At 70.6% G+C, this 166,250-nt stretch carries 160 protein-coding genes, 1 tRNA gene and 5 pseudogenes; 89 read left to right on the top strand and 77 right to left on the bottom strand.

What is annotated here, in order from left to right; translation table 11 throughout:
• Positions 1 to 418: 418 nt before the first annotated feature.
• From QMO56_RS12890 to pdxH, 6 genes are all read right to left on the bottom strand, one after another.
• On the bottom strand, positions 419 to 1,405 hold the full coding sequence (locus QMO56_RS12890) for a hypothetical protein (protein WP_283526284.1): 987 nt from the start codon (positions 1,403 to 1,405) through the stop codon (positions 419 to 421).
• Positions 1,406 to 1,491: 86 nt separating this feature from the next.
• Positions 1,492 to 2,214 carry a cytidylyltransferase domain-containing protein gene (locus QMO56_RS12895; RefSeq protein WP_283526286.1) on the bottom strand — a complete coding sequence of 241 codons (723 nt, stop codon included), beginning with the start codon at positions 2,212 to 2,214 and terminating at the stop codon, positions 1,492 to 1,494.
• Positions 2,215 to 2,225: 11 nt separating this feature from the next.
• On the bottom strand, positions 2,226 to 3,179 hold the full coding sequence (locus tag QMO56_RS12900) for an SIS domain-containing protein (RefSeq protein ID WP_283526288.1): 954 nt from the start codon (positions 3,177 to 3,179) through the stop codon (positions 2,226 to 2,228).
• A gap of 997 nt (positions 3,180 to 4,176) precedes the next feature.
• Positions 4,177 to 5,052: a universal stress protein gene (locus QMO56_RS12905; RefSeq protein WP_283526290.1), complete on the bottom strand. Its 876-nt coding sequence runs from the start codon at positions 5,050 to 5,052 to the stop codon at positions 4,177 to 4,179.
• Positions 5,053 to 5,192: 140 nt separating this feature from the next.
• A complete protein-coding gene (locus tag QMO56_RS12910; RefSeq protein WP_283526292.1) occupies positions 5,193 to 6,641 on the bottom strand; it encodes an AAA family ATPase in 1,449 nt (482 codons plus the stop codon).
• Complete coding sequence (pdxH, locus tag QMO56_RS12915) at positions 6,638 to 7,234, bottom strand: pyridoxamine 5'-phosphate oxidase (protein ID WP_283526294.1); 597 nt, start codon at positions 7,232 to 7,234, stop codon at positions 6,638 to 6,640. The genes QMO56_RS12910 and pdxH overlap by 4 nt, the downstream gene beginning before the upstream one ends.
• Positions 7,235 to 7,341: 107 nt before the next feature.
• Here pdxH and fabI point away from each other — a divergent pair, with 107 nt between their 5' ends.
• The 8 genes from fabI (at position 7,342) to QMO56_RS12955 (ending at position 12,102) form a co-directional block, all read left to right on the top strand.
• The gene (gene fabI, locus QMO56_RS12920; RefSeq protein ID WP_283526295.1) at positions 7,342 to 8,178 is read left to right on the top strand and encodes an enoyl-ACP reductase FabI; all 837 of its coding nucleotides are present in this window, start codon (positions 7,342 to 7,344) and stop codon (positions 8,176 to 8,178) included.
• Positions 8,179 to 8,282: 104 nt separating this feature from the next.
• Positions 8,283 to 8,507, top strand: a complete 225-nt coding sequence (locus QMO56_RS12925; RefSeq protein ID WP_283526297.1) for a hypothetical protein — start codon at positions 8,283 to 8,285, stop codon at positions 8,505 to 8,507.
• 37 nt (positions 8,508 to 8,544) lie between these two features.
• Positions 8,545 to 8,733: a hypothetical protein gene (locus QMO56_RS12930; protein WP_283526299.1), complete on the top strand. Its 189-nt coding sequence runs from the start codon at positions 8,545 to 8,547 to the stop codon at positions 8,731 to 8,733.
• 24 nt (positions 8,734 to 8,757) lie between these two features.
• Complete coding sequence (locus QMO56_RS12935) at positions 8,758 to 8,979, top strand: hypothetical protein (protein ID WP_283526301.1); 222 nt, start codon at positions 8,758 to 8,760, stop codon at positions 8,977 to 8,979.
• A gap of 29 nt (positions 8,980 to 9,008) precedes the next feature.
• Positions 9,009 to 9,248: a hypothetical protein gene (locus tag QMO56_RS12940; RefSeq protein ID WP_283526302.1), complete on the top strand. Its 240-nt coding sequence runs from the start codon at positions 9,009 to 9,011 to the stop codon at positions 9,246 to 9,248.
• A 154-nt stretch (positions 9,249 to 9,402) separates the two neighbouring features.
• On the top strand, positions 9,403 to 10,509 hold the full coding sequence (aroC, locus tag QMO56_RS12945; protein WP_283526303.1) for a chorismate synthase: 1,107 nt from the start codon (positions 9,403 to 9,405) through the stop codon (positions 10,507 to 10,509).
• Positions 10,510 to 10,605: 96 nt separating this feature from the next.
• Positions 10,606 to 11,805 (top strand): hypothetical protein, encoded by a 1,200-nt coding sequence (locus QMO56_RS12950; RefSeq protein ID WP_283526304.1) that lies wholly within the window; start codon positions 10,606 to 10,608, stop codon positions 11,803 to 11,805.
• A 150-nt stretch (positions 11,806 to 11,955) separates the two neighbouring features.
• Positions 11,956 to 12,102, top strand: coding sequence for a peptide chain release factor 1 (locus QMO56_RS12955; protein ID WP_283526305.1), 147 nt, complete (start codon positions 11,956 to 11,958; stop codon positions 12,100 to 12,102).
• Between the two features lie 4 nt (positions 12,103 to 12,106).
• On the opposite strand, the gene QMO56_RS12960 is transcribed toward QMO56_RS12955, so the two are convergent.
• The 7 genes from QMO56_RS12960 to QMO56_RS12990 all read right to left on the bottom strand — a co-directional run bounded on the left by QMO56_RS12960 (position 12,107) and on the right by QMO56_RS12990 (position 17,727).
• Entirely contained in the window at positions 12,107 to 12,847 is a 741-nt protein-coding gene (locus QMO56_RS12960; RefSeq protein ID WP_283526307.1) for a TlyA family RNA methyltransferase, read from the bottom strand.
• A gap of 94 nt (positions 12,848 to 12,941) precedes the next feature.
• Entirely contained in the window at positions 12,942 to 14,915 is a 1,974-nt protein-coding gene (gene dxs / locus QMO56_RS12965) for a 1-deoxy-D-xylulose-5-phosphate synthase (protein WP_283526309.1), read from the bottom strand.
• Positions 14,915 to 15,823 (bottom strand): polyprenyl synthetase family protein, encoded by a 909-nt coding sequence (locus QMO56_RS12970; RefSeq protein WP_283526311.1) that lies wholly within the window; start codon positions 15,821 to 15,823, stop codon positions 14,915 to 14,917. The genes dxs and QMO56_RS12970 overlap by 1 nt, the downstream gene beginning before the upstream one ends.
• A gap of 2 nt (positions 15,824 to 15,825) precedes the next feature.
• A complete protein-coding gene (locus QMO56_RS12975) occupies positions 15,826 to 16,080 on the bottom strand; it encodes an exodeoxyribonuclease VII small subunit (RefSeq protein ID WP_283526313.1) in 255 nt (84 codons plus the stop codon).
• Positions 16,081 to 16,113: 33 nt separating this feature from the next.
• The gene (locus tag QMO56_RS12980) at positions 16,114 to 17,043 is read right to left on the bottom strand and encodes a histone deacetylase family protein (RefSeq protein WP_283526315.1); all 930 of its coding nucleotides are present in this window, start codon (positions 17,041 to 17,043) and stop codon (positions 16,114 to 16,116) included.
• Positions 17,040 to 17,294, bottom strand: coding sequence for a sulfurtransferase TusA family protein (locus QMO56_RS12985; RefSeq protein WP_283526317.1), 255 nt, complete (start codon positions 17,292 to 17,294; stop codon positions 17,040 to 17,042). Before QMO56_RS12985 ends, QMO56_RS12980 begins: the two co-directional genes overlap by 4 nt.
• A 43-nt stretch (positions 17,295 to 17,337) precedes the next feature.
• A complete protein-coding gene (locus tag QMO56_RS12990) occupies positions 17,338 to 17,727 on the bottom strand; it encodes a PH domain-containing protein (protein ID WP_283526319.1) in 390 nt (129 codons plus the stop codon).
• 135 nt (positions 17,728 to 17,862) lie between these two features.
• On the opposite strand from QMO56_RS12990, the gene QMO56_RS12995 reads away from it, so the two are divergent.
• The 5 genes from QMO56_RS12995 to kdgD all read left to right on the top strand — a co-directional run bounded on the left by QMO56_RS12995 (position 17,863) and on the right by kdgD (position 22,837).
• Positions 17,863 to 18,450, top strand: a complete 588-nt coding sequence (locus QMO56_RS12995; protein WP_283526320.1) for a TetR/AcrR family transcriptional regulator — start codon at positions 17,863 to 17,865, stop codon at positions 18,448 to 18,450.
• A gap of 106 nt (positions 18,451 to 18,556) precedes the next feature.
• A complete protein-coding gene (locus QMO56_RS13000; RefSeq protein ID WP_283526321.1) occupies positions 18,557 to 19,498 on the top strand; it encodes a DMT family transporter in 942 nt (313 codons plus the stop codon).
• 90 nt (positions 19,499 to 19,588) lie between these two features.
• Entirely contained in the window at positions 19,589 to 20,488 is a 900-nt protein-coding gene (locus tag QMO56_RS13005) for an ROK family protein (RefSeq protein WP_283526323.1), read from the top strand.
• Between the two features lie 70 nt (positions 20,489 to 20,558).
• Positions 20,559 to 21,812: a DNA polymerase IV gene (locus QMO56_RS13010; RefSeq protein ID WP_283526324.1), complete on the top strand. Its 1,254-nt coding sequence runs from the start codon at positions 20,559 to 20,561 to the stop codon at positions 21,810 to 21,812.
• A gap of 86 nt (positions 21,813 to 21,898) precedes the next feature.
• Complete coding sequence (gene kdgD, locus QMO56_RS13015; RefSeq protein ID WP_283526326.1) at positions 21,899 to 22,837, top strand: 5-dehydro-4-deoxyglucarate dehydratase; 939 nt, start codon at positions 21,899 to 21,901, stop codon at positions 22,835 to 22,837.
• A 49-nt stretch (positions 22,838 to 22,886) separates the two neighbouring features.
• Here the strand turns inward: kdgD and QMO56_RS13020 are convergent, their stop codons facing one another.
• On the bottom strand, positions 22,887 to 23,714 hold the full coding sequence (locus QMO56_RS13020) for an HpcH/HpaI aldolase/citrate lyase family protein (RefSeq protein ID WP_283526328.1): 828 nt from the start codon (positions 23,712 to 23,714) through the stop codon (positions 22,887 to 22,889).
• A gap of 213 nt (positions 23,715 to 23,927) precedes the next feature.
• Between QMO56_RS13020 and QMO56_RS13025 the strand changes: the two genes are divergently transcribed.
• Genes QMO56_RS13025 through QMO56_RS13035 form a run of 3 tightly spaced genes read left to right on the top strand, consistent with a single transcriptional unit; the run spans position 23,928 to position 26,559 of the window.
• Positions 23,928 to 24,215 (top strand): helix-turn-helix domain-containing protein, encoded by a 288-nt coding sequence (locus tag QMO56_RS13025; RefSeq protein WP_283526330.1) that lies wholly within the window; start codon positions 23,928 to 23,930, stop codon positions 24,213 to 24,215.
• 53 nt (positions 24,216 to 24,268) lie between these two features.
• On the top strand, positions 24,269 to 25,174 hold the full coding sequence (locus QMO56_RS13030; RefSeq protein ID WP_283526332.1) for a dimethylarginine dimethylaminohydrolase family protein: 906 nt from the start codon (positions 24,269 to 24,271) through the stop codon (positions 25,172 to 25,174).
• The gene (locus tag QMO56_RS13035; protein WP_283526334.1) at positions 25,171 to 26,559 is read left to right on the top strand and encodes an FAD-binding oxidoreductase; all 1,389 of its coding nucleotides are present in this window, start codon (positions 25,171 to 25,173) and stop codon (positions 26,557 to 26,559) included. Before QMO56_RS13030 ends, QMO56_RS13035 begins: the two co-directional genes overlap by 4 nt.
• Before the next feature lie 24 nt (positions 26,560 to 26,583).
• Here the strand turns inward: QMO56_RS13035 and QMO56_RS13040 are convergent, their stop codons facing one another.
• Positions 26,584 to 27,519 (bottom strand): cation diffusion facilitator family transporter, encoded by a 936-nt coding sequence (locus QMO56_RS13040; RefSeq protein ID WP_283526335.1) that lies wholly within the window; start codon positions 27,517 to 27,519, stop codon positions 26,584 to 26,586.
• 214 nt (positions 27,520 to 27,733) lie between these two features.
• On the opposite strand from QMO56_RS13040, the gene QMO56_RS13045 reads away from it, so the two are divergent.
• From QMO56_RS13045 to QMO56_RS13055, 3 genes are all read left to right on the top strand, one after another.
• The gene (locus QMO56_RS13045) at positions 27,734 to 28,834 is read left to right on the top strand and encodes a TRAP transporter substrate-binding protein (protein ID WP_283526336.1); all 1,101 of its coding nucleotides are present in this window, start codon (positions 27,734 to 27,736) and stop codon (positions 28,832 to 28,834) included.
• A 101-nt stretch (positions 28,835 to 28,935) separates the two neighbouring features.
• Positions 28,936 to 29,484, top strand: a complete 549-nt coding sequence (locus tag QMO56_RS13050) for a TRAP transporter small permease subunit (RefSeq protein ID WP_283526338.1) — start codon at positions 28,936 to 28,938, stop codon at positions 29,482 to 29,484.
• A 32-nt stretch (positions 29,485 to 29,516) separates the two neighbouring features.
• Complete coding sequence (locus QMO56_RS13055; RefSeq protein ID WP_283526340.1) at positions 29,517 to 30,929, top strand: TRAP transporter large permease subunit; 1,413 nt, start codon at positions 29,517 to 29,519, stop codon at positions 30,927 to 30,929.
• A 144-nt stretch (positions 30,930 to 31,073) separates the two neighbouring features.
• Here QMO56_RS13055 and QMO56_RS13060 read toward each other — a convergent pair whose 3' ends face one another.
• Both QMO56_RS13060 and QMO56_RS13065 read right to left on the bottom strand, forming a co-directional pair.
• Entirely contained in the window at positions 31,074 to 32,357 is a 1,284-nt protein-coding gene (locus QMO56_RS13060) for an esterase-like activity of phytase family protein (RefSeq protein WP_283526342.1), read from the bottom strand.
• Positions 32,358 to 32,459: 102 nt separating this feature from the next.
• On the bottom strand, positions 32,460 to 33,578 hold the full coding sequence (locus QMO56_RS13065) for an FAD-dependent oxidoreductase (protein WP_283526343.1): 1,119 nt from the start codon (positions 33,576 to 33,578) through the stop codon (positions 32,460 to 32,462).
• Between the two features lie 111 nt (positions 33,579 to 33,689).
• Here QMO56_RS13065 and QMO56_RS13070 point away from each other — a divergent pair, with 111 nt between their 5' ends.
• A complete protein-coding gene (locus QMO56_RS13070) occupies positions 33,690 to 34,835 on the top strand; it encodes a permease (RefSeq protein ID WP_283526345.1) in 1,146 nt (381 codons plus the stop codon).
• Positions 34,836 to 35,055: 220 nt separating this feature from the next.
• Here QMO56_RS13070 and QMO56_RS13075 read toward each other — a convergent pair whose 3' ends face one another.
• The 5 genes from QMO56_RS13075 to QMO56_RS13095 all read right to left on the bottom strand — a co-directional run bounded on the left by QMO56_RS13075 (position 35,056) and on the right by QMO56_RS13095 (position 39,702).
• Positions 35,056 to 35,871 carry an aldose epimerase gene (locus tag QMO56_RS13075; RefSeq protein ID WP_283526346.1) on the bottom strand — a complete coding sequence of 272 codons (816 nt, stop codon included), beginning with the start codon at positions 35,869 to 35,871 and terminating at the stop codon, positions 35,056 to 35,058.
• Between the two features lie 65 nt (positions 35,872 to 35,936).
• Positions 35,937 to 36,767, bottom strand: a complete 831-nt coding sequence (locus tag QMO56_RS13080) for an NAD(P)-dependent oxidoreductase (protein WP_283526348.1) — start codon at positions 36,765 to 36,767, stop codon at positions 35,937 to 35,939.
• A gap of 20 nt (positions 36,768 to 36,787) precedes the next feature.
• The gene (locus tag QMO56_RS13085) at positions 36,788 to 38,086 is read right to left on the bottom strand and encodes a TRAP transporter large permease (RefSeq protein WP_349362355.1); all 1,299 of its coding nucleotides are present in this window, start codon (positions 38,084 to 38,086) and stop codon (positions 36,788 to 36,790) included.
• Positions 38,087 to 38,093: 7 nt separating this feature from the next.
• Positions 38,094 to 38,600, bottom strand: coding sequence for a TRAP transporter small permease (locus QMO56_RS13090; RefSeq protein WP_283526350.1), 507 nt, complete (start codon positions 38,598 to 38,600; stop codon positions 38,094 to 38,096).
• Positions 38,601 to 38,721: 121 nt separating this feature from the next.
• Entirely contained in the window at positions 38,722 to 39,702 is a 981-nt protein-coding gene (locus QMO56_RS13095; protein WP_283526351.1) for a TRAP transporter substrate-binding protein, read from the bottom strand.
• Positions 39,703 to 39,855: 153 nt separating this feature from the next.
• Here QMO56_RS13095 and QMO56_RS13100 point away from each other — a divergent pair, with 153 nt between their 5' ends.
• Both QMO56_RS13100 and QMO56_RS13105 read left to right on the top strand, forming a co-directional pair.
• Positions 39,856 to 41,214, top strand: coding sequence for an amidase (locus QMO56_RS13100; protein WP_283526353.1), 1,359 nt, complete (start codon positions 39,856 to 39,858; stop codon positions 41,212 to 41,214).
• A gap of 67 nt (positions 41,215 to 41,281) precedes the next feature.
• Positions 41,282 to 41,358: transfer RNA gene (locus QMO56_RS13105), tRNA-Arg, on the top strand.
• A gap of 63 nt (positions 41,359 to 41,421) precedes the next feature.
• Here the strand turns inward: QMO56_RS13105 and QMO56_RS13110 are convergent.
• The 3 genes and pseudogenes from QMO56_RS13110 to QMO56_RS13115 all read right to left on the bottom strand — a co-directional run bounded on the left by QMO56_RS13110 (position 41,422) and on the right by QMO56_RS13115 (position 42,507).
• Entirely contained in the window at positions 41,422 to 41,778 is a 357-nt protein-coding gene (locus QMO56_RS13110) for a transposase (protein ID WP_283526354.1), read from the bottom strand.
• A gap of 62 nt (positions 41,779 to 41,840) precedes the next feature.
• Positions 41,841 to 42,008: pseudogene (locus QMO56_RS27005) on the bottom strand (transposase); the annotation flags it as partial.
• A gap of 43 nt (positions 42,009 to 42,051) precedes the next feature.
• Complete coding sequence (locus tag QMO56_RS13115; RefSeq protein WP_283526356.1) at positions 42,052 to 42,507, bottom strand: Lrp/AsnC ligand binding domain-containing protein; 456 nt, start codon at positions 42,505 to 42,507, stop codon at positions 42,052 to 42,054.
• Between the two features lie 131 nt (positions 42,508 to 42,638).
• Here QMO56_RS13115 and putA point away from each other — a divergent pair, with 131 nt between their 5' ends.
• The gene (gene putA / locus QMO56_RS13120) at positions 42,639 to 46,304 is read left to right on the top strand and encodes a trifunctional transcriptional regulator/proline dehydrogenase/L-glutamate gamma-semialdehyde dehydrogenase (RefSeq protein ID WP_283526358.1); all 3,666 of its coding nucleotides are present in this window, start codon (positions 42,639 to 42,641) and stop codon (positions 46,302 to 46,304) included.
• 70 nt (positions 46,305 to 46,374) lie between these two features.
• Here putA and QMO56_RS26920 read toward each other — a convergent pair whose 3' ends face one another.
• Positions 46,375 to 47,736, bottom strand: a complete 1,362-nt coding sequence (locus QMO56_RS26920; RefSeq protein ID WP_349362356.1) for a hydantoinase B/oxoprolinase family protein — start codon at positions 47,734 to 47,736, stop codon at positions 46,375 to 46,377.
• Positions 47,737 to 48,176: 440 nt separating this feature from the next.
• Here QMO56_RS26920 and QMO56_RS13130 point away from each other — a divergent pair, with 440 nt between their 5' ends.
• Positions 48,177 to 51,014, top strand: a complete 2,838-nt coding sequence (locus QMO56_RS13130; RefSeq protein ID WP_283526360.1) for an AMP-binding protein — start codon at positions 48,177 to 48,179, stop codon at positions 51,012 to 51,014.
• 87 nt (positions 51,015 to 51,101) lie between these two features.
• Here the strand turns inward: QMO56_RS13130 and QMO56_RS13135 are convergent, their stop codons facing one another.
• Together QMO56_RS13135 and QMO56_RS13140 are read right to left on the bottom strand one after the other, a co-directional pair.
• Positions 51,102 to 53,078: a hydantoinase B/oxoprolinase family protein gene (locus QMO56_RS13135; RefSeq protein ID WP_283526361.1), complete on the bottom strand. Its 1,977-nt coding sequence runs from the start codon at positions 53,076 to 53,078 to the stop codon at positions 51,102 to 51,104.
• A 12-nt stretch (positions 53,079 to 53,090) separates the two neighbouring features.
• Complete coding sequence (locus tag QMO56_RS13140; protein ID WP_283526362.1) at positions 53,091 to 55,172, bottom strand: hydantoinase/oxoprolinase family protein; 2,082 nt, start codon at positions 55,170 to 55,172, stop codon at positions 53,091 to 53,093.
• 203 nt (positions 55,173 to 55,375) lie between these two features.
• Here QMO56_RS13140 and QMO56_RS13145 point away from each other — a divergent pair, with 203 nt between their 5' ends.
• Genes QMO56_RS13145 through QMO56_RS13170 form a run of 6 tightly spaced genes read left to right on the top strand, consistent with a single transcriptional unit; the run spans position 55,376 to position 61,089 of the window.
• Positions 55,376 to 55,690 (top strand): (2Fe-2S)-binding protein, encoded by a 315-nt coding sequence (locus tag QMO56_RS13145; RefSeq protein WP_283526363.1) that lies wholly within the window; start codon positions 55,376 to 55,378, stop codon positions 55,688 to 55,690.
• Positions 55,672 to 57,057, top strand: coding sequence for an FAD/NAD(P)-binding oxidoreductase (locus QMO56_RS13150; RefSeq protein ID WP_283526364.1), 1,386 nt, complete (start codon positions 55,672 to 55,674; stop codon positions 57,055 to 57,057). Before QMO56_RS13145 ends, QMO56_RS13150 begins: the two co-directional genes overlap by 19 nt.
• Positions 57,054 to 58,190: an FAD-binding oxidoreductase gene (locus tag QMO56_RS13155; protein WP_283526385.1), complete on the top strand. Its 1,137-nt coding sequence runs from the start codon at positions 57,054 to 57,056 to the stop codon at positions 58,188 to 58,190. The genes QMO56_RS13150 and QMO56_RS13155 overlap by 4 nt, the downstream gene beginning before the upstream one ends.
• Entirely contained in the window at positions 58,187 to 58,666 is a 480-nt protein-coding gene (locus QMO56_RS13160; protein WP_283526386.1) for a GNAT family N-acetyltransferase, read from the top strand. The genes QMO56_RS13155 and QMO56_RS13160 overlap by 4 nt, the downstream gene beginning before the upstream one ends.
• 13 nt (positions 58,667 to 58,679) lie before the next feature.
• A complete protein-coding gene (locus QMO56_RS13165) occupies positions 58,680 to 60,260 on the top strand; it encodes an ABC transporter substrate-binding protein (protein ID WP_283526387.1) in 1,581 nt (526 codons plus the stop codon).
• Positions 60,261 to 60,264: 4 nt separating this feature from the next.
• A complete protein-coding gene (locus tag QMO56_RS13170; RefSeq protein WP_283526389.1) occupies positions 60,265 to 61,089 on the top strand; it encodes a M55 family metallopeptidase in 825 nt (274 codons plus the stop codon).
• On the opposite strand, the gene QMO56_RS13175 is transcribed toward QMO56_RS13170, so the two are convergent.
• The 5 genes from QMO56_RS13175 to QMO56_RS13195 all read right to left on the bottom strand — a co-directional run bounded on the left by QMO56_RS13175 (position 61,049) and on the right by QMO56_RS13195 (position 66,451).
• Positions 61,049 to 61,975, bottom strand: coding sequence for a LysR substrate-binding domain-containing protein (locus tag QMO56_RS13175; protein WP_283526390.1), 927 nt, complete (start codon positions 61,973 to 61,975; stop codon positions 61,049 to 61,051). The genes QMO56_RS13170 and QMO56_RS13175 overlap by 41 nt on opposite strands.
• A gap of 62 nt (positions 61,976 to 62,037) precedes the next feature.
• Positions 62,038 to 63,648, bottom strand: coding sequence for a GMC family oxidoreductase (locus tag QMO56_RS13180; RefSeq protein ID WP_283526392.1), 1,611 nt, complete (start codon positions 63,646 to 63,648; stop codon positions 62,038 to 62,040).
• Positions 63,645 to 64,502: a TauD/TfdA family dioxygenase gene (locus QMO56_RS13185; RefSeq protein WP_283526394.1), complete on the bottom strand. Its 858-nt coding sequence runs from the start codon at positions 64,500 to 64,502 to the stop codon at positions 63,645 to 63,647. Before QMO56_RS13185 ends, QMO56_RS13180 begins: the two co-directional genes overlap by 4 nt.
• A gap of 96 nt (positions 64,503 to 64,598) precedes the next feature.
• Positions 64,599 to 65,498, bottom strand: coding sequence for a LysR family transcriptional regulator (locus QMO56_RS13190; RefSeq protein WP_283526396.1), 900 nt, complete (start codon positions 65,496 to 65,498; stop codon positions 64,599 to 64,601).
• 233 nt (positions 65,499 to 65,731) lie between these two features.
• Entirely contained in the window at positions 65,732 to 66,451 is a 720-nt protein-coding gene (locus QMO56_RS13195) for a GntR family transcriptional regulator (RefSeq protein ID WP_283526398.1), read from the bottom strand.
• 121 nt (positions 66,452 to 66,572) lie between these two features.
• On the opposite strand from QMO56_RS13195, the gene QMO56_RS13200 reads away from it, so the two are divergent.
• From QMO56_RS13200 to QMO56_RS13215, 4 genes are all read left to right on the top strand, one after another.
• Positions 66,573 to 67,901 carry an aspartate aminotransferase family protein gene (locus tag QMO56_RS13200; protein WP_283526400.1) on the top strand — a complete coding sequence of 443 codons (1,329 nt, stop codon included), beginning with the start codon at positions 66,573 to 66,575 and terminating at the stop codon, positions 67,899 to 67,901.
• Positions 67,902 to 68,048: 147 nt separating this feature from the next.
• Positions 68,049 to 69,638 carry an ABC transporter substrate-binding protein gene (locus QMO56_RS13205; protein ID WP_283526402.1) on the top strand — a complete coding sequence of 530 codons (1,590 nt, stop codon included), beginning with the start codon at positions 68,049 to 68,051 and terminating at the stop codon, positions 69,636 to 69,638.
• A 41-nt stretch (positions 69,639 to 69,679) separates the two neighbouring features.
• Positions 69,680 to 70,726: a phosphotriesterase gene (locus QMO56_RS13210; RefSeq protein WP_283526404.1), complete on the top strand. Its 1,047-nt coding sequence runs from the start codon at positions 69,680 to 69,682 to the stop codon at positions 70,724 to 70,726.
• 246 nt (positions 70,727 to 70,972) lie between these two features.
• Positions 70,973 to 71,122 (top strand): hypothetical protein, encoded by a 150-nt coding sequence (locus QMO56_RS13215; RefSeq protein WP_283526406.1) that lies wholly within the window; start codon positions 70,973 to 70,975, stop codon positions 71,120 to 71,122.
• A 114-nt stretch (positions 71,123 to 71,236) separates the two neighbouring features.
• Here the strand turns inward: QMO56_RS13215 and QMO56_RS13220 are convergent, their stop codons facing one another.
• Positions 71,237 to 73,033 (bottom strand): SLC13 family permease, encoded by a 1,797-nt coding sequence (locus QMO56_RS13220; RefSeq protein WP_283526408.1) that lies wholly within the window; start codon positions 73,031 to 73,033, stop codon positions 71,237 to 71,239.
• Between the two features lie 366 nt (positions 73,034 to 73,399).
• Between QMO56_RS13220 and QMO56_RS13225 the strand changes: the two genes are divergently transcribed.
• Positions 73,400 to 73,879 (top strand): flavin reductase family protein, encoded by a 480-nt coding sequence (locus tag QMO56_RS13225; protein WP_283526409.1) that lies wholly within the window; start codon positions 73,400 to 73,402, stop codon positions 73,877 to 73,879.
• A gap of 54 nt (positions 73,880 to 73,933) precedes the next feature.
• Here the strand turns inward: QMO56_RS13225 and rpsD are convergent, their stop codons facing one another.
• Positions 73,934 to 74,551, bottom strand: coding sequence for a 30S ribosomal protein S4 (gene rpsD / locus QMO56_RS13230; RefSeq protein ID WP_283526410.1), 618 nt, complete (start codon positions 74,549 to 74,551; stop codon positions 73,934 to 73,936).
• A gap of 178 nt (positions 74,552 to 74,729) precedes the next feature.
• On the opposite strand from rpsD, the gene QMO56_RS13235 reads away from it, so the two are divergent.
• Positions 74,730 to 74,936: a hypothetical protein gene (locus QMO56_RS13235; RefSeq protein WP_283526411.1), complete on the top strand. Its 207-nt coding sequence runs from the start codon at positions 74,730 to 74,732 to the stop codon at positions 74,934 to 74,936.
• 112 nt (positions 74,937 to 75,048) lie between these two features.
• Positions 75,049 to 76,194, top strand: a complete 1,146-nt coding sequence (locus QMO56_RS13240) for a patatin-like phospholipase family protein (protein WP_283526412.1) — start codon at positions 75,049 to 75,051, stop codon at positions 76,192 to 76,194.
• Between the two features lie 147 nt (positions 76,195 to 76,341).
• Here the strand turns inward: QMO56_RS13240 and QMO56_RS13245 are convergent, their stop codons facing one another.
• Positions 76,342 to 78,138, bottom strand: a complete 1,797-nt coding sequence (locus QMO56_RS13245) for an ABC transporter ATP-binding protein (protein WP_283526413.1) — start codon at positions 78,136 to 78,138, stop codon at positions 76,342 to 76,344.
• A 171-nt stretch (positions 78,139 to 78,309) separates the two neighbouring features.
• Here QMO56_RS13245 and QMO56_RS13250 point away from each other — a divergent pair, with 171 nt between their 5' ends.
• The 8 genes from QMO56_RS13250 (at position 78,310) to QMO56_RS13285 (ending at position 88,724) form a co-directional block, all read left to right on the top strand.
• Complete coding sequence (locus tag QMO56_RS13250; RefSeq protein WP_283526414.1) at positions 78,310 to 79,371, top strand: glycosyltransferase family 4 protein; 1,062 nt, start codon at positions 78,310 to 78,312, stop codon at positions 79,369 to 79,371.
• Between the two features lie 170 nt (positions 79,372 to 79,541).
• Entirely contained in the window at positions 79,542 to 81,347 is a 1,806-nt protein-coding gene (gene lepA, locus QMO56_RS13255; RefSeq protein WP_283526415.1) for a translation elongation factor 4, read from the top strand.
• A 36-nt stretch (positions 81,348 to 81,383) separates the two neighbouring features.
• Positions 81,384 to 81,596 carry a hypothetical protein gene (locus tag QMO56_RS13260; protein ID WP_283526416.1) on the top strand — a complete coding sequence of 71 codons (213 nt, stop codon included), beginning with the start codon at positions 81,384 to 81,386 and terminating at the stop codon, positions 81,594 to 81,596.
• A gap of 111 nt (positions 81,597 to 81,707) precedes the next feature.
• Positions 81,708 to 82,208 (top strand): tripartite tricarboxylate transporter TctB family protein, encoded by a 501-nt coding sequence (locus QMO56_RS13265; RefSeq protein ID WP_283526417.1) that lies wholly within the window; start codon positions 81,708 to 81,710, stop codon positions 82,206 to 82,208.
• A 1-nt stretch (position 82,209) separates the two neighbouring features.
• Positions 82,210 to 83,739, top strand: a complete 1,530-nt coding sequence (locus tag QMO56_RS13270; RefSeq protein WP_283526418.1) for a tripartite tricarboxylate transporter permease — start codon at positions 82,210 to 82,212, stop codon at positions 83,737 to 83,739.
• Positions 83,740 to 83,862: 123 nt separating this feature from the next.
• Positions 83,863 to 84,852 (top strand): tripartite tricarboxylate transporter substrate-binding protein, encoded by a 990-nt coding sequence (locus QMO56_RS13275; protein ID WP_283526419.1) that lies wholly within the window; start codon positions 83,863 to 83,865, stop codon positions 84,850 to 84,852.
• A 225-nt stretch (positions 84,853 to 85,077) separates the two neighbouring features.
• Positions 85,078 to 88,368, top strand: coding sequence for a PAS domain S-box protein (locus QMO56_RS13280; RefSeq protein ID WP_283526420.1), 3,291 nt, complete (start codon positions 85,078 to 85,080; stop codon positions 88,366 to 88,368).
• On the top strand, positions 88,365 to 88,724 hold the full coding sequence (locus QMO56_RS13285) for a response regulator (RefSeq protein WP_283526421.1): 360 nt from the start codon (positions 88,365 to 88,367) through the stop codon (positions 88,722 to 88,724). The genes QMO56_RS13280 and QMO56_RS13285 overlap by 4 nt, the downstream gene beginning before the upstream one ends.
• Before the next feature lie 48 nt (positions 88,725 to 88,772).
• On the opposite strand, the gene QMO56_RS13290 is transcribed toward QMO56_RS13285, so the two are convergent.
• The 4 genes from QMO56_RS13290 to petA all read right to left on the bottom strand — a co-directional run bounded on the left by QMO56_RS13290 (position 88,773) and on the right by petA (position 92,541).
• On the bottom strand, positions 88,773 to 89,675 hold the full coding sequence (locus tag QMO56_RS13290; protein ID WP_283526422.1) for an S-methyl-5'-thioadenosine phosphorylase: 903 nt from the start codon (positions 89,673 to 89,675) through the stop codon (positions 88,773 to 88,775).
• Between the two features lie 197 nt (positions 89,676 to 89,872).
• A complete protein-coding gene (locus tag QMO56_RS13295) occupies positions 89,873 to 90,685 on the bottom strand; it encodes a cytochrome c1 (RefSeq protein ID WP_283526423.1) in 813 nt (270 codons plus the stop codon).
• Complete coding sequence (locus QMO56_RS13300) at positions 90,685 to 91,956, bottom strand: cytochrome b/b6 (protein ID WP_283526424.1); 1,272 nt, start codon at positions 91,954 to 91,956, stop codon at positions 90,685 to 90,687. Before QMO56_RS13300 ends, QMO56_RS13295 begins: the two co-directional genes overlap by 1 nt.
• Before the next feature lie 12 nt (positions 91,957 to 91,968).
• Positions 91,969 to 92,541, bottom strand: a complete 573-nt coding sequence (gene petA, locus QMO56_RS13305) for a ubiquinol-cytochrome c reductase iron-sulfur subunit (protein WP_283526425.1) — start codon at positions 92,539 to 92,541, stop codon at positions 91,969 to 91,971.
• A 280-nt stretch (positions 92,542 to 92,821) separates the two neighbouring features.
• Here petA and hemF point away from each other — a divergent pair, with 280 nt between their 5' ends.
• From hemF to QMO56_RS13330, 5 genes are all read left to right on the top strand, one after another.
• On the top strand, positions 92,822 to 93,718 hold the full coding sequence (gene hemF, locus QMO56_RS13310) for an oxygen-dependent coproporphyrinogen oxidase (RefSeq protein ID WP_283526426.1): 897 nt from the start codon (positions 92,822 to 92,824) through the stop codon (positions 93,716 to 93,718).
• Between the two features lie 94 nt (positions 93,719 to 93,812).
• Positions 93,813 to 94,805, top strand: a complete 993-nt coding sequence (locus QMO56_RS13315) for a tripartite tricarboxylate transporter substrate binding protein (protein WP_283526427.1) — start codon at positions 93,813 to 93,815, stop codon at positions 94,803 to 94,805.
• Positions 94,806 to 95,412: 607 nt separating this feature from the next.
• Positions 95,413 to 96,081: a tyrosine-protein phosphatase gene (locus QMO56_RS13320; RefSeq protein WP_283526501.1), complete on the top strand. Its 669-nt coding sequence runs from the start codon at positions 95,413 to 95,415 to the stop codon at positions 96,079 to 96,081.
• Between the two features lie 101 nt (positions 96,082 to 96,182).
• Complete coding sequence (locus tag QMO56_RS13325) at positions 96,183 to 96,623, top strand: DUF2171 domain-containing protein (RefSeq protein WP_283526428.1); 441 nt, start codon at positions 96,183 to 96,185, stop codon at positions 96,621 to 96,623.
• Positions 96,624 to 96,640: 17 nt separating this feature from the next.
• Positions 96,641 to 96,838: a hypothetical protein gene (locus tag QMO56_RS13330; protein WP_283526429.1), complete on the top strand. Its 198-nt coding sequence runs from the start codon at positions 96,641 to 96,643 to the stop codon at positions 96,836 to 96,838.
• 62 nt (positions 96,839 to 96,900) lie between these two features.
• Here QMO56_RS13330 and QMO56_RS13335 read toward each other — a convergent pair whose 3' ends face one another.
• The 9 genes from QMO56_RS13335 to QMO56_RS13375 form a co-directional block, all read right to left on the bottom strand.
• On the bottom strand, positions 96,901 to 98,658 hold the full coding sequence (locus QMO56_RS13335; protein WP_283526430.1) for an ABC transporter ATP-binding protein: 1,758 nt from the start codon (positions 98,656 to 98,658) through the stop codon (positions 96,901 to 96,903).
• Between the two features lie 137 nt (positions 98,659 to 98,795).
• Positions 98,796 to 100,109, bottom strand: coding sequence for an MFS transporter (locus tag QMO56_RS13340; RefSeq protein WP_283526431.1), 1,314 nt, complete (start codon positions 100,107 to 100,109; stop codon positions 98,796 to 98,798).
• A gap of 188 nt (positions 100,110 to 100,297) precedes the next feature.
• Positions 100,298 to 100,738 (bottom strand): N-acetyltransferase, encoded by a 441-nt coding sequence (locus tag QMO56_RS13345; protein ID WP_283526432.1) that lies wholly within the window; start codon positions 100,736 to 100,738, stop codon positions 100,298 to 100,300.
• Positions 100,739 to 100,846: 108 nt separating this feature from the next.
• Positions 100,847 to 101,173, bottom strand: a complete 327-nt coding sequence (locus QMO56_RS13350) for a LysE family transporter (RefSeq protein WP_283526433.1) — start codon at positions 101,171 to 101,173, stop codon at positions 100,847 to 100,849.
• Entirely contained in the window at positions 101,170 to 101,646 is a 477-nt protein-coding gene (locus tag QMO56_RS13355; RefSeq protein WP_283526434.1) for a DUF6644 family protein, read from the bottom strand. Before QMO56_RS13355 ends, QMO56_RS13350 begins: the two co-directional genes overlap by 4 nt.
• Before the next feature lie 13 nt (positions 101,647 to 101,659).
• Positions 101,660 to 102,049 carry a DUF6152 family protein gene (locus QMO56_RS13360; RefSeq protein WP_283526435.1) on the bottom strand — a complete coding sequence of 130 codons (390 nt, stop codon included), beginning with the start codon at positions 102,047 to 102,049 and terminating at the stop codon, positions 101,660 to 101,662.
• 77 nt (positions 102,050 to 102,126) lie between these two features.
• Positions 102,127 to 103,065 (bottom strand): NAD(P)/FAD-dependent oxidoreductase, encoded by a 939-nt coding sequence (locus tag QMO56_RS13365; RefSeq protein ID WP_283526436.1) that lies wholly within the window; start codon positions 103,063 to 103,065, stop codon positions 102,127 to 102,129.
• Positions 103,066 to 103,068: 3 nt separating this feature from the next.
• Positions 103,069 to 104,424, bottom strand: a complete 1,356-nt coding sequence (locus QMO56_RS13370) for an NAD(P)/FAD-dependent oxidoreductase (protein ID WP_283526437.1) — start codon at positions 104,422 to 104,424, stop codon at positions 103,069 to 103,071.
• Between the two features lie 125 nt (positions 104,425 to 104,549).
• Positions 104,550 to 104,786: a CsbD family protein gene (locus QMO56_RS13375; RefSeq protein WP_283526438.1), complete on the bottom strand. Its 237-nt coding sequence runs from the start codon at positions 104,784 to 104,786 to the stop codon at positions 104,550 to 104,552.
• A 121-nt stretch (positions 104,787 to 104,907) separates the two neighbouring features.
• Here QMO56_RS13375 and QMO56_RS13380 point away from each other — a divergent pair, with 121 nt between their 5' ends.
• Complete coding sequence (locus tag QMO56_RS13380; protein WP_283526439.1) at positions 104,908 to 106,146, top strand: CCA tRNA nucleotidyltransferase; 1,239 nt, start codon at positions 104,908 to 104,910, stop codon at positions 106,144 to 106,146.
• A 37-nt stretch (positions 106,147 to 106,183) separates the two neighbouring features.
• Here the strand turns inward: QMO56_RS13380 and QMO56_RS13385 are convergent, their stop codons facing one another.
• Positions 106,184 to 107,305, bottom strand: coding sequence for a PA0069 family radical SAM protein (locus QMO56_RS13385; RefSeq protein WP_283526440.1), 1,122 nt, complete (start codon positions 107,303 to 107,305; stop codon positions 106,184 to 106,186).
• Positions 107,306 to 107,389: 84 nt separating this feature from the next.
• Here QMO56_RS13385 and QMO56_RS13390 point away from each other — a divergent pair, with 84 nt between their 5' ends.
• Both QMO56_RS13390 and QMO56_RS13395 read left to right on the top strand, forming a co-directional pair.
• Positions 107,390 to 108,061, top strand: a complete 672-nt coding sequence (locus QMO56_RS13390; protein WP_283526441.1) for a TIGR04283 family arsenosugar biosynthesis glycosyltransferase — start codon at positions 107,390 to 107,392, stop codon at positions 108,059 to 108,061.
• Positions 108,054 to 108,719, top strand: a complete 666-nt coding sequence (locus tag QMO56_RS13395) for a TIGR04282 family arsenosugar biosynthesis glycosyltransferase (RefSeq protein ID WP_283526442.1) — start codon at positions 108,054 to 108,056, stop codon at positions 108,717 to 108,719. The genes QMO56_RS13390 and QMO56_RS13395 overlap by 8 nt, the downstream gene beginning before the upstream one ends.
• A 58-nt stretch (positions 108,720 to 108,777) precedes the next feature.
• Here the strand turns inward: QMO56_RS13395 and QMO56_RS13400 are convergent, their stop codons facing one another.
• Positions 108,778 to 109,509: a helix-turn-helix transcriptional regulator gene (locus tag QMO56_RS13400; RefSeq protein ID WP_283526443.1), complete on the bottom strand. Its 732-nt coding sequence runs from the start codon at positions 109,507 to 109,509 to the stop codon at positions 108,778 to 108,780.
• Positions 109,510 to 109,632: 123 nt separating this feature from the next.
• Between QMO56_RS13400 and QMO56_RS13405 the strand changes: the two genes are divergently transcribed.
• The 10 genes and pseudogenes from QMO56_RS13405 to QMO56_RS13450 form a co-directional block, all read left to right on the top strand.
• A complete protein-coding gene (locus QMO56_RS13405; RefSeq protein ID WP_283526444.1) occupies positions 109,633 to 109,842 on the top strand; it encodes a DUF1127 domain-containing protein in 210 nt (69 codons plus the stop codon).
• 213 nt (positions 109,843 to 110,055) lie between these two features.
• The gene (locus QMO56_RS13410) at positions 110,056 to 110,478 is read left to right on the top strand and encodes a DUF3830 family protein (RefSeq protein ID WP_283526445.1); all 423 of its coding nucleotides are present in this window, start codon (positions 110,056 to 110,058) and stop codon (positions 110,476 to 110,478) included.
• Positions 110,479 to 110,566: 88 nt separating this feature from the next.
• Positions 110,567 to 110,773, top strand: a complete 207-nt coding sequence (locus QMO56_RS13415; protein WP_283526446.1) for a hypothetical protein — start codon at positions 110,567 to 110,569, stop codon at positions 110,771 to 110,773.
• A gap of 427 nt (positions 110,774 to 111,200) precedes the next feature.
• Entirely contained in the window at positions 111,201 to 112,271 is a 1,071-nt protein-coding gene (locus QMO56_RS13420) for an ABC transporter substrate-binding protein (RefSeq protein ID WP_283526447.1), read from the top strand.
• Between the two features lie 85 nt (positions 112,272 to 112,356).
• Positions 112,357 to 113,196 carry an ABC transporter permease gene (locus tag QMO56_RS13425; RefSeq protein WP_283526448.1) on the top strand — a complete coding sequence of 280 codons (840 nt, stop codon included), beginning with the start codon at positions 112,357 to 112,359 and terminating at the stop codon, positions 113,194 to 113,196.
• A complete protein-coding gene (locus QMO56_RS13430; protein ID WP_283526449.1) occupies positions 113,193 to 113,993 on the top strand; it encodes an ABC transporter permease in 801 nt (266 codons plus the stop codon). The genes QMO56_RS13425 and QMO56_RS13430 overlap by 4 nt, the downstream gene beginning before the upstream one ends.
• Positions 113,994 to 113,998: 5 nt before the next feature.
• Positions 113,999 to 115,069 carry an ABC transporter ATP-binding protein gene (locus QMO56_RS13435; RefSeq protein ID WP_283526450.1) on the top strand — a complete coding sequence of 357 codons (1,071 nt, stop codon included), beginning with the start codon at positions 113,999 to 114,001 and terminating at the stop codon, positions 115,067 to 115,069.
• 22 nt (positions 115,070 to 115,091) lie between these two features.
• Positions 115,092 to 116,438: an LLM class flavin-dependent oxidoreductase gene (locus tag QMO56_RS13440; protein WP_283526451.1), complete on the top strand. Its 1,347-nt coding sequence runs from the start codon at positions 115,092 to 115,094 to the stop codon at positions 116,436 to 116,438.
• A 246-nt stretch (positions 116,439 to 116,684) separates the two neighbouring features.
• Positions 116,685 to 118,259, top strand: coding sequence for an ABC transporter substrate-binding protein (locus QMO56_RS13445; RefSeq protein ID WP_283526452.1), 1,575 nt, complete (start codon positions 116,685 to 116,687; stop codon positions 118,257 to 118,259).
• Between the two features lie 73 nt (positions 118,260 to 118,332).
• Positions 118,333 to 118,554: pseudogene (locus QMO56_RS13450) on the top strand (transposase); the annotation flags it as partial.
• Here the strand turns inward: QMO56_RS13450 and QMO56_RS26925 are convergent.
• The 5 genes and pseudogenes from QMO56_RS26925 to QMO56_RS13470 all read right to left on the bottom strand — a co-directional run bounded on the left by QMO56_RS26925 (position 118,517) and on the right by QMO56_RS13470 (position 120,891).
• Positions 118,517 to 119,353 carry an inorganic phosphate transporter gene (locus QMO56_RS26925; RefSeq protein ID WP_349362357.1) on the bottom strand — a complete coding sequence of 279 codons (837 nt, stop codon included), beginning with the start codon at positions 119,351 to 119,353 and terminating at the stop codon, positions 118,517 to 118,519. The pseudogene QMO56_RS13450 and the gene QMO56_RS26925 overlap by 38 nt on opposite strands.
• A gap of 68 nt (positions 119,354 to 119,421) precedes the next feature.
• Positions 119,422 to 119,583 (bottom strand): annotated as a pseudogene (locus tag QMO56_RS26930) (inorganic phosphate transporter); the annotation flags it as partial.
• On the bottom strand, positions 119,538 to 119,663 hold the full coding sequence (locus QMO56_RS26935; protein ID WP_349362360.1) for a hypothetical protein: 126 nt from the start codon (positions 119,661 to 119,663) through the stop codon (positions 119,538 to 119,540). The pseudogene QMO56_RS26930 and the gene QMO56_RS26935, both read right to left, overlap by 46 nt.
• A 15-nt stretch (positions 119,664 to 119,678) precedes the next feature.
• Complete coding sequence (locus QMO56_RS13465) at positions 119,679 to 120,272, bottom strand: DUF47 domain-containing protein (protein ID WP_283526454.1); 594 nt, start codon at positions 120,270 to 120,272, stop codon at positions 119,679 to 119,681.
• Positions 120,273 to 120,450: 178 nt separating this feature from the next.
• Positions 120,451 to 120,891 carry an NUDIX hydrolase gene (locus tag QMO56_RS13470; protein WP_283526455.1) on the bottom strand — a complete coding sequence of 147 codons (441 nt, stop codon included), beginning with the start codon at positions 120,889 to 120,891 and terminating at the stop codon, positions 120,451 to 120,453.
• A gap of 370 nt (positions 120,892 to 121,261) precedes the next feature.
• Between QMO56_RS13470 and QMO56_RS13475 the strand changes: the two genes are divergently transcribed.
• The gene (locus tag QMO56_RS13475; RefSeq protein WP_283526456.1) at positions 121,262 to 121,807 is read left to right on the top strand and encodes a DUF4142 domain-containing protein; all 546 of its coding nucleotides are present in this window, start codon (positions 121,262 to 121,264) and stop codon (positions 121,805 to 121,807) included.
• Positions 121,808 to 121,907: 100 nt separating this feature from the next.
• On the opposite strand, the gene QMO56_RS13480 is transcribed toward QMO56_RS13475, so the two are convergent.
• Complete coding sequence (locus QMO56_RS13480; protein ID WP_283526457.1) at positions 121,908 to 123,092, bottom strand: acyltransferase family protein; 1,185 nt, start codon at positions 123,090 to 123,092, stop codon at positions 121,908 to 121,910.
• 871 nt (positions 123,093 to 123,963) lie between these two features.
• Between QMO56_RS13480 and QMO56_RS13485 the strand changes: the two genes are divergently transcribed.
• Complete coding sequence (locus QMO56_RS13485) at positions 123,964 to 125,445, top strand: polysaccharide biosynthesis protein (RefSeq protein WP_283526458.1); 1,482 nt, start codon at positions 123,964 to 123,966, stop codon at positions 125,443 to 125,445.
• 180 nt (positions 125,446 to 125,625) lie between these two features.
• Here the strand turns inward: QMO56_RS13485 and QMO56_RS13490 are convergent, their stop codons facing one another.
• Positions 125,626 to 126,576 carry a tripartite tricarboxylate transporter substrate binding protein gene (locus QMO56_RS13490; RefSeq protein ID WP_283526459.1) on the bottom strand — a complete coding sequence of 317 codons (951 nt, stop codon included), beginning with the start codon at positions 126,574 to 126,576 and terminating at the stop codon, positions 125,626 to 125,628.
• 304 nt (positions 126,577 to 126,880) lie between these two features.
• On the opposite strand from QMO56_RS13490, the gene efeU reads away from it, so the two are divergent.
• The 4 genes from efeU to efeO are packed head-to-tail and all read left to right on the top strand — an operon-like array spanning position 126,881 to position 130,970.
• Positions 126,881 to 127,696, top strand: coding sequence for an iron uptake transporter permease EfeU (efeU, locus tag QMO56_RS13495; RefSeq protein ID WP_283526460.1), 816 nt, complete (start codon positions 126,881 to 126,883; stop codon positions 127,694 to 127,696).
• A gap of 6 nt (positions 127,697 to 127,702) precedes the next feature.
• The gene (locus tag QMO56_RS13500; RefSeq protein WP_283526461.1) at positions 127,703 to 128,782 is read left to right on the top strand and encodes a cupredoxin domain-containing protein; all 1,080 of its coding nucleotides are present in this window, start codon (positions 127,703 to 127,705) and stop codon (positions 128,780 to 128,782) included.
• Positions 128,779 to 130,086 (top strand): iron uptake transporter deferrochelatase/peroxidase subunit, encoded by a 1,308-nt coding sequence (efeB, locus tag QMO56_RS13505; protein ID WP_283526462.1) that lies wholly within the window; start codon positions 128,779 to 128,781, stop codon positions 130,084 to 130,086. Before QMO56_RS13500 ends, efeB begins: the two co-directional genes overlap by 4 nt.
• Before the next feature lie 44 nt (positions 130,087 to 130,130).
• A complete protein-coding gene (gene efeO, locus QMO56_RS13510; protein ID WP_283526463.1) occupies positions 130,131 to 130,970 on the top strand; it encodes an iron uptake system protein EfeO in 840 nt (279 codons plus the stop codon).
• 19 nt (positions 130,971 to 130,989) lie between these two features.
• Here efeO and QMO56_RS13515 read toward each other — a convergent pair whose 3' ends face one another.
• A complete protein-coding gene (locus QMO56_RS13515; protein WP_283526464.1) occupies positions 130,990 to 131,970 on the bottom strand; it encodes a LysR substrate-binding domain-containing protein in 981 nt (326 codons plus the stop codon).
• Between the two features lie 117 nt (positions 131,971 to 132,087).
• Here QMO56_RS13515 and QMO56_RS13520 point away from each other — a divergent pair, with 117 nt between their 5' ends.
• The 3 genes from QMO56_RS13520 to hemH all read left to right on the top strand — a co-directional run bounded on the left by QMO56_RS13520 (position 132,088) and on the right by hemH (position 135,785).
• Positions 132,088 to 133,593 (top strand): catalase, encoded by a 1,506-nt coding sequence (locus QMO56_RS13520; protein WP_283526465.1) that lies wholly within the window; start codon positions 132,088 to 132,090, stop codon positions 133,591 to 133,593.
• 72 nt (positions 133,594 to 133,665) lie between these two features.
• Positions 133,666 to 134,649, top strand: a complete 984-nt coding sequence (gene hemC / locus QMO56_RS13525) for a hydroxymethylbilane synthase (protein ID WP_283526466.1) — start codon at positions 133,666 to 133,668, stop codon at positions 134,647 to 134,649.
• On the top strand, positions 134,646 to 135,785 hold the full coding sequence (hemH, locus tag QMO56_RS13530) for a ferrochelatase (RefSeq protein WP_283526467.1): 1,140 nt from the start codon (positions 134,646 to 134,648) through the stop codon (positions 135,783 to 135,785). Before hemC ends, hemH begins: the two co-directional genes overlap by 4 nt.
• Here the strand turns inward: hemH and QMO56_RS13535 are convergent.
• The 9 genes from QMO56_RS13535 to QMO56_RS13575 all read right to left on the bottom strand — a co-directional run bounded on the left by QMO56_RS13535 (position 135,773) and on the right by QMO56_RS13575 (position 142,723).
• Positions 135,773 to 136,603: an amidohydrolase gene (locus tag QMO56_RS13535; protein WP_283526468.1), complete on the bottom strand. Its 831-nt coding sequence runs from the start codon at positions 136,601 to 136,603 to the stop codon at positions 135,773 to 135,775. The two genes, hemH and QMO56_RS13535, sit on opposite strands and share 13 nt — an antisense overlap.
• The gene (locus QMO56_RS13540; protein WP_283526469.1) at positions 136,603 to 137,595 is read right to left on the bottom strand and encodes a tripartite tricarboxylate transporter substrate binding protein; all 993 of its coding nucleotides are present in this window, start codon (positions 137,593 to 137,595) and stop codon (positions 136,603 to 136,605) included. The genes QMO56_RS13535 and QMO56_RS13540 overlap by 1 nt, the downstream gene beginning before the upstream one ends.
• On the bottom strand, positions 137,586 to 138,386 hold the full coding sequence (locus QMO56_RS13545; RefSeq protein ID WP_283526470.1) for an SDR family NAD(P)-dependent oxidoreductase: 801 nt from the start codon (positions 138,384 to 138,386) through the stop codon (positions 137,586 to 137,588). The genes QMO56_RS13540 and QMO56_RS13545 overlap by 10 nt, the downstream gene beginning before the upstream one ends.
• Before the next feature lie 20 nt (positions 138,387 to 138,406).
• Positions 138,407 to 138,880 carry a DUF4286 family protein gene (locus tag QMO56_RS13550; RefSeq protein WP_283526471.1) on the bottom strand — a complete coding sequence of 158 codons (474 nt, stop codon included), beginning with the start codon at positions 138,878 to 138,880 and terminating at the stop codon, positions 138,407 to 138,409.
• A gap of 4 nt (positions 138,881 to 138,884) precedes the next feature.
• On the bottom strand, positions 138,885 to 139,877 hold the full coding sequence (locus QMO56_RS13555; protein ID WP_283526472.1) for a tripartite tricarboxylate transporter substrate binding protein: 993 nt from the start codon (positions 139,875 to 139,877) through the stop codon (positions 138,885 to 138,887).
• Positions 139,878 to 139,923: 46 nt separating this feature from the next.
• On the bottom strand, positions 139,924 to 140,865 hold the full coding sequence (locus QMO56_RS13560) for an SMP-30/gluconolactonase/LRE family protein (RefSeq protein WP_283526473.1): 942 nt from the start codon (positions 140,863 to 140,865) through the stop codon (positions 139,924 to 139,926).
• A gap of 5 nt (positions 140,866 to 140,870) precedes the next feature.
• Positions 140,871 to 141,449, bottom strand: coding sequence for a carboxymuconolactone decarboxylase family protein (locus tag QMO56_RS13565; RefSeq protein WP_283526474.1), 579 nt, complete (start codon positions 141,447 to 141,449; stop codon positions 140,871 to 140,873).
• A gap of 28 nt (positions 141,450 to 141,477) precedes the next feature.
• The gene (locus QMO56_RS13570; RefSeq protein ID WP_283526475.1) at positions 141,478 to 142,203 is read right to left on the bottom strand and encodes an IclR family transcriptional regulator; all 726 of its coding nucleotides are present in this window, start codon (positions 142,201 to 142,203) and stop codon (positions 141,478 to 141,480) included.
• A gap of 241 nt (positions 142,204 to 142,444) precedes the next feature.
• Complete coding sequence (locus QMO56_RS13575; protein ID WP_283526476.1) at positions 142,445 to 142,723, bottom strand: hypothetical protein; 279 nt, start codon at positions 142,721 to 142,723, stop codon at positions 142,445 to 142,447.
• A 68-nt stretch (positions 142,724 to 142,791) separates the two neighbouring features.
• On the opposite strand from QMO56_RS13575, the gene QMO56_RS13580 reads away from it, so the two are divergent.
• On the top strand, positions 142,792 to 143,079 hold the full coding sequence (locus QMO56_RS13580; RefSeq protein WP_283526477.1) for a hypothetical protein: 288 nt from the start codon (positions 142,792 to 142,794) through the stop codon (positions 143,077 to 143,079).
• A 154-nt stretch (positions 143,080 to 143,233) separates the two neighbouring features.
• Here the strand turns inward: QMO56_RS13580 and QMO56_RS13585 are convergent, their stop codons facing one another.
• From QMO56_RS13585 to QMO56_RS13595, 3 genes are all read right to left on the bottom strand, one after another.
• Positions 143,234 to 144,730 (bottom strand): tripartite tricarboxylate transporter permease, encoded by a 1,497-nt coding sequence (locus QMO56_RS13585; protein ID WP_283526478.1) that lies wholly within the window; start codon positions 144,728 to 144,730, stop codon positions 143,234 to 143,236.
• A 10-nt stretch (positions 144,731 to 144,740) separates the two neighbouring features.
• Positions 144,741 to 145,214, bottom strand: a complete 474-nt coding sequence (locus QMO56_RS13590) for a tripartite tricarboxylate transporter TctB family protein (protein ID WP_283526479.1) — start codon at positions 145,212 to 145,214, stop codon at positions 144,741 to 144,743.
• Positions 145,215 to 145,335: 121 nt separating this feature from the next.
• The gene (locus QMO56_RS13595; protein WP_283526480.1) at positions 145,336 to 146,328 is read right to left on the bottom strand and encodes a tripartite tricarboxylate transporter substrate binding protein; all 993 of its coding nucleotides are present in this window, start codon (positions 146,326 to 146,328) and stop codon (positions 145,336 to 145,338) included.
• Positions 146,329 to 146,897: 569 nt separating this feature from the next.
• Here QMO56_RS13595 and QMO56_RS13600 point away from each other — a divergent pair.
• The 3 genes from QMO56_RS13600 to QMO56_RS13610 are packed head-to-tail and all read left to right on the top strand — an operon-like array spanning position 146,898 to position 149,832.
• Complete coding sequence (locus QMO56_RS13600) at positions 146,898 to 147,920, top strand: TRAP transporter substrate-binding protein (protein WP_283526481.1); 1,023 nt, start codon at positions 146,898 to 146,900, stop codon at positions 147,918 to 147,920.
• A gap of 19 nt (positions 147,921 to 147,939) precedes the next feature.
• On the top strand, positions 147,940 to 148,476 hold the full coding sequence (locus QMO56_RS13605) for a TRAP transporter small permease (protein WP_283526482.1): 537 nt from the start codon (positions 147,940 to 147,942) through the stop codon (positions 148,474 to 148,476).
• A 54-nt stretch (positions 148,477 to 148,530) separates the two neighbouring features.
• Positions 148,531 to 149,832 carry a TRAP transporter large permease gene (locus QMO56_RS13610; RefSeq protein WP_283526483.1) on the top strand — a complete coding sequence of 434 codons (1,302 nt, stop codon included), beginning with the start codon at positions 148,531 to 148,533 and terminating at the stop codon, positions 149,830 to 149,832.
• Between the two features lie 493 nt (positions 149,833 to 150,325).
• Here QMO56_RS13610 and QMO56_RS13615 read toward each other — a convergent pair whose 3' ends face one another.
• A complete protein-coding gene (locus QMO56_RS13615; protein ID WP_283526484.1) occupies positions 150,326 to 150,877 on the bottom strand; it encodes a CarD family transcriptional regulator in 552 nt (183 codons plus the stop codon).
• 353 nt (positions 150,878 to 151,230) lie between these two features.
• Between QMO56_RS13615 and QMO56_RS13620 the strand changes: the two genes are divergently transcribed.
• The 4 genes from QMO56_RS13620 to QMO56_RS13635 all read left to right on the top strand — a co-directional run bounded on the left by QMO56_RS13620 (position 151,231) and on the right by QMO56_RS13635 (position 152,375).
• Positions 151,231 to 151,437 (top strand): cold-shock protein, encoded by a 207-nt coding sequence (locus QMO56_RS13620; RefSeq protein WP_283526485.1) that lies wholly within the window; start codon positions 151,231 to 151,233, stop codon positions 151,435 to 151,437.
• 135 nt (positions 151,438 to 151,572) lie between these two features.
• The gene (locus tag QMO56_RS13625) at positions 151,573 to 151,716 is read left to right on the top strand and encodes a hypothetical protein (RefSeq protein WP_283526486.1); all 144 of its coding nucleotides are present in this window, start codon (positions 151,573 to 151,575) and stop codon (positions 151,714 to 151,716) included.
• A 75-nt stretch (positions 151,717 to 151,791) separates the two neighbouring features.
• Positions 151,792 to 152,004, top strand: a complete 213-nt coding sequence (locus QMO56_RS13630; RefSeq protein WP_283526487.1) for a hypothetical protein — start codon at positions 151,792 to 151,794, stop codon at positions 152,002 to 152,004.
• Positions 152,005 to 152,183: 179 nt separating this feature from the next.
• On the top strand, positions 152,184 to 152,375 hold the full coding sequence (locus QMO56_RS13635; protein ID WP_283526488.1) for a hypothetical protein: 192 nt from the start codon (positions 152,184 to 152,186) through the stop codon (positions 152,373 to 152,375).
• Between the two features lie 33 nt (positions 152,376 to 152,408).
• On the opposite strand, the gene QMO56_RS13640 is transcribed toward QMO56_RS13635, so the two are convergent.
• The 3 genes from QMO56_RS13640 to QMO56_RS13650 all read right to left on the bottom strand — a co-directional run bounded on the left by QMO56_RS13640 (position 152,409) and on the right by QMO56_RS13650 (position 154,430).
• On the bottom strand, positions 152,409 to 152,999 hold the full coding sequence (locus QMO56_RS13640; RefSeq protein WP_283526489.1) for a PAQR family membrane homeostasis protein TrhA: 591 nt from the start codon (positions 152,997 to 152,999) through the stop codon (positions 152,409 to 152,411).
• 77 nt (positions 153,000 to 153,076) lie between these two features.
• Positions 153,077 to 153,802 (bottom strand): hypothetical protein, encoded by a 726-nt coding sequence (locus QMO56_RS13645; RefSeq protein ID WP_283526490.1) that lies wholly within the window; start codon positions 153,800 to 153,802, stop codon positions 153,077 to 153,079.
• A 259-nt stretch (positions 153,803 to 154,061) separates the two neighbouring features.
• Positions 154,062 to 154,430, bottom strand: coding sequence for a hypothetical protein (locus tag QMO56_RS13650; RefSeq protein ID WP_283526491.1), 369 nt, complete (start codon positions 154,428 to 154,430; stop codon positions 154,062 to 154,064).
• 819 nt (positions 154,431 to 155,249) lie between these two features.
• Here QMO56_RS13650 and QMO56_RS13655 point away from each other — a divergent pair.
• From QMO56_RS13655 to QMO56_RS13685, 7 genes and pseudogenes are all read left to right on the top strand, one after another.
• Positions 155,250 to 157,202: a DUF6537 domain-containing protein gene (locus QMO56_RS13655; protein ID WP_283526502.1), complete on the top strand. Its 1,953-nt coding sequence runs from the start codon at positions 155,250 to 155,252 to the stop codon at positions 157,200 to 157,202.
• A 5-nt stretch (positions 157,203 to 157,207) separates the two neighbouring features.
• Positions 157,208 to 158,365: pseudogene (locus QMO56_RS13660) on the top strand (isovaleryl-CoA dehydrogenase).
• On the top strand, positions 158,366 to 159,973 hold the full coding sequence (locus tag QMO56_RS13665; protein ID WP_283526492.1) for a carboxyl transferase domain-containing protein: 1,608 nt from the start codon (positions 158,366 to 158,368) through the stop codon (positions 159,971 to 159,973).
• Between the two features lie 104 nt (positions 159,974 to 160,077).
• The gene (locus QMO56_RS13670; RefSeq protein WP_283526493.1) at positions 160,078 to 160,443 is read left to right on the top strand and encodes a biotin carboxylase N-terminal domain-containing protein; all 366 of its coding nucleotides are present in this window, start codon (positions 160,078 to 160,080) and stop codon (positions 160,441 to 160,443) included.
• A pseudogene (locus QMO56_RS13675) lies at positions 160,443 to 160,956 on the top strand (ATP-grasp domain-containing protein); the annotation flags it as partial. The gene QMO56_RS13670 and the pseudogene QMO56_RS13675, both read left to right, overlap by 1 nt.
• A complete protein-coding gene (locus tag QMO56_RS13680) occupies positions 160,954 to 161,787 on the top strand; it encodes a hypothetical protein (RefSeq protein WP_283526503.1) in 834 nt (277 codons plus the stop codon). The pseudogene QMO56_RS13675 and the gene QMO56_RS13680, both read left to right, overlap by 3 nt.
• A gap of 26 nt (positions 161,788 to 161,813) precedes the next feature.
• Positions 161,814 to 162,095 carry an acetyl-CoA carboxylase biotin carboxyl carrier protein subunit gene (locus QMO56_RS13685; RefSeq protein WP_283526494.1) on the top strand — a complete coding sequence of 94 codons (282 nt, stop codon included), beginning with the start codon at positions 161,814 to 161,816 and terminating at the stop codon, positions 162,093 to 162,095.
• 208 nt (positions 162,096 to 162,303) lie between these two features.
• On the opposite strand, the gene ggt is transcribed toward QMO56_RS13685, so the two are convergent.
• Together ggt and QMO56_RS13695 are read right to left on the bottom strand one after the other, a co-directional pair.
• Complete coding sequence (ggt, locus tag QMO56_RS13690; RefSeq protein WP_283526495.1) at positions 162,304 to 163,911, bottom strand: gamma-glutamyltransferase; 1,608 nt, start codon at positions 163,909 to 163,911, stop codon at positions 162,304 to 162,306.
• Positions 163,912 to 163,928: 17 nt separating this feature from the next.
• Positions 163,929 to 164,324: an ABC transporter substrate-binding protein gene (locus tag QMO56_RS13695; RefSeq protein ID WP_283526496.1), complete on the bottom strand. Its 396-nt coding sequence runs from the start codon at positions 164,322 to 164,324 to the stop codon at positions 163,929 to 163,931.
• Between the two features lie 388 nt (positions 164,325 to 164,712).
• On the opposite strand from QMO56_RS13695, the gene QMO56_RS13700 reads away from it, so the two are divergent.
• Together QMO56_RS13700 and QMO56_RS13705 are read left to right on the top strand one after the other, a co-directional pair.
• Positions 164,713 to 165,627 (top strand): hypothetical protein, encoded by a 915-nt coding sequence (locus tag QMO56_RS13700; protein ID WP_283526497.1) that lies wholly within the window; start codon positions 164,713 to 164,715, stop codon positions 165,625 to 165,627.
• Between the two features lie 106 nt (positions 165,628 to 165,733).
• Positions 165,734 to 165,943 (top strand): hypothetical protein, encoded by a 210-nt coding sequence (locus QMO56_RS13705; RefSeq protein ID WP_283526498.1) that lies wholly within the window; start codon positions 165,734 to 165,736, stop codon positions 165,941 to 165,943.
• The last annotated feature ends 307 nt before the right edge of the window (positions 165,944 to 166,250 follow it).

The raw sequence follows: 166,250 nt of genomic DNA on the forward strand, positions 1-166,250 counted from the left end.
TCATCGCGCAACGCATCCGGGTCCGCGCTCATCCAGGCCAGCCTCCAAAAGCCAGCCTTGAATCACGCCCCGCTCAGCAGCGGAATCCCTCAGATCAGGAAATCGTCACCACCGCCTAGAGCATTTTCCGTTCGCCCTGGCTCATGGAAAATGCTCCAGCCGTTTGTTTTGACGAGCATCTTCGCCCGTCCCGATGATGCCATCAGAACGGGATCTGCTCTAGCAACGGTCTGCGGCACCCGGTCGCGGCGGATCAGCGGCCGGCGCCACGGCTTCCGCCTGCTCTCAGGCGCCATTCCCTGCACTGCTGGCGGATGCAGGGCGCCTGCGGTCATGCGGCACCGCCATGGCCCGCTCGAGATCACCGCCCTCGCCCGGAAAGACCGTCAGCCGGGCATGGGCCGGCGAGGAAGCGCCATCAGCGCCGCACATAGGCCGGGAGCGCGGCTTCGATCTCCCGCAGGCGGGCCTCCAGATCACTCCGCTGGCGGTACTTGCCGATATTGCCGGCGGAAACGGCCGGATTGAACAGCGTGCCCTGCTTGCTGGCCACCCTCTGCTCCACGGCACCCGCGTCGATCCCGAGCAGCGCACAGATCTCGGCCCGCACCTCCGGCCGAAGGACGAAGCTCTCGAAGGACAGGTAGATGAGCTTGCCGTTCTCCATCTCCCGCCAAAGGAAGCCTTTGTCCCAGATCTTTCCGACATCCTCCGGCCCATAGCCGCCGCGTGCAAGGAACTGGCTGCGGAAACGCTGGTGCACGAAGCAGAACTTCCGCGCGGGGTTCGGATCGTTGATGTAGTCCGGATCTTTCTCGGCGTCCGCGAACTGGTCGAGGATGTCGCGCTCGACAACCACCGTGTTCATCCTCCCGAACAGGCTCCGCTGGTGGAAGTCGAAGGGGTGGAAGAGGTTGTTCCAGAGCGTGAAGCGCGACGAAGTCTCCGCCAGGGCAACTTTTTCGATCCGCTGATACGCCAGCCTGAGGGCACTCAGCAGCGAGAGCAGAAGCTGTGCGCGCCCTGCCGGCTCCGCGCGCGAGAGCTGGCCGAGTTCGGCCAAGATGCGCTCGACGGCAGGCTCCAACCGCCCGTGGCACATCTTCTGGAGGTCACGAAAGCCCGTGTTCAGCCACAGTCGCGTGTCGCGCGGGTATTGCTTCCACAACGGATCCTCGTCCATCGGCAACGTGCCGGTGAACAGGCCGCGGGCCCGCCGGACATCCTCCTCGGACAGCACTCCGTGCTCGGCAGCCTGGCGCCACAGGTAATGGAAGCCGCCTGGGAAGCGGTTGATCGGGCCTTCGGTCCCCGGCCAGAGCAGGGCGCCGGGGACTCCCTTGAAATATTCCACCACCGCCGACTTACCGGTGGCGACAAAGCCGCAGATGTTGATCGGATCCATCGATGCCTCTGACCTGCCGGTCACGAACTTGCAGTGGGGAGCCGCCCTTCCGGTATCGCGCGGCTCCGTTGCCGCGCGGCCGGAAGTCAGGTCCTGTAGTCCTTGCCGGCCACCACCGCGGTGTGGAAGCGGGGCTGATCGGGGCTCTCGGCTTGCCGCATCAGGGCCTCGGCGAGTTGAAACTCGTAGTCGTAGTCGATGTCGAAGCTCTCGGCCTCCGGCGTCTCCATGAAGCCTACGCGGCCGTTGTAGAGGAAGCTTCCCTTCTCGAGATAGGCCTGCCGCGCATAGTGCGCGTCGAAGATCGCGACGATGAAGTTGATGATCGTGAGCGGCTCGAGATCCTGCGTCCGCGGGCTCTTCCTGGTGGCATCGAAGTTGATCCACCGGCCATTGAGGAAGGTGTGCTTCCTGACCGTGTTGGCGGTGAACAGTGCGGTTGGCTTCTCGGCCATGAACTTCCGGACGGCGGCGTCGATGGTCTGCGCCTTCAGGAAGGGCGCGGTCGGGTTGATCACCGCGACCGCGTCGCACTCATTCTTTGAGATGAAGTCGAAGATGATGTCGTCGGTCGAGGCGGCGGAGGTGGCGAGCTCGGCGGGGCGCATATAGGCGTCCATGCCGTATTCCGCCGCCACCGCGGCGATCTCGGGGCTCTCGGTGTTGACGACGACGCGTTCGATCTCCTTCGAACGTTTCGTGGTCTCGATGGCATAGGAAATCAGTGGGCGCCCGTTCAGGTACCGCAGATTCTTGGCCTGCACCCGGACGCTGCCGAGGCGAGCAGGAATATACCCGAGGATCTTCATGGGCTTCACGCTCACACAACGCCGTTGTTGATGAAGTCGTTCAGGTGGATCCCGCCGATGAGCACCTCGCCCGCCACCACCGGGGCTGCCGTGATCTTCAGGCGGTTCAGAATGCTGAGGCCCTCGCCCGCCAGCAGGTCCGCGCGCAGGGTGGTCGGCCGGGCGGTCATGATCTCGGAGACCGTCCTCGTGACAAGCTCCGGCGCCATGTGGCGGCGGATGTCGCCATCCGTGACGATGCCCGCCAGATCACCGGCGGGGTGGACCACGAGAACATAGCCGAGCCCGAAGCGGCTCATGCTGACCAGCGCGTCGCCCACGGACTCCTCCGGCCCGACATGCGGCACTTCGGCCAGCTTGCGGGCGATGTCGCTGACCCGCTTCAACTGCGCACCGAGCTTCCCGCCGGGATGGAAGACCTTGAAGTCGGAAGCCGTGAAGCCGCGCGCCTGCAGGAGCGCCACGGCGAGCGCATCGCCCAGGGCGAGCAGCATTGTCGTCGAGGTGGTGGGGGCCAGCCCGTTCGGGCAGGCCTCGGCCATGCGCGGCAGGGCGAACGTGGTGTCGGCGGCCGATCCGAGAGCGCTGTCAAGCTTCGAGGTCATGGCGATCAGCGGAATGCTGAAGCGCCGCGTATGCGCCACCAGGTCGTTCAGCTCCGGCGTCTCGCCCGACCAGGAGAGCGCGATCACCGCGTCGCCGCTCTGGATCATGCCCAGGTCGCCGTGGCTCGCCTCACCCGGATGCACGAACTGGGCCGGCGTGCCGGTCGAGGCCATGGTGGCGGCAATCTTTCGCCCCACATGGCCCGACTTCCCCATGCCGCTGATGATGACGCGCCCGCGCACCGCCCGAAGGAGTTCGATGGCCTGCTCGAAAGGCGCCGCGAGCGGCCCCTTCAGCGCGTCTTCGAGAGCTTTGAGGCCGTCCCTCTCGGTCGCGATCGTCAGAATGGCAGCTTTCACTGCCTGCGACCCGGGTCCGCCAGCATCAGAGGCAAGATCAAGGCTCATGAGTTATTCCCAATCTGCTTTGGTGACATGGCGAACCTGCCGCGCGCCAGTTCGCGCGAAACCGGCAGTCTGCTGGAATCGCCCGGCTCGGCGTGGTTTCCGTACAGGGTCCGGCTGGAGACGCGGCCATAACGGCGAAGTTGAGTTCGCCCGCCATATCCGACCGCACCGCTTGGCATATGCCACCTTCTCGAAACCGTGACCGGATTCATGACGCAAACCGTCATCAGCGGCAACGGGTTTTCATCGTTGCGGATCGGGTGTTCTGGCGTGAATCCGGCAGCGAAGTTTCAAACTCATGCAGAAGTCTCACACGAAAAGAACAGAAGAACGGAAGTTGAGTACAGTACATCCCGGCCCGTCAGAGCTTGAGCGCCTTCCCCATGTTCTGGGCCTCGCGGAGGGCAAGGGAAGGAAGATTTTCGCGGGCGCGGCCTGGGCGGTGTGGGAGCCGCCGATCGGGGCGGTGTAGCCGCCTGGCAAGACATTGCCGCAGGAGTTGCCCCAGACGATCCCACCTCGCCTTTGGCGGCATCGGAGCGGCGCCAGGTGGCGCAGCATTCCAGCCGATCCCGGGCTCGGGTGGCTGGCAGCCCAGTCCCTGCATCCGCTCGAACCGAAGCCGGTACTCTACGGCGGCCAGCCCGGCCAGGATCCTGCCATGTTCCGCGGCCAGACACACAAGGGTTGCCTGGAAGGGATGCGTGGGGGCTGCTACGGACCTGCGGACGGGCAGAGATCAGGCCGCGGAGCATGGCGGCTTGCAGGCCGCACCCGTCCGGCGCGCCCAATGAGGATCAGGCGCTCCGCATGATGCGGCCCTGTGCGTCCTCCGGGCGGGCAGCCCGGCCCTGCCGCAGGCGGTGCCGCGCAGTACCGCCGCAGAAGGAATCACGGTCGGCGGTCTCTCCGCGTCCCAGTAGGCGCGGGGACCGCCGGCCGCTCGCCTTCACCGGCACATCAGGACGGGCAGCTCCGCATTCTCCAGCACGTGCCGCGTGACGCCCCCCAGGATGAGCTGGCGCAGGCGGGAATGGCTGTAGGCGCCCATGCAGAGCAGGTCGGCGTTGAAGTCGCGCGCCGCACCGAGCAGCCCGGCACCCACCTCGCGCGTCTGCGGCTTGAAGGGCACCGCCTCGGCGGTGACGCCGTGCCAGCGCAGATAGGCCTGCAGCCCCTCGGCGCTCGGGCCGCGCCGCTGGTAGTCCTCGCTGTGCAGGATGCGCACGGCCTCGGCATGGTGCAGCCAGGGCAGCGCCGCCGCCACCGCCGCCGCACTCTCCGCCGTGCCGTTCCAGGCGCAGCAGACGCGGGTACCGATGGTTTCCGGCACCTCGCGCGGGGCGATCAGCACCGGCCGGCCGGAATCGAACAGCACGGCATGCAGCGCGTCGGAGGAGGAGACGTCCTCACCCGCCTCGGGGTGCGGCACCACGGCCATGTCGTAGAGGCGCGACTGCTGCGCGACGATGTCCTCCTCCCGCCCGGCGATCGATTCGAAGGAGAGGGTCGGCCCCTCCGTCTTCGCGGCCGTCTCGGCGGAGAGGGCGATGGTAACGTCGCGGCCCTGCACGAAGCGCTCGAACAGGCTGCGCACGCGGTTGGCGCGCTCGCCGCTCTCGCGCTCGGTGGCGGCCATCATCTCCTCGATCATGGCGCCCGAGAGACCCTCGCCGGCCAAGGGCGCCACGTCGCGGGCGTCCACCCGCACGTGCAGGCAATGCACATGGGCGTTCCAGGTGCGGGCCACCATCAGGGCGGTGTGCAGCGCCGCCTCGCCGGCGGCGGTTCCAGTCAGCGGCAGCAACAGCCGGCGGTAGGCCATGGCTCGGTCTCCTCTCTCAGTCCGGCGCTCCGGTCCGGGGCGCCGGGCAGTGTAACACGGCCAAGCTCAAGATGTTCCCCTTTGTCCTGCCCGCCCGGCCTCGGCCCGCAGGCTAGAGCCTCGGCCCGGCCGGCGGCTCGTTAAATCTCGTTCGGCATCGCGGCGGTCACGTCCAGCCGCCGCCAGTCCAGCGGCCCCGGGTCCAGCCGCGCCGCCTGTTCCAGCACGGCAAGGTCGGCATCCGAGGCGTCGCCACGCCTGGCGGCGATCCGCTCGCGCAGCAGCGGCATCGGCGCCTCCAGCCAGATGCCCTGGAAGGGCACGCCGGCCCGCGCCGCGGCGGCGGCGATTCCCGCCCGTTGCGCCGGCTCCAGGAAGGCGGCATCGGCGATCACGCAGTGGTCGGCGCGGGCGGCGGCTTCGGCCCCGGCGAAGAGGGCGGCATAGGCGGCCTCGCTGGCGGCGGCGGAATAGGCCTTGGCGGGCAGGCGAACTTCCGGCGCCACGCCATGCTGGCGCTTGCGGATCTCGTCGCTGCGCAGGACCAGCGCGCCGGGGGCGGCACCCAGGCCGGGCGCCCAGCGCCGCGCCCAGAAGGACTTGCCGCTGCCCGGCAGCCCGCCCACCGCGACCACCCGCGGGGGGGGCGGGCGCAGGGCCGCCTCGGCGGCGGCCAGCCAGGGCAGGCCGTCACGCCCGACGCGCTGCAGCACATGCGCGCGGATCAGGCTCCGCAGCGAGAGCCAGAGCGGCAGCCCCACCACCAGCCCGGCATCGTCACACCGCGCCACATAGCGGTTCAGCACCCGGTTGGCCGCCGGCCGGCCGACATTCAGGTCGAGGTCCGCGAGCAGGAAGGCCAGGTCATAGCCCGTGTCGACGGTTGCCAGCGCCTCGTCGAATTCCAGCGCGTCGAAGGGCACAGGGCGGCCCCGCCAGAGCACCAGATTGCCGAGATGCAGGTCACCATGGCAGCGGCGGACGAAGCCGGCCTCGGCACGCGCCGCCAGAGCGGGGGCCAGGGCATCGAGCCGCGCCAGCGCCATCGCGGCCCAGGCATCGCTGCGCGCCGGCGGCAGCCCGGCCTCATGCGCCGCCGCCGCCGCGCCGGTGATGACGTCCCGCAGCGCGCCGTTGGCGTCCCAGCCGGCCACCGGCGGCAGGCTGGCGTGCTGCGCCGCCACCGCGTCGGCCAAGGCGTCCTGCAGCGCCGGGCCCAGCGCCCCGCGCGCTGCGACCGCGTCGAGGAAATCCCCCGGCGGGAGCGGCGCCATCTCCACCGCCCATTCCTCCGCCGCCCCGTTCCCACCAAGGCGCAGCGTGCCGTCCGGGCTGCGCGTCAGGGGGTGCACGGCGCGGTAGAGGTCCGGCGCCGCCGGCGCGTTCAGCGCCAGTTCGCGGCGGCAGTAGCGCTCGCGGTCCTCCAGCCGGGTGAAGTCCAGGAAGCCAAGCGCCACCGCCTTCTTCAGCTTGAACACCCGGTCCGGGCCGACGAAGACGGCGGAGATATGCGTCTCCACCGGCGCCGCATCGCCCGTCAGGCGGGACAGCAGGGTGGCGGCCTCCTGCTGCCCTGCCGGGATGCTCACGGGAAAAGCGTCTCAGTGCGCCAGCCACCGCCGGGCTGCGCGTGGAACAGCCGCCGGTCATGCAGGCGGAAGGGCATGTCCTGCCAGAATTCGAAATGCGCCGGCAGCACGCGGAAGCCGCCCCAGTAGGGCGGGCGCGGGATGTCCTCGCCGGGGAAGCGCGCCTCCGCCGCGTTCAGCGCCGCCTCCAGCTCGGTGCGGCCGGCGAGCGGGCGGGACTGCTGCGAGGCCCAGGCGCCGAGGCGCGAAAGGCGCGGGCGCGTGGCGTAGTAGGCGTCAGACTCCGCCTCGGTCACGGCTTCCACCGCACCCTCCACCCGCACCTGCCGGCGCAGCGACTTCCAGTGGAACAGCAGCGCCGCGCGCGGGTTGGCCAGCAGTTCCCCGCCCTTGCGGCTCTCGCGGTTGGTGAAGAACACGAAGCCGCGCGAATCCAGCCCCTTCAGCAGCACCATGCGGGCGGAAGGGAAGCCATCGGCCGTGGTGGTGGCCAGGCACATGGCGTTGGGGTCATTGGGCTCGCTCGCCTCGGCCTCGGCCAGCCAGGCGCGGAACAGGGTGAACGGATCAGTGGATGCATCAGGCGCGGACATACGGCTCCCCCTTGCCCAGGCGAAGGCGGTGTGCCACCACCGCCTGACCCTTGCAACGGGGATCTCCCCAGCCCCGCCACCCCTGACGAAGACGGTCCTGCCTCACGATGGAAGCTGACGCCCCGCACGCGACCTCTGCAACCGGCACGCTGATGGCCGGCAAGCGCGGCCTGATCATGGGCGTGGCCAACGACAAGTCGATCGCCTGGGGCATTGCCCGCGCCGTCGCCGCCCAGGGCGCCGAACTGGCCTTCACCTACCAGGGCGAGGCGCTGGAGAAGCGCGTCCGCCCGCTGGCCGCCAGCGTCGGCAGCGACCTGGTGCTGCCCTGCGACGTCGCCGACGAGGCCAGCATCGACGCCGTCTTCGCCGCGCTGGAGGGACGCTGGGGCAGGCTGGACTTTCTGGTCCACGCCATCGCCTATGCCGACAAGCAGTATCTCCGCGGCCGCTACATGGACACGCCGCGCGAGGCCTTCCTGCAGGCGATGGACATCTCCTGCTTCTCCTTCGCCTCGGTCAGCCGCCGGGCGGTGGCGCTGATGCCGGAAGGTGGCAGCCTGCTCACCCTCTCCTATCTCGGCGCCGAGCGGGTGATGCCGCACTACAACGTCATGGGCGTCGCCAAGGCGGCGCTGGAGGCTTCGGTGCGCTACATGGCGGCCGATGTCGGCGCGGAGAACATCCGGGTCAACGCGATCAGCGCCGGCCCGATCAAGACGCTCGCCGCCAGCGGCATCGGCGACTTCCGCTACATCCTGAAGTGGAACCAGTACAACGCGCCGATGAAGCGCAACACCACCATCGAGGATGTCGGCGGCGCCGGCGTGTTCCTGCTCTCCGATCTCGGCTCCGGCGTCACCGGCGAGGTGCTGCATGTGGACAGCGGCTACCACATCGTCGGCATGAAGGCGCCGGACGCGCCGGACATCACCACCGTCTGAGGCCACTTCCGCGCCGCGTCATCCGCGCGGCGCGGCAACCTCCCCCCCTCCCTCGCCGTTCCTCTCCCACGCGGCCAATCGGGGCCGCGTCAGGGGAGGCGCGCATGAGCCAGCACGAGCAACCGCCGCTGCCGCCGGCTGCGCATGGGCCGACACCCACCGCCGGTGCGCGCACGGCCCCCGCCTCCAGCGGCGCCGAGGGCGACGCCGCCGCGGCGGAGCGGCGCGACGAGGGCGCTTCACCCCAGTCCGCCACCCAGGCTGCGACCGAGGCCGAGCAGGACGACCGCGCCGAGCGCGCGGAAGCCGCGGCGAAGAACGCTCGCTGAGGCGCCGCACCCCATCCTACGGATCGAGGAGAAAGTTATGAGCAAGGCGCACATGCCGCCCGTGCCCCCCGAGAACCGGCCCAAGGGTCCGGGCGGGAGCACCGAGGCTGCGTCCGACAAGACCGAGCAGCATGCCAAGCCGATGAACAACATCCCGCAGAACCAGGGCCGCAGCGGCGATATCGCCCAGAATACGCGGAACGAGGGCTACCAGCAGGACCGCTGACCGGCGGCGAAGGAGAAGGCACCAATGCCCGAGCATAATTCCGACACCCAGCGCCACGGCGGTCCCGGCAGCAGCCATCAGAACCGCCAGGATCCGAGCAAGTCCGCCCCCACTGGCCATAAGGGCGGCGGCTCGACGGAAGGGCCGACGCCCGGTTCGCCGACCAATAGCCGCGAGAGCCGAACCTCCGGCGGCGGCGGCGAGCGGGACAGCCACCACACCCACGATTCCACCAGCCGCTCCTGAGGGCAGGAGCGGTCCGGAAGGAGGCTCAGATGGCCGACGACGACAAGCAGAACCGCGACGCGATGAACCCGGACGACAGCGGCACCATCCGCAAGTCGCATCTCGGCGATGCCGAGCAGCAGGAAACCGCCAGCGGCACCATCCGTCAGCCGATCCAGCCGGGGGAAGTGCAGCCGGGCGAGACGAACGAGCTGGCGCAGACCCTGGGCGGGCCGGTGGATGTCTTCCCCGCCGGCGGGCGCCGCAAGACGCCGCAGTCCGGCGCCTGAGCCCTCGGGGGAGGCGCCGCCTCTCCCCCGAACCCCCTCCGCCGGGGTGACCGTGTCACCCCGGACCCCGCCATCAGGGGGATAGCCTCTTGGCGTTCGCGGCGCGGTTCCGCATAACCACCGGCCATGATCGTTGCCGCCGGTGCCCTCTTCCATGTCCCATAACAGCTTCGGCCACCTGTTCCGCGTCACCTCCTGGGGCGAAAGCCACGGGCCGGCGATCGGCGGCGTGGTGGATGGCTGCCCGCCCGGCATCCCCCTCAGCGAGGCCGACATCCAGCCTTTCCTGGACCGCCGGCGGCCCGGCCAGTCCAAGTTCGTCACCCAGCGGCAGGAGCCGGACCAGGTCCGTATTCTCTCCGGCGTCTTCGAGGGCATCACCACCGGCACGCCGATCTCCCTGCTGATCGAGAACCAGGACCAGCGCAGCAAGGACTACGGCGAGATCAAGGACCGCTTCCGCCCCGGTCATGCCGACCTGGCCTATCACCTGAAATACGGCCTGCGCGACTACCGCGGCGGCGGCCGCTCCAGTGCGCGGGAGACGGCGGTGCGCGTCGCCGCCGGCGCCATCGCCCGCAAGGTGCTGGGCGCCGGCGTCACCATCCGCGGCGCCATGGTCGCCATGGGGCCGCTCGGCATCGCGCGCAGCCGCTTCGACTGGGCCGAGGTGGAGCGCAACCCCTTCTTCTGCCCCGACCCCGGCGCCGTGCCGCTCTGGGAGGAGAAGCTGGCCGCCACCCGCAAGGCGGGCTCCTCCCTCGGCGCCGTCATCGAGCTGGTGGCGGAGGGCGTGCCGGTCGGCCTCGGCGCGCCGCTCTACGGCAAGCTGGACGCCGACCTCGCCGCCGCGCTGATGAGCATCAATGCCGTCAAGGGCGTGGAGATCGGCGAGGGCTTCGCGAGCGCCGCCCTGGACGGGGAAGGCAATGCCGACGAGATGCGGATGCGGCCGGACGGCGAGGTGGAATTCCTCTCCAACCATGCCGGCGGCGTTCTGGGCGGCATCTCCACCGGCCAGCCCGTCGTGGCGCGCTTCGCGGTGAAGCCCACCTCCTCCATCCTGACGCCGCGCCGCTCGGTGGACCGCTTCGGCCAGGAGGTGGAAGTGCTGACCAAGGGCCGGCATGATCCCTGCGTCGGCATCCGGGCCGTGCCGGTGGGCGAGGCCATGCTGGCCTGCGTGCTGGCCGACCACCTGCTGCGCCACCGGGCCCAGAACCCCGATGCGCCGGAGCGCCCCCGCCTGCCGCGCAACTGACCGTGAAGCGGCCTGCTGAGTAAAATTCGTGCATCGACTTGACCCCTCCGAAACCGGTCTGGATAGCGGGACGGTCCGTTTGGCGGAGGATTCCCCATGCTTCGCGCTGTCGATGACACTCCTGACGCCTGCCGCGGCTTTCTCGCCCTTGCGGGAGAAGCATCCTGGCAGCGCCGCATGGCCGATCTGGCCGTCCGGGCGACCTCGCAATCCTGGCGCGGCCGCGCCACCCAGCAGCGGCACGCGCTGGAACTGATCCTGGCGCGCCTCGCGGGCCAGCGGCAGGCGCCGCGCCTCGGCCGTGCCGAGCGCCTCGTCCTGGCGCTGGCCCGCGAGGCGGTGGCCCTGGCCGATACCCTTCCCCAGGAGCCGCGCACCCGGCTGCGGGAGCGCCTGCTGCAGGGTCTGACCGGCGAGGCCACCCTGATCCCTCTCTTTCACCTGCTGCGCGAGGCCGCGCGCCAGCGCGAGCGCGGCTTCACCGTCCGCTTCACCGGCCTGACCGAGAACACGCCCTATGACCTGCTGCTGGAGCGGGAGGGCGTGCAGGCGGAGCTGGTCTGTGAGACGCTCTCGGCGGAGGAAGGCCGGCAGGTGCCGCGAGGCGACTGGTGCCGGCTGATGGATGGCATCAATCCCGACCTGCAGACCTGGCTCGCCGCCCATCCCGGCCGCTACCTGCTGAAGATGACGCTGCCCGAGGGCATCCAGGGACCGGAGCAGCTCGCCGAACTCCAGCAGCGGATCAGCGCCATGCTGGCCGACCGCAAGCGGCAGGATGCCAGCGCCGCTGCCGTGCTGAAGCTCGATCCCTTGATGCTGGCCGGCGCCCAGGCCGCCGGACAGGGCCTGCCGGAGCGGCTGCGCAACCAGTTCGGCCCCGATGCGCAACTGGCGGTGACGGCCGACCCTGCGGGGGGCAGCGTCTTCGTCATGGCGGCCCGGGCGGGGCGGGAGAATGCGGTGGCCGGCGCCATCGTCCGCCGGCTGGAAGCTGCCGCCGAAAGCCGGCTTTCCGGCACCCGCGCCGGCATCGTCTCGGTGTTCCTGGAGGATGTGGAGCGCCCCGAGTGGCGCAGCCTGCGCGAGACGCTGGAGGTGGAGGGCGCCGTGCGGCGCTTCTTCACCACGACCAAGGCGGCCCGCATCACCGCCGTCGCCTGCGCCACGCGGATGGAGATGTTCGGCATGGCCCCGCCGGACGCGGCGGAGCAGGGAGAGCTGCGCTTCCGCAACCAGGCGCATCCGGCGGCAAAGCTGTCCGCGCTGCAGCCCGCCATCCTCTCATTCTCCTAAACAGCGAACTACCAGGCTGAAATCCAGATATAAATATAAAGTGAAGGTTTCTGAGGCCCAATCGTAAAGTTTCGTCGTTCTGCTGCCACTTTTTAGGTCATGCTGCGTTGCATGGTTCTTACAACCACCGTGCCGCACACGAGAGCGCCCATGTCCGAGCGTGAAATGGAAGCCAAGCTGCTGGAGCTTGATCGGCTGCTGAACGACCCCGAGGTGCAGATGGACCCGCACCGCGTCTGGTCGTTGCTGCAGGAGATCGCCGGCGCCACGAAACTGGCGGTGCCGCGCCCGGCTTAGCCCCTCAGCCCTCGCGCCGGGCGGCAATCAGGAATTCCCGGTTGCCCTCCGGCCCGAGGATTGGGCTGGGTTCGATCCCCAGCACCGTCCAGCCGGGCAAGGTTCCCCACCAGTCGCGAACCCGCTCGCAGACTTCGTCATGCACCGCCGGGTCGCGCACCACCCCGCCCTTCCCCACCTTCTCCGGCCCCGCCTCGAACTGCGGCTTGATCAGCGCCACCGCCCAGGCATCGGGCGCGGCCAGCCCCAGCGCCGCCGGCAGCACGGTGGCCAGCCCGATGAAGCTGGCATCGCAGACCACCACCCCCGGCGCCTCCGGGATCAACCCGGCATCCAGGCGGCGGGCATTGGTCCGCTCCAGCACCGCGACGCGCGGGTCGCTGCGCAGCTTCCAGGCGAGCTGCCCGTGCCCGACATCCACCGCGTAGACCTTCGCGGCCCCGTGCTGCAGCAGCACATCCGTGAAGCCGCCGGTGGAGGCGCCGACATCGACGGCGACGCGCCCCTCGGGCGAGAGGCCGAAATGGGCCAGGGCATGGGCGAGCTTCATGCCGCCGCGGCTGACCCAGGGGTGCTCCTGCCCCTTCACCTCCAGCGGCGTGTCCTCCGCCACCGGCTGGCCGGCCTTCTCCACCCGCCGGGTGTCCGAGAACACCTTGCCGGCCATGATCAGGGCCTGGGCCTTGGCCCGCGACTCCACCAGGCCCCGCTCGACCAGGGCCACATCCGCACGCTGCTTGGGCATGTCTCTCGATCCAGGACCGCGCCCCACGAAAGGCGGGGTCCGGGGGGATACTATCCCCCCGGCCGGGGTTCCAGGGGGCAGCGCCCCCTGGCGCTCACGCGCGGGCCGGCTGCGCGCTGGCCGCGTCGCCCAGCGCCGCCACCGCCGCCGCCACGATGGAGCGCGCCGAAAGGCCGGCGGCCTCGTACTGGGCCTTCGGGCTGTCGTGGTCGATGAAGGCATCCGGCAGGGTCATCGGCCGGAACTTCAGCCCGGCGTCGAAGGCACCCTTCCAGGCCAGATGCTGCATGACCAGGGCGCCGAAGCCGCAGACCGAGCCTTCCTCGATGGTGATCAGCACCTCGTGCTCGCGCGCCAGCCGCTCGACGAGAGGGGTGTCCAGCGGCTTGGCGAAGCGGGCATCGGCCACAGTGCAGGAGAGGCCGCGCGCACTCAGTTCCTCGGCCGCCTTCAGGCATTCCTGCAGCCGTGCGCCATAGCTGAGGAGCGCGATCTTGGTACCTTCCCTGATCACGCGGCCCTGGCCGATCGGCAACACCGTGCCGCGCGCCGGCACGGCTTCCAGCCCGAAGCCCTCACCGCGCGGGAAGCGGAGGGCGATCGGCCCGGCGTCATGCGCGGCGGCGGTGGCCACCATGTGCGCCAGCTCCACCTCGTCGGCCGAGGCCATCAGCACCATGTCCGGCAGGCAGCCGAGATAGGCGATGTCATAGGCGCCGGCATGGGTGGCGCCGTCGGCGCCGACCAGCCCGGCGCGGTCCAGCGCGAAGCGGACGGGCAGCTTCTGCAGCGCCACGTCATGCACCACCTGGTCATAGGCGCGCTGCAGGAAGGTCGAGTAGATCGCCACGAAGGGCTTCATCCCCTCGGTCGCCATGCCGGCGGCGAAGGTGACGGCGTGCTGCTCGGCGATGCCGACATCGAAGGTGCGCTTCGGGAAGCGCTTGCCGAAGGCGTCCAGCCCCGTGCCCGAGGGCATGGCGGCGGTGACGGCGACGATGCGGTCGTCCTGCTCCGCCTCGGCGATCAGCGACTGGGCGAAGACCTTGGTATAGGTCGGCGGTCCCGGCGGCGCCTTGGCCTGGGTGCCGGTGACGACGTTGAACTTGCTGACGGCGTGGTACTTGTCGGCGCTCGCCTCGGCGGGGGCATAGCCCTTGCCCTTGCGGGTGACGACGTGCAGCAGGATGGGCGCCCCCTCCTCCGCGTCGCGCAGGTTGCGCAGCAGCGGCAGCAGGTGGTCCATGTTGTGCCCGTCGATCGGGCCGACATAGTAGAAGCCCAGCTCCTCGAAGAGCGTGCCGCCGGTCAGCATGCCGCGGGCGAACTCGTCGGCGCGGCGGGCGGCGCGCTCCAGCGGCGCCGGGAAGCGGCGGGCCACCTTGGCCATCACCTCGCGCAGCGAGAGGAAGGGCCGCGAGGAGATCAGCCGCGACAGATAGGCCGACATGGCGCCGACCGGCGGCGCGATGGACATGTCGTTGTCGTTCAGCACCACGATCAGGCGGGATTTCATGGCGCCGGCGTTGTTCATCGCCTCATAGGCCATGCCGGCGCTCATCGCGCCGTCGCCGATCACCGCGATGACGTTGCGGTCGTCGCGAAAACCACCCTGGCGCTTCAGGTCGCGCGCCACCGCCATGCCCAGCCCGGCCGAGATGGAGGTGGAGGAATGCGCGGCGCCGAAGGGGTCGTATTCACTCTCGCTGCGGCGGGTGAAGCCGGAGAGGCCGCCGCCCTGGCGCAGGGTGCGGATGCGGTCGCGCCGGCCGGTCAGGATCTTGTGCGGATAGGCCTGGTGGCCGACATCCCAGAGCAGCCGGTCCTTCGGCGTGTCGAAGACGGCATGGATGGCGACCGTCAGCTCCACCACGCCGAGCGAGGCGCCGAGATGGCCGCCGGTCTGGCTGACCGCATGGATGGTCTCCGCGCGCAGCTCATCGGCGATCTGGCGGAGCTGCTCGGCCGAGAAGTTCTTCAGGTCGGCCGGGACGCGCACCCGGTCCAGCAGCGGGGTCGCCGGCGGCTGGTTGGGAGGCAGCCGGGCGGGATTCGAGGGATTCGCCATCAGGACCTCCGGGCAATGGTATAGGCGGCCAGCATTCGCAGCAGATCGGCGCGCTCACCGAAACTGTCGAGATGCGCCGCAGCCTGCTCCGCCAGCCTTTCGGCCTGCACCTTTGCGCGATCAAGGCCGAGCAGCCCCACCAGGGTCGCCTTGCCGGCCTCGGCGTCCTTGCCGGTGCGCTTGCCGGTCTCGGCGGCGCTGGCGGTGGCGTCGAGGATGTCGTCGGCGATCTGGAAGGCGGCACCCAGTTCGCGGCCATAGGCGCAGAGGGCATGGCGCTGCTGCCCCGGCGCCTTGCCGAGGACGGCCCCCGCCTCGGCCGAGAACTCGATCAGCTTGCCGGTCTTGAGCAGCTGCAGCCGGCCGATGGCGGCCTCGCTCGGGGCCTCGGCGCCCTCCTCGGCCAGCATGTCCAGCATCTGGCCGCCGCACATGCCGCGCGGGCCGGCGGCCTGGGCCAGGCGCAGGCACAGTTCCGCCCGCACGGCGGGATCGGAATGCGTGTCCTCATGCGCCAGCACAGCGAAGGCCTGCGCCTGCAACGCGTCGCCGGCGAGGATCGCGGTGGCCTCGTCGAAGGCCTTGTGCACCGTGGGCTTGCCGCGGCGCAGGTCGTCATTGTCCATCGCCGGCAGGTCGTCATGCACCAGAGAATAGGCGTGCAGCATCTCGATGGCGGCGGCGACCCGCAGCGCCGAGGTGCGGGAGACGCCGAACTGCGCCGCCCCCTCCAGCACCAGGAAGCCGCGCATCCGCTTGCCGCCGCCGAGCGCGGCATGGCGCATGGCGGCATAGAGCCGCGCCTCCGGCCCTTCCTCGGCCGGCAGCAGGGTGTCGAGCGCGTGCTCGATCTCGGTCACGGCGGCGCCGAGCGCCGTGGCGAGCGGGGAGGCCTGGAGTTCCGACATGGTCAGGTCAGGTCCCGCAGCGTGGCGCCCTCCGGCCCGCCGGACGGACCGGCGACGATCGCCTGCACCTTGCCCTCCGCCTCGGCCAGCTTGGCCTCGCAGTGGCGGCGCAGCGCGGCGCCGCGCTCATAGTCGGCGATCGCCTCTTCCAGCTTCGCCTGGCCGCCTTCCAGCTTGCGAACGATGGCATCCAGCTCCGCCAGGGCGGCCTCGAAGGACAGGGAAGCGACGTCCGTCTGGGGGGGCGTCTCGGGCATGGCGCAGGAACCTCGGAGCAGGGTATCGGCAGGTCAGGCGTGCATCAGCGCGCGCACATGGCTGGCGGCGGAAGCCGCCAGCGCGTCCAGATCATAGCCGCCTTCCAGCGTGGAGACGACCCGGCCGCCGCAGGCGCGCTCCGCGAGGCGGCAGATTTCCGCCGTGATCCATTCGAAATCCGGCTCGCGCAGGCGGAGCTGCGCCAGCGGATCGCGCGCATGGGCGTCGAAGCCGGCCGAGATCACAATCAGGCCAGGAGCGAAATCCTGCACCGCCGGCAGCAGGCGCTCCGCCCAGGCGGCGCGGAACGCCTCGCCCGTGGCGCCCGGCGGCAGCGGGGCATTGAACACATTGCCGACGCCACGCTCCGTGGCCTCCCCTGTGCCGGGGTAGCAGGGCGACTGGTGCGTCGAGGCAAAGAGGATGCCGGGGTCGCGCTCCACCACGGCCTGGGTGCCGTTGCCGTGGTGCACGTCGAAGTCGAGGATGGCCACGCGCCCGATGCCATGCGCGGCCTGGGCGTGGCGGGCCGCCACCGCGGCATTGGCGAAGAGGCAGAAGCCCATCGGCCGCCGCGGCTCGGCATGGTGGCCGGGCGGGCGCACGGCGCAGAAGGCGCGCCGCACCTCGCCCCGGCAGACGGCATCCACCGCCGCCACCCCCGCCCCGGCGGCGCGCAACGCGGCCTCGGCGCTGCCGGCGGCCATGCCGGTATCGCCGTCCAGCGGCACCCATTCGCCCTCGGCGGGGCGGATGTCGAGGAGGCCGCGCACATAGGCCTCCGGATGCACGCGGCAGAGCTGCTCCAGGCTGGCGCGCGGCGCCTCCTCGCGCAGCAGATGGGCGAACTCCTCCGCTTCCAGGGCGGCCAGCACCGCGCGCAGCCGGTCCGGGCATTCCGGATGGTCCGGGCCGTTGGAATGCCCGAGGCAGGCGTGGTGCGAGACCAGCAGGACGCTCATTTGGCCGGTTTCTCTCCGGCTGGGTCCTCCCGCCGCCGCAAGGTGAAGCGGTACAGCCCCGCCACCTCGCTGAAGGAGACCAGCGCATGGCCGGTCTCCCGGCTATAGGCCTGAAAATCCTTCACGCTCGCGGGATCGGTCGCCAGCACGGTCAGCCTGGCGCCGGGCGGCAGGCCACGCAGCACCTTGTTGGCCTTCAGCACGGGCAGCGGGCAGGTCAGCCCCTGCACATCGAGGGTGGTCTCACTCATGGGCGGACTGCACCACCGCCGAAGGCCGCGCGCAAGCCTCCGCTCACAAGCCCCGCACCCGCTCGGCCAGCACGCGCTGCGCCGCCATGGCAGCCCCCGTGCCGCGCCGGAAGCTGAAGGCCAGCGGCTCGGCGCCGCCGCGGTCCCAGACCTTCAGCTCCTCGTCGAAATCGGCCGTGCCGCCGGCCTCCACCGAGAAGCGGTAGATCGCCTTGTAGGGAACGCTCACCACCTCGGTCTTGGACCCGGTGACGCCCTGGCGGTCCAGCAGCATGATGCGCCAGTCGGTCAGCGCGAAACCGTCCCGCACGGTGCGGAAGGCCGCCAGCACCTCTTCCCCCGGGAGCAGCGCCTCCTGAAAGCGCGGTCCGAGATCCTTCGGCTCCACCTGCCCGGCATCGCCGGTGATCGCACCCAGAAGCCTGCCCAGCATCGCCCGCCTCCCCTCTGCCGATCATCGGGATATGGGTCGGCCAGAGGCACAAGGCCAGGGGCCAGGGAAGGCGCCACCCTCCCCCGGATCCCGCCCTTCGTTGACGGCCTCCCTACTGGAAGGTAGGCAAACCGGATGAGCACCCGATCGGCCCTCCTCCGGCACGCCGAAACCCTGATGCGCACGCGCGGCTATGCCGCCTTCAGCTTCGCCGACCTCGCGGAGCACGTCGCCATCCGCAAGGCGAGCGTGCACCACCACTTCCCCTCCAAGGAGGAACTGGGCCGCGCCCTGGTCCAGGACTACCGGCAAGGCTTCGAGAAGCAGCTCCACGCCATCGAGGCGGAACACGACAGCGCACCGGCGCGGCTGCGGGCCTTCGGCCATGTCTTCGCGGCCAGTTGCGAGGCCGGCATGCTGCCGCTCTGCTGCGCCCTCGCGGGGGAACGCGCCGCCCTGCCGGAGAGCCTGCGCGAGGCGGTCCGCGACTTCTTCCAGATGCATCTGCGCTGGCTCACCCGGATCGTCGCCGCAGGGCAGGAAGCGGGGGAGCTGGCGCATCCCGCGCCGGCCGCGCAGGTCGCCCTGACGCTGCTCAGCCTGCTGGAAGGCGGCAGCCTGGTCGGCTGGGCCCTGCAGGAGCGCGCGCCGGTCCTGCACGGCTTCGAAAGCGCCCTGCACGACATGGAACGCGTGGTGGCGCCCGGTAGGGAAGCGCCATGACAGGCGGGCCGCAGGTGGCACTTCACGGCAGGGCCAGCACCATTCCCCCGAGGGGAACCATGGCCCTGCTCACCCGCCGCCCGCGGCGGCCGAAAGGCATGCCGGCATGACCCGCAGCCTGGCGCAGGTCGAGGAGGCGGAACTCGGCAGCCTCCCCGGCCCTCCCCCGGCCGACCGGCGCTCGGAACGCGCGGTGGGCATCGCCTGCCTGCTGGCCACCGCCTGCGGCTGGGCGCTCAACTGGGTGGCCATGAAGTTCCTGCTGCAGGTCTGGCCGCCGCTGTTCGCGCGCGGGCTCGCGGGCGTGGTGGCGGCAGCCGGCCTCGCTTTGGTGGCAGTGCTGCTCGGGCAGAGCCTCCGGGTGCCGCGCGCGGCGACGCCGCGGCTACTCGGTGCCGCCTTCACCAACGTCTTCGCCTGGATGGGCTTTTCCTCGCTCTGCATGCAGTGGGTGAGCGTCGGCGAGGGGGCGCTGCTGGTCTATACCATGCCGATCTGGGCGACGATCTTCGCCTGGCCCGTGCTCGGCACGCGGCCGACGCGGCGTGGCATCGCCGCCCTGCTGCTGGGCGTGGCGGGGATCGGCGTGCTGCTCGGCGGGCAGAGCTTCGCGGCGGGCAGCGGGCAGTTGCCCGGCGTCAGCCTCGCGCTGGGCGCGGCGGTGCTGTTCGCCCTCGGCACCGTGCTGAACGGGGCGCCGCTGCCGCTGGCGCCGGTCGCCTCGACGGCGTGGCAGGTCGGGCTGGGCTGCTTCCCCATGCTCCTGCTGGGCCTCGCTTTCGAGCAGCCGCAGTTCGGCGCCCTGACCCCCGCCGGTCTCGGCGCCATGCTTTACATGACCATCTTTCCGATGGGGGTCTGCTACCTGACCTGGTTCGGCGCGCTGCGCCGCCTGCCGCCCTCCGCCGCCTCGACCGGGATGCTGCTGGTCCCCCTGCTCGGCACGCTGACGGCGGCCGCCCTGCTGGACGAGCCTTTCGGCCTGCGCCAGGCCCTCTCGATGGTCCTGACGCTCAGTGGCGTGACGCTGGCCCTGCGGCGCAACTGAGCGCGGGAGGCCGGGTGGCCAGAGGAAACGCCGTCCCCTCCCCGGCCCTGGCCTGTCGCCCCAGCCTGCGCTGAACTATTCTCGCTCCTCATGACCCTCCGCATCGGCATTGATCTCGGCGGCACCAAGACGGAGATCGTCGCACTGGACGACGCGGGCGCGGTGCGGCTGCGCCGGCGCGCCGCCACGCCGGGCGACTATGACGGCATCCTCCGCCTGCTGGCGGAGCTGGTCTCCGGTGCCGAGGCCGCGCTCGGCGCTCAGGGCGCCACGGTCGGTGTCGGCATTCCCGGCAGCCTGAGCCCCGCCACCGGGCTGGTGCGCAACGCCAATACCCAGTGCCTGAACGGCCGCGCACTGGACCGCGACCTGGAGACGCGACTCGGCCGCCCGGTGCGGCTTTCCAACGATGCCAACTGCCTGGCACTGAGCGAGGCGGCGGATGGCGCCGGTGCGGGCCATGGCGTGGTCTTCGCGGTCATCCTGGGCACGGGCGTGGGCGGCGGGGTGGTGGTGGAGGGGCGGCTGATCGAGGGTCGCAACCGGGTGGGCGGCGAATGGGGGCATAACCCCCTGCCCTGGGCCCGGCCGGAGGAGCATCCCGGCCCGCGCTGCTGGTGCGGCCAGCGGGGCTGCCTGGAGGCATGGCTCTGCGGCCCGGCGCTGGCCGCCGACTGGAAGGGCGCCGGCCATCGCGACGCGGGCGGCATCGCCGAGGCGGCCGCGGCCGGGGATGAGGCTGCAAAGGCGGCACTGGACCGCCATGCCGACCGACTGGCGCGGGCCCTGGCCGCCGTGACGAACCTGATCGATCCGGACGCCATCGTGCTGGGGGGCGGCCTCTCCAACCTGGACCACCTCTATGACGAGGTGCCGCGCCGCATGGCGCCCTATGTCTTCGGTGACGTGGCGGCGGTGCGGCTGGTGCGGGCGAGGCACGGCGACTCCTCCGGCGTGTTCGGTGCTGCGCGCCTGTGGGACCGCCCCTGAACTGACAGAAAGAAGATGGGGGTTCGGGGGAATTCCTTCCCCCGGCCTTTTTCCGCCCTAGAATACGGCCATGCCCGCCCTCTGCCGCGACTGCCTGCGCCTGTTCCAGGAGGAGGCCACCTGCCCGGCCTGCAAGGGTCGGCGCATCGTCCGGCATGCCGAGCTGACCGACCTCGCCATCGCGCATGTGGACTGCGACGCCTTCTTCGCCAGCGTGGAGAAACGCGACCGGCCGGAGCTGCGGGCGCAGCCGGTGATCGTCGGCGGCGGCAAGCGGGGCGTGGTGGCGGCCTGCTGCTACCTGGCGCGTATCCGGGGCGTGCGTTCGGCCATGCCGATGTTCAAGGCGCTCTCCCTCTGCCCGGATGCGGTGGTGATCCGTCCGGAGATGGCGAAATACGCCGCCGCCAGCCGCGCCATCCGGGCGCTGATGGAAGACCTCACCCCCCTGGTGCAGCCGCTTTCGATCGACGAGGCGGTGCTCGACCTCTCCGGCACCGCGGCGCTGCACCGTGCGCCGCCCGCCGCCGTGCTGGCGCGCTTCGCGCTGCGGGTGGAGCGGGAGGTGGGCGTCACCGTCTCGGTCGGCCTCGCCCCGAACCGGTTGCTGGCGAAGCTGGCGGTGGAGCGGGACAAGCCGCGCGGCTTCGCGGTGATCGGCGCCGCCGAGGCGGCCTCGGTGCTGGCGGGGGAGCCCGTCTCGGCCTTGCCGGGGGTCGGGCCGGTGCTGGCGCGCAAGCTGAACGGGCTGGGCTTCGTCACGCTCGGGCAGTTGCAGGCGCTCTCCCCGCGCGAGGCGGCGGCGCGGCTCGGCGAGGAGGGGCCGGCGCTCGCCGCCCGCGCGCGCGGCGAGGACAGCCGGCGGGTGGACCCGAACCGCGAGACCAAGTCGATCAGCGCCGAGACCACCTTCGAGGCGGACCTGCGCGGGGTGGCCGAGCTGGAGGCGCCGCTCTGGCGGCTCTGCGAGAAGTTGGCGCGGCGGCTGAAGGAGAAGGGCTTCGCCGCCGGCGGCGTGGTGCTGAAGCTGAAGACGGCCAGCTTCGCGCTGCGCACGCGGCACGTCCGGCTGCCGGCGCCGACCCGCCTGCCCGATACGCTCTTCGCCGCCGCCCGGCCGCTGCTGGCGCGGGAGGCCGACGGCACGGCCTTCCGGCTCATCGGCATCGGCGCGCAGCCGCTGCTGCCCGGGGCCGGGGCCGATCTGGGTGACCTGGTGGATGCCGAGGCGCCGCGCCGCGCCGCCCGCTGGGAGGCGATGGAGAAGCTGCGCGCCCGCTTCGGCGAGGCGGCGGTGACGCGGGGGCTGGCAGTGAAGCGCTGAAGCCGGTGCATTTCTGGCATGGACCTTGCCACCTTGCCAGACATAGGATGACCTGACATCAGTTTTGCACGGCAGAGGAACCGCACATGCCCCAGATGATCCCCGCCGAGATGGCGAAGCAGATCGGCAGCGGCCTGCTTTCCTTCCCGGTGACGCATTTCCGGCCCGACTTCACCTTCGACGCGGCGCCCTACCGCGAGCATATCGGCTGGATGCTGGGCCACAAGCCGGCCGGGCTCTTCGCCGCCGGCGGCACGGGCGAGTTCTTCAGCCTCTCCGCCGCTGAGATCGCCACCGTGGTGAAGGCGGCCGTGGACGAGGTGAATGGCGCCGTGCCGGTGATCGCCCCCTGCGGCATGGCCACCGCCATCGCCAGGGAACTGGCGCAGTCGGCCGAGGCGGCGGGCGCCGACGGGCTGCTGCTGCTGCCGAACTACCTGGTGAACTCGGAGCAGGCCGGCCTCGCCGCGCATATCGAGGCGGTCTGCAAGAGCACGAAGCTCGGCGTCATCGTCTACAACCGCGACAATGCCATCCTGAACGAGGACACGCTGGCGCGGCTCTGCGAGCGCTGCCCGAACCTCGTCGGCTTCAAGGACGGTGTCGGCGATATCGAGCTGATGACGCGGATCTACGCCAGGATGGGCGACCGGCTGACCTATGTCGGCGGCCTGCCGACGGCGGAGACCTTCGCCCTGCCCTATCTGGAGATGGGGGTGACGACCTATTCCTCCGCGATCTTCAACTTCGTGCCGGAATTCGCGCAGGACTTCTACGCCGCGGTGCGCCGGCATGACCGCGAGGCGGTGTTCCAGGGTCTGCGCGACTTCGTGCTGCCCTACATCGCCCTCCGCAACCGCCGGAAGGGCTATGCCGTCTCCATCGTGAAGGCGGGCTGCGCCGCGGTCGGCCGCCCCGCCGGCCCGGTGCGCGCGCCACTGACCGACCTGGACGCGGGCGAGATGGAAATGCTGAAGGCGCTGATCGCCAAGCTGCCGGCAGCCGCGCAGCGCGCCGCCGCCTGAAGCGGCGCCGGCAGATGCGTGGGGGAGCCTTGCTCCCCCACCGCTTTCCCTACTTGCGCAGCTCGCCGGGCTCGCGCTGGCTGCCGGCCTGGCTGTGCCGCGCCGCCTGCTCGCTGCCCTCGCCCCGCGCACCCGCCACCGCGACGCGCGCCGCCTGCAGCAGCAGGCCGCTGTCATTGCCGATGGTGACCAGCTTGAAGCCCATGCCGATCATCCGCTTGGCATAGGCGGCCGTGGCATTGTGCAGGCCGACGGCGATGTTGCGCTTGCCGCACTCGCTCAGCAGGCGCTCGTAGATCTTCATGATCTCCGGCTCCTCGCGGTCCAGCTTCGGCACCAGGCCGAGCGAGAGGCCGAGATCGGAAGGGCCGACATAGATGCCGTCGATGCCCGGCGTATCCAGGATGGCTTCCAGATTGTCGAGCGCCTCCTGCGTCTCGATCATCGGGATGACCGCGACGTCCTTGTTCGCGGTGGCGAAGTAGGAACCGGCCTCGCCGTAGATGCCGGCGCGAATCGGGCCGAAGGAGCGCGTGCCCTCCGGCGGGTAGCGGCAGGAGGAAACCAGTTGCCTCGCCTGCTCCGCCGTGTTCACCATCGGGCAGATCACGCCCATGGCACCGGCATCCAGCACCTTGCCGATGATGCCCGGCTCGTTCCAGGGCACCCGCACCATCGGCGTCACCGCGTGCGGCTGCATGCCCTGGAAGCAGGCCACGGCGGAGAGATAGTCCTGCACGCCGTGCTGCATATCGACGGTCAGACTGTCGAAGCCGGCCTGAGCCATGACTTCGGCGCTGTAGGCGTTGGGAATCGCAAGCCAGCCATTGACCACGGCTCGGCCCTGCGCCCAGGCCTCCTTCACCTTGTTTGCCATAGGATCTTCGTTTCCTCCGGGATGGAGGAAAACGCTAGGCCCGGTATAGCGTGAGCGTCAACGTACCGAACGCATGATCGATACGCTTTTGCCATGGTGTGCGCGGACGGTCGCAGACGGCCGGGCGCGTGTGGAGCGGTTTGCAAGGCGGCTCCGATACGCAATCCTTGCGCAGGGCTGAGCGGTTGGCGCTCCCCACAGAGAGGAGGCAACATGCTGCCCGGAGGACTTCTGCTCACGGCCTGCCAGGTCAGAATGGCGCGGGCGGCGCTGCGCTGGCCGGTCGAGGAACTCGCGCGTCGCTCGGGCGTCAGCCAGGCCAGCATCCGGCGCATTGAGTCGGTCTATGGCGTGCCCAACGTGACGGTCAGCATCCTGGACAAGCTGCGCAGCGCCTTCGAGGAGGCGGGCATCGTCTTCCTGGCCGATGACGGCGCGCAGGACGGCGGTCCGGGGATCCGCTTCAGCCGCTATCCCGGCCGGTCCGCCGCCGCCGCCTGAGGCGGCCGCTTTCCGCTGGCCCGTCCCGGCGGGCGGGCGTAGCCTGCGGCGCCATGTCCCACGCGACGATCCACGCTCCCGCCCCGGCGGCGCCCCACTGGCGCCTCGCCTCGGAAACCGGCGCGCTGCGGGAGGTGCTGGTCTGCCCGCCGGACCACTACCGCTGGCTCCCCACCAACAGCATCGCCCGCCGCACGCTGGCCGAGGCGCGGCAGGCCCCGGCCCCGGCCCATCTCGCCGCGCAACACGCCGAGCTGGTGGCGGCGCTGCGGGAAGGCGGCGCCAGCGTGCACCAGCTCCAGCCCGAGCCGCACCTGCCCTACATGGTCTATACACGGGACAGCGTGGTGGTGACGCATCGCGGCCCGGTGCTGTGCCAGCTGGAGCGGCCGCAGCGCCGCGGCGAATACGCCGCCCTGCTCGACTTCCACGCCGCGCATGGCAGCGGCTTCTGGCGCAAATCCTCCGCCGGCACGCTGGAGGGCGGGGACATCCACATCCTGCGGCCCGGCCTGGCGGTGATCGGCCATTCCGGCGGGCGTACGGATGAGGCAGGGGCGGAGCAGCTCGCCGGCTGGCTGCGCGCCGAGGGCTGGGAGGTCCGGCTGGAGCCCTTCGACGAGCATTTCCTCCATCTCGACGTGCTGTTCTGCATGGCCGCGCCCGGCCTCGCCGTCGCCTGCACCGAGGTGCTGGAGGAGGACTTCATGGCCTGGCTGGCGGCGCACGGCATCCGCTGCCTTCCCGTCCCCTACCGCGACGCAATGCAGCTCGGCTGCAACATCCTCGCCCTGGGCGGCGGACGCGTGGTATCCGCCCGCGGCAGCAAGGCCCTGAACACCGCGCTCCGCGCGGAGGGGCTGACCGTGCTCGACCCCGAGCTGTCGCTGTTCACCCTGGGCGGCGGCGGCCCGCATTGCCTGACCTGCCCGCTCCTGCGGGGAGAGGAGACTGCATGACCATCACCGCCAACCCCGTGGACACCGTGATCGCCGCCGCGCGGGCGTTCCTGGGCGACCGGCTCTCCACCAACGCCTCGGTGCGCGAGCAGCATGCCAAGGGCGAGGACGCCAATCCGCCCGTGCTGCCGGATGCCGTCGCCTTCGTCGAGAGCACCGAGGAAGTCTCCCGCCTGCTGGCGCTGTGCAACACGCATGGCGTGCCCGTCACCCCCTTCGGCGCCGGCACCAGCCTGGAGGGGCATGTGGTGCCGCTCCGGCGCGGCATCAGCCTCGACCTCAGCCGCATGACCGCCATCCTGGAGGTCAATGCCGAGGACATGGACTGCCTGGTGGAGCCGGGCGTCAGCCGCCATCAGCTCAACGACCACCTGCGCGACCAGGGCCTGTTCTTCCCCGTCGATCCGGGCAGCCACTGTTCGCTCGGCGGCATGGTGGCGACCCGCGCCTCCGGCACCAATGCGGTGCGCTACGGCACCATGCGCGAGGCGACGCTCGGCCTGGAGGTGGTGCTGGCCGATGGCCGGGTGATCACCACCGGCGGCCGCACCCGCAAGGCCGCCAATGGCTACGACCTGACGCGGCTTTTCGTCGGCTCCGAGGGCACGCTCGGCGTGGTCACCAAGATCCGCCTGCGGCTGCAGGGCATCCCGGAGGCGACCAGCGCCGCCGTCTGCCAGTTCGAGAGCCTGCAGGCGGCGGTCGAGACCGTCATCATGACCATGCAGGCCGGCATTCCCGTCGCCCGCATCGAACTGGCCGATGCCGACCAGATGCGCGCCTCGATCGCCTATTCCAAGCTGGATTTCCAGCCGCTGCCGACGCTCTTCCTGGAGTTCCACGGCAGCCCGGCCGGCGTGCAGGAGCAGGCGGCGGCGGTGGAGGCCATCGCCGAGGACATGGGCGGCAAGGGCTTCGCCTGGGCGCACGACGCCGAGGCGCGCAGCAAGCTCTGGAAGGCCCGGCATGACGCCTGGTGGGCAGCCAATGCCCTCTATCCGGGCTGCCGCGGCATCACCACCGATGTCTGCGTGCCGATCTCGCGCCTAGCCGAGGCCATCACCGGCGCCAAGGCGCTGGCCGATGCCGCCGGGCAGAACACCTGCATCGTCGGCCATGTGGGGGACGGCAACTACCACGTCGTCATCCTCTTCCCCGCCGACGACCCGCAGGGGCTGGAGAAGGCCTGGGCGCTGGACCGGCAGATCGTCGCGCAGGGACTGGCGCTGGGCGGCACCTGCTCGGGCGAGCACGGCATCGGCCTCGGCAAGCGCGAGTTCCTGGAGCAGGAGCACGGGGCCGAGGTGCTGGCGGTGATGCGCAGCCTGAAGGCAACACTCGACCCGAAGGGCATCCTGAACCCGGGCAAGCTCTTCCTGAACTGAGCCACCTGCTCCGGGGCGGCCCCGTCAGGCGGCCGAGGCCGCCGCGACGGACTTGTCCCGGGGCTCGAACAGCACCGTACGGACCTCCTCATGCCCGGCGCGGATGCGGCGGGCGATCTCCCGCGTGCTCGCCTCCACCGCCTCGTCGCCGAGCTGGTCCTGGAAGTCGAGGGTCAGGCCAACGAGCACGTGGTTCGGCCCGAGATGCAGGGTCAGGATGCGATCCAGCCGCACCACCCGCGGATCGGCGCGGACCAGCCCGGCGATGTCCCGCCGCACCTCCGGCGAGACGCTCTCGCCCAGCAGCAGGCTGCGGCTCTCCCGCGCCAGGAAGAGCGCGGTCCCGCCGAGCAGCAGGCCGATCAGCAGCGAGGCCACCCCTTCCATGACCGGCCAGCCGAAGACATAGTCGAAGGTAAGGCCGAGCGCAGCGATCACCACGCCGGCCACCGCCGCGCTGTCCTCGAATACCGCCGTCATGGCGATGGGGTCCTTGGTCGTGCGGGCGGCGCGCAGCCAGTTGCCCCGGGGGCGCGCCTGCTTGCGGAACTCGCGGGCGCCGAAGAACAGGCTGATGCCCTCGAAGATGAAAGCGAGGGCGAGCACGCCATAGCTGATCCAGACACTCTGTGCCGGCACGGGATGCAGCATCTGCTCGATGCCCTCCCAGACCGAGACGCCGGCGCCGACGCCGAAGATCATCATCGCCACGATGAAGCTCCAGAAATACACCTCCAGACCGTGGCCGAAGGGGTGCAGCTCGTCGGCCGGCCGGCTCGCCTTGTGCATGCCGTAGAGCATGAGGACTTGGTCACCGGAGTCGACGGTGGAATGGATCGCCTCGCTCAACATCGCCGAGCTGCCGGAGAGCAGGGCGGCGCCGAACTTGGTCGCGGCGACGGCGACGTTCCCGGCCAGCGCGGCGTAGACCGCCAGCTTCGAGCTTCCCTCTTTCGGCATCCGTGTCCCTCGCTGCGGCCCGCTCCACGGGGAGCAAGCGTGGCGCGCCGGAATCGTTGCCCAGTCGCGGCACGGGAGCGCAGGGATGAACGATCATCCATAATAATATTTCGCGGTGGCTGCTGGCGGACGATGACAAAACCAAGGCTCTACCCGCAAAATGGGACAGGCCGGCGGCGTGAGCCGCCGAATGTCCAAGGGAGCCTCAGACCGAATGATCCGTCGCCAATTGCTGACCGGTGGCGCCGTGCTGGGCGCCTCGGCGCTGGCCGCCCCGGCCATCGCCCAGACCGCGCCCGAAATCCGCTGGCGGCTGGCCAGTTCCTTCCCCCGTTCGCTGGACACCATCTGGGGCGCCGGCGAGCATGTCGCACAGCGTGTCGCGGCGCTGACGGACGGCAAGTTCCAGATCCGCGCCTTCCCCGCCGGGGAGCTGGTGCCGGGCCTGCAGGTGGCGGACGCGGTGCAGAACGGCACCGTCGAGTGTGCCCACACCGCCTCCTACTACTTCGTCGGCAAGGACCCGACCTTCGCCTTCGACGCCACCCTCCCCTTCGGCCTGAACACCCGGCAGATGAACGCCTGGATGCACGAAGGGGGCGGCCGCGAGGCGCTGCGCACGTTCTTCGCCGGCTACAACATCGTCTCCATCCCCGCCGGCAATACCGGCGCGCAGATGGGCGGCTGGTTCCGGCGCGAGATCAAGTCGGTGCAGGACCTGAACGGGCTCAAGATGCGCATCGCCGGCCTGGCCGGGAACGTGATGCAGAAGCTCGGCGTGGTGCCGCAGCAGATCGCCGGCGGCGACATCTACCCGGCCCTGGAGAAGGGCACGGTGGACGCCGCCGAATGGATCGGCCCCTATGACGACGAGAAGCTCGGCTTCAACCGCGTCGCGCCCTACTACTACTTCCCGGGCTGGTGGGAGGGCTGCCTCAACCTCTCGCTCTACGTCAACCAGGCCAAGTACGACGAGCTGCCGAAGCTCTACAAGGAGGTCCTGGAGAGCGCCTGCCACGACGCCACCCTCACCTCCATTGCCAAGTACGACGTGCAGAACCCGGCGGCGCTGAAGCGGCTGATCGCCGCCGGCACGCAGTTGCGCGCCTTCCCCCGCGACGTCATGGGCGCCGCCTACAAGGCCAGCTTCGAGCTGTACGATGAGATCGCCGCCCAGAACGCCACCTTCAAGAAGATCTACGACGGCTGGCGGGAGTTCCGGGACACCGAATATGGCTGGTTCCGGGTGACGGAGCACAGCTTCGACCAGTTCGTCTATGCTATGTACGGCCAGGAGGCGCAGCAGCGCCGCTGAGGGCCGCCCCGGCGCCGCCCGCGCGGCGCCGGGCTCCCCTTCTCCCACGGCGCCCGCGTGGCGCCGGCTTTGTTTGTGTCAGATCTGGAAGGACCCGCTGGATGGGTGCCCTGCTTGGCTTCAGTCGGGCGATGGACAAGGTCAGCACCGCCTTCGGTGTGATCGCCTACTGGCTGGTGCTGCTGGCCTGCCTGGTCAGTGCCGGCAATGCCGTGGTGCGCTACGGCCTCAACTACTCCTCGAACGCCTGGCTGGAGGTGCAGTGGTACTTCTTTGCCGGCATCGTCATGCTCGGCGCCGCACCGACGCTGATGCGCAACGAGCATGTGCGCGTGGACCTGGTGTTCGGCAACCTCTCGCCGCGCGCCCGGCTCTGGGTGGACGTGGTCGGCCTGATCCTGTTCCTGCTGCCGGCCATGGGGCTGATGGCGTGGATGACCTGGCCCTTTTTCCTCGACAGCTGGCAGCGCATGGAGGAGTCCTCCAATGCCGGCGGGCTGATCCGCTGGCCGGTGAAGCTGATCCTGCCCGTCGGCTTCGCGCTGGTCTGGCTGCAGGGGCTGGCCGAGCTGATCAAGCGCGCCGCGCTGCTGCGCGGCATCACCCCGCAGGGTGGGGTGGTCACCGACTACCACCGCCCCGACCAATGATCGCCACCCCGTAACGCGGACAATCCTCCCCGATGCTGACCCTTGAGATGATGCCGCCGCTGATGTTCGGCGGTCTCGTCGTGTTCCTGCTGATCGGCTTCCCGGTGGCCTTCTCGCTGGCCGCGGCGGGGCTGTTCTTCGGCTTCCTCTCCATCGACCTCGGCTTCTTCACCCCGGCCTATCTGGGCAACCTGCCCTTCCGGGTGTTCGGCATCATGTCGAACGAGCTGCTGCTCTCCATCCCCTTCTTCACCCTGATGGGGGCGGTGCTGGAGCGCTGCGGGCTGGCGGAGGACCTGCTGGAGGGCACCGGCCAGCTCTTCGGCAAGGTGCCGGGCGGGCTCGCCATCGCCGTCATCCTGGTGGGTGCCGTGCTCGGCGCCATCACCGGCACGGTGGCGGCCTCGGTCATCGCCATGGGCATGATCAGCCTGCCGGTGATGCTCCGCTACGGCTACGACATGCGGATCGCAACCGGCGTCATCGCCGCCTCCGGCACCATCGCCCAGCTCATCCCGCCCTCGCTGGTGCTGATCCTGCTCGGCGACCAGCTCGGCCGCTCGGTGGGCGACATGTATGCCGGCGCGATCGGCCCCTCGATGCTGCAGATCGCGCTGTTCATCCTGTTCATCGCGCTGGTCGCCATCTTCCAGCCGCACCGCGTGCCGCCGCTGCCGCCCGAGGCGCTGGGGCCGCGCGGCTGGCCGCTCTACTGGCGCGTGGCGAAGGGCATGGTGCCCTCGATCGTGCTGATCTTCCTGGTGCTCGGCACCATCTTCTTCGGCATCGCCACGCCGACGGAAGCCGGCGCCATGGGCGCGGTGGGCGCCATGGCGCTGGCCGCCATCAACCGCCGCCTGACCTGGGCGCTGCTGCGCCAGGCCATGGAGAACACCATGCGGCTGACCGCCATGGTGATCTTCATCCTGGTCGGCTCCACGGTGTTCAGCCTGGTGTTCCAGGGGGTGGACGGCGCGCTCTGGATCGAGCACCTGCTCTCGCACCTGCCGGGCGGCCAGACCGGCTTCCTGATCTTCGTCAATATCTTCATCTTCTTCCTGGCCTTCTTCCTCGACTTCTTCGAGATCGTCTTCATCGTCGTGCCGCTGCTGGCGCCGGCGGCGGCGAAACTCGACATCAACCTGGTCTGGTTCGGCGTGCTGCTCTGCGTGAACCTGCAGACCAGCTTCATGCACCCGCCCTTCGGCTTCGCGCTGTTCTATCTGCGCGGCGTGGCCCCCAAGGAGGTGCTGACCAAGGACATCTACTGGGGCGCCATTCCCTGGGTGTGCATGCAGCTCGTGCTGGTGGCCACCGTCATCCTCTGGCCGCAGAGCGTGACCTACTGGCTGGATTCCGGCCCGAAGGTGGACCCCAGCAGCATCCGCATCGAGGTGCCGCTGCCGGACATGCCGGCGGACGACGCTCCCATCATCTTCAAGTAAGGGAAAAAGTCCGGGGGAAGGAATTCCCCCGGACCCCCATCTTTTTTCTGCCGGTTGGCGGGGTCCGGGGTGGCACGGCCACCCCGACAGAGGGGTCGGACGCACTGCGTCCGACGGGAGGCGGCGCCTCCCTTGGCCCCGCGCTCAGTCCAGCACGCCTTTCACCAGCGCGATGCGCGTGTGCTCGCCGGTAATGCCGAAGTCGTCGTCGTTGATCAGCATCAGCGTGCCGCCCGGCAGCAGGGCGATGCCCTCGATCTTCGCCGGCAGTTCCGGATGATCGGCACTGTCGAGCAGGAGGCGCTTGGCCAGCGGCTTGAGGTCGGTGCCCCCGAGGTCTCCGACCTGCTCCAGGCTGGGCTGCGTCGCCGCCTCGTCCCAGCGGGTGCCGTTGATGTTCGTGGCGCCCTGATCCAGCCTCACCTCGTAGAGCTTGGTGGTCTTCTCGGTCCGCTCCAGCACCAGCAGGCGCTCGGGGCCGAGCCAGGCCAGTTCGGAGATGCGCGGATCGCTCTGCTTCTTCGAGGGGTCGTTGCGGAAGCTCTGCGGGTCGTCGAGCTGGTAGATCCATTCGCCCGTCACCGTGTTGGTGGCGGGGTCGTAGCGCAGCAGGCGGGTGTTGCGGGCGTCCCGATAGGCAGCGGCATCGGGGTTGGCAAGCGGGTTCTGCAGGATGGCGTAGAGGGTGGCGCCATCCGGCCTGCCCGCCATGCTCTCGATGCCGCGGTTGGACTGGCGCTTCGCCAGGAGGGCGGGCAGGCCGTCCACCACCTCGTAGCCGGCGCCGGCGAACTCGCCCGCGGTACCGGCCGGCACCACCCGGCGCAGGATGCGGCCATCGGCGCCGACATGCACCAGGGAGGGGCCGTTCTCCTCGCCCACCCAGAAGCTGCCATCCGGCAGGCGCAGCAGGCCCTCGGCGTCGATGGCGGAGGGATCGAAGTCGAGCTTCTGGCCTTCGCCATCCAGCGGCTGCTCGGTGCGCCCCTTCAGCGGATTGGTCAGGCCGGTGATGGGGCGGCCGTCCTGCGTCTTCAGGGCGATCGCCTCGAAGACGCGGAAGCGCTTCTGCCCGGGCAGGAGCTGCACGCCATAGAGCGTCGGCGCGTAGTCCGGGAGGGGGTAGAGCCGGCCGCGCTTGTCGGCCGCGCAGATCCTGTCGGCGGCGAGGCCGGTGATGCCCTCGGCATCGCTGCAGGCGATGTTCGGGCCGCGGTCCGAGAGGGTGTAGACGATGTCGGCCGGGTCGTTCGGCCGGTGATAGGCGGCGCTGCCGATGCCGATATCGAGGTCCAGCGTCTTGCCACCCTCGAAGCGGAACTGCCCAAGGCGCAGCGACGGATCGCTGTTGTCGAGGATGGTGATCTCAGGCCTGGCCTGGGCGATGCCCGGCAGCAGCAGGCAGGTGGCGAGGAGAAGACGACGCATCGGCGCCCCCGTTGTCGATTCGCGATGGCGCAAGCTAGGCATTCGCCTTCGGCGCGGCGTGTGACCCTTTGATGACGGATGGCGGGGTCCGGGGTAACACTGTTACCCCGGCGGGGGGTGCAGGGGGGCGGCGCCTCCCTGCCCTGCGGCCCATCTGGCGAGCGCCTCGGCATTGCCCGCCGCCACCGCCAGCCCGAGCAGCGCGCCGAACTTGAAGCCATGCCCGGAGAAGCCGCTCATGACGACGCAGCGCTCTCCCAGCGGCTCGACGATGAAGCGTTCCTCCGGCTCGACGTCGTAGTAGCAGGCGCGCGCACCGAGGAGGCGATAGGCGCTCGCATCGCGCAGCCGGGGCCGGGCCAGGGCGAGGATGGCCTCTGCCTCGGCGGCGCTGGCCTCGCGCGGGTCCTCGGCGTCGCCCTGCAGGGAGAAGCGGTGGTCGCCGACCTTCAGCGGCGTGCCGGCGACGGGCGGCACGGCATAGAAGCCCCCCTCATCCGAGAGGTCGAGCAGCATGGGTGCGGCTTCCCAGGCGGCGCGGTGTGCCGGCGGCGGCTCCAGATACACGACGATCTGGCGGGAGGCGGTGACGCGCCCGGCGAGGCCCGGCAGGAAGCGCGGCGCCCAGGGGCCGGCGGCGAGCACCAGGCGGTCGGCCGCGTGGCGGGTGCCGTCCTCCAGCGTCAGGCTGGCGCGGGCGGGATCGGCCGCCCTGGCCCGCGCCTGCAGGAAGCGCACGCCGCGCCCGCGCAGGTGCCGCGCCAGCGCGCCCACGATGCGGCTGGCCAGCAGCACGCCGCCGCTCGCCATGTGGAACGCGGCGCCGATGCCGTGGGTGCCCAGCATCGGAAAGCGGGCGGCGAGCGCGGCAGGGGCGAGATCGGTGAAGGCGTGGCCCTGGGCGGCGAGGGTGGCGCGGCTCTCGGCCAGCCAGCCTTCCTGCCGGCTGGCCACGGCCAGAACGCCGGTCGGCACGTAGGGGCGTTCGCCGAGATCCGCCCAGAGCAGGTCCCAGGCGGCATAGGCCTCCTCCACCATCCGCGTGTAGCCGGTGGCGGCGCCATAGGCGTGACGGATCAGCCGGTGCTCGTCCACGCTGGCGCCGCGCGGGTTCGGCACCGGGTCCTGCTCGACGACGGTGACGGAGAAGCCTGCGCGGGACAGGCCCCAGGCGGCGGAAAGGCCCATGATCCCGGCCCCGAGGACAAGCGCGTTCGGCATGGGCGCGAGGATGGCGCAGCACCGCCACGCTGCCTAGACGGGTGCGACATGCAACACCCTCACTCCTGGCTGGTTGTCTGGCCAGGGACGCAAGTGAGAAAGGGTGACCGGATGGAGCGGATTCTCGACGCCTTCCTGACCGGAGCCGGGATGCTCTGGCAGGCCCTTTGGGCACTGATCTTTGGCTACATCATCTCGGCCGGCATTCAGGTGCTGGTGTCGCGCGAGCAGATGGCGCGGCTTCTCGGGGCGAAGGGCGTGAAGGAAACGGCGCTGGCCAGCCTCTTCGGCTTCATCTCCTCCTCCTGCTCCTTCGCGGCGCTGGCGGCCTCCCGCTCCGTGCTGGTCAAGGGCGCGCACCCGGCCAATGCCCTTGCCTTCCTGATCGCCTCGACGAACCTCGTCATCGAGTTGGGCGTCGTGCTCTGGGTGCTGCTGGGCTGGCGTTTCATGGTCGGCAACCTGCTGCTCGGGCTGCTGATGATTGCCTATGCCTTCCTGCTCACCAGCCTGTGGTTCCCCTCCCGCCTCGCCGCGCAGGGCAAGGCACATGCCGAGGAGGCGCAGCAGGCGGGCGGCATGGAGATGGAACACGGCATGCGGGGCAGCTGGCGGGAGAAGCTGCTCTCCCGCGAGGGCTGGCAGCACATCGCCATGGCCTTCTTCATGGAATGGCGAATGGTCTGGAAGGAAATCCTGTTCGGCTTCACCATCGCCGGCTTCATTTCGGTCTTCGTGCCGCAGGCCTTCTGGAACGCGATCTTCCTGGTGGAGAACGGGGCGCAGGCCTCCCCCTCCTTCCTCATCGTCGTCGAGAACGCCCTCGTCGCGCCGGTCGTGGCCTTCTTCACCTTCATCGGCTCCATGGGCAACGTGCCCCTGGCGGCCATGCTGTGGTCCAAGCAGGCCTCCCTCGGCGGGGTCATGGCCTTTCTCGGCGCCGACCTGGTGGCCGCGACGGTGGTCTGGGTGCATGCCAAGTATTATGGCTGGCGCTATGCGCTCTACCTTTCAGCGCTGCTCTATGTCTGCATGGTCGCGGCGGGAATCAGCGTCCACTACCTCTTTGCTCTTGCCGGCATGATGCCCGACCAGCGCCCCGCGCTCGACGAGATGGTACGTTTCGCCATCGACTACACCTTCTTTCTCAACCTGGCCTTCCTGGCGGCCGCGGCGATCCTGGTGTGGCTGAACTTCCGCGGCGGCACGCCAGGGCATCAGGCGAAGCGGGAGGGGCAGCATGCCCATGCCGACTGAACCATTCCCGCTTTGCCTCTGGCGCCGCGGCGCAGGCCCTTGCACCGCAGCACCCGGGAGCACGCCACGCTGAAGATCGGGCTGGGCTGGCGGGTGCAGTATGACCGGGTCCTGCTGGCCGGCCAGCGCGCCGGCTGAGGCCACGAAGGCGGAAGGCGGGTCCGGGGTGACAGTGTCGCCCTTGGCTGGGGTCCCGGGGAGGCGCCGCCTCCCGGTGGAATCACGCTGCCGGGCCGACCGACAGGGCGATCGTGCCCCGCAGCGCCTCGCCGGGCGCCAGCACACGCATTGCTCCCCAGGGCGCGAGTTGTGGCCGGTTGATCACGTCCGGCACATGGCTCACCGGCTCCAGGCAGAGCACGGGCCGGTCGATGGGGGCGAAGAACTGCAGGTTGCGCGCCCAGTCGCCGGTGGCACGCAGCACCAGGGTCAGGTCGGGGCGGTGCAGTTCCGCCACGCCGTCCCAGCCGGCGAAATGGCCGTCGGTGCCGAGCCAGTCGGCCTCGCCGCCGTCCAGGCCGCGCGAAGGAATCGCCTCGACCGGCAGCTTGCGCGCGTTCCGCCGGAAGGTGACCTTGCTGGCGAAGCGGACCCTGCAGCCCGCCGGCCGGGCGAACCAGGGATGCCAGCCGAAGCCCATCGGGCAAGGCTCGGCGCCCCGGTTGCGCAGGGTGAGGTCCAGTGCCAGCCCTTCTTCGGAGAGCGCCACCTCCAGCCGCGCGGCATAGTCGAAGGGGGCCCGCGCCAGGGCCTGGGTCAGCACCGCCCGCTCCGCCGAAGCGGTTTCCACCTGCCAGGGCAAGGCTCGGGACAGGCCGTGCAGGGCATTGCCCTCATCGGGGTGGGTGATCGGGAAGTGGTAGGTCTCGCCGGCCCAGGGGAAGCGGCCGCCGTCGATCCGGTTGGTCCAGGGCAGCATCCAGAAGGCGCCGTGGGCCGGGTCGAGCAGCGCCCGCCCGGCATGGGCGAGGCCGGCGAAATGGGCGCCCCGCTCCGGCAGCAGATCAGCCCGCCAGGGGCCGCATTCGAGGCGCATGCATCCTCCCGAGGATGGATGATCAGGGCTTGGGCGCGGGGCATCGCCCGCGCCCGGAGGCCGGCTCAGTCGAGCGCGAAGGGGTCCCGCGGGCTCGGCGTGGCGCGGCTGTAGTTGTTGGCGCAGTAGTCGCCGCCCTGGTAGCGCTCCACCACCGGGTTGTCGGAGACCTTGTCCTTCACCTGCTCGCGGGAGGTCTCGGCGGTGTCCTGCGGGTGCCAGCCGATGCGGTCGCGATGGTCCTTGCCCCAGAAGCTGGCCGGGTTGTCGCTGGCGCCCCAGACCACGGCATGGCCGACCTTCGGCGCCTTCAGGAAGGCGTCGCAGAGCCGGGCCAGGTCGGCATAGGAAAGCCAGGTGGAGAGCATCCGCGCATTCGCCACCTCGGGGAAGCAGCTGCCGATGCGGACGTTCAGGTTCTCGACGCCGTGCTTGTCCCAGTAGAGCCGGCCGATCAGCTCGCCATAGGCCTTGGAGAGGCCGTAGAAGCTGTCGGGGCGGAAGGCGCAGTCATGGTCCAGCTTCTCGCTGCGCTCATGAAAGCCGATCGAGTGGTTGGATGAGGCGAAGAGCACCCGCGCCGCGTTCCGCCGCGCCGCCTCGTAGACGTGGTAGAGGCCGCGGATATTGGGATCGAGCACCTCCTCGAAGGGCCGGTCCACCGAGACGCCGCCGAAATGCAGGATGGCGCCGCAGCCATCCGCCAGATCGTGCATCGTCACCTCGTCGCCGAGATCGGCGGTGGTGAACTTCGCGCCCGCCGGCATCTCGTCCGGAAAGGCCTTGATATCGGTCAGCACCAGGGTGTGGCCGAGGGCGGCGAGCTCGCGGGCCAGCATGCGCCCGAGATTGCCGGAGGCGCCGGTGAGCAGGACGGGCTTTTGCGAAGCGGACATGGGTTCGGATCCTCAGGACATCACTGGCCGTAGCCGAGGAGCAGGCGCGGCAGGGTGAGGGAAACAGCCGGCCAGTAGGTGGTCAAGGCCAGCGCCACCAGGATGGCGCCGTAGAAGGGCCAGATGCCCTTCATCGTCTGCTCCATGCGGATCTTGCCGATGGCGCAGCCGACGAAGAGCACAGCGCCGACCGGCGGCGTGGTGAGGCCGAGGCCCAGGTTCATCATCACCACCATGCCGAACTGCACGGGGTCCATGCCGAGCGCCTGCACCACCGGCAGGAAGATCGGCGTGGTGATCAGGATCAGCGCGGCCATGTCCATCACGCAGCCGAGCAGCAGCAACGCCACGTTGATCAGCAGCAGGATGACCACGGGGTTGTCGCTGATCGCCAGCATGCCGCGCGTCAGCATGTCGGCGAAGCCATAGAGCGCCAGCAGCCAGGCGAAGGCGGTGGCGGTGCCGACCAGCAGCAGCACCACCGCGGTGGTGCGGACCGAGGCGGCGAGCGCAACCTTGAAGGTCTCCCAGGAGAGGCCGCGATAGACGACCAGCGTCGCCGCCAGCGCCCAGATGGCGCCGAAGGCGGCGCTCTCCGTCACCGTGAAGACGCCGCCCAGCACGCCGCCCAGGATGATGACGCCGGTCATCAGCCCCGGCAGGGCGTCGAGGAAGGTCATGATCAGGTGGCGGAAGCCCTGCCATTGCTCGGCCGGGTAGCCGCGCCGCACCGCCAGCACATAGGCGGCGACCCCGAGGCAGAGGCACATCACCACGCCGGGGATGATGCCGGCGAAGAACAGCGCCGAGACCGAGATGCCGCCGCCTGCCGCCAGCGAGTAGAGGATCATGTTGTGGCTGGGCGGGATCATGATGCCGGCGATGGAGGCGGTGACGGTGACGTTCACCGCGTAGTCGGTGTCGTAGCCCTTCTGCTTCATGGCCGGGATCAGCACGCTGCCCAGCGCCGAGGCATCGGCCACTGCCGAGCCGGAGATGCCGCCGAACAGCATCGAGGCGGCGACGTTCACCATGCCGAGCCCGCCGCGCATCCAGCCGACCGCGCTGGCCGCCACCGCGATCAGCCGGCGGGCGATGCCGCCATGCATCATGATCTCGCCGGCGAAGATGAAGAAGGGAATGGCGAGCAGCGAGAAGGAGCTCATTCCCGCGGTCATCTGCTGGAAGGCGACGGCGGGGCTGATGCCCTCCCACAGGAAGCCGCCGAGCGCCGCGAGGCCGAGCGTGAAGGCCACCGGCACGCCCATGACGATGCCGCCGAAGAAGATGGCGAAAAGGATGATCAGGCCGATTTCCACGGGCGGGCTACTCCAGCGACGGGGCGGAACGGGCTTCGGTGTGCCGCCCCATCAGGGCCAGCAGGGCCTGCTCGGCGGCGAAGAGGGCGATCAGCACGCCGCTGACGATGAGCGGCAGGTAGGTGAAGACCTGGCTGATGCCGAGCAGCGGGATTCGGATGCCCTGGCTGGTCTGCACCAGTTCCCAGGACCAGATCGCCATGCCGAGGCCGAACAGCCCGACGACGATGTCGGAGAACACCTCGATGGCGCGGCACGGGCCCGGCGGCAGCGCCTCACGGAAGCCGAGGACGGAAAGGTGGAAGCGCTCCCGGACGCCGACCGCCGCGACCGGCAGGGCAATGGTGACGACGATCAGCGTCGCCGCGCGCTCGACCCAGGTCGGCGTGTCGTTCAGCACGTAGCGGCCGAACACCATCCAGCCGGTGATGACGACCAGCGCCACCATGGCGATGGAGGCGAGCACGATGACCAGTGTGGCGAGGCCATCCAGCACGCGCGAGAAAAGCTTCATGGGCGGGTGGACTCCGAAGGAGAGCGACTCCGGCGGGCAACGGGGCGGCCGCACGGGGCCGCCGGCCGAGACATGAAAAAGGCGCGGCGCCCTTGCGGACGCCGCGCCCCGGATCACCGGTTCATTTCGTTTCGCGGATCTGCTTGACCAGTTCGGCCATCTTCGGATCGGCCGCGTACTTGTCGTAGACCGGCTTCATCAGCTCCGCCCAGGGAGAGCGATCCTCGACGTCCGTCACGACGGCGCCGCCGGTGATGACGCGCTCGCGCGAGACCTTCTCGCGCTCGGCCCAGAGCTGCCGCTGGTAGGTGGCGCTCTCACGCGCCGCGTCCTTCACCAGCTTCTTGTCGGCATCGTTCAGCCGGCGCCAGCGGGTCGCCGAGACAGCCAGGATCTCCGGCACGTTCGAATGCTCGTCGGTGATGTAGTACTTGGCCACTTCGAAATGCCGGGTGCTCTCGTAGGAGGGCCAGTTGTTCTCGGCGCCGTCGATCACGCCCGACTGCAGGCTGGTATAGACCTCGCCGAAGGGCAGCGGCGTCGGGTTGGCGCCCAGCGCCTTGACCAGGTCGATCCAGAGATCGGAGGTCTGCACGCGGATCTTCATGCCCTTCAGGTCGGCCGGGCTGGTGACCTTGTTGCGGGTGTAGAAGCTGCGCGCGCCGGCGTCGTACCAGGCGAGCGGCACAATGCCGACCTTCTCCAGATCGGCGGCGATGGCGTCGCCCACCGGGCCATCGACGACATGATGAAGGTGCTCGACGTCGCGGAACAGATAGGGCAGCGTCAGCACCTGGGTGGTGGCGACCAGGTTGTTCAGCGGGCTCAGGTTGAACTCGGCGAAGTCGATCGAGCCGAGGCGCATCTGCTGGATGGCTTCATCCTGCTGGCCGAGCTGGGCGGAGTGGTAGGTCTTGAGTTTCAGGCGACCGTTGCTGCGCTGGGCGACCAGCTCGCTGAAGCGGTCCATGCCCTTGGAAACGGGGTAGTCCGGCGGATGGATGTTCCAGCCGCGCCACTCCTGCGCCTGCGAAGGGGTGGAGGTCCAGCCCAGCAGGGCGATGGCGGCTGCGGCCGCCCAATTCATCAGACGTCGTGTCATCGTACGTCCCCCCATATGATTTTCTTCAGCGGAGGTTGCGCCGGAAATAGGGAGGCTGTCAAACCCCCAAACAGCAATGTTCCCTCCAGCTTGCAGCGCGGCGCGGCCGCGCTCAGCATGCGGCCTGTCTGTTCCGCCGGAGCTAAACGCCGCATGAGCCTGCCGATCACCTCCCTCGCCGCCGCCGCCGAAGCCCTCGCGGCCGGCCGCACCACCGCGCTGGCCCTGACGGAGGCGGCGCTGGCCCGCATCGCGGATCCCGCCGGCGAGGGCAGCCGCGCCTTCCTGGCGGTGCAGGCGGAAGCCGCCTGCGCCGCGGCCCGCGCCATGGACGGGCTGCGCGCCGCCGGCCGCGCCCCCTCCCCCTGGGCCGGCATCCCGATCTCGGTGAAGGACCTGTTCGACCAGCGGGGCGTGCCGACCCGCGCCGGCGCCGTGGCGCTGGAGGATGCACCGCCCGCCGCCGCCACGGCACCCGCCGTGGCCCGGCTGGAGCGCGCCGGCTTCGTCGTACTCGGGCGCACCAACATGGTGGAGTTCGCCTTCAGCGGCCTGGGCGTCAACCCGCATCACGGCACCCCGCGCGCACCCTGGGACCGCGCCACCGGCCGGCTGCCCGGCGGCTCCTCCTCCGGTGCCGCGGTCGCCGTGGCCGACGGCATGGGACTGGGCGCGCTGGGTTCGGACACCGGCGGCTCCTGCCGCGTGCCGGCGGCGCTCTGCGGCATCGTCGGCTACAAGCCGACCGCGAAGCGCGTGCCGCTGGAGGGCGTGCTGCCGCTCTCCGGTTCGCTCGACAGCATCGGGCCGCTGGCCAATACCGTCGGCTGCTGCGCCGTGCTGCACGCGCTGATGGCCGGGGCGGAGGAGGCCGCGCCGCCGCCGGTCCTCTCGTTGGCCGGCCTGCGCTTCGGCCTGCCGGAGGAGACCTATCTCTTCGAGGGGCTGGAGCCGACCGTCGCCGAGGCCTTTGCACGCGCCGTGACGCGGCTGAAGGCAGCGGGCGCGCATGTCGAGCGTCTCGCCCTGCCAGAGTTGGCGGAGATCCCCGCGACCAATGCGGCGGGCGGTTTCACGGCGGCGGAGTCCTATGCCTGGCATCGCGGCCTCATCGCGCGGGCGCGCGACCGCTACGATCCGCGCATCCTGTCCCGCATCCTGCGGGGCGCCAGCATGAGCGCGGCGGATTACCTGGATCTGCACAAGGCCCGGAGCCGCATCATCGCCGCCGTGGCGGCCAGGACCGCATCCTATGACGCCGTGCTCTGCCCGACCACGGCGCTGACGCCGCCTGCCCTCAGCGCGGTGGACGAGGAGGCGGAGTACAACCGCATCAACCTGCTGCTGCTGCGCAATACGGCCGCCTTCAACTTCCTCGACCGTTGCAGCATCAGCCTGCCCTGCCACGCTCCGGGCGAGGCGCCGGTCGGGCTGATGCTGAGCGGCGCGCATGACGGCGATGCCGCCCTGTTCGCCACCGCAGCGGCAGTGGAGGCCACCCTGCGCGGCTGAAACCGACCAATCGCGCAGGGAGGGGCTTCCCCTGCGCGCCCACTGCCGCTAAAGAAGCCCCTGGCGAGGACCCGTAGCTCAGCTGGATAGAGCGTTGCCCTCCGAAGGCAAAGGTCGCACGTTCGAATCGTGTCGGGTCCGCCATCTCCATCAATGGATTAGCTCTTCGGCACCTCAACAGGCCGCGGCTTCTGGCAGAGCCTTGGCCTAAGGTTCGTCAGGCAACCCGCCAAAGGTTGATGCCAGGTGCAGGCTGCTGCTGAAGTTGGCAGCCGCCTTGTAGCGGTGGCGACGTCCCTCCACTCTTTCAGCCGCCAGCCGCGCCCAGAGATTCTCGGTGCGTTGCCATCGCCGGTAGGCGGCACGGTTGAAGTGCGGCTGGCGAGGATGCGTGGGGCTGGAGCGCGCCAAAGGGGTGGCGCCCGCCTCGGCCATCAGCGCAAGCCAGGCCACCGACGGGTAGGCGGCATCACAGACCACATGGCCGAGATGAGCGGCGGTGAGCAGCAGCGCCGGAGCGGCACGGAATTCGGAGACTTGGCCCGGCATCGCGCAGGTGAGCAAAGGTGCGCTCCCATACGCCCGGCCGAGATCAGCGGATCTGCAAGCTGGGCAGCCTTCCAGCACGGGTCGAGCGCAGGTGGCACCGGGTGCCATTTGGCACCGTTGTGCTGACGCCAGATCACCGTCTCAACCGTCTGCCGCTGGTCCGGAAAAGGCCGCCCCGTACCAGATCCCGCCACGTCCAGCGCCGTCTTCAGACGCGCCCACTCTCCATTGCTCAGAACCCGCATCCCAGGCCAACAACCAGAACGTAGCAGGGGTGTCTGACGGGCCTTAGGGAATATTGATCGCCGTCGTGCTCTTCACCTCCTCCATCACGGTATAGGTGTGGGTCTGGCGGATGCCGGGCAGCGCAACGAGAGTGGCGCCGAGAAAGGCGCGATAGGCCGCCATGTCGCGGACGCGCACCTTGATGAGATAGTCGAAGCCGCCGGCGATCATGTGGCACTCCATGATCTCCGGCGTACGGCGAACGGCGGCGGCGAAATCCTCGAAAACCCGTGTGCTCGTTCGGTCCAACGTGACCTCGACGAAAATCAGCAACGCGCGGTCCAGCTTCGCCGGGTTCAGGCGGACGGTATAGCCTTCGATGACGCCGTCCTTCTGCAGCCGCCGCACCCGCTCATGCGTGGCGGGCGGGCTCAGATGCGCCTGCCGCGCCAGTTCCACGTTCGTCATGCGCCCATCCTTCTGCAGCAGGCGCAGAAGGCGCTTGTCGATGTCGTCCATGTGCACCGAATTTCCGTCACCGAATTCACGCGGGCCTTTGGCGAAAATTTTATATCCTGGCCTGACTACCGAACCAAATTCGCCTGACCTCCCGGTACACCGTCGATTGAACCAGAGATGCCGTAGAGCCCATGCCGTCCGACGAAGCCCTGGCCACGCCGCAGGTGGCGCCTGCGCTCTTCAGCCGCTTCACGACCCTGCCGCGGCAGGAGCCGCTGCGGGCCGCCGTCACCCGCCAGACCCGCACCCCCGAGGCGGACTGCATCGCCCGCCTGCTGCCCGCCGCGACCCTGCCCCCGGCCCAGGCCGAACAGGCGGCGGCGACGGCGCGCCGGCTGGTGGAGGCGCTGCGCCGGAAGGGCACGCGCGGCACTGTCGAGGGGCTCATGCAGGAATTCTCCCTGTCCAGCCAGGAGGGGGTGGCGCTGATGTGCCTGGCCGAGGCGCTGCTGCGCATCCCGGATGCCGCCACGCGCGACGCGCTGATCCGCGACAAGGTGGGCGAGGGCAACTGGCGCGCACATCTCGGCCACTCATCCTCGCTCTTCGTCAACGCCGCCGCCTGGGGGCTCGTGGTGACCGGCAGGCTGGTGGCGACCAGCAGCGAACAGGGGCTCTCGGAAGCGCTGCGGCGCCTCATCGCCCGTTGCGGCGAGCCGGTGGTCCGCCGCGGCGTCGATCTCGCCATGCGGATGATGGGCGAGCAGTTCGTCACCGGCCAGACCATCGCCGAGGCGCTGGCACGCAGGCGCAGGATGGAGGCCAAGGGCTTCCGCCACTCCTACGACATGCTGGGCGAGGCCGCCCTCACCGCCGCCGACGCCGCGCGCTACCACGCGGCCTATGAGGCAGCGATCCAAGCGATCGGCACCGCCGCGGCCGGGCGCGGCATCCATGACGGTCCGGGGATCTCGATCAAGCTTTCCGCCCTGCACCCGCGCTATTCCCGCGCGCAGCGGGAGCGCGTCCTGGCCGAGCTGCTGCCGCGGGTCGCGGCCCTCGCCGCGCTGGCCAAGCGCTATGGCATCGGACTGAACATCGACGCCGAGGAGACCGAAAGGCTGGAGCTCTCGCTCGACCTGCTGGAGGCGCTCTGCGCCGACCCGGCGCTCGCCGGCTGGAACGGGCTGGGCTTCGTGGTGCAGGCCTACCAGAAGCGCGCGCCCTTCGTGCTGGACTTCGTCATCGATCTCGCCCGGCGCAGCGGCCACCGGCTGATGGTGCGGCTCGTCAAGGGCGCCTACTGGGACAGCGAGATCAAGCGCGCGCAGCTCGACGGGCTGGCGGACTACCCCGTCTTCACCCGCAAGCTGCATACCGACGTCTCCTATCTGGCCTGCGCCCGCAAGCTGCTCGATGCGCGGGACAGCGTCTTCCCGCAGTTCGCCACGCACAACGCGCAGACGCTCGCCGCCGTCCATGCCATGGCAGGGCCGGCTTTCAGGTCCGGCGACTACGAGTTCCAGTGCCTGCACGGCATGGGCGAGCCGCTCTACGAGGAGGTCGTCGGCCCCGACGGGCTGGACCGGCCCTGCCGCATCTACGCTCCGGTCGGCACGCATGACACGCTGCTCGCCTATCTCGTGCGGCGGCTGCTGGAGAACGGCGCCAACTCCTCCTTCGTGAATCGCATCCAGGACCCGGCGGTGCCGGTCGAGACGCTGGTGGCCGATCCGGCGACGCAGGTGGCGGCGATGCAGCCGCCGGGCGCGCCACATCCGCGCATCCCGCTGCCGCGCGACCTCTACGGGCCGGTGCGCGCGAATTCCGCCGGGATGGACCTCAGCAGCGAGGCGGTGCTGACCCTGCTGGCGGAGGCGCTGCGGGAGAGCGCGGCGCGGCCCTGGCAAGCCGTGCCCCTGGTGGCCGGCTCCGAGGGTGCGGGCGAGGTGCGGGCGGTGCGCAACCCGGCCGACCGGCGCGACCTTGTCGGTCATGTGCTCGAGGCCGGCGAGGCGGAGGCCGGACACGCCCTCGCCGCCGCCGAGGCCGCCGCGCCGCGCTGGCGCGACACCCCACCGGCCGAGCGGGCTGCCTGCCTGCTGCGCGCTGCCGACCTGCTGGAGCAGCGTATGCCGGCGCTGCTTGGCCTGATCGCGCGCGAGGCCGGCAAGTCGATGGCCAATGCGGTCGCGGAGGTGCGCGAGGCGGTGGACTTCCTCCGCTACTACGGCGCGCAGGTGCGGGACGGCTTCGACAACGCGACGCACCGGCCGCTCGGCCCGGTGCTCTGCATCAGCCCCTGGAACTTTCCGCTGGCCATCTTCACCGGGCAGGTGGCGGCGGCGCTGGCGGCCGGCAACCCGGTGCTCGCCAAGCCGGCAGAGGAAACGCCGCTGATCGCGGCGCAGGCCGTGACCATCCTGCACGCGGCGGGCGTGCCGCCGGACGTGTTGCAGTTCCTCCCCGGCGATGGCCGGCTCGGCGCCCTGCTGGTGGCGGACGCGCGGGTGCGCGGCGTCATGTTCACCGGCTCCACCGAGGTGGCCAGGCTGATCCAGGCCGAGTTGGCGAAGCGCCTGAACCCGGATGGCACGCCGGTGCCGCTGGTGGCCGAAACCGGCGGGCAGAATGCGCTGGTGGTGGATTCGTCGGCGCTGGCGGAGCAGGTGGTGGCCGATACGCTGACCTCGGCCTTCGACAGCGCCGGGCAGCGCTGCTCGGCACTCCGCGTGCTCTGCCTGCAGGAAGAGGTGGCGGAGCGCATGCTGACCATGCTGCTGGCGGCGATGGCGGAGCTGTCGGTCGGCAACCCCGACCGGCTCGCCACCGATGTCGGCCCGGTCATCACCGAGGAGGCGCGGAACGGCATCCTGGCGCATGTCGAGGCGATGCGCCGCGCCGGCCGCCGCGTGCATCAGGCGCCGCTGCCGGAGGACTGCCGCCAGGGCAGTTTCGTGCCGCCGACGGTGATCGAGATCGGCGACATCGCCGAGCTGCAACGCGAGGTCTTCGGCCCGGTGCTGCACGTGCTGCGCTTCCGCCGCGAGAAGCTGGACGCGCTGGTGGATGCGGTGAACGCCACCGGCTATGGCCTCACCTTCGGCGTGCATTCCCGCATCGACGAGCGGATCACGCAGGTGACGGAGCGCGTGCGGGCGGGGAATGTCTATGTGAACCGCAACCTGGTGGGCGCGGTGGTGGGGGTGCAGCCCTTCGGCGGGCATGGGCTTTCGGGCACCGGGCCGAAGGCGGGCGGGCCGCTCTACCTGCGGCGCCTGCTGGCGGAATGCCCGCTGGCCGCCAGCCTGCCGGCGGGCCGGGTGCCGGCGCCGGCGCGGGCCTGGGCGGAATGGCTGGCCGCCCGGGGCGAGGCGGGCCTGGCGGAGGAGGTCCGCGGCCTGCTCGCCGCGACGCCCCATGGTGTCACGATCGAACTGGCGGGGCCGGTCGGCGAGCGCAACCTCTACGCCACCGGGCCGCGCGGTGCGGTGCTCTGCCTCGGCGCCGCGCGGCCGGCAGTGCTGCGCGCCATCGGCGCCGCGCTGGCCACCGGCAACCGCGCCTTGGTCGAGCGCGACGGCCCCCTGGACCCCGGCGCGCTGCCGCCGGCGCTGCGGCCCTGGGTCGGCCAGGGCAATGCGGCGATGGCGCAGGCCGTGTTGCTCGGCGATGGCGGGCCGGAGAGGGTGCTGGCCCGCGCCCGGCAGCTTGCGGCAGCGGAAGGTGCGATCGTGGCGCTGCATGCCGCCCGCCCGGACGGCAGCTTCCCGCTCGACATGTTGGTGCAGGAGCGCGCCACCAGCATCAACACCGCAGCCGCCGGCGGCAATGCCAACCTGATGATGATCGGCTGACGAGCTGACCGGCGTGCGGGCTGGGGAGGCCACGACGTCGCCTGGGGGCAGCCAGGCGGCCCCGGTCCGGTCATGATGGGGAGGCGCAGCTCTTCGTCAGATGCATTCCCCGCCGCCGGCCACGCGCGACTGGTTCATCCCCCGGATGGGCGAGCCGCAGGGCGCCACGGCGCGCTCCGGGACCATACAGATAGTACCCGATCAGCATCCGCGAGCCGCCCGAGGCGGGGAGGATGGGATTGACGCTGCGGCCCGCAGGCACTGCGACTGAGATCGGCTGCCCGGCGTTCTCGTTGCTGGGGAGGCCCGGACTGTGCAGAGCTTGATCCCGCACATCGTCATTGCGGGGTGTGGCAGAGGGCGTGGTGATGGCCCTATGCGCCGCCGCCTCGCAGCGGCCAGGGATCTCGGCCGCCAGATCCGCCAGTTGGCCGAGCGCCGCCTGCTTCATCAGGACCAGCAGATGCTCCTCGATCAGCTCGGGAGCAACAGCCTGCGCCCAGAGGTCGCCCATGGTCCGGTCGCCCATGGTCCGGTCGGGCATGCGGGCATTCTTGCGGATGATCGCGGCCCGCGTCTCATCCGCCCGCCCACCACGCACCAGCTTTATGGGCGGGATCTGCAAGCCCTCATCAAACACCTCGCGCAGTTCGGGGCTGCGGGTCTTGTCGCCAATGTCGGGTGCATGCGCGGTGGAGGCGTTGAAGGCCACCAGCCTGCCGTTGCGGAGGATCGGCTTGGCCACGGGGTGGCCGGTGCTGAGCCAGGGGCCGCTGGTGATCAGCACCTCGCCCGGCGACAGCACCTCTTCCGGGAAGCGGCGGATGATGATGTGCTTCACCGTCTCCGGCAGCGTGTCGATGAAGTTGGGGATGCTTTCCGTCGAGAGAGGGGCCGGGGCACATCCAGCATGTGTGGCCGTAACCCTCCTCTTCCCCGGGCGGCACATGCCCTTTCGAACCGTGTCCGGGTTGCGGCTGAGGTGGGCACTTTCCTGCCGTGCTGCCCCTCCTCCCGTCTTTGCAGGACATTGAGGCGCAGGCACCCGCACCCCGGCGAAGCACACAGCATCGTGTCTCTCCGCACCCAGAATGTTTATATTACGATAATATATCGTGCTTAAAGGGATTTTTATATAAATAGTGAATTTTTCTATATTTTTAGGAGAAAAAACAGCAATTTTCCAATCGTTCTGGCTTCGCGGGGGCCCCATTCGTCCCGCGAAAAGCCGGCTCTCCGCACCCGCGGGAGACTCCCAAGAAAGTTCTGCACTTTCTTCCGAGAGGCCCGATCGTAACACGGCATTCCCCCACCCTGGCCTCCCATACGGCATGCAGAGGCTATCTCCTGGGTGAGCCCAGGAATTCTCCTGCCACTTCCCAACTATCCGCCACCCATCAGCGGAACCAGGACCCTCTCTGGCTCCGTCCATGATCCAGGGCTGGTCCTCGGCGGCCGGTCCACACTGTGGCTGGCATCGCCACAAAATCCGGAACCTGCCGGCGAAACTGAACCAAGAGCGCGCCCTTGCCACCGCTGCGGCAAGAGCCACAAGCCCTCCAGGAAAATCTTCTTTGTTTCGAATTCGTATATAATCTAAAAAGTTATAATATTCACAATTTACAACAACACAAAGTGAATTTGTTTGTTCTGCTGCCGCGACATCTTCGCTTTGCCGCCGGGAGATCTCGTATTTTTTTATCCGTTCTCATGATGAGGAAAGATTATTCACACCCAGCGGAGCATTTCTTGCGTGAATGCAACAAATATTTGCTGCTCCGGCCCCGCGCAGCTGGCGCGCATGCGGCCGCCGGCTTCTGATCGCTGAGCCACCCGCCCGGATGGCGGAGGCTCTCTTCTGGAGGACCGTGAATGGCGCGCTTACCGGCAGACCGGACCCGTCATGGCAGCAGCGATGGACGCCAGGACCTCTTCAGCCGGATCGAGGCATTCGGCACCGCGCTGGCCGTCGTCGATGAAAGTGGCCGGTCATGGTCCCATGCGGAGTTTGCTGCGCATGCGGATGCCGGGTGCGCGCCACTGCCGCCAAAGCGCTGCTTCGTTGCGGTCGAGGCCGCAAACGCGCTGCACTCGCTCGCCGCCTATGTCGGCGCCCTCCGGGCCGGCCATGCGGTGCTGCTCCTCAAGGAGGGTGAAGGCGAGGGCTGCCCGCTGCTGGAGCGGTTCCGCCCCGACTTCGTCTACCGGGCCGACAGGCAGGCGTGGCAGGAAGGATCCGCCGGGCCCGCGGAGGCCGATCTACATCCGGACCTGGCCGTCCTGCTGGCCACCTCCGGTTCCACGGGGGAGCCGAAGCTGGTGCGGCTCTCCAACACCAACCTGCTCTCGAATGCCCTGGCCATTGCCGAGTATCTCGGCTTCCGCCCCGGCGAGCGCGCGATCACCACGCTGCCGTTCCACTATTCCTACGGCATGTCCGTCATCAACTCCCATCTGGCGACAGGCGGCGCGCTCATCCTGAACCAGGACTCGGTCGCCGAGCCGGCCTTCTGGAGACGCTTCGAGGCCTTTGAAGCCACGAGCCTCGCCGGCGTGCCGCACAGCTTCGCGCTGCTGGAGCGGAGCGGCTTCCTGTCCAGGCCCCTGCCGGCTTCGCTGCGGTACATCACGCAGGCCGGCGGCAAGCTGCCGGAGGACAAGGTCCGGCGGTTCGCCGATCACGCCGAGGCGCAAGGCCGCCGCTTCTACGTGATGTATGGCCAGACCGAGGCGGCGCCGCGCATCGCCTACGTGCCTCCTGCGCTGCTGAAGCGGCATCCGGCTGCCATTGGCGTGCCGGTTCCAGGCGGCAAGATCGCGCTGCTGGATGAGCGCGGGGTGCCCATCGATGCCGCCAATGCCGAGGGTGAACTCGTTTATTCCGGCCCGAACGTGATGATGGGCTACGCGCTGAGGCGCGAGGATCTGGGCCGGGGCGCGGAGCTGTCCGAGCTGCGGACAGGGGATCTGGCCGTCCGCAACGCGGAGGGGCTTTTCACCATCACCGGCCGGAAGAGCCGCTTCATCAAGCCCTTCGGGCTGCGTATCGGCCTGGATGACATCGAGGCGCGGCTGCGCGAGGCCGGCTTCGAGGGCGCGGCCACCGGAACGGACGACGGCCTGCAGATCGCGGTGGTGGCCCCCGCCTCGACCGAGGCGGTGGTGGAGCTGGTGCTGCGCCAGCATGCCCTGCCCGCCACGAGCGTTCAGGTCGCCCATGTCGCCGAAGTTCCCCGCCTGCCCTCCGGCAAGGTGGATTACGCCGGCATCCGCAGGGTGTTCGACGCCAGCGCCGCGCCCGCAGGCCAGGCCGGCCGGAACCTCTCCCTGCATGCGGCCTTTGCCGATCTGCTCGGCCGGCCCGATCTCGGACGGGATGAGTCCTTCGCATCGGCGGGGGGTGATTCGCTCAACTTCATCAACGCGCTGCTGCTGGTCGAGGAACGCCTCGGCTTCGCGCCCGAGGGCTGGGAGCGGATGACCATCTGCGAGCTCGAAGCCGCCAAGGCGCGCAAGCCGGATGCAGCAGAGGTCTCCGCCAGCCAGACGAAGCTGTTCTTCCTGGACCAGGTGCGCGCCAGCCTGATGCTGCTGGGCATCCCCTTCCACACCGCGCTGGCCTATACCGCCTTCCCCTGGATCGCCAAGGGCGGCGAGCCGTCATCCCTGCTGATGAACTTCTCCGAGTTCCTCAACACCTTCCGGATGCCCGCCTTCTTCCTGCTGGCCGGCTTCTTCGCCATGATGTTCGTCGACGAGAAGAGCCCGGCGAAGTGGTGGAGAAGCCGCGCCGTTCAGCTGGGCCTTCCGCTGTTCGCCACCATCCTCCTCATCAATCCCCTGCTGATGCTGGCGCGCGCGCTGAACACCGCACAGGATGCGGACGTCATGGCGACCTGGCTCGCCCTGCTCACCACACCGGGGCAGCACTGGATCGAGCATGCGTGGTTCCTGGTCTTCCTGCTGGCCTACACGCTCGTGCTCGCCCTGTTGTGCGGCCTCTGGCGGGGAAGGCCGATCCGGCGCGACACCGCCGCCCTGGCGGAGCGCGTTCTCGCCAGCCGGACCAGTCTGGCCCTCACGGCCATCGCCGCCGGCCTCGCCAGCACCCTGGGCGTTGGCGTCCTGAAGGTCCTCGGCATCACCTTCGCCTACCGGCACATGCTCTATCTGAGCGAGATGGCCGCGCTGCTGCCGGTTTTCGCCATGGGCTGCCTTGTCGCCTCGCGCAGGGACTTCATCGGGCGCTTCGCTTCGGTTGACTGGTCGGCCATCGCCCTGGCGCTCGGCGGGGCCGTCATCCTGACGAACATCCAGTTGCGCGAGGAAACGCTCTACCGCGTGGTGACCTTCTTCCTCGTGCCCATCATGGGCATCTACTGGTCCAAGCTGCTGTGCTTCGTGGCCCTGCGCTGGTTCGACGCGCCGAACCGCTGGACGCGCCTCCTGGTCAACGCCTCCATGACCGTCTACCTGATCCACATCCTCTTCATCGTGTTCCTCGCGAATGCCTTCGCCTATGTGCAGTTGCCGTCCCTGGTCGAGTTCCTGATCATCACCGGGCTGGCCGGCGCGCTTTCGCTGGGCTTCCACCAGATCGTGGCGCGCCATTGGCTGCTGATGCTGCTCTTCACCGGAACGGCCAGGGGCCGGCGCGGGACGGCGGCTCCGGGGCGCCAGCCTGCTGGCCGCATCGTGCGTTCCGCATAGAGGCCGGCGCGAGCCGCCGGTTCACCGCGGCCGGGAACCATCCCCGGCCGCAGCCGCCCGCGGATGGCCTGCAACGGTGCGGCCCGGTCAGACGCCTCCGCCGCGCTCGGCCAGCAGCCGCGCGCCGATCCGCGCCATCTGCTCTGCAACGCCGAGGCCGGCTCCCTCCCCCGCCGCCACGGCGGCAAAGAAGCGGCGCTTCAGGAAATGCCGCCAGCGCACGGGCTGCGCCATCAGGAACTCCGTCAGCAGGGCGTACCGCTCGGGCGACCAGACCGCCTCGAACTCCCGCCGGGCCTGGCCCAGGTCGAAATGCGCCGGCGGTGATCTCTCTCCACGCGCGGCACGCAGCGCGGCGGTCGCCGCCCCGTCCACCTTCCCTCCGCGCAACGCCACGCCGTAAGCCTCCCGCGCGGCCGCCTCGGAGATGAAGCCGCTGCGCAGATCGGCCAGGACGAGCGCCGGGTCACGCGTGAACGGATCGCCATAGCCGCCGGCCCCGGCGCCCACCACGCGCACGATGTCGCCCGGCTCGCAGCGCAGGATGTCGGTATTGCCGAGGCTGAGTTCCGCCGGCGTGCCGGGATTGCGCAGGAAGCGCGAGGTCGTGCCGGCCCGGCCGCCCATCACCCCCCAGGAGGCGAAGACCGAACGGTTGCGGTTGCGCGCCGTCACCACGGTGTCGGGCGAGAAGACCTGGAACTCCATCACCGCCGAGAGCCCGCCGCGATACCGTCCGGGGCCGGCACTGTCGGGCCAGAGCCCGTAGCGCCGAAAGAGGATCGGAACCTCGGCCTCGCTGATCTCGATCGGCGTGTTCTTCAGGAAGGCCTGCGCGCCGCCCGCGCCGTTCGGGCCGTCGGAGACCGGCGTGCCGCCGCCGCCGCCGCCCACCGGGCCGATCGAGGCCATCACCGGCCGCCCGTCCCATCCGGTGGTGCGCACATTCATGATCGAGTTGCCGCCCGGCGAGGTGGCCGGCATCTGCTCCGGCAGCGCCAGCGAGAAGGCACCGAAGGTGACGATCTGCGTCAGCATGCAGGTCAGCGAGCGCATGCCCACGGCGGCCGGCGCCACGGCGTTGACCACTGTGCCTTCCGGCATGATGGCGCGCGCCGCGCGCAGCGTGCCGGCGTTCAGCAGCAGCTCGGGGTTGAGCGTGAAGAGCACATAGGTCAGCCCGACCAGGCAGAGCGGATGCCGCTCCCGCCCTCCGGTCGGCATGTTGAGCGAGGAGGCGACCTGCGGGTCGCTGCCGGTGTAGTCGAGTTCCACCGTCTCGTCCCGCACGCGGAGCGTCAGCGCGATGCGGCAGGGCACGCCGCCCTCGCCGTCCTCGTCGGCGAAGTCGGCGAAAAAGTACTCGCCGTTGGGAATGCCGCGGATGACGGCACGCGCCTGCTCCTCGGCATAGTCGAGCATCTGGCGGATGCCGTCGCGGAAGGCCTCGGTGCCGAAGCGGGCGATGATCTCGTGGATCTTGCGCTCGCCGATGTTGACCGAGGCGATCTGCGCCTTGAGGTCGCCCCAGTTCTGCTCCGGCGCGCGGACATTGAGCCGCATGATGCGCAGCACGTCCTCGTTCATCTGGCCGCGGCGCACGAGCCTGAGCGGCGGCACGCGCAGCCCCTCCTGCTCGATCTCGGTCAGCGAGCGCGAGAGCGAGGCCGGCACCGCGCCGCCCACATCGGTGTTGTGGATGTGGCCGACGACGAAGCAGACGATCTCGCCGGCGTGGAAGACGGGCTTCCAGATATGGATGTCGGGCGTGTGGGTGGCGACATTGCCGCTGTAGGGATCGTTGGTGATGCAGATGTCGCCCTCCTCGTAGGAGCCGATCATCTCCAGCACCGGGCCGTAGTCGATGCCGCTGTACCAGGGCGCGCCGAACTGGCGCGGCGAGGCAAAGGCCAGGCCGTCCGGCGTCACCAGCGTGCAGGAGAAATCCTCGGTCTCCTTGACGAAGGCGGAATGCGCGGTGCGCATCAGGGTGAAGGCCATGGCATCGGCGGCGGCGCCGCAATGGTTGGCCAGGATCTGCAGGCTGCGGCGGTCGATCGGCATCCTTCTGCCTCCTCAGCGGCCTTCGGGCGTGATGACGAGGTTCCCGAAGCCGTCCACCACGACGCCGAAGCCGGCCGGGACGCAGGTTGTGCTGTCGGGCTGGGCGATGATGGCGGGCCCGGGAAAGGTGTGTCCGGCGCGCAGCCCCTCGCGGGCATAGAGCGGCACCGGCCGGCGCGCGCCGTCGAGCCAGGCCTCGGCCACCGCCTCCGCGCGGGCGGGCGCCGCCGCCTCGGCCAGCCGCGGCAGCACGGGCTTCGGCGTCTCCCCGGTGACCACCAGCCGCAGCGAGACGATCTGCACCGCGCCCTCGCGGTCGGCATGGCCGTGCAGGCGCTCGTGTCGGGCATGGAAGGCCTCGCGCAGCGCGGCAAGGTCACCGGCCTCGATCCAGCCCGGCTCCAGCGGCGTCTCCACCTCGAAGGACTGGCCGCGATAGCGCATCTCGGCCGAGAGGCTGATCACAGGCGTGCCGCCGAAGCCCTGCTCCTCGACCAGCCAGGCATGGGCCTCGCGCTGCATGGCAACGAGCGCCTCGCGCAGCGCCGCCTCCGCGCCCGGCTCCAGCCCGAGCCAGAGGGTGCGAATGACGTCGTTGCGCAGGTCGGCGACGAGGCCGCCCAGGGCGCTCAGCACGCCGGGCGTCGGCGGCACCACCACGCCCGCCAGGTTCAGCTCGCGCGCCAGGAAGCAGGCCAGCATCGGCCCGGCGCCGCCGAAGGCCAGCATGCGGAAGGCCCGCGCATCCAGCCCGAAGCGCGAGATCAGCCCGCTGGCATCGGCATACATGGCGGAGACGGACAGCTCCAGGATGCTGGCCGCCGTCTCCTCCAGGCCGGTGCCGAGCCGCGCCGCCAGCCGCGCCACCGCCGCGCGCGCCGCCGCCACGTCCAGCCGCACCGCGCTGTAGCCGAGGTCGCTGTGTCCGATCAGCCCGAGCACGGCGACGGCGTCGGTGATGGTCGGCTCGGTGCCGCCCTTGCCGTAGCAGGCCGGGCCGGGCGTGGAGCCGGCGCTGCGCGGCCCCACCTGCAGCACGCCGAAATCATCCACCCAGGCGATCGAGCCACCCCCCTGCCCGATCGAGGTGACGGAGACCGAGGGGATATGGATCTGGAAATCGCCGATCACCTCGCCGCTGCCGTACTCGGCCTCGCCCTCGACGAGCACGGCGAGATCGGCGCTGGTGCCGCCGATATCCAGCGTGAGCAGCCGCGGAAAGCCGCAGGCGCGGGCGATGAAACCCGCCCCGATCACCCCCGAGGCGGTGCCGGAAAGGATCATCTGCACGCATTCGGCGCGCGCCTGGGCAAGCCCCATGACGCCGCCGTTCGACTTGGTGATGCGCGGCGCCGCCGGCACGCCGAGGCCGGAGAGCGTCGCCGCGAAGCGGTCGAGATAGTGCGCCACGCGCGGCTGCACATAGCCGCTGATGCAGGCGGTGATGCTGCGCTCGTATTCGCGGATGATCGGCCAGATGCCGCTGCTGCGGAACACCGGCAGGGCGGGGTCCAGCTCCGCCAGCATCGTCTCGACCGCCCGCTCATGGGCATCGTTGCGCCAGGCGTGCAGCAGCCCGATCACCACCGCCTCGGCGCCCGCCGCGCGCGCCGCCGCGTATGCTGCCGCGACGCGCTCACGGGTGACGGGCGCGAGTTCCCGCCCATCGGCGCGGATCCGCCCGTCGAGGCCGAAGACGCGCGCGCGCGGCACCAGCGGGTCCGGCCGGCGGGCATAGAGGTTGTGGTAGCGCGGCACTTTGAGGCGCGCCATTTCCAGCACGTCCTCGAAGCCCTCGGTGGTCAGCAGCGCCAGCCGCACGCCGTTGCGCTGGATGACGGTATTGATGCCGACCGTGGTGCCATGGGTGAAGTCGGTGACCGCCTCGGGCGCCACGCCGTGGTGCGTGGCCAGCAGGCCGAGCCCCTGCTCGATCTCGGCGCCCGGTGCGTCCGGGCGGGAGAAGACCTTGAGCGTGACGAGCCGCCCATCCGCCTCATCCAGCGCGGCGAAGTCGGTGAAGGAACCGCCTACGTCCACGCCCACGCGCCAGCCCATGCCACCCTCCCTGGTCGAGGTCGTGATGACTGCCACGCGCAGCGCCGGCGGCGCCAATGACTTCTGGCCCGGCGGAGCAAACCCGGGGTTATGGCCCGTTGCACCATAACCCCGGGTTCTGGCGGCTGTGCCGAAAGCGATTGGACCACCGCCGCGCCCCGGCCTGATTCTTGCTGCCGTGAATCGAAGTCCGGCATGGAGGGGGCAGGGATGGCGTGGCGGTTGCAGGCAGGTTTCCGATGAATCCAGCGCCGCCCCCCCTGCTGCGCCGGCTGGGCGAGGCGCATCGCCGGCCCGTGGCATTCACCCTCGATGGGCAGCCCGCGACGGCCCTGGAAGGCGACACGCTGCTCACCGCCATCCTCACCAACGCTTCCGCGCTGCGCCTGTCGGAATTCGGCGACGGGCCGCGCGCCGGCTTCTGCCTGATGGGCGCCTGCCAGGATTGCTGGGTCTGGACCGAGGCGGGCACGCGGCTGCGCGCCTGCGGCACACCCGTCACCGCGGGCCTGCGGATCATGACGAAGGAGGCCCCATGGCCCAGCCTCGGGTGACCATCGTCGGCGCCGGCCCGGCCGGGACGCGCGCCGCCGAGTTGCTGGTCGCCGCCGGGCTGCATCCGCTGCTGGTGGACGAGGCGGCCGACAATGGCGGGCAGATCTATCGCCGCCAGCCCGCCGGCTTCCGGCGCCCGCCCGCAGCGCTCTACGGCACCGAGGCCGGCCGCGCGACGGCCCTGCATGCCAGCTTCGATGCGCTGCGCGGCCGCATCGAGCACTGGCCGGAGAGCCTCGCCTGGAACCTCCGGGATGGCGTGCTGCACGTGCTGCGCGGGGAGCGCAGCCATGCCTTGCCCTTCGATGCCCTGATCCTGGCCACCGGCGCCACCGACCGGCTGATCCCGCTGCCCGGCTGGACGCTGCCCGGCGTCTTCACCCTGGGCGGTGCACAGATCGCGCTGAAGGCGCAGGCCTGCGCCATTGGCCGGCGGGTCGCCTTCCTCGGCTCGGGGCCGCTGCTCTATCTGGTGGCGGCGCAATACGCCAAGGCGGGGGCGGAGGTGGCGGCGGTGCTCGACACCGCGCCCGCCGGTGCGCGCTGGCGTGCCCTGCCGCTGATGGCCGCGCGCCCCGCCCTGCTGGCCAAGGGCGCGGCGCTGCTCGCCCGGCTGCGCCGCGCCGGAGTGCCGGTGCATCGCGGCGTGACGCCGCTCCGCCTGTGCCCAGACGCCTCCGGCGCGCGGCTCGGCGGCATCGCCTTCCGCCAGGCCGACGGCCGCGAGGCCGTGCTCGACTGTGACGCCTCCGGCCTCGGCTGGCACCTGCGCGCCGAGACGCAGCTCGCCGGCCTCGCCGGCTGCGGCTTCGACTTCGACCGGGCGAGCCGGCAATGGCTGCCGCGCATCGACGCGGATGGCCGCAGCGAGGTGCCGGGCCTTTACATGGCCGGTGACGGCGTGCGGCTGCTGGGCGCGGATGGCGCCGAGATCGCGGGCCGGCTGGCGGCGCTTGCGGTGCTGCGGGATCTCGGCTTCGCCCCGCCGGCGGGCGCTGATCCCGCCGCGCTGCGCCGCCGACGCCAGGCGATGGACCGCTTCCGCCGCGGCCTCGCCATCGCCTTCCCCTGGCCGGCACAGCTCGTCGCCGGCCTGCCGGACGAGACGCTGGTCTGCCGCTGCGAGGCCATCACCGCGGGCGAGTTGCGCCGCAGCGCAGGCGCCCTCGATGCGCCCGAGGTGAACCGCGCCAAGGCCTTCAGCCGCGTCGGCATGGGGCGCTGCCAGGGGCGGATGTGCGGGCTGGCGGGCGCCGAGATCCTGGCCGCCGCGCGCGGCGTGCCGGTGGAGGAGGTCGGCCGGCTGCGCGGTCAGGCGCCGGTGAAGCCGCTGCCCGTCGCCGCTCTCCGGGAGGAGGAGGCATGAGCGACAACCGCGCCGACGTGCTGGTGCTGGGCGGCGGGCTGATGGGCGCCGCCACCGCCTTCTTCCTGCGCCGCCGGGGCCTCTCCGTCATCCTGCTGGAGCGCGGGCTGGTCGGGCAGCAGGCGAGCGGCGTCAATTTCGGCAATGTCCGGCGGCAGGGGCGCTTTCCGCCACAACTGCCGCTGGCCAACCGCTCCCGTGCCCTCTGGGGCCAGCTGCCGGAACTGCTCGGCGAGGATATCGAGTTCCTGCCCAGCGGCCATCTGCGCGTCGCCTATACCGACGAGGCGGCCGGCATGATGGAGGCCTATCGCGAGGCTGCCCGCCCCTACGGGCTGAAGCTTGAGGTGCTGAGCGGCAACGCGGTGCGCGCGCGCTTCCCCTGGCTCTCGGCGGAGGTGCGCGCCGGCTCCTGGTCGGCCGAGGACGGGCACGCCAATCCGCGCCTGGCCGCCCCCGCCTTCGCCCGCGCCGCGCGGCGCGCCGGCGCGCGTATCGAGGAGAACACCGAGGTGCTCGCCATCGAGCGCGAGGCCGCCGGCTGGCGGCTCGATGCCGCCGATGGCCGCGCCTTCCGCGCCCCGGTGCTGCAGGTCTCGGCCGGCGCCTGGGGCGGGCGGCTCGCCGCGCAGCTCGGCGAACCCGTGCCGATCGTCGTGCGCGGGCCGCAGATGGGCGTGACGGAACCGGTGCCCTATGCCCTCACCCCCGTCCTCGGCGTGACGGCGACGGTGGTCGGCGAGGTGATCTACCTGCGGCAGGTGACGCGCGGCAACATCGTCTTCGGCGGCGTCGGCCACGGGCCGGCCGACCTCGACACGTGCCGCGCCCGCGTCGAGCCCGCCATCACGCTGCGGCAGTTCATCCAGCTCCGCCGCATGGTGCCGGCGCTCGGCGCGCTGCGGATCATCCGCACCTGGAGCGGCATCGAGGGCTATATGCATGACGAGATCCCGGTGATGGGGCCGAGCGCCCGCTGGCCGGATCTGTTCTACGCCTTCGGCTTCTGCGGCGCCGGCTTCCAGCTCGGCCCGGGCGTGGGCGACGTGATGGCCGAGCTGATCGCGGCGGGCCGGAGCACGACGCCGATCGAACCCTTCCACATCGCCCGCTTCGCCGCCAAGGCCGCATGATCCCGCCGCCGCTGCCCTTCGAGACCATGATCCTGGAGCGGCGGCACGGCCCCTACCGCCTCTCCACCGACCGCGCGCTGCTCGATCTCGACGCGATCCACCGCTTCCTCGCGGAGGACTCCTACTGGGCGCGCGGCATCGGGCGCGGGCTGGTGGAGCGCGCCATCCGCGGCTCGCTGCCGCTCGGCGCCTATGACGCCGGGGGGCGGCTGGCCGGCTTCGCCCGCGCCGTCACCGACGGCGCCGTCTTCGGCTATCTGCGCGACGTCTTCGTGCTGCCGGCGCATCGCGGCCGCGGCCTCGGGCGCGCACTCACCGCCGCCCTGCTGGAGCACCCCGACCTCGCCGGCCTGCGCAACTGGATGCTGGCGACCGAGGATGCCCACAGCCTCTATGCCACGCTCGGCTTCGCCCCGGTCGCCAACCCCGCGCGCCTGATGCAGCGCCGGCGCCCACCGGACGCCCCCGCTTCCTGAAGGAGACCCGACCATGCCGCTGAAGCCCCGCCACCGGCCGGCCATTCCGCTGGCCCTCGCCGCCCTGCTCCTGGCCACGCCCGCCCTGGGACAGTCGATCCTGCGGATGGGCATCAGCGCGGCGCCGGGCTCGGTGGACCCGCATTTCAACCAGGGCACCTCCACCCAGACCCTGACCTACCATGTCTTCGAGACCCTCACCGACCGGCGTCCCGATTCCAGCCTCGCCCCCGGCCTGGCGCTGAGCTGGAAGCCGGTCGCGGACGATGTCTGGGAGTTCAGGCTGCGCCCCGGCGTGCGCTTCTCCGATGGCCAGCCCTTCACCGCCGACGACGTCGCCTTCACCATCGCCCGCGTGCCGAAGGTGCCGAACGCCACGGCGAGCTATGCCGGACAGACCCGCTCCATCCGGCGCGTCGAGGTGGTGGACCCGCTGACGGTGCGCTTCCACACCGATGGCCCCTCGCCCAACCTGCCGATCGACCTTGCCGTGGTCGGTATCGTCTCGCGCCATGCCGGCGAGGGCGCCACCACCGAGGACTACAATGCCCTCAAGGCCGCCATCGGCACCGGCCCCTTCATCCTGCGCTCCTTCGTGCCGGGGACCGAGGCGAAGCTGGAACGCAACCCAGGCTGGTGGGGCCCGAAGCCGGACTGGGACGCGGTGGAGTTCCGCTACATCGCCAATCCCGGCGCGCGCTCGGCGGCGCTGCTCTCCGGCGGCGTGGACCTGATCGACCTGCCTTCGCCCAACGACCTGCCGCGCTTCCGCAACGACCCCGGCATCTCCCTCTTCTCCACCCAGGGGCTGCGGCTGGTCTATCTGGCGCCCAACCAGGCGGCCGAGGTGGCGCCCTTCATCACCGGCAATGACGGCCAGCCGCTGCCGCGCAATCCGCTGCGCGACCAGCGGGTGCGGCGCGCGCTCTCGGTCGCCATCAACCGCACCGGCCTCACCGAGCGGGTGATGCAGGGCACCGCCGAGCCGAACGGCCAGTTCATGCCCCGGGGCACCTACTCCTACAACCCCGGCATTCCCGTGCCGCCCTACGACCCGGCGCTGGCGCGGAAGCTGCTGGCCGAGGCCGGCTATCCCGACGGCTTCCGCATGACGCTGCACGTGGCGCAGAACGCCCGGCCGACCGACCCGGTCTCGGCCCAGGCGATCGCGCAGATGTGGACCCGCGCCGGCGTGCAGACCGAGGTCGAGACCATGCCGCTTTCCGCCTACAGCCCGCGCGCCGCGAAGATGGAGTTCGCCGCCACGATGTGGGGCTGGGCCAGCCCGGGCCATGCCGGCCATCCGCTGATCAGCGTGCTCAGCAGCTACAACCGCGAGCAGCTGACCGGCAGCTTCAACCGCGAGGGCTATTCCAACCCAGCGCTCGACGCGCTGGTCCAGCGCGCCGTCACCACCCTCGACGACGGCGCGCGCGAGCGGCTGTTCCGGGAAGCGATGGCCATGGCGATGGAGGACGTCGCCGTCATTCCGCTCTACCAGCTCACCAATATCTGGGCGACGCGCAAGGGCATCACCTACGAGGCCAGCGGCTACGACTACACCCGCGCCGTGCTGGCGCATCAGGCGCGCTGAGCCGATGCGCCTCTACATCTCCGCCGACATCGAGGGCATCGCCGGCGTCGTCTCGCGCCAGCAGACCCTGCCCTCGGGCCTGGAATACGAGGCGGCGCGACGCTGGATGACCGACAGCGTCGCCGCCGCCGCCGAGGCCGCCTTCGCCATGGGCGCCGAGGAGGTGGTGGCCTGCGACAGCCATCTCGCCTCGCAGAACATGATGATCGACCGCCTGCCGGAGCGGGTGCAGCTCATCCGTGGCGTGCGCCGGCCGCTCGGCATGGTGGCCGGCATCGACGAGGGGCGCTTCGACGGCGCCCTCTTCATCGGCTGGCACACCGGCAGCACGCACCGCTCCGGCGTGCTGGGGCACACCATGCGCGGCCTGGTGCTGCGCGAGGTGCGGCTCAACGGCCGGGTGGTCTCGGAGGCCGGCTTCTACCACCCGCTGCTCGGCCAGTTCGGCGTGCCGCTGATCGGCATCTCCGGCGACGACGCCTTCGTCGAGGAGACGCGCGGGCTGGTGGGCGATGTCGAGGCGGCGGTGGTGAAATGGGCCTATGGCCATCTCGCCGCGCGCAGCCTGACGCCGGCCGCGGCGCAGGCGGAGATCGCCGCCATGACGCGCCGCGCCCTCGGGCGGCTCGCCGACTTCCGCCCGGCCCCAATCGAAGGACCGATCGCGCTGGATGTGGTGTTCAAGCACCGCCCCCCGGCTGACACCCTCGCGCTGCTGCCGCAGGTGGAGCGGCTCGACGCCTACAGCATCCGCGTGATGGTGCCGGACATGCGCGGCGCCTCGAACTTCATGGCCGTCGTGACCGGCTACGACCCGACGGAGCAGTAGCATCGCCCGCGCCGCCGATGGCGGCGCGGATATCCTCGGCGATGTCGCGCACGAAGCGCGAGGCCGGCCGCGTGCCCGAGGTGACGAGGCTGAGGCTCATCAGCACGCGCGGCAGGAAAGGCCGCGCCACCACGCCGGGGAACTCCGCCCAGGGCAGCATCCCGTCCACCAGCCCGACGCCGAGCCCCGCCTGCACCAGCGGCAGCGCGGCGATCGCGGTGGCGACCTCGACATGCACCTGCCGCGACAGCCCGGCGCGCTCGAAGGCGGCATCCAGCAGCGGCCCGACATCGGCATGCGAGCCATAGGAGATCAGCCGCTCGCCCTCCAGGTCGGCGGGCTCGATGGCGGCGCGGCGGGCCAGCGGCGAGGCCGCCGGGATCAGCGCCACCACCGCCGCCGTCGTCAACAGCTCGGCCTGCACCATCGGCACCCGGATGGCCGAGAGGGTGAGGCCGAGATCCACCTCCCCCACCAGGATCTTCTCGCTCAGCTCCTCGGCCGAGAGGGTGCGCAGCAGCACCTTCACGCCGGGATGCCGCGCCTGGAAGGCGGTCAGCGCCGCCGGCAGCACGGCGAAGCTGGGCGGCGCGCTGGCCCCGATGCGCAACAGCCCGACGCGCCGCTCCCGGATGCGGATGGCGAGGTCGCGCACCGTCTCGATCTCGCGGAAGACACGGTCGGCATCGGCGAAAAGAAGCTGCGCCTCCGCCGTCGGGTGCAGCCGGCCACCGGCGCGCTCGAACAGCCGATAGCCGAGCTGGCTCTCCAGATGACGCAGGATCTTGCTGACGGCAGGCTGCGAAACGTTCAGGAACTGCGCGGCGGCGGTGAGGGTGCCGCTGCGCATGATGGCGCGGAAGACTTCGAGCTGGCGAGCATTCATGCCACGAGCATAGGGTCACGCAGCGGCGCCGCACCATGCCCCCGCGGACCCTGGCCAGGTGATCATGCCGGCCGGATCATGGAAGCGGCCTTCTCCGCGATCATGATCGTCGCGGCATTGGTGTTGGCGGATACCAGGCTCGGCATCACCGAGGCATCGGCAATGCGCAGCGCGCCGAGCCCGTGCACGCGGAGGTCGGGCGCGACCACCGACTGCGGATCCACTCCCATCCGGCAGGTGCCGGCGGCGTGGTACACGGTCGATCCGCGCGCCCGGGCATGGGCAAGCAGCGCCTCATCCTCCTCGCAGCACCCGCCCGGCACGGTTTCGGGCCCGCGGAAGCGCGCCAGGGCTTTCGTCCCGAGCAGCCGGCGCGCCCAGCGCAGGCCGGCCACCGCGGCGGCGCGGTCCTCCGGCGCGGCGAGGTAGTTCGGCTGAATCATCGGCGCCACAGCCGGGTCAGGGCCGCGCAGCCGCACATGGCCACGGCTCTCCGGCCGCAACTGCCAGACCCCGAGCGTCATGCCCGGCTCGCGCTCCAGCACCCCGGTGACGCCCCCCTCCTGATAGCTCGCCGGTGTGAAGACGAACTGCAGATCCGGCTCCTCCAGATGCGGCATGGAGCGGAGGAAGACACCCGCATGGGCCGGGCTGAAGGCGAGCAGTCCCCGGCGGCTGGCGAGCCAGGCGACAATCTCGGCGCCGAGGCGAAGGCCACGCGCACGCTCGTTCAGCGTTCCGGCGCCGGTGACGCGCCGCGCCACGCGCAGCGCATAGTGGTCCTGGAGCCCCTCCCCGACCCCTGGCAGCTCGTGCGCAGGCGGCACGCCGGCCGCACGCAACGGGTCCGCCGGCCCGATGCCGGAGAGCTGCAGCAGGTGGGGCGAGCCGATCGCGCCCGCGGCGAGCACCACCTCACGGCGCGCCGTCGCCCGCAGCAGCCGGCCGCCCTGGCGGAACACCACGGCCGTCGCGCGGCGCCCCTCAAGCTCGATCCGCACCGCCTGGGCATGCGTCTCGACCCGCAGGTTCGGGCGGCGCAGCGCGGGCCGCAGGAAGGCCGTGGCGGCGCTGACGCGCCGCCCGTTGCGGATGCTGCGCTGATAGTAGAAGGCGCCTTCCTGCCGCGCGCCGTTGTAGTCGGGATTGCGGGGCAGGCCCAGCTCCGCCGCGCCGGCCAGGAAGGCTTCGCAGAGCGGGTGCCGCGCATGGATGTCGGAGACATGCTGCGGCCCGCCCGTCCCGCGCCAGGCATCGGCGCCGGCGCTGCGGTTCTCGGCCTGGCGGAAGAAGGGCAGGACGTCCGCATAGGACCAGCCCCGGCAGCCCCGCTGTGCCCAGGTGTCGAAGTCGCGCGCCTGGCCGCGCACCCAGAGATGACCGTTGATCGCACTGGAGCCGCCGAGCACCTTCCCGCGCGGGAAGAAGATCCGGCGCCCATCCACCTCCGGGCCCGGCTCCGTCTCGAAGCACCAGTTGAAGCGGGGGTCCCGGAAGGTCTTCAGGAAGCCGGCGGGAACGTGCAGGTAGGGGTGGCGGTCCGGCCCGCCGGCCTCCAGCAGCAGCACGCGGCTGCGTCCATCCTCGGTCAGGCGGTTCGCCAGGACGCAGCCGGCGGAGCCGGCACCGACGACGAGATAGTCCCACTCGCCGTCGAGCTGCTCGGCCATCATGCGGCGGCGGCGCTCCGCGGCGCCTCGCCGGCGATCGTCGTGCGCACCATGTGCCGCCGCTCGGCGCTGCTGGCGAAGGGCGTGGCGCGATGCAGAACCGCGCGGTTGTCCCACAGCACGAGGTCGTGCCGCGACCAGCGATGGGCATAGACGAAGCGCGGCTGCGTCGCGAAGGCCATCGCCTCCTCGATCAGCGCGCGGCCTTCCGTCTCGTCCATGCCCTCGATGCCGCGCGCATGGGCGCCGAGATAGAGCGCCTCCCCCTGCGGCCCGTCGAGCACCACGGGGTGGCGCACCGGCGGCCAGTCCTGGCGCTCCGCCGCGGTGACCAGCTCGGGCATGATGCGGCTGCGCGACCAGCCGAAGTCATGCACGGCGGTCCGGCCGCGCAGGCCCGCGCGCAGCGGCCCGGGCATGGCCTCCCAGGCGGCGCGCATGCTGGCGAACTCCGTGTCGCCGCCCTGGCCGGGGATCTCCCGCGCGGACAGCATGGAGGCGCGCGCCGGCACCGGCTTGAAGCTGCTGTCCGCGTGCCAGAGGCGGTTGGCGCGGTTGTTCAGCACCTGCCGGTCGGTGGGCGGCGCGATCTGCCCGTCGGGGCCGACATTGGTCAGCACTAGCAGATGGCCACCCGCACCGTTGGCACCCGCGCGGGTCTGCTCCAGCGGGCCGAGCCGGGCGCTGAAGGCGAGTTGGGCGTCGTCGTCGATGGCCTGTTCCGGGAAGACCAGCACGGAGAACCGCTCGAAGGCCTCGCGCACCGCCTGCATCACGGCGTCGTCGGGAGGCTGGCGGAGGTCGAGGCCCGATAGGCGGGCGGCAAACAGCGGATGCAGCGGCTCAATGTGCAGCATGACGGCTCCTCCGTTTTTGTTGGGGGCCAGAATGCCGCCTGCCCGCGGAGCGGGATAAGCCTGCATTCCAGGAAAACACTTTCCCCCAATCCGGGCTTATCCAGGCCCGAGCCGCGCCCGCAGATGGGCCACGAAGGCGGTGACCTTGGCCGGAACGGGCTCGGCGCGCGCATGAATGGCATAGATCGGCGCGTCGAAGCCCGCGGGATGCGCCGCTATCTCCGGCAGGCAGGCGACGAGCCGCCCAGCGGCCAGATCGGCGCCCACCATCCACTCCGGCAGCAGTACCAGGCCGAGCCCGTCCAGCGCCGCCTGACGCAGCGCCTCGCCGCTGTTGGAGCGGAGCGGACCCACAACCTCCAGCACCTGCCGGCCCTGCGGAGCGTCGAAGATCCAGACCACCGGCTCCGCCTCGCGCCGGTAGCCAAGGCAGTCATGCGCCAGGACATCCTGCGGGCGCCTAGGCGGCGGCCGCCGCGCCAGATAGGCAGGGCTTGCGCAGAGGATCCGCCGCGCGCTGGCCAGCGGGTGTCCGACCAGCGACTTCTCCGCGGGCAGGCCGTGCCGGATCACCAGATCCACGCCGTTGGCCGGCGCAATGTCCGGAAGCTCCGTCAGGGCCAGGTCGAGGCTCACCTCCGGGAAGGCCTCCCGGAACCCGCGCAGCGACGGGACGACATGCAGCAGGGCGAAGGAGCGGCGCGCCAGCACGCGCAGCATGCCGCGGGGCCGGTCCTGCAGTTCGCGCGTCTCGCGCAGCGCGCCATCAAGCTCACCGAGCAGCGGTGCGAGGCGCCGGTACAGCGCCTCGCCGGCCTCGGTCGGCGCGAGATGGCGGGTCGTGCGGTTCAGCAGCCGGACGCCGAGCTCTGCTTCCAGGTCCTGCAGCCCCTTGGAGGCCGCCGTGCTGGAGAGGCCGAGCGCACGGCCGGCGCCGGAAATCCCCCGCCGCTCGACGGCGCAAAGGAACAGCCGCAAGGCGGTCAGGCGATCCATGGCGCGGTGATCCTCCTCCAGGTCTGGCCGCCTGGTCGCGCCGGTCCGCCCATGCCGTCTCCCTTCATGGCGTCCAGCGGATCAGGAGGCGCGCGCAAGATCAAGGGCGTCATCCAGCGGACAAGTCCGGGGAGAAGGGCATTCTGCTGCATCCACGGCGCAAGGGGGCGGCATCCGTCGCATGAGCCCGGAGACGTAATCGAAATCGTGCGCGGCCCGCCCGCCGCCCGGCCTCAGCGGTTCGGCCGCAGCAGGGGCAGCCCTTCGGGGCCGGCGCCGGCATCCCCGGCGAAGCGGATCTCCTTCAGCAGGAAGGCCGTGGCGTCGCGGATCTCGGTCTCCAGTTCCTCCGCCGCGCGGGCGCCCTCCCCGGCACGCAGCGCCTCCAGGATCTGGGCGTGGCGATGCGCCTGCTCGGCCGGGCGGCTCATCAGCATCCAGCGCGCCTCCCAGAACAACGGCCCGCGCCGCAGCCACAGGCTTTCGATCATGCCCAGGAGCAGCGGCGCCTCGGCCCGGCGATAGAGCGTGAAGAGGAACTCACGGTCGACGCGCAGGAACTCCTCCGGCTTGCCGCCGGTACGCGTGCCGGCATGTCCGGCCAGCAGCTGCTCCAGCGCCTCCAGGGTCGCTGCGTCCAGCTGCGGCACGGCCAGCCGCAGCGCCAGCGGCTCCAGAGCCGCGCGCACCTCGCCCAACTCCAGGAAGGCCGCCCGGGTCAGGCGGGGCACGATGGCGGTCCCGGAGGCGGTGATGTCCAGTGCCTGCTCGGCCGCCAGCCGGCGCAGCGCGGCGCGCACGGGCATGGGGCTGGTGCCCAGCGCCGTGGCGACGCGCCGCAGGGAGAGCTTGTCGCCCGGCGCGAAGGTACCCTCCACCAGGGCTTGGCGCAGGCGGCGATAGGCCTGTTCCTCCAGCGGCGGGGGCTCGGGGGAGGGATCGGGCGAATTCACTGAGATTCCGGTTGCTCGCATTTCGTGATCACAATAGCATTGATTCCGAGATGGCAAAGGTGCCCGCCTGGCGGCCGGAAGTTGCCAGGGCCAGCGCCGCCTTCTGCTGGGGAGACAGGGTATGAGCACGACCACCGCCTTGCGCCGCAACAGCGATCTGGGCGCCGCGCTGGCGGAGGCCCGTGCGGCCTACGCCGCCGCCCGCCCGCGCAGCGCCGCCCAGCATGCGCAGGCCCGGGAGGTGCTGCCCGGAGGCAATACCCGCTCGGTGCTGATCTACGCCCCCTTCCCCGCGACGATGGTGCGCGGCGAGGATTGCCGCCTCTGGGATTTGGACGGCCACACCTATCTCGACCTCTGCGGCGAGTACACGGCGGGGCTGTTCGGCCATTCCGAGCCGCGCATCCACCGCGTGCTGCATGCGGCGCTGGAGGGGGGCATCAACCTCGCCGCGGTCGGCCAGGGCGAGGAAAGGCTGGCCCGGCTGCTCTGCGGCCGTTTTCCGTCGCTGGAGCGGGTCCGCTTCACCAACAGCGGCACCGAGGCCAACCTGATGGCGCTGACCGCCGCGCGCGGCTTCACCGGGCGCGGCAGCACGATGGTGATGCGGGGCGGCTATCACGGCGGGGTGCTGACCTTTCCGGCGGCGGGCGCGAGCCCGGCCACCCTGCCGCTGCCCTTCATCCCCTGCACCTACAACGACAGCGACGAGGCCGCACGCCTGGCCCGCGCCCATGCCGCTGACCTCGCGGCGATCATCGTCGAGCCGATGCTGGGCAGCGGCGGCTGCCTCCCGGCGCGGCCGGAGTTCCTGGCCACGCTGCGCGCCCTGGCCGACGAGACAGGCGCCGTGCTGATCTTCGACGAGGTGATGACCTCCCGCATGGCGGGCGGCGGCATGCAGGCGCGCCTCGGCATCACGCCGGACATGACGACGCTCGGCAAATACATTGCCGGCGGCATGAGCTTCGGCGCCTTCGGCGGCCGCGCCGACATCATGGCGCAGTTCGACACGACGATGCCGCATGCCGGCACCTTCAACAACAACGTGCTGAGCATGGCGGCCGGTGGCGTGGCCATGGGCGAGATCTTCACCGCCGAGGTGGCCGAGGCGCTGTTCCAGCGCGGCGAGGCGCTGCGCGCGCGGCTGAACGAGGTGGGCCGGAAGGCCGGCGTGCCGCTCGGCTTCACCGGCCTCGGCTCCATGATGACGGTGCAGTTCCGTCAGCCGCTGCCGGACCGCCCCCATGCCGCCAGCCCCGCCGAGGAGGCGCTGCGCGAGCTGTTCTTCTTCGACATGCTGGCCGCCGGCATCTATCTGGCGCGGCGCGGCATGGTCGCGCTCAGCCTGCCCGTGGGCGAGGCCGAGATGGCCCGCTTTGTCGCGGCGGTCGGCGAGTTCGCCGAATCCCGCGCCGAGCTGCTGCGCGCCGGCGGCCCCGCCGGCTGAGCCGGGCCGGCCAAAGGTCGGCCTGCGGAAAACCTGGACCACAACGAAAGCACTCCGCCGGGCCAACCGGCGGAACGGGGACCGCTGGTCACCCGGCAGCAGACTGCCGGGCGCGCCGCGCTCATGTGAACCTGAGGGAGACTGCCGATGCATCGTCGCCGCTTCATCGCGACCGCCGCCGGGCTGGCTGCCGCCGGCATGGCGCGGCCCTTGCGCGCCGCGAACGCCGACCCGCGCGTGCTGCGCTTCGTGCCGCAGGCGAACCTGACCTCGCTGGACCCGATCTGGACCACCGCCGCGGTCACCACCAACCATGCCTACAACATCTTCGACACGCTCTACGGGCTGGACGACGACCTGCAGGTGCAGCCGCAGATGGCCGAGGGCCACCGTGTCTCGCAGGACGGGCTGACCTGGGAGGTGCGGCTGCGCGACGGCCTGCGCTGGCATGATGGCGAGAAGGTTCTGGCGCGGGACTGCGCCGCCAGCCTTGAGCGCTGGAGCAAGCGGGACACCTTCGGCCAGTCCATGGCGCCGCGCGTGGCGGAATGGGGGGCGGCGGACGACCGCACGATCCGCATCCGCCTGCACAGGCCCTTCTCGCTGATGCTGGAGGCGCTGGCCAAGAGTTCCTCCAGCATTCCCTTCATGATGCCGGAGCGGCTGGCGCGCACCGACCCCTTCAAGCAGGTGACGGAGATGGTGGGCTCCGGCCCCTTCCGCTTCCTGCCCGGGGAGTATGTCTCCGGCAGCCGCGCCGTCTATGCGCGCTTCGAGGGCTATGTGCCGCGGCAGGAGCCGCCGCAGCGCACCGCCGGCGGCAAGGTCGCGCATTTCGACCGGATCGAGTGGCATGTGATGCCCGATGCCGCGACCGCCGCCGCAGCGCTCCAGGCCGGCGAGATCGACTGGTGGGATCAGATGCACCCCGATCTGGCACCGCTGCTGCAGAGCAACCGCAAGGTGAAGGTCGCGGTCAACGATCCCGCGGGCTACATCGGCATGCTGCGCTTCAACTGCCTGCATCCGCCTTTCGACAATCCGGCGATCCGCCGTGCCGTCCTCCATGCCGCCAAGCAGGAGGATTACATGCGCGCCGTCACCGGCAACGATACGGAGCTGTTCCGCACCTGCCATTCCATGTGGCCCTGCGGCACGCCCTATGGCGTCGAGACGACCGATCCGGCGCTGAAGGGACCGGGCGACCTTGACCGCGCCAAGGCCATGCTGCGCGATGCCGGCTACAAGGGCGAGCGGGTCGTCATCATCAACCCGACGGACATGCCCACCATCGGGCCCTTCGGCCTGGTGACGGCGGACCTGCTGCAGAAGCTGGGCATGAATGTGGAACTGGTGGAGACCGACTGGGGCTCCGTCGTGCAGCGCCGCGCCAGCCGCGCGCCGGCCGACCAGGGCGGCTGGAGCATCTTCCACACCTGGTGGCCCTCGCTCTCGGTCTACACGCCCGCGATCAACCCGACGCTGCGCGGCGGCGGCGAGAAGGGCTGGTTCGGCTGGTACGAGAACGCCGCGGTCGAGCACATGGCGGAGGAGTGGCTGAACGCGCCGGACGTGGCCGCGCGCGCCGCCATCGCCGCGAAGATCCAGCAGGAATCCTACGAGCAGGCGCCGATCGTGCCGCTCGGCCAGTTCTTCATGCGCACCGCCTACCGCACCGATCTCAGCGGCTTCCTGCAGGGCTCGGCGCCCTATGCCTGGAATGTGCGGCGCGGTTGAGCGGCTTCGGAACGCAACGAACCCTGGAGAGACAGACGGACATGGCAAGGCTGACGCGTGACGCGATGCGGGGCAAGGCGCAGACGGTGCTGGGGCTGATCGACCCGGCCGAACTGGGCTCCACCCTGATGCATGAGCACCTCATCTGGAACATCACGCCGCCCCCCGAGCGCGACAAGCCGGTGGCGGAGGCGCTGGACCTCGGCCAATGGTGGGACCTGCAGACCCGCATGGTGAAGGACTACCGCAACTCGACCCAGCTCGACGTGGGCGTGGCGACGCGCGCGGCGGCCGAGGTGGTGCAGCATGGCGGCCGCACCATCGTCGAGCTGACCATCGGCGGGCTGATGCCCAACCCGGAGGGGCTGGCGCAGGCCTCGCGCGAGAGCGGCACGCAGATCGTCATGGGCTGCGGCCACTATGTGCACGACTACCAGGACCCGGCCAATGAGGGCCGCAGCGTGGATACGCTGGCGCAGGAAATGGTGGACCAGATCCAGCTCGGCGCCTGGGGCACGGAGGTGCGGGCCGGCCTGCTGGGCGAGATCGGCTGCCAATGGCCCTGGACCGACCTCGAGAAGAAGATGCTGGCCGCCGCCTGCCTGGCGCAGCAGGAGACCGGCGCCGCGCTGACCATCCACCCCGCGCGGCACGAGGACCATCCCTGGATGCTGGTCGAGTTCCTGCGGGCGCATGGCGCGGATCTCTCGCGCACCATCATCGACCACATCGACCGCACCATCTTCGACGACGAACGGCTGTTCCGTCTCGCCGATGCCGGCGTCATCCTGGAATGGGACCTGTTCGGCCAGGAGAGCAGCTATTACCAGCCCAATCCGGACATCGACATGCCGAACGACGCCCAGCGCCTGCGCGACATCCGCAAGGTCATCGATCGCGGCCATGGCGACCAGATCGTCATCAGCCATGACATCTGCCACACGGTGCAGCTGACCGAGAACGGTGGCCACGGCTATGCCCATATCTACAAGCAGGTTCTGCCGCTGATGCGCCGGCGCGGCTTCACCGAGGCGGAGATCGACGCGATCATGGTCGGCACGCCGCGCCGGCTGTTGACGTTCATCTGACGCCGCACGCAGGCATCGCATGGGGGCGTCGCATGGGGGCAGGCCCGCGGCGCCCTGTTCCGGCTCCTTCGCCGGCCACCGGACCCTGCTTGGCGGGCCGGGCGCCTCGCTTGGCTCACCCGCGGCCCGCAAGCAGCGCCGCGGGGTGGCGGTACCATACGCTCCGCGGCTCCGGGGGAGCGGCCGGAAGCGAATTGTTAACATCTCTGCCGCATGCTTCCGCGCCTTGGCTGAGGATCTTCCCCCATGAGCGATGCTGTTGCCGGTACCTACACCCTGCCTTCCGCCCCGCCCGCGGACCGCCGCCCCTCGCCCGCAAAGGGCCTCCTGTGGGGTGGTGCGCTCAGCCTTCCCCTTTGGGCGGTGATCGCCTGGGTGGCCACGCGGGTACTCTGATCGCCCGGAAGGGCCGGTTCCTTCAGGAAAGGGTGGAGAGCGGGGTGACACTGCCACCCCGGCAGGATCCCAGGGGCAGCGCCCCTGGCCCTGGTTGACCGCGCCTTCGCCCGCTCACCCCCAGAAATACAGGATCAGCGGCACGCCGAGCACGAGGCAGATCACCGCCAGCGGGGCGCCGAGCCGCGGATAGTCCTGGAAGCGGTAGCCGCCCGGCTCCATCACCAGCGTGTTGGACTGATGCCCGATGGGGCTGAGGAAGGTGCAGGAGGTGCCCAACGCCACCGCCATCAGCATTCCGTCGGTGGAGACGCCGGAGCCCTGCGCCAGCCCCATGGCGATCGGCGCCATCAGCAGCACGGTGGCGTTGTTCGCCATGATTTCGGAGAGCAGCATGCAGGCCAGCATGACCGCGCCGGCCAGCGCCCAGCCCGGCAGGGCGGCGGCCGGGCCGGAGAGGACCTGCACCAGCAGGGCCATGGTACCGGAGGACTCCATCGCCTCGCCCAGCGGGAAGAGGGCGCCGAGCAGCACGATCACCGGCCAGTCGATCGCGGAATAGGCCTCATCCGGGCGCAGGATGCGGCAGGCGATCATCGCCGCCAGCACGGCCGCGAAGGCGATATGCGCCGGCGCAAGGTCGAACAGCACGGCCAGGATGCCGGCCAGGAACAGCCCGCCCGCCAGCCAGGCGCGCTGCGGCCGCCCCAGCGTCACGCCGCGCTCGGCCAGCGGCAGCAGCGAAAGCGCCTGGAACGCCTCCGCCTGCCGTTCGGGCAGCACCTGCAGCAGCAGCACATCGCCACCGCGCAACACGATGTCGCTCATCCGGTCGGTGACGCGGCGGCCCTGGCGGGAGACCGCCAGCAGGTTCATCCCGTACTGGCTGCGCAGGCGCAGCGCGCCGGGCGAGCGGCCGATCAGCGGGGAGCCGGGCCGCAGGATGGCCTCCACCGCGTTCACGTCCTCGGCCACCAGGGCGCGGATGCCGTCCTCGTCCTCCTCCTCCTCCCCGGCGGGGACGCCTTCAGGCGCGGCGAGCGACAGGGCGGCGGCCTCCACCAGGTTCCGCAGCGCCTCGGGCGGCCCTTCCAGCAGCAGCACGTCGTCCGGCCGCAGCCGCGCCTCGCCAGGGGGCGCCAGGGTCCGGTTGGGGCCGCGGAACAGGCCCACGACGGTGACGTCATCATCGCCCATGCCCTCCAGCGCCCGGATCGAAATGCCGATGGCGCGGCTCCTCTCGCCGATCCGCGCCTCGGCCACATAGTCGCCGGCATCGACGCCAGTGGGCTTGGCGCCCTGCTTGTCGCGCAGCAGCCGGCTGGCGAGGACGACATAGGCCACCCCCACGAGGGCGATCGGCAGCCCCACCCAGGCGAAGTCGAACAGCCCGTACCGGCCGAGTTCGGTGCGATCCGCCCGGATCGCCGAGACGATCAGGTTGGGCGGCGTGCCGATCAGCGTGACCAGCCCGCCCAGGACCGAGCCGAAGGCCAACGGCATCAACGAGCGCGAGGGCGAATACTTGTCCCGGTAGGCGTTGCGCAGCGCCACCGGCATGAACAGGGCCAGCGCGCCCACATTGTTCATGAAGGCCGAGAAGCCGGCGCAGAGTGCGGTCTGCACGCCCACCTGCAGGCGCGGCCGTCCCCGCATGCCGCCGAGCCGGCGCAGCAGGAGGTCCACCGTGCCGGCGGATTGCAGGCCCTTGCTGATGGCCAGCACGGCGGCGACGGTGGTCACGGCTGGCTCGGCAAAGCCCAGGAAGGCCTTCTCCGGCGCCACCTGGCCGCAGATCACAAGGGCCAGCAGCAGCAGCAGCGCCACCACGTCGTAACGGACGGGTTGCAGCACAAAACCCACCAGCGCCAGGAGAGTGAGGGCGGTGATGGTGATCTGGTCGGGGGTCATGCAAGCTTCTTTAGGGAGGAACTCAGAAACCCGCGAGGCGGCCGGCGGTTTCCGGTAGAGGGGGCCTCCGGCTGATCCATGTCAGCACGTCCCGCACCTTCCCTGCCCTAGCCTTGCAACCCGCGAGGTCAACGGGCGGAGGCGGCGCATGGGACAAAAGGATGCAACGGGCACGCGGCGGATGGCGCGCGCCTTCACCGGGCAGCTCGGGCCGGGCAGGGCCCGCTGGGCGGGACCATGAACGGGCCATTCAGCCGCGGCGTGGGGCGAGACCCGGCCGCAGGGCTGCGGCTGGCCGGAAGCCGCCCGCCCTCCCTGGCGCCATTCCCCCTTCCCCAGGTCTATCAATTGCTTGAGCCAGGGCCCGTGGTGCTGCTGACGACCGCAGAGGCCGGCCGTCCGAACGTCATGACGATGTCCTGGCACATGGCGGTGGAGTTCGAGCCGCCGCTGGTTGCCTGTATCGTCAGCAGCGGCAACCACAGCCATCGCGCGCTGTGCGAGACGGGCGAATGCGTCATCGCCATTCCCGACCAGGCACAGGCGCCACAGGTGGCCGGCATCGGCAACTGCTCGGGGCGGGACCGCGACAAGTTCGCGGATTTCGGGCTGACGACCGTGCCGGCGGCCTGCGTGGCGGCGCCACTGGTGGCCGAGTGCTTCGCCAACCTGGAGTGCAAGGTGCGCGACACCCGCCTGGCGAGCCACTACGACCTCTTCATCCTGGAAGTGGTGAAGGCCTGGATCGATCCGCTGCAGAAGGAGCCTCGCACCCTGCATCACCACGGCTTCGGCCGCTTCGTGGTGGACGGCGAGACGATCACCCTGCCCTCGGCCATGCCCTGAGGCGGAGGGGCGCCAAGGAAAAGGGCGGGACCTTGCGGCCCCGCCCCGTCATCCTCAGCGCGAGTAGAACTCGACGACGAGGTTCGGTTCCATCTGCACGGGGTAGGGCACGTCGGAGAGCTTCGGGGCGCGGAGGAAGCGGCCCTTCATCTGCCGGTGGTCCACCTCGATGTACTCGGGCACATCGCGCTCGCCGCTCTGCGCGGCATCGAGCACGGCGACGAGCTGCTTCGACTTCTCCTTGACCTCGATCACGTCATCGTCGCGCACGAGATAGGAGGGGATGTTCACCCGCTGGCCATTCACCGTGATGTGGCCATGGTTGATGAACTGGCGCGCGGCGAAGGGGGTCATCGCCAGCTTCATGCGATAGACCACGGCGTCGAGGCGGCGCTCCAGCAGCTCGATCAGGTTCTCGGAGGTGTCGCCCTTGCGGCGCACGGCCTCCTCGTAATACTTGCGGAACTGCTTCTCGCCGATATTGCCGTAGTAGCCCTTCAGCTTCTGCTTGGCCATCAGCTGCACGCCGAAGTCGGTCGGCTTCTGCTTGCGGCGCTGGCCGTGCTGGCCGGGGCCATACTCGCGCTTGGCGACCGGGGACTTGGCGCGGCCCCACAGGTTCACGCCGAGGCGGCGATTGATCTTGTACTTGCTTTCCGCGCGCTTCGTCATGCGGCGGGCTCCTTTTGTTGTGCGACGCTGTCGCTGTTGTCCCGGTAGTCCCGAGGCGGACATGCCAAGGGCGGGGCGCACGACAGGCGTGCGTCCGCTTTCCCGGAAGGAGGCGCGCCTTTAGCGCCGCGCCCCGCGGCTTGTCAAACCCGAGCGCCTGCCTCTACTGCACTCCCTCATGGTGACGCGTTCGGAAATCCTGGTGCTCGGGCTGACGGCGGGCGTGATGGGCAGCCTCGTCGGCGGGCTGATGCTCGGCATCGGCCTGGGGCTGGTGGTCAACAACGTCCATGCCGGCTGGGTGCTGGTGCTGCCGGCGGCGCCGGCCGGCGGCGGGCTCGGCTACCTGCTGGCCCGGCGGCTGGCGCGGCAGGCCGAGGCATAAGCCCCGGCCGCTGCGCGAAACCCCGCCGGCCGCGGCGGGTTTGGCCCGCGGGCGGCGCCCCGCGCCACCGGGGCAAGGGAAAGGGTCCGGCGCGATGTCCACGGCAGGCCACATGACAGTCTCCACGGAGGAGGCGCGCGGCCGGCGCTGCGCCCTGGCGCTGTCCGGCGGCATCGCGCTTGGCACCTTCGAGGCCGGCGCCTATGCGGCCCTGCATGAGGCCGGGCTGGTGCCCGGCTGGATCGCCGGCACCTCGATCGGCGCCATCAACGCCGCCCTCATCCTCGGCAACCCGCCGGAGCGCCGCGTCGAGCGGCTGCGGCAGTTCTGGTCGGCGGCGGAGGTCGAGCCGATGCCGCTCACCACCTTCTGGCTGGGCTCGCCCCTGCCCGGCCCCTGGCGACAGGTGGAAAGCCTCCTCAGCGCCCTGCAGACGCATCTCCTCGGCTGCCCCTCCCTCTTCCGGCCGCGCCTGGGGCTGCCAGGCACGGGCGCCGCCGACGTGGCGGCCCTCTACGACCTCGCACCCCTCCGCGCGCAGCTCACCGCGCTGGTGGATTTCGGCCGCCTGAACAGTGGCGAGGCGCGCCTCAGCATCGCCGCAACGGATATCCTCTCCGGCGAGCGCATCACCTTCGACACCGCGCGCGGCGACCGCATCGGCCCCGACCACCTGCTGGCCTCCAGCGCGCTGCTGCCGCTCTTCCCACCCGTGGAGGTGGAGGGTCGCCTGCTGGGGGATGGCGGGCTGACCGGCAACCTGCCGATCGACCTCATCCTGGACGGCGCCGGGGATGGCCCGCTGCTCTGCTTCGCGATCGAGCTCTTCGCCCGCCATGGGCCGCGGCCGCAGGGGCTTTCCGCCGGGGCGGCCCGCGCGCTCGACATCGTCTTCGGCAGCCAGAGCCGGCATCTTCTGGAGGCGCGGCGGCGTGAGCACGACCTTCGCCGCGCCCTGGTCAAGCTGGCCGACCGACTGCCGGCGGAACTGCGGGAGGATCCCGCCCTCGCCCCGCTGCTGGCCAAGGAGCCGCCCTCTGCCGCCACCATCCTCTGCCTCAGCTATCGCGCGGGGCGGGACGAGGCGGGCGCGGACAAGGTCTTCGACTTCTCCCGCACCACCCTGGCGCAGCGCTGGGAGGCCGGGGCCGCGGCCATGCGGGCCGCCCTGGCATTGCAGGCGAGCCTGCCGCCGGCGGCAGGGCTGGACGTTCATGAGATCCCTTGCCGCGCCGGGCCGGGGCCGGCGGAAGGATAGGACGGGAGAGAGCTTTCCCGCCGGGCAGGTCCGTTCCTCCCCTTTTCACCCGGCCTGCCGCCGCTTCACCGGCGGCCCCGCGGTCTGGGCCGGCAGAAAAAAGGGGAGCCGAAGCTCCCCCAAGGTCATGCAGCGCAGCGTAAAGGTTCAGGCGGCGACCTGCAGCGACTCCGACTGCCGGCGCACCATCTCCTGATAGGGACCGGGGCGGCGCATCAGCAGGTCGGGCGCGCCGTCCTGGACCACCTGGCCGTTCTCCATCACCACGATGCGGTCGAAGTTGGTCAGGGTGGCCAGGCGGTGGGCGATGGCGATGACCGTGCGGCCCACCATCAGCCGGTCCAGCGCCTGCTGCACCTCGGCCTCCGACTCGCTGTCCAGGGCGGAGGTCGCCTCGTCCAGCAGCAGGATCGGCGCGTCCTTCAGCAGCGCGCGGGCAATGGCGAGGCGCTGGCGCTGGCCGCCCGAGAGCTTGGCGCCACGGTCGCCGACGACGGTGTCGAAGCCCTCCGGCAGCGCCTCGATGAAGTCGCGGCAGCGGGCGGCCTCGGCGGCGGCCAGCACCTCCTCGTCGGTGGCGTCGGGGCGGGCGTAGCGGATGTTCTCCATCACCGAGCGGTGGAACAGGGAGACGTCCTGCGGCACCACGGCGATCATCTCCGCCAGGCTCTCGCGGGTGGTGGCGGCGATGTCGTCGCCGTCGATCAGCACCGCGCCCTCCTGCGGCGCGGAATGGCGCTGCAGCAGGGTGAGCAGGGTGGACTTGCCGGCGCCGGAGCGGCCGACCACGCCCACTTTCTGCCCGTGCGGGATGGTCAGGTTCAGCCCCTGCAGCACCGGCGAGGAGCCCTCCGGCGCGCTGGGATAGCGGAAGGTAATATCCTGGAACTCCACGCTGCCGCCGCGGGCATGCAGGGGATGGGCGTCCTCGGCATCCGGCAGGTCATGCGCCACCAGCAGGGCGGCCAGCGCCTCGCGCATCCGGGCGACGTATTGCGTCAGGTCCACCAGGGCCATGGCGAGGTCGCGGCTGGCATGCAGGATGGTGAAGCCCAGCGTGCAGACCAGCACGATGTCGCCGGTGGTGGCGCGGCCGAGCTGCCACAGGTGCACCACCCAGGCCAGCAGCAGGGCGGTCAGCACCGCCGTCGCGGCGCCATGCACCAGGCGCAGCTTCTCCAGGTAGCGCAGGCTCTCGCGGCGCGCGGCGGTCTCGCCGGCCAGCGCGTCGTCCAGCCGCTTCGCCTCGCGGCCGAAGGCGCCGAAGGCGCGCACCAGGGAGAAGTTCTGCACCACGTCCACCAACTGCCCGTCCACGGCGGCGGCATGGCTGGCGAAGCGGTCGTGCTTCTGCTCGCCCTTGCGGCCCAGCCAGGCGACGCCGGCGGCCAGCAGCCCGGCCACCACCACCAGGCAGCCGGCCATGACCGGGTCCACGCTCGCCAGGAAGGCGATGGCGAGCACCACGGCGACGGCCGGCGGCACGGTGTGCCAGGTGAAGTTCTGCAGCACGGTGAAGGCGGCGGTGCCGGTGGCGCTGACGCGCGCCGCCAGCGTGCCCGCCGAGCGGTTGGCGAAGTAGCCCGGCGAATGGCCGGAGAGGTGGCGGAACAGCTCCGCCCGCATGGAGGCGGTGGCGCGCGGGAAGCGGTCCGCCGCGATCCAGCCGCCGACGCGCCAGAGCATGTTGTCGGCGGTGATCACGCCGGCCAGGATGGCGAAGGCCATCCAGACCGCCGTGGTGTCCGCATTGGCCGGCCCACCCGAGAGCGTGTCGATCAGGTGCTTGACCGCGTAGTTGGCGCCCACCGAGCAGCCGACCGCGCCCAGCACCGCGAGCAGAATCGTCACATGGCTCCCCGCATGGGGGCGCAGGTGGCGGAACAGGAACCCGACGGGGCGCCGGGCGAGGCGCAGCAGGTCGCTGGGATTGGGACGCTGCATGGGGCGGTCAGCCTCCTAGATTTCGTGAGCACATACGCGTGAGGGGGATGCGCTCTGTGCGTTCATGCGGAAGGAACGCCAGCAACAAGACGAAATCGTGGCGATGTTTGCCGAATCCGCACCTCAATCAGGTGCGAGGTTGTCGGCAGTGAAATACGGAGACCGGACCCGATGCGTATCGCCCAGATCGCTCCCCTGACGGAAGCCGTCCCGCCGAAGCTGTATGGCGGCACCGAGCGGATCGTCTCCTACCTGACCGAGGAGCTGGTGGCCCTCGGGCATGATGTGACGCTGTTCGCGAGCGGGGATTCGATCACCTCGGCCACCCTGGCGCCGATGTCGGCCAAGGCGCTGCGGCTCGACCCCTCGGTGCGCGACCCCAACGCTCCGCTGACGCTCATGCTGGAGCAGGTCTATCGCCGCCGGCATGAGTTCGACCTGCTGCACTTCCATCTGGACTACCTGCCCTTCCCGCTGTTCTCGCGGCAGAGCGTGCCCTTCGTCACCACCCTGCACGGCCGGCTGGACCTGCCGGAGCTGCAGCCGGTGTTCGACACCTTCAGCCAGGCGCCGGTGGTCTCGATCTCCAACGACCAGCGCCGGCCGCTGCCGCAGGCGCACTGGGCGGGCACCGTCTATCACGGCCTGCCGGAGAAGCTGCTGGTCCCCGATGCCGGCGCCAGGCCGGGCTACCTGGCCTTCCTCGGCCGTATCGCCCCTGAGAAGCGCTGCGACCGCGCCATCGAGATCGCCATCGCCACCAACACGCCGCTGAAGATCGCGGCCAAGGTGGACCGCGTGGACGTGGACTACTTCGAGAGCAAGATCAAGCCGATGCTGGCGCATCCGCTGGTCGAGTTCATCGGCGAGATCAACGAGCAGCAGAAGCAGGACTTCCTGGCCAATGCCCTCGGCCTGCTGACGCCGATCGACTGGCCGGAGCCCTTCGGCCTGGTGATGATCGAGGCGATGGCCTGCGGCACCCCGGTGATCGCCTTCCGCCACGGCTCGGTGGCCGAGGTGATCGACGAGGGCGTGACCGGCTTCGCGGTGGACAGCATGGCCGAGGCGATCGCCGCCGTCGGCCGCCTGAAGGCGCTGCCCCGCGCGGCGGTGCGCGCCCGCTTCGACGAGCGCTTCACCGGCCGCCGCATGGCCGAGGACTATGTGGCGATCTACGAGCACCTGGCCCGGCAGGCCGGCCAGGCCAACCTGCGGGTGGCGGCGGAGTAATCCGCCCTCTCCTCGGGGAGGTCCCCTCCCCGGCGCGCGGCGCGGGCGTTCCGGCTCCCGCCCGCGTGGCGCGCGGCCCGATCCGGCTTTGATTCCGGCGCTGTCTGGCCTATCTCAGGCGCTGAATTCGGCGGGACGCTCGCCGCCTTGACCCGCCGCGCCGGAACAGCATGACCGACACTCCTCTCTCCCGCATCCGCAACTTCTCGATCATCGCCCATATCGACCACGGGAAATCCACCCTGGCCGACCGCCTGATCCAGGCCACCGGCTCCGTCGCCCTGCGCGACATGAAGGAGCAGATGCTGGACAGCATGGAGCTGGAGCAGGAGCGCGGCATCACCATCAAGGCGGCCTCGGTCCGCCTGGACTACAAGGCGAAGGACGGCAACAGCTACGTCCTGAACCTGATGGACACGCCGGGCCATGTGGACTTCGCCTACGAGGTCTCCCGCTCGCTGGCGGCCTGCGAGGGCTCGCTGCTGGTGGTGGACGCCTCCCAGGGCGTCGAGGCGCAGACCCTGGCCAATGTCTATCAGGCCATCGACGCCGGGCACGAGATCGTCCCGGTGCTCAACAAGATCGACCTGCCGGCGGCCGAGCCGGAGCGGGTGAAGCAGCAGATCGAGGACGTGATCGGCCTCGACGCCTCGGATGCCGTCGAGATCAGCGCCAAGTCCGGGCTGAACATCGAGGGCGTGCTGGAAGCCATCGTCACCCGCCTGCCCGCGCCCACCGGCAATGCCGATGCCCCGCTCAAGGCCTTGCTGGTCGATAGCTGGTACGACCCCTATCTCGGCGTCATCATCCTGATCCGGGTGAAGGACGGCGTCATCCGCAAGGGCCAGAAGATCCGCTTCATGGCCCAGGGCTCCACCCATGTGGTGGACAGCGTCGGCGTCTTCACGCCCAAGATGGTGGCGGTGGACAGCCTCGGCCCAGGCGAGATGGGCTACCTGAACGCCGCCATCAAGACAGTGGCCGACACCAATGTCGGCGACACCATCACCGACGACCGCAATCCGGCCGCCGAGCCGCTGCCGGGCTTCAAGCCCTCCATTCCCGTGGTCTGGTGCGGCCTCTATCCGGTGGATGCGGACGACTTCGAGAAGCTGCGCGAATCGCTTGGCAAGCTCAGGCTGAACGACGCCTCCTTCCACTTCGAGGCGGAAAGCTCGGCGGCGCTGGGCTTCGGCTTCCGCTGCGGCTTCCTGGGCCTTTTGCACCTGGAGATCATCCAGGAGCGGCTCTCCCGCGAGTTCGATCTCGACCTGATCGCGACCGCCCCCAGCGTCGTCTACAAGCTGCGGACCACCAAGGGCGAGGAGATCGACCTGCACAATCCGGCCGACATGCCGGACCCCTCGCTGATCGAGAGCATCCAGGAGCCCTGGATCAAGGCCACCATCATGGTGCCGGACGAGCACCTCGGCTCGATCCTGACGCTCTGCTCGGAGCGGCGCGGCCAGCAGGTGGAGCTGACCTATGTCGGCAACCGCGCCATGGCGGTCTATCGCCTGCCGCTGAACGAGGTGGTCTTCGACTTCTACGACCGCCTGAAGTCGGTCAGCCGGGGCTACGCCTCCTTCGACTACCAGATGGACGGCTATGACGAGGGCGACCTCGTGAAGATCTCCATCCTGGTGAACAACGAGCCGGTGGATGCCCTCTCCTTCATGGCGCACCGCTCCCAGGCCGAGCGGCGCGGCCGCTCCATCTGCGAGAAGCTGAAGGAGCTGATCCCCCGCCAGCTCTTCAAGATCCCCATCCAGGCGGCGATCGGCGGCCGTGTCATCGCGCGCGAGACCATTTCCGCCATGTCGAAGGACGTCACCGCCAAGTGCTACGGCGGCGACATCTCCCGCAAGCGCAAGCTCCTGGAGAAGCAGAAGGAGGGCAAGAAGCGCATGCGCCAGTTCGGCAAGGTGGAGATTCCGCAGTCGGCCTTCATCGCCGCGCTCAAGATGGACAGCTGACCGGGCGCAAACTGCCCCGTCCGCAGAAAGCCGCCGGTGCCGCAGGGTGCCGGCGGCTTTTTCTTTGCGCAGAATTCCTTCTCTGAAGTAATCGCTCAGAAACCTGAAGAGAATAACATCTTCAACATGGCGCACCTGCCATGTTCATCACGAAAAACGCTCATTCAGCAGAAGCCTTTCTCCCTTTCCATCTTCTGCACAAGACAGCCGTTTCGTCAGCCAAGATCGCGTAAAGTATTGTTTTTTTGAATAAAATCCGACCTTCCGCCGCGGCTTCACGGCCGCGCCAGGCCAAGCAGCCTTGAATCGGTTTTTATTTGGAACATAGCGTGAATATCCGGCGATTCGGAGGAAAAGCGCATGCATTTGGCACTAAAAGAGCGATATAAGGATTATTGCGGCGGATTAATACTTTGCGCTCTCGGCGCGGCGACCGCCCTGCAGGGGAAGGCTTATCATCTCGGCACCCTCAGCCGCATGGGCCCGGGCTTCATGCCCACCGCGCTCGGCGTGCTGCTGCTGATCGTGGGGCTCGTCCTGCTGGCCGCCTGCGCCCTGCGGCGCGATGAGGCCGCGCCCTCCCGGCCTTCCCTGCCCAGCGCCGAGGAGACGATTCCGTTGCGCGCCGAATGGCGCGGCTGGCTCTGCATCTGCGCCGGCGTGATCATCTTCGCGGCGCTGGCCGAGCCCGTCGGGCTGATCCCGGCCACCTTCGCCGCTGTCGTCGTCACCGCCATGGGCGACCGCGAGAACAGCTGGCGCGACGCCATCCTGCTCGCCCTCGGCATGGTGATCTTCGCCGTCGTCGTCTTCTGGTGGGGGCTCGGCGTGCTCCTGCCCCTCATCAAGGGCGTCCTGTAAGATGTGGCAGTCCATTCTCGACCTCGGCTACGGCTTCGGCCTGGCCCTGGAGCCGCATAACCTCTTCTGGTGCTTCTCCGGCGTCCTGGTCGGCAACCTGATCGGCGTGCTGCCCGGCACGGGCGCGCTGACCGCCATCTCGATGCTGCTGCCGCTGACCTTCTCGCTGCAGCCGGTGCCGGCCATCCTGATGCTCGCCGGCATCTTCTACGGCTCGCAATATGGCGGGGCGATCGGCGCCATCCTGCTGAACCTGCCCTCCCACCCGCCGCACGCCGTCACCTGCCTCGACGGCTACCCGATGACACGGGCGGGCAAGGGCGGCACGGTGCTCGGCCTGACGATGATCTCCTCCTTCTTCGCCGCCTCCTTCGGCATCGTCGTCATGATCTTTGCCTCGCCGCTGCTGGTGCAGGTGGCCTTCAAGTTCGGCCCGGCGGAGCTGTTCTCGATCATGCTGCTCGGCCTGATCGCCGGCTCGACCATGTCGCGCGGCTCGCCCCTCAAGGGCATCGCCATGACGCTGATCGGCCTGATCCTGGGCTGCGTCGGCACCGATGTGCAGACCGGCCTGCAGCGCTTCACCTTCGGCCTGCCGGAGCTGGCCGACGGGGTGGAGCTGGTCTCCATCGCCATGGGCGTCTTCGGCATCGCCGACTTCCTGCGGCACGTGAACCGCATGAAGCATATCGGCAGCCTGAAGCCGGTGAGCCTGAAGGACATGCGCCCGAGCAAGGCCGAGCTGAAGCAGGCCTTCTGGCCGATGCTGCGCGGCACGCTGGTCGGCACCATCTTCGGCGCCATGCCCGGCACCGGCCCGACCATCACCACCTTCATCGCCTACGCGCTGGAGCAGAAGATCTCCCGCACGCCGGAGAAGTTCGGCACCGGCATGATCGCCGGCGTCGCCGCCCCCGAGGCGGCCTCGCACTCCAAGACGCAGGTGGACTTCATCCCGACCATGAGCCTCGGCATCCCCGGGGACGCGGTGATGGCGCTGCTGCTCGGCGCGCTGCTGATCCAGGGCATCCAGCCCGGCCCCCGCCTGCTGAGCGAGCACCCGGACATCTTCTGGGGCCTGATCGCCAGCTTCTGGGTCGGCAACGTGCTGCTGATGGTGCTGAACGTGCCGATGATCGGCGTCTGGGTGAAGCTGCTGCAGGTGCCCTACCGCTTCCTTTTCCCGGCCGCCGTCTTCTTCATCGCCATCGGTGCCTATACGGTGAACAATGACATCTTCGCCGTCTACGAGGTGCTGGCCTTCGGCCTGATCGGTGCGCTGTTCATGGCGCTCGACTTTCCCATCGCGCCGATCCTGCTGGGCTACGTGCTGGGGCCGATGGTGGAGGAGAACTTCCGCCGCGCCATGCTGCTCTCGCGCGGCCATTTCTCGGTCTTCATCGATCGCCCGATCAGCGCCGCCATCCTCGGCGTCATCGTGGCGCTGCTCGCCGCCCAGGCCTTCTTCAGCCTGCGTGCCCGCCTGCGCCCGCGCGCCGCGGCGGCGGCGACCATCGCCTTTCAGGAGTAGGCGGCGGGCAGGGCGCGCCTCCACCCAGGCGCGTCCTGCAGGGTGGGTCACTTCCTATTGACTTTCACATGACGGAATCGTCATGCCGGAAGCAGGCCGTTCCGGCCGGGAGAAAATGATCCGATGATTCGCTCCACGCTCCGCCGCGCCCTGATCGGCGCGGCCTTCGGGATCGCCGCGCTGGCCCTGCCGGCCGGTGCGCAGCAGGCCTATCCCAGCCGCACCATCACCGTGGTCGTCCCCTTCGCCGCCGGCGGCCCGACCGATACCGTGACCCGCCTGGTGGCGGAGGCCATGTCGCGCGACCTCGGGCAGACGGTGGTGGTGGAGAATGTCGGTGGCGCCGGTGGCACGCTGGGGGCGGCGCGCGTCGCCCAGGCCAGGCCGGACGGCTACACCCTCCTCATGCACCATATCGGCATGGGCACCACCCCGACGCTCTACCGCCGCCTTTCCTACGATCCGGTGGGCGGCTTCGAGACGATCGGGCTGGTCACCGAGGTGCCGATGACCATCATCGCCCGCAAGGACATCCCGGCCGCCAACCTGCAGGAGCTGGCGGCGCTGGTCCGCAAGGAGACGACGAAGCTCAACTACGCCAATGCCGGCATCGGCGCCGCCAGCCATCTCTGCGGCCTCCTGCTGCAAAAGGCGATCGACGCGCCGATGACCACTGTGCCCTATCGCGGCACCGGCCCGGCGATGACCGACCTGATCGCCGGCACGGTGGACCTGATGTGCGACCAGACCACCAACACCACCGAGCAGATCCGCGCCGGGGCGGTGAAGGTCTTCGCCGTCACCACACCGCAGCGCCTGCCCTCCCTGCCCGATGTCCCGACCACCGCCGAGGGCGGCCTGCCCGGCATGGAGGTGACGATCTGGCATGGCCTCTACGCGCCCAAGGGCACGCCGGAGGAGATCCGCCTGCGGCTCTCCCGCGCGCTGCAGGTGGCGCTGCGCGCCCCGGCGCTCATCCAGCGCTTCGCCGATCTCGGCACCGCACCGGTGGCGCAGGACCGGGCGACCCCGGAGGCCCACCGCGCCTTCTGGCAGGCCGACATCGCAAAATGGCGGCCGGTGATCCAGGCCGCCGGCCAGTACGCCGACTGAGGCGCCTCCCCTGCCCCACCCGGGAGCTTTCCGGGCGGGGCATCCGGCTTCCATGCGCAGAAGGCATCACTGCCGATTTCCGGCGGCGCGGAAAGACGCTATGGCTATGCTCTGGAGAAAGCCCCGCAGCCCTTCGATGGGCGGTGTGGCCTCTCCTTTGTCACCCCGCCCTTCGTGTCGCCTGGGAGACGTGATGCAATTCCGCCGGCACCGACTCCGGCCAGCATGAACGGACAGGCGACCCAACAGCCTCCCTCGGTCCGGCTGTACCTGCTTATCATCGCCCTGGCCGCCTTGCTGCCGGTCTGGGGCCTTGCCGGGCACCTTGCGGGCCGTATGGCCGAAACCGAGCGCAACCGCCTGCTCGAAACCGCCAGCGACGCCGCGCGCGACCTCGCCTTCAACCTGGAGCGCGAGGTGCTCGGGCTGCACGGGGAGCTGGCGGCCCTCGGCACCTCGCCTGCCTTGCAGACCGGCCAGTTCGCGGCCTTTCACGAGCAGGCCCGCGCCCTGCGGATGATCCGCCGCACCTACCACATCCGCCTGACCGACGCCGAAGGCCATGTGCTGGTGGACAGCGCCAGCCCCTTCCGCGACCCCGCGGCGCCCGGCATGGAACTGCCGGTGCTGCCGGATGCGCCGCAGCAGGCCGGCATTTCCACCCTGCACTTCCCTGCGGATCCGGGGGGCAGCCTGCGCATCGACATCACCGAGGAGGTGCCGCGCGGGCCGGGCCAGCCTCCTCTGCTGCTGACCGCCTCGATCGACCCGGCGATGATCTGGAACGAGCCGCTGCGGAACCTTGACCTGCCATCGGGCTGGATCGCGCTGGTGGTGGACGACAGCGCCCGCATCCTGGCCCGCCAGCCCACCGTGGCGCAGCTGATCGGGTCCGAGGCATCCCCGAACGGCTCCATCCGCAGTGCCCTCGACAGCCAGCAGGTCTCCGGCTCCATCCAGAACCGCGATTTCCAGGGGCTGCCGGTCCATGCCGCCTGGCACCGGGTGGAGGGGGCGCCCTGGGTGGTGCTGGTCGCGCTGCCCACCGAGAGGCTGGACGGGGCGCTGCGCCGGATGCTGAGCCCGGTGGTGCTGCTGGGCGGCGGGCTGCTGCTGGTGTTCACCGCCGGCCTCGCCTTCTGGGTAGATCGCAAGGTGGCGGCCCCGCTCAACCAGCTCGGCCGGATCGCCAGCGCCTTCGGCCGCGGCGCCCCGCTCCCCGCGATCCCGCCCAGCGGCCTGCGGGAGATCGACGCCGCCACCCGTGCGCTCACCAGCGCCGTGGCGGAGCGGGAGGCGCTGGAGACCGAGCGGCTCTCCCTCTCCGCCCGGCTGCAGACGGTGCTGGAGAGCACCACCGACAGCGTGCTGGTACTCGATCGCGCCGGGAAGGTGCTCTACCTGAACGGCCGCGCCCGGGCCCAGGCGGTGGATGCCGCGGCCAGCATCGGCCGGCCGCTGCGGGACAGCTTCCCCGGCTGGGAAGGCGGTCCGTTCGGCGCCGCCTCCGGGCAGGCCCTGGCGGAAGGAGTGCCGAAGAGCGTCACCGCCTTCCACCCTGCGCTGGGCCGCTGGATCTCGGCCGACATGTATCCCTCGGCGGAAGGGCTGACGCTGTTCTTCCGCGACGTCAGCGACGAACACGCGGCCCAGGCGGCGCTACGCCAGAGCGAGGCGCGGCTGAAGGCGGTGCTCGACAACGTCCCGGTCGGCGTGGTGCTGGCCGAGGCGCCGGAGGGCCGCCTGCTGCTCGGCAACCGGCGGCTGGACGAGATCCTGCGGCACCCGCTGGAACTGTCCGGCAGCATGGAAGAGTACGCGGCGCAGTGGGAGGCCTACCATCCCGATGGCCGGCGGGTGGAGGGGCGCGACTTCCCCCTCAGCCGCGCGCTGCTGACCGGCCTGCCGGCCAGCAGCGAGTACCAGTATCGCCGGGGCGACGGCAGCATGGTCTGGCTGCGGACCACGGGCATGCCGGTGCGGGACGCGGAGGGGCGGGTGGTCGGTTCCGTCGCCGCCCTGGTCGATATCGATGCCGAGCGCCGCGCGGCGGAGGCGCTGCGCGAGAGCGAGCTGCGCTTCCGCACCCTGGCCGAGGCGGTGCCGCAGGTCGTCTGGTCCTCTCTGCCGGATGGCCGCATCGACTATGTCAACCCGCGCCTGCAGGACTTCACCGGCCTGATGCCAGGCCTCGCCATGGAGTCCCCCGTGCGCATCGTCCATCCCGAGGACCAGCGCCGCGCCGCCCGCGCCTGGCAGCGGGCGCTGCGGCGCGGACGCCCCTTCTCGGCCGAGTTGCGGCTGCTGCGGGCGGAGGGCGGCTGGCGCTGGTGCGCCGTGCGCGCCCTGCCCGCCCGCGCCGCCGATGGCACCATCCGCCGCTGGATCGGCGCCGCCACCGACGTCTCGGAGCTGGTGGAGGCGCGTGAGGCGCTGGCGCGCCAGGTGGCGGCGCAGACCGCCTCGCGCGAGGCCGCAGTGCAGGCGGCGGCGGCACTGGCCGCCTCGGAGAGCCGCTTCCGCCGTTTCGCCGAGGCCAGCCCCGATGTGATGTGGATGACCGACCCCGCCACCGGCCGGGTGGAGTTCGTCAGCCCCGCCTTCGAGCGGATCTGGGGCGTCGCCCAGGAGCGCTTCGGCAGCCAGCCGCATCTCTGGGAGGAGATGATCCACCCCGCTGACCGGTCGCGCATCGAGGCGATGCAGCAAAGCAGGCAGGGGGCCGAGACCTTCGAGATCGAGTACCGCATCCAGCGGCCTGACGGGACACAGCGCTGGATCCGCGATGTCAGCTTCCCCATCCTGGACGCGCAGGGCGTGCCCTCCCGCCGTGGCGGGCTGGCGCGCGACGTGACCGAGGCCAAGGCCGCCGAGGCACGGCAGGCGCTGCTGCTCGGCGAGCTGAACCACCGGGTGAAGAACACCCTGGCGACGGTGCACTCCCTGGCGCTCCAGACGGCGCGCGCCATGGGTGACAAGTCGGAGGCCACGCAGCGCTTCCTGCAGGATTTCCAGTCCCGCCTGCTCACCCTGGCGCGCGGGCACGACCTGCTGACCGCCCGCACCTGGCGCGGCACGACCCTGGCCGAGACCGCCCGCGCCGTGCTCACGCCGTGGCAGTCCACCTCCGGGCCGGGTGGCGAATCCCGCCTGGTGATCAGCGGCCCACCAGTGTGGCTGGCGCCGAAGCAGACTCTCGGTTTCGCCCTGGCCCTGCACGAGCTCGCAACCAACGCGGTCAAACATGGTGCGTTGACGCGCGCGGAAGGACGTATCGTGGTTCGCTGGCAGGGCGAGTCCGGTGGTATGGTGCGGTTGACTTGGCAGGAGCAGAACGGGCCACCGGTGCAGGCACCCTCGCGCAATGGCTTCGGCAGCCGCATGCTGGAGCGCGGGTTGCCGGCCGAACTCGGCCCGGGCTCCTCGGTCGAACTGGACTATGCCGCGGATGGCTTCGGGGCGGTGATCCGTTTCCGCCCCGTCACTGGCCCGCAAGTTGAAGAGGAAACCGCATGAGCGGACTAAAGGGGCGACGCATCCTCGTGGTGGAAGATGAAGCGCTGATTGCCATGCTGGTCGAGGATGCCCTGCTGGAAGCCGGAGCCTGCGTGCTCGGCCCCGCCGCCACGGTGGAGGAGGCCCTGGCGCTGTTCGAGGAGGAACACCCGGAGGCGGCGGTGCTGGACATCAACCTTGCGGGGCAGGCTTCCACCCCGGTGGCCGACATCCTGGTGGAGCATTCCATCCCCTTTGTCGTCGCCACCGGCTATGGCGCTGCCGGCCTGCCGGAGCGGCACCGGGATGTGCCGGTGCTTGCCAAGCCCTATGACCCGCGCGACCTGATCACCGCGCTGGAGCAGGTCTGCTGCTGACGGCTGCCGGGCGCGGTGCCGCGCCGCCGCGCCCGGCAGCCCGCGGCTTCAGGTCGCGTTCAGCACCCGCCCGGCCACCGCATCGAGCCTGGCGACCAGTCCAGGGTCGCGCATCGCCGCGGGCGTGACGATGGCGTATTCCAGCGCCCGGTCACAGCCTGCGGGGCACGGGCCGCGCGGCTTGCCCAGCATCGGCACCACCGTCCTCACCAGGGCCTTGGCATGGTCGGCGTTGGCCTGCATGACCTTCACCACCGCATCCACCGTGACGTGGTCATGGTCGGGATGCCAGCAGTCGAAATCCGTCACCATGGCGATGGTCGCGTAGCAGAGCTCCGCCTCGCGGGCGAGCTTGGCCTCGGGCATGTTGGTCATGCCGATCACGTCGCAGCCCCAGGCGCGGTACAGTTCGCTCTCCGCCTTGGTGGAGAACTGCGGCCCCTCCATCACCAGGTAGGTGCCGCCGCGCTTGTACTTGAGGCCGATCTGCCGCGCCGCTTCCTCCGCCGCGTCACCGAGCCGGGGGCAGACCGGGTGCGCCACCGAGACATGCGCGACGCAGCCGGTCTCGAAGAAGGATTTCTGCCGGGCGAAGGTGCGGTCGATGAACTGGTCCACGATGACGAAGGTGCCGGGCGGCAGGTCGCCGTTCAGCGAGCCGACGGCGGAGAGCGAGAGGATCTCCGTCACCCCCGCGCGCTTCAGCGCATCGATATTGGCGCGGTAGTTCAGTGCCGAGGGAGGCTTGCGGTGGCCGCGCCCGTGCCGCGGCAGGAAAACGCAGCGCACGCCGGCGAGGCGGCCGAAGAGCAACTCGTCCGAGGGTTCGCCCCAGGGGCTCTCCACCCGGCGCCACTCGCGCTCCTCCAGACCGTCGATGTCGTAGAGGCCGGAGCCGCCGATCAGGCCGATGACGGGTTCAATGGTTTCGCTGCTGGGGGTCTGGCTCATCGGGTTTCCCTCTGGAGGGTGTCGCTCACGGCGTCGGCGCATTCTGGGGCCGGGCCTGAACGGAAAAAGGGCCGCCCTGGAAGACGGCCCCTCGGAATCTTCCCTTCCGGGGCATCCTGGGCAGGCCGGGCGGGATCGCCGGGCCTGTCCTTGAAGCAGGATGCCGCCGGCGGCAAGCCGCCGGACGCACGGTGAGGTCAGGTCACCGGGTCGCCGCCGGCCCGGGCCCAGATCTTGCGCTTCACCGCATAGGTGAGGCCGCCCAGGATCACCAGGAAGAGGATGATCCGAACGCCCATGGTGCGGCGGGCCTCCAGCTCGGGCTCGGCCGCCCAGGTGAGGAAGGCGGAGACGTCGCGCGCCATCTGGTCCGTGGTGGCCTTGGTGCCGTCGGCGTACTGCACCTGGCCGTCGCCGGTCAGCGGCGGCGGCATGGCGATCTGGTGGCCGGGGAAGTACTTGTTGTAGTGCATCCCCTCCATGACGGTGGCGCCCGCCGGTGGCGGGTCCTCGTAGCCGACCAGCAGGGCATGGATGTAATCCGCCCCGCCGACGCGGGCCTTGGTGATCACGGAGAGGTCTGGCGGCAGGGCGCCGTTATTGGCCGCGCGAGCCGCCGCGTCGTTCGGGAAGGGACTGCGGAAGCGGTCGGAAAGGCGGCCCGGGCGCTCGAACATCTCGCCGTTATCGTTCGGGCCGTCCTGGATCTGATAGCTCTGCGCGATGGCGCGCACCTCGGGCTCAGAGAGCCCGATGTCCCGCAGATTGCGATAGGAAAGCAGCCGCATCCCATGGCAGGCGGCGCAGACTTCCTTGTAGACCTGGAAGCCACGCTGCAGCTCGCCGCGGTCATAGGTGCCGAACAGCCCATCGAAGGAATAGCGGGTGTCCGGGATATGGATCTCGTGCTCCTGCGCGCGGGCGCCGGGCGCCGCGAGCAGGCCGAGGGAGAGGGCGGCCGCGACGGCCGCGGCCTTCAGGCCGCGCATCGGCAGGGTGCGGAACGGCATCACGCCTTCTCCATCGGCTTGGCCGCGGCGGCGCCGCGCAGGGGTCCGCCACCGCGCAGCACGGCACGGCTGATGCTCTCCGGCAACGGCAGCGGACGCTCGATCTTGGAGAGCAGCGGCAGGATGACCAGGAAATACGCGAAGTAGTAGGCCGTGCTGAGGCGCGCGATGAGCACGTAGATGCCTTCGGCCGGCCGGCCGCCCGCCCACATCAGGACGAAGAAGTTCACCGTCCAGAGCAGCATCAGCCACTTGGCGATCGGCCGGAAGCGCATGGAGCGAACCGGGGAGCGGTCCAGCCAGGGCAGGACGAACAGCACGGCAATGGCGCCGAACATCATCAGCACGCCGCCGAGCTTGTTCGGGACCGCGCGCAGGATGGCGTAGAAGGGCAGGAAGTACCATTCCGGCACGATATGCGCGGGGGTCGAAAGCGGGTTGGCCGGGATGTAGTTGTCCGGGTGGCCGAGATAGTTCGGCGTGAAGAAGACCAGGAAGGCGAAGACGGCGAAGTAGACGATCATCCCCACGCTGTCCTTGGCGGTGTAGTAGGGATGGAAGGGCACCGTGTCCTGCGGCCCCTTCGGGTCGATGCCGAGCGGGTTGTTCGAGCCGGTGATGTGCAGCGCGGCCACATGCAGGAAGACCACGCCGGCGATCACGAAGGGCAGCAGGTAATGCAGGCTGAAGAAGCGGTTCAGCGTCGGGTTATCGACGGAAAAGCCGCCCCAGAGCAGCGTCACGATGCTGTCGCCCACCAGCGGGATGGCCGAGAACAGGTTGGTGATGACCGTCGCGCCCCAGAAGGACATCTGCCCCCAAGGCAGCACGTAGCCCATGAAGGCGGTGGCCATCATCAGGATGAAGATGACGACGCCGAGCATCCAGAGCAGTTCGCGCGGCGCCTTGTAGGAGCCGTAGTAGAGGCCGCGCCAGATGTGGATGTAGACGACGATGAAGAACATGCTGGCGCCGTTCATGTGAACGTAGCGGATCAGCCAGCCGTAGTTCACGTCGCGCATGATCCGCTCGACGCTCTCGAAGGCGAGCGAGGTATGCGCCGTGTAGTTCATCGCCAGGAACACGCCGGTCGCGATCATGATCACCAGGTTGATCATGGCGAGCGCGCCGAAATTCCAGAAGTAGTTGAAATTCCGGGGAGTCGGGAAGCTCCCGTACTCCTTCTGCATCATGGTGAAGATCGGCATGCGCTGGTCGATCCAACGCACCACCGGGTTAGCGAAGCTGCTCTCGTGCAGGCCGGATGCCATGGGGTGCGGTCCTCAGCCGATGCGGATCAGGGTGTCGGACGTGAAGGCGTATTCCGGCACCACCAGGTTTGTCGGCGCCGGGCCCCGCCGGATACGGCCGGAGGTGTCGTACTCGCTGCCGTGGCAGGGGCAGAACCAGCCGCCGTAGTCGCCGCGCGGATCGGTCGGCTTCTGGCCCAGCGGCACGCAGCCGAGATGGGTGCAGACGCCGACGACGATCAGCCAGGGCGCCTTCTGCACGCGCGCCGCGTCGGCCTCGGGGTCGCGCAGCGAGGAGACGTCCACCGAGCGAGCCTGCTCGATCTCCTGCGGGGTGCGGTGGCGCACGAAGACCGGCTTGCCGCGCCACATCACGGTCACTGCCTGCCCTTCGGCAATATGGCCGACATCCACATCGGTGCTGGCCAGCGCCAGCACGTCCTTGGCCGGGTTCATCGAGGCGATGAAGGGCCAGGCGATGGCGCCAACACCGATCACTGCAAAAGAGCCTGTCACCAGTTTCAGGAAGTCCCGTTTCGTCCCCTGCTCGGGCCCGTGGGCACCGCCTGTGCTGGGGGAACTGCTCGGCGCAAGCGTATCGGCCATGCCTCATCCGTCCCTTTTGGCGGCCGCCCCGATTCGCCTGGCAGGCGGGCCGACCGCTGATCGTTCTCCGCGGAGCCGCGGTGGCGCCAGTGACGCGCGAAATCTGCCGCGACCTATGCGCCCGCGTCATATAAGGGCAGGGGACAGAGAGTGGCAATCGCCGCTGGGGCGGCGCCAGCCACACGCCGCAACATTCCGTGGCCCCCTGTTGCGGCGTTGCCTCGCCCAGGCTAGCGCGGCGGCCGGGCGCGCCGCGCCTGCTTCCGCCGCGAGGACCGCCATGCCCGATTCCCTCCCCCATCCCCTCGCCGCGCCGGCCCGCGCCTGGTTCGAGTCGTTGCGGGACCGGCTCTGCGCCAGCTTCGAGGCGATCGAGGATGCGCTGGAGAGCGGCCCCCATGCCGCCCTGCCTCCCGGCCGCTTCGCCCGCACCGCCTGGGAGCGGGTCAATGAGGATGTGCCTGGCGGCGGCGGCGTCATGTCGGTGATGCATGGGCGGGTCTTCGAGAAGGTGGGGGTCAACGTCTCCACCGTCTGGGGCAGCTTCAGCCCGGAGTTCCGCAAGCAGATCCCCGGCGCCGAGGAAGACCCGCGCTTCATCGCCACCGGCGTCTCGCTGGTCGCCCACATGCGCTCGCCGCGGGTGCCTGCGGCGCATATGAACACCCGCTTCATCGCCACCCGCCATGCCTGGTTCGGCGGCGGCGGCGACCTGACGCCGATGCGCCTGGACGCCCCCGAGTCGCTGGCGGATGCCGAGCGCTTCCATGCCGCCTTCCGCGCCGCCTGCGACCGGCACGACCCCACCTACTACCCGCGCTTCAAGCGCTGGTGCGACGAATACTTCTACCTGCCACACCGGGGCGAGGCGCGCGGCCTGGGCGGCATCTTCTACGACTGGCTGGGCCGCGACGATCCCGACGCAAGCCGCCTGCCCGACCACTTCGCCTTCACCCGCGACGTCGGCGAGGCTTTCCTGGAGGCCTATCCCGCCATCATCCGCGGCCGCATGCACGAGCCCTGGACCGAGGCGGAGCGCGAGCACCAGCTTGTCCGCCGGGGCCGCTATGTCGAGTTCAACCTGCTCTACGACCGCGGCACCCTGTTCGGGCTGAAGACCGGCGGCAATGTCGAGGCGATCCTGATGTCCATGCCGCCCGAGGTGCGCTGGCCCTGAGCCCGGCCTGGGCCCCACGGCAGGGGGTGGCGCAGCCGGCGGTTGTTGCGCCATGCTGCCGGGGTCCAGGAACGAAACACCGGAGGAAGCCCCCATGGCCACCCGACGCCGCCTGCTCGGCGCCACGCTGAGCCTGCCTGCCCTCGCCTTGCCCACGCTCGCCCGGCCCGGCCTCGCCCAGACCGCCTGGCCGGAGCGCACGGTGCGGATCATCGTCCCCTACCCGCCGGGCGGCTCGACCGACGTGCTGACCCGGCTGATCGCCGAACGGCTGCAGCATCGCCTGGGGCAGACCATGGTGATCGAGAACCGGCCGGGCGCGGGCGGCAACATCGGCATGGACGCGGTCGCCAAGGCGACGCCCGACGGCTACACCTTCGGCGCCGCGACGATCGGCCACTTCGCCATCAACCAGTTCCTCTACCAGCAGATGTCCTGGGACATCGACCGGGACTTCATCCCGGCCTCGCTGACCTGGGAGTTCCCCAACGTGGTGGTGGTGGCGAGCGACCACGTGCCGGCCAAGACGCTGCAGGAGTTCATCGCCTGGGCGCGCAAGCAGCCGAAGGGCGTCTCCTTCGGCTCGCCGGGGGTGGGCACCACGCCGCACCTCTCGGGCGAGATCTTCCGCGAGCGGCTGAAGCTGGACGCCACCCATGTTCCCTTCCGCGGCGCGGCGCAGACCATCCCGGCCATGCTCTCGGGCGACGTGACCTTCGCCATCGACAACCTCGCCTCCTACATCCCGGTGATCCAGGAGGGGCGGATGCGGGCGCTGGCCGTCACCAGCGCCCAGCGCTGGCCCACCCTGCCGGAGGTGCCGACCATGGCGGAGGCAGGGATGGACGACTTCGTCATCACCTCCTGGGGCGCCTTCGTCGCGCCGGCCGGCACGCCGCGCCCGGTCGTGGACAAGCTGAGCGCCGCGCTGAAGGCCATCGCCGAGGACGAGGCGGTGAAGCAGCGCTTCCTGCAGGCCGGTGCCTACACGCTGTGGTCCACGCCGGAGGAGGCCATCGCGCGCGGCAAGCGGGAGCGGCCGATGTGGGAGGCCGCCATCCGCAATTCCGGCGCCAAGGCGAACTGACGCCCCCCCCTGCCTGCCAGGAAGCCGGGCCTGCCGTTGAAGGCGCCGGTGAAGAAACAAGGTTGGGGGAGATGAACTCCCCCAAACCCCCTCCTTCTTCTATCAGTTTTCGGTCACGCCCGTGGCGGCCGCCGTCCCCGGCCTGCGCGCTCTCCGCCGGCGCGACAGAACTGACAGAAATAAAGAAGAGGGGGTCCGGGGGAGAATTCATTCTCCCCCGGTTCCATCCCGGCCGGATTTGAGGACAGGGCTGTCCGAGGCAATGCCCCGGACCCTCCGCCGCTTTCCTGTCAGCGGCCCCAGCCGCCGCCCCCATAGGGGCCCCGAGGTCCACCCGGCCCGTGTGGCCCGTCATGATGATGGTATCCCCCCGGCGGCCCGCAGGGACCCCAACCCCAGGGTCCGCAGCAGGCCGAGAGGCTCCCCGCCAGCAGCGCCAGCGACAGCAGGCGCAGGATTCGGCGCGTGTTCCAGGCGATCATCGGCATTCCTCACAGTTGGTTCCGACTGCCGAAGGCTCGGCGCGCAGCATGGCCATTTCGCGGCGGCAGGCCCGCGCGGCCGCCACCTTGCGGCCATGCAGCCGCCCCTCCATACCATTGCCGTCATGCGCCAGGATCTCTCCACGCCGGCCGGGCGGCGCGCCGCCTGGCTCAACAGCCTGTTCGTCGACCATGCCGTGCTGCGCCTGGGCTGGCGCAACTGGGGCGTGGTGGAGCCGGGGCGGCTGTACCGCTCCAACCATCCGAGCCCCTGGCAGATGCGGATGGCGGTGAAGCGCTTCGGCATCCGCACCATCATCAATCTGCGCGGCCATCGCGAGACCTGCGGTTCGGACGCGCTGGGCCGCGCCACCGCCACCGCGCTGGGGCTGGAGCATGTCGATGCGCCGCTGGAATCGCGCGGCGCCCCGCACAAGGACCGGCTGCAGCGCCTGGCCGGCATCTTCCGCCGCCTGCCGGAGCCGATTCTCCTGCACTGCAAGTCCGGCGCCGACCGCACCGGGCTCGCCGCCGGGTTCTGGCTGATGCTGCAGGGCCGCCCGGTGGAGGAGGCGATGCGCCAGCTCTCCTGGCGCCATGGCCATGTCAGCGCCAGCCGCACCGGCGTTCTGGACGCCTTCTTCCGCGAATACGCCCGGCACACGCGGGCGCATGGCCCGAAGCCCTTCCTGGACTGGCTGGAGCAGGACTACGACGAGACCCGCCTGCGCCAGGAATTCCGCAGCCGCGCCTGGGCCGACCGGCTGGTGGACAACATCCTGCGCCGGGAGTGAGGGCGGCGAATCTCGCGCCCGCGATGCATCCCTCGGCCCTCGGCCCGGTTCTTCCCGTGGATGGCCGCCTGCGGGCGGTCCGGACAGGAATGGGAGGCCCCATGGTCAACGCAGCGAAGATCGCGGCAGGCGAGATCCAGGACCACATGCCGGTTGTGGGCAGCGACGGCCGCCCCTTCGGCACGGTGGACCACGTGCAGGGCGACTACATCAAGCTGACCCGCAGCGACCCCGCCTCGGGCGGCGAGCACCGCTACATCCCCTCCAGCACGGTCGCCGGGCTGGATGGCGGGGTGGTCCGGCTGTCCATGCCGGCCGAGCGGATGCAGCAGGCCTGCCTCAGCGAGGCGGAGGTGCAGGAGCGCATCTCCCGCGGGCCGGACGCCGGCGCGCCTTTCGGGGAGCCGAAGCAGGACGGGCCGCATGGCAGCCGCGCCCATGCGCATGGCGGCCCGAAGGGCCAGCGCGAGCATGGCACCAGCGGCCAGGCGCCCGGGCCGGGCGGGCAGCTTTCCTTCGGCGCCGACAACAAGCTGACCTGAGCCGAGGGAGGCCGCGCGTGGAAGTCCCGAACCAGGTCACGGTCGATTTCGGCAACCGCACCTATACCGGCAACTATGTGGTGGAGGGCAACCTCGTCACCGTCACCTCCGACGACTATGGCGGCGAGGAGAGCGCTCATATCGACGAGGCGGACCCGCATGACCTCGCGCAGGTGCTGCTGCGGGAGATGATCCGCCGCAAAGAGGACCGCTGAAGCGGGCAGAAAGAAGCTGGGGGCCGGGGGAATTCCTTCCCCCGGCCTTCCCTCCGGTCGCCTCAGGCCAGCGCGAAGGCCTGGGTCCGCACCATCCGGGCATAGAGCCCGTCCCGCGCCATCAGCTCGGCGTGGCGCCCCTGCTCGATGGCGCGGCCCTCCTGCATCACCACGATGCGGTCGGCCTGCTGCACCGTCGCCAGGCGGTGCGCGACGACGAGGGTGGTGCGACCTTCGCGCAGGGTTTCCAGCGCCCGGCCGATGGCGGCCTCGTTCTCCGCGTCCAGCGCGCTGGTCGCCTCGTCCAGCAGCAGCACGCGCGGGTTCCGCAGCAGGGCGCGGGCCAGGGCGATGCGCTGCCGCTGCCCGCCCGAGAGCCGCGACCCGCCCGGCCCCAGCACCGTGTCGTAGCCCTGCGGCAGGGCGGTGATGAAGCCGTGTGCGGCGGCGGCGCGGGCTGCCTCCTCCACCTCCGCGCGGCTGGCGCCGGGATGGCCACAGACGATGTTGGCGAAGACCGTGTCGTCGAAGATCACCGGCTCCTGCCCGACATAGGCGATGGCGGCACGCAGCGATTCCAGGGTCACCGCCTGAATGTCGGCGCCGTCGAGCAGGATGCGGCCCTCGGTGGCGTCGTAGAGCCGCGGCAACAGGGCGAGCGCGGTGGATTTGCCGGCGCCGGAGGGCCCAACCAGCGCCACCGTCTCTCCCGGTGCGGCGCTGAAGCTGAGGCCGGAGAGCGCGGCGTCGCCCAGGCCGCCGTAGTGGAAGCCGACCGCCTCGAACGCCAGCCGCCCCGGCCCCTCCGGCAGCGGCGGAGCGCCGGGCGGTACGGTGACGGTGGCGGGCCGGTCCATCACGGCGAAGACGCGGGTCAGCCCGCCGAAGCCTTCCTGCAGCGAGGCGTTCAGCGAGCCGAGCGAGCGCATCGGCCGGGTCGCCAGCAGCAGGGCGGTGATGAAGCCGGTGAACTCGCCCACCGTGCCGCGCCCGGTTCCCACCTTCCAGCCGACGAAGGCCAGCACGCCGGCCACCGCGATGCCGCCCAGCGCCTCCAGGATCGGGTCGAGCATGGCGCGGATACGGACGATGTGCAGCAGCGCATGGCGCAGCGCGGCGAAGGCGCCGGCGGCGCGGCGCTCCTCCTGCGCCTCAAGCTGGTAGCTGCGCACCACGCGGGCGGCGGCGAAGCTTTCGGCAAGGATGGCCGCCGTCTCCCCCACCCGCTCCTGCATGCCGCCCGAGGCGCGGCGGATGCGCTTGCCGAGCCGCGTCACCGGCACCACCGCCAGGGGATAGAGCACGGCCAGGATCAGGCTCATGTGCCAGTCCAGCCAGACCATCGAGGCGGCGAGGCCGATCACCGTCAGCCCGTCGGCCAGCGCGTTGATCGCCTTGGCCAGCGCCTCGCGGATGGCCTGGGCGTCGGCGGTGAAGCGGGCGGCGTGGCGGGCCGGCGCCTCCTGCACCACCAGGGCGAGGTCGGTGCGGGTGAGCGCCCGGAACAGGTCGTTCTGCACGGACTCGATCACCCGCAGCACCACCGCCTGGACCGAGACCGTCTGGCCGTACTGCGCCAGCGCCTTGGCCGCGGTGATGACGATGATGACCGGCGGCACCAGCCAGACGATGCGCATGTCGCCGGCGGTGAACAGGTCGAAGGCCTGCTGGATGACCAGCGGGTAAAGCGCCGTGAGCCCGGCCAGGGCGGCGGTGCAGACCAGCGCCAGCAGGATGCCGAGGCGGTGGTGCCGCACATAGTCGCGCCACAGGCGGCCACTCAGGGCCTGGGTGGTGTCGGGAGGCGGAAGGGAGGCCATGCGAGGCTGGTAGCACGAAGCCGGCCGGAATGGATGGCCCACCTTCCCCGCGTCGCCCTCGTCCCGGCTGCGCAAGGCCCAGGGGCGCGAGGCCAGCGGGCGCACCCTGACGGTTGGCGCCAGGCGGCGCCCGTCTGCTACTCCGCCGGGACGGGCACCGCTGCCACCCGCGGCGCGGTGCGGGAATGCCAGGCGACCGTGGCCATGCCCACCAGCGCCACGGCGGCGACATACCAGGCAGGCCCGGCGCGATCCCAGGCCACCAGCGCCTGCACCAGCAGCGGGGTGATCCCGCCGAACACCGCATAGGCCATGTTGTAGGAGAAGGAGAGGCCGGTGAAGCGGATGGCCGGCGGAAAGGCCCTGACCATGACATAGGGCACCACGCCGATGATGCCGACCGCCGCGCCCGCCAGGGCATAGAGCGGCAGCAGCAGCTCCGGCCGCGCGGGCGCCAGGGTGTAGAGCGCCAGGGAGGTGGCGATCAGCGCCAGGCCGCCCGGCAGCATCACGCGCACCGCGCCGAAGCGGTCCAGCAGCGCGCCGACCAGCACCGCGCAGACGGTCAGGGCGAAGGTGGCGGCCAGGTTGGCCTGCAGCGTCTCCGCCGCGCTGAAGTGATAGAGGCGCTGGAACAGGCTCGGCGTGATCAGGATGACGACCACGATCGCCGCCGTCAGCATCCAGGTGACCAGCATGGAGACCAGCACCGCCTGGCCATGCCCCTGCAGCACCGCCTTGATCGGCAGTTCGCGGCTGAGCGCGGCGCGCTGCCGCATCTCCTCGAAGACCGGCGTCTCGTGCAGGAAGCGGCGCAGATACATGGCACCGAGGCCGAACAGTCCGCCCACCAGGAAGGGGATGCGCCAGGCCCAGGCCGCCACCGCCTCCGGCGCGAAGGCGGTGTTGATGGCGGTGGCCATCAGCGAGCCCAGCATGATGCCGCCCGTCAGGCCGCCGGTCAGCATGCCGCAGGCCAGCCCGACACGACGCGCCGGCACATGCTCGGCGACGAAGACCCAGGCACCCGGCGCCTCGCCGCCGATCGCCGCGCCCTGCAGGATGCGGAACAGCAGCAACAGGATCGGCGCCGCATAGCCCAGCGTGGCATAGGTGGGCGTGAGGCCGAGCAGGAGCGTCGGGATCGCCATCAGGAAGACGGAGAAGGTGAACATGCGCTTGCGGCCGAAGCGGTCGCCGAAATGCGCCATCACCAACCCGCCCAGCGGGCGCGCCAGATAGCCGGCGGCGAAGATGCCAAGCGTCTGCAACTGCTGCAGCCATTCCGGCATGTCGGCAGGAAAGAACAGATGGCCGATCACCGTCGCGAAGAAGACGAAGATGATGAAGTCGTAGAACTCCAGCGCGCCGCCGAGCGCGGCGAGAATGAGCGTGCGCAGGTCCCTTCCGCTCAACGGGCGCGTGGAGGGCGTGCTGCTTCGCTCGGTCATGTCCGGTGCCACCTGTCGTGAAACGGGAATGGATGCTCCTTTCCTTTCGCGGAAGGCATCCAGGTGGCAATTTTGCGTCTCGCCGCCCGCCCCGCCATGCCCGTTTGCTTGACGCTGCATTGCAGCAGGGTCAGGGCTTCCCAGAGCCGGGCCGCACGGTCGGGGAATTCGCTCCCCTGGCCCGTGCTTCACTTCAAGGCGGGAAGCGGCTCCAGCCGCTTGTGCAGGAAGTAGCGGGCGCCGCCGCGTGGATGGCCGGCGATCTCGCCGAACAGCGCATAGCCGAGACCCTCGTAGAAGGGGCGGGCCTGGAAGCTGAAGGTATCCAGCCAGATGCCGGCGCAGCCGCGCTCCACCGCCACCGCTTCGGCGCGCCGCATCAGCCTCGTGCCGAAGCTTTTCCCCCGCAGCGCCTCCGGCACCGCCAGCAGTTCGATGAACATCCAGTCGTAGCTCGTCCGCCCCCAGAGCCCGCCCACGGTCGCCCCGGCGGCGTCCCGCAGGAGAAGCACCAGCGGTTGCATGTTCGAGGGTCCGACCTGGCTCTCGTTGAACCGGGTCAGGGCGGCGATGATGGCCGCCCGGTCCTCGGGGGTGGGTGAATCGGCGGCGACAAGCTCGATGTCCATGCCGGACTATGTTGCGGGCGCATCGCCGCCGTCCACCCTCCCTTCAGCGCGTGCGGATCGCGGCGTGCAAGCCGGCGCCGGGCAGCATGCCGCCGCTGAGCCGGCTCCTCAGCCGCGCGGGGCTATTGGAAGCCGGCGGCGCGCCCGGGTGGCCGCCAGCCTCCAGCCGCTGCCCGCCAGCACGGCGAGGGCCAGAAAGCTGGCGGAAGCACCGCGAGCCGCAGCGGCAGCCCGCAACTCCGGCGCCACGAACTGCGGGGAGAAGGCGCCGTAGAAGAGCAGCGTTTTCGGGTTGGCCAGCGAGACGAGGAAGGCCCGCGCCCGGATCCGCCGTGCCGGGCCGGGCGCCGGCGGCATGGCGGTGAGATCGGCTGGCGCGGCGCACCACGGCCGCAAGCCGGGATACAGCAGAGAGGCGACAGCAGTGCCGGTCATTGCAGGAAGCCGATCCAGCGCCCCGCCAGCACCGCTCCGGGCCAGACCAGCAGCGAGACCAGGGCCGCCAGCCGGACCCGGTTGGGCACCGGGCCGCCCTCCAGCGCTGTGCGCCAGGACCGGCCGGCCCGCAGCGCCAGCGCATTCAGCAGGCCGAGCGCGACCAGCGCCAGCTTGGCCAGGAAGGCGGGGTTTTCGACATAGGCGGCGGGGCGGGTGCTGAAGAGCAGGAAGCCGGTCAGCGCCGCCCCGGCCAGCGCCATCCCCGCCACGCACGAGAGCGGTGGCCCGAGGGCCGCGAGGGCATGGCGCCGGAACAGGCCGAGCAGCCGCAGGTCCAGCGTGACGATGGCCCCCAGCACCACCCCGAAAGACAGGATATGGGCCGCGTTGACCAGCGGATACAGCACCGCCGACCGCCGGAGCGCCACTGCCACCGGCCAGTCCGACAGCAGTTGCAGCCAGCCCTCCACGCGGCGGGCCCGCTCAGCCGCCGCGGATGCGCTCCGGGTAGAGGTCGTACCGGCGCTCGCCCAGGGTGAGCCGGACGGCCTTCATCCGTCGCTCGCCCGCCTGGCGGGAGCGGTTGCCCAGTGCGGTGACCCGGTCACCCGGCCTGGCCGAGCCTTCCACGAAGCCAGCCCGCTCGGTCTGGCGCGGATTGCCGAGTTCCACCAGCCAGATGCCGTCCTCGGCGGTTTCCACGCGCAAGGTCGGGTGCGGCTGGCCGATATGGACCTCGCGCACCGTGCCGGTGAGCGTGACCTGCTCCTCCTCGGCCCAGGACCATCCGTGATGCGCCAGCGCGGCCGGGCTGCTGAGCAGGGCCGCCAGCAGGCCGCCGGCAAGGACGCGGCGAAGGACAGGAACGCGCATGGGCTTCTCCCACGGGCTGATGATTAACATCATGTCATCATCCTGGCCGCTGCGTCCAGGGCTGGCGCCGCCCGCCCTCAGTCCGGGGCCGCCGCCAGCGGGCGCCGCTCGGCGTGAAGATCCTCCCGCAGCAGTTCGGCGTTCAGCGCGAAGGCGGCCATGCTGCCCTGCGCGGCGGCGACGATCGCCAGCTGCACATGCGGCGAGGCATCCCCCGCGACATAAAGCCCTGGCACCTCCGTGCTGCCGTCATGCCCGGCGCGGATCATGCCCTTGCGGGTTCGCTGGCAGCCCAGCCGTTCGGCCAGCTCGCAACGCTGCCGCTGCGGCGCGGCGAGGAACAGCCCGCGGCGGGGCAGCAGGCTGCCATCGGCGAAGCGCAGCGCCCGCAGCTCTCCCGCCTCCTGCTCCAGCGCCACCACCCTTTCCTCGCGCAGCCCTATCCCCAGCTCGGCCAGGCGCCGCCGGTCCTTGGCCTCGATCCGGCTGCCACCGGTGCAGAGCACCAGGTCATGACTCCAGCTGCGCACCTCCAGCGCCATCTTCACGCCGAGGCGGCCCTCGCCATAGACTGCCAAGGGCTGGTCGCGGCGTTCATAGCCATCGCAATAGGGGCAGTGCCACACCGTCCGCCCCCAGAGCACGTCCAGGCCGGGCAGATCGGGCAGTTCGTCCACCATGCCGGTGGCCAGCAGCAGGCGCCGGCTGTGCAGCGGCGCCTCCTCGCCTTCCAGCCTCACCGTGAAGCCCGCCTCCGCGCATGCCGCCTCCAGGACGCGCCGGTCGGCCACCTGCACGCCGGGATAGGCGCGCAACTCCTCCCGGGCGAGGCGGCGCAGCTCGCCGGGCGGGATGCCGTCCCGCGTCAGGAAGCCGTGCATGGCCACGGCGCGGTCATTGCGGTGCTCACCGGAATCGCAGAGCAGCACCCGCCGCCGCGCGCGGCCGAGCAGCAGCGCCGCGCTCAGCCCCGCCGGCCCGCCACCGACGACAATGGCATCCCATTCGTGCTGCATGGCCTAGCCCAGCATCGCGCTGAGATTGGAGCCGAAGCTCGGATAGGCGGTCATCATCGCCTTCAGCTCCGGAGCCGGCACGCCGAAGCGCATGGCGAAGGCGAAGAGGTTCATCACCTCCGGCGCCTCGGGCGCGAGCAGATGCGCGCCCAGGACGTGGCCGCTGCCCGGCTCCAGCAGCAGCTTGTACGCCGCCGTGCTTTCCCCCGTGCGGCGGACCGACTGGAAGCCGGCCATGTCGCCCTGCCGCAACTCGAAGTCCTGCCCCTGCTCGCGCGCCTGCGCCTCGGTCAGGCCGACCGAGGCCATCGGCGGAATGGTGAAGACCACACTCGGCACCACGCGGTAGTCCGGCTCGGCCTGGCAGCCCTCCAGCAGATTGCGCGCCACCACGCCGGCATCATGGCCGGCCACCGGCGTCAGGGCGGGGCCCTGCTGCGCCGCGTCGCCCGCGGCGAAGACGCGCGGGTTGCTGGTGCTGCGCAGGTGCTGGTCCAGCTTCAACCGGCCCTTCTCCACAGCCACCTCGCCGGCCTCCAGCGCCAGCCCGTCCAGCGCGGGGCGGCGGCCGAGGCCGTGCAGCGCCATCTCGGCGACGAAGCGTTCGCCGTTCTCGCACTCCACCTGCAGCGTGCCGTCCGCCTGCCGGCGGACCGCCGTCACCTTGCAGCCCAGCTTCACCGTCACGCCCAGCTCCCGCGTGCGCGCCACCAGGTGCCGCACCAGATCCTGCTCGAACTGTGCCAGCGGCTGGTCGTTGGCGTGCAGCAGCGTGACCTCGGCCCCGCCGCGGGCCGCAAGATGCGCGCATTCGAAGGAGATGTAGCCGCCGCCCACCATCAGTATGCGCGGTGGCAGGCGCTCCAGCGCCAGGAAGTCGTCGCTGGTGGCGAGCAGCTCGGCGCCCTCGATCGGCAGTTGCGCCGGATGGGCGCCCGTCGCGATGACGGCGTGGCGGAAGCCCAGCCGGCGGCCGGCGACCTCCATCGCGTCCGGCGCCACGAAGCGCGCCGCCCCGTGCAGCACCTCGACGCCGGCCTCCTTCAGGCTGGTCTCGCTGTGCTCCGGAACGGTGTCGGTGAAGCTGTGCTTGAAGCGCTGCGCCGCGCCCCAGTCGAGCCGCACGGCCTCGCCGCCCGCCACACCCTGCGGCGCCAGGCGCCGCGCCCGCTCGGCGGCGTCGGCCAGGGTCCAGAACACCTTCTTGGGCTCGCAGCCGCGCAGCGCGCAGGTGCCGCCGACCTCGCGGACCTCGGCCAGCGCGACGCGCCAGCCGGCGCCCGCGCAGCGTGTGGCGACGCTGCTGCCGGCCACGCCGGAGCCGAGGACGATGAGATCATAGCTGTCGGAATCGGGCATTCGGCTCGCGTCCCTGCGTGGCGTGGCTGGCAGGAGAGGCAACACCGGGCCGGGCCGGCGGGTTGCCGGCGCCGCTGCGGGGAAGGCCGCGCCCGGCCCTCCCCGTCATGGCGGGGAGCCGGGCCTCAGAGGATCCGCAGGCGGCCCAGGATGTAGCCGATGCCCGCGGCGATCGCGAGCGAGGTCAGCGGCTGCTCGCGCACATTGTCGCAGAGCTGGCCGACGATGTTCTCCGCCTGCCCCATCTGCTGGTTGTACATGCCCTGCGCCTGGGTGTCGCGGTCGCCGGTCAGGCCGCCCACGGCGTCCTGCACCTTGCCGACACCCTCGCGGGCGGCGCCCGTCACGCGATTCTCGTCCATTGCGATCTCTCCTTCCGTTCTGGGCCGCCTGTCAGCGGTGGCGGTGTGCCGGCAAAACGCCGCAGGCCGAGATTGGATGCGCGGTTGCGTCCGGCCGCGCCGCATGCTGGCTTGCGCCGCCATGACCGACCGCCCGGACGATCCGCCCGCCGACCGCATCGCCCCGCCCGGATGGCTGCGCGCCGGCGCCCCCGCCGCCGTGCTGGCCGCCCTCCCCGGCGCCCGCGCCGTGGGCGGCGCGGTGCGCGACACCCTCGTCGGCCGCCCCGTGCACGACGTGGACGTGGCCGCCGCGCTGCCGCCGGAGGCGATCGCGGAGCGGCTGCGCGCCGCCGGGCTGAAAGTGTTCGAGACGGGGTTGCAGCACGGCACCGTCACCGCAGTACTGGACCACGAACCGGTGGAAGTGACCAGCCTGCGGCGCGACCTGGCCACCGATGGCCGCCACGCCACCGTCGCCTGGACCGAGGACTGGCGCGAGGACGCGGCGCGGCGCGACTTCACCATCAACGCCCTCTCGCTCGATGCCGAGGGGCGGCTCTGGGATTATTTCGGCGGCCGGGAGGACCTCGCGGCCGGCAAGGTGCGCTTCGTCGGAGATCCGGCGACGCGGCTGGCCGAGGACTACCTGCGCGCCCTTCGCTTCTTCCGCTTCCAGGCACGCTACGGCCACGGCACCCCTGACCCGGCGGCGCTGGCGGCGATCCGCGCGGCGGTGCCGGGCATGGTGCGGCTTTCCGCCGAGCGCGTCTGGATGGAGCTGAAACGCCTGTTGGAAGCGCCGGACGTCACCGCCACCCTGGCGCTGATGCGGGGCTGCGGCGTGCTCGGTGCCGTGCTGCCGGAGGCGGGCGACCTTGCCCCCCTCGCGCGCCTCGCCGCGCCGCCCGAACCGGTGCTGCGGCTGGCCGTGCTGCTCGGCGCGGGAAAAGGCGGGGAAGGCGAGGCGGTGATCCGCCGGCTGCGCTTCTCCGGCGAGGAGGCGAAGCGGCTGCGTGCCCTGCTGGCCGGGCCAACCCCCGCCCCGGACCTGGACGGGGATGCGCTGCGCCGCTGGCTCGCCGGCCTGCCGGCCGCCGCCGCCCTCGACGCCGCCTGGGCCGCCGAGGCGCTGGACGGGCAGGACCGCGCCGCGCTGCGCGCCCGCGTCGCCACCACGCCCCGGCCGGTGTTTCCGCTGCAGGGGCGCGATGCGCTGGAACTGGGGATTCCCCCTGGCCCGGCGGTGGGGCGCGCCCTGGCCGAAACGCGCAAATGGTGGTGGGAAGGCGGCTGCACCGCCTCCGCCGCCGCCTGCCGCGCCACGTTGCGCGCCGTTTCCGGGAAGCTCCGCCTCCCGGACCCTCCGCCAGGAAGCTGAGGTTCCTGGACCTCCCTCCACTGGCCGCAGCGCGCGGTCAGAACAGCGAGAGCTGCCGCGCCGCCGTCCCGCTTTCCGGCACGGCGAACTGGCTGCAATCCAGGCTGCCCAGGTCCCGCCGGTCCATCCCGAGGCGCCGTGCCGCCACCTGGAAGCGCCGCGCCAGGATCTCGGCATAGGGGCCGCTGCCCCCCATGCGCTGGGCGAAGTCGCTGTCGTAGATCCGGCCGCCGCGCGTCTGCCGCACCAGGGAGAGCACGCGCTCGGCACGGTCGGGCATGTGCTCGCGCAGCCAGGCCTCGAAAATACCGGCGATCTCCAGCGGCAGGCGCAGCAGGATATAGGCGCCCCGCGTGGCCCCGGCGCTGGCGGCGCGCTCCAGGATGCGCTCCAGCTCCATGTCGTTCACCGCCGGGATCATCGGCGCGGCCAGCACGGCGGTCGGGATGCCCGCCTCGGTGAGCGCCCGCAGCGCGTGCAGCCGCCGCTCCGGCGAGGCCGCGCGCGGCTCCAGGATGCGCGCCAGGGGGGCATCCAGCGTGGTGACGGAAAGGCAGACCCGCGCCAGGTTGCGCGCCGCCAGGCGGCCCAGGATATCGAGGTCGCGCAGCACCCCGGCCGACTTGGTGACGATGGTCACGGGATGGCCGAAGCGCTCCAGCACCTCCAGCACGGCACGGGTCAGCTTCAGTTGCCGCTCCACCGGCTGGTAGGGATCGGTGTTGGAGCCGAGCGCGAGCGGCCGGGCCGCATAGCCGGGCTTGCGCAGTTCCTTCTCCAGCAGCGCCGCGACATCCGGCTTGAACAGCAGCTTCGTCTCGAAATCCAGGCCGGGGGAGAGGCCGAGATAGGCGTGGCTCGGTCGCGCATAGCAATAGACGCAGCCATGCTCGCAACCGCGATAGGGGTTCACCGCACGGTCGAAGCCGACATCGGGCGAGTTGTTCCAGGCGATGGCGGAACGGGCGCTGTCCCTGGTCAGCGTGGTGGCCAGCGGCGGCAGTTCGGCGAAGCTTTCCTCCAGCGTCTGCCAGCCATCATCGAAGGCCTCGGTGGCCAGCCGGTCGAAGCGCACCGCCGGGTTGGTGGTGGCGCCACGGCCCTTGCGCGCGCCCTCCAGCAGGGTGGAGGCAGCGGCGCCGATGCTGCCCTCCGGCATGCTCGGTTCCCCTTCCGTTCGGGCTGGACTCTGGTCGCGGCAGCGCGGCAAAGTCAAGAACATCTCCGGAACGCGGGAGTTGAGGTGACCCTGTCCGAGCTTGCCGTCGTCATTCCCACGCTGAACGCGGCGCGCAGCCTGCCCGGCACGCTGGCGGCGCTCCGGGGAGTGCCGGTGGTGGTGGCGGATGGTGGCAGCATGGACGGCACGCCGGACCTGGCGGCGCGACTCGGCGCCCATGTGATCGCCGCGCCGCGCGGGCGGGGACCACAGCTCGCCGCGGGCGCCGCCGCCGCGCAGGCGGCCTGGCTGTTGTTCCTGCATGCCGATACGCGACTCGGAGAGGGATGGCGCGCGGCGGTCATCCGCTTCCTGGACGCCCCTGGCGCCGAGGGCCGCGCCGCGCATTTCCGCTTCGCGCTCGACGAGGCCAGCCCGCCGGCCCGCCGCCTGACGCGCGCCGTTGCCTGGCGCTGCCGCATCCTCGGCCTGCCCTATGGCGACCAGGGATTGCTGATCCACCGCGACCTCTATGCCGCGCTGGGCGGTCATCCGCCCTGGCCGCTCTTCGAGGATGTGGCGCTGGTGCGCGCGCTCGGCCGCCGGCGGCTGGTCGCGCTGCCGGCCGAGGCCATCACGTCAGCCGCGCGCTGGCGGCGCGACGGGTGGCTGTTCCGTTCGGCCCGCAATCTTCTATGTCTCGGTCTGTACTTCGCCGGCCTTCCGCCGCGCCTGATCGCGAGGCTCTATGCATAGGGATACCCTTCTCATCTTTGCCCGCGCGCCGCGGCTCGGCGCGGTGAAGCGCCGGCTGGCGCGCGGCATCGGCGCCATGGCGGCGCTGCGCTTCTACCGGGCGCAGCTTGCCGCGGTGGCACAGACGGCGGCGCGGGAAGGCCGCTGGGATGTCCGGCTCGCCACCACGCCGCCCGGCGCCCGCGCGCCCTGGCCGCTGCGCCTGCCCGGCATCCCGCAGGGCCATGGCGATCTCGGCGCGCGGCTCGACCGCACCACGCGCGCGCATCCCGGCCGGGTGGTGGTGATCGGCAGCGACATCCCCGGCATCACCGCCGCCGACATCCGCGCCGCCTTCCGCGCGCTGGGGCGGGCGGATGCGGTCTTCGGCCCGGCGGAAGATGGCGGCTACTGGCTCGTCGGGCTCTCCGCCCGCCGCCCGGCGCGGCCTTTCGCCAAGGTGCGCTGGTCCACCGAGCACGCGCTGGCCGATACGCTGGCCAATTTCGTCGGCCGTCGCATCGCCCTGCTGCGCACGCTGCGCGACGTGGACACGGCGGAGGATCTCGCCGCCCTGGCGGCGGCGCCCCGCCCCCTGGCGGGCCTGCCGCGCCTGCAGGCCGGCCGGCCGACGGGGAAGAAAGGCCGCGGGAAGGCGAAGCGGAGGCGAGGGCGGTAATGAACCACGGCCGGGGGAATGAGCTCCCCCGGGCCGCCGCCCTTCTTCCTCACGTTCTTCAGGGATGGATCGCGCCGCCCGGCTCCAGCCCGAAGGCCCTGCCGAGCGCCAGCCGCCCGGCCGGCGTCACGCGGACGGCGCGCGTCCCCTCGATGCGCCGCAGCCAGCCCTGCGCGAAGCAGTGCCGGCACAGCGCCGCCCCCAGCGCGCCCGCGATGTGCGGGCGCCGCTCGCTCCAGTCGAGGCAGGGGCGGCAGAAGACGCGGCGGCGGGAATGCCGCGGGAACGGCTCCACATCCAGGCCCAGTCCCTTGAGGAAGTCGGCGCCGGCCGCGGTGAGGGCGCCGCCATCCGGCGCAAGCTCGAGCTGGCCGCGCGCCACCATGCGGTCAGCCATGGCAACGGCGAGCTGCCCGGCGAGATGGTCGTAGCAGGTGCGGGCGCTGCGCAGCGCCTGATCGCGCGGGCCGACCATCGCGGGCGCCCGGCGCGGCCTGCCGGCCGTCCCCTCCCCACCGGCCGCGACGGCCATGATGCCCTCCAGCATCTGCGCCACCGCCGGCGTGGCCAGCCGGTGATAGCGGTGCCGGCCCTGGCGCTCGACGGCGAGCAGCCCAGCCTCCGTCAGCCGCGCCAAGTGCCCGCTGGCCGTCTGCGGCGCGATGCCCGCCACCCGGGCGAGCTCCGTGACCGTGAGGGCGCGGCCATCCATCAGCGCCGCGAGCATGCTGGCGCGCGCGGGGTCGCCGACCAGGGCGGCTGTCTCGGCAAAGGCGGCGGTGCTGAGCATGGCGGAGCCTCTCCGGAAAGTCCGCATCCTAGCCGCCAAGGCGCACGGATGCTTCGGCCGTGCCCGTAACATCGGGCAGGCAGGACGGGCCAGTCTGCGGGCGACACGCCTGTGGAGCCGCCGATGTCCGCCCTCGCCACACCTCTGCCCCGCCTCGCCCGCCCTGCCGGTCCGCCAGCCGCCCTGACAGGGCCGCGCGGTGAAGGCATCTGGGCACGGTCGCTGCGCTGGATCGCCGACCATCGCCATCTGCGGGAGATGGACGAGCGCCTGCTGCGGGATATCGGACTGACACGCGCGGATGTCGCGCGGGGCCTGCCCTTCCGGCGTTGAGCGCGGCCGCTGCCGCGCCGGCGGAGGTCCAGGCCTTTATCTCGCGGGGCGTGGCTGGCATGAATGCCCGGCCGGCGGCTTCATCGGAACGGGCGCTTTCGGGCCGCAGCCGCCATGTGCAGCGGCGCGCGGCGCGGCCGCCGAGCCTCCGCGGCCGCGTCCTGGCGCCGCGTCCGACGCGCCGGAAGACCCTGAGGGGAAGGAGATCCGACCTTGGCCGATATCCGCCTCGCCATCGGTGGCGAAGTGTTCCATGCCCGCTTCGAGGAGGCCGCGGCGCCGCAGACCTGCGCCCAGTTCCGCAGCATGCTGCCCTACCGCGACCGCATCATCCATGTCCGCTGGAGCGGCGAGGCCTGCTGGATCCCGATGGGCAGCCGCGACCTCTCGATCGGCTACGAGAACGCCACAAGCTATCCGGCGCCCGGGCAGATCATCGTCCATCCCGGCCATGTCAGCAATGTCAGCGAGACGGAGATCCTGCTGGCCTACGGGCCGTGCTGCTTCGCCAGCAAGGCCGGGCAGCTCGCCGGCAATCACTTCCTGACCATCCATGACGATCTGGACCGGCTGGCCAGGGTCTGCCGCTCCGTGCTGTGGGACGGCGCCAAGGACATCGTCTTCGAGGCCGCCTGAGGCCGGCGGCGGAAGACTTCGCGGCGCGCCGGGCAACAGGGGATGGGCCGCCCGCGTTGATGCGGGTGGACCACTTGCGGAGGGACGCATGAGCACTCCATCCAGCTCCGGCCATACCGGCCAGCCATCGGGCAGCTCCGGGAACCCCAAGCCGGGCGACGACGCCCCGCCCGGAACCGCCGGGACCGGCCAGGACGTCTGCCCGGACTGCCAGGGCAGCGGTCAGATCAACGGCCGCGCCTGCGAGACCTGCCAGGGAACCGGCATGGTGAACAAGGGCGTCGGCGGCGCGTAAGGGCGCCCTGCCGGCGCCAGTCGCCAGAGGACTGGCCGTTTGCCGCCGGTCCCGCCCTCCAGGGCAGGCCGGACGGCATTCCGCCCTCTGAGGAAGCCCCGGCAGGCCCGTCCGGGAGCCGGGGGAGTCTCGAGGGAAGCGCGCCGGGCTTCCCGCTCCCGCAGGCCGTGCGTTTTCCCGGACCGGAAGGGGCCCCTCCCGGTCCGCCGCGCCGCTATGAGCCGGAATCCACCTGTTCCACAGGCAACTGCCTCCACCACAGGCAGAACCGGCTCCAGAAACCGGAAATATTTAACCTCGCTCGGCCAGGAAGGGTTGAGCAGGCGGGCCATTCATGTTTTCGGGAGGCACCTCACCGCTGCTGCCCGGGACTCCTGCGTCCGGGGCCGTGCCAGGCCGCCCCTCGCTCCTCGTGAAGGTCCTCCCGATGCTCCTCTCCCGTCGCCACACCCTGCAGGGCCTCGCCGCCCTGGGAACCGCCGGCCTGCTGGCCCGCCCCGCCCTGGCGCAGGCGCGCACCCTCACCGTCTCCACCTGGGGAGGCGTGACGGAGGAAGGCCTCAAGGCCTATGTGCAGCCGGAATTCGAGCGGCTGACCGGCGCCAGGCTGGCCTATGACATCGGCGGCCAGGGCGCGCGCTACAACAAGCTGATGGCGCAGCGCGCCAATCCGCCGGCCGACGTCTTCTTCTCCACCGACGAGGCGGTGATCGCCGGCCAGAAGGCGGGCATCCTGACCACCGCCAGCCGCAGGAACGTGCCGAACATCGCCGACATCGAGGAGCGCCTGCGCACCGTGAAGTCCGGCGAGACGGACGAGACCATCGCCGGCGCGCCCTACACGCTCATCGCCTATGTGCTGGGCTACAATCCGGAGAAGGTGACGGCGCCGGTGACGAGCTGGGCCGACCTGTGGCGGCCGGAGTTCCAGGGCAAGCTGGCCTTCGCCTCGCCGGTGCACAGTCAGATGCCGGCCTTCGTCATCCTGGCCGCCGAGATGGCGGGCGGCTCGGCCGAGAATGTCGATCCCGGCTTCAAGAAGCTGGCGGAGCTGAAGCCCAACAAGCTGACCGTCTTCTGGACGGACTGGGCGCCGCTGGCCAAGAGCGGCGACGTCACCCTGGCGACCGAGTTCGACTACTACCTGGAGACGATGAAGGACCAGAACTACCCGATCGAGTATGTGATCCCGAAGGAGAAGGGGATCGGCGTGCCCGAATATGTCAGCGTGGTGAAGGGCACGAAGAACCAGGAACTGGCCGAGGTCTTCCTGAACCTGATGCTGGACCCGAAGGTGCAGGCCAGCTTCGCCGGCAGCACCTATTCCGGCACCACCAACCGCAAGGCCGAGCTGCCGGAGTCCGTGCGCAGCCGCTGCGCCTGCGGCGCCCGCGCCGACCAGCTCCGCTTCTTCGACCCGGCGCTCTTCGCCGCGCGCCGCCCGCTCTGGACGGAGCGCATGAACCTCGAGGTCGTGCCGAGCTGGCAGGCCCGCTGAGCCTCACAGGCGCCGGGAGGGAGGCCCCTCCCGGCTGCGGATGGATTCTGGTGTTGCTTCCCACCTCCCGAACGGACCGTGCGCCATGAACGCGGCGCGCACCCTGCACTGGCTGCTGCTGCTGCCGAGCCTGCTGCTGCTCGCCCTCCTGCTCGGCCTGCCGCTGGCGGCGATGCTGGCCCGCAGCCTGGAGCCCAACGTGCTGCTGAGCTTCACCGGGCCGGCGCTCGACAACTACGCCTACCTGCTCTCCCGCGCCTACTACCTGCAGGTCATCTGGCGCACGCTGCGGCTGGCGGCGGAGACGATGCTCATCGCCATCCCGCTCGGCTATGCGGCGGCCATGCTGCTGCAGGGGCTTTCCGGCCGCGCCGGCAACCTCGCCATCATGGGGCTGACCTTCCCCATCCTGGCCGGGCCGCTGACGGTGGTGCTGGGCTGGATGGCGCTGCTGGCCGATGGCGGCCCCTTCCTCGGCCCGCTGGTGGAGGCCGGGCTGATCGCGCGGCCGCGCCTGCTGGGCTCGGAAGCGGGCGTGGTCATCAGCCTCGTCCAGTTCGTGCTGCCCTTCGCGGTGCTGACGCTCTACACCGGACTGCGGCAGATCCAGCCCCCGATGCACGAGGCGGCGCGCAGCCTCGGCGCCGGGGCGCTCTCGCGCTTCTGGCACGTGACGCTGCCGCTCAGCCTGCCCTCGGTGCTCTCCGCCGGCATCATCACCTTCTCGCTTGCCGCCAGCAGCTTCATCTCGCCGCACTATCTCGGCGGTGCCGGGCAGCTCACCCTCACGACCCTGGTCTCGCAGTTCATCATGGCCACCTTCAACGCCGAGCTGGCCGCCGCCGCGGCGGGACTCCTGCTGCTGCTGATGCTGGGCTCCGTCGTGGCGCTCACCGCCGCCATCGGGCGGTTCATCCGGCCATGAGGGGGAGTATTCGGGCGCTCGGCCGCCTGGCGGGCGGGCTCTACCTGCTGCTGCTCTATCTCTTCGTGATGGGCCCGCTGCTCTTCGTCATCGCCACCTCCTTCAACCCGGCGACCAGCTTTCCCTCGCGCTTCGAGGGCTTCACCCTCTCCTGGTACGCCGCCATCCTGGAGCGGCCGGAATTCCTCGCCGCGACCGGCACCAGCGCGCTGGTCGCCGCGCTGGCGGCGGCGCTGGCCGTGCTGGTCGCCTTCCTCGCCGCCTATGCGCTGAGCCGGCAGGGCGGCGCCGGCGGGCGCGGCGCCATGGCGACGCTGCTGGCCAGCCCGCTGCTGGTGCCGCAGGTGGTGGTCAGCCTCGCCATCCTGCAGCTCGCCAGCAGCTTCGGTATCGGCACCGGATTCTGGGGGCTGGTGGCGGCGCATGCCGTCTATGTCATGCCCTTCGCGCTGCGGCTGATCCTGACCGGCTTCGCGCGCTTCGACTTCGCGGTGGAGGAAGCCAGCCGCAGCCTCGGCGGCGGGCCGCTCGCCACCTGGCGCGAGGTGACGCTGCCGCTGCTGCGGCCGAGCCTGGTGGCCGGCTTCACCTTCTGCTTCATCCTCTCCTTCGTGAACCTGCCGCTCTCGCTCTTCCTGACCGGCCCGGAGACGGCGACCCTGCCGATCGTCATGTTCGCCTACATCGAATCGCGCATCGACCCGATGATCGCCGCCGTCGCCTCGCTGATCGTGCTGGCGGCCGCCACCGCCACCCTCCTGCTCGACCGCTTCCTGCGCGTGCGGCTCGTGGACTGACGCCAATGCCCGAACTCGTCCTCTCCCATGTCACGCGCCGCTTCAGCGGGCACACCGCGGTGGACGACCTCTCGCTGACGGTGCGCGACGGCGAGTTCGTCTGCCTGCTCGGCCCTTCGGGCTGTGGCAAGACCACCACGCTGCGCATCATCGCCGGCTTCGAGCGCGCCGATGCCGGCAGCCTGACGCTGGATGGCGCCGACATCACCGCCCTGCCGCCGGAGAAGCGCGAGATCGGCGTGGTGTTCCAGAGCTATGCGCTGTTTCCCCACAAGACGGTGGCGGAGAATATCGGCTTCGGCCTCAAGATGCGTGGCCGCTCCAGGGCCGAGATCGCCACGGCGGTGGAGCAGGCGCTGGCGCTGGTGCGGCTCGATGGGCTGGGCGGGCGCTATCCGCGCGCGCTCTCCGGCGGGCAGCAGCAGCGCGTGGCGCTGGCCCGCGCGCTCGCCATCCGCCCGCGCCTGCTGCTGATGGACGAGCCGCTCTCCAACCTCGACGCCCAGTTGCGCGAGGAGATGCGCGTCGAGATCCGCCGCATCCAGCATAGCCTCGGCATCACCGCCGTGCTGGTCACGCACGACCAGGGCGAGGCGCTGGCCATGGCGGACCGCGTCGCCGTCATGTCGCAGGGCCGGCTGCAGCAGATGGCGGCACCCGCCGAGATCTACGAGGCGCCGGCGACGGCCTTCGTCGGTCACTTCATCGGCCAGGTGAACGTGCTGGAGGGGCGGCTGGAACAGGTTGATGGCAGGACGGGGCTGCTCGCTCTGCCGGGCGGGCTGAAGCTCGCCGGCGCGGGCCAGGGCCTCGCCGCCGGGCAGGCGGCGCGGGCCATGGTGAAGCAGGAGCGCATCGCCCTCACCCGCGCCGAGCCGACGGGCCTCCCCAACCGCTTTCCCTGCCGCGTGGTCGAGCGCACCTATCTCGGCGGCGGCATCGCCTATCGCTGCGCGGCGGCAGGGGCGAGCCTGACCGCGCTGCTGCCCAACCACCCCCTGTTCGAGCGCTTCGCGCCAGGGGATGCGGCCTGGCTGGGCTGGACCGCCGCCGACTGCACGATCTTCCCTGGCTGACCGCCTCTCCCGGAGCCCGCCCATGACCAGCCCCCGCCAGATGAAGCTCGGCGCCTTCTTCCATCCCACCGGCCACCATGTCGCCGCCTGGCTGCACCCCGAGGCGCAGATCGACGCCGGCACCAACTTCCGCCACTACGCGCAGATGACGCAGGCGGCGGAACGGGCGAAGTTCGACCTCGTCTTCCTCGCTGACGCCGCCGCGACGCGCGCCGGCAACATCAAGGCGCTGCGCCGCTGGCCGCAATACATGGCCTATTTCGAGCCGACCACGCTGCTCTCCGGCCTCGCCGCGCTGACCGAGCGGATCGGCCTCGTCGCCACCGCCACCACCAGCTTCAACGATCCTTACAGCATCGCCCGCCGCTACGCCTCGCTCGACCATATCAGCGGCGGCCGTGCGGGGTGGAACGTCGTCACCTCCTCCAACCAGGCCGAGCCGTTCAACTTCAGCCAGGAGAAGCTGCTGCCGCATGCGCAGCGCTATGCCCGCGCGCGCGAGTTCGTCGAGGTGGCCAAGGGGTTGTGGGACAGCTGGGAGGATGACGCCTTCCTGCGCGACCGCGAGCAGGCGCTCTATTTCGACCCGGAGAAGCTGCACGCGCTGAACCACCAGGGCGAGTATTTCGCCGTGCGCGGCCCGCTGAACGTGGCGCGGCCGCCGCAGGGCTATCCCGTGCTGGTGCAGGCCGGCGCCTCGGACACCGGGCGCGACTTCGCCGCCGAGGTGGCCGAGATCGTCTTCACCGCGCAGACCGAGCTGGAGGGCGCCCGCGCCTTCTACGCCGACATGAAGGGCCGGATGGCGAAGTTCGGCCGCCCGCCCGAGGCGCTGAAGATCATGCCGGGCCTCAACCCGATCATCGGCCGCACGGAGGAGGAGGCGCGCGAGAAGCACGCCTATCTGCAGTCGCTGATCCACCCCGATGTCGGGCGCGAGCTGCTCTCGCCGGAGCTGGGCGGCATCGACCTTTCCAATGTGCCGGTGGACGAGCCGCTGCCGGAGCGGCTGATCGACGACTCCGTCGAGGCCAGCAAGAGCACCTTCCAGCGCGTGGCCGACATGGCGCGGAAGGAGAAGCTGACGGTGCGGCAGATGTACGAGCGCTACGGCGGCGCGCGCGGCCAGCGCACCGTGATCGGCACGCCCGTGCAGATCGCCGACCAGATGGAGGAATGGTTCCGCACCGGGGCGGTGGACGGTTTCCTGATCCAGCCGGCCGTGCTGCCGAGCGGGTTGGATGAGTTCGCCGCCACCGTCGTCCCCGAGTTGCAGCGGCGCGGCCTGTTCCGCACGGAGTACGAGGGGCGCACGCTGCGCGAGAATCTCGGGCTGCCGCGGCCGGCCGGCCGCTACGCCCAGGGGTGAGAGGATGGCCCCCGGCGCCTGGATGGCTTCCTGAGGCGGGCGTGCCGCGGCTAGAGTATTTTCCGTTCGCCCTGGCTCACGGAAAACGCTCTAGCCGTCTGTTTTGACGAGTATCTTCACCCGTTCCGATGGTGCCATCGGAACGGGATCTGCTCTAGGCTGGGCGGGCATGCAGCCTTCCCGGCATCGCATTTCCACTCCGCCGGGGGCGGCGGCCCGCCGCCCCCCTTCTCCTGGAGGACCGTCATGAAGCGTAGAACCCTGCTCGGCGCCGCCGCCGGCGTCACCGCAGCCACGCTGGCCCGCCCCTCCCTCGCCCAGGGCAAGGCCCGGGTGCTGCGGTTCGTGCCCGAAGGCAACCTGGCCAACCCGGACCCTGTCTGGACCACCACCACCATCGCCCGGAACCACGGCGCGATGATCTGGGACATGCTCTATGGGCTGGATGCGAGCTTCCAGCCGCAGCCGCAGATGGTGGCCGGGCATGAGCTCTCGGATGACAGGCTGACCTGGCGCTTCACCCTGCGCGACGGTCTGATGTTCCATGACGGCGAGCCGGTGCGCGCCATCGACTGCATCACCAGCGTCCAGCGCTGGGCGAAGCGCCGCCCGCTCGGACAGACGCTGCTGGCACGCACGGATGAGATGAAGGCGCTCGACGACCGGCGCTTCGAGATCCGCCTGAACAAGCCCTACAGCCTGGTCACGCACGCCTTCGCCGACAATTGCTTCGTCATGCCCGAGCGGATTGCGCGCACCGATCCGTTCCAGCAGATCAGCGAGTATGTCGGCAGCGGCCCCTTCCGCTTCCTGCGCGACGAGTGGGTCTCCGGCTCGAAGGCGGTCTATGCCCGCTTCGACAAATACGTGCCGCGGCAGGAGCCGCCGAGCTTCCTGGCCGGCGGAAAGGTGGCGCATTTCGACCGCGTCGAGTGGATCGTCATGCCGGACGCCGCCACCGCCACCGGCGCGCTGCAGAATGCCGAGGTGGACTGGCTGCAGCGGCCGGACTTCGATCTGATCTCCATGCTGCGCGGCATGCGCAACGTGAAGGTGGCGGTGAACGACAAGGTGGGCGTGCTGGCGATGCTCGGCATCAACCATCTCCAGCCCCCCTTCGACAATCCGAAGCTGCTGCGCGCCATCCTCTCGGCGGTGAACCAGTCGGACTACATGGCCGCCGCGGTGGGGGCCGAGCCGGAGCTGTTCCACGTCCCCGCCGGCGTCTTCACCCCCGGCCTGCCGATGGCGAACGACGCCGGCATGGAGGTGCTGACCAGCCCGCGCGACCTCGCCAAGAGCCGGCAGATGGTGCAGGAGAGCGGCTACAAGGGCGAGCCGATCCTGCTGATGTCACCCTCCGACTATCCCGTGCAGGCGGCTTTCGCGCAGGTCACGGCGGACCTGTTCAAGCAGCTCGGGCTGAACGTGAACTTCGCCAGCATGGACTGGGGCACGCTGGTGCAGCGCCGCACCAGCAAGGAGCCGCCGGAGCAGGGCGGCTGGAACGTCTTCCCCACCACCTATGAGGGGCTGACGGTGGCTGATCCCTCCAGCCATCCGCCGCTGCGCGGCAATGGTGCGCAGGGCTGGTTCGGCTGGCCCACCAGTCCGCGGCTGGAGGCGCTGCGCGACCAGTGGATGGACGCGCCGGACCTCGCCGCGCAGAAGAAGATCGCCGAGGAGATGCAGCGCGTCGCCTTCGAGGAGGTGCCGTTCATCCCGCTTGGGCAGATCTATTACCCGACGGCCTTCCGCACCGACATCGTGGACATCGTGCCCGCCTCCTTCCCGATCTTCTGGGGCGTGAAGCGCGCCTAAAAGTTTGGGACAAACCCTGGTGTGAGGCGTTGAGGAGGGATGGCGCTTCTCGTTCCTGACGACCTCTGGGCTGTGGTCGAGCCGCCGCTACCGCCAGGAGGGCCGGGCGCGCGGCATCGAGAGCAGCGCCCGCCTGGGCCGCCATCGCTGGGTCATCGAGCGAAGCTTCGCCTGGCTGAGCCGCTTCCGGCACCTCACCATCCGCCATGAGCGCCGCGCCGGCCTGCATCTCGCCCTGACGACACTCGCCTGCGCCGTCATCTGCCTGCGGCAGATCCGCCGCTTTTGTCCCTAATTTTTAGGGCGAGGGGGACCTGCTCGCCGTGCCCGGCTTGCGCAAGGATGGCAGCCGCATCTCGCTGGAGTTCACCATCGTGCCGGTTCCCGGCGAGGACGGGCGGATAGAGGGCATGATCGCGGTGCTGCGCGATGTGAGCCGCCGCTTCGAGGAGCTGCGCGCGCTGCGGCGGGAGCTTGCGGCGCTGAAGGAGCGCCGCTGAACCCGCCGCGGCGGCCCTCAGGCGAAGATCCCGGCCATGGCATAGGCGAAGGCGGCGATCAGCGCGGCGGCCGGCAGGGTGATCACCCAGGCGACGACGATGTTGCCTGCCACGCCCCAGCGCACCGCGGAGACGCGCCGCGCCGACGCCGACGCCGACGCCGATGATGGCCCCGGTGATGGTGTGGGTGGTGGAGACCGGCACGCCCAGCCAGGTGGCGAGGAGCAGCGTCATCGCGCCGCCCGTCTCGGCGCAGAAGCCCTGCACCGGCGTCAGCCGCGTGGTCTTCGAGCCCATGGTGTGGACGATGCGCCAGCCACCGAACAGTGTGCCCAGTGCCATCGCGATCTGGCAGCTCAGCACCACCCAGTAGGGTACGTGGAAGCCGCCCGGCATCATCCCCTGCGAGTAGAGCCGCACGGCGATGATGCCCATGGTCTTCTGCGCGTCGTTGCCGCCGTCGCCGAGCGAGTAGAAGGAGGCGGAGACGAACTGCAGCAGGCGGAAGGAACTGTCCACGACGAAGGGCGTCTTGCGCGCGACGGTCCAGGAGACGACCAGCGCCAGCACCAGGCCGAGCGCCGGCGAGAGCACGATGGCCGCGCCAGCGTCTTGCCGAGGCCGGACCAGACGATCGCGTCGAAGCCGGCCTTCGTCGTGCCGGCGCCGACGATGCCGCCGACCAGCGCGTGCGAGCTGGAGGAAGGGATGCCGAAGCCCCAGGTGATCAGATTCCAGGCGATCGCCCCGCTCAGCGCGCCAAAGATCACCCGCGGCGTCACCAGTTCCGCCTCCACGATGCCGGTGCCGATGGTCTGCGCCACATGAGGCCGTTGAGGAAATCAAAGAGCAGCGCAACGGCGATCAGGCCGTAGAGCAGCGGCAGGGCCAGCGTGGCATCCATCTCGGCCGCCCCGGCTCAGACGTGCTCGACCACGATGGTCTCGATCTGCTCCGCCGCGTCGTCGAAGCGATCTACGGTCTTCTCGAGCAGGTCGAAGACCTCCCGGGCGGCGATGAAGCGCAGCGCGTCCTCCGGGCGGGCGCGGCGGAACAGCTCGGTCACGCCGGCGTCGTGCACGTCGTCCGCCTCGCCCTCGACCTGGCGGATCTGCTCGCAGAGCGCGTTGATCTGCGGCGCCTTGGCGCTGATCTGCGAGAGCAGCGGCACCACCTCGCGCAGCAGCCCGGCGCAACGCAGGATGGCATCGCCCATGCGCTGGAAGTCCTGGTCGAACTCGGTCAGCTCGAACAGGACGATCGCCTTGGCGGCCTTCTTCACCTGGTCGACAGTGTCGTCCATCCGGCCGATCAGCGCCTGGATGTCGCCGCGGTCAAAGGGGGTGACGAAGGTGCGGCGCACCGCCTGCACCACCTCGCGGGTGACCGCGTCCGCGTCGTCCTCGGCGGCCAGCACCGCCGGGAAGTGGCGCTGCACTGCGGCACCGCCTTCCAGAATGCCCCGCAGCTCGGTGGCACCGCGCACCACGCAGTCGGCATGGCGGGCATACATCTCGAAGAGAACCGCTCCTCGCGCGGCATCAGCCGGCGGAACCAACGCAGCATCCGGATCTCCTCGGCGCGGCCATGGCCGCGCGTGCCCCATCCCGCCGGCCATCCGGTGCTGTCACCGGGGCGTCATAATCCAGGCGGTGCGGCGCCGAAATCCCCCGGGGCGTGGAAAGGGCCGCTCACGTCCCGGGCGGCAGCTCCGGCAGGCACCGCAGCAGGGCGGCAAGATCCTCCTCCTGCACCTGCTCCGCAGCCTGCACCGGGCTGAACCAGCGGCGCTCCCGCTGATGGGCTTCGGGCCACTCTCTCAGCAGCCGCTCGACGTGCAGGGGGAAGACGCCGACCTCGCAGCAGAGCTCCTGCCCTGTCTTCAGCCGCTTGCTGTAGCGGTAGGAGCCAATGGCCTGCGTCGCCACGCGGCCGAGCGCGCCGGCCTCCTCGAAGGCCTCCTTGGCGGCCAGCTCCGCGGGGGTGAGCCCTTCCTCGGCCCAGCCTTTCGGCAGGACCCAGCGCCGGGTCTCCCGGCTGGTGACGAGCAGGACCCGCACCTCTCCCTCGATCTCGGCGACCGGAAGCGCGGCGAACTGCTGCCCCCCTGACCGCAGAGGCTTGTCCGGCATGTCCGTCCTGTCCTTCCCGCGACTCCACCCAGCCCTTCCCCTCATGCGCTACCGGCCCGGCCACGTCCAGCGCCAGCGCAGCCGTCCGCAGGTGGCGCGGCGCCATGCTGCCTTCCCCGCGGCTACATGCCGGCATGCTGGCACCGGCCCCGAGCTGCCGATCATCGCAGCCTTCTGCGCGCGCATGTCACGTCCATCCGGAGGAAGGGTGCATGGCCCCGCTCACCGGGGCGCGGCCATGCACCCTTCCTCCGCAGATCGGCATCCCAACGAAGTGCCCCCGCCCGCGTTGGTAGCGGAGGACGACCGCGCACAGCTCCGCATCGTGCCGCGCCGGCCTCGATGAAAACGCGATGACGGAGGAACACGAATGACGCGGATTTTCCAGGGCGCCGCCTGCGCGGTCCTGCTCCTGGCCGGCTGCGCAGAGACGCAGAAGGCGGCCGACACCACCGTCGCGGCGGCGAAGGCACAGGTGAACCCCACCCTCTCCACCAGCGACGCCGCCTTCATGACCAGCGCCACGCGCGGCGGCCTGGCGGAGGTGCAGCTGGGCCAGCTCGCCCAGCAGAATGGCCGCTCGCAGGCGGTGAAGGCCTTCGGCCAAAGGATGGTGACCGACCATGGCCAGGCCAACCAGGAGATGATGGCGCTGGCGCAGCGGAAGCGGATCACCCCGCCTGACGATATCGGGGCCGAACATCAGCGGACCTATGAGGAACTCGCCCGGCTGCGCGGCAGCGCCTTCGACCGCGCCTATGCCCAGGCCATGGTGCAGGATCATCGGGAGGATCTGCAGGCCTATCAAAGCGAGGCGATGAATGGCACCGACCCGGAGGTGCAGGCCTTCGCCGCGCGGCACGTGCCGGTCCTGCAGGAGCATCTACGCATGGCGCAGCGCTTGTCGGCGCGCTGAACGGGGGCGCCAGGGGCTCCGCCCCTGGAACCCCGCCGGGGTGACAGTGTCACCCCGGCCCCCGCCCTCGGCCGGGAATGCCCGGAACCTTCCCGCTCCTCTACGACAGGGTGCCGGAAACGGTTTGCGAAGGCGGCGCGGCCTCCTTCCAGCGTGGCGCCGGCCATACGCCGTTGAACAGCAGCATCAGCGGCGGGCTGCGCCGGATGAGGCGATGGAAGCCGCAGGAGAGGACGGCTGACAGCGTGACAATGATCAGGATCTCGAGCAGCGGCGGCAACGGGATCTTCAGGAAGGCGACGGACAGCCAGAGCACGAAGACGACATGCACCAGATAGATCGTCATCGCGCCTTCCACCATCGCCTTTGACAGCGGCGTGGAGCGGTCAAGCCAGCGCCTCGCGCCTGAGAGCAGGAGATGGGAGAAAAGAATGCCTACGATGGGCATCAGGAAGTAGGTGGCGGCGCGGCTGGCATCGCCCTCCCCCTCCTGGCAGACAGCCATCAGCGCCGCGGCACCGAGGGCGACAGCCCAGATGGACCAGCGAGGCCGCGTGAAGGCTTCGAGCCAGGTGGGACGGTAGGCCAGCAGGGCGCCGCACAGGAAGACGAGCCCGTTGGCGAAGAACTCCGCGGGAATGAAGATTCCGCCGAGAAGATAGCTGGCATTCAGCAGCTTGCCTGCCGCCGCCACCACGAGCGTGGCGGCACCAAGGCCCAGCAGCGCCAGGCCACCCCATGCAGGGCGGCGCTCCACGGCATCCTGGAAGGCGGCAAGACCCTGCTCCAGCCGCAGGCTCCCCCGCAGCTGCCACAGCCCGGCCAGGAGGCTCACATAGAGAAGCAGGTAGATCAGGAACCAGAGGTGCACGGTCCAGTCCGCGCCGGGGTTCCGCATCGCCTGAAGCAGTCCCGGCACGGCATTCTCCGGCCCGCCCTGCGCCACGGCGCCAGCCAGGACGAGCAGGGGGCTGACGAGAGCGAGCGAGGTGGCGAGCGGAAGACCCAGGCGCCGGAGACGGTCCCGCCACCAGGCCCCGCTGCCGCGGCGCCGCACCAGCAGCATGCCGAACAGCCCGGCCAGCAGAAAGAAGGCCGGCATGCGGAAGGTGTGGCTGAACTGCAGGAGCCAGGTGAAGACCTCGCTGTGATCGGGCGAAGCCACGATCCAGGCCGCATGCGACCCATAGACCAGACCGGCATGGTAGGGGATGCCCGCCAACATCAGGATTGCACGTAGCTGGTCGAGATAATCCCAGCGCTGCCCTCGGATCGGGCGGAGCAATGCCCTTTCTGCGCCATCGGCCGGCATGGGTGGGGTCGCTTCTGTGGGCATGGCCGTTCTCCCATGGCGCTGCATGCCCCGGTCCTGGAGCGGCTGAAGCGGAAGAAGGTATCGCCTGAAGGGCGCCTTCGAATTTTAGACAGATCCTGACTTTATGGATCTTTCTTTCCCGATGGAATCAAGGCTCCGTGAAGGCACTCCGCACGAGCGGGGCGGAAACGCCTTTCATTTCAATATCGCGACGTTCCGGAGAGCACCCTGTCGCCACCGCCCAGGAAAGCGGGCGAAAGAGGCGTTTCTCACCAGGGGTTGATAATGATCACTCCATGATTTCAGTCGCATTTGAGAGACGCAGCGCCATTATGGCCAGATTAGGGCATCGCGCTTCGTCGAAGTTCGAGGGAAAAGTCCATGCAGCTGGTGCGAACTCTGATCCCGTTCCTGATTCGGAACACTCTTCAGGTGCCTAGCATGGCCCGGCGCACCGCCGGCTCCGCGCTTTCCGCCCACACGGCCGCCACCCGATTTGCTCCCGGACTCGGACCGATGCGGCCCGGCACGCCACGCGCCTGGCCAGCAGTCGAGACGACGCGCGCAGCGCACCGCCGCCGGATCACCTTCGGCCTTGCCGGAAGCCCATGTTGAGGAACGGCGCAGGCATCTGCCGAGAGGCCTGCCACCACTCGGGCCGCACGCTTCGCAGGGCGCCCCGCCGATGGCCTCGCCGCCTCCGCACCGAACCGCCTCCCCGGCGAGGCCGGTGGAGCGCCGCGGCGGATCCGCCCCGCACCATCAGTGCCCGACGCACCTGCCCGAGCGCATCATCTCCTGACCGACCTTCAACAAGCGGACCTCTGCCATGCCGTCCCCGATGAGCGCCGATCTCATCCGCACGATCGCCGAACTGTCGCAGGCCGCCCCCGCCACGCCCGGACCGGAGGACAGCGCCGCGCTCCGGCGCGCCACCCGCGCCCTGATCCGGTCCATGCGGCAGGAGGGCCGCCTGGCGGAGAGCCCGATGCAACTGGCCCTGACCCGCACGGTGGACCTGCACCACCCGGCAGCGGAGCGGCGGCTGCGGGGAAAGCGCGTCCTGGTGACGGGCGGTTCCGGCTGCGTGGGGACGCGGCTGCGCCAGCTCCTCGCCGGCTTCGGCCCTGCCACGCTGGTCAACCTCGACATCGCGCCGCATCATGGCGAGGGCCGCTGGCTCAAGGCTGATATCCGTGACCCCGCGGTGCTGGACGCGGCCTTCCGCGCGGCGCGGCCGGAGGTGGTGTTCCATCTGGCCAGCATCCGCGAGCCGGGCAAGGCGGAGCTGGTCGTGCAGGAGGCGGTGGACACCAACGTGTTCGGCACCGCCAATATCATCACCGCCTGCCGCAGGCACGGCGTAGGTCACGCCGTCTATTCCTCCACCGGCAAGTGCTACGCCTACCTGACCGACCACGTCTACACGGCCAGCAAGAAACTGGCGGAGATGCAGTGGATGGCCGCCGCGCGTGAGGCGGGCGACACCAGCTTCGCCATGACGCGCTTCACCCATGTGCTGGAGAACGGCATCGTCTCGCGCGACATTGCCGAGGGTGTCGGGCGCGGCATGGTCGGCCTGCACGGCCCCGACCGCCACTTCAACATCCAGAACCTGCGCCAGGCCACGCATCTGCTGGTCAACGCGCTGGCGCTGGCCGGCACGCAGGCGCCCGACAGCTTCTGGAGCGCCGTGGACCTGGGCTGGCCGGTGAACACGCTGGAGCTGGCGCTGTTCGAGATCGCCCGCAGCGGCCGCGACGCCGGGGTCCGCTTCCTCGGCATCCCGAAGGGCTATGACGAGAGCTTCTTCCGCGGCCAGTTCGACTGGAGCGGCACCTGCGACTACCACCCGCTGGTGAATGCGCTGGAAGCGCCGACGGTGGTCAGCGACAGCACGGGCACGATGATCGGCGCCCGGGTTGCCTCCTGCTCCCCGGCGGTGCTGCAGCAGCAGCTGCAGGCGTTGCGGGCCCGGCTGCAGGAGGCGCCGACGGATGTGGACGTGAAGCAGGCGCTGCTGCACAGCGTCGCCGGCGTGACGGAGGCCGTCTTCCGCGAGACCAGCCCCGGCCGCTTGCTGGACATCCTCTGGTGGGGTGCGGCGCCGGGCTGGATCGAGGCCGGAAGCACCCGCTTCCGCCCCGTCATGACGATGCTGGCGGACCTCCTGCTGCCCCGGCTGGCACAGCCCGAGCTGCGCTGGGAGGAGGCGGCGCGCGCCAAGCTGCTCGACATCGCCACGACCTTCGCCGGCATCCCCGGTCTGGGCGGTCGGGCGGAGCGCTTCCAGGCGGTGACGCAGCCGCTCTGCGCCGCCTGAGGCGCCAGGGGGGGGTCATGCCCCCGCTCCCCCCCCCCCCGTGCAGCAAGGCCCTGCGAGCCGCGTGGAAAGTCACGGACCGTCCACGCGGATATCCACAAGGTTGCCCCCGAAATCTGGGGATAACCGGCGCCCCGCCCGTGCTGCCTTCGCTACTCCTTCCCTGCCCTGGGCGGCACGCTATCCGGACATGCCGACACGGCGCAGGACCGGCTCCCACTTCGCCGTCTCGGAAGCCAGGAAGCCGGCGGCCTCGTCCGGCGTGCTGCTCGGCCGCACCTGCATCGCCATCTCCAGCAGGCGATGCCGGAAGGCCTCCTGTCCGGTGATGTGGTTCACGGCCCCGTTCAGCCTGGTGATGACCGGCGCCGGCGTGCCGGCCGGCGCCATCAGCATGTGCCAGGTATAGGCCTCGTAGCCCGGCACCCCGGCCTCGCTGATGGGGGGGACGCCCGGCGCGGCCGGTGAGCGCGCCGGCGAGCCGAGGCCGAGCGCCCGCAGCTCGCCACGCTCGACATAGGGCATGGCGCCGGTGCCGACATCCATCAGCATGTCCACATTGCCGCTCAGCAGGTCCGGCATGGCGGCCGAGCTGCCGCGATAGGGCACATGCTGTACCTTCAGCCCGCCGGCCATGCTGAGGAACAGCTCGGAGGCCAGGTGCACGGCGCCGCCGATGCCGGAGGAGGCGTAGTGATACCGCCCCGGATTGTCGCGGAAGAGGGTGATCAGCTCCTTCAGGTTCTTCGCCGGCACTTTCGGGTTGATGTAGAGCACCATCGGCACCTGGCCGATCAGGGCAATCGGCGCGAAATCCGCCAGAGGGTCGAAGGTGAGCTGCGGGAAGAGCGGGCGCAGCACCGAATGCGCGATGGTCGTGTAGAGCAGCGTGTAGCCGTCCTTCGGCGCCTTGGCGACGAACTCGCTGCCGACGACCACGCCGGCCCCGGTGCGGTTCTCCACGATGACCCGCTGCGGCAGGACCTTGCCAAGCTCCTCCGCCAGCAGCCGGGCGGCGACGTCGGTCGGACCGCCGGCAGCGAAGGGAACGACCATGTGCACCGGCTGATCGGGCCAGGCGGCGGCCGGCTGCGCGACGGCAGGGCATGGCACGGTAGCAAGCGGACTCATCGCCAGCCCCGCGGCTGACGCAAGAAGACCTCGGCGCTTCATTGGCGCTCCTCCCTGTTTGCCCTGGCAGTATCGCGTCCGTTTCGAGGTCGGGTCAATTTGCCATGCGACCAGGGCGGCACCACCGCTCCGTCAAGCCCTGCGTTCCGCCGCGCGCGGGGGTTGCGCGACCCCGGCGGCAGCCATGCGCCTCTCACGGCAAAGGCATCATCGAACTTGCGAAGCATTCGCAGGAGTCCTATTCGCCTTCAGGGACGCTCGGCGCCGCCGCGAAGGCGGGGTGCCCTACCTGGAGCAACCGCCCGTGCTGGTCGCATTTCTGATTCTGCTGCGCGAGGGGCTGGAAGCGGCCCTGATCGTCGGCATCGCCGCCGGATACCTCGCCCGCACCGGCCGCTCCGACCGGATGCCGCTGGTCTGGATCGGCACGGCCTGCGCCGCGCTGCTCTGCCTCGGCCTCGGCCTTTCGCTCGACCTGCTCAGCCTGGAGTTTCCGCAGCGCCAGCAGGAGCTGTTCGAGAGCGCCATCGGCCTGCTGGCCGCCGGGATGCTGACCGGCATGGCCTTCTGGATGCGCCGGGCCGCCCGCTCCATGGGCCATGACCTGCGCGGCCGGATGGAGGCGGCGGCCGGCTCCGGCGCCGCGCTGATCGCGCTGGTCTTCCTCGCCGTCGCGCGGGAGGGCGTGGAGGCGATGGTCTTCCTGCTGGCGCTGATGCAGCAGGGTTCCGGCTGGTCGGTGCCGCTGGGCGGCCTGCTCGGCCTCGCCGTTGCGGCGGTGGCCGGGGTGCTGATCGCCTGGGGCGGCATGCGCCTGAATTATGGCCGCTTCTTCCGCTGGACCGGCGTCGTGCTGCTCTTCGCCGCCGCCGGGCTGGCCGCCGGCGCCCTGCGCGCGCTGCACGAGGCCGGCCTCTGGAACCAGCTCCAGCAGCTCGCCTTCGACCTCAGCAACGTCCTGCCGGAGGATGGCCTCCTGGGCTCGGTGCTGGCGGGCCTGTTCGGCTACGCCGCCCGCCCGACCATCGGCGAAGTGATGCTGTATCTCGCCTTCCTCGGCGTGCTGCTGCCGGCTTTCCTGTCCAGCCCGCGCCAGCCGGCCGCCGTGGCGGGGCGCTGAGGCGGCATGTCGCTGCGGGGCACCATCCGGATCGGCTACGGGCTGGTCGCCGTGCTGGCAATCGGCGTCGGCGCGCTGGGCGTGCTGGACTGGCGGCAACACCAGCGCCGCGCCACGCAGGCCGGACCGGCGGAGGATGCGGTGACGGTGACCGTCACCGCCAAGGCCTGCGAGCCGGACCATCTCGAAGTCCCGGCCGGCCGTGTCGCCTTCCGCGTCGTCAACCGCAGTGACCGGGTGCTGGAATGGGAGATCCTGGACGGCGTGATGGTCGTCGAGGAGCGGGAGAACATCGCTCCCGGCCTCAGCCAGCGGCTGACCGCCCGCCTCGCGCCCGGCGAATACGCCATCACCTGCGGGCTGCTCAGCAACCCGCGCGGCCGGCTGGTGGTCCGCCCGGCCGGGACGGACACGGCACCGGCGGGGCCGGACCTGCGCGAGCTGATCGGCCCGATGGCCGAGTATCAGGTCTATCTCACCCTGCAGGGCGCGGCGCTGACCGAGGCCACGGCGCAACTCGTGGAGGCCGGCCAAGGGCCGGAGGCGCCAGCCGCCCTGGCCGTGGCGCAGGCCGCCTACCAGCGCCTCCGTCCGGCCGCCAAGCTGCTGCAGGCCGAGCTGGATGCCGCGCTGGACGCGCGCGCCGCGGACTTCGCCGGCGGCGCGGATGACCCTGCCTTCACCGGCTTCCGCCGCCTGAGCCTGGCGCTGCGCAACACGGACCCCGCCGCACCCGCGCTGGAGCGCCGGATCCAGGCCGACGCGGCGGCGCTGGCGCAGCGGCTGAGCGCCGCCTCCATGCCGCCCGACCGGATGCTCGCCGGGGCAGCGCTGGTCGCCTCCGAGGCCGCCACGGCCAGCGACCCTGCCTTGGCTACCGCCATGCTGGAGGGAGCAGGCAAGGTCGTCGCGCTGCTGGCCCCGCCACTGGGCCGCATGGCGCCGGAGCCGGCGGAGCGGGCGACGGCACAGCTGGCCGCCGCCCGTGCCGCCCTCGCTGCGGGCGACGAGGCCGGCTGGCGAAAGGCCGCCAAGGCGCTGGCGGATTCCCTGTCATCCCTGCGCGAGAGGCTTGGCGCAGCATGAGCAAATGCCCCTTCCACATGGCTTCCGCCCAGGGGGCCGGCGTCCCCCTGGGCACCGGACGGCGCACCCTGCTGCGCGGCCTCGCCGCCGGCGGCGCCGCCCTCGGCCTGCCCGCCGCCACCGCGGCCCGCGAGGCGCGGGCCGACGAGTTGATGCAGTCCCCGCCCGGCCGCGACGATCAGGCCGCGGCCCGGTCCATCCCCTTCTACGGCCCGCATCAGCCCGGCATCCTCAACCCGCCGCCGGCCGCCGGGATGGTCGCCGCCTTCGACGTGCTGGCGACCTCGCGCCAGGGCCTGGAGCGGCTGTTCCGCACGCTGACCGAGCGCGCTACCTTCCTGATGGCCGGCGGCACGCCGCCCGCCGAGGACTCGCGCTTCCCGCCGGCGGATTCCGGCATCCTCGGCCCGGTGATCCTGCCGGATGCGGTGACGCTGACGGTGGCGGTCGGCGCCTCGCTCTTCGATGACCGCTATGGGCTGGCCTCCCGCAAGCCGCGCCACCTCACGCGGATGGCGCGCTTCCCGAACGATGCCCTGGACCGCGACTGGTGCCATGGCGACCTGCTGTTGCAGATCTGCGCCAACACCCCGGCGTCGATGCTGCACGCGCTGCGCGACGTGATCAAGGCGACGCCTGACCTGCTCCGCCTGCGCTGGAAGCTGGAGGGCTTCCTGCCCCCCGCCGCCGGCGCGGCGAAGCGCGAGACGCCGCGCAACCTGCTCGGCTTCAAGGACGGCACCGCCAACCCCGACCCGAGCGACGCGCCGCTGATGCGCGAGCTGGTCTGGACGGTGCCCGGCGCGGGCGAGCCGGACTGGGTGGCGGGCGGCAGCTACCAGGCGGTGCGCATCATCCGCAACCTGGTCGAGCGCTGGGACCGCACGCCGCTGCGCGAGCAGGAGCAGATCATGGGCCGGCTGAAGGACTCCGGCGCCCCGCTCGACGGCGAGCACGAGCATGACGCGCCGGACTTCGCCCGCGACCCGGAAGGCGCCCGCACGCCGCTCGACGCGCATATCCGCCTGGCCAATCCGCGCACGGCGGAGACGGCCGGCAGCCGCATCCTGCGCCGGCCCTTCAACTACAGCCGCGGCGTCACCCGCTCCGGCCAGCTCGACATGGGGCTGCTGTTCATCTGCTTCCAGGCGGACCTCGAAGCCGGCTTCATCGCCGTGCAGCGCCGACTGAACGGCGAGCCGCTGGAGGAATACATCAAGCCTGTGGGCGGAGGATATTTCTTCGCCCTGCCGGGCGTGCCCAGCGAGGGCGGCTATCTCGCCCAGGGGCTGCTCGAAGCATGACATCGCCCTGCCCGCTCCGCTCCCAGTCCCGGAAGGATTCTCGAATGCGCCGTCTGCTTCTGTCGGGCGCGGGCCTGCTGGCCCTGTCGCTCGCCGCCGCCCTGCCGCCCGCGGGCGCCGCCCGCGCCGCGGCGGTCTCGCCGCTGGAACTTGCCGCGCCGATCGCGCAGTACAAGCTCTACGTGATCGGCGAGGCCCGGCAGCTCGTCGAGGGCACGCGCGCCTTCACCGATGCGATCAAGGCCGGCGATCTCAAGAAGGCGCAGGCGCTCTACGCCCCGGCACGCGTGCATTATGAGCGGATCGAGCCGCTCGCCGAGCTGTTCAGCGACCTCGACACCGCCATCGACTCCCGCGCCGACGACCACGCCGAGGCGGAGAAGGATGCCGGCTTCACCGGCTTCCACCGGCTGGAATACGGGCTGTTCGCGCAGAAGAGCACCGAAGGGCTGCCCCCCTTCGCCGACAAGCTGATGGCCGACGTGCAGGAGCTGCAGACACGCCTGCAGGAGCTGACCACGCCGCCCGAGAAGGTGGTGGGCGGCGCCGCCGCGCTGATCGAGGAAGTGGCGGCCACCAAGATCTCCGGCGAGGAGGACCGCTACAGCGGCGCCGACCTCTCCGACTTCCAGGCCAATGTGGACGGCTCGAAGAAGATCGTGGACCTGCTGCGGCCGCTGCTGATCCGCGCCGATGCGCCGCTGCTGGCCAAGGTGGACGCCAATTTCGGCAAGGTGGACACCGTGCTGGCGCGCTACCGCACGCCGGATGGCTTCAAGAACTATGAGGAGCTCACCCGCGACGACCGCAACGCCCTGCAGGCGCCGATCACCGCGCTGGCCGAGGACCTCTCGCGGCTGCGGGGCACGCTGGGCCTCGACTGACAGGGCGGCCCGTGCCTGCTCAGGCGGCGGCGCCGCGCCCGGGCTGCCCGTCCTGCTCCGGGGCAGCGGCGGGCAGGGCGCGCGTGCCGGGCGGCGCGGTGTCGCGCAGGAAGCGGGCGAGATCGCGGAAGGCGGGCGCCCGCGTGTCCGAGCGGCGCCAGGCGAGGCCGATGCTGCGGCCCACGGCCTCCCCGCCCGCCAGGCTCCGCACCCGCAGCAGCCCGTCGAGCTCCGCCTGCGGCTGCGTCGCCAGCAGCGGCAGCAGGGAGTGGCCCTCCCCGGCCGCGATCATGTGCCGCAGCATCTCCAGGCTGCTGGCGAAGCGCCCGTCGCGCCCCGGGCGCGCCAGCCCGCAGAGCGAAAGTGCCTGGTCGCGCAGGCAATGCCCTTCCTCCAGCAGCAGCAGGCCCTCGCAGGCCAGGTCCTGCAGGCCGAGGCGGGCCTGCCCAGTCAGCGGATGGGCCGCCGGCAGCACGGCCAGGAAGGGCTCGAAGAACAGCGACTCCGCCGCGATCCCCTCCACGCCCGCCGGCAGGGCGAGCAGCAGCGCATCGAGCTCGCCCGCCTGCAACGCGACCAGGAGCGGACTGGTGTGCCCTTCCTGCAGCCGCAGTTCCAGCTTCGGGAACCGGCCGCGCACATCGCGCAGCAGCCCCGGCAGGTAATAGGGGCCGAGCGTGGCGATGACGCCGAGCCGCAACGAGCCCGTCAGCGGCTCCGCCCGGTTGCGCGCCATCTCCAGCAGCGTGCGGGCGCTGCCCAGCACCTCCCGCGCCTGGCGCAGCAGCGCCTCGCCCGCCGGTGTCACCGTGATGCGGCGCGTCGTGCGCTCGAACAGCGCCACGCCGAGCAGCGCCTCCAGCTTGCGCACCTGCTCCGACAGGCCAGCCTGGCTGACGCCGCAGCGCTCGGCGGCGCGGCCGAAATGGCCGAGATCGGCCACGGCCACGGCGTATTCGAGATCGCGGAGGGAGAGACCGGCAAGGGTGTTCGGCAGCATGGATTGATAGGTAGGACCGAACAGAAATCCTGGAAAGATCGATTTTACCTTATCTCATGATCCCGGCATCGTCCCAGGGCGCCCATAAGGGCCCGAGGAAAAGGACGCAAGGACACCATGGCCGACCCGACCCGCCCGGTGATGACGACCACCGCCGGCGCCCCTATCGCCGACGACCAGAACAGCCTCACCGCCGGGCCGCGCGGCCCGATCCTGCTGCAGGACTACCAGCTGATCGAGAAGCTGGCGCACCAGAACCGCGAGCGCATCCCCGAGCGCGTGGTGCATGCCAAGGGCAGCGCCGCCTATGGCACGCTGACCATCACCAACGACATCAGCCGCTACACCCGGGCGAAGCTCTTCGCCGGGATCGGCAGGACGACCGACCTGCTGCTGCGCTTCTCCACCGTGGCCGGCGAGCGCGGCGCCGCCGATGCGGAGCGCGACGTGCGCGGCTTCGCGCTGAAGTTCTACACCGAGGAGGGCAACTGGGACCTGGTCGGCAACAACACGCCGGTCTTCTTCATCCGTGACCCGCGCAAGTTCCCCGACTTCATCCGCACGCAGAAGCGCCACCCGCGCAGCAACCTGCGCAGCCCGACTGCCATGTGGGACTTCTGGTCGCTGTCGCCCGAGAGCCTGCACCAGGTGACGATCCTGATGAGCGACCGCGGCCTGCCGCAGGGCTACCGCTTCATCAACGGCTACGGCAGCCACACCTACAGCTTCTGGAACGATGCCGGCGAGCGCTACTGGGTGAAGTTCCACTTCAAGCCCATGCAGGGCATCCGCAACTGGACGAACGAGGAAGCCGCCGCGGTGGTGGCGAATGACCGCGAGAGCGCGCAGCGCGACCTCTATGAGGCGATCGAGCGCGGCGAGTTCCCGCGCTGGCGCATGTGCGTGCAGGTCATGCCCGAGGCCGATGCGGAGAAGACCCCCTACAATCCCTTCGACCTCACCAAGGTCTGGCCGCATGCCGACTATCCGCTGATCGAGGCCGGCATCCTGGAGCTGAACCGCAACCCCGAGCACTACTTCGCGGAAGTCGAGCAGGCCTCCTTCTCGCCCTCCAACATCGTGCCCGGCATCGGCTTCAGCCCGGACAAGATGCTGCAGGGGCGGCTCTTCGCCTATGCCGATGCGCATCGCTACCGCGTCGGCACGCACTACGAAGCGCTGCCGGTGAACCGCCCGCGCTGCCCGGTGCACAACCACCATGCCGATGGCGCCATGCGCTTCGACGCGCCGCGTGGCACGGATGCCTACTACTTCCCGAACAGCTTCGGCGGGCCGCAGCCCGAGGCGGCCGCGAAGGAGCCTCTGCTGCGCATTTCCGGCGACGCGGACCACTACGACCACCGCGCCGGCAATGATGACTACAGCCAGGCGGGCGCGCTGTTCCGCCTGTTCGACGCCGGCCAGCGCGAGCGCCTGTTCCACAACATCGCCGCCGCCATGCAGGGCGTGCCGGCGGAGATCATCGAGCGCCAGCTCGGGCACTTCGCCAAGGCCGACCCGGCCTATGCCGAGGGCGTGCGGCGGGCGCTGGCCGCCACCCATACGCCGGCCGCCTCCGCCCCCACCACGGCCGCCGAGGCGCTGGCCCCTGCCGCAGAGTGAAGCATGCCGGGGCCGGCGCCTCTCCGTGCCGGCCCCGCCGCCCTCCGATTCCAGAGAAAGCCAATCCTGCCCATGTCCGCCGTCCTCTCGCTGCCGCCGCGCCTCGCAAGGGCGGCGCCACGTCCTGCCGCCCTGTGCGTCGGCACCCGCGGCTCGGCCCTTGCGCTGGTGCAGGCGCGGGTGGTCATGGCGGCGCTCGCCGCCGCGCGACCGGACCTCCCCCTGCGCGCGGCCCCCATCACCACCACCGGCGACCGCGTGCAGGGCAGGCGCCTGGCCGATCTCGGCGGCAAGGGGCTCTTCGCCAAGGAGATCCACGAGGCGCTGCTCGACGGGCGGGTGGATTTCGCCGTCCACAGCCTGAAGGACCTGGAGACGGAACTGCCGCGCGGCCTCGCCATCGCCTGCATGCTGCCGCGTGAGGACCCGCGCGACGCGCTGGTGCTCGCGCCCTCCTGCCCACCGGTCGGGCGCGCCCTGCCCTTCCCGGTCCTGCCCGAGGGCGCGCGCATCGGCACCGCCTCCGCCCGCCGGCAGGCGCAGCTCCTGCACGCCCGGCCGGACCTGCGCACCGGCCTGCTCCGCGGCAATGTCCATACCCGCCTGGATCGGCTTGAAAGCGGTGACTTCGCCGCAACGCTGCTGGCGGCGGCGGGGCTGAAGCGGCTGGGCCTCGCGCCGCGGGCCGCCACCCTGCTGGAGCCGGAAGAGATGCTGCCGGCGGCCGGCCAGGGCATCATCGCCGTCACGGCGCGCGAGCGGGACCACCGGACGATGGCGCTGCTGGCCGCGCTCGACGATCCGGCGGCGCGGGTGGCGGCGACCGCCGAGCGCGCCATGCTGCATGCCCTGGACGGCTCCTGCCGCACGCCGATCGGCGGCTTCGCCCGCACCTTGCCCGGAGGCGAGATCCTGCTCACCGGCATGGTCGCCCGCGCGGACGGCTCCTTCCTGTTGCGGCGCAGCCTGCGTGGCCCGGCGGCCGAGGCGGCGCGGCTCGGAACCGCGCTTGGCGCCGCGCTGCGCGCCGGCAGCCCCGGAGACATCCTCGCATGAGACCCATGGACCGGCCGCGGGAGCGAACGGGCGTGCTGCTGGTCAATCTCGGCACGCCCGATGCCACGGGCTATTGGGCGATCCGCCGCTACCTCTCGGAATTCCTCTCCGACCGCCGGGTGATCGAGGCCAGCCCGCTCTGGTGGCAGCCGCTGCTGCAGGGCGTGATCCTGGCGACACGCCCCTTCCGCACCGGCGCCGCCTACCGGCAGATCTGGCGGCGGGAGACCGACGAATCGCCGCTGCGCTTCTTCACCCGCGCCCAGGCGGAGAACCTCCGTGCCCGCTGGCCGGAGGCGGAGACAGGCGTGGTGATCGACTGGGCCATGCGCTACGGCCGCCCCTCCATCGCCGAACGGCTGCACGTGCTGGCCGGCCAGGGCTGCGACCGCATCCTGCTGCTGCCGCTCTACCCGCAGTACAGCGCGACGACGATGGCCACGGTGAACGACGCCGCCTTCCGCGCGCTGATGCAGATGCGCCGCCAGCCCGCGATCCGCACGATGCCGAGCTTCCCCGACCATCCGCTCTACATCCGCGCGCTGGCCACGCGCATCCGCGCCTCGCTGGCGGATCTGGACTGGCAGCCGGAACTGCTGCTCGGCTCCTTCCACGGCCTGCCACGCCGCTACGTCCAGGCGGGCGACCCCTACCCGGCCGAGTGCGGGCGGACCATGGCGGCGCTGCGGCGGGAGATGGGGCTGACGGCGCGGCAGTTCCCGCTGACCTACCAGTCGCGTTTCGGCCGCGAGCGCTGGCTGGAACCCTATACGGACCAGCGCGTCGCCGCCCTGGCCGCGCGTGGCGTGAAGCGGCTCGCCGTGGTCGCGCCCGGCTTCCTCTCGGACTGCGTGGAGACACTGGAGGAGCTGGGAGGTGAATTGCGGGAGATATTCCTGCATGCCGGCGGCACGCATTTCCACCTGGTGCCCTGCCTGAACGACGGACCGGGCACGACGATGCTGCTCGACGCGCTTCTGCGGGAGGAACTGGCTGGCTGGGCCTCGCCGGCGGTGGCCGGGCGCCCGGAGCAGGCCCATGCCGAGGCGCCAGGCCCCTGGCCGGCCGTCCAGGCCCGGCGCCCGGCCCTACCGGACGCCACCAGGGCTTTCTCCACCGCGGGTCAGACCCCGTAGAGGCGGGCAGGATTCTCGACGAGGAGGCGCCGGAGTCCCGCCGCATCCGCCATCAAGGGCAGCAGGTCGAGCAGGGCGGCATCGTCCGCGACGGGGTGGCGCGGGTTGGAGTGCGGAAAATCCGTGCCCCAGACCACGCGCCCCGGCGCAGCGGCGATCAGCGCGCAGGCGAAGGGCAGCGCGTCATGGAAGGGCGGCCCCGCCGTCGAGACGCGGTCCGCACCCGAGACCTTCACCCAGCAGTTCTCGTGCCGGACCATCTCCAGCAGCGCGCGGAAAGCCGGCTGTTCCACCCCGCCGGCCGCGTCCACCCGGCCCATGTGGTCGATCACGAAGGGGATGCGCAGGGCGTGCAGCTCATCGCGCAGTTCCAGCAGGTCGCCGGCATCGAGGTGGATCTGCGCGTGCCAGCCGAGCGGTGCGATGCGCGCGACCGTGCGGCGGAAGAAGTCCATGTCCGGCCGCGCCTTCAGGTGCCGGACAAAGCCGAAGCGCACGCCGCGCACGCCGCCCTCGTGCAGCGCCTGCAGCGCCTTCTCGTCGAAGCCGTCGTCGATCAGCGCGACGCCGCGGTAGCGGCCGCCGCTGCCGGCGATGGCGTCGAGCATGGCGCGGTTGTCGGTGCCGTGCACGATCGCCTGCACGATGACCGAACGCGTGATGCCGAGCCGGGCATAGAGCGCCGCCAGGTCCTCCTTGCCGCGGTCGGGCGGCGTGAAGGGGCGGTTCTCCACGAAGGGGAAGCGCGCCACCGGGCCCCAGATGTGGCAATGCGCGTCGCAGGCATCCGGCGGCGGGACGTAGTGCGGGGCGCCCATCAGTCGAGCCTCACATCGGCCGCGCGCACCACCTCGGCCCAGCGCTCCACCTCGCGGCGGATGAAGGCGGTGGCCTCCTCCGGTGGGCTGGCAATGACGCGCGCGCCCTGGCTGGTGAACTGCTTCGCCGTCGCCGGCCGCGCCATCACGGCCGCGATGGCGGCGTGCAGCCGCTTCACCCGCTCGGGCGGCGTGCCGGCGGGTGCGAGGGCGGCATACCAGTTCTCGACCTCCATGCCGTCAATGCCCGCTTCGGCGAAGGTCGGGATCTCCGGCAAGGCGGGGGAGCGGGCCGCGCTGGTCAGCGCGAGAGGATGGAGGCGCCCTTCCCGCACATGCGGCAGCAGCACCGGCAGGTCGAGGAAGGCCAGGTCCACTTCCTTGGCCAGCAACGCGGTGATGGCCGGCGCGGCGCCGCGATAGGGGACATGGGTGATGTTGACGCCGGTGCGCAGCCTGAACAGCTCACCCGCCAGGTGCGGCGTGCCCCCCGGCCCGGCGGAACCGAAGTTCAGCCTGCCGGGCCGCGACTTCGCCAGCGCCACCAGCTCCGCCACGCTGCGTGCGGGCAGGTCGGGGTTCACCGCCAGCAGCGAAGGCACCGCGGCGACGATCGAGACGGGCGCGAAATCCTTGCGCGGGTCATAGGCGATGTTCGGCAGCAGCGTGACGTTCACCGCCACCGCGCCGGTGCTGCTGAAGCTGAGCGTGTAGCCATCCGGCTCCGCCTTGGCGACGGCGTCGGTGCCGACCACGCCGCCGGCACCCGAGCGGTTCTCCACCACGACGGAGCTTTTCAGCTCCTCCGTCAGCGCCGCGGCGACGATGCGGGCGGCGGTGTCCACCGGGCCGCCGGGCGGAAAGGGCACCACCAGCCGGATCGGCCGGTCCGGAAAGGCCTGCGCGGCGGCGCCGGTGGGGCGCAGCGCGGGAGCCGCGAGCGTGGCCGCGAGCAGCGCGCGGCGGGTCGGGAAAAGGGCGTTCAGTCGCATCGCACCGACATCCCCCCGTCCACCACGATTTCCGTGCCGGTGATGAAGCGCGCCTCGTCGGAGGCGAGGAACAGGGCGGCATTCGCCGTGTCCCGCCCGTCGCCGGCGAAACCCAGCGGGATGCGCTTCTGGCGCTGGGCGAGCAGTGCCTGCACGTCGCCCCCGGCGCGCTGGCCGGCGAGGCGCACCTCCACCATCGGCGTGTGCATCTGGCCCGGCACCACGGTGTTCACCCGGATGTTGCGGCCGGCATATTCGACGGCCACGACGCGGGAGAGCTGGATGATCCCCGCCTTGGCGGCGGCATAGGCGACCTGCGCCGCGCCGGTCCAGCGAAGGCCGGAGGTGGAGGCGGTGTTGACGATGGCGCCGCCGCCCTGGGCCTCCATCACCGGCAGCACATGCTTGCAGGTGAGGAAGACGCTCTTGAGGTTGTAGTCGATCTGGCTGTCCCAGACCTCCTCGCTCATCGCCACCGGCCCGCCCTTGGCCGAGCCGCCGACATTGTTCACCAGGATGTCGATGCGGCCGTATTCCGCCCTGGCGGCTGCGACCATGGCGGCGACCGAGGCGCTGTCGGTCACGTCGCATTCGCCCATGGCGAAGCGGCCACCTTCCTCCCGAATGCGGGCGGCGGTTTCCTCCATGGCGGCGAGGTTCTTGTCAACGCCATAGACCAGCGCGCCCTCGCGCGCGAAAAGCACGGCCGCCGCGCGCCCGTTGCCCCAGCCCGGGCCGACCGAGCCGGCACCGGTGATGATTGCGACCTTGCCGGCCAGACGCCCTGTCATCCCGCTCTCCTCCCCTGGCTTCACGATGCGGCCGGCACGAGGCGCCGCATGGTGCGGTGCGGGTTGCGGAAGAAGGTGCGCGCGCGCCGCGTCCAGGGCGTCTCGCGCGCCTCGATCCAGGCGGGGGATTCGAAGACCTCCCGCCGCTCCAGCCGATAGGCGGCGAGATAGCGCGGGCTGGTGCCGGCATCGAGCGCGACGAAGCGCCGCGCCGAGAGCACGCCGGGCACGGCGGCGAGGCGTGGAATGTGCTCGTCGGCATACCAGGCGTTCAGCTCCTCCTCGCGGCCGGGCTCGGCATCCTGCTCCACGGTGTAGAGGAAGGGCGCCTCCACCCCCTCCGCGCCGAGGCGAAGGATGGCGCGGTAGAGCACGGCGCCGGCAGGCGCCGGCTGCGGCGCCGGCTCCATCCAGCCGAGCCGCTCGGCCGGGTTGTCGGCGCGGGCAAAGACGAGGCCGGCGCTGGCGCCGTGCAGGATCGCAAGATCAGCCATCGGCTCAGTCCATCCGCACATCGGCGCGGCGGCCGATCTCGCCCCAGCGCTTGGTCTCGGAGATGATGAAGGCATGGAACTCCTCCGGCGTGTTGCCGACCGGGCGCGCGCCCTGCTCGGCATAGGCCTTGCGCAGCTCGGGGTCGTTCAGCGCGCGCACCGCGGCATCGTGCAGCAGCGTGATGATCGGCTTCGGCGTGCCGGCGGGCGCCACGAGGCCGTACCAGTTGTCCGCCTCCACACTGGGCTGGCCGGCCTCGGCCATGGTCGGCACCTCCGGCAGCAGGGGCGAGCGCTCCTTGCTGGCCAAGGCGATGGGGCGCAGCGCGCCGGCCTGCACCTGCGGCATCAGCGCCGGCATGTCGGCGAACATCATCTGCACCTGCCCGGCCATCAGGTCGGTCACTGCCGGCGCTGCACCGCGATAGGGGATGTGGACGATGTCGATCCCCGCCGCCGCGCGCAGGGATTCACCCGCGAGATGCGGCATGGAGCCATTGCCGGAGGAGGCGAAATTCAGCTTGCCCGGGTTCTTCCTGGCATGGTCGATCAGCTCGGCGAGGGTCTTCACCGGCAATTTCGGGTTCACCGCCAGCAGCTCCGGCATCAGCGCAACGAGCGTGATGGGCGCGAGATCCTTCTCGACGTCGAAGGGCATCGGCGCACCGAGCGGCGGAGAGATGGCGATGGCGCCGGCACTGGTCAGCACCATGCTGCGCCCGTCCGGCGGCGACTTTGCGACGTTGTCGGTGCCGACCACGCCGCCGGCGCCGGAGCGGTTCTCGATCACCACGGTACGATCAAGGATCGGGCCGAGCTTCTGCGCCAGCACACGGGCCACGAGGTCGTTCGGCCCGCCCGGCGGGAAGGGCACGACGAGGCGGATCGGCCCCTCGGGCAGCGCCGCGGATTGCGCGAGCGCCGGGCGGGCCAGGGGCAGGCCGAGCGGCAGGGTGGCAGCGGCGAGCAGGCCGGCCAGTTGGCGGCGGGTGGCCATGGTTCGTTTTCCTCCTTGGTATTCTCTTGGACGCCGGGGTTTCGGTTCAGCCGCCGGGCGCCCCCTGGGTGTTGACGTAGAGCGCGTAGAGCGAGTGGCTGGCGGCCATGAACAGCCGGTTGCGGTGGCGGCCGCCGAAGCAGAGGTTGGCGCAACGCTCGGGCAGCGCGAGGTGGCCGATCGGCTCGCCCGCGGGGTTGAAGACGCGCACGCCGTCCTGCTCCGGGTCCATGCCCCAGCCGCACCAGAGATTGCCGTCCATATCCACGCGGAAGCCGTCCGGCGTGCCGGTGCCGGCCTCCAGCAGCACGCGGCCATTGCGCAGCGTATCGCCCTCCACGTCGAAGACGCGGATGGTGCGCGGGCGGGCGCGGGATTCGATGACGTAGAGCTTCGACTCATCGGGCGAGAAGGCGAGGCCGTTCGGCCCCTTCACGTCATCCGCGACGACGGTGGCGCGGCCGGTCTGCCCGTCGATGCGGTAGACGCGCTCGGGCAGCTCCTGCTCCGCCTGGGCGCCCTGGTAGTGGCCGAGGATGCCGAAAGGCGGGTCGGTGAACCAGATGGAGCCGTCAGACTTCACCACCACGTCGTTCGGCGAGTTCAGCCGCTTGCCCTCGAAGCGGTCGAGCAGCACGGTGATGGCGCCGTCATGCTCGGTGCGCGTCACGCGCCGGCCGCCGGCCTCGCCGCCATGCTCGCAGGTGACGAGCCGGCCCTCGCGGTCGCGCGTGTTGCCGTTGGCGTGGTTGGAGGGCGCGCGGAAGGGCGTGACCTGGCCGGTCATCTCGTCCCAGCGCAGGATGCGGTCGCTCGGCACGTCGCTCCAGAGCAGGCTGCGCCAGGCGCCGAACCAGACCGGCCCTTCCGCCCAGCGGCAGCCGGTGTGGAGGCGCTCCACGCCCGCGAGGGCGAGGTGGTATTTCTCGAAGCTCGGGTCCAGCGCGCGGATCGCCGGGTCGGGGTAGCGCAGGCTCGGTTCCCACATGGCGCTCAGCCCTGCGGCACCGGGTCGCCGGGCTCGGCACCCAGTTCCGGCGCGAAGGCCTCGGGCAGGCCGATCTCGAAGACGTTCAGCGTCATCGCGACCAGCGTGTAATAGCCGAGCAGCGCCACCAGCTCGACCATGCCGCGCTCGCCCAGGGCCTCGACGCCCCGGCGGTAGAGCGCCTCCGGCACGCGGCGGGTGGCGAGCAGCGTGGTGGCCACGTCATGGACCGCCTGCTCCTGCGCATCGCGCAGGGTGGGTGTGCGGCGCTCGGCGATGGCGGCGACCACCTCCGGGTCCATTCCCGCCTTAAGCCCCTCGCGCTTGTGCACCGTCCATTCGTAATGCGCGGTCCAGTGCCGGCCGGTGATGAGAATGGCCAGTTCGGAGAGGCGCGGCTCCAGCGTGGTCTGGTAGCGCAGCAGCTCGCCGAGCTTCTGGCCGCGCCGCGCCAGTTCGGGATTCTTCAGCCAGGCGATCATCGGCGCCGGCACGCGGCCGCGGATGCCGGAGATGGCCTCCTGGCAGACGGCCTGCTCCTCCGGCGTGCGCTCGGCCTCGGGCGTCAGTTCGATGCGGGCCATTCGTTCTTGTTCCTCCCTGCTGGCCACGTCAGCGCGCGGCCTGTTCCAGTCTCGACGGATCGCCGCCCAGGTCGCGCGTCATGGCGATGGCCTCGCGCAGCACCAAGGGCAGGCAGAGCGCCTCGGCCTCGGCGGTGAGGCGGTAGAGCGGCATGGAGATGCCGATGGAGCCGGCCACCCTCCCCTCGGCATCCAGCACCGGGCAGGCGATGGCGGCGATCTGCGGCAGGCGCTCGCCCCGGCTCACCACCGGCAGCCGCGCCGTCGGGTCCTCCAGCGCGATCAGGGCGCGACCATGCGCGCCGCGGCCAAGCGGCTGCGCCTCGCCGACATGGGCGACGTCCCGCACCAGCTGCGGCGAGTCCAGCCGGAAGACGCAGCGGCGCTGGTCGCCCTCGCGCACGAAGAAGGTGGCACTCTCCCGGCTTTCGGCGCGCAGCCGCTCCAGTGCCGGCATGACGTGGTGCTCCAGCCGCAGCGAGCGGCGGAACAGGTCGCCCAGCAGCAGCAGGGTCGGGCCGAGCAGGTAGCCACCGGAGGGCAGGCGCTTGACGAAGCCGTGCCCTTCCAGCGTGCCGAGCAGGCGCAGAGCGGTGGTCATGTTGAGCCCGGCGCGGCGGGAAAGCTCGGTCAGACCGAGGGGGCCGTCCTCTTCACGGAAGGCGCGGAGCAGCGCCAGCGCCCGGTCCACCGCGCGCACGCCGTCGCCCCCGAGGCTGCCGACCGGCGAGACGGGGGCGACGGCGTGCAACATGCCGTCCTGGTCTGCGGCGGGCTGCTCCGCCTCTTGCGCCCGCGGAAGCCTCGCGCGCCGTGAATCCTGTCTGGCCATGGCCGCAGCATAGCAGGCGATTCCATCCTGCGGAATAGACTTACGTAGAGTGAAAGTGAATGTCCCTTCCGGCCGATGGCGTCGCCGGTCACGCTCAGGCCGACTGCCTGGCCGGAGGGCCAGCGGCCGAGCCGGCATTAGAGCAGATCCCGTTCGGAGGGCATCATCGGAACGGGTGAAGATGCTCGTCAAAACAAACGGCTGGAGCGTTTTCCATGGGCCGGAGCGAACGGAAAATGCTCCAGGATGCCATCAGCGGGATGCGGCATGCGCAGGCCCGATGCCCTTGCAGGTTGGCGGTGGTGCCGGGCTTCAGGCCAAGCTCATCGCCTCGCTGGAGGTCGTGGTCGCCGCCCCGCTGACCGTTCGAAGCGGAGAGGGGCGATGTGACGGACTTCTCAGGGACCTTGCCGGGCCGCCCGTTCCTGGCGGACAGCTTCATGCACCGCTCCTGCGAGCGAGGCACAGGTCTTGCCGTCAGAGGTCTTCACCTGCAGGCGGCCAAGCCAGGTGCTCGCCGCAGGGCTGGGCATCGCCTCCGTCGCCGGCGAGATCCGGCAGGAGCGCCACAGCGCGCTGGCCATGGCCTGCATGCCGGCCATGGCGCCGGTCCTCCCCAGCATTCTGCAGGGCTTCAGCCGGCGCCATTCGGAATGCAGGGTTGCCGTTCACGGCCTTCATGCCCGACAGGCGGGTACCGCCCTCTCGCCGATGACGGAAAGCTTCCTTCTGATCAGTGGCGAAGCCTTCTCGCAGCGTGACGATATCGTGATGCCGGATGCTGAGGAGAAGGCATGACAGAGCTGCATCTGCGGAGATGGAACGTGGCCCGCGCAAGGTATCGCCAGCCTTCTCGGCAGTTCCGCACGGCTTGAGGCAGGCCAAACCGGCCTTACCCGGCATGGGGCGCGGGACCAAACCGGGCGGCGCGTTCACACCCCTTGCAGCGGCGTCAGGCCTCGGCGGGCCGGCGCCACGCGGCGCGGGCGCCGCGGCCCAGCATCAGCAGCCAGACCAGAAGCGTCATGATGCCCAGGGCGCCTGCGATCGGCCGCTCGAAGAAGGGGAGCCACGCACCGTCCGACTTGATCATCGAGGTCATGAAGTTCTGCTCCAGCATCTCGCCGAGCACCAGACCCAGGATCATCGGCGCGACGGGAATGCCGTTCTCCTCCATGAACCAGCCGAGCACGCCAAAGATCAGCATCAGCAGGATGCCGTAGCTGCTGTTGGTCATGGCGAAGGCGCCGACGATGCAGAACAGCAGGATGAGCGGCAGCAGGAGGGTGCGCGGGATGCGCAGCACCTGCTTCATGCTCTTGATCGCCACCCATCCGAGCGGAACCATGATGATGTTGGCGAGGATGAAGATGATGAACACGGCATAGATGAACTGCGGGTTTTCGGTGAACACCGTCGGCCCTGGATTCATCCCCTTCATGTACAGCACGCCGATCACGATGGCGGTGATGGAATCACCGGGGATGCCGAAGACCAGGGCCGGGATCCAGGCCCCCGCCACGGCCGAGTTGTTGGAAGCGCCGGCCTCCACCACCCCTTCCACATGGCCGGTTCCGAACTTTTCAGGCGTGCGCGAGAAGCGCTTCGCCATGGCGTAGGAGACCCAGGCCGCGATGTCCGCTCCCGCCCCCGGCAGCGCGCCGATCAGTGTGCCCATAAGCGAGCCGCGGATGAAGTTCAGCCAGTAGCGCCGCATCACCCCGCCCACGCCCCGAAAGACGTTGCCCACCTGCGGCACCACCACATGCCCTTCCTGGCGCAGCGCCACCGCGCCGCGCAGCAGTTCCGAGACCGCGAAGGCGCCGATCATCACGGCAATGAAGTTGACCCCCGACATCAGGTCGACGTTGCCGAAGGTGAAACGCGGAACCCCGGCGGCGGGGTCGATGCCGATGCAGGTCACGCTCAGGCCGATCAGCAGGGCGACGAAGCCCTTCAGCGGATTTCCCGTGCCGATGAAGACGGCGCATGTCAGGCCCAGGCAGGCCAGCCAGAAATACTCGAAGGAGGAGAAGTTCAGCGCCAGTTCCGCCAGCGCGGGCGCGCAGAGCACCAGGAACACCACGCCGACGATGCCGCCCAGCGCCGAGAATACGACGTTGACGCCGAGGTTGAGGTCGAGCTGGCCCTTCCTGGCCATGAGGAAGGATTCGTCGGCATAGGCGGCGGAGGCCGGGGTGCCGGGCATTCGCAGCATCGCCGCCGGGATGTCGCCCGCGAAGATCGCCATGGCCGTGGCGGTGACGATGGCGCCCAGCGACGGAACCGGGTCCATGAAGAAGGTGACGGGCACCAGCAGCGCCGTGGCCATGGTTGCCGTCAGGCCCGGCATGGCACCGACGAACATGCCGAACACCGCCGCCCCCAGGATCACCAGCATGACCGAGGGGTCGAAGACCAGCCCGAAGGCCGCCAGGACTGCGTCCATTGCTGCGCCCTCAGAGAATGTCGTTCAGCAGGCCGCGCGGCAGCGGCACGCGCATCATCTCGCCAAAGAACCAGTACATCAGCAGCGTGGCGGCGGCGGCGACCGGCAACGCCCGCAGCGGCCGCTCGCCGAACCACAGGAACAGGGCCAGCAGCAGCGCGAAGGCGAGCGGAATGAAGCCCAGCGTCTCGGCAAAGAGGAGGTAGGCCACCACCGCCAGCGGCATGACGAGGAAGGACACCACCTGCCCCGGCCGCGACCACCAGGAGGCCAGTGCCGCCCAGGGTTCGCCCTGGCGCCGCGCGGCGAGGCCGCGCAGCATCAGCAGCAGCGCACAGACGATCAGGCCAGTGGCCAGCAGGCGCGGGAACAGGGCGGGGCCGTAATCCTGGCCGGGAAAGGCCGGGAAATAGGTCGTCAGCCAGATCATCGCGCTGGCCAGCAGCAAAAGGACCAGTCCCAGGACGGCGTCGTTCACCCGCATCGGGCATGCGCTCCGCAAGGCGCGGCCTTCAAGGCCGCGCGTGGCAGGACAGGCGCGGCACCATGCCGCGCTCCGGACGGATGGCCCCGGTGACGGGATGCGCCATCCGGGCGCCGCCGCTTCAGGCGCGCGCCAGCCCGGCGGCGCGCATCGCCTCGCCCATTGCGCGGTCTGACTTGTCCATGAAGGCGGCGAAGCCCTCCGGATCGGCCCAGATCGTGCCGAAGCCGCGCGCATGCATGAAGTCGGTGAACTCCTTCGACTTGTAGGTGCGCTCCAGCGCGGCGACCAAGGTCTTTGCCATGTCGGCCGGCAGGTTGCGGGGCGCCGCGATGCCGCGCCAGGCGCCGGTCGAGTAGTTGATGCCGAGCGCTTCGTTCAGCGTCGGCACCTCGGGGAATTGCGGGTTGCGCTTCGGCGCCATGATGGCGAGGCTGCGCGCCCGGCCGGCATCCAGCATCGCCCGCGCCTCGGGCACCGAGCAGGTCACGATGTCCACGCCGCCCGCCGCGAGGTCCTGCATTGCCGGCGCGGCGCCGTTCGAGGGCACCCAGCGCACGTGGTCGGGTTGCAGCCCCATGGCCTGCAGCCAGCCGACCAGCGCCAGGTGCCAGATGCCGCCCTGGCCGGTGCCGGAGGCCTTCAGCTTGCCGGCCGGCGCCGCCTTGATGGCTTCCGCCAGCGCCTTGATGTCCTTGTGGGGCGAGGAGGCGCTGACCTGCACGCCCGGCGGGTCCTCGTTCACCAGGGCGAGGGGCGTGTAGTCCTTCCAGGTGAGGTTGGTCAGGCCGGCATGGTGGAGCATGGCGATCTCCACCGTGATGATGCCGATGGTGTAGCCGTCGGGCTGTGCCGTGGCGATGGCGGAGTGGCCGACCACGCCATTGCCGCCGGTGCGGTTCACCACATTGATCGGCTGCCCCAGGTCCTTCTCCAGCAGGGCGCCGATGATGCGCGCCGTGGCATCGGTGCCGCCGCCAGCGCCCCAGGGGCAGATCAGCGTGACGGGACGGGTGGGATAGTTGCCTTGGGCCCGGGCCGGCAGCGCCAAGAGGCTGGCGGCACCCGCAGCCGCCCCGGCGCGCAACAGGCTGCGGCGAAACAGTTCAGTCATGGACATTCTCCCGACGGCGCTCCCTCAAGGGGGCACTCTTTAATTACGGCGACAGACTAACGGCCACTGCTCGGCCTCGGCAAGCACGCAGCCGGCGCGAGGTCCCTGCGGGCGAGATCCTGCGCTGCCCGTGGCACGGCCGAGAATTCGGTATCCGCACCGGCCCGTCCTGCGCCGAGCCGCAGCCGATCAAGACCAAGGCCTGTCCGGTGGAGCGCGCCCCGGGCGCGGCACTGAAGCGGACGCCACGCTGAAGGCGGGAACCGCCCCGGCCACGGTCGAGCGGGAGTACATCATCGCCGATCTCTGGCGGCCTGCGCAGGCCGAGCGGCCGAGGGAGAATTCCCTTCGGGGACCGGCTGTGATTTCATGGGAATCGCCGGGGGGATGGAGGACCGGTGCGCAGGCGACGCGCGTCATGGCTCGCAGGGGACAGCGGGACTGAAGCGCCTTGTTCCCAGATCATTCCCCAGATCTCCATCGCTGTTTAACCTTCTGGCAGAATACGGGATAAGCAAAATTGAACGAGGCGGCACGCAGCCGCCTGGCAAGAAGAAGAGGAGACTTCCATGGTCAACGCCAATGGCCGGAGCACCGCCATCAGTCGCCGGGCGGCCCTCGCCGCCGCCGCAGGGGCGTTGTCCCTGCCGGCCCTGCATGCGCGGGCGCAGGGCGTCATTACCGTCAAGTTCAGCCACGTGGTCGCCGACAGCACGCCCAAGGGCCAGGCGGCGATCCGGTTCAAGGAGGCGGCGGAGAAGCTCCTGCCCGGCCGGGTGAAGGTGGAGGTCTATCCGAACTCGCAGCTCTACGGCGATGCGAAGGAGATGGAGGCGCTGCTGCTCGGGGACGTGCAGATCCTGGCCCCCTCGCTCTCCAAGTTCGACCGCTTCACCAAGTCCGTCCAGGTGTTCGACCTGCCCTTCCTGTTCGCTGACATGGACGCGGCCGACCGCTTCCAGGCCGGCGAGACCGGCCAGAAGCTGCTGCAATCGATCGAGAAGCGCGGGCTGCTCGGTCTCGGCTACCTGCATAACGGCCTGAAGCAGCTCTCGGCCAACAAGCCGCTCCTGCTGCCCACGGATGCGAAGGGGCTGAAATTCCGGGTGCAGTCCTCGGACGTGCTGGTCGCGCAGTTCCAGCAGCTTGGCTCTAACCCGCAGAAGCTTGCCTTCTCCGAAGTCTACCAGGCGCTGCAGACCGGCGCCGTCGATGGGCAGGAGAACACCTGGTCGAACTGCTACAGCCAGAAGTACCAGGAGGTGCAGTCCGACTTCACCGAGACCAACCACGGGCTGATCGACTACATGCTGGTCACCAACAGCAAGTGGTGGCGCGGCCTGCCGGAGGAGGTGCGGAGCGGCCTGACCAAGGCGCTGCATGAGGCGGTCGAGTTGAACAACACCGTCGCCCAGAAGCTCAACGACGACGCCCGCGCCAAGATCGCCGAATCCAAGGCCAAGATCCACACCCTCTCGGCCGACCAGCGCGCCCAGTGGCGCGAGGCGATGCGCCCGGTCTGGAAGCGTTTCGAGAAGGAGATCGGGGCCGACATCATCGCGGCGGCCGAGCAGGCAGGACAGGCGAGCTGACCAGGCGGCACGCCCGGACATGACACTGCTGCGTGCCGCCTGGCATCGGCTGGAGGAGGGACTCATGGCCTTCCTCCTCGTCTTCATGACGCTCGTGACCTTCTATCAGGTCGTGCTGCGTTACGTCTTCAACAGCGGCCTGCTCTGGGGCCAGGAGGCTGTTCTCTATGCCTTCGGCTGGCTCGTTCTGCTCGGGCTCGCCTATGGCGTGCGCACGCGCGCGCATCTCGGGATCGACATCGCGGTGAAGGCGCTCTCGCCGTCGCTCCGCCGCACCGTGGGGCTGATCGCGGTCGCCCTTTGCATGGTGTATGCCGGGCTTCTCGCCTACGGGTCCTGGATCTACATGGACACGCTCCGGGTGGTGGGCATCGAGGCGCAGGACATCCCGGTCGAGCGGTGGCTCCTCCTCACGATCCTGCCCTTCGGCTTTCTGCTGCTGCTGCTGCGGCTCTGCACGGAGGCGAAGCTGATCCTGACGGGCGAGGTGCAGGGCTTCGAGATCGCCGACGAAGCCGGCGACGCGCTGCGCGAGCTTCACGATCCGCGCCCGTGAGCCCGGACGCATGACCCCCCTCCCGCCGATCCTTCGGCTGCTCAGGGCCGCCCCATGACCACAGCCTTCCTCTTCGTCATGCTCTTCGCGCTGATGCTGCTGGGCGTGCCGATCGCGATCTCGCTCGGCCTCTCCGCCACCCTGACCATCCTGTTCTTCGCGCAGGACAGCATCGCCTCGCTCACCATCAAGTTCTTCCAGGCGATGCAGGAGAACTACACCCTGCTCGCCATCCCCTTCTTCGTCCTGGCCGGGCAGTTCATGACGACGGGCGGCGTCGCCCGCCGCATGATCGACTTCGCGGTGGCCTGCGTCGGCTACCTGCCGGGCGGGCTCGCCATCGCTTCCGTCCTGGCCTGCATGCTCTTCGCCGCCGTCTCCGGCTCCAGCCCGGCCACGGTGGTGGCCGTGGGCTCGGTGGTCATCGCCGGCATGGTCCGCAAGGGCTACTCCAAGGACTTCGCGGCCGGCGTCATCTGCAACGCCGGCACGCTGGGCATCCTGATCCCGCCCTCGATCGTCATGGTGGTCTATGCGGCGACGACCGAGACCTCGGTCGGGCGACTGTTCATGGCGGGTGTCGTGCCGGGCCTGGTGCTCGGCCTGATGCTGATGGCGACCATCCTGGTGGCGGCGGTCCGCCTCGGCCTGCCACGCGAGCCCTGGCCCGGCTTCTGGCCGGCGACGCGCGCCGTGCTGAAGGCGGGCGGCAAGGCCGTCTGGGGGCTGCTGCTGATCGTCGTCGTGCTCGGCGGCATCTATGGCGGCGTCATGACGCCCACCGAGGCGGCGGCGGTCTCCGCCGTCTATGCCTTCCTCGTCGCCGTGTTCGGTTACCGCGACATGCGGTTCGCGCAGGTGCCGGGCGTGCTGGTCAGCTCGGCGCGCGTGACGGTGATGCTGATGTTCATCATCGCCAATGCCTTCCTGTTCAGCCACGTCCTGACCACCGAGCAGATTCCGCAGAGCATCGCCCAGGCGATCACCTCGGCGGGGCTGGAGGCCTGGCAGTTCCTGCTGGTGGTGAACATCATCCTGCTGATCGCGGGCAATTTCATGGAGCCCTCGTCGATCATCCTGATCCTGGCGCCGATCCTGTTCCCCATTGCGACCAAGCTCGGAATCGACCCCATCCATTTCGGCGTGATGATGGTGGTGAACATGGAGATCGGCATGGTGACGCCACCTGTCGGGCTCAATCTCTTCGTCACCTCGGGAGTGACCGGCATGTCGGTCTCGCAGGTCGTCCGCGCCGCGAGCCCGTGGCTCGCCGTGCTGCTGCTGTTCCTGGTCATGGTCACCTACCTGCCCTGGCTGTCGCTGGCGCTGCCCAATGCGCTCTACGGCCTGGGATGAGGCGGCCTGTCCCAGGATCTGACAGCGCCTGAACGCCAGGACCTTGCGAGCATTGCGCTGCCTCCGTGGAGGGCCGTGTTGGCGCTGGCGGGCAAGCACCGGGCGGAGATGGAGCCTCAGGAGGGCGCGCCCTCCTGAGGCGAAGGTGTCGCTCAGAGCGTCGGCGGACAGTTCCAGCCGCCTTCCGAGGGCACCAGAACGGCGCGAGATGGCGGGTATGGCAGCCCGCCATGAGAGAGGGCCGCGGGCTCCTTCTTCGGTGCCCTCTGTCCGTCGCCAGCCTCGGCTGGCTCAAGCGAGGACGGAGCTGCGCTTTCGTCCGTCAACCGGGTCCGGAAAGCGCCTGCCCGGAACAGCCACATGGAAGGCAACCTCCCGGGCTGGCTCAGCGCCGCGGTTGTGGCGGTGATGGGTGCGCGACCAGCGAGGCCGTAAGGGCTTCCCGCGGGCAGCCGAACAGAGATCGCGCCGTCACCTGGGCTGGAGGGGCGTTTCAGATGTCCGGGGCTATCAACTGATCGTTGATCCTGACGATGGCTGCCGCTTTCTCGATCCCTTCGACCGCGGCGACCTCGCAGGCGAGCCGGTCCAGCGCCGTCTCGTAGATGGCCCGCTCGGAATAGCTTTGCACACCCGCGATCGCATTGCGGCCGAGATCCCGGACGACCTCGGCGACGACACGAGGGTCGCCACTGTTGATTTTTCCCTGGTATTCCTGGGCGCGCCGCACCCAGACGACCTTGGCCGACCTCGGGCGCCCCTGCAGGACAGCCAGGGCCTCGCCGATGAGCACGGGCGAGGCAACGCGGCGCAGGCCGATGCTGCGGACCTTGTCCGAGGGCACGCGCAGCGTCAACTGCACCTCGTCGAAAGCGACATGGACGAATTCCAGGCTGAACCCGGAGACGTCCTCGACCGCGATGTGCGAGACGCGGCCGACACCATGCGCCGGGTGCATCACCCGGTCACCGGCGCACAGCACCTCCCCTGCGACCTCTGCCGTCCACGCGCGGGGGACACTTCCGTAAACGTGCCTGTTCGCCATCGCCGTCATCCTCATGCCAAGCAACTTTCACCAAACAGGCCCCGCCAGCGGCTGACAGGCCGCGCGTGGTTCCCTGCCCGGCGCGACAAGGCATCGCCGGACTTCCGGATATGCATATGGTGGCTGCAGGAGAACATTGCATCGCCGCCGCCGATGGCCATGCAGCCCGGATTTCCCGATTAGGGTTGCGGCGGAGGCGGCGATACCCCATGTTGTGTCTGTCAACTCGTTCGGTTCGGCCTGCTCTCCTTGCTCATGATCGAGCGCCGAGCCCGGTGCCCGTCTCCTCTCGAAGTTAGACCCGCCTGGCAATGCTGCAGGGCGGTATACTTTCATCTATACGGAGCACCGACATGGCTATCGGCACGGTCAAGTGGTTCAACGCGACCAAGGGCTACGGCTTCATTCAGCCGGATGACGGCTCGAAGGATGTTTTCCTGCATATCTCCGACGTCCAGAGCGCCGGTATCCAGGAGCCGCGTGAGGGCGACAAGCTCGAGTTCGAGCTGCAGCGCGGACAGCAGGGCAAGACTTCGGCCGGCAATCTGAAGCAGGCCTGACGACTTCGGGCAGGGTGGCTCTTGCCACCTTGCCCCCACGCGCATCCGGCAAGGGTCGCGCGTGTATCCGGGGCGTTTCCCTGAGGATCGCCCCGCAGGGTGGCATCGGATGTGAAGCCACCATGAAAGGAATTAGTGAACGAGACGGCATTGCGAGCCTTGATCAGGCTCGGCTCCACGGTCGGGACGGCATGCCCCGATGAAACACCTTATCTGCCCGAGCCTAAGGGCCTGACGCAGAGCGAGATCCGTCAGCTCGTGCTTGAGCTTATCGGCTGACGAAGGATGGCGGGGCGCGCGGGCCGCCCGCCGCCTGGCCTGATGAGGGCCGGACCCGTCCCGCGAGGATCAACCATGCAACCCCACGGCTTTTCAGTGGGCCAAAGCGTCGAGTTCCTCCCCAGCAGGTACGACGGCAACATCCCACGTGGCGCCTACACGGTCATGCGCCTGCTCCCGAATGACGGGACCGACCGCGAATACCGCGTCCGCAACCAGCGGGATGGCCACGAGCGCGTCCTGCGGGAGAGCCAGCTCCGCCCCGGCGTGGCCTCGCCCTTCGGCTGAGCCTGCTTCCCGGCGGAGCCGTGGCCCGCTGCGCCGAAGGCGCCGCAGACCCGTCGCCAGAGTCTTGATCCTGTCCGGTGTCCCGCCTCGCGGTCGCGGCGCGTTCCGCTCCCGTGTGCTTGATGGCGGCAGGACCGATTACCTCGCCCCGTGCGAGGTCCACATACCAGGAACATACCGTGGGCCAGAGCAAAACGAACGCCGAGATGGCCGATCCGTCCACCGATGCGCGGATTGCGGAAGAAGTAACCTATCTCTCGAAGCGGCACCGCGTATCGCCTGCCATCGTGCGGGAGATCATCCGCCGCATCGGCTCAAGCGAGCGCTCGGCGGTCGAGCGCGAGATCCGCAAGGGCATGATGCGCCGCTGAGGCGCGCCATGCCGGAAGTCAGGCCCGCCGCCATCACCCGAGCGTCCGGGCGAGGTGGAGGATGACCGCATAGTGGCAAGCCGCCGCAGCGACCACGAAGCCATGCCAGAGGGCATTGTGGAAGCGGAGGCCTGTCATGAGGTGGAGGGCCACGCCCAGGGTGTAGAGCAGCCCGCCCCCGGCGAGCAGCAGCAGATCGCGCAGCGGCAAGGCCTCGATCAGCGGGCGGAGTGCCACGATCCCAGCCCAGCCGAGCGCCAGATAAGCCAGGATCGAGGCGCGCTCGAACCGCGCCGGCGCTGCCATCTTCAGCGCCGCCCCACCCGCGGCGCCGGTCCAGACCGCACCGAGCAGCCCCCAGCCCCACAGCCCGCCGATGCCGATCCAGGCGACCGGCGTATAGGTGCCGGCGATCATCGCGAAAATCGCTGAGTGGTCCAGCCGGCGCAGCAGGGTCCGCCACCGTGTCTCCCTGGCCAGGTTGTAGAGCGCCGAGCAGCCGAGCATGGCCAGCAACCCGGCCGCGTAGAGGCCGAAGGCGATCACCGGGCCAGGCCCCGCACTCCATGGCACCGCCGCCGCCAGCACCACGCAGGCCACCAGCGCCGCCGTAAGGCCGACCACATGAACGACGGTGTCGGCGATCAGCTCGCCGCGGTCGTATCTTGGAATGCCGGTCAGGGCCGTACTCCTGAGTGCCTTCAGGTGAAATGGGGCAGCAGATCCCGGGCGAGCAGCACCGTTCGCTCGAGCGCCGCCTTAGAGAAGTGCCCCCGGCGTGCAGCGCTGGGATGACAGCCATGGACAATGAGGTTGCCCGAGACCTCATCGTGGAGCCACCAGATGCCGGTGACCTCGTCCTGCTTGCCGTGCCATTCCGGCATGCCCCCGAGCGCCTCGCCGAGGATGCCGAAATCATCCTCCGATCCCACGAAGACGAGGCTTCGCCGGAGACCCGCCAGTTCCTCGCGCAGCGCCGCCGCACAGGCCGGCTGCTGGCGCTCGATCAGCTCCGCCGGCCAGCTCTCAGGCGTTCCCACGCTCCAACCGATCTTGAGCAGGTTGGACCAACCCCAGCGCTCCGTTGTCATGTCGTAGGACCCACCGAGCAGCCCCCGCGTCAGGCCGTCGAGAAAAAGCCAGAGGGGGGTGTGGGCGTGTGCGTGCGGGCCCCGGTCGCAGAGTCTGGCGCCTCTCTCGTGGCAGGCCTCGAAGCTCTGCTCACCTTCCGCACCATAATCGCCCTCAGTGGCGGCGCCGATCCAGTAGATGCCGCCAGCCTCAGCCAGGCGCCGGCCGGCCCAGGGCAGGAACAGGCCGGCAACGCCCGCCTGTCCGGGCCGGGCGGAGGGAAGGCTGTGGTCGATCAGCCGGGTGCGCACCTGCGCCAGTCTCTCGAAGCTGGGGCGGGTCATCAAGGTCGGCATCGGGCGGGCCTCGGAGGCTATGGGGCTTGTCCGTGGATCATGCCGGTCCCCGGGCTGGCGGCCTGGGACCGGCCGGCTGCAAGAGGCTGAGGCGAGGGCATGGGCGCCTGGTCTGATGGAGTTCCGCCGGAGGAGGGGCTGGCGCCAGCGCCGCAGCCTGCCATGCCGGGCCGCTCGAATGCCGCGGTCCCGGCCAGATGCGGCCGCTGGCGTGGGGCGCAAAGCCGGCTGCCTGCTGTGCCCGGATGCGCCCTCCCCTTCACAGCGCCAGCGCCTCCGACTCCCAGTCGCCGCGGACAAAATCGACCACCGCGAAGGCGCCACGGTCGCCCCAGAGGACGCTCAGCACCTTTGCTCCGGCGCGCCACACATCGAGTCCATAAGGCAGGTCGGGCACAGTGTGCTGCCGCTGTACGGCGTGCCGGTAACCTGGGGAGGAGGCGTCTCCTGGCTGGAGCTCGTTGAACGGCGTCCAGTGCTCGAGCACCCATTCTCCCGTCCGGAGGGTGACCAGCCGGACTGCATCGCGCTGCACTTCCAGGATGCCCCGCTCGCGGACCAAGGGCAGAAGGTGGTCACGGAGCGCTAGCGCCGCATCGTCGCTGGACGAGGCAAGTCTCAGGGTCATGCGGTCCTCCACGAGATCGTCACACCGCTGGCAGGCGGGGTGTCGGCCAGTTCGGGCGCTTCATCCCTCGCGCGGCGCAGCGGCATGAGGCCCTTCAGCCCGGCAGAGGCCATCAGCATAGCACACTGCCGCAAGGACGTCGCCCGCAAGGATGCGCATCACCGGGCCCGGGTTGGTGGCTGAGCGCTGCCGGCCGGCGAGTGCCACCCTCACCAGACGACACCTCACATGTCCATGTACTGTACCTTCAAGGTTTCGTTTCGGCAGAGTTTCTTGCCATGATGGCGGGGCTCCTCGCGTCAGCATCCAGCCGAGCCGGCGCAAGATCCGGCCGAGGAGGAGAGGTCAGCGATGCCCGCGACGCTCCGCCGCACCATCCGCGCCCTCGCCGCGGCGGCCATTCCGTCCGCGTCGCGCCCAGGTGTCGCGCACCAGCGGCGGACGCAGCCGGAAGGCCCCCACCCCTCCCGTGCGGCGCGTGTCGTCACCCGCTCCCCGCCTGAGCAGGCCAGCGGCACACATGCGGGCCGACGCCAGCGCGATCCCCGCCGGCCCGGTGAAGGGCGCCTGCGCCGGGCCGGGCGCCGAAGCCAGGCCGGGTGGACAGGAGGTGTTCCAGACCTTCGCGGAAGAGTTCGCGAGATGGCACGGGCGGGTCAGGTGAAGCTCGAATGAGGCCCGACCGCTCATCGACGGAGCCAAATCCGATGGTCGATTTCCCCCCCTCCCGGTTCTGGCACGCGGTCCTCCGAGACAGCGAAGCTGCCGGGCGCCGCGCTGACCTACCTGTCCGGAACCCAGGCGCTGGTGCAGCTGCCGATGCTGCAGCGGGCCCGCGACGCGGCGGCTGGCCTGGACACTGCCGGCTTCGTCTCGGGCGATCGCGGCTCACCGCTCGGCAATCTTGACCGGTCGCTGTGGAAGGCTGCGAAGCAACTCGCCGAGCACCGCATCCATTTCGAGCCTGGCGTGAGTGAGGAGCTTGCAGCAACCGCCGTCTGGGGCAGCCAGCAGGTCAACCTCTTCCCCGGTGCGAAGCACGACGGCGTCTTCGCCATGTGGTACGGCAAGGGCCCCGGCGCCGACCGCAGCGTGGATGTGTTCAAGCACGCCAATGCCTCCGGCACCTCACGCCATGGCGGCGTGCTGGCGGTGGTGGGCGACGACCACGGCGCCAAGTCCTCGTCGCTGCCGCACCAGAGCGACCATATCTTCGCCGCCTCGATGATCCCGGTGCTGAACCCGGCCGGGGTGCAGGAATTCCTCGATCTCGGCCTGCACGGCTGGGCGATGTCCCGCTTCTCCGGTTGCTGGGTGGGGATGCGCGCCATCGCCGACACCGTCGAGACCTCCGCCGGTATCGTGGTGGACCCGCACCGCATCGAAACGCGGCTGCCGGCCGACTTCGAGATGCCGCCGGGCGGTCTGTCCATCCGCTGGCCCGACCCGCCGCTGGAGCAGGAGTACCGGCTCCAGCGCTGGAAGGTCTATGCCGCGATGGCCTATGCCCGGGCCAACGGCCTGAACCGGGTGGTGCTCGACAGCCCGCGGGCACGGTTCGGCATCATTACCACCGACAAGTCCTTTCTGGATGTGCTCCAGGCATTTGATGCGCTCGGCATCGATGAGGCTCTGGCGGCGGGCACGACGCGCGCCGTGATCAACAGCGACTTCTCGGTCACCAGCGACTTCGTCCGCAGCTTTGCCGCGCAGGCCCGGGGCGGCGACGTCGCCGCCGTCCGCGACCCGCAATTCCCGCTCGGTGCGATCGAGGAACAGATCGCCGAGGCAGCCGGTCCCGGCCGGGCCGAGTTCGTTGCGGCCACGCGGCTGGCGACGGCGCTGCTGGGCGATTCCCTCGCCACCAATCTCTTCATGGTCGGCCATGCCTGCCAGAAGGGGCTGCTGCCCGTCTCCGCCGCCTCCATCCTTCGAGCGATCGAGATGAACGGCGCGGCAGTGGAGATGAACCGGGACGCCTTCCTGTGGGGGCGGCGTGCCGCGCTCGACCTCGCGGCGGTGGAGCGGGTGGCCTCGCCGCCCGAGGCCCTTCCCGACCATCGCAGGCTCTCCCTGGATCTGGACGAGAGGGTCGCCCGCCGTGTCGCGGAGCTGACCGTCTATCAGGACGCCCGCTACGCACGGCGCTACGCCGATCGCGTCCGGCAGGTGCGCGAAGCGGAGCTGGTCAGGGCACCAGGCTGCACCGGGCTCGCCGAAGCGGTCGCGCGGGGCCACTACAAGCTCCTCGCGACCAAGGACGAATACGAGGTCGCCCGCCTCCATACCGAGACCGGCTTCCTGGAGCGGCTGGGGCAGACCTTCGAGGGTGACACCAGGTTCGTCTTCCATCTGGCGCCGCCGCTCTGGGCCAGGCTCGATCCCGCCACCGGCGAGCCGCGCAAGCATGCCTTCGGTCCCTGGGTGCTGCATGCCTTCAGGGTTCTGGCGCGGCTCCGGCGGTTGCGGGGCAGCGCCCTCGATCCCTTCCGCTTTACCCAAGACCGGAAGCTGGATCGGCGCCTGCTTGCCGAATACGAGCGGCTCCTGGACGAGCTGATCGGGTCACTCCACCCGGGCAACCACGCCCTTGCAATGGAACTCGCTTCGCTACCGGACCAGATCCGCGGCTACGGGCACATCCGCAGGCGGCACGCCGAACACGCCAAGAGCCGGGAGGCCAGGCTGCTCGAGGCGTTCCGCCGCAGGGACGAACGTCCCGGCACGGACGGCGAGCGGGTGCCGGAAGCGCCCGTGCTGATGAGGGGATAACGGATATGTCGGCATTGGACTTCAACCTCGGCGAAACCGTCGACGCCCTGCGCGCCGAGGTCGGGCGCTTCGCCGCCGACGCGATTGCGCCGCGCGCGGCCGAGATCGACGCGCACAACGCGTTTCCCGCCGACCTCTGGCTCAGGTTCGGACAGCTCGGCCTGCTCGGCATCACCGTCGAGGAGGAGTACGGCGGCGCCGGCATGGGCTATCTCGAGCATGTCGTGGCGATGGAGGAGATCAGCCGCGCCTCGGCCTCGGTCGGCCTCTCCTACGGCGCGCATTCGAACCTCTGCGTCAACCAGATCCGCCGGAACGGGAGCGCGGAACAAAGGCGCCGTTACCTGCCGCGGCTGATCTCCGGCGCGCATGTCGGCGCGCTTGCGATGAGCGAGCCGGGTGCCGGCTCCGATGTCGTGGGCATGCGCACGCGCGCGGACAGGCGCGGTGACCGCTACGTGCTCAATGGCAGCAAGATGTGGATCACCAACGGCCCCGACGCGGATGTACTGGTGATCTACGCCAAGACCGACCCGCAGGCCGGGTCGCGTGGCATCACCGCCTTTCTGGTCGAGAAGGGATTCCCGGGTTTCTCCACCGCGCAGAAGCTCGACAAGCTCGGCATGCGCGGCTCCAACACCTGCGAGCTGGTGTTCCAGGACTGCGAGGTGCCGGCGGAGAATGTGCTTGGCGAGGCCGGCCGCGGCGTGCAGGTGCTGATGAGCGGGCTGGACTACGAGCGGGCCATTCTGGCGGGCGGGCCGCTGGGCATCATGCAGGCCTGCCTGGACGTGGTGCTGCCCTATGTGCGCGAACGCCGGCAGTTCGGCCAGCCGATCGGCGCGTTCCAGCTCATGCAGGCGAAGATCGCCGACATGTACACGGTGGCGAATGCCGCGCGGGCCTAGGTATATGCCGTGGCCAGGGCGTGCGACCGTGGCCGGGTAACGCGCAAGGACGCCGCCGGGGCAATCCTCTTCGCCGCCGAGAAGGCGACCTGGACCGCGCTGGAGGCGATTCAGGCGCTGGGCGGCAACGGCTACATCAATGACTACCCGACGGGGCGGCTGCTGCGCGACGCCAAGCTCTACGAGATCGGCGCCGGCACATCCGAGATTCGGCGCATGCTGATCGGCCGCGAGCTGTTCAACGAGACCGCCTGAATGCCGGTGATCGAATCCGCCCTCGACCTCCGCTCCGACGAGAGCCGCGCCAATGCGGAGGCCATGCGCGCCCTGGTCCAGGACCTGCGAACCACCGCCGAGCGCGTGCGGCTCGGCGGTGGGGAGGCGGCGCGCGAGCGGCACCTCGCACGCGGCAAGCTGCTGCCGCGCGACCGCATCCGCGCGCTGATCGATCCTCTTTCGCCTTTCCTGGAGATCGGCCAGCTCGCGGCCCATGGCATGTACGGCGGCGAGGTCCCTTCGGCAGGGATCGTCACCGGCATCGGCCGGGTCGCCGGGCGCGAGTGCATGATCCTGGCCAACGACGCGACGGTGAAGGGCGACACCTACTTTCCGATGACGGTGCAGAAGCACCTGCGCGCGCAGGAGATCGCGCAGCAGAACCGCCTGCCCTGCATCTACCTGGTGGATTCGGGCGGTGCCAACCTGCCCAACCAGGACGAGGTCTTCCCGGGCCGCGACCATTTCGGGCGGATCTTCTTCAACCAGGCCAATATGTCGGCGCAGGGCATCGCGCAGATCGCGGTGGTGATGGGCTCCTGCACCGCCGGCGGCGCCTATGTCCCGGCAATGTGCGACGAGAGCATCATCGTCCGCAACCAGGGCACCATCTTCCTGGCCGGTCCACCGCTGGTGAAGGCGGCGACGGGCGAGATCGTCTCCGCCGAGGAGCTGGGCGGCGCCGATGTGCATAGCCGCATTTCGGGCGTCACCGACCACTATGCGGAGAACGATGCGCATGCCCTCGGCATTGCCCGTCAGGTGGTGGCGAGCCTGAACGCGGTGAAGCGGCCGGCAATCGAACTGCGTCAGCCCATTCCGCCGCGCCACGCAGCCAATGGGCTTTACGCCGCCGTGCCTGCGAGCCTTCGCACGCCCTACGATGTGCGCGAGGTGATCGCCCGCATCGTGGACGACAGCGCCTTCGACGAGTTCAAGCACCTCTATGGGCCGACGCTGGTCTGCGGTTTCGCGCATGTGTGGGGCTATCCGGTCGGGGTTGTCGCCAACAACGGCATCCTGTTCTCGGAGAGCGCCCAGAAGGGCGCGCATTTCATCGAGCTCTGCGCCCAGCGCGGAGTGCCGCTCGTGTTCCTCCAGAACATCACCGGCTTCATGGTGGGTCGGAAATACGAGGCAGGCGGCATCGCCAAGGATGGGGCGAAGATGGTCACCGCCGCTGCCACCGCCGCCGTGCCGAAATTCACGGTCATTATCAGCGGCTCCTTCGGGGCGGGAAACTACGGCATGTGCGGGCGAGCCTATTCGCCGCGCTTTCTCTGGATGTGGCCCAATGCACGCATCGGCGTCATGGGCGGTGAACAGGCCGCCTCGGTGCTCGCGACGGTGCGGCGCGACGGCATCGAGACACGTGGCGGAAGCTGGTCGGCCGAGGAGGAGGAGGCATTCAAGGTGCCGATCCGCGAGCAGTATGAGGTGCAGGGCCACCCCTACTACGCGAGCGCCCGCCTCTGGGGTGATGGCGTGATCGACCCCGCCGATACCCGCCGCGTGCTTGCGCTCGGCCTCTCGGCCGCGCTCAACGCGCCGGTCCCGCCGACGCATTTCGGCCTCTTCCGGATGTAGGGGAAGCACCATGCGAGCAGGCGCACTCCTGGAGACGGTGGATTCCGCGCCTGGGGAGGAACCAAGGCGACGCACGGTGCGGCGTCAGGGCTGAGGGGGCCGGCATGTTCCGCAAGATCCTGATCGCCAACCGCGGCGAGATCGCCTGCCGCGTCATCGCCACCGCGCGGCGGCTTGGCATCGCGACGGTCGCTATCTATTCCGAGGCGGATGCCGGCGCGCGGCATACAAGGCTCGCCGACGAGGCCTGGCCCATCGGCCCGGCGCCGGCGCGCGAGAGTTACCTCGCCGCCGCGGGGATCCTTGAGGTCGCTCGCCGGTCCGCAGCGGAGGCGATCCATCCGGGATATGGCTTCCTGTCGGAAAACGCGGATTTCGCGCAGGCCTGCGGCGCAGCGGGGGTGGTGTTCATCGGCCCGCCGGCGGCGGCGATCCGGGCCATGGGCTCCAAGGCAGAGCCAGGGCGCTGATGGATCGCTCTGGCGTGCCGCTGGTTCCGGGCTACCATGGTGCGGCGCAGGACCTCACCACATTGGAGGATGCCGCCGCGCGGATCGGCTACCCCGTGCTGGTCAAGGCCTCTGCCGGCGGTGGTGGCAAAGGTATGCGCGTGGTCGAGCGGCCGGGCGACCTGGAGGCTGCAATCGAAGGCGCCAGGCGCGAGGCCATGGCCGCCTTTGGGGATGACCGCCTGCTGGTCGAGAAATACCTGACAGGACCGCGGCACATCGAGATCCAGGTCTTTGCCGATACCCATGGCGATTGCGTCTCGCTGTTCGAACGCGACTGCTCAATCCAGCGCCGGCACCAGAAGGTCATTGAGGAGGCGCCGGCGCCGCGCAATGGGCGAGGCCGCGGTCGCGGTGGCGCGCGCCGTGGGCTATGTCGGCGCCGGAACGGTGGAGTTCATCGCGGAGGGCGAGGCCTTCTACTTCATGGAGATGAACACCCGCCTGCAGGTGGAGCACCCCGTCACCGAGATGGTCACCGGCCAGGATTTGGTCGAGTGGCAGCTCCGCGTCGCCGCCGGCGAGCCTCTGCCCCTGGCCGGGGACCGTCTTGCGATCCACGGCCATGCTGTCGAGGCGCGTATCTATGCCGAGGATCCCTGGCGCGACTTCCTGCCCTCCACCGGAACCCTCGCGCATCTGCGTCAGCCGCGCGAGGTCCCAGGCCGCGTACGGGTGGACACCGGCGTGCGCGAGGGCGACGTGATCACCTCCCACTATGACCCGATGCTGGCCAAGCTCATCGTCTGGGGCGAGAACCGGGCCACCGCGTTGCGTCACCTCGGCGTTGCCCTGGCCAAGCACGAGGTGGCCGGCCTGCGGACCAACCTCGATCTGCTACGCGCTATTGCGGAGCATCCCGCCTTCGCGGCAGCCAGGTTCGACACCGGCTTCATCGCCCGCCACGCGGCCGAACTGCTGCCCCCGACAACGTCAGAGCGTGGCGCGGCGGCGGACGATCCCGCAATCTGGGCCGCGGCCGCGCTGACCATGCTGCATGACCGGCGCACCATGGCCGAAGCCGCCGCGGGGGCCAGCGGTGATCCCTGGTCGCCCTGGGCCAACGCAGATGCCTGGCGCATGAACGGCGACGGCTACCAGGACCTGCGCTTCCGCCGCAGCGGCGGCGATGCCACTCCCGTCATGCTGCGTGCCCATCCCCTGCCCGATGGACGCTTCCGCCTTGGCCTCCCCAGCGGGAGCGTGCTCGCCAGCCTTGCCGAGGACGCGGCCGGCCCGCTGCCCGAACTCGACGGCGTCTCGCGCCGGTTGAGCGTGGCGCGGCGCGGCGCGGCGCGGAGCTGACGGTCATCCTCGCCGGCCGCAACCACGTGCTGGTGCACGAAGACCCGCTGGCCCCGCCGCGCACCGAGGCCGCGGGAAGCGAGCGTGTCATCGCGCCGGTGCCGGGCCGCCTTGCGCGCGTACTGGTCCGGCCCGGCGAAGCGGTGGCGAGGAGCGCGCCGTTGGTGGTGATCGAGGCCATGAAGATGGAGATCACCCTCCGCGCGCCGATGGACGGCACCGTCAGGCTGGTCCGCCATGCCGTGGGCGACATGGTCGAGGAGGGTACCGAGCTGGTGGCCTTCGCGACGGAGGCGACCTCGGCGTGATCAACGTCACCCATGGCGGTATCTACCTCATGGCTAGCGCCTTTCTCTCGCTCATGGGCCTGTTGCTGGCCACCTCCGGCGGAATGCCGGACAGGGCAGCAGCTTCTCTCCCCCGGCGGGCCGCTGCGGGAGCGCACCACCAGCATCAGCACCGCCACCGCGGCGAGGCCCAGCTGACGGATCGCCGGCTGAGCCGGGTGCCGGCCGCTCAGGCCGCCATGGCCATGCCATCGCGCTGCGGATCGGCGCCGCCGGTGCAGTGCCCGCCCCGGATCAGCAGCCCGTGCGGTGCGCCGAAGGCGTAGCTCTGATAGGAGCGGGCGACCGGATAGCCCATCTCCGTCAGCGCCTGCGTGACGCCGTGCGGGATGCGGTTGGCGACGTCGATCGTGTCACTCAGCGCGACGATGCGCGGCGCCGCGATGGCCTCGGCCATGCTCATGCCAAAGTCCACGACATTGCTGATCGCCTGCGCCAGAGCCGGCACGATGTAGGTGCCGCCCGGCGCACCGAGCACCATGCAGGGCGCCGCATCCTCGAAGAGCATGGTGGGCGCCATGGCGCTGCCGCGGCTCTTGCCCGGCGCGATGGAGGCGGCGCGGCCCGGGCGCGGGTCGAAGCCGCTCATGCAGCCATTGTACATGAAGCCCAGGCCCGGGGTGATGACGCCAGAGGGGATGCCCAGCGTATGGGTCAGCGAGACGGCGTTGCCCTCCGCATCCACCACGCAGACGACGGTGGTGTCGGGCGGGTCCTTCGGCTCGCCGGCGCGCGGCACGCTGGCCTTCTCGCCGGCGCGGATGCGCGCCGCCAGCGCCGCCGCGTGTTCGCTGGAAAGCAGCCGGTCCAGTGGCACATCGACGAAGTCCGGATCACCCATATGAGCGTCCTTGTCGATGGTCATCCACTTCATCGCCTCGGCCAGGACGCGAAGGTGCTCGGGGCCATTGTGCTCCAGCGCGGCGAGGTCGAACTGGCCGAGGATGTGCAGCAGCTCGATCAGCGATCCGCCGCCGGCCGGCGGCGGATTGGAGGCGACGCGCAGGCCACGATACACGCCCCAGCAGGGCGCCTTCTCGCGCACGCGATAGGCGGCGAGATCCTCCAGCGTGATGCCACCGCCTTGCGCCGCCATGTCGGCGGCGATCGCGCGGGCGATCTCGCCGCGGTAGAAGGTCTCTGCGCCGCCCTCGGCAATGCGTTCCAGCGTGTGCTTCATGTCCGGGTTGTGCAGCACGTCGCCGGGGCGCTTCAGCGTGCCGTTGGCGCGGAAATAGACCTGCCGGCCGGTCTCGCTGAAGCGCAGCTTGTCCTCGACGTTCACCTGGCCATCGCCGCCATGGTCGATGGCCCAGTAGTAGTGCATATAGGGCCGCACCATGACGCCGCGCCGCGCCTGCTCGATGGCCGGCCGCATTACCGGGCGCAGCGGCATGGTACCGAAGCGCGAGAGGGCCTCGGTGTAGCCGGCGACATTGCCCGGCGTGCCGACCGAGCCGTAGCCGATGTCGTTCGACTGGTCCTTGAGGAGGAAGACGAAGCCGTCGCGCGACTGCCCGATGAATTTGTCTGCCCACATCTCCGGCGTGGCGGAGAGCGGTGCGCGGGCGAAGAACTCCAGCACCGTGTGCACGCCGCGCTTCGGCATGCAGATCTGCATCGCACCGAAGCCGCCGATGCCGCACATCTGCGGATCGACCACGCCCTGGCTGAAGGCGCAGGCAATGGCGGCATCCACCGCATTGCCGCCCTGGCGCAGCATCTCGACCCCGGCCTCGGTCGCCTCCGGCTGCGCCGCCACCACCATGCCCCGCATCGCGCGACTCCTTCTGCTCAGTTCGGTGTGATGCCGGAAGCCTGGATCACCGGCACCCAGGCTGCAACTTCCTGTATCGGGATGATCGGCACTTCCGCCATGGTCTTTTCCGCCGCCTCGATCAGCGGCGCCTCGCGCGCCACCTCGTCCACTGTGGAGGTGGCGGGATCGACCACCTCCACCCGCTCGACAGCGCGCAGGAAGCCCTCGAAGCCACCGAGGCTGTTCGACACGTTGCGTGCGCACTCAAAGGTGAAGACCACGCCATCGGCAGTAAAGTCGCCGCCATCGTGGAACTTGACGTCCGGACACAGCTTGAACTCCCCTAGCGTATCGGAGAGTGGCTTCCGTTCCGTTGCCAGGCCGGAAACCAGGCGGCCGCCCGGCAGACGGCTGATCAGCCGCTCGAACATGTGCATGGCCACCCTATGGTTCGGCACCGGGTGGCGGGAATGCGGGTCGATGGTGGTGAAGGCGCCGCCCAGTCCGAGCGGATCCGTCCGGTCTCGACGAGGCGCCGCTCGATGGCCAAGCGCTCCTCGACCGGCGGAATCACCTGCTGGGTATCGGCTTCCGCGTCATCCGCCATGCTGGGACACCGCTGGTTCGGGCATGGAGCCGGCGGCCCGAGCGGGTTACCCGGATGGGTCGCTGGTTCGACATCTGTCCACCGGGGCGGTGGCCGACCGGCCCCGCAGGCAGGCGGCAAAGGCGCATAGTCCCTATGCGGAAATGCGGCGCCTCTCCCGCGAGCCGGGCGGCGTTAGGTCTCTGACCGGTTCACCTCTGAAAGGTACACCCATGCCATCCGACATGACGGGCGCGGTCCGCAGCGCGACGGCCCTGCCCGAAGGCGGCCCGGCACTGCCGCCGCGCATCTCCTGGGGCGCGGTCATCGCGGGCAGCCTCATCGCCGCGGCACTCGCGGCCACGCTCAACATTCTAGGCGTTGCGATCGGCGCGACCACGGTGGACGCCGTTGCCCATGCCACGCCGGACGCAGCCCCCATGGGCATTGGCGCTGCGGTCTGGCTCATCATCGCCAACACGCTCGCCTTGGCCGTGGGTGGCTACACTGCGGCCCGGCTATCCGGGACTGCCGATAACACGGACAGCATCCTGCACGGCCTCGCGGTCTGGGCCGTCGCCTTCCTGGTTTCCGCCGTGCTGGTCGGCAACCTGCTTGCGGGTCTCGCCTCCACAGTATCCGGTGCGGTCGGCAATGTGGCCGGAGGCGCTGCCTCCGCGGTGTCCAACGCCGCCAAACAGGCGGTGCCCGATGCCTCGCCATCCGCTCTGATCGATCGCGCGCGGGACACGCTACGCGGCACCGGTGGCGATCCGCAGAGCATGACCAGCGAGCAGCGCAGCACGGAGATCACCTCCCTGCTCGGACGTCGCATTGCTCGCGGCAGCTTTCCCGGTGAGGAGCGTGCCCGGCTGGACGCGCTGGTTGCGGCCGAGTTCGGCATTCCTCCGGAGGAAGCCTCACGGCGTGTCCAGGCGATGGAGGCTGAGGCGCAGCGCACGGCAGAGGAGGCCGCCACCCGCGCCCGCCAAGCTGCCGACGCCACGGCGCGTGCGACCTCGATCGGCGCCTATGGCACCGTTGCGGCGCTGCTGCTCGGTGCGCTGGCGGCGGTGCTGGGCGCCCGCCGCGGCACTCGCGACCAGATCGGCTTTGTGACACGTGGGCTGGGCCGGCGCCAGGCCTGACGTCGGCGCGGCCGTGGTCCCCCTCCCGCTCGGGGACCACGGCAAGTGCCGCCTCTACCCGGCCCTCAACCTGGCTGCCTTTCAAACCGGACAAGGAACGAAACCGATGGACCTGGACAATACGGATACTGCCCTGGTGGCGCGGCTGGCACCCCGCCTGCGCGCCCTGCATGAGGCAAACGGCGACGACTGGGCGGGCATGGCGCGGGATGCCCTGGCCTTGCTGCGGGAGACCCACCGGGTCGATCCGCGGGACAGTTCCGGTGCCGGCCCTTCCGGCACGGACACCCCCGACATTCCGCGCGAGGACGACTGATACCGCCGAGTCTATGAGCTGACTTGCGGCACCCAGGGATAGCTGGTGAGGGAGCGGAGGCGGTCTGGAGTGAGCCTGCGCCATGCTTCGCAGGCGGCATCCCGCACGGCGTGATAGTCAGCGTGGAGGCGGTGGCTGAGGAAGCGCTCCCGCCGGTAGAGCCAGACGCGTTCGACCGGATTCAGCTACGGACTGTAGGGTGGCAGCGGCACCAGGGTGATGCTGTCGGGCACGACGAGGTCGCGGCTGCCGTGCCAGCCTGCGCCGTCCAGCACCAGCGCGGCGTGAGTGTCGGGCGCGAGGTTGG

It is taken from the genome of Roseomonas sp. E05, from assembly GCF_030063475.1.
In the GTDB taxonomy this organism is placed as follows: Bacteria; Pseudomonadota; Alphaproteobacteria; order Acetobacterales; family Acetobacteraceae; genus Pseudoroseomonas.

Excerpts from the sequence above, each read along its gene's own strand:
- QMO56_RS13420 (WP_283526447.1), top strand. The coding sequence starts at position 111,201 with ATGCTCCTCTCCCGTCGCCACACCCTGCAGGGCCTCGCCGCCCTGGGA.
- QMO56_RS13035 (WP_283526334.1), top strand. The coding sequence starts at position 25,171 with ATGACCATCACCGCCAACCCCGTGGACACCGTGATCGCCGCCGCGCGG.
- QMO56_RS13500 (WP_283526461.1), top strand. The coding sequence starts at position 127,703 with ATGTCGCTGCGGGGCACCATCCGGATCGGCTACGGGCTGGTCGCCGTG.
- QMO56_RS12955 (WP_283526305.1), top strand. The coding sequence starts at position 11,956 with ATGTCCGAGCGTGAAATGGAAGCCAAGCTGCTGGAGCTTGATCGGCTG.
- QMO56_RS12935 (WP_283526301.1), top strand. The coding sequence starts at position 8,758 with ATGCCCGAGCATAATTCCGACACCCAGCGCCACGGCGGTCCCGGCAGC.
- QMO56_RS26935 (WP_349362360.1), bottom strand. The coding sequence starts at position 119,663 with ATGGATGCCACGCTGGCCCTGCCGCTGCTCTACGGCCTGATCGCCGTT.
- QMO56_RS12950 (WP_283526304.1), top strand. The coding sequence starts at position 10,606 with ATGCTTCGCGCTGTCGATGACACTCCTGACGCCTGCCGCGGCTTTCTC.
- QMO56_RS13405 (WP_283526444.1), top strand. The coding sequence starts at position 109,633 with ATGTCCGCCCTCGCCACACCTCTGCCCCGCCTCGCCCGCCCTGCCGGT.
- QMO56_RS13620 (WP_283526485.1), top strand. The coding sequence starts at position 151,231 with ATGGCTATCGGCACGGTCAAGTGGTTCAACGCGACCAAGGGCTACGGC.
- QMO56_RS13155 (WP_283526385.1), top strand. The coding sequence starts at position 57,054 with ATGAGCGACAACCGCGCCGACGTGCTGGTGCTGGGCGGCGGGCTGATG.
- QMO56_RS13290 (WP_283526422.1), bottom strand. The coding sequence starts at position 89,675 with ATGAGCCAGACCCCCAGCAGCGAAACCATTGAACCCGTCATCGGCCTG.
- fabI (WP_283526295.1), top strand. The coding sequence starts at position 7,342 with ATGGAAGCTGACGCCCCGCACGCGACCTCTGCAACCGGCACGCTGATG.
- QMO56_RS12895 (WP_283526286.1), bottom strand. The coding sequence starts at position 2,214 with ATGAAGATCCTCGGGTATATTCCTGCTCGCCTCGGCAGCGTCCGGGTG.
- QMO56_RS13650 (WP_283526491.1), bottom strand. The coding sequence starts at position 154,430 with ATGACCCTGAGACTTGCCTCGTCCAGCGACGATGCGGCGCTAGCGCTC.
- QMO56_RS13205 (WP_283526402.1), top strand. The coding sequence starts at position 68,049 with ATGCATCGTCGCCGCTTCATCGCGACCGCCGCCGGGCTGGCTGCCGCC.
- QMO56_RS13610 (WP_283526483.1), top strand. The coding sequence starts at position 148,531 with ATGACCACAGCCTTCCTCTTCGTCATGCTCTTCGCGCTGATGCTGCTG.
- rpsD (WP_283526410.1), bottom strand. The coding sequence starts at position 74,551 with ATGACGAAGCGCGCGGAAAGCAAGTACAAGATCAATCGCCGCCTCGGC.
- QMO56_RS13040 (WP_283526335.1), bottom strand. The coding sequence starts at position 27,519 with ATGCCGAAAGAGGGAAGCTCGAAGCTGGCGGTCTACGCCGCGCTGGCC.
- petA (WP_283526425.1), bottom strand. The coding sequence starts at position 92,541 with ATGGCCGATACGCTTGCGCCGAGCAGTTCCCCCAGCACAGGCGGTGCC.
- QMO56_RS13535 (WP_283526468.1), bottom strand. The coding sequence starts at position 136,603 with ATGGGCGCCCCGCACTACGTCCCGCCGCCGGATGCCTGCGACGCGCAT.
- QMO56_RS13150 (WP_283526364.1), top strand. The coding sequence starts at position 55,672 with ATGGCCCAGCCTCGGGTGACCATCGTCGGCGCCGGCCCGGCCGGGACG.
- QMO56_RS13270 (WP_283526418.1), top strand. The coding sequence starts at position 82,210 with ATGTGGCAGTCCATTCTCGACCTCGGCTACGGCTTCGGCCTGGCCCTG.
- QMO56_RS13385 (WP_283526440.1), bottom strand. The coding sequence starts at position 107,305 with ATGCCGGAGGGCAGCATCGGCGCCGCTGCCTCCACCCTGCTGGAGGGC.
- QMO56_RS12985 (WP_283526317.1), bottom strand. The coding sequence starts at position 17,294 with ATGAGTGAGACCACCCTCGATGTGCAGGGGCTGACCTGCCCGCTGCCC.
- QMO56_RS13705 (WP_283526498.1), top strand. The coding sequence starts at position 165,734 with ATGGACCTGGACAATACGGATACTGCCCTGGTGGCGCGGCTGGCACCC.
- QMO56_RS13430 (WP_283526449.1), top strand. The coding sequence starts at position 113,193 with ATGAGGGGGAGTATTCGGGCGCTCGGCCGCCTGGCGGGCGGGCTCTAC.
- QMO56_RS13175 (WP_283526390.1), bottom strand. The coding sequence starts at position 61,975 with ATGAATGCTCGCCAGCTCGAAGTCTTCCGCGCCATCATGCGCAGCGGC.
- QMO56_RS13185 (WP_283526394.1), bottom strand. The coding sequence starts at position 64,502 with ATGCTGCACATTGAGCCGCTGCATCCGCTGTTTGCCGCCCGCCTATCG.
- QMO56_RS13025 (WP_283526330.1), top strand. The coding sequence starts at position 23,928 with ATGCTGCCCGGAGGACTTCTGCTCACGGCCTGCCAGGTCAGAATGGCG.
- aroC (WP_283526303.1), top strand. The coding sequence starts at position 9,403 with ATGTCCCATAACAGCTTCGGCCACCTGTTCCGCGTCACCTCCTGGGGC.
- QMO56_RS13215 (WP_283526406.1), top strand. The coding sequence starts at position 70,973 with ATGAGCGATGCTGTTGCCGGTACCTACACCCTGCCTTCCGCCCCGCCC.
- QMO56_RS13315 (WP_283526427.1), top strand. The coding sequence starts at position 93,813 with ATGGCCACCCGACGCCGCCTGCTCGGCGCCACGCTGAGCCTGCCTGCC.
- QMO56_RS13425 (WP_283526448.1), top strand. The coding sequence starts at position 112,357 with ATGAACGCGGCGCGCACCCTGCACTGGCTGCTGCTGCTGCCGAGCCTG.
- QMO56_RS13010 (WP_283526324.1), top strand. The coding sequence starts at position 20,559 with ATGCCCGCCCTCTGCCGCGACTGCCTGCGCCTGTTCCAGGAGGAGGCC.
- QMO56_RS13515 (WP_283526464.1), bottom strand. The coding sequence starts at position 131,970 with ATGCTGCCGAACACCCTTGCCGGTCTCTCCCTCCGCGATCTCGAATAC.
- QMO56_RS13210 (WP_283526404.1), top strand. The coding sequence starts at position 69,680 with ATGGCAAGGCTGACGCGTGACGCGATGCGGGGCAAGGCGCAGACGGTG.
- QMO56_RS13475 (WP_283526456.1), top strand. The coding sequence starts at position 121,262 with ATGACGCGGATTTTCCAGGGCGCCGCCTGCGCGGTCCTGCTCCTGGCC.
- QMO56_RS13395 (WP_283526442.1), top strand. The coding sequence starts at position 108,054 with ATGCATAGGGATACCCTTCTCATCTTTGCCCGCGCGCCGCGGCTCGGC.
- QMO56_RS13020 (WP_283526328.1), bottom strand. The coding sequence starts at position 23,714 with ATGGCAAACAAGGTGAAGGAGGCCTGGGCGCAGGGCCGAGCCGTGGTC.
- QMO56_RS13080 (WP_283526348.1), bottom strand. The coding sequence starts at position 36,767 with ATGTCCGCTTCGCAAAAGCCCGTCCTGCTCACCGGCGCCTCCGGCAAT.
- QMO56_RS13595 (WP_283526480.1), bottom strand. The coding sequence starts at position 146,328 with ATGACTGAACTGTTTCGCCGCAGCCTGTTGCGCGCCGGGGCGGCTGCG.
- QMO56_RS13115 (WP_283526356.1), bottom strand. The coding sequence starts at position 42,507 with ATGGACGACATCGACAAGCGCCTTCTGCGCCTGCTGCAGAAGGATGGG.
- QMO56_RS13540 (WP_283526469.1), bottom strand. The coding sequence starts at position 137,595 with ATGCGACTGAACGCCCTTTTCCCGACCCGCCGCGCGCTGCTCGCGGCC.
- QMO56_RS13575 (WP_283526476.1), bottom strand. The coding sequence starts at position 142,723 with ATGAAGCTGTCCGCCAGGAACGGGCGGCCCGGCAAGGTCCCTGAGAAG.
- efeO (WP_283526463.1), top strand. The coding sequence starts at position 130,131 with ATGCGCCGTCTGCTTCTGTCGGGCGCGGGCCTGCTGGCCCTGTCGCTC.
- QMO56_RS13415 (WP_283526446.1), top strand. The coding sequence starts at position 110,567 with ATGAGCACTCCATCCAGCTCCGGCCATACCGGCCAGCCATCGGGCAGC.
- QMO56_RS13065 (WP_283526343.1), bottom strand. The coding sequence starts at position 33,578 with ATGCCGAACGCGCTTGTCCTCGGGGCCGGGATCATGGGCCTTTCCGCC.
- efeB (WP_283526462.1), top strand. The coding sequence starts at position 128,779 with ATGAGCAAATGCCCCTTCCACATGGCTTCCGCCCAGGGGGCCGGCGTC.
- QMO56_RS13570 (WP_283526475.1), bottom strand. The coding sequence starts at position 142,203 with ATGTTGCACGCCGTCGCCCCCGTCTCGCCGGTCGGCAGCCTCGGGGGC.
- QMO56_RS13590 (WP_283526479.1), bottom strand. The coding sequence starts at position 145,214 with ATGCGGGTGAACGACGCCGTCCTGGGACTGGTCCTTTTGCTGCTGGCC.
- QMO56_RS13265 (WP_283526417.1), top strand. The coding sequence starts at position 81,708 with ATGCATTTGGCACTAAAAGAGCGATATAAGGATTATTGCGGCGGATTA.
- QMO56_RS13320 (WP_283526501.1), top strand. The coding sequence starts at position 95,413 with ATGCGCCAGGATCTCTCCACGCCGGCCGGGCGGCGCGCCGCCTGGCTC.
- hemF (WP_283526426.1), top strand. The coding sequence starts at position 92,822 with ATGCCCGATTCCCTCCCCCATCCCCTCGCCGCGCCGGCCCGCGCCTGG.
- QMO56_RS13240 (WP_283526412.1), top strand. The coding sequence starts at position 75,049 with ATGACAGTCTCCACGGAGGAGGCGCGCGGCCGGCGCTGCGCCCTGGCG.
- QMO56_RS13200 (WP_283526400.1), top strand. The coding sequence starts at position 66,573 with ATGAGCACGACCACCGCCTTGCGCCGCAACAGCGATCTGGGCGCCGCG.
- QMO56_RS13170 (WP_283526389.1), top strand. The coding sequence starts at position 60,265 with ATGCGCCTCTACATCTCCGCCGACATCGAGGGCATCGCCGGCGTCGTC.
- QMO56_RS13145 (WP_283526363.1), top strand. The coding sequence starts at position 55,376 with ATGAATCCAGCGCCGCCCCCCCTGCTGCGCCGGCTGGGCGAGGCGCAT.
- QMO56_RS26920 (WP_349362356.1), bottom strand. The coding sequence starts at position 47,736 with ATGGACGGAGCCAGAGAGGGTCCTGGTTCCGCTGATGGGTGGCGGATA.
- QMO56_RS13400 (WP_283526443.1), bottom strand. The coding sequence starts at position 109,509 with ATGCTCAGCACCGCCGCCTTTGCCGAGACAGCCGCCCTGGTCGGCGAC.
- QMO56_RS13445 (WP_283526452.1), top strand. The coding sequence starts at position 116,685 with ATGAAGCGTAGAACCCTGCTCGGCGCCGCCGCCGGCGTCACCGCAGCC.
- QMO56_RS13275 (WP_283526419.1), top strand. The coding sequence starts at position 83,863 with ATGATTCGCTCCACGCTCCGCCGCGCCCTGATCGGCGCGGCCTTCGGG.
- QMO56_RS13070 (WP_283526345.1), top strand. The coding sequence starts at position 33,690 with ATGGAGCGGATTCTCGACGCCTTCCTGACCGGAGCCGGGATGCTCTGG.
- QMO56_RS13545 (WP_283526470.1), bottom strand. The coding sequence starts at position 138,386 with ATGACAGGGCGTCTGGCCGGCAAGGTCGCAATCATCACCGGTGCCGGC.
- QMO56_RS13005 (WP_283526323.1), top strand. The coding sequence starts at position 19,589 with ATGACCCTCCGCATCGGCATTGATCTCGGCGGCACCAAGACGGAGATC.
- QMO56_RS13465 (WP_283526454.1), bottom strand. The coding sequence starts at position 120,272 with ATGTATGCCCGCCATGCCGACTGCGTGGTGCGCGGTGCCACCGAGCTG.
- QMO56_RS13050 (WP_283526338.1), top strand. The coding sequence starts at position 28,936 with ATGGGTGCCCTGCTTGGCTTCAGTCGGGCGATGGACAAGGTCAGCACC.
- QMO56_RS13095 (WP_283526351.1), bottom strand. The coding sequence starts at position 39,702 with ATGACACGACGTCTGATGAATTGGGCGGCCGCAGCCGCCATCGCCCTG.
- QMO56_RS13000 (WP_283526321.1), top strand. The coding sequence starts at position 18,557 with ATGACCCGCAGCCTGGCGCAGGTCGAGGAGGCGGAACTCGGCAGCCTC.
- hemH (WP_283526467.1), top strand. The coding sequence starts at position 134,646 with ATGAGACCCATGGACCGGCCGCGGGAGCGAACGGGCGTGCTGCTGGTC.
- QMO56_RS13680 (WP_283526503.1), top strand. The coding sequence starts at position 160,954 with ATGGTCACCGGCCAGGATTTGGTCGAGTGGCAGCTCCGCGTCGCCGCC.
- putA (WP_283526358.1), top strand. The coding sequence starts at position 42,639 with ATGCCGTCCGACGAAGCCCTGGCCACGCCGCAGGTGGCGCCTGCGCTC.
- QMO56_RS13360 (WP_283526435.1), bottom strand. The coding sequence starts at position 102,049 with ATGCGCGTTCCTGTCCTTCGCCGCGTCCTTGCCGGCGGCCTGCTGGCG.
- QMO56_RS13055 (WP_283526340.1), top strand. The coding sequence starts at position 29,517 with ATGCTGACCCTTGAGATGATGCCGCCGCTGATGTTCGGCGGTCTCGTC.
- QMO56_RS13220 (WP_283526408.1), bottom strand. The coding sequence starts at position 73,033 with ATGACCCCCGACCAGATCACCATCACCGCCCTCACTCTCCTGGCGCTG.
- lepA (WP_283526415.1), top strand. The coding sequence starts at position 79,542 with ATGACCGACACTCCTCTCTCCCGCATCCGCAACTTCTCGATCATCGCC.
- QMO56_RS13335 (WP_283526430.1), bottom strand. The coding sequence starts at position 98,658 with ATGGCCTCCCTTCCGCCTCCCGACACCACCCAGGCCCTGAGTGGCCGC.
- QMO56_RS12905 (WP_283526290.1), bottom strand. The coding sequence starts at position 5,052 with ATGGCCTACCGCCGGCTGTTGCTGCCGCTGACTGGAACCGCCGCCGGC.
- QMO56_RS13365 (WP_283526436.1), bottom strand. The coding sequence starts at position 103,065 with ATGCAGCACGAATGGGATGCCATTGTCGTCGGTGGCGGGCCGGCGGGG.
- QMO56_RS13130 (WP_283526360.1), top strand. The coding sequence starts at position 48,177 with ATGGCGCGCTTACCGGCAGACCGGACCCGTCATGGCAGCAGCGATGGA.
- QMO56_RS13075 (WP_283526346.1), bottom strand. The coding sequence starts at position 35,871 with ATGCGCCTCGAATGCGGCCCCTGGCGGGCTGATCTGCTGCCGGAGCGG.
- QMO56_RS13485 (WP_283526458.1), top strand. The coding sequence starts at position 123,964 with ATGAGCGCCGATCTCATCCGCACGATCGCCGAACTGTCGCAGGCCGCC.
- QMO56_RS13555 (WP_283526472.1), bottom strand. The coding sequence starts at position 139,877 with ATGGCCACCCGCCGCCAACTGGCCGGCCTGCTCGCCGCTGCCACCCTG.
- QMO56_RS13630 (WP_283526487.1), top strand. The coding sequence starts at position 151,792 with ATGCAACCCCACGGCTTTTCAGTGGGCCAAAGCGTCGAGTTCCTCCCC.
- QMO56_RS12975 (WP_283526313.1), bottom strand. The coding sequence starts at position 16,080 with ATGCCCGAGACGCCCCCCCAGACGGACGTCGCTTCCCTGTCCTTCGAG.
- QMO56_RS13440 (WP_283526451.1), top strand. The coding sequence starts at position 115,092 with ATGACCAGCCCCCGCCAGATGAAGCTCGGCGCCTTCTTCCATCCCACC.
- QMO56_RS13670 (WP_283526493.1), top strand. The coding sequence starts at position 160,078 with ATGTTCCGCAAGATCCTGATCGCCAACCGCGGCGAGATCGCCTGCCGC.
- ggt (WP_283526495.1), bottom strand. The coding sequence starts at position 163,911 with ATGCGGGGCATGGTGGTGGCGGCGCAGCCGGAGGCGACCGAGGCCGGG.
- QMO56_RS13550 (WP_283526471.1), bottom strand. The coding sequence starts at position 138,880 with ATGGCTGATCTTGCGATCCTGCACGGCGCCAGCGCCGGCCTCGTCTTT.
- QMO56_RS12890 (WP_283526284.1), bottom strand. The coding sequence starts at position 1,405 with ATGGATCCGATCAACATCTGCGGCTTTGTCGCCACCGGTAAGTCGGCG.
- QMO56_RS12960 (WP_283526307.1), bottom strand. The coding sequence starts at position 12,847 with ATGCCCAAGCAGCGTGCGGATGTGGCCCTGGTCGAGCGGGGCCTGGTG.
- QMO56_RS12980 (WP_283526315.1), bottom strand. The coding sequence starts at position 17,043 with ATGAGCGTCCTGCTGGTCTCGCACCACGCCTGCCTCGGGCATTCCAAC.
- QMO56_RS13285 (WP_283526421.1), top strand. The coding sequence starts at position 88,365 with ATGAGCGGACTAAAGGGGCGACGCATCCTCGTGGTGGAAGATGAAGCG.
- QMO56_RS13700 (WP_283526497.1), top strand. The coding sequence starts at position 164,713 with ATGCCATCCGACATGACGGGCGCGGTCCGCAGCGCGACGGCCCTGCCC.
- QMO56_RS13435 (WP_283526450.1), top strand. The coding sequence starts at position 113,999 with ATGCCCGAACTCGTCCTCTCCCATGTCACGCGCCGCTTCAGCGGGCAC.
- QMO56_RS12970 (WP_283526311.1), bottom strand. The coding sequence starts at position 15,823 with ATGTCGGAACTCCAGGCCTCCCCGCTCGCCACGGCGCTCGGCGCCGCC.
- QMO56_RS13520 (WP_283526465.1), top strand. The coding sequence starts at position 132,088 with ATGGCCGACCCGACCCGCCCGGTGATGACGACCACCGCCGGCGCCCCT.
- QMO56_RS13295 (WP_283526423.1), bottom strand. The coding sequence starts at position 90,685 with ATGCCGTTCCGCACCCTGCCGATGCGCGGCCTGAAGGCCGCGGCCGTC.
- pdxH (WP_283526294.1), bottom strand. The coding sequence starts at position 7,234 with ATGTCCGCGCCTGATGCATCCACTGATCCGTTCACCCTGTTCCGCGCC.
- QMO56_RS13030 (WP_283526332.1), top strand. The coding sequence starts at position 24,269 with ATGTCCCACGCGACGATCCACGCTCCCGCCCCGGCGGCGCCCCACTGG.
- QMO56_RS13560 (WP_283526473.1), bottom strand. The coding sequence starts at position 140,865 with ATGTGGGAACCGAGCCTGCGCTACCCCGACCCGGCGATCCGCGCGCTG.
- hemC (WP_283526466.1), top strand. The coding sequence starts at position 133,666 with ATGTCCGCCGTCCTCTCGCTGCCGCCGCGCCTCGCAAGGGCGGCGCCA.
- QMO56_RS13325 (WP_283526428.1), top strand. The coding sequence starts at position 96,183 with ATGGTCAACGCAGCGAAGATCGCGGCAGGCGAGATCCAGGACCACATG.
- QMO56_RS13045 (WP_283526336.1), top strand. The coding sequence starts at position 27,734 with ATGATCCGTCGCCAATTGCTGACCGGTGGCGCCGTGCTGGGCGCCTCG.
- QMO56_RS13135 (WP_283526361.1), bottom strand. The coding sequence starts at position 53,078 with ATGCCGATCGACCGCCGCAGCCTGCAGATCCTGGCCAACCATTGCGGC.
- QMO56_RS13165 (WP_283526387.1), top strand. The coding sequence starts at position 58,680 with ATGCCGCTGAAGCCCCGCCACCGGCCGGCCATTCCGCTGGCCCTCGCC.
- QMO56_RS13060 (WP_283526342.1), bottom strand. The coding sequence starts at position 32,357 with ATGCGTCGTCTTCTCCTCGCCACCTGCCTGCTGCTGCCGGGCATCGCC.
- QMO56_RS12995 (WP_283526320.1), top strand. The coding sequence starts at position 17,863 with ATGAGCACCCGATCGGCCCTCCTCCGGCACGCCGAAACCCTGATGCGC.
- QMO56_RS13090 (WP_283526350.1), bottom strand. The coding sequence starts at position 38,600 with ATGAAGCTTTTCTCGCGCGTGCTGGATGGCCTCGCCACACTGGTCATC.
- QMO56_RS12990 (WP_283526319.1), bottom strand. The coding sequence starts at position 17,727 with ATGCTGGGCAGGCTTCTGGGTGCGATCACCGGCGATGCCGGGCAGGTG.
- QMO56_RS13380 (WP_283526439.1), top strand. The coding sequence starts at position 104,908 with ATGACCGACCGCCCGGACGATCCGCCCGCCGACCGCATCGCCCCGCCC.
- QMO56_RS13300 (WP_283526424.1), bottom strand. The coding sequence starts at position 91,956 with ATGGCATCCGGCCTGCACGAGAGCAGCTTCGCTAACCCGGTGGTGCGT.
- QMO56_RS13490 (WP_283526459.1), bottom strand. The coding sequence starts at position 126,576 with ATGAGTCCGCTTGCTACCGTGCCATGCCCTGCCGTCGCGCAGCCGGCC.
- QMO56_RS13280 (WP_283526420.1), top strand. The coding sequence starts at position 85,078 with ATGAACGGACAGGCGACCCAACAGCCTCCCTCGGTCCGGCTGTACCTG.
- QMO56_RS13655 (WP_283526502.1), top strand. The coding sequence starts at position 155,250 with ATGCTGCAGCGGGCCCGCGACGCGGCGGCTGGCCTGGACACTGCCGGC.
- QMO56_RS13600 (WP_283526481.1), top strand. The coding sequence starts at position 146,898 with ATGGTCAACGCCAATGGCCGGAGCACCGCCATCAGTCGCCGGGCGGCC.
- QMO56_RS13235 (WP_283526411.1), top strand. The coding sequence starts at position 74,730 with ATGGTGACGCGTTCGGAAATCCTGGTGCTCGGGCTGACGGCGGGCGTG.
- QMO56_RS12925 (WP_283526297.1), top strand. The coding sequence starts at position 8,283 with ATGAGCCAGCACGAGCAACCGCCGCTGCCGCCGGCTGCGCATGGGCCG.
- QMO56_RS13665 (WP_283526492.1), top strand. The coding sequence starts at position 158,366 with ATGCCGGTGATCGAATCCGCCCTCGACCTCCGCTCCGACGAGAGCCGC.
- QMO56_RS13190 (WP_283526396.1), bottom strand. The coding sequence starts at position 65,498 with ATGGATCGCCTGACCGCCTTGCGGCTGTTCCTTTGCGCCGTCGAGCGG.
- dxs (WP_283526309.1), bottom strand. The coding sequence starts at position 14,915 with ATGGCGAATCCCTCGAATCCCGCCCGGCTGCCTCCCAACCAGCCGCCG.
- QMO56_RS13345 (WP_283526432.1), bottom strand. The coding sequence starts at position 100,738 with ATGGACATCGAGCTTGTCGCCGCCGATTCACCCACCCCCGAGGACCGG.
- QMO56_RS13695 (WP_283526496.1), bottom strand. The coding sequence starts at position 164,324 with ATGTTCGAGCGGCTGATCAGCCGTCTGCCGGGCGGCCGCCTGGTTTCC.
- QMO56_RS13250 (WP_283526414.1), top strand. The coding sequence starts at position 78,310 with ATGCGTATCGCCCAGATCGCTCCCCTGACGGAAGCCGTCCCGCCGAAG.
- QMO56_RS13160 (WP_283526386.1), top strand. The coding sequence starts at position 58,187 with ATGATCCCGCCGCCGCTGCCCTTCGAGACCATGATCCTGGAGCGGCGG.
- QMO56_RS13470 (WP_283526455.1), bottom strand. The coding sequence starts at position 120,891 with ATGCCGGACAAGCCTCTGCGGTCAGGGGGGCAGCAGTTCGCCGCGCTT.
- QMO56_RS12940 (WP_283526302.1), top strand. The coding sequence starts at position 9,009 with ATGGCCGACGACGACAAGCAGAACCGCGACGCGATGAACCCGGACGAC.
- QMO56_RS13605 (WP_283526482.1), top strand. The coding sequence starts at position 147,940 with ATGACACTGCTGCGTGCCGCCTGGCATCGGCTGGAGGAGGGACTCATG.
- QMO56_RS13245 (WP_283526413.1), bottom strand. The coding sequence starts at position 78,138 with ATGCAGCGTCCCAATCCCAGCGACCTGCTGCGCCTCGCCCGGCGCCCC.
- QMO56_RS13370 (WP_283526437.1), bottom strand. The coding sequence starts at position 104,424 with ATGCCCGATTCCGACAGCTATGATCTCATCGTCCTCGGCTCCGGCGTG.
- QMO56_RS13100 (WP_283526353.1), top strand. The coding sequence starts at position 39,856 with ATGAGCCTGCCGATCACCTCCCTCGCCGCCGCCGCCGAAGCCCTCGCG.
- QMO56_RS13180 (WP_283526392.1), bottom strand. The coding sequence starts at position 63,648 with ATGATGGCCGAGCAGCTCGACGGCGAGTGGGACTATCTCGTCGTCGGT.
- QMO56_RS13645 (WP_283526490.1), bottom strand. The coding sequence starts at position 153,802 with ATGCCGACCTTGATGACCCGCCCCAGCTTCGAGAGACTGGCGCAGGTG.
- QMO56_RS13585 (WP_283526478.1), bottom strand. The coding sequence starts at position 144,730 with ATGGACGCAGTCCTGGCGGCCTTCGGGCTGGTCTTCGACCCCTCGGTC.
- QMO56_RS12930 (WP_283526299.1), top strand. The coding sequence starts at position 8,545 with ATGAGCAAGGCGCACATGCCGCCCGTGCCCCCCGAGAACCGGCCCAAG.
- QMO56_RS13340 (WP_283526431.1), bottom strand. The coding sequence starts at position 100,109 with ATGACCGAGCGAAGCAGCACGCCCTCCACGCGCCCGTTGAGCGGAAGG.
- QMO56_RS13375 (WP_283526438.1), bottom strand. The coding sequence starts at position 104,786 with ATGGACGAGAATCGCGTGACGGGCGCCGCCCGCGAGGGTGTCGGCAAG.
- QMO56_RS13350 (WP_283526433.1), bottom strand. The coding sequence starts at position 101,173 with ATGACCGGCACTGCTGTCGCCTCTCTGCTGTATCCCGGCTTGCGGCCG.
- QMO56_RS13615 (WP_283526484.1), bottom strand. The coding sequence starts at position 150,877 with ATGGCGAACAGGCACGTTTACGGAAGTGTCCCCCGCGCGTGGACGGCA.
- QMO56_RS13565 (WP_283526474.1), bottom strand. The coding sequence starts at position 141,449 with ATGGCCCGCATCGAACTGACGCCCGAGGCCGAGCGCACGCCGGAGGAG.
- kdgD (WP_283526326.1), top strand. The coding sequence starts at position 21,899 with ATGCCCCAGATGATCCCCGCCGAGATGGCGAAGCAGATCGGCAGCGGC.